226 protein-coding genes and 2 tRNA genes (1 of these 228 only partly in view) are annotated in these 223,512 nt (G+C 68.3%); 117 read left to right on the forward strand and 111 right to left on the reverse strand.

Translation table 11 applies throughout. The features are described from left to right. On the reverse strand, nt 1-821 hold the 5' portion of the coding sequence (locus tag G432_RS02410; protein WP_015457221.1) for an SIS domain-containing protein. It extends 211 nt beyond the left edge of the window; the window shows 821 of its 1,032 coding nt (coding positions 1-821); the start codon lies at nt 819-821; its stop codon lies off the left edge, out of view. Then, a complete protein-coding gene (locus G432_RS02415; RefSeq protein WP_015457222.1) occupies nt 818-1,558 on the reverse strand; it encodes a GntR family transcriptional regulator in 741 nt (246 codons plus the stop codon). Before G432_RS02415 ends, G432_RS02410 begins: the two co-directional genes overlap by 4 nt. 255 nt (nt 1,559-1,813) lie before the next feature. Between G432_RS02415 and G432_RS02420 the strand changes: the two genes are divergently transcribed. From G432_RS02420 to cls, 5 genes are read left to right on the forward strand one after another with little or no spacing between them, the layout of a single operon-like run. After that, nucleotides 1,814-4,441, forward strand: coding sequence for a TonB-dependent receptor (locus G432_RS02420; RefSeq protein WP_015457223.1), 2,628 nt, complete (start codon nt 1,814-1,816; stop codon nt 4,439-4,441). A 60-nt stretch (nt 4,442-4,501) separates the two neighbouring features. Then, nucleotides 4,502-6,784, forward strand: coding sequence for a family 20 glycosylhydrolase (locus G432_RS02425; protein WP_015457224.1), 2,283 nt, complete (start codon nt 4,502-4,504; stop codon nt 6,782-6,784). A gap of 2 nt (nt 6,785-6,786) precedes the next feature. Beyond that, entirely contained in the window at nt 6,787-9,246 is a 2,460-nt protein-coding gene (gene ptsP, locus G432_RS02430; RefSeq protein WP_015457225.1) for a phosphoenolpyruvate--protein phosphotransferase, read from the forward strand. Next, a complete protein-coding gene (gene nagE, locus G432_RS02435) occupies nt 9,246-11,012 on the forward strand; it encodes an N-acetylglucosamine-specific PTS transporter subunit IIBC (protein WP_015457226.1) in 1,767 nt (588 codons plus the stop codon). Before ptsP ends, nagE begins: the two co-directional genes overlap by 1 nt. A 28-nt stretch (nt 11,013-11,040) precedes the next feature. Further along, the gene (gene cls / locus G432_RS02440; RefSeq protein WP_015457227.1) at nt 11,041-12,456 is read left to right on the forward strand and encodes a cardiolipin synthase; all 1,416 of its coding nucleotides are present in this window, start codon (nt 11,041-11,043) and stop codon (nt 12,454-12,456) included. On the opposite strand, the gene G432_RS02445 is transcribed toward cls, so the two are convergent. Then, a complete protein-coding gene (locus G432_RS02445; protein WP_015457228.1) occupies nt 12,448-13,032 on the reverse strand; it encodes a DedA family protein in 585 nt (194 codons plus the stop codon). The two genes, cls and G432_RS02445, sit on opposite strands and share 9 nt — an antisense overlap. A gap of 146 nt (nt 13,033-13,178) precedes the next feature. On the opposite strand from G432_RS02445, the gene G432_RS02450 reads away from it, so the two are divergent. Then, nucleotides 13,179-14,777 carry a DcaP family trimeric outer membrane transporter gene (locus tag G432_RS02450; protein WP_015457229.1) on the forward strand — a complete coding sequence of 533 codons (1,599 nt, stop codon included), beginning with the start codon at nt 13,179-13,181 and terminating at the stop codon, nt 14,775-14,777. A gap of 39 nt (nt 14,778-14,816) precedes the next feature. Here G432_RS02450 and G432_RS02455 read toward each other — a convergent pair whose 3' ends face one another. Then, the gene (locus G432_RS02455; RefSeq protein ID WP_015457230.1) at nt 14,817-17,111 is read right to left on the reverse strand and encodes an Orn/Lys/Arg decarboxylase N-terminal domain-containing protein; all 2,295 of its coding nucleotides are present in this window, start codon (nt 17,109-17,111) and stop codon (nt 14,817-14,819) included. 447 nt (nt 17,112-17,558) lie between these two features. Between G432_RS02455 and G432_RS02460 the strand changes: the two genes are divergently transcribed. Genes G432_RS02460 through G432_RS02480 form a run of 5 tightly spaced genes read left to right on the forward strand, consistent with a single transcriptional unit; the run spans nt 17,559 to nt 22,771 of the window. Further along, nucleotides 17,559-19,058, forward strand: a complete 1,500-nt coding sequence (locus tag G432_RS02460) for a TolC family protein (protein ID WP_015457231.1) — start codon at nt 17,559-17,561, stop codon at nt 19,056-19,058. After that, nucleotides 19,055-20,092 carry an HlyD family secretion protein gene (locus G432_RS02465; RefSeq protein WP_015457232.1) on the forward strand — a complete coding sequence of 346 codons (1,038 nt, stop codon included), beginning with the start codon at nt 19,055-19,057 and terminating at the stop codon, nt 20,090-20,092. Before G432_RS02460 ends, G432_RS02465 begins: the two co-directional genes overlap by 4 nt. Beyond that, entirely contained in the window at nt 20,089-21,216 is a 1,128-nt protein-coding gene (locus G432_RS02470; RefSeq protein ID WP_015457233.1) for an ABC transporter permease, read from the forward strand. Before G432_RS02465 ends, G432_RS02470 begins: the two co-directional genes overlap by 4 nt. A gap of 1 nt (nt 21,217) precedes the next feature. Next, nucleotides 21,218-22,327 (forward strand): ABC transporter permease, encoded by a 1,110-nt coding sequence (locus tag G432_RS02475; RefSeq protein ID WP_015457234.1) that lies wholly within the window; start codon nt 21,218-21,220, stop codon nt 22,325-22,327. Between the two features lie 24 nt (nt 22,328-22,351). Beyond that, nucleotides 22,352-22,771, forward strand: a complete 420-nt coding sequence (locus G432_RS02480) for a low affinity iron permease family protein (RefSeq protein ID WP_015457235.1) — start codon at nt 22,352-22,354, stop codon at nt 22,769-22,771. A 21-nt stretch (nt 22,772-22,792) separates the two neighbouring features. On the opposite strand, the gene G432_RS02485 is transcribed toward G432_RS02480, so the two are convergent. From G432_RS02485 to G432_RS02500, 4 genes are all read right to left on the reverse strand, one after another. Continuing rightward, a complete protein-coding gene (locus G432_RS02485; RefSeq protein ID WP_015457236.1) occupies nt 22,793-23,107 on the reverse strand; it encodes a hypothetical protein in 315 nt (104 codons plus the stop codon). Between the two features lie 164 nt (nt 23,108-23,271). Continuing rightward, nucleotides 23,272-23,745, reverse strand: a complete 474-nt coding sequence (gene ybaK / locus G432_RS02490) for a Cys-tRNA(Pro) deacylase (protein WP_015457237.1) — start codon at nt 23,743-23,745, stop codon at nt 23,272-23,274. Between the two features lie 33 nt (nt 23,746-23,778). Further along, nucleotides 23,779-24,276 carry a hypothetical protein gene (locus G432_RS02495; RefSeq protein WP_041864765.1) on the reverse strand — a complete coding sequence of 166 codons (498 nt, stop codon included), beginning with the start codon at nt 24,274-24,276 and terminating at the stop codon, nt 23,779-23,781. 31 nt (nt 24,277-24,307) lie between these two features. After that, complete coding sequence (locus G432_RS02500; RefSeq protein ID WP_015457239.1) at nt 24,308-24,772, reverse strand: copper chaperone PCu(A)C; 465 nt, start codon at nt 24,770-24,772, stop codon at nt 24,308-24,310. A gap of 197 nt (nt 24,773-24,969) precedes the next feature. Here G432_RS02500 and dnaK point away from each other — a divergent pair, with 197 nt between their 5' ends. The 5 genes from dnaK (at nt 24,970) to hemW (ending at nt 30,986) form a co-directional block, all read left to right on the forward strand. Further along, complete coding sequence (gene dnaK, locus G432_RS02505; RefSeq protein WP_015457240.1) at nt 24,970-26,874, forward strand: molecular chaperone DnaK; 1,905 nt, start codon at nt 24,970-24,972, stop codon at nt 26,872-26,874. A 130-nt stretch (nt 26,875-27,004) separates the two neighbouring features. After that, on the forward strand, nt 27,005-28,129 hold the full coding sequence (gene dnaJ, locus G432_RS02510; protein ID WP_015457241.1) for a molecular chaperone DnaJ: 1,125 nt from the start codon (nt 27,005-27,007) through the stop codon (nt 28,127-28,129). A 231-nt stretch (nt 28,130-28,360) separates the two neighbouring features. Then, the gene (rph, locus tag G432_RS02515; protein WP_015457242.1) at nt 28,361-29,077 is read left to right on the forward strand and encodes a ribonuclease PH; all 717 of its coding nucleotides are present in this window, start codon (nt 28,361-28,363) and stop codon (nt 29,075-29,077) included. Continuing rightward, nucleotides 29,074-29,685, forward strand: a complete 612-nt coding sequence (gene rdgB, locus G432_RS02520) for an RdgB/HAM1 family non-canonical purine NTP pyrophosphatase (protein ID WP_015457243.1) — start codon at nt 29,074-29,076, stop codon at nt 29,683-29,685. Before rph ends, rdgB begins: the two co-directional genes overlap by 4 nt. A gap of 167 nt (nt 29,686-29,852) precedes the next feature. Further along, nucleotides 29,853-30,986 (forward strand): radical SAM family heme chaperone HemW, encoded by a 1,134-nt coding sequence (hemW, locus tag G432_RS02525; RefSeq protein WP_144062093.1) that lies wholly within the window; start codon nt 29,853-29,855, stop codon nt 30,984-30,986. Nucleotides 30,987-31,016: 30 nt separating this feature from the next. On the opposite strand, the gene G432_RS02530 is transcribed toward hemW, so the two are convergent. After that, entirely contained in the window at nt 31,017-32,210 is a 1,194-nt protein-coding gene (locus G432_RS02530) for a penicillin-binding protein activator (protein ID WP_041864766.1), read from the reverse strand. A gap of 11 nt (nt 32,211-32,221) precedes the next feature. Here G432_RS02530 and rsmI point away from each other — a divergent pair, with 11 nt between their 5' ends. Genes rsmI through G432_RS02550 form a run of 4 tightly spaced genes read left to right on the forward strand, consistent with a single transcriptional unit; the run spans nt 32,222 to nt 35,031 of the window. Further along, nucleotides 32,222-33,073: a 16S rRNA (cytidine(1402)-2'-O)-methyltransferase gene (gene rsmI, locus G432_RS02535; RefSeq protein ID WP_015457246.1), complete on the forward strand. Its 852-nt coding sequence runs from the start codon at nt 32,222-32,224 to the stop codon at nt 33,071-33,073. Further along, complete coding sequence (locus G432_RS02540; RefSeq protein WP_015457247.1) at nt 33,070-33,420, forward strand: YraN family protein; 351 nt, start codon at nt 33,070-33,072, stop codon at nt 33,418-33,420. The genes rsmI and G432_RS02540 overlap by 4 nt, the downstream gene beginning before the upstream one ends. Before the next feature lie 53 nt (nt 33,421-33,473). Continuing rightward, nucleotides 33,474-34,439, forward strand: a complete 966-nt coding sequence (gene gshB, locus G432_RS02545) for a glutathione synthase (protein WP_015457248.1) — start codon at nt 33,474-33,476, stop codon at nt 34,437-34,439. Continuing rightward, nucleotides 34,432-35,031, forward strand: coding sequence for a DedA family protein (locus tag G432_RS02550; protein ID WP_015457249.1), 600 nt, complete (start codon nt 34,432-34,434; stop codon nt 35,029-35,031). The genes gshB and G432_RS02550 overlap by 8 nt, the downstream gene beginning before the upstream one ends. Nucleotides 35,032-35,041: 10 nt before the next feature. Here the strand turns inward: G432_RS02550 and G432_RS02555 are convergent, their stop codons facing one another. The 3 genes from G432_RS02555 to fsa all read right to left on the reverse strand — a co-directional run bounded on the left by G432_RS02555 (nt 35,042) and on the right by fsa (nt 37,231). Further along, nucleotides 35,042-35,914 carry a tyrosine-type recombinase/integrase gene (locus G432_RS02555; RefSeq protein WP_015457250.1) on the reverse strand — a complete coding sequence of 291 codons (873 nt, stop codon included), beginning with the start codon at nt 35,912-35,914 and terminating at the stop codon, nt 35,042-35,044. Nucleotides 35,915-35,937: 23 nt separating this feature from the next. Next, nucleotides 35,938-36,495, reverse strand: coding sequence for a DUF484 family protein (locus G432_RS02560; RefSeq protein WP_015457251.1), 558 nt, complete (start codon nt 36,493-36,495; stop codon nt 35,938-35,940). A gap of 82 nt (nt 36,496-36,577) precedes the next feature. Further along, nucleotides 36,578-37,231, reverse strand: a complete 654-nt coding sequence (fsa, locus tag G432_RS02565; RefSeq protein WP_015457252.1) for a fructose-6-phosphate aldolase — start codon at nt 37,229-37,231, stop codon at nt 36,578-36,580. 173 nt (nt 37,232-37,404) lie between these two features. Here fsa and G432_RS02570 point away from each other — a divergent pair, with 173 nt between their 5' ends. The 3 genes from G432_RS02570 (at nt 37,405) to G432_RS02580 (ending at nt 41,059) form a co-directional block, all read left to right on the forward strand. After that, nucleotides 37,405-39,453: an alpha/beta hydrolase family protein gene (locus tag G432_RS02570; protein ID WP_015457253.1), complete on the forward strand. Its 2,049-nt coding sequence runs from the start codon at nt 37,405-37,407 to the stop codon at nt 39,451-39,453. 113 nt (nt 39,454-39,566) lie between these two features. After that, the gene (locus tag G432_RS02575; RefSeq protein ID WP_041865088.1) at nt 39,567-40,448 is read left to right on the forward strand and encodes a dienelactone hydrolase family protein; all 882 of its coding nucleotides are present in this window, start codon (nt 39,567-39,569) and stop codon (nt 40,446-40,448) included. Beyond that, nucleotides 40,445-41,059, forward strand: coding sequence for a glutathione S-transferase family protein (locus G432_RS02580; protein ID WP_015457255.1), 615 nt, complete (start codon nt 40,445-40,447; stop codon nt 41,057-41,059). Before G432_RS02575 ends, G432_RS02580 begins: the two co-directional genes overlap by 4 nt. Before the next feature lie 79 nt (nt 41,060-41,138). On the opposite strand, the gene G432_RS02585 is transcribed toward G432_RS02580, so the two are convergent. Next, nucleotides 41,139-41,870, reverse strand: a complete 732-nt coding sequence (locus tag G432_RS02585; protein ID WP_015457256.1) for a Bax inhibitor-1/YccA family protein — start codon at nt 41,868-41,870, stop codon at nt 41,139-41,141. A 113-nt stretch (nt 41,871-41,983) separates the two neighbouring features. On the opposite strand from G432_RS02585, the gene thpR reads away from it, so the two are divergent. After that, on the forward strand, nt 41,984-42,517 hold the full coding sequence (thpR, locus tag G432_RS02590; RefSeq protein ID WP_015457257.1) for an RNA 2',3'-cyclic phosphodiesterase: 534 nt from the start codon (nt 41,984-41,986) through the stop codon (nt 42,515-42,517). Nucleotides 42,518-42,536: 19 nt separating this feature from the next. Here the strand turns inward: thpR and G432_RS02595 are convergent, their stop codons facing one another. The 4 genes from G432_RS02595 to G432_RS02610 form a co-directional block, all read right to left on the reverse strand. Beyond that, complete coding sequence (locus G432_RS02595) at nt 42,537-43,016, reverse strand: low molecular weight protein-tyrosine-phosphatase (protein WP_015457258.1); 480 nt, start codon at nt 43,014-43,016, stop codon at nt 42,537-42,539. Between the two features lie 93 nt (nt 43,017-43,109). Further along, entirely contained in the window at nt 43,110-43,664 is a 555-nt protein-coding gene (locus tag G432_RS02600; protein WP_041865089.1) for a superoxide dismutase family protein, read from the reverse strand. A 275-nt stretch (nt 43,665-43,939) separates the two neighbouring features. Continuing rightward, nucleotides 43,940-44,221: an ETC complex I subunit gene (locus G432_RS02605; protein WP_015457260.1), complete on the reverse strand. Its 282-nt coding sequence runs from the start codon at nt 44,219-44,221 to the stop codon at nt 43,940-43,942. A gap of 4 nt (nt 44,222-44,225) precedes the next feature. Further along, nucleotides 44,226-44,543, reverse strand: coding sequence for a 2Fe-2S iron-sulfur cluster-binding protein (locus tag G432_RS02610; protein ID WP_015457261.1), 318 nt, complete (start codon nt 44,541-44,543; stop codon nt 44,226-44,228). 83 nt (nt 44,544-44,626) lie between these two features. Between G432_RS02610 and G432_RS02615 the strand changes: the two genes are divergently transcribed. Next, a complete protein-coding gene (locus G432_RS02615) occupies nt 44,627-45,292 on the forward strand; it encodes a DNA-3-methyladenine glycosylase family protein (protein WP_015457262.1) in 666 nt (221 codons plus the stop codon). A gap of 37 nt (nt 45,293-45,329) precedes the next feature. After that, nucleotides 45,330-46,133 carry a transporter gene (locus G432_RS02620; protein WP_015457263.1) on the forward strand — a complete coding sequence of 268 codons (804 nt, stop codon included), beginning with the start codon at nt 45,330-45,332 and terminating at the stop codon, nt 46,131-46,133. Between the two features lie 45 nt (nt 46,134-46,178). Here G432_RS02620 and G432_RS02625 read toward each other — a convergent pair whose 3' ends face one another. Together G432_RS02625 and secG are read right to left on the reverse strand one after the other, a co-directional pair. Beyond that, nucleotides 46,179-47,813, reverse strand: a complete 1,635-nt coding sequence (locus G432_RS02625) for a CTP synthase (protein ID WP_015457264.1) — start codon at nt 47,811-47,813, stop codon at nt 46,179-46,181. A gap of 140 nt (nt 47,814-47,953) precedes the next feature. Next, nucleotides 47,954-48,322, reverse strand: coding sequence for a preprotein translocase subunit SecG (secG, locus tag G432_RS02630; RefSeq protein WP_015457265.1), 369 nt, complete (start codon nt 48,320-48,322; stop codon nt 47,954-47,956). A 158-nt stretch (nt 48,323-48,480) separates the two neighbouring features. Between secG and G432_RS02635 the strand changes: the two genes are divergently transcribed. Further along, nucleotides 48,481-49,086 (forward strand): UdgX family uracil-DNA binding protein, encoded by a 606-nt coding sequence (locus G432_RS02635; RefSeq protein ID WP_015457266.1) that lies wholly within the window; start codon nt 48,481-48,483, stop codon nt 49,084-49,086. Between the two features lies 1 nt (nt 49,087). Here the strand turns inward: G432_RS02635 and G432_RS02640 are convergent, their stop codons facing one another. From G432_RS02640 to G432_RS02655, 4 genes are all read right to left on the reverse strand, one after another. Further along, nucleotides 49,088-49,903, reverse strand: a complete 816-nt coding sequence (locus tag G432_RS02640) for an aldo/keto reductase (protein ID WP_015457267.1) — start codon at nt 49,901-49,903, stop codon at nt 49,088-49,090. 65 nt (nt 49,904-49,968) lie between these two features. Continuing rightward, nucleotides 49,969-53,394 (reverse strand): chromosome segregation protein SMC, encoded by a 3,426-nt coding sequence (smc, locus tag G432_RS02645; protein WP_015457268.1) that lies wholly within the window; start codon nt 53,392-53,394, stop codon nt 49,969-49,971. A gap of 29 nt (nt 53,395-53,423) precedes the next feature. Next, nucleotides 53,424-54,170 carry a thioredoxin domain-containing protein gene (locus G432_RS02650; RefSeq protein WP_015457269.1) on the reverse strand — a complete coding sequence of 249 codons (747 nt, stop codon included), beginning with the start codon at nt 54,168-54,170 and terminating at the stop codon, nt 53,424-53,426. A 230-nt stretch (nt 54,171-54,400) separates the two neighbouring features. Then, nucleotides 54,401-55,048, reverse strand: a complete 648-nt coding sequence (locus G432_RS02655) for a c-type cytochrome (RefSeq protein ID WP_015457270.1) — start codon at nt 55,046-55,048, stop codon at nt 54,401-54,403. A 201-nt stretch (nt 55,049-55,249) separates the two neighbouring features. On the opposite strand from G432_RS02655, the gene G432_RS02660 reads away from it, so the two are divergent. Then, entirely contained in the window at nt 55,250-56,149 is a 900-nt protein-coding gene (locus G432_RS02660; RefSeq protein WP_041865092.1) for a prephenate dehydratase, read from the forward strand. 9 nt (nt 56,150-56,158) lie between these two features. Here G432_RS02660 and nudC read toward each other — a convergent pair whose 3' ends face one another. Together nudC and G432_RS02670 are read right to left on the reverse strand one after the other, a co-directional pair. Further along, nucleotides 56,159-57,034 carry an NAD(+) diphosphatase gene (nudC, locus tag G432_RS02665; RefSeq protein ID WP_015457272.1) on the reverse strand — a complete coding sequence of 292 codons (876 nt, stop codon included), beginning with the start codon at nt 57,032-57,034 and terminating at the stop codon, nt 56,159-56,161. 5 nt (nt 57,035-57,039) lie between these two features. Then, nucleotides 57,040-58,125, reverse strand: a complete 1,086-nt coding sequence (locus tag G432_RS02670; protein ID WP_015457273.1) for an A/G-specific adenine glycosylase — start codon at nt 58,123-58,125, stop codon at nt 57,040-57,042. 14 nt (nt 58,126-58,139) lie between these two features. Between G432_RS02670 and G432_RS02675 the strand changes: the two genes are divergently transcribed. Both G432_RS02675 and G432_RS02680 read left to right on the forward strand, forming a co-directional pair. Then, nucleotides 58,140-58,718 (forward strand): DUF721 domain-containing protein, encoded by a 579-nt coding sequence (locus tag G432_RS02675; protein WP_015457274.1) that lies wholly within the window; start codon nt 58,140-58,142, stop codon nt 58,716-58,718. Next, complete coding sequence (locus G432_RS02680; RefSeq protein WP_015457275.1) at nt 58,719-59,441, forward strand: DsbA family protein; 723 nt, start codon at nt 58,719-58,721, stop codon at nt 59,439-59,441. 3 nt (nt 59,442-59,444) lie between these two features. Here G432_RS02680 and G432_RS02685 read toward each other — a convergent pair whose 3' ends face one another. After that, entirely contained in the window at nt 59,445-60,182 is a 738-nt protein-coding gene (locus G432_RS02685; RefSeq protein ID WP_015457276.1) for a metallophosphoesterase family protein, read from the reverse strand. A gap of 38 nt (nt 60,183-60,220) precedes the next feature. Continuing rightward, nucleotides 60,221-61,045: an SDR family NAD(P)-dependent oxidoreductase gene (locus G432_RS02690; RefSeq protein ID WP_015457277.1), complete on the reverse strand. Its 825-nt coding sequence runs from the start codon at nt 61,043-61,045 to the stop codon at nt 60,221-60,223. 196 nt (nt 61,046-61,241) lie between these two features. Between G432_RS02690 and G432_RS02695 the strand changes: the two genes are divergently transcribed. Continuing rightward, nucleotides 61,242-61,586, forward strand: coding sequence for a hypothetical protein (locus G432_RS02695; protein WP_015457278.1), 345 nt, complete (start codon nt 61,242-61,244; stop codon nt 61,584-61,586). 10 nt (nt 61,587-61,596) lie between these two features. Here G432_RS02695 and G432_RS02700 read toward each other — a convergent pair whose 3' ends face one another. After that, entirely contained in the window at nt 61,597-62,757 is a 1,161-nt protein-coding gene (locus G432_RS02700; RefSeq protein ID WP_015457279.1) for an aminotransferase, read from the reverse strand. 148 nt (nt 62,758-62,905) lie between these two features. On the opposite strand from G432_RS02700, the gene G432_RS23610 reads away from it, so the two are divergent. Next, entirely contained in the window at nt 62,906-63,061 is a 156-nt protein-coding gene (locus tag G432_RS23610) for a hypothetical protein (RefSeq protein WP_187294025.1), read from the forward strand. Nucleotides 63,062-63,178: 117 nt separating this feature from the next. Here G432_RS23610 and G432_RS02705 read toward each other — a convergent pair whose 3' ends face one another. Further along, nucleotides 63,179-64,360, reverse strand: a complete 1,182-nt coding sequence (locus G432_RS02705; RefSeq protein WP_015457280.1) for a glycosyl transferase-like UDP-glucuronosyltransferase — start codon at nt 64,358-64,360, stop codon at nt 63,179-63,181. A gap of 6 nt (nt 64,361-64,366) precedes the next feature. Further along, nucleotides 64,367-65,125 carry a competence/damage-inducible protein A gene (locus G432_RS02710; RefSeq protein ID WP_015457281.1) on the reverse strand — a complete coding sequence of 253 codons (759 nt, stop codon included), beginning with the start codon at nt 65,123-65,125 and terminating at the stop codon, nt 64,367-64,369. A gap of 91 nt (nt 65,126-65,216) precedes the next feature. Between G432_RS02710 and map the strand changes: the two genes are divergently transcribed. Next, nucleotides 65,217-66,047: a type I methionyl aminopeptidase gene (gene map / locus G432_RS02715; RefSeq protein WP_015457282.1), complete on the forward strand. Its 831-nt coding sequence runs from the start codon at nt 65,217-65,219 to the stop codon at nt 66,045-66,047. A 130-nt stretch (nt 66,048-66,177) separates the two neighbouring features. Continuing rightward, a complete protein-coding gene (locus tag G432_RS02720; RefSeq protein WP_015457283.1) occupies nt 66,178-67,266 on the forward strand; it encodes a hypothetical protein in 1,089 nt (362 codons plus the stop codon). A gap of 200 nt (nt 67,267-67,466) precedes the next feature. On the opposite strand, the gene G432_RS02725 is transcribed toward G432_RS02720, so the two are convergent. Then, nucleotides 67,467-68,132, reverse strand: a complete 666-nt coding sequence (locus G432_RS02725; protein WP_236626837.1) for an endonuclease V — start codon at nt 68,130-68,132, stop codon at nt 67,467-67,469. 244 nt (nt 68,133-68,376) lie between these two features. Here G432_RS02725 and G432_RS02730 point away from each other — a divergent pair, with 244 nt between their 5' ends. The 3 genes from G432_RS02730 (at nt 68,377) to G432_RS02740 (ending at nt 71,160) form a co-directional block, all read left to right on the forward strand. Further along, a complete protein-coding gene (locus G432_RS02730) occupies nt 68,377-68,715 on the forward strand; it encodes a P-II family nitrogen regulator (protein ID WP_015457285.1) in 339 nt (112 codons plus the stop codon). A gap of 88 nt (nt 68,716-68,803) precedes the next feature. After that, complete coding sequence (gene glnA, locus G432_RS02735; RefSeq protein WP_015457286.1) at nt 68,804-70,216, forward strand: type I glutamate--ammonia ligase; 1,413 nt, start codon at nt 68,804-68,806, stop codon at nt 70,214-70,216. A 182-nt stretch (nt 70,217-70,398) separates the two neighbouring features. Beyond that, complete coding sequence (locus G432_RS02740; protein ID WP_041864768.1) at nt 70,399-71,160, forward strand: SDR family NAD(P)-dependent oxidoreductase; 762 nt, start codon at nt 70,399-70,401, stop codon at nt 71,158-71,160. 17 nt (nt 71,161-71,177) lie between these two features. On the opposite strand, the gene G432_RS02745 is transcribed toward G432_RS02740, so the two are convergent. Next, complete coding sequence (locus G432_RS02745; protein ID WP_015457288.1) at nt 71,178-72,800, reverse strand: ATP-binding protein; 1,623 nt, start codon at nt 72,798-72,800, stop codon at nt 71,178-71,180. Nucleotides 72,801-73,080: 280 nt separating this feature from the next. Continuing rightward, entirely contained in the window at nt 73,081-73,824 is a 744-nt protein-coding gene (gene tpiA / locus G432_RS02750; RefSeq protein ID WP_041865096.1) for a triose-phosphate isomerase, read from the reverse strand. 112 nt (nt 73,825-73,936) lie between these two features. Between tpiA and G432_RS02755 the strand changes: the two genes are divergently transcribed. From G432_RS02755 to lexA, 9 genes are all read left to right on the forward strand, one after another. Then, nucleotides 73,937-75,862: a peptidyl-prolyl cis-trans isomerase gene (locus tag G432_RS02755; RefSeq protein WP_015457290.1), complete on the forward strand. Its 1,926-nt coding sequence runs from the start codon at nt 73,937-73,939 to the stop codon at nt 75,860-75,862. Next, on the forward strand, nt 75,859-77,400 hold the full coding sequence (gene trpE, locus G432_RS02760) for an anthranilate synthase component I (RefSeq protein WP_015457291.1): 1,542 nt from the start codon (nt 75,859-75,861) through the stop codon (nt 77,398-77,400). Before G432_RS02755 ends, trpE begins: the two co-directional genes overlap by 4 nt. Before the next feature lie 80 nt (nt 77,401-77,480). Then, nucleotides 77,481-77,672: a hypothetical protein gene (locus G432_RS02765; protein ID WP_015457292.1), complete on the forward strand. Its 192-nt coding sequence runs from the start codon at nt 77,481-77,483 to the stop codon at nt 77,670-77,672. A 62-nt stretch (nt 77,673-77,734) separates the two neighbouring features. Then, on the forward strand, nt 77,735-78,322 hold the full coding sequence (locus tag G432_RS02770; RefSeq protein WP_015457293.1) for an anthranilate synthase component II: 588 nt from the start codon (nt 77,735-77,737) through the stop codon (nt 78,320-78,322). Beyond that, complete coding sequence (gene trpD, locus G432_RS02775) at nt 78,319-79,314, forward strand: anthranilate phosphoribosyltransferase (protein WP_015457294.1); 996 nt, start codon at nt 78,319-78,321, stop codon at nt 79,312-79,314. The genes G432_RS02770 and trpD overlap by 4 nt, the downstream gene beginning before the upstream one ends. Before the next feature lie 72 nt (nt 79,315-79,386). Next, complete coding sequence (gene trpC, locus G432_RS02780; protein ID WP_015457295.1) at nt 79,387-80,181, forward strand: indole-3-glycerol phosphate synthase TrpC; 795 nt, start codon at nt 79,387-79,389, stop codon at nt 80,179-80,181. Continuing rightward, nucleotides 80,178-80,654, forward strand: coding sequence for a cyclic pyranopterin monophosphate synthase MoaC (gene moaC / locus G432_RS02785; RefSeq protein ID WP_015457296.1), 477 nt, complete (start codon nt 80,178-80,180; stop codon nt 80,652-80,654). The genes trpC and moaC overlap by 4 nt, the downstream gene beginning before the upstream one ends. Nucleotides 80,655-80,656: 2 nt before the next feature. Then, on the forward strand, nt 80,657-81,850 hold the full coding sequence (locus G432_RS02790; RefSeq protein ID WP_015457297.1) for a molybdopterin molybdotransferase MoeA: 1,194 nt from the start codon (nt 80,657-80,659) through the stop codon (nt 81,848-81,850). A 55-nt stretch (nt 81,851-81,905) separates the two neighbouring features. Next, a complete protein-coding gene (gene lexA, locus G432_RS02795) occupies nt 81,906-82,592 on the forward strand; it encodes a transcriptional repressor LexA (RefSeq protein WP_015457298.1) in 687 nt (228 codons plus the stop codon). Here the strand turns inward: lexA and G432_RS02800 are convergent. Continuing rightward, nucleotides 82,586-84,745 (reverse strand): ComEC/Rec2 family competence protein, encoded by a 2,160-nt coding sequence (locus tag G432_RS02800; protein WP_015457299.1) that lies wholly within the window; start codon nt 84,743-84,745, stop codon nt 82,586-82,588. The genes lexA and G432_RS02800 overlap by 7 nt on opposite strands. A gap of 102 nt (nt 84,746-84,847) precedes the next feature. On the opposite strand from G432_RS02800, the gene gltX reads away from it, so the two are divergent. Together gltX and gltA are read left to right on the forward strand one after the other, a co-directional pair. Next, nucleotides 84,848-86,296, forward strand: coding sequence for a glutamate--tRNA ligase (gene gltX / locus G432_RS02805; protein WP_015457300.1), 1,449 nt, complete (start codon nt 84,848-84,850; stop codon nt 86,294-86,296). 23 nt (nt 86,297-86,319) lie between these two features. Then, nucleotides 86,320-87,603: a citrate synthase gene (gltA, locus tag G432_RS02810; protein ID WP_015457301.1), complete on the forward strand. Its 1,284-nt coding sequence runs from the start codon at nt 86,320-86,322 to the stop codon at nt 87,601-87,603. A 56-nt stretch (nt 87,604-87,659) separates the two neighbouring features. On the opposite strand, the gene G432_RS02815 is transcribed toward gltA, so the two are convergent. From G432_RS02815 to G432_RS02885, 15 genes are all read right to left on the reverse strand, one after another. Continuing rightward, nucleotides 87,660-88,427, reverse strand: coding sequence for a proteasome-type protease (locus G432_RS02815; protein ID WP_015457302.1), 768 nt, complete (start codon nt 88,425-88,427; stop codon nt 87,660-87,662). Nucleotides 88,428-88,451: 24 nt separating this feature from the next. Then, entirely contained in the window at nt 88,452-89,297 is an 846-nt protein-coding gene (locus tag G432_RS02820; RefSeq protein WP_236626887.1) for a transglutaminase family protein, read from the reverse strand. Continuing rightward, nucleotides 89,266-90,201, reverse strand: coding sequence for an alpha-E domain-containing protein (locus G432_RS02825; RefSeq protein ID WP_015457304.1), 936 nt, complete (start codon nt 90,199-90,201; stop codon nt 89,266-89,268). The genes G432_RS02820 and G432_RS02825 overlap by 32 nt, the downstream gene beginning before the upstream one ends. Further along, on the reverse strand, nt 90,201-91,652 hold the full coding sequence (locus G432_RS02830) for a circularly permuted type 2 ATP-grasp protein (protein WP_015457305.1): 1,452 nt from the start codon (nt 91,650-91,652) through the stop codon (nt 90,201-90,203). Before G432_RS02830 ends, G432_RS02825 begins: the two co-directional genes overlap by 1 nt. Before the next feature lie 127 nt (nt 91,653-91,779). Then, complete coding sequence (locus tag G432_RS02835; RefSeq protein WP_015457306.1) at nt 91,780-92,202, reverse strand: hypothetical protein; 423 nt, start codon at nt 92,200-92,202, stop codon at nt 91,780-91,782. 217 nt (nt 92,203-92,419) lie between these two features. Continuing rightward, the gene (gene ctrA / locus G432_RS02840; RefSeq protein ID WP_015457307.1) at nt 92,420-93,121 is read right to left on the reverse strand and encodes a response regulator transcription factor CtrA; all 702 of its coding nucleotides are present in this window, start codon (nt 93,119-93,121) and stop codon (nt 92,420-92,422) included. A gap of 94 nt (nt 93,122-93,215) precedes the next feature. Further along, the gene (locus G432_RS02845) at nt 93,216-93,500 is read right to left on the reverse strand and encodes a hypothetical protein (protein ID WP_015457308.1); all 285 of its coding nucleotides are present in this window, start codon (nt 93,498-93,500) and stop codon (nt 93,216-93,218) included. Next, nucleotides 93,500-94,543, reverse strand: coding sequence for a chemotaxis protein CheB (locus G432_RS02850; protein ID WP_015457309.1), 1,044 nt, complete (start codon nt 94,541-94,543; stop codon nt 93,500-93,502). Before G432_RS02850 ends, G432_RS02845 begins: the two co-directional genes overlap by 1 nt. Before the next feature lie 14 nt (nt 94,544-94,557). Then, nucleotides 94,558-94,923 carry a response regulator gene (locus G432_RS02855; protein ID WP_041865098.1) on the reverse strand — a complete coding sequence of 122 codons (366 nt, stop codon included), beginning with the start codon at nt 94,921-94,923 and terminating at the stop codon, nt 94,558-94,560. 55 nt (nt 94,924-94,978) lie between these two features. Next, nucleotides 94,979-95,818: a CheR family methyltransferase gene (locus G432_RS02860; protein WP_015457311.1), complete on the reverse strand. Its 840-nt coding sequence runs from the start codon at nt 95,816-95,818 to the stop codon at nt 94,979-94,981. Nucleotides 95,819-95,933: 115 nt separating this feature from the next. Further along, complete coding sequence (locus G432_RS02865) at nt 95,934-97,595, reverse strand: chemotaxis protein CheA (protein WP_015457312.1); 1,662 nt, start codon at nt 97,593-97,595, stop codon at nt 95,934-95,936. Beyond that, nucleotides 97,592-97,867, reverse strand: coding sequence for an STAS domain-containing protein (locus G432_RS02870; RefSeq protein ID WP_015457313.1), 276 nt, complete (start codon nt 97,865-97,867; stop codon nt 97,592-97,594). Before G432_RS02870 ends, G432_RS02865 begins: the two co-directional genes overlap by 4 nt. 231 nt (nt 97,868-98,098) lie before the next feature. Beyond that, nucleotides 98,099-98,521, reverse strand: a complete 423-nt coding sequence (gene ndk / locus G432_RS02875) for a nucleoside-diphosphate kinase (protein ID WP_015457314.1) — start codon at nt 98,519-98,521, stop codon at nt 98,099-98,101. Nucleotides 98,522-98,614: 93 nt separating this feature from the next. Then, entirely contained in the window at nt 98,615-99,055 is a 441-nt protein-coding gene (locus G432_RS02880) for a DNA polymerase III subunit chi (protein ID WP_015457315.1), read from the reverse strand. Nucleotides 99,056-99,078: 23 nt separating this feature from the next. Further along, a complete protein-coding gene (locus G432_RS02885; RefSeq protein ID WP_015457316.1) occupies nt 99,079-100,572 on the reverse strand; it encodes a leucyl aminopeptidase in 1,494 nt (497 codons plus the stop codon). A 248-nt stretch (nt 100,573-100,820) separates the two neighbouring features. Between G432_RS02885 and G432_RS02890 the strand changes: the two genes are divergently transcribed. The 4 genes from G432_RS02890 to rsmA all read left to right on the forward strand — a co-directional run bounded on the left by G432_RS02890 (nt 100,821) and on the right by rsmA (nt 106,323). Further along, nucleotides 100,821-103,019 (forward strand): LPS-assembly protein LptD, encoded by a 2,199-nt coding sequence (locus G432_RS02890; RefSeq protein ID WP_051128788.1) that lies wholly within the window; start codon nt 100,821-100,823, stop codon nt 103,017-103,019. 79 nt (nt 103,020-103,098) lie between these two features. After that, nucleotides 103,099-104,478 (forward strand): peptidylprolyl isomerase, encoded by a 1,380-nt coding sequence (locus tag G432_RS24000; protein ID WP_015457318.1) that lies wholly within the window; start codon nt 103,099-103,101, stop codon nt 104,476-104,478. After that, nucleotides 104,462-105,475, forward strand: coding sequence for a 4-hydroxythreonine-4-phosphate dehydrogenase PdxA (gene pdxA / locus G432_RS02900; RefSeq protein ID WP_015457319.1), 1,014 nt, complete (start codon nt 104,462-104,464; stop codon nt 105,473-105,475). The genes G432_RS24000 and pdxA overlap by 17 nt, the downstream gene beginning before the upstream one ends. A gap of 17 nt (nt 105,476-105,492) precedes the next feature. After that, entirely contained in the window at nt 105,493-106,323 is an 831-nt protein-coding gene (gene rsmA / locus G432_RS02905; RefSeq protein ID WP_015457320.1) for a 16S rRNA (adenine(1518)-N(6)/adenine(1519)-N(6))-dimethyltransferase RsmA, read from the forward strand. 79 nt (nt 106,324-106,402) lie between these two features. Here rsmA and G432_RS02910 read toward each other — a convergent pair whose 3' ends face one another. Together G432_RS02910 and G432_RS02915 are read right to left on the reverse strand one after the other, a co-directional pair. Next, entirely contained in the window at nt 106,403-106,927 is a 525-nt protein-coding gene (locus G432_RS02910; protein ID WP_015457321.1) for a hypothetical protein, read from the reverse strand. A 32-nt stretch (nt 106,928-106,959) separates the two neighbouring features. Next, the gene (locus G432_RS02915) at nt 106,960-108,159 is read right to left on the reverse strand and encodes an RsmB/NOP family class I SAM-dependent RNA methyltransferase (RefSeq protein WP_015457322.1); all 1,200 of its coding nucleotides are present in this window, start codon (nt 108,157-108,159) and stop codon (nt 106,960-106,962) included. A gap of 195 nt (nt 108,160-108,354) precedes the next feature. Here G432_RS02915 and G432_RS23105 point away from each other — a divergent pair, with 195 nt between their 5' ends. Further along, nucleotides 108,355-109,029, forward strand: a complete 675-nt coding sequence (locus G432_RS23105; protein WP_015457323.1) for a PEPxxWA-CTERM sorting domain-containing protein — start codon at nt 108,355-108,357, stop codon at nt 109,027-109,029. 77 nt (nt 109,030-109,106) lie between these two features. Here G432_RS23105 and guaB read toward each other — a convergent pair whose 3' ends face one another. Both guaB and G432_RS02930 read right to left on the reverse strand, forming a co-directional pair. Beyond that, entirely contained in the window at nt 109,107-110,564 is a 1,458-nt protein-coding gene (gene guaB, locus G432_RS02925) for an IMP dehydrogenase (RefSeq protein ID WP_015457324.1), read from the reverse strand. Between the two features lie 54 nt (nt 110,565-110,618). Then, complete coding sequence (locus G432_RS02930) at nt 110,619-112,073, reverse strand: M20/M25/M40 family metallo-hydrolase (protein WP_236626839.1); 1,455 nt, start codon at nt 112,071-112,073, stop codon at nt 110,619-110,621. 186 nt (nt 112,074-112,259) lie between these two features. On the opposite strand from G432_RS02930, the gene G432_RS02935 reads away from it, so the two are divergent. Genes G432_RS02935 through G432_RS02945 form a run of 3 tightly spaced genes read left to right on the forward strand, consistent with a single transcriptional unit; the run spans nt 112,260 to nt 114,249 of the window. After that, nucleotides 112,260-113,249 carry an SPFH domain-containing protein gene (locus G432_RS02935; protein ID WP_015457326.1) on the forward strand — a complete coding sequence of 330 codons (990 nt, stop codon included), beginning with the start codon at nt 112,260-112,262 and terminating at the stop codon, nt 113,247-113,249. Nucleotides 113,250-113,254: 5 nt separating this feature from the next. Beyond that, the gene (locus G432_RS02940) at nt 113,255-113,692 is read left to right on the forward strand and encodes an NfeD family protein (protein ID WP_015457327.1); all 438 of its coding nucleotides are present in this window, start codon (nt 113,255-113,257) and stop codon (nt 113,690-113,692) included. Then, a complete protein-coding gene (locus tag G432_RS02945; RefSeq protein ID WP_015457328.1) occupies nt 113,689-114,249 on the forward strand; it encodes a tetratricopeptide repeat protein in 561 nt (186 codons plus the stop codon). Before G432_RS02940 ends, G432_RS02945 begins: the two co-directional genes overlap by 4 nt. A 101-nt stretch (nt 114,250-114,350) precedes the next feature. Here the strand turns inward: G432_RS02945 and G432_RS02950 are convergent, their stop codons facing one another. Next, entirely contained in the window at nt 114,351-115,949 is a 1,599-nt protein-coding gene (locus G432_RS02950; RefSeq protein ID WP_015457329.1) for a phosphoenolpyruvate carboxykinase, read from the reverse strand. A 279-nt stretch (nt 115,950-116,228) separates the two neighbouring features. On the opposite strand from G432_RS02950, the gene G432_RS02955 reads away from it, so the two are divergent. The 8 genes from G432_RS02955 to G432_RS02990 all read left to right on the forward strand — a co-directional run bounded on the left by G432_RS02955 (nt 116,229) and on the right by G432_RS02990 (nt 122,354). Continuing rightward, nucleotides 116,229-116,939: a response regulator transcription factor gene (locus tag G432_RS02955; RefSeq protein WP_015457330.1), complete on the forward strand. Its 711-nt coding sequence runs from the start codon at nt 116,229-116,231 to the stop codon at nt 116,937-116,939. Then, a complete protein-coding gene (locus tag G432_RS02960; protein ID WP_015457331.1) occupies nt 116,908-118,482 on the forward strand; it encodes a sensor histidine kinase in 1,575 nt (524 codons plus the stop codon). Before G432_RS02955 ends, G432_RS02960 begins: the two co-directional genes overlap by 32 nt. Continuing rightward, the gene (locus G432_RS02965) at nt 118,479-118,928 is read left to right on the forward strand and encodes an HPr kinase/phosphorylase (RefSeq protein ID WP_015457332.1); all 450 of its coding nucleotides are present in this window, start codon (nt 118,479-118,481) and stop codon (nt 118,926-118,928) included. Before G432_RS02960 ends, G432_RS02965 begins: the two co-directional genes overlap by 4 nt. Then, on the forward strand, nt 118,925-119,872 hold the full coding sequence (gene rapZ, locus G432_RS02970; RefSeq protein WP_041864769.1) for an RNase adapter RapZ: 948 nt from the start codon (nt 118,925-118,927) through the stop codon (nt 119,870-119,872). Before G432_RS02965 ends, rapZ begins: the two co-directional genes overlap by 4 nt. Next, nucleotides 119,873-120,277, forward strand: coding sequence for a PTS sugar transporter subunit IIA (locus G432_RS02975; RefSeq protein WP_015457334.1), 405 nt, complete (start codon nt 119,873-119,875; stop codon nt 120,275-120,277). Continuing rightward, on the forward strand, nt 120,274-120,555 hold the full coding sequence (locus G432_RS02980) for an HPr family phosphocarrier protein (RefSeq protein WP_015457335.1): 282 nt from the start codon (nt 120,274-120,276) through the stop codon (nt 120,553-120,555). Before G432_RS02975 ends, G432_RS02980 begins: the two co-directional genes overlap by 4 nt. A 60-nt stretch (nt 120,556-120,615) precedes the next feature. Next, nucleotides 120,616-121,422: a TrmH family RNA methyltransferase gene (locus G432_RS02985; RefSeq protein WP_015457336.1), complete on the forward strand. Its 807-nt coding sequence runs from the start codon at nt 120,616-120,618 to the stop codon at nt 121,420-121,422. A gap of 95 nt (nt 121,423-121,517) precedes the next feature. After that, a complete protein-coding gene (locus tag G432_RS02990; protein ID WP_015457337.1) occupies nt 121,518-122,354 on the forward strand; it encodes a universal stress protein in 837 nt (278 codons plus the stop codon). Nucleotides 122,355-122,755: 401 nt separating this feature from the next. Here G432_RS02990 and G432_RS02995 read toward each other — a convergent pair whose 3' ends face one another. After that, nucleotides 122,756-124,252, reverse strand: a complete 1,497-nt coding sequence (locus G432_RS02995; RefSeq protein WP_015457338.1) for a DNA recombination protein RmuC — start codon at nt 124,250-124,252, stop codon at nt 122,756-122,758. 124 nt (nt 124,253-124,376) lie between these two features. Between G432_RS02995 and G432_RS03000 the strand changes: the two genes are divergently transcribed. Continuing rightward, nucleotides 124,377-124,763, forward strand: coding sequence for a four-helix bundle copper-binding protein (locus G432_RS03000; protein WP_015457339.1), 387 nt, complete (start codon nt 124,377-124,379; stop codon nt 124,761-124,763). Nucleotides 124,764-124,785: 22 nt separating this feature from the next. Here G432_RS03000 and def read toward each other — a convergent pair whose 3' ends face one another. Both def and recR read right to left on the reverse strand, forming a co-directional pair. Further along, nucleotides 124,786-125,319: a peptide deformylase gene (gene def, locus G432_RS03005; protein WP_015457340.1), complete on the reverse strand. Its 534-nt coding sequence runs from the start codon at nt 125,317-125,319 to the stop codon at nt 124,786-124,788. Nucleotides 125,320-125,389: 70 nt separating this feature from the next. Then, the gene (gene recR / locus G432_RS03010) at nt 125,390-125,986 is read right to left on the reverse strand and encodes a recombination mediator RecR (protein WP_015457341.1); all 597 of its coding nucleotides are present in this window, start codon (nt 125,984-125,986) and stop codon (nt 125,390-125,392) included. A gap of 105 nt (nt 125,987-126,091) precedes the next feature. Between recR and fmt the strand changes: the two genes are divergently transcribed. The 3 genes from fmt (at nt 126,092) to G432_RS03025 (ending at nt 128,073) form a co-directional block, all read left to right on the forward strand. Continuing rightward, entirely contained in the window at nt 126,092-126,997 is a 906-nt protein-coding gene (fmt, locus tag G432_RS03015; protein ID WP_015457342.1) for a methionyl-tRNA formyltransferase, read from the forward strand. Continuing rightward, the gene (gene truA / locus G432_RS03020; RefSeq protein WP_015457343.1) at nt 126,994-127,737 is read left to right on the forward strand and encodes a tRNA pseudouridine(38-40) synthase TruA; all 744 of its coding nucleotides are present in this window, start codon (nt 126,994-126,996) and stop codon (nt 127,735-127,737) included. The genes fmt and truA overlap by 4 nt, the downstream gene beginning before the upstream one ends. A gap of 108 nt (nt 127,738-127,845) precedes the next feature. After that, on the forward strand, nt 127,846-128,073 hold the full coding sequence (locus G432_RS03025; RefSeq protein ID WP_015457344.1) for a hypothetical protein: 228 nt from the start codon (nt 127,846-127,848) through the stop codon (nt 128,071-128,073). A gap of 60 nt (nt 128,074-128,133) precedes the next feature. Here the strand turns inward: G432_RS03025 and G432_RS03030 are convergent, their stop codons facing one another. Together G432_RS03030 and G432_RS03035 are read right to left on the reverse strand one after the other, a co-directional pair. Next, nucleotides 128,134-129,363 (reverse strand): pyridoxal-dependent decarboxylase, exosortase A system-associated, encoded by a 1,230-nt coding sequence (locus G432_RS03030; protein ID WP_015457345.1) that lies wholly within the window; start codon nt 129,361-129,363, stop codon nt 128,134-128,136. Beyond that, nucleotides 129,360-130,826, reverse strand: coding sequence for an acyl-CoA ligase (AMP-forming), exosortase A system-associated (locus tag G432_RS03035; RefSeq protein WP_051128789.1), 1,467 nt, complete (start codon nt 130,824-130,826; stop codon nt 129,360-129,362). Before G432_RS03035 ends, G432_RS03030 begins: the two co-directional genes overlap by 4 nt. Before the next feature lie 195 nt (nt 130,827-131,021). Between G432_RS03035 and G432_RS03040 the strand changes: the two genes are divergently transcribed. Continuing rightward, entirely contained in the window at nt 131,022-131,297 is a 276-nt protein-coding gene (locus tag G432_RS03040) for an acyl carrier protein (protein WP_015457347.1), read from the forward strand. 20 nt (nt 131,298-131,317) lie between these two features. Here the strand turns inward: G432_RS03040 and trxB are convergent, their stop codons facing one another. The 7 genes from trxB to G432_RS03075 all read right to left on the reverse strand — a co-directional run bounded on the left by trxB (nt 131,318) and on the right by G432_RS03075 (nt 138,388). Further along, the gene (gene trxB / locus G432_RS03045) at nt 131,318-132,289 is read right to left on the reverse strand and encodes a thioredoxin-disulfide reductase (RefSeq protein WP_015457348.1); all 972 of its coding nucleotides are present in this window, start codon (nt 132,287-132,289) and stop codon (nt 131,318-131,320) included. Nucleotides 132,290-132,435: 146 nt separating this feature from the next. After that, nucleotides 132,436-132,510, reverse strand: a tRNA-Val gene (locus tag G432_RS03050). Nucleotides 132,511-132,693: 183 nt separating this feature from the next. Beyond that, nucleotides 132,694-132,966, reverse strand: coding sequence for an HU family DNA-binding protein (locus G432_RS03055; protein WP_015457349.1), 273 nt, complete (start codon nt 132,964-132,966; stop codon nt 132,694-132,696). Nucleotides 132,967-133,193: 227 nt separating this feature from the next. Further along, a complete protein-coding gene (gene lon, locus G432_RS03060) occupies nt 133,194-135,593 on the reverse strand; it encodes an endopeptidase La (protein ID WP_015457350.1) in 2,400 nt (799 codons plus the stop codon). A gap of 214 nt (nt 135,594-135,807) precedes the next feature. Continuing rightward, a complete protein-coding gene (locus tag G432_RS03065) occupies nt 135,808-136,368 on the reverse strand; it encodes a TIGR00645 family protein (protein ID WP_015457351.1) in 561 nt (186 codons plus the stop codon). A 129-nt stretch (nt 136,369-136,497) separates the two neighbouring features. Beyond that, nucleotides 136,498-136,797 (reverse strand): GIY-YIG nuclease family protein, encoded by a 300-nt coding sequence (locus G432_RS03070; RefSeq protein WP_015457352.1) that lies wholly within the window; start codon nt 136,795-136,797, stop codon nt 136,498-136,500. Nucleotides 136,798-136,876: 79 nt separating this feature from the next. Then, the gene (locus tag G432_RS03075; RefSeq protein WP_015457353.1) at nt 136,877-138,388 is read right to left on the reverse strand and encodes a replicative DNA helicase; all 1,512 of its coding nucleotides are present in this window, start codon (nt 138,386-138,388) and stop codon (nt 136,877-136,879) included. Nucleotides 138,389-138,504: 116 nt separating this feature from the next. Between G432_RS03075 and G432_RS03080 the strand changes: the two genes are divergently transcribed. From G432_RS03080 to dcd, 5 genes are all read left to right on the forward strand, one after another. Then, the gene (locus G432_RS03080; protein ID WP_236626840.1) at nt 138,505-138,993 is read left to right on the forward strand and encodes a MarR family winged helix-turn-helix transcriptional regulator; all 489 of its coding nucleotides are present in this window, start codon (nt 138,505-138,507) and stop codon (nt 138,991-138,993) included. Continuing rightward, entirely contained in the window at nt 138,990-140,033 is a 1,044-nt protein-coding gene (locus G432_RS03085; protein WP_015457355.1) for an HlyD family secretion protein, read from the forward strand. Before G432_RS03080 ends, G432_RS03085 begins: the two co-directional genes overlap by 4 nt. A 77-nt stretch (nt 140,034-140,110) precedes the next feature. Further along, nucleotides 140,111-140,593: a UPF0262 family protein gene (locus G432_RS03090; RefSeq protein WP_015457356.1), complete on the forward strand. Its 483-nt coding sequence runs from the start codon at nt 140,111-140,113 to the stop codon at nt 140,591-140,593. A 9-nt stretch (nt 140,594-140,602) separates the two neighbouring features. After that, the gene (locus tag G432_RS03095) at nt 140,603-141,067 is read left to right on the forward strand and encodes a cytidine deaminase (RefSeq protein WP_015457357.1); all 465 of its coding nucleotides are present in this window, start codon (nt 140,603-140,605) and stop codon (nt 141,065-141,067) included. Then, the gene (gene dcd / locus G432_RS03100; protein WP_015457358.1) at nt 141,067-141,621 is read left to right on the forward strand and encodes a dCTP deaminase; all 555 of its coding nucleotides are present in this window, start codon (nt 141,067-141,069) and stop codon (nt 141,619-141,621) included. The genes G432_RS03095 and dcd overlap by 1 nt, the downstream gene beginning before the upstream one ends. Nucleotides 141,622-141,642: 21 nt before the next feature. Here dcd and G432_RS03105 read toward each other — a convergent pair whose 3' ends face one another. Beyond that, nucleotides 141,643-142,641 (reverse strand): retroviral-like aspartic protease family protein, encoded by a 999-nt coding sequence (locus tag G432_RS03105; RefSeq protein WP_015457359.1) that lies wholly within the window; start codon nt 142,639-142,641, stop codon nt 141,643-141,645. Between the two features lie 123 nt (nt 142,642-142,764). Here G432_RS03105 and G432_RS03110 point away from each other — a divergent pair, with 123 nt between their 5' ends. Next, nucleotides 142,765-143,226 (forward strand): YbaY family lipoprotein, encoded by a 462-nt coding sequence (locus tag G432_RS03110; RefSeq protein WP_015457360.1) that lies wholly within the window; start codon nt 142,765-142,767, stop codon nt 143,224-143,226. 172 nt (nt 143,227-143,398) lie between these two features. After that, the gene (locus G432_RS03115) at nt 143,399-144,256 is read left to right on the forward strand and encodes an alpha/beta fold hydrolase (protein ID WP_041865103.1); all 858 of its coding nucleotides are present in this window, start codon (nt 143,399-143,401) and stop codon (nt 144,254-144,256) included. 157 nt (nt 144,257-144,413) lie between these two features. On the opposite strand, the gene G432_RS03120 is transcribed toward G432_RS03115, so the two are convergent. After that, nucleotides 144,414-145,004: a DUF924 family protein gene (locus G432_RS03120; protein WP_015457362.1), complete on the reverse strand. Its 591-nt coding sequence runs from the start codon at nt 145,002-145,004 to the stop codon at nt 144,414-144,416. Here G432_RS03120 and dapF point away from each other — a divergent pair. Genes dapF through ispZ form a run of 4 tightly spaced genes read left to right on the forward strand, consistent with a single transcriptional unit; the run spans nt 145,003 to nt 148,596 of the window. Next, nucleotides 145,003-145,797 carry a diaminopimelate epimerase gene (gene dapF / locus G432_RS03125; RefSeq protein WP_015457363.1) on the forward strand — a complete coding sequence of 265 codons (795 nt, stop codon included), beginning with the start codon at nt 145,003-145,005 and terminating at the stop codon, nt 145,795-145,797. The genes G432_RS03120 and dapF overlap by 2 nt on opposite strands. Further along, nucleotides 145,794-147,038 (forward strand): tRNA (N(6)-L-threonylcarbamoyladenosine(37)-C(2))-methylthiotransferase MtaB, encoded by a 1,245-nt coding sequence (gene mtaB / locus G432_RS03130; RefSeq protein WP_015457364.1) that lies wholly within the window; start codon nt 145,794-145,796, stop codon nt 147,036-147,038. Before dapF ends, mtaB begins: the two co-directional genes overlap by 4 nt. Beyond that, entirely contained in the window at nt 147,035-147,961 is a 927-nt protein-coding gene (gene ftsY / locus G432_RS03135) for a signal recognition particle-docking protein FtsY (RefSeq protein WP_015457365.1), read from the forward strand. The genes mtaB and ftsY overlap by 4 nt, the downstream gene beginning before the upstream one ends. After that, nucleotides 147,958-148,596, forward strand: a complete 639-nt coding sequence (ispZ, locus tag G432_RS03140; protein WP_015457366.1) for a septation protein IspZ — start codon at nt 147,958-147,960, stop codon at nt 148,594-148,596. The genes ftsY and ispZ overlap by 4 nt, the downstream gene beginning before the upstream one ends. 51 nt (nt 148,597-148,647) lie before the next feature. Here ispZ and G432_RS03145 read toward each other — a convergent pair whose 3' ends face one another. Continuing rightward, nucleotides 148,648-149,412, reverse strand: coding sequence for an AraC family transcriptional regulator (locus G432_RS03145; RefSeq protein ID WP_015457367.1), 765 nt, complete (start codon nt 149,410-149,412; stop codon nt 148,648-148,650). A gap of 96 nt (nt 149,413-149,508) precedes the next feature. On the opposite strand from G432_RS03145, the gene G432_RS03150 reads away from it, so the two are divergent. Next, on the forward strand, nt 149,509-150,750 hold the full coding sequence (locus G432_RS03150; RefSeq protein ID WP_236626842.1) for an MFS transporter: 1,242 nt from the start codon (nt 149,509-149,511) through the stop codon (nt 150,748-150,750). A gap of 104 nt (nt 150,751-150,854) precedes the next feature. Here the strand turns inward: G432_RS03150 and G432_RS03155 are convergent, their stop codons facing one another. The 4 genes from G432_RS03155 to pspF all read right to left on the reverse strand — a co-directional run bounded on the left by G432_RS03155 (nt 150,855) and on the right by pspF (nt 154,013). After that, complete coding sequence (locus G432_RS03155; protein WP_015457369.1) at nt 150,855-151,160, reverse strand: hypothetical protein; 306 nt, start codon at nt 151,158-151,160, stop codon at nt 150,855-150,857. Nucleotides 151,161-151,403: 243 nt separating this feature from the next. Continuing rightward, nucleotides 151,404-152,030 (reverse strand): superoxide dismutase, encoded by a 627-nt coding sequence (locus tag G432_RS03160; protein WP_015457370.1) that lies wholly within the window; start codon nt 152,028-152,030, stop codon nt 151,404-151,406. Between the two features lie 141 nt (nt 152,031-152,171). After that, nucleotides 152,172-152,906, reverse strand: coding sequence for a glycosyltransferase family 25 protein (locus G432_RS03165; RefSeq protein ID WP_015457371.1), 735 nt, complete (start codon nt 152,904-152,906; stop codon nt 152,172-152,174). 45 nt (nt 152,907-152,951) lie between these two features. Beyond that, nucleotides 152,952-154,013, reverse strand: coding sequence for a phage shock protein operon transcriptional activator (gene pspF / locus G432_RS03170; RefSeq protein ID WP_015457372.1), 1,062 nt, complete (start codon nt 154,011-154,013; stop codon nt 152,952-152,954). Nucleotides 154,014-154,226: 213 nt separating this feature from the next. Here pspF and G432_RS03175 point away from each other — a divergent pair, with 213 nt between their 5' ends. The 10 genes from G432_RS03175 to G432_RS03220 all read left to right on the forward strand — a co-directional run bounded on the left by G432_RS03175 (nt 154,227) and on the right by G432_RS03220 (nt 158,036). Next, nucleotides 154,227-154,424 (forward strand): hypothetical protein, encoded by a 198-nt coding sequence (locus G432_RS03175; RefSeq protein WP_015457373.1) that lies wholly within the window; start codon nt 154,227-154,229, stop codon nt 154,422-154,424. Between the two features lie 78 nt (nt 154,425-154,502). After that, entirely contained in the window at nt 154,503-155,174 is a 672-nt protein-coding gene (gene pspA, locus G432_RS03180) for a phage shock protein PspA (protein ID WP_041865107.1), read from the forward strand. Between the two features lie 4 nt (nt 155,175-155,178). Continuing rightward, nucleotides 155,179-155,490, forward strand: coding sequence for an envelope stress response membrane protein PspB (gene pspB, locus G432_RS03185; protein ID WP_015457375.1), 312 nt, complete (start codon nt 155,179-155,181; stop codon nt 155,488-155,490). A gap of 26 nt (nt 155,491-155,516) precedes the next feature. Continuing rightward, entirely contained in the window at nt 155,517-155,897 is a 381-nt protein-coding gene (pspC, locus tag G432_RS03190; protein WP_015457376.1) for an envelope stress response membrane protein PspC, read from the forward strand. Nucleotides 155,898-155,937: 40 nt separating this feature from the next. After that, nucleotides 155,938-156,231: a hypothetical protein gene (locus G432_RS03195; protein ID WP_015457377.1), complete on the forward strand. Its 294-nt coding sequence runs from the start codon at nt 155,938-155,940 to the stop codon at nt 156,229-156,231. A gap of 86 nt (nt 156,232-156,317) precedes the next feature. Further along, nucleotides 156,318-156,644, forward strand: coding sequence for a hypothetical protein (locus G432_RS03200; protein WP_015457378.1), 327 nt, complete (start codon nt 156,318-156,320; stop codon nt 156,642-156,644). A gap of 27 nt (nt 156,645-156,671) precedes the next feature. Continuing rightward, the gene (locus tag G432_RS03205; RefSeq protein WP_015457379.1) at nt 156,672-156,929 is read left to right on the forward strand and encodes a hypothetical protein; all 258 of its coding nucleotides are present in this window, start codon (nt 156,672-156,674) and stop codon (nt 156,927-156,929) included. A 16-nt stretch (nt 156,930-156,945) separates the two neighbouring features. Beyond that, complete coding sequence (locus G432_RS03210) at nt 156,946-157,188, forward strand: hypothetical protein (protein WP_015457380.1); 243 nt, start codon at nt 156,946-156,948, stop codon at nt 157,186-157,188. A 51-nt stretch (nt 157,189-157,239) separates the two neighbouring features. After that, nucleotides 157,240-157,662 carry a SufE family protein gene (locus G432_RS03215; protein ID WP_015457381.1) on the forward strand — a complete coding sequence of 141 codons (423 nt, stop codon included), beginning with the start codon at nt 157,240-157,242 and terminating at the stop codon, nt 157,660-157,662. Next, a complete protein-coding gene (locus G432_RS03220) occupies nt 157,659-158,036 on the forward strand; it encodes a SecDF P1 head subdomain-containing protein (RefSeq protein WP_015457382.1) in 378 nt (125 codons plus the stop codon). Before G432_RS03215 ends, G432_RS03220 begins: the two co-directional genes overlap by 4 nt. A 169-nt stretch (nt 158,037-158,205) precedes the next feature. On the opposite strand, the gene G432_RS03225 is transcribed toward G432_RS03220, so the two are convergent. Then, a tRNA-Val gene (locus G432_RS03225) sits at nt 158,206-158,280 on the reverse strand. Nucleotides 158,281-158,453: 173 nt separating this feature from the next. On the opposite strand from G432_RS03225, the gene G432_RS23110 reads away from it, so the two are divergent. After that, entirely contained in the window at nt 158,454-158,648 is a 195-nt protein-coding gene (locus G432_RS23110; protein ID WP_041864772.1) for a hypothetical protein, read from the forward strand. Here G432_RS23110 and G432_RS03235 read toward each other — a convergent pair. From G432_RS03235 to G432_RS22280, 5 genes are all read right to left on the reverse strand, one after another. Continuing rightward, nucleotides 158,606-159,544: a winged helix DNA-binding protein gene (locus tag G432_RS03235; protein WP_144061979.1), complete on the reverse strand. Its 939-nt coding sequence runs from the start codon at nt 159,542-159,544 to the stop codon at nt 158,606-158,608. The two genes, G432_RS23110 and G432_RS03235, sit on opposite strands and share 43 nt — an antisense overlap. Before the next feature lie 76 nt (nt 159,545-159,620). Further along, complete coding sequence (locus tag G432_RS03240; protein ID WP_015457384.1) at nt 159,621-161,075, reverse strand: NAD(P)(+) transhydrogenase (Re/Si-specific) subunit beta; 1,455 nt, start codon at nt 161,073-161,075, stop codon at nt 159,621-159,623. 136 nt (nt 161,076-161,211) lie between these two features. Further along, nucleotides 161,212-161,499 (reverse strand): NAD(P) transhydrogenase subunit alpha, encoded by a 288-nt coding sequence (locus tag G432_RS03245; RefSeq protein ID WP_010125866.1) that lies wholly within the window; start codon nt 161,497-161,499, stop codon nt 161,212-161,214. Between the two features lie 113 nt (nt 161,500-161,612). After that, the gene (locus G432_RS03250; RefSeq protein WP_015457385.1) at nt 161,613-162,749 is read right to left on the reverse strand and encodes an NAD(P) transhydrogenase subunit alpha; all 1,137 of its coding nucleotides are present in this window, start codon (nt 162,747-162,749) and stop codon (nt 161,613-161,615) included. A 3-nt stretch (nt 162,750-162,752) separates the two neighbouring features. Then, nucleotides 162,753-162,890, reverse strand: coding sequence for an aa3-type cytochrome c oxidase subunit IV (locus tag G432_RS22280; protein ID WP_015457386.1), 138 nt, complete (start codon nt 162,888-162,890; stop codon nt 162,753-162,755). Between the two features lie 174 nt (nt 162,891-163,064). Between G432_RS22280 and G432_RS03255 the strand changes: the two genes are divergently transcribed. Both G432_RS03255 and G432_RS24005 read left to right on the forward strand, forming a co-directional pair. Next, on the forward strand, nt 163,065-164,477 hold the full coding sequence (locus G432_RS03255; protein ID WP_015457387.1) for a sigma-54-dependent transcriptional regulator: 1,413 nt from the start codon (nt 163,065-163,067) through the stop codon (nt 164,475-164,477). A gap of 151 nt (nt 164,478-164,628) precedes the next feature. Further along, nucleotides 164,629-165,288: a PEPxxWA-CTERM sorting domain-containing protein gene (locus tag G432_RS24005; RefSeq protein WP_015457388.1), complete on the forward strand. Its 660-nt coding sequence runs from the start codon at nt 164,629-164,631 to the stop codon at nt 165,286-165,288. 54 nt (nt 165,289-165,342) lie between these two features. Here G432_RS24005 and folP read toward each other — a convergent pair whose 3' ends face one another. The 5 genes from folP to glmM all read right to left on the reverse strand — a co-directional run bounded on the left by folP (nt 165,343) and on the right by glmM (nt 170,683). Beyond that, nucleotides 165,343-166,455: a dihydropteroate synthase gene (gene folP / locus G432_RS03265; protein ID WP_015457389.1), complete on the reverse strand. Its 1,113-nt coding sequence runs from the start codon at nt 166,453-166,455 to the stop codon at nt 165,343-165,345. 41 nt (nt 166,456-166,496) lie between these two features. After that, nucleotides 166,497-167,645 (reverse strand): site-specific DNA-methyltransferase, encoded by a 1,149-nt coding sequence (locus tag G432_RS03270; protein WP_015457390.1) that lies wholly within the window; start codon nt 167,643-167,645, stop codon nt 166,497-166,499. Nucleotides 167,646-167,895: 250 nt separating this feature from the next. Continuing rightward, nucleotides 167,896-168,519 (reverse strand): ribonuclease HII, encoded by a 624-nt coding sequence (locus G432_RS03275; RefSeq protein ID WP_015457391.1) that lies wholly within the window; start codon nt 168,517-168,519, stop codon nt 167,896-167,898. Beyond that, nucleotides 168,516-169,349, reverse strand: coding sequence for a bifunctional hydroxymethylpyrimidine kinase/phosphomethylpyrimidine kinase (thiD, locus tag G432_RS03280; protein ID WP_015457392.1), 834 nt, complete (start codon nt 169,347-169,349; stop codon nt 168,516-168,518). Before thiD ends, G432_RS03275 begins: the two co-directional genes overlap by 4 nt. Then, the gene (gene glmM, locus G432_RS03285) at nt 169,346-170,683 is read right to left on the reverse strand and encodes a phosphoglucosamine mutase (RefSeq protein WP_015457393.1); all 1,338 of its coding nucleotides are present in this window, start codon (nt 170,681-170,683) and stop codon (nt 169,346-169,348) included. Before glmM ends, thiD begins: the two co-directional genes overlap by 4 nt. Nucleotides 170,684-170,767: 84 nt before the next feature. Here glmM and G432_RS03290 point away from each other — a divergent pair, with 84 nt between their 5' ends. After that, nucleotides 170,768-172,168 carry an alanine/glycine:cation symporter family protein gene (locus tag G432_RS03290; protein WP_015457394.1) on the forward strand — a complete coding sequence of 467 codons (1,401 nt, stop codon included), beginning with the start codon at nt 170,768-170,770 and terminating at the stop codon, nt 172,166-172,168. Here G432_RS03290 and G432_RS03295 read toward each other — a convergent pair. Next, a complete protein-coding gene (locus tag G432_RS03295) occupies nt 172,152-172,637 on the reverse strand; it encodes a GreA/GreB family elongation factor (RefSeq protein ID WP_015457395.1) in 486 nt (161 codons plus the stop codon). The genes G432_RS03290 and G432_RS03295 overlap by 17 nt on opposite strands. Before the next feature lie 175 nt (nt 172,638-172,812). Here G432_RS03295 and G432_RS03300 point away from each other — a divergent pair, with 175 nt between their 5' ends. After that, nucleotides 172,813-174,228 (forward strand): amino acid permease, encoded by a 1,416-nt coding sequence (locus G432_RS03300; protein WP_015457396.1) that lies wholly within the window; start codon nt 172,813-172,815, stop codon nt 174,226-174,228. 47 nt (nt 174,229-174,275) lie between these two features. On the opposite strand, the gene G432_RS03305 is transcribed toward G432_RS03300, so the two are convergent. Beyond that, the gene (locus G432_RS03305) at nt 174,276-175,076 is read right to left on the reverse strand and encodes a metallophosphoesterase family protein (RefSeq protein WP_015457397.1); all 801 of its coding nucleotides are present in this window, start codon (nt 175,074-175,076) and stop codon (nt 174,276-174,278) included. Between the two features lie 123 nt (nt 175,077-175,199). On the opposite strand from G432_RS03305, the gene galE reads away from it, so the two are divergent. After that, the gene (galE, locus tag G432_RS03310) at nt 175,200-176,210 is read left to right on the forward strand and encodes a UDP-glucose 4-epimerase GalE (protein WP_015457398.1); all 1,011 of its coding nucleotides are present in this window, start codon (nt 175,200-175,202) and stop codon (nt 176,208-176,210) included. Nucleotides 176,211-176,220: 10 nt separating this feature from the next. On the opposite strand, the gene G432_RS03315 is transcribed toward galE, so the two are convergent. Continuing rightward, a complete protein-coding gene (locus tag G432_RS03315) occupies nt 176,221-176,982 on the reverse strand; it encodes a metallophosphoesterase family protein (protein WP_041864773.1) in 762 nt (253 codons plus the stop codon). 166 nt (nt 176,983-177,148) lie between these two features. On the opposite strand from G432_RS03315, the gene G432_RS03320 reads away from it, so the two are divergent. Beyond that, entirely contained in the window at nt 177,149-177,694 is a 546-nt protein-coding gene (locus G432_RS03320) for a CAP domain-containing protein (protein WP_015457400.1), read from the forward strand. Here the strand turns inward: G432_RS03320 and G432_RS03325 are convergent. Then, nucleotides 177,674-178,279, reverse strand: coding sequence for a hypothetical protein (locus tag G432_RS03325; RefSeq protein WP_236626843.1), 606 nt, complete (start codon nt 178,277-178,279; stop codon nt 177,674-177,676). The genes G432_RS03320 and G432_RS03325 overlap by 21 nt on opposite strands. A gap of 471 nt (nt 178,280-178,750) precedes the next feature. Between G432_RS03325 and xrtV the strand changes: the two genes are divergently transcribed. After that, a complete protein-coding gene (xrtV, locus tag G432_RS03330) occupies nt 178,751-179,563 on the forward strand; it encodes an exosortase V (RefSeq protein WP_015457402.1) in 813 nt (270 codons plus the stop codon). Continuing rightward, a complete protein-coding gene (gene epsI / locus G432_RS03335) occupies nt 179,560-180,276 on the forward strand; it encodes an exosortase-associated protein EpsI, V-type (protein ID WP_015457403.1) in 717 nt (238 codons plus the stop codon). Before xrtV ends, epsI begins: the two co-directional genes overlap by 4 nt. An 88-nt stretch (nt 180,277-180,364) precedes the next feature. Here epsI and G432_RS03340 read toward each other — a convergent pair whose 3' ends face one another. Beyond that, nucleotides 180,365-180,616, reverse strand: a complete 252-nt coding sequence (locus G432_RS03340) for an XrtV sorting system accessory protein (protein WP_015457404.1) — start codon at nt 180,614-180,616, stop codon at nt 180,365-180,367. 123 nt (nt 180,617-180,739) lie between these two features. Between G432_RS03340 and G432_RS03345 the strand changes: the two genes are divergently transcribed. Further along, on the forward strand, nt 180,740-181,687 hold the full coding sequence (locus G432_RS03345; RefSeq protein ID WP_015457405.1) for an EpsD family peptidyl-prolyl cis-trans isomerase: 948 nt from the start codon (nt 180,740-180,742) through the stop codon (nt 181,685-181,687). Between the two features lie 88 nt (nt 181,688-181,775). Here the strand turns inward: G432_RS03345 and G432_RS03350 are convergent, their stop codons facing one another. The 4 genes from G432_RS03350 to G432_RS23615 are packed head-to-tail and all read right to left on the reverse strand — an operon-like array spanning nt 181,776 to nt 185,820. Next, on the reverse strand, nt 181,776-182,525 hold the full coding sequence (locus tag G432_RS03350) for a WecB/TagA/CpsF family glycosyltransferase (RefSeq protein WP_041864774.1): 750 nt from the start codon (nt 182,523-182,525) through the stop codon (nt 181,776-181,778). Next, nucleotides 182,515-183,987: an undecaprenyl-phosphate glucose phosphotransferase gene (locus tag G432_RS03355; RefSeq protein ID WP_015457407.1), complete on the reverse strand. Its 1,473-nt coding sequence runs from the start codon at nt 183,985-183,987 to the stop codon at nt 182,515-182,517. Before G432_RS03355 ends, G432_RS03350 begins: the two co-directional genes overlap by 11 nt. Next, nucleotides 183,984-185,567: a tetratricopeptide repeat protein gene (locus G432_RS03360; RefSeq protein WP_015457408.1), complete on the reverse strand. Its 1,584-nt coding sequence runs from the start codon at nt 185,565-185,567 to the stop codon at nt 183,984-183,986. The genes G432_RS03355 and G432_RS03360 overlap by 4 nt, the downstream gene beginning before the upstream one ends. 28 nt (nt 185,568-185,595) lie before the next feature. Then, nucleotides 185,596-185,820: a hypothetical protein gene (locus tag G432_RS23615; protein ID WP_015457409.1), complete on the reverse strand. Its 225-nt coding sequence runs from the start codon at nt 185,818-185,820 to the stop codon at nt 185,596-185,598. Between the two features lie 372 nt (nt 185,821-186,192). Here G432_RS23615 and G432_RS03370 point away from each other — a divergent pair, with 372 nt between their 5' ends. The 11 genes from G432_RS03370 to G432_RS03420 all read left to right on the forward strand — a co-directional run bounded on the left by G432_RS03370 (nt 186,193) and on the right by G432_RS03420 (nt 196,864). After that, on the forward strand, nt 186,193-186,807 hold the full coding sequence (locus G432_RS03370; RefSeq protein WP_051128791.1) for a polysaccharide biosynthesis/export family protein: 615 nt from the start codon (nt 186,193-186,195) through the stop codon (nt 186,805-186,807). Then, on the forward strand, nt 186,804-188,018 hold the full coding sequence (locus tag G432_RS03375; RefSeq protein ID WP_015457411.1) for a hypothetical protein: 1,215 nt from the start codon (nt 186,804-186,806) through the stop codon (nt 188,016-188,018). Before G432_RS03370 ends, G432_RS03375 begins: the two co-directional genes overlap by 4 nt. Beyond that, on the forward strand, nt 188,015-189,460 hold the full coding sequence (locus G432_RS03380) for a GumC family protein (protein WP_015457412.1): 1,446 nt from the start codon (nt 188,015-188,017) through the stop codon (nt 189,458-189,460). Before G432_RS03375 ends, G432_RS03380 begins: the two co-directional genes overlap by 4 nt. A gap of 45 nt (nt 189,461-189,505) precedes the next feature. Continuing rightward, nucleotides 189,506-190,303 (forward strand): CpsD/CapB family tyrosine-protein kinase, encoded by a 798-nt coding sequence (locus G432_RS03385; RefSeq protein ID WP_015457413.1) that lies wholly within the window; start codon nt 189,506-189,508, stop codon nt 190,301-190,303. A gap of 7 nt (nt 190,304-190,310) precedes the next feature. Continuing rightward, nucleotides 190,311-191,198, forward strand: coding sequence for a glucose-1-phosphate thymidylyltransferase RfbA (gene rfbA, locus G432_RS03390; protein ID WP_015457414.1), 888 nt, complete (start codon nt 190,311-190,313; stop codon nt 191,196-191,198). Further along, nucleotides 191,198-191,740, forward strand: coding sequence for a dTDP-4-dehydrorhamnose 3,5-epimerase (rfbC, locus tag G432_RS03395; protein WP_015457415.1), 543 nt, complete (start codon nt 191,198-191,200; stop codon nt 191,738-191,740). Before rfbA ends, rfbC begins: the two co-directional genes overlap by 1 nt. Further along, entirely contained in the window at nt 191,737-192,594 is an 858-nt protein-coding gene (gene rfbD, locus G432_RS03400) for a dTDP-4-dehydrorhamnose reductase (RefSeq protein WP_015457416.1), read from the forward strand. Before rfbC ends, rfbD begins: the two co-directional genes overlap by 4 nt. Nucleotide 192,595: 1 nt before the next feature. After that, nucleotides 192,596-193,669: a dTDP-glucose 4,6-dehydratase gene (rfbB, locus tag G432_RS03405; protein ID WP_015457417.1), complete on the forward strand. Its 1,074-nt coding sequence runs from the start codon at nt 192,596-192,598 to the stop codon at nt 193,667-193,669. 87 nt (nt 193,670-193,756) lie between these two features. Beyond that, nucleotides 193,757-194,800 (forward strand): acyltransferase family protein, encoded by a 1,044-nt coding sequence (locus G432_RS03410; RefSeq protein WP_015457418.1) that lies wholly within the window; start codon nt 193,757-193,759, stop codon nt 194,798-194,800. After that, nucleotides 194,787-195,848 (forward strand): glycosyltransferase family 2 protein, encoded by a 1,062-nt coding sequence (locus tag G432_RS03415; protein WP_015457419.1) that lies wholly within the window; start codon nt 194,787-194,789, stop codon nt 195,846-195,848. Before G432_RS03410 ends, G432_RS03415 begins: the two co-directional genes overlap by 14 nt. Then, nucleotides 195,845-196,864, forward strand: a complete 1,020-nt coding sequence (locus G432_RS03420; RefSeq protein WP_015457420.1) for a glycosyltransferase family 2 protein — start codon at nt 195,845-195,847, stop codon at nt 196,862-196,864. Before G432_RS03415 ends, G432_RS03420 begins: the two co-directional genes overlap by 4 nt. On the opposite strand, the gene G432_RS22285 is transcribed toward G432_RS03420, so the two are convergent. Both G432_RS22285 and G432_RS03435 read right to left on the reverse strand, forming a co-directional pair. Next, the gene (locus G432_RS22285; RefSeq protein WP_015457421.1) at nt 196,861-198,975 is read right to left on the reverse strand and encodes an AMP-binding protein; all 2,115 of its coding nucleotides are present in this window, start codon (nt 198,973-198,975) and stop codon (nt 196,861-196,863) included. The two genes, G432_RS03420 and G432_RS22285, sit on opposite strands and share 4 nt — an antisense overlap. Before the next feature lie 240 nt (nt 198,976-199,215). After that, on the reverse strand, nt 199,216-201,267 hold the full coding sequence (locus G432_RS03435) for a S9 family peptidase (protein WP_015457422.1): 2,052 nt from the start codon (nt 201,265-201,267) through the stop codon (nt 199,216-199,218). Nucleotides 201,268-201,381: 114 nt separating this feature from the next. Between G432_RS03435 and G432_RS03440 the strand changes: the two genes are divergently transcribed. Next, nucleotides 201,382-202,170: a crotonase/enoyl-CoA hydratase family protein gene (locus G432_RS03440; RefSeq protein ID WP_015457423.1), complete on the forward strand. Its 789-nt coding sequence runs from the start codon at nt 201,382-201,384 to the stop codon at nt 202,168-202,170. A 15-nt stretch (nt 202,171-202,185) separates the two neighbouring features. Here G432_RS03440 and G432_RS03445 read toward each other — a convergent pair whose 3' ends face one another. The 5 genes from G432_RS03445 to G432_RS03465 are packed head-to-tail and all read right to left on the reverse strand — an operon-like array spanning nt 202,186 to nt 206,135. Further along, nucleotides 202,186-202,551, reverse strand: a complete 366-nt coding sequence (locus tag G432_RS03445; RefSeq protein ID WP_015457424.1) for a DUF983 domain-containing protein — start codon at nt 202,549-202,551, stop codon at nt 202,186-202,188. Further along, a complete protein-coding gene (locus G432_RS03450) occupies nt 202,541-203,632 on the reverse strand; it encodes an endonuclease/exonuclease/phosphatase family protein (protein ID WP_015457425.1) in 1,092 nt (363 codons plus the stop codon). The genes G432_RS03445 and G432_RS03450 overlap by 11 nt, the downstream gene beginning before the upstream one ends. A gap of 3 nt (nt 203,633-203,635) precedes the next feature. Next, complete coding sequence (locus G432_RS03455; RefSeq protein WP_041865122.1) at nt 203,636-203,971, reverse strand: 2Fe-2S iron-sulfur cluster-binding protein; 336 nt, start codon at nt 203,969-203,971, stop codon at nt 203,636-203,638. Beyond that, a complete protein-coding gene (locus G432_RS03460; RefSeq protein WP_015457427.1) occupies nt 203,968-205,083 on the reverse strand; it encodes a cysteine desulfurase family protein in 1,116 nt (371 codons plus the stop codon). Before G432_RS03460 ends, G432_RS03455 begins: the two co-directional genes overlap by 4 nt. After that, the gene (locus G432_RS03465) at nt 205,080-206,135 is read right to left on the reverse strand and encodes a cysteine desulfurase family protein (RefSeq protein WP_015457428.1); all 1,056 of its coding nucleotides are present in this window, start codon (nt 206,133-206,135) and stop codon (nt 205,080-205,082) included. Before G432_RS03465 ends, G432_RS03460 begins: the two co-directional genes overlap by 4 nt. A 105-nt stretch (nt 206,136-206,240) precedes the next feature. Between G432_RS03465 and G432_RS03470 the strand changes: the two genes are divergently transcribed. After that, nucleotides 206,241-206,888: an alpha/beta hydrolase gene (locus G432_RS03470; RefSeq protein WP_015457429.1), complete on the forward strand. Its 648-nt coding sequence runs from the start codon at nt 206,241-206,243 to the stop codon at nt 206,886-206,888. Nucleotides 206,889-206,973: 85 nt separating this feature from the next. On the opposite strand, the gene G432_RS03475 is transcribed toward G432_RS03470, so the two are convergent. Then, nucleotides 206,974-207,159, reverse strand: a complete 186-nt coding sequence (locus tag G432_RS03475; RefSeq protein WP_015457430.1) for a hypothetical protein — start codon at nt 207,157-207,159, stop codon at nt 206,974-206,976. Nucleotides 207,160-207,456: 297 nt separating this feature from the next. Between G432_RS03475 and G432_RS03480 the strand changes: the two genes are divergently transcribed. After that, the gene (locus tag G432_RS03480) at nt 207,457-208,677 is read left to right on the forward strand and encodes an Orn/DAP/Arg decarboxylase 2 (protein ID WP_015457431.1); all 1,221 of its coding nucleotides are present in this window, start codon (nt 207,457-207,459) and stop codon (nt 208,675-208,677) included. Nucleotides 208,678-208,803: 126 nt separating this feature from the next. Then, nucleotides 208,804-209,856 carry a 1,9-bis(guanidino)-5-aza-nonane synthase gene (locus G432_RS03485; RefSeq protein WP_015457432.1) on the forward strand — a complete coding sequence of 351 codons (1,053 nt, stop codon included), beginning with the start codon at nt 208,804-208,806 and terminating at the stop codon, nt 209,854-209,856. Nucleotides 209,857-209,940: 84 nt separating this feature from the next. Here G432_RS03485 and G432_RS03490 read toward each other — a convergent pair whose 3' ends face one another. Next, a complete protein-coding gene (locus tag G432_RS03490) occupies nt 209,941-210,138 on the reverse strand; it encodes a hypothetical protein (RefSeq protein ID WP_015457433.1) in 198 nt (65 codons plus the stop codon). Nucleotides 210,139-210,342: 204 nt separating this feature from the next. On the opposite strand from G432_RS03490, the gene G432_RS03495 reads away from it, so the two are divergent. Further along, nucleotides 210,343-212,181: a DUF885 domain-containing protein gene (locus G432_RS03495; RefSeq protein ID WP_015457434.1), complete on the forward strand. Its 1,839-nt coding sequence runs from the start codon at nt 210,343-210,345 to the stop codon at nt 212,179-212,181. Nucleotides 212,182-212,227: 46 nt separating this feature from the next. Here G432_RS03495 and G432_RS03500 read toward each other — a convergent pair whose 3' ends face one another. From G432_RS03500 to G432_RS03540, 9 genes are all read right to left on the reverse strand, one after another. Beyond that, nucleotides 212,228-213,853, reverse strand: coding sequence for a phospholipase D family protein (locus G432_RS03500; RefSeq protein ID WP_015457435.1), 1,626 nt, complete (start codon nt 213,851-213,853; stop codon nt 212,228-212,230). Nucleotides 213,854-213,880: 27 nt separating this feature from the next. After that, entirely contained in the window at nt 213,881-214,306 is a 426-nt protein-coding gene (locus G432_RS03505; protein WP_015457436.1) for a DUF2147 domain-containing protein, read from the reverse strand. A gap of 31 nt (nt 214,307-214,337) precedes the next feature. After that, nucleotides 214,338-215,189 carry a phosphodiesterase gene (locus G432_RS03510; protein WP_015457437.1) on the reverse strand — a complete coding sequence of 284 codons (852 nt, stop codon included), beginning with the start codon at nt 215,187-215,189 and terminating at the stop codon, nt 214,338-214,340. 154 nt (nt 215,190-215,343) lie between these two features. Continuing rightward, nucleotides 215,344-217,173, reverse strand: coding sequence for a cytochrome c3 family protein (locus G432_RS03515; RefSeq protein ID WP_015457438.1), 1,830 nt, complete (start codon nt 217,171-217,173; stop codon nt 215,344-215,346). 10 nt (nt 217,174-217,183) lie between these two features. Next, nucleotides 217,184-218,059, reverse strand: coding sequence for a hypothetical protein (locus G432_RS03520; protein ID WP_015457439.1), 876 nt, complete (start codon nt 218,057-218,059; stop codon nt 217,184-217,186). A gap of 1 nt (nt 218,060) precedes the next feature. Continuing rightward, nucleotides 218,061-220,493 (reverse strand): cyclic nucleotide-binding domain-containing protein, encoded by a 2,433-nt coding sequence (locus G432_RS03525; RefSeq protein WP_015457440.1) that lies wholly within the window; start codon nt 220,491-220,493, stop codon nt 218,061-218,063. A 151-nt stretch (nt 220,494-220,644) separates the two neighbouring features. Then, on the reverse strand, nt 220,645-221,265 hold the full coding sequence (locus G432_RS03530; RefSeq protein WP_015457441.1) for an OmpA family protein: 621 nt from the start codon (nt 221,263-221,265) through the stop codon (nt 220,645-220,647). A 137-nt stretch (nt 221,266-221,402) separates the two neighbouring features. Beyond that, nucleotides 221,403-222,611, reverse strand: coding sequence for a toll/interleukin-1 receptor domain-containing protein (locus G432_RS03535; protein ID WP_015457442.1), 1,209 nt, complete (start codon nt 222,609-222,611; stop codon nt 221,403-221,405). Further along, nucleotides 222,608-223,420, reverse strand: a complete 813-nt coding sequence (locus G432_RS03540; RefSeq protein ID WP_236626844.1) for a CPBP family intramembrane glutamic endopeptidase — start codon at nt 223,418-223,420, stop codon at nt 222,608-222,610. Before G432_RS03540 ends, G432_RS03535 begins: the two co-directional genes overlap by 4 nt. Nucleotides 223,421-223,512 lie beyond the last annotated feature (92 nt).

The following is a 223,512-nucleotide window of genomic DNA, read 5'->3' on the forward strand; positions in this document are numbered from 1 at the left end:
GCCAGCGCATCGACGCCGGGGCCGGTTTCGTCCGACTGGCGGAACACGATCAGCGGGAAGCCGGGGCCGACCAGCGCCATCGGCCCGTGCTTCAGCTCGGCGGCGCTGAAGGCTTCGGCCTGGATGCCGCAGGTCTCCTTGAATTTCAGCGCGGCTTCCTGCGCGACGGCAAGGCCGATGCCCCGGCCGACGACGAACAGGCCGCGCGCATCGGCCAGCGCATCGACCAGCGGGGACCAGTCGCACGCCCAGGCCTTGCGCAGCAGATCGGGCAGCTTGTCGAGCGCCGCGGCCAGGCCGGCGTCCCCGGACCAGGCCCGCACCAGATCGGCGATCGCGGCCAGCGTCGCGATGTAGGATTTGGTGGCGGCGACGCTGCGCTCCGGCCCGGCGTGGAGCGGCAGGACATCGTCGGCGAGCGCGGCCAGCGGCGAATCGGCGACGTTGACCAGCGCCAGCGCGGCCGCCCCCGCCTGCTTCGCGGCCTCGACCGTGGCGAGCAGGTCCGGGCTCTTGCCCGATTGCGAGATGGCGATGGCGAGCATGTCGTCCAGCCGCTGCGCCGCTCCATAAACGGAGCTGACCGATGGCGAGGCCGAGGAGACCAGCAGCCCCAGCCGGGTTTCGATCAGATATTTGGCGTAGGTCGCCGCATGGTCCGAACTGCCGCGCGCGCAGGTCAGCACGGCGCGCGGCGGGCGCCCGCGCAGCCGATCGGCGATGGCAGCCAGCGCCTCGGCATTGGCCGCGCGCTGGCGGGTGACGACAGCGGCGGATTCGCCGGCTTCGGCGAACATCAGGGTCTGTTCAGGGTTCATCATGCCAGTGCGTTGAGTTCGGCCACGAAATCATAGGCATCGCCGCGATACCAGCTGTGCGTCATCTCGATCGCACGGCCGTCTTCCAGAAAACCGCGCCGCTCGATGAACAGGCCCGGCGCGCCGGCCTCCATGCCCAGCAGCGCCGCCCGCTCCGCATCGAACAGCACCGCGCGCAGCCGCTGCAGCGCGCGCACAGGCCGGTTCCCGGTCTCGTCCAGCGCGGAATAAAGCGACACGCCGACCGTATCGAGCGACGGCAGGCCGTAGCCGGCGATCGTCGAATATTCGAGCGCCATGGCAAGATCGTCCGCATAGCGGATACGCGCGAAGCGATAGACGCGAGTGCCGGGGCTCAGGCCCAGCGTCAGCGATTCATCCGGTGTCACGGCGCCTTCGGAACGGGAAAGCCACTTGCTGGAAGGCGTGCGGCCGCGCGTCGCCATGTCTTCGGAGAAGGACGACAGCTTCGAAAACTGCTTTTCAACGCGGCCGGCGACGAAGGTGCCAGCCCCCTGCCGCCGGTTGAGCAGCCCTTCGGCCACCAGCCCGTCCAGCGCCTTGCGCACGGTGATGCGGGAAACGGCGAAGTCGCTGGCCAGATCGCGCTCCGGCGGCAGCGCCTGCTGCGGTTTCAGGAGCTGCTGCTCGATCGCGCCGCGCAGCGCATCCTGGAGGCGCTGGTAGAGCGGGGCCCGGCCGTGCGCATCCAGCGCGCCAATCTGTTCCGCCAGGCTCATCCTTCTTCGGCTCCCTGCCCTTCCGCTTGTCAGAGCTATAAGACCAATGAAATACCATTTGCCAGCAGAAAAACACGCCATCCGTCAAAAAATTGTAAGAATGCTACTTGACCGACGCATTGGTCTGACGGATGGTCTGCTTATTGGTACGTCATTGGTAGCAAATTGGCATTATCGCAAAGGCGAGATGCCGGGGAAGGGGAAGAGCAGATGACAACCGGACGATTCTTCAGAAATTCAGCCAGCATCCTCGCCTTGATCGCGTTCGGGCAGGCCGCCCACGCGCAGGACGCGGCCACCGCCGATAACGACATCATCGTCACCGGCATCCGCGCATCACAGGCCGCCGCGATCGAGACGAAGCGCAATTCCGACGTGATCGTCGACGCGATCTCGGCCGAGGATATCGGCAAGTTCCCCGACAGGAACGTCGCCGAATCGCTGCAGCGCGTGCCCGGCGTGGTGATCAATCGCGAATATGGCGAAGGTGAGCGCGTCAACGTGCGCGGCACCGACAAGAACCTGACGCGCACCCTGCTGAACGGCCACGGCATCGCCACGGCCGACTGGTTCATCCTCGACCAGCAGGCCGCCACCCGCAGCTTCAACTTCCTGATGCTGCCGTCCGAAATCGTCGGCAAGCTGGAAGTCTATAAGAGCCCGATGGCCGATCTGGACGAAGGCGGCGTCGGCGCCACGATCAACGTGGAAACGCGCCGTCCGCTGGATCTCGATGCCTTCTCCATCTCCGGCTCCGCGCAGATGGTCTATTCGGAACGCGCCGACAAGTTCGACCCGCAATTCTCCGGCATGTTCAGCTGGAAGAATGACGACGAGAGCTTCGGCGTGCTCGTCGGCGGCGTCTACCAGAAGCGCCGCCTGCGCCGCGATGGCGTCGAGGTGCTGAGCTACATTACCCCCGTCGGCCAGCCGACCGGCGACGCGCTGGTGCCGGGCCTGATCGGGTCCGCGCTGTTCACCCAGGATCGCGAGCGTTACGGCGGCAACCTGGCGGTGCAGTTCCGCCCGTCCGACACGCTGGAAATCAACGTGACCGGGCTCTATTCGCGCCTGAACGCCAACAACTTCAACCAGAACTTCATGGCCTGGGGCGATAACGCGCTGGGCGGCGGCGGCACGCTGACCGACGCCACCGTGGTGGACGGCACCGTGGTGAAGGGCACCATCACCTCCGCCGACAACGGCACCACCGGCCGCGCCGCCGTGTTCGACGCGATCTCGCGCAAGGCCTATACCGATACCTGGTCGGCCGATTTCGATGCGGTGTGGCACGCCTCCGACCGGGGCACCGCCCATTTCCAGATCGGCTACACCAAGGCGATCGGCGCCACCAAGGACCAGCCTTTCTACGAAGGCGGCGCGCCGGGCAGCTTCACCTTCGACCTGACCGGCAGGACGCCGCAGGTGAGCTTCGCCGGCTTCGACCCGACCGATCCGAACGACATGATCTTCGACTTCGCGTCGTTCCACAGCATCCGCAACAAGGATCAGGAATTCTACGCTTATGCCGATTACGAGCATGAGCTGGACATGGGCGTGCTGAACGCGATCAAGGTGGGCGCCAAGTTCACCAACCATGATCGCGACGCCACCTTCATGGCCACCACCTATGGCGGCTTCTACATGCCGCTGGCGGCCGAAGGCTGCAACGGCGGCCCCTGCACGTCCGCCGATTTCGCGGGCGAGCTGACGCCGGGCAACTTCCTGAAGAACATCAAGCTGCCGGGCACCTTCAGCCGCTACTGGCAGGTGGACCAGAAGAAGCTGGACAGCATCTATTTCAGCCAGCCCGAATCCGTGCGCCAGCGCATCCCGCTGCCGTCGGACAATTATTCGATCAACGAGAAGACCTATGGCGGCTTCGCCATGGCGAAGCTGGGCGGCGAAGGCTGGAAGGGCAATTTCGGCGTCCGCGTGATCCGCACCGATCAGACGACCGACGCCAACCTGATCGGCGTGCTGCCCGAAACGCCCGGCGCGATCGACAATCCGTTCGGCACCTATCTGCCGGTAAGCGCCAAGCGGTCCTATACGGATATCCTGCCCAGCGCGAACCTCAGCATCGATCTCAACGACAAGATGGTGGTCCGCTTCGCGGCCGGCCGCACCATGGCCCGGCCGGATTACACCAACATCCTGCCGCGCGTGACGCTGAACCCCGGCGCGCTTTCGGGCGAAGGCGGCGATCCGGACGTGAAGCCGTTCCGCGCCAACCAGTATGACATCTCGTTCGAATGGTATCCGGAACGCGACACGATCGTGGCGGCGGCCCTGTTCTACAAGGACATCCAGTCCTACATCGTGAACGAGACGCATTTCGAGGTCTATCCGGTGGAAACCGCGACGCCCAACGGCGATCGCTGCGTGCCGGCGCCGGGCACCAACCCCAACCTCTATAATTGCGAATTCGCCATCAACCGCGCGTCGAACGGCGGCGGCGGCACCAACAAGGGCTTCGAGCTGCAGGTTTCGCGCCCGATCTGGCACGGCTTCGGCGCGATCGTGAACTACACCTATTCGGACGCCAAGGCGGACGACGGCCAGGCGATCCCCGGCAATTCCAAGCACACCTACAACCTGACCGGCTATTATGAGGATGACGTGCTGTCGGCGCGGCTGTCCTACACCTACCGTTCGAAATTCTTCGTCAACATCGATCGCGGCGTGCCGCTGAACCAGAAGTCCACGGCCTCGCTGGACGCCTCGGTCAGCGTCAACGTGACCGAGAATATCGCGATCACCGCCGACGCGATCAACCTGACCAACCAGAAGATCGAGCAATATTCGGGCACCACCGTGCGGCCGCGCGGCATCTACGACAACGGCCGCCAGTTCTATTTCGGCGCCCGCTTCAAATACTGACCCCTGCCCTGGGCCGGGTATGATAACCCGGCCCACTTTCTTTTTCGGGGTAGCCGATCCGTGTTTCCCAATCGCATCGCGCAGCATCTCACCCTCGGCTCCATGCTGCTGGCCGCGACCGCCGCTTCCATGCCGGCGAACGCGGCCGATCTGCCCATCCTTCCCCTTCCCCGTTCGGTGGCGCCCGCGCAGGGCAGCTTCCGCCTGACCGCGGCGAGCGGCATGGCCGTGCCGCATGGGGATGCCGGTGCCCGCAACGCCGCCGATCGGCTGGGCGATCTGCTGCTGGCCACGCGCGGCTTCCGCCCGGCGCTGGCCTCGGGCGGCGCCATCCGTTTCGTCCGCGCGCGCGGCATGGCGGCCGAAAGCTACCACCTCGATATTTCGGGCAAGGGCGCGGTGATCCGCGCAAGCGACGATGCCGGTCTGCTCTATGGCGCGATCAGCCTGTGGCAGCTCGCCACCGCGAACGGCGACGGCACGGTGGAAGCCGTCCGGATCGACGATGCCCCCCGCTTCGCTTGGCGCGGGCTGATGCTGGACAGCGCCCGCCATTATCAGTCCCCCGAATTCATCATGCGGCTGATCGACTGGATGGCCGCGCACAAGCTCAACCGCTTCCACTGGCATCTCGTCGACGATCAGGGATGGCGGCTGGAAATCCGCAAATATCCCAAGCTCACCGAAGTGGGCGCGTGGCGGACGCCCGCTTCCGCGCCCGGCGCGCCGGAACTGCCCCGCACCGGCGGCTTCTACACCCAGGATCAGGTGCGCGCGATCGTCGCTTATGCCGCCGCGCGCGCGATCACCGTCGTGCCCGAGATCGAGATGCCCGGCCACGCGCTCTCCGCCATCCGCGCCTATCCCGAGCTGGGATCGGGCGTGCCGGCGACGCCGGGCGCGGAAAGCGACTGGGGCGTCTTCCCCTGGCTCTACAATGTCGACGACAGCACCTTTGGCTTCCTGGAAGACGTGCTGACCGAGGTGATGGCGCTCTTCCCCTCCGCCTACATCCATGTCGGCGGGGACGAGGCGGTGAAGGACCAGTGGCGCCAGTCGCCCGCCATCCAGGCGCGGATGCGCGCGCTGGGCGTAGCGAACGAGGCCGCCCTGCAAAGCTGGTTCATCCACCGCATCGAAACCTTCCTGAACGCCCATGGCCGCCGGCTGATCGGCTGGGACGAGATATTGGAGGGCGGGCTCGCCCCCAATGCGACCGTGATGTCGTGGCGCGGCATCGAAGGCGCGGTGGCGGCGGCGAAGCTCGGGCACGATACCGTGCTATCCCCCGCCCCCATCCTCTATCTGAACCACCGCCAGGGGACCGCCGCGACCGAGCCGCCGGGGCGCGGCCAGCTCATCACGCTGGCGGATGTCTATGGCTTCGATCCCGCGCCCGCGTCGCTCACGGCGGATCAGCAGCATCATATCCTGGGCGTGCAGGGCAATTTGTGGACTGAGCATGCCCGCACCGAGGCGCGGGCCGCGTGGATGATGTTCCCGCGCGCATCGGCCATTGCGGAGCTTGGATGGTCGCGGGCGGGCGCCAGCGATTTCCAGGGCTTCGTCGGCCGGCTGCTGCCGCAGCTCGACCGGCTGAAACCCTTGGGGCTGGAAGCCGCGACCAGCGCGCTCGCGCCGCAGGCCGAAATGGACGTCGGCGAAGGCGGCAAAGCGCGGGTGCGGATTGCGAACCAGATCGGTTCGGAAATACGCTACACTTTGGACGGATCGGCACCCGGATCGGCCTCCCCGCTCTATGCCGGACCACTCGATCTCGCGGTGCCGGCGCGGCTCCGGGCGAAGGCGTTCCGCGACGGACGGGCACTGCCGGGCGCGATCGACCGGCGCATCGACGCCGCCGATCTGCGGTCGCGGACGACCGCCGATCTCCATACCTGCACCGACAAGCTCGTCCTCAATCTGGAGGATGACGCCCCGGCGGCGGGGCCGCGCGCGACATTCCTCACCGATATCCTCAATCCCTGCTGGAAATATGAAGCGGCGGCGATGGACGGCGTGACGCGGATCGCGCTGGATGTCGGGCAGATACCGTTCAACTTCCAGCTCGGCGCGGATCGGGACACGATCCGCTTCGCCAGGCCGGCGACGGCGAAGGGAGAGTTCGAGGTGCGGGTCGACGGGTGCGATGGGCGCAGGATTGCGATGCTGCCGCTCGCGCCGGCGGCGGGCAATCCCGGCGTCACCACGCTCCGCACTGATCTGCCGGCTATGGCCGGCCGCCACGATCTCTGCTTCACCTACACCGCCAATGGGCCGGACCCGATGTGGGGCATCGCCGCCGTGCGGCTGGAAACGGCGCCACTGGAGGCCGAGCGGTGAGCATGATCGCCATCGGCGCCCCCTTCGCCGGCTGGGCGCTGCCGATCGAGGCCGTGCCCGATCCCGTCTTCGCCGAACGGATGATGGGGGATGGCGTGGCGATCGATCCGGTCGATGGCGTGCTGCGCGCGCCCTGCGACGCGACCGTGATCGCCGTCTCCCCCACCCGCCATGCGGTGACGCTCAGGCTCGCCAACGGGGCGGAGCTGCTGATCCATATCGGGCTGGAAACCGTGGCGCTCGGCGGGCGCGGCTTCACGGCCAGCGTCGCGGACGGGCAGGCCGTGAAGGCCGGCGATCCGCTGATCGCGGTCGATCTCGATCAGGTGGCCGATGGCGCGAAGAGCCTCGTCACCCCGATCCTGATCGCCAACGAAGGCTATGCCGTGTCCGTGCTGGCCGCCGATCGCGCGGTGGCCGCCGGCGATCCGCTGATGACGGTGGAGGCCGTCGGCACCGTTCGCCAAGCGACCCCCGTCAGCGAGGACAGCGCGTCCTGCGAGGTGACGGTTCCGCTCGCCAACGGCATCCATGCCCGGCCGGCGGCGCGGATCGCGGCGGCGCTGAAGCCTTTTGTGGCGGAGGTGCGGTTCGAGGCGCACGGGCGAAACGCGAACGCGCGCAGCACCGTCGCCATGCTCGGGCTGGGCCTGCGCCATGGCGACCGGCTGCTGATCTCGGCCCGCGGCGATGATGCCCGCGCGGCGGTGACGACGATCGCCACCCTGGTCGAAGGCGGCATGGGCGAGGCCGGCGATCCCCCCGCTCATCCCAGCGCCCTCGCACCGGCCGTGCAGGGCGCGACCATGGCGGCGCCCGGCTTCGCGATCGGCACGGCCTTCCCCTTCGTCGTGGCCGATATCGCCGTGGCCGAGGACGGTCGCGGCGCGGACCAGGAGACCGAGGCGCTGGATCGCGCTTTGGCCGGGGTGCGGACCCGGCTGGACGAACCGAAGGACGGCAAGGGCGCCGAGATCGCCATCGCCCATCGGGCTATCACCGAGGACCCGGACCTGATCGATGCCGCGCGGGCCGCGATCGCCGAAGGGCGGAGCGCGGGCTTCGCCTGGCGGGCGGCGACGGCCGCGCAGGTCGCCGCGATCGAGGCGACGGGCGATCGGCTGCTGATCGAACGGGCGGCGGATCTCAAGGATATCGAACGGCAGGTGATCGCCGCCATCGCCGGCGTTCCCGTCCCGGCCGCGCCCGCCCCGCCCGAAAGCGCGGTGCTGATCGCGGACGAACTGCTGCCGTCGCAGTTCATGGCGCTCGATCCCGCGCGGCTGGCGGCGATCGTCACCGCGCGCGGCGGGCCGACGTCGCATGTCGCCATCCTGGCCGCCTCGGCGGGCGTGCCGATGATCGTGGCGGCGGGCGCGGACGTGCTCGCCATCCCCGCCGGCACCGTCATGATCGTCGATGCCGCCGCCGCACGGATCGTCGTCGCGCCCGATGATCGGGCCGTCGCCGATGCGCGCGAGCGGATCGATCGCGAGCGCGCCTCGCATGCCCGCAACCTCGCCGCCGCCAGCGAGCCGGGCCGCACCGCCGATGGCATGCGGGTGGAGATATTCGCCAACCTCGCCAGCGCCGAAGAAGCGGATCGCGCCGTGGCGTCCGGCGCCGAGGGCTGCGGCCTGCTGCGCACCGAATTCCTGTTCCTCGACCGCGCCGATGCGCCGTCGGAGGAGGAGCAGGCGGCAAGCTATGCCGAAATCGCCCGCCGGCTGGATGGCCGCCCGCTGATCCTGCGCACGCTGGACATAGGCGGCGACAAACCCGTTCCCTATCTGCCGATGCCGGCGGAGGAAAATCCCGCGCTCGGCCAGCGCGGCCTCCGGTTGTCGCTGGTGCGGCCGGATCTGCTGAAGGCGCAGTTCCGCGCGATCCTGCGCGGCGTGCCGGCGGCGCAGTGCCGCATCATGCTGCCGATGGTGGTGGACCGGGCGGAATTCGCCCGCGCCCGCGCGCTTTATGACGAGGCGGTGGCCGAAACCGGCGCCCCGCGCGCGCCGCTGGGCATCATGGTGGAAACGCCCGCTGCCGCCATGCTGGCTGATGGGCTGGCGGCGGACGCGGATTTCCTGTCGCTCGGCACCAACGATCTCACCCAATATGCGCTGGCCGCCGATCGCGGCAACGCGGCGACCGCACCGATGATCGACGGCCTCCACCCCGCCGTGCTCCGCCTGATCGCCGCCGCCGTGGCCGGCGCCCGCCGGCACGATCGCTGGATCGGCGCATGCGGCGGCATGGCGAGCGATCCGCTGGCCGCCGCGATCCTAATCGGCCTGGGGCTGGACGAGCTTTCCGCCACGCCCGCCGCCATCCCGGCGCTGAAGGCGGCGATCCGCCGCATCGACATGAACGAGGCCCGCCGGCTGGCGGAAGCGGCGCTCGCCTGCGCCACGGCCGCCGAGGTGCGCAGCCTCGCCACCCGCGCCATCAGGGAAGCCGCGTGATGAAATTGCGTATCGACGCCCTCCAGCCGCTGGGCCGCGCGCTGATGCTGCCGGTCGCGGTGCTGCCGGTCGCCGGCCTGCTGCTGCGGCTGGGCCAGCCGGATCTTTTGAACCTGCCCTTCATCGCGGCGGCGGGCGATGCGATCTTCGCCAATCTCGGCCTGCTGTTCGCCGCCGGCATCGCCATCGGCCTCGCGCGGGAGAATCATGGCGCGGCGGGCCTTGCCGGCGGCGTCTGCTTCCTCGTCACCATGGAGGGCGCGAAATCGCTGCTGGCGGTGCCGGCGGACGCCACCGCCGCCTTCACCGATCCCGCCGCGCGCGATCTTGCCGCCGCCGCGTGGAAGGCGAAGGAACTGGCCCGGCTCAGCGTGCCGGCCGGCATCCTCTCCGGCCTGGCGTCTGGCTGGCTCTACAACCGATATTCCAACATCAAGCTGCCGGAATATCTCGCCTTCTTCGGCGGGCGCCGGTTCGTGCCGATCGCGGCGGGCTGCGCCGGGCTGGTGGGCGCGGCGCTGTTCGGCCTGGGCTTCCCCTGGATCGCGGGCGCCATCGCCCGCCTCAGCGAATGGGTGGTGGGCGCGGGCAGCGTCGGCCTGTTCATCTATGGCGCGCTCAACCGGCTGCTCATCATCACCGGCCTGCACCATATCCTGAACAACATCGCCTGGTTCATCCTCGGCGATTTCCATGGCGCGACCGGCGATCTCAAGCGCTTCTTCGCGGGCGATCCGGCAGCGGGCGCCTTCATGTCCGGCTTCTTCCCGGTGATGATGTTCGGCCTGCCGGCGGCCTGCCTCGCCATGTATCGCACCGCGCTGCCCGAACGGCGCAAGGCGGTGGGCGGCATGCTGCTCAGCCTCGCGCTCACCTCTTTCCTGACCGGCGTGACCGAGCCGATCGAATTCAGCTTCATCTTCCTCGCCCCCCTGCTCTACGCGCTGCATGCCGTGCTGACCGGCGTGGCGATGGTGGTGATGGACCTGCTGGACGTGCGGCTGGGCTTCGGCTTTTCGGCGGGCCTGATCGATTATCTGCTGAACTTCGGGCTGGCGACGCGGCCGCTGATGCTGCTGCCGGTGGGTGCCGCCTATTTCGCGATCTATTATGCCGCCTTCACCTGGTGCATCCGCCGCTTCGACCTGAAGACGCCGGGGCGTGACATTGCCTCCGCGCCCGCGCAGGCGGCCGAAGGCGACCCGGCCGCCGATCGGGCGAGCGGCTATGTCGCCGCGCTCGGCGGAGCCGCCAATCTGCGCACGGTGGATGCCTGCACCACCCGGCTGCGGCTGGTGCTGGCCGATAACCGCGCGGCGGACGAAGCCGCGCTGAAGGCGCTGGGCGCGCGCGGCGTGCTGCGGCTGGACGGCGGCGGCCTGCAGGTGGTGCTCGGCCCGGTCGCCGATCAGGTGGCCGGCGAGATACGCGGCCGGCTGGCGATGCCGCATGCCGCCGCCGCGCCGGCCGCCATGGCGCCGCCCCCTGCTCCGGCGCCTACTCCGACGAACGCCTCCGCCCCCGATCCGGCGCTGGCCGCCGATCTGCTGCCCCTCCTGGGCGGCGCCGGCAATATCCGCGCCGCCGATGCCAAAGCCGGCCGCGTGCGGGTGACGGTGGCGGAGGAAGCGCTGGTCGACCTTCCCGGCATTGCCCGGATCACCGGGCGGCCAGCCGCGCGCGTCGCGCCGGGGCGGCTCCATCTCATCTGCCCACAGGGCGCGGAAGCCGGGATGCTGGCGGGGATAAGCCCGATATCGGCTTGAACGGCGGGTGATGCTAGGATCGCCGCTGATGGCGATCCACGACATACCCTCGCTGGGCGAAAGCTATTATCTGGTCGAATGGGCCATCCGCCTCGTCATGCTGGTGGTGGTGCCTTTCCGCAGGAGCCCGGCGGCGACGCGAAGCTGGCTGCTGCTGATCTTCGTGCTGCCGCTGCCGGGCCTGCTGCTGTTCCTGGCGATCGGATCGCCCCGTTTCCCGCGCTGGCGGCGGGAGCGCTTCCACGCGCTCGATCCCTTCGTCGCGGGCCTTGCCGCCCGGCTGGACGCCGAGGCCCCGCCCGGCGCCATGAACGAGCCGGAGGCAGCGACACTCGCCCGCACGCTGGGCCACCTGCCCGCCGTGGGCGGCAATGCCGTGGAATTCATCGACGATTATGATGCGGTGATCGACCGGCTGGTCGAGGATATCGATGCGGCGAAACGCCATGTCCGCCTGCTCGTCTACATCTTCGCCGACGATGCCGTGGGGCAGCGGGTGATGGCGGCGCTGGCGCGGGCGGTGGCGCGCGGCGTCGCCTGCCATGTGCTGTTCGATCCGGTGGGGTCGCATCGCTGGCGGCGCGGCACGGTGGCGGGCCTGCGCGCGGCGGGGGTGGAGGTGCGCGCCGCCTTGCCCTTTCGCCTGCTGCGCGATCGCACCCGGCGCGACATGCGCAACCACCGCAAGCTCTTCCTGATCGACGGGCAGGTCGGCTTTACCGGATCGCAGAATATCGTCGCGCAGGATTTCCGCCCCGGCGTCACCAACCGCGAGCTGGTGGTGCGCGTGACCGGGCCGGTGGTGGCCGAGATGACGGCGGTGTTCCTGGCCGACTGGTATCTGGAAACCGAAAGGCTGCTCGAGGACGCCCCCGAAATATCGCCCGCGGCCGGCACGGCCACCGCGCAGGTGCTGCCGAGCGGGGCCGATTATCGCAGCCAGGGCTTCCACACGATGCTGATCTGGCAGATCCACCGCGCGCGGCATCGGGTGGTGCTGGTCACACCCTACCTCATCCCGGACGAAGACCTGCTTTCGGCGCTGCGCACCGCCGTGCTGCGCGGCGTGACGGTGGACCTGGTGGTATCGGCGATCGTCGATCAGCGCCTCGTCCACTTCGCGCAATCATCCTATTATGATGAGCTGTTGCGCAGCGGCGTGCGCATCCGCCGTTATCGCCGGCGGCTGCTCCACGCCAAGAACGTCGCCTTCGACGACAGGCTGGCGATCCTGGGTTCGAGCAATATCGACATCCGGTCGTTCGAGCTAAACGAGGAGGTGAGCCTGCTGCTGTTCGATGCGGCCGATATCGCGCGGCTGACGGCGATCCAGCAGGGCTATCTGGCCGAAAGCGACGAGGTGACGCTGGACCAATGGCGGCGGCGCAGCGGCCTGCGCAAGTTCGCGGAGAATGTCGCCCGGCTGGTGAGCCCCTTATTGTGAGGCACGCCGGCCGATCAGCCCCCGGGCGATCCAGGTGGCTGCAAGCAGGATGATCGCCACGCCGGCCACGGCGGCGATCACATGCTCGGCAGTGCGCAGCCGGCCGAAAAGCCGCTCTATCCCCTGGCCGAAGGCATAGCCTATGCCGGTGAAGACCACGCCCCAGATCGCGGCGGCGATCGCGTTCATCAGCAGGAAGGTGCGGGCCGGCAGGCGCGAGGTGCCGATCGCGATCGGGCTCACCGTGCGCAGGCCGTAAAGGAAGCGGAATCCGAAAACGAAAGCGAGCGGGTGGCGTTCGAACATGGCGAAGGCGCGGGCGAAGGCCGGCCGGGCGATCAGGCGGCGCACGCGCGGACGATCGCGGAACCGCCGGCCGGCGGCGAAGAAAAGCTGGTCGGCGAGGCAGGAACCCAGCGCCGCCGCGATCATCGCACCGGGCAGCGGCAGCAACCCCTGATGGGCGAGCAGGCCGCCGGTGACGACCACCGTCTCCCCTTCCACCCCCGCGCCGATGAAGATCGCGAGCAGGCCGTAACGGGCGATGAGCGCTTCCACCGTCATGGCGGTGAACATGCGCATTTTCCACGGGCCGGCATAGCCCCATGCCCCGCAATCGCCCGTCGCGCTTCATCGTTGGCCTAGTGGAACAATTATCGGAATCGCGATTTAATCCCCGTCGACGGGGACTTCCGATACCGTCGCTGAAATGGGGGCGATCCATGGCGATCCTGTCTTCGCGGCAAGCCGGCCCTGCCCTTGCGCTGGCACTGATGTGCGTGGGCACGGGCAAGCCCGCCCGGGCGGCCGATCAGGCTGCCGGCCAGGATAATGCCGCCGAAGTGAAGGCGCTGCGCGGCGAGGTCGAGCAGCTCCGCTCGCTGGTCAGGGAACTGAAATCCCGGCTGGATGCGGTGGCGCCGCAGCAGGCCGCCCTGCCCCCGCCGGGCCAGGAAGCGCTGGGCCAGGAAGCATTGGGCCAGGCATCCTCCGCCCCGCAATCGCCCGCCGCCGCCGGGCCGGCCCCGACCCGTTCGGCTGGGACCCAGCCGCCGCCGGCCGCCCTTCCGCCTGCCGCCATTCCGTCCGCTGGCCAGCCGGCGCCGACGGGCATCGCATCCGCCACGGCCTCCACGGCTGGCCGCCTCGGCGTTCCCGCGACGCGGCTGCCGCCCCGGCAGACGATCGGCGACAACATCACCGGCGCCTCGCGGATCGACAATGCCGCCCCGCCCAACGATCCCGACCTCAAGGGCTTCATCGAGATACCGGGCACGGAAACCGCCATCCGCATCGGCGGCTATGCCAAGGTGGACGCGATCGTCGATCCTTCCTTCGTCGGCGATCGCGACGAATTCAACGCCGGTGCCATTCCCTTCGGCAAGCGCGTGGGCCACCGCGCCACCGTCAACGCCCGCGGCACCCGCTTCACCATGGAGGTCCGCCGCCCCTCGGTGCTGGGCGGCAGCCTGCGTTTCTATGTCGAAAACGACTTCTACGGCGACGGCGAAAGCTACGGCTTCGCCCTCCACCACGCTTATGGCCAGCTCGGCAACACCTATGGCGGCTTCGGCTATTCCGCCTTCGTGGATGCGGACGTGCTGCCCGATACGCTGGACGATTGGGGGCCGGGCGCCGTCAATTTCCTGCGCACCGCCTCGGTCCGCCAATCCTTCAAGGTGGCGCCCGGCGCCAGCCTGACCGTTTCGATCGAACGGCCGGAAAGCGACCTGCAACTGGCCGATCCGCAGAAGACGGTGGAGAAGATGCCCGATATCGTCCTGCTCGGCCGGCTGGAGGACAGCCGCGGGCACGTCCAGCTGGGCGGCCTGATCCGCCGCATATCCTATCGCGACAGCGTGACCGGAGACGGGGACAGCGCCACGGCCTACGGCATTACCGCCTCGGGATCGGTCTCGCTGTTCGACAAGGATCTTTTCCTTGCCTCCGTCACCTATGGCGCCGGCGTGGCGCGCTACATGAACGATCTGAACGGCCTCGGCCTCGATGCGGCCATCCGCCCGGACGGCCGGCTCCGGCTGACCCGCATGATCGGCGGCACGGCGGGCTACACCCATTATTGGAGCGAGGATTTCCGGTCCAACCTGGTGCTGAGCGCGCTGAAGCTGAGCGACGGCGGCTACCTCGACCCCGACGATATCGCCCAGACCCGCTATGGCGCGCTCAACCTGATCTGGTCGCCGGCCGGCTCGCTCAGCGTCGGCCTGGAAGGGCTGCTCGGCTGGCAGAAGCGGCAGAACGATCTGTCGCGCAACGCATCGCGCATCCAGGCGACGGTGAAATATGATTTCGTGCGGTGATGCGGGGCCGGGCTTGATCGGCGCCCGGCCCCGCGCCGATCACTTCTTCAGCACCATCACGCGATAGAGGCCGTCCTCCACCTCCACGCCGTGCGTGTCGTGGCCGAAACCGGGGAAGCGCTGGTCATACGCCTCCAGCGCCTTCAGATATCCGATCAGCGCACCATCGGCGGGGCCGGCATTCTCGCCCGGCATCATCAGCGGAATTCCCGGCGGATAGGGGACGATGCCGGTGGCGAGCGTGCGGCCGGCAAGCTCGTCCAGCGTGATCCGGTCGATCCGGCCGCGGACCAGCTCCTCATAGGCGGCGACGGGGCTCATTTCCGGCTTGGGCAGGATGCTGAAGGCTTCGGACATGGTGTGCGTGGTCTTCAGCTCGTCCATCGCCGAGAACATCAGGTCCGCCAGCTCGCGCAGGCCCATCTTCCCGTAGCGGTCGGGATGGTCCTTCACCAGCGAGGGGATGGCGCGGGAAAGCGGCACGTTCGCGTCATAATCCTTGCGGAAATCGAGGAGCGCGTTGACCAGCGTGCCCCATTTCCCCTTGGTGACGCCCATCGAGAAGAGGAAGAGGATGGTGAAATCGGTCGTCTTCTCGACGACGATGCCACGCGCGGCGAGGTATGAGGTGACGATGCTGGCGGGGATGCCCACCGCCCTGAGGCCGCCGTCCGGGTCCATGCCGGGCGTGAGCACGGAAACCTTGATCGGATCGAGCATGCAATAACCCGGCTCGATATTGCCGAAGCCGTGCCATTCGGCGTCGGGGGCGAGGTGCCAGCAGCCGGGCTCGCTGGCGAGATACTCCGGGTCCGCCTCGTGGAAGGCCACCGTCTTGCCGCGCGTGTCGGTGACGGTGGGCGGCTGCCAGATATCGAAGAACCAGCCATTCTGATCGGCGATCTCGGCATTCAGCCGCGCGACCGTCTGGCGGAAGGCGATCGCCTCGCGGATCGAGGCGCCGGTGAGCTTTTCGCCCGAGGAATCCATCATCGCCGCCGACACGTCGTTCGACGCGATGATCGGATAGCAGGGCGATGTGGAGGCATGCATCATGAACGCCTCGTTGAAGCGGGCATGATCGATCGGGTTGCGGCCGTCGCGCACATGGATCATCGACGCCTGCGACAAGGCCGCCAGCAGCTTGTGCGTCGATTGGGTGGCGAACACGCTGGGCATGGCCGCGCGATCGCGCTCCGCTGGCTCGCCATGCATGCCGAAGCGCTGGCGGTAGATCGGGTTGAAGCGGGCATAGCCATACCACGCCTCGTCGAAATGGAGGCGATCGACGCTCTCGCCCATCAGCTCCTCCACCCGCGCGACATTGTAGCAGAGCCCGTCATAGGTGGAGTTGGTGATGACGGCATGGACAGGCGCGGGATCGATCCCGTCCTTCACCAGCGGATTATCGCTGACCAGCACGCGCAGCGCCGAGGGGGTGAGCCGTTCCGGCGGGATCGGGCCGATGATGCCGTAAGCGTTGCGGGTGGGCATCAGATAGCAGGGGATCGCGCCCGACAGCGTCATCGCATGCTCGACCGACTTGTGGCAGTTGCGGTCGCACAGCGCCACCTGGTCGCGGGTGACGCTGGCCATCAGGATCACGCGGTTCGAGGTGGAGGAACCGTTGGTGACGTAATAGGTGCGATCAGATCCGAACACGCCGGCGGCATAGCGTTCGCCATCGCCGATCGCGCCGCTGTGATCGAGCAGCGAGCCGAGATCGCCGACCGAGATCGACAGATCGGACCGGAACAGGCTTTCCCCGAAAAATTCGAAGAAGGCGCGGCCGACTGGCGAGGTGAGGAAGGCCGTGCCGCCGGTATGGCCCGGCGTGTGCCAGGAATATTCATAGGTGCGGGCGAACTCCACCAGCGCCCCGAACATCGGCGGCAGCACAGTGGAACGGTAGCGCTGCAGCGCGGCCAGCACCCGGCCGCCGATGAAATCGGTGGTGTCCTCCAGCAGCCAGATGAAATCGTCCGCCTTCGTCATCGCATCGGTGGGGATGGAGGACGCCGCGCTATGATCGGCGAGGAGGAAGATCGGCACGTCGGCATTGAAGGCGCGCATCGCATCCAGCACGGTTATGGCCGGCTGGTGATCCCCGCCCGTGCCCAGTTCCCAATCGAGCAGCAGGCACTGGATCGAGGGATCGGTGGAGACGATCGCCACCGCGTCTTCCACCGTGGAGGAGATGACGACATCGATTTCGCGCCTTTCCAGATCATCCACCAGATGATCGACCGCGCGGCCGGCGGCGGAATCGGGGCCGAAGGTTTCGCGCACCAGCAGGGCGCGCATCGCCAGCCTGAGGCTCGATTGTGACGGCATCGCATACTCCTTCACACAGACGGGAACGGAAGAGCGGCGCCACCGCTTGCCGGTGGTCGCATCATGACGGGAACCGATCGGGTTTCAGGCGAGGGTCATTTCAATGACAGATTTTCATCGGCGCCGTAGCGTCGCCGATCAATTCAGTTGGTGATGAGGAAAATAGGTATCGGCTTTCCGGCAAGCGGCCGGATGATCGCAACCGATCGACCACAGAAAAGACTGGGCACGAAGATCTGCGCATAGTTCACGCCCCCCGGCTGATGAGTCCTGCGGTCGCGATGCGGAGCGGAATATCCGCCCTTTCATGCTGTGGTTCAACCGAAAAAACCTGGCGCGTTGTTATCTGGCGGCCCGCGAATTCCTGCACTAATGTCACGCGCTATGGAGTCGCCTCGCGCCCGCATCGCGACAATGGCCCTTCGCCCGGCCGCACGAGGGATAGCCATGGCGGGCCTGATGGCGGCCGGCCCCTTCCCGGCCGCGATGGCAGCCCCCGCCGAACAGATTTCCCCCGCCGCCGCCACGCCGTCCGATACGGCACGGATGGCGATAAGCTTCGATGCCGCGCGGGAACGGCTTGCGCGGGTATCGCCTTCGCTGAGCGGCGCGGGGCATGAGGTGCGCGCGAGCGAGGAGCAGGCGGCCGCGCTCAAGGCGCTCAACCGGCCGGTGGTGAGCGCATCGGCATCGGTGATCGAATATCAGAAGAGCCTTTCGGTCGATCTGACGGGGGAGAAGAACGCCTTCGCCAACGCGACGTCGGATTATCTGGACGGCCTGCCCGGCCAGTTCCCGCCGGAATTCGCCGGCATCGTCCAGCAGGTGACCGGGCGGATCGAGCAGGCGCTGCCGGGGCTGCTGTCGCTGATCCCCGACACGCTCGACTATCGGGTGCGCGACACGGTGTTCCGCCCGAGCGTGACGGCCGCCCTGCCCCTTTATACCGGCGGCGCGATCCCGGCGGTGCAGCGCGGCGCGGGCGCCACGGTGGCGCTGGCGCGCGCCAAGGAAGCCGGCGCGCAAAGCCTTTCGCAGATCCAGCTCGTCCAGGCCTATTTCGGGCAGCAGCTTGCCCAGGCGCTGCTGGCGAGCGCGGTCGAGACGCGCGACGGCTTCGACCGCCATCTGGCAAATGCCAGGGCGATGGAGCGGGAAGGCGTGCTGCCGCGCGCCGGCGTGCTGCAGGTGCAGGTGGCGCGTGACGCCGCCCAGCGCGCGGTGGAGCGAGCGGCGCTGGAGGAAGCGACCGCATCCGATACGCTGGCCCGCCTGCTCGATGCCCAGCCGGGCGTGCGGCCGACGACGCCGCTGTTCGTGAACGCCCGGCCGATCGAGCCGCTCGACCAGTTCCTGACCAGCGCGAGCGAGGGCCATCCCCAGGCACGCGCCGCCGATGCCGCCCGCGATCTGGCCGGCGCCGGCGAGGATCTGGCGCGGTCGCGATTCCGGCCGCAGGCCTTCGCCTTCGGTTCCTATAATTTCAACCGCGACAATGCGTTGCCCACCGATCCCGACTGGATCGCCGGCGTGGGCGTGCGATACACCTTGCTATCCAACATCGATCGCCAGCGATCCCTGAACGCCGCGCGCGAGCGGCGGCAGGCGGCGGACGATGCCGCCCGCGACGCGCGCAAGACGATCGCGATCGAAACGAACCGTGCCTATAATCTCGTCGAAACGGCGCGGCGATCCTTCCTGTCGCTCGATTCCAGCCTGGCGGCCGCGAACGAGAATCTGCGCGTGCAGGAGGTGGCCTTCCGTGAGGGCGAAGGCACCGCCGCCGCGCTGATCGACGCGCGCACCGCCCTGTCGCTGGCCCGCACGCAGCGGATCGCCGCCGCCTATGAATATGTGGTGGCGCTTTCCGCCCTGCTCGCCGCCAGCAATCGCGGCGACAGCTTTCCCGATTATCTCGCCCGTGCCGATCGGATCAGCGCGCCATGACGGACATCAGCCATCCCCCCGGCGCCTCCCCTGCCGCCGAACCCGCCGAGGTGCCGCCGCGCGACCGGCGCCTGCTGGTCGCGGCGCTGCTGATCGTCGCGCTGGCGCTGGCCGTCGGCCTGTGGTTCGCCTCGCGGCCGGCGCCGCCGCAGTTGCAGGGCATGGTGGATGCCGATCAGGTGAACGTCGCCACCAAGGCGCTGGCGCGGGTGGAGAAGCTGATCGCCGAGGAAGGGCAGACGGTGAAGGCCGGCGCGCTGCTCGCGACGCTCACCAGCCCGGAGATCGACGCCGGCCGCCGGCAGGCCGAAGGCGCATTGGCGAGTGCGCGGGCGCTGGAGGCGATGGCCAACGAGGGAAACCGGGCCGAGGACGTCCGCGCGCTCAGATCCGTATGGCAATCCGCGCAAGCCGCGGCGGGGCTGGCGGCCGTCACCGCGCGGCGGGCCGACAACCTGTTCGCCGAAGGGGTGATCGCCGCCCAGCGGCGCGACGAGGCCCACGCCGCCCGAGATGCCAGCGCCGCCCAGGCGGAGGCCGCCCGCCAGCAATATCTGAAGGCCGCATCCGGCACCCGCGCGGAGGAGAAGGATGTCGCCCGCGCGCAGGTGGAGGTCGCCGCCGCCGGCGTATCCACCGCCGAAGCCTTGCAGGCCGAGACGAAACTGATCGCCCCGATCGGCGGGGAGATCAGCAAGAAGCTGGCGGAAGCGGGCGAGATCGTCGGCCCGGCGGTGCCGATCTACCAGATCATCGACACCGCCCACCCCTGGGTCGCGGTCAATGTCCGCGAGAACGATTACAAGGGCATCGCCCCAGGGCTGGAAATGCGCGGCGACATACCGGCGCTCAAGCTGAAGGGTGTGCCCTTCACCGTCTATCATATCGATCCGCAGGGGGATTTCGCCACCTGGCGGGCAACGCGCCAGTCTTCCGGCTTCGACATTCGCAGCTTCGAGGTGAAGCTGCGCCCCACCCGCCCCGTGGCGGGGCTGCGGCCGGGGATGAGCGTGCTGTTCGCCTGGCCGCGATGAGCTTCGCCAGGGCCTTTTCCCGCGAGGTCGCCCATCTCCGGCGCGATCGCTGGGATCTGGCGATGGTGACGCTGTTTCCGGCGGCCGCGATCATGATCGTGGCGGCGATGCTGATCGCGGCCGTGCCCCGCCACCTGCCCGTGGCCATCGTCGATGACGATCACAGCGCCTTCAGCCGCGCGCTGGTCCGGGCCGTGGCCGCCGCGCCGGCGGTGACGATCGCCGAAACGCCGGCGACCCTGGCCGAGGCGGAAGGGATGGTGCGGGCCGGCGTGGTCTGGGCGGTGCTGCACATTCCCCGCGACGCGGGCGCCGGCCTTTCGCGCGATACGACGCCCGCCATCCACATCCTCTTCAACGCATCCTTCCTCACCATCGGATCGAGCGCCGCGAACGGGATCGGGAGCGCGGTGGAAGCGGTGGTGGCCGAACGCGGGCTGGATGTGCTGCATGCGCGCGGCCTGCCGGCGATCCGCATCGATCCGCCGCGCGTGCAGGCGACGGTGCTGTTCAACCCGCAGACCAGCTTCGAATGGTATCTGCAGGCGCTGATCCATCCCGCCGTGCTCCACCTGCTGACGGCCTGCGTGGCGGTGATGGCGATCGGGCGCGAGCTTGACGGGGAATCGCTCGCCCGCTGGCGGGCGGAAACGGGCGGCGGCATGGCGGCGCTCGCGGGCAAGATGGCGCCGTATCTGATCCTGCTCGCCGGCTGGGGCGCGGTTTGGCTGATCTGGGTGGCGGGCGTGCGCGGCTGGACGATGAACGGCAGCATCCTCCTCACCCTCCTCGCCCAGGCGCTGCTGTTCGCGGGCACGGCCAGCATCTCCGCCATGCTGGTGACGGTGACGGGCAAGGCGAGCGTCGCCTTCTCGGCAAGCGCGCTCTATGCCGGATCGGCACTGGCCTATTCCGGCGGCACGCTGCCGCTGACGGGCGGATCGGGCTTTGCCCGCGGGTGGAGCCAGGTCCTGCCCTTCACCCATTATCTGCAGTTGCAGATGGACCAGTTCCTCGGCGCGCCGGTGCGGGTAGCGCTGCCGACGATCGCGGTGCTTTCGGCCTATCTGCTGGTGCCGGCGGCGGTCACCGCGCTGGCGCTGCGGCGGCGGGAGCGCGGCTGAGATGGGGTTCGGCGCCGCCTTCGCGGGCGTGTTCCGCACCATATTCACCACGCTCGCGCTCGCGTCGATCATCATCGTCGCGGTGATCCTCTACGGATTCTATTATCCCGCGCCCTATGCCCACCAGACGGCCCGGCAATTGCCGGTGGTGGTGGTGGATCTGGAACGCAGCCCGCTGACCCGCCAGGTCATCCGCAACCTGGGGGACGCGCGCGAGGTGCGGATCGTGGCCGAGGCGGCATCGGCGGCGGAGGCCGAACGGCTGGTGCGCGACAGGGAGGCGGACGGGATATTGATGCTGCCCAGGGGGCTGGAGCGCGGGCTGCTGACCGGCGCGCCCGGCGCGGGCATCGGCATCTGGGTGAACGGCACCTACCTGATCCGCGCACGCGACATCGGCGGCGCGGTGCAGGCGGCCGCGATCGGCGCGGCGGCGCAGCGGCTGGGGCATGTGGCGCAGGGCCTGCACCTCCAGGCGCCGATCGCGATCGTGCAGCGGCCGCTGTTCAACACGCGCGAAGGCTATGCCGACTATGTCTTTCCCGCCGTCGCCGCGATCATATTGCAGCAGACCCTGCTGTTCGGATCGGCGATGCTGGTGGCCGGCCGGCGGCGGGAAGAGCCGGCACCGTGGGGCACCGCCGATTTCCTGGGCACGTGGTGCGCGATCGCGCTGATCGGCATCATGGGCGCCTTCCTCTATTTCGGCTGGATATACTGGTTCCAGGATATGCCGCGCGCCGGCAACGTGCCCGCCCTGTTCGTGGCGGTGCCGATCTTCGCGCTCGCGGTCAGCGCGCTGGGCATGATGATGGGGAGCATCGTCGACGGGCCGGACCGGGCGCTGCAGGTGCTGATCCCGACATCGATCCTGCTATTCTTCCTGACCGGCGCCGCCTGGCCGATCGCATCGATGCCCGTGCCGGTGGCGATGCTGGCCCATCTTTCGCCCGCGACCATGGGGATGGAAACCTTCGTGCGGCTCAATGAGATGGGCGCCTCCTTGCGCGACGTGGCCGGCCGGCTGGCCGGGATCGCGGCGCTGGCAGCCATTTACGGCGCTGTCGCGTTCCTGCGGCTGAGCGGCAGGGAAAAAGCCGCGCTCCGCTGATCCCTCTTGCGAAGGATGTGCCCCATGAACCGGCTGTTCACCCTGTTCGCCAATCGCATCGCGGCCTTTGCCGGGCAACCGCTGGCCTTCGCGCTGGCAGCCGGTTTCATCCTGGCGTGGGCACTGACCGGCCCGATCTTCCAATTTTCGGATACGTGGCAGCTGATCGTCAACACATCGACGACGATCGTCACCTTCCTGATGGTGTTCCTGATCCAGAATTCCCAGAATCGCGATGCGGCGGCGATGCAGGCCAAGCTGGACGAGCTGATCCGCGCGCTGAGGAGCGCGCGCAACCAGTTCATCGGCATCGAGCATCTGACCGAGACGGAGCTGGAGCTGATCCGCCGCGCGCTGGAAAGCAAATATGGGTCGGAGGGAGACGAGGACGAGGAACACGGAGCGGGCCACATTTCCGTCGCCCGCCTGATCGCGCGGATATGACGGGGCCTGTGGCCCCGCCGATCAGCGGTCGACCCGCGCGCTTACCCGGTGGAAGAAGGGATGCTGGGGCGAATTGCCGCGCTGGATATCGTGGAAGATGCCGGCGCCCAGCGTGGGCAGCAGCGCTTCGACGATGGTGACATGTTCCAGGTTGCGCACGTCGATATGAACGTGGAGCGCACTTTCATAATGGAAGCTGACGATCGCTTCCGGCGGGCAGGCGTCGATCAGCAGCGAGCTGATGCGGGCCAGTTCTTCCGAAACGAAGTTCGAACGCGGCGCACTCGGGATGCGTTCGACCCCGCCGCTCTCGATCGACTTACCCGCTACGCTCATCGTCATTCCCTCTATTACGCAAGGCCACCCCAGTCGAAAGCAAAAGCCGATCGCTGGCAAGGCGCTTTGTTGCCCCGCACCATGACCATTTTGGGGCAATCCGCATTTTTGCCCGGCATGTGTGGCAATCCTGCATGCCCCGGCCGGAACAGCCGGGCCGGCCTTCAGGCAACGAGCGTCGCCGCCCTGGCCTCCAGCAGCGCTGCCGCATCGCGCGGATCGATACGGACCTGCAGCCCGCGCTGCCCGGCGTTCAGGAACACCGCGTCATGGCCCAGCGCCCCTTCCTCGATCGCGACGGGCACCTTGCGCATCTGGCCGAAAGGGCTGATCCCGCCGACCTTGTAGCCGGTGATCCGTTCCGCATCGGCGGGCTTCATCATCTCCGCCGATTTCCCGCCGAGCGCGGCGGCGAGCTTCTTCATCGCCACTTCGCGATCGGACGGCACGATCGCGCAGACCGGCTTGCCGTCGACCAGCGCCATCAACGTCTTCAGCACCTGGCCGGGCGGCACGCCCAGCGCCTCGGCCGCCTGCAGCCCGACGCGATCGGCGCCGGGATCATAGTCATAGGCATGGACGGTGAAGGCCACTCCGGCCTTCGCCAGCATCTGCGTTCCGCGCGTGGCTTTGGACATGATGTGCGCTCATTCCATCGCCGCCCGCCAGGGTCAAGCCGCGCCGTCGCGCGGCAAGGCCCAGTCCGCCGGCAGCGCGGCCTCGCACTGGGCAAGCGTCGCCCCGCCGGGCGCCACGCATCCCGCGCGCAGCAGGTAGGCATGGCGGACGATCTCCGCCTGCTGCTCGATCCCGTAGCGGTCGAGCGGCCAGCCGGCGCGGATGCGATAGCCGTAACGGCAGAAGGGATGGCGCATCAGCGGCAGCCACCACCGCCCCCGCCGCTGCGCCTGCCAGACATGCGCCATCTCGTGGATGAAAAGCCCCTGCGCCGCGACCGGCGCCTCGGCGAAGTCATCGCGCCAGATCGGGCTTTCGGGGTGGAACCAGATGTGCCCGTCCGGCGCCATCACCACGCGGGGCGGGTGGAGCGGCCACCATTTGCGGCGGTGGAGCCGGACCGCGTCATAATCGATCGCCGGCCCGAACATGCCGGCGGCGAGCGCGCGCTCGCCCGCCGTCAAAGGGCGGGAGACGGGCGGCTCCGCCATCCCCTACCCGGCCCGGCCGGCGCTGGGGCGATCAGTGGCCGGCATGGCCGCCGGGCGCGGCATCGCCGGCCGCGCGGGTGGCAGCATCGACGTTCACCGCCTTGCCGCTCCTGAAGCGGAAGGTGAGCGGCAGCGTGCCGCCCGGCTTCACATCGGCCGCGACGTCGAACAGCATCGCATGGTTGCCGCCGGGCGCGAAGGCCACCGTGCCGCCCGCCGGCACGTCGGCGCCGTCGATCGGGCGCATCGTCATCATGCCGTCCGCCATGCCGCCTTCGTGCAGCTCGATCCGGCCGACGCGGGGGCTTTCCACCGCGACCAGCCGATCCGCCTGCGCGCCGCCTTCCACGGTGAAATAGACGGCCGCCGGCCGCCCGGCCACCGGCGAAAGGCGGACCCAGGCATCCTTCACCGCCGGCGCATCCGGCCGTGCCGGCTGGCACGCCGCCAGTGCCATCAACGCAAGCGGCGCCAGCCGCAGCAACCCTCGACCCATGGCATATTCTCCGTCCATCCGATCGCCGCCGCGCCGGATCGTTCCAACCAGATCGCATTAGGCGAGCCGGGTGTCTTGCGGCAACCGAAAGCCCGCCTATATCGAGCCCCGAACAGCAACAGCCGACCGGTTTTCGCTTCACTGGCAAGGGGAACCGGCGGATACGCCGCAAACTTCGGGGGACGAAGGGTATAAGTATGGCTAAAGTAATCGGGATCGACCTGGGCACCACCAACAGCTGCGTCGCCGTGATGGACGGCGGCAAGCCCAAGGTTATCGAAAATGCCGAAGGCGCGCGCACCACGCCTTCGATCGTGGCCTTCGCCAAGGATGGCGAGCGCCTGATCGGCCAGCCGGCCAAGCGCCAGGCCGTGACCAATCCTGACAACACGATCTTCGCGGTGAAGCGCCTCATCGGCCGCCGCTTCGACGATCCCGTGACGAAGAAGGACACCGAGCTGGTGCCCTATCACATCGTCCGCGGCAGCAACGGCGACGCATGGGTGCAGGCCGGCGGCAGCGATTATTCGCCGTCGCAGATTTCCGCCTTCATCCTGCAGAAGATGAAGGAAACGGCCGAAGCCTATCTGGGCGAGACCGTGACCCAGGCGGTGATCACCGTTCCGGCCTATTTCAACGACGCCCAGCGCCAGGCGACCAAGGACGCCGGCCAGATCGCGGGCCTCGAGGTGCTGCGCATCATCAACGAGCCGACGGCGGCCGCGCTCGCTTATGGCCTCGACAAGAATGACGGCAAGACCATCGCCGTCTACGACCTTGGCGGCGGCACCTTCGACATCTCGATCCTCGAGATCGGCGACGGCGTGTTCGAGGTGAAGTCCACCAACGGCGACACCTTCCTGGGCGGCGAGGATTTCGACGCCAAGATCGTCGAGTTCCTGGCGGACGAGTTCAAGAAGGCCGAGGGCATCGACCTGACCAAGGATCGCCTCGCCCTCCAGCGCCTGAAGGAAGCGGCCGAGAAGGCGAAGATCGAGCTTTCGTCCGCGCAGACGACGGAAGTGAACCTGCCCTTCATCACCGCCGACGCCACCGGGCCGAAGCATCTGGTGAAGTCGATCACCCGTTCCGATCTGGAGCGTCTGGTGGCGGACCTCATCAACCGCACGCTGGAACCCTGCCGCAAGGCGCTGGCCGATGCCGGCGTGAAGGCCGATGCGATCGACGAGGTTGTGCTGGTCGGCGGCATGACCCGCATGCCCAAGGTGCGCGAAGTTGTTAAGTCCTTCTTCGGCAAGGAACCGCATACCGGCGTGAACCCGGACGAGGTCGTCGCCATGGGCGCCGCCATCCAGGCCGGCGTGCTGCAGGGCGACGTGAAGGACGTGCTGCTGCTCGACGTGACCCCGCTGTCGCTGGGCATCGAGACGCTGGGCGGCGTGTTCACCCGCATGATCGATCGCAACACCACCATCCCGGCCAAGAAGTCGCAGGTCTATTCGACCGCCGACGACAACCAGCAGGCGGTGACGATCCGCGTGTTCCAGGGCGAGCGCGAGATGGCGGCGGACAACAAGCTGCTCGGCCAGTTCGATCTGGTCGGCATCCCGCCGGCGCCGCGCGGCGTGCCGCAGATCGAGGTGACGTTCGACATCGACGCCAACGGCATCGTTCATGTGACCGCCAAGGACAAGGGCACCGGCAAGGAACAGCAGATCCGCATCCAGGCGTCCGGCGGCCTTTCCGACGCCGACATCGACCAGATGGTCAAGGATGCCGAGAAGTTCGCCGAAGAGGACAAGAAGCGGCGTGAGGCGGCGGAAGCGAAGAACAACGCCGAAAGCCTGATCCACACCACCGAGCGCCAGCTCGAGGAGCATGGCGACAAGGTGGATGCGGCGCTGAAGTCCGAGATCGAGGCGGCCGTGGCCGAGGCCAAGACCGCTGTCGAGGGCGGCGATCCCGCCCAGATGACCGAGAAGGCCCAGGCGCTTGCCCAGGTGGCGATGAAGCTTGGCCAGGCGATCTACGAGAAGGAGCAGGCGGCCGCCGCCTCGCCTTCCGCCGACGCCGGCGAAGCCAAGGCCGACGATGTGGTCGACGCCGAATTCTCGGAAGTCGACGACAACAACAAGGCGTAAGCGATGCGCCCCTTCCATTCGCATGGCATGGATGGTCATCCCCCTTCGGCGGCGGCAACGCCGGCCGGAGGGCGGATCGCCGCTTCCGCCCGCGCCATGGAAGGGGCGGTTTTTCTGGCCGGGGGGCTGAATGGCCGAGGTTGATTTCTACGAACTGCTCGAAGTCGAACGGACTGCGGACGACAAGACGATCAAATCCGCCTACCGCAAGCTGGCGATGCAGTGCCATCCGGATCGCAATCCCGGCTGCAAGGATTCGGAAGCCAAGTTCAAGGCGATCAGCGCAGCCTATGACTGCCTGAAGGACCCGCAGAAGCGCGCGGCCTATGATCGGTTCGGCCATGCCGCCTTCCAGAATGGCGGCGCGGGCGGGCCGGGCGGCTTCGGCGCGCAGGATTTCGGCGGCTTTTCCGACATATTCGAAAATATCTTCGGCGAATTCATGGGCGGCGGCCGTGGCGGCCGCCAGAATGTGCGGCGCGGGGCGGACCTGCGCTACGACATGGAAATCACGCTGGAGGACGCCTTCCACGGCAAGAAGGCGGAGATTCGCGTCGACGTCGCGGCCAATTGCGAGCCGTGCGGCGGCACCGGCGCCAAGCCCGGCACGTCGGCCAAGGGCTGCCCCACCTGCGGCGGCCACGGCAAGGTGCGCGCGCAGCAGGGCTTCTTCGTGGTCGAGCGCACCTGCCCGTCCTGCCACGGTGCGGGCCAGGTGATCGCCGAGCCCTGCCCCGATTGCCGGGGCGAAGGCCGGGTCGATCGCACCAAGACGCTGGAGGTGAACATCCCCCCCGGCGTGGACGAAGGCACCCGCATCCGCCTGACCGGCGAGGGCGAGGCCGGCGCGCGCGGCGCGCCTCCGGGCGATCTCTACATCTTCATCCATGTGAGCCGGCACAAATTGTTCGAGCGGGAGGGCACCACCCTCTTCGCCCGCTATCCGGTCTCCATCACCACGGCGGCGCTGGGCGGCACGATCGAGGTGCCGGGGCTGGACGGCGAGCGGCACGAGCTGCGCATTCCCGCCGGCATCCAGTCCGGCAAGCAGATCCGCCAGCGCGGCGCCGGCATGCCGGTGCTGAACGGCCGGGGCCATGGCGACATGGTGATCCAGGTCGATGTGGAGACGCCGACCAGGCTCACCCCCCGCCAGCGCGAGCTGCTCGAGGAGTTCCGCACGCTGGAAACCGGCGAGGAATCGCCGGAGGCCAGCGGCTTCTTCGCCAAGCTGAAGGGCATGTTCGGGGAATAAGGCCGACGCTGCCCCACCCCAGGGAGCAGCCCGTCAGGCTGGGCCCGTTTCGGCATCCATTACCGCCACGCCCGAATATCTGGCGGAATGACAATGGATGCTGGCCTTTGCCGGCACGGGCGAAGGGAAGGTGCGGATCCGCTGCGCCCTCCCCCACCCACCTTCGCTCTGGCCTCCCGGCGCGCGGGGGGCTAGACGCGCTGGCTTGAGTTCACCAGCGAAGGAATGCCCATGCGCCCCTCCGGCCGCGCGCCCGACCAGATGCGTCCGATCTCGATCGAGACCGGCTATACCCGCCATGCCGAAGGTTCCGTGCTGATCGGCTTCGGCGACACCAAGGTGCTCGTCACCGCATCGATCGAGGAGCGCGTGCCCCCCTTCCTGCGCGGCAAGGGCCAGGGCTGGGTGACGGCCGAATATGGCATGCTGCCCCGCGCCACCCACACGCGCGGCAGTCGTGAGGCCGCAAAGGGCAAGCAATCGGGCCGCACCCAGGAAATCCAGCGTCTTATCGGCCGCTCCTTGCGCGCGGTGGTCGATCTCACCAAGCTCGGCGAACGCCAGATCACGCTCGATTGCGACGTGATCCAGGCGGACGGCGGCACGCGCACCGCTTCCATCTCCGGCGCCTGGGTGGCGCTCCGCCTCGCGGTGGACAGCCTGATGAAGCAGGGCCTGCTGACGGAGGACCCGATCACCGCCCAGGTCGCGGCGATCTCCTGCGGCATCTACGAAGGCACGCCGGTGCTCGACCTCGATTATATCGAGGATTCGAATGCCCATGCCGACGCCAATTTCGTGTTGCTGGACAATGGCAACATCGCCGAGGCGCAGGCGACCGCCGAAGGCGCCACCTATGACGAGGAAGCGCTGCTCCGCCTGCTGCGCCTCGCCCGCATCGGCTGCGGCGAGATATTCGCGGCCCAGCGCCGGGCGGTGGCGCGGTGACCGCGCATCACCGCAAGCTTGCCCCCGGCCGGCTGGTGATCGCCAGCCATAATGAGGGCAAGGTGCGCGAGATTCGCGAGCTGCTCGCCCCCTTCGGCATCGAACCGGTCTCGGCCGGATCGCTGGGCCTGCCGGAACCGGACGAGACGGGCACCACCTTCGTCGCCAATGCCGAGCTGAAGGCCCGCGCGGCGGCCGACCTGTCCGGCCTGCCCGCGCTGGCCGACGATTCGGGCTTGTGCGTCGAGGCGCTGGGCGGCGAGCCGGGCATCTTCTCCGCCCGCTGGGCCGGCGAGACCAAGGATTTCGGGCTGGCGATGCAACTGGTCGAGGACAATCTCGGCAAGCTCGGCCCCGATGTCGGCCGCGACGCCCATTTCGTCTGCGCGCTTTCGATCTGCTGGCCCGACGGCCATATCGAAAGCTTCGAGGGGCGGGTGGACGGCACGCTCGTCTGGCCGCCGCGCGGGGACAAGGGATTCGGTTATGATCCCATGTTCCAGCCCTGGCACCATGACGTCACCTTCGGCGAGATGGACCCGGCCGCCAAGCATGCGATGAGCCATCGCGCGGATGCTTTCCGCAAGCTGGTCGCGGCGGTGCTTTGACGGTGACGAATCCCAAAAAGCCCTCTCCCCCCGGGGAGAGGGTTGGGAGAGGGGGCGCGAGCGCCAGCGAGCGTCCCACGCCCGCAGCCTTCGAACCGGCATCGAGCCGGTCCGAAGGCTCCCCCCTCTCCCTTGCCCTCTCCCCAAGGGGAGAGGGAGAGGAACCGCTGGCCCTCTACGTCCACTGGCCCTTCTGCGTCTCCAAATGCCCCTATTGCGATTTCAACAGCCATGTCCGCGCCGAGATCAACGAGGCCGCGTGGCGCGACGCGCTGATCGCCGATCTCGCGCATGAAGCGGCGGTCGCGCCAGGCCGGCCGATCACCTCCATCTTCTTCGGCGGCGGCACCCCATCGCTGATGCACCCCGAAACCGTGGCGGCGGTGATCGCGGCGGCCGAGGGGCATTGGGGATTGGCCGATGACGTGGAGATCACGCTGGAGGCCAACCCCTCCTCGGTCGAGGCGGCGCGCTTCGCGGGGCTGGCGGCGGCGGGCGTGAACCGCGTGTCGCTGGGCCTGCAATCGCTGGACGATCGCATGCTCCATTTCCTCGGCCGCGCGCATGGCGTGGACGAGGGGCTGGCGGCGCTGGAGACGGCGCAGCGCCATTTCGGGCGGGTCAGCTTCGATCTGATCTACGCCCTGCCCGGCCAGAGCGAGGCGGCATGGGAGGCCGAGCTGGCCCGCGCCATCGGCTTCGGCACCGGCCATCTGTCGCTCTACCAGCTCACCATCGAACCGGGCACGCGCTTCGCCACCTTGGTGGAGAAGGGCGAGCTGGAGCCGGCCGATCCCGATCACGGCGCCACCCTGTTCGAGCTTACGCGCGACGTTACCGCGGCGGCGGGCATCCCGGCCTATGAGATTTCCAATCATGCCCGGCCTGGGCAGGAAAGCCGGCATAATCTGACCTACTGGCGCTATGGCGACTATCTGGGCGTCGGCCCCGGCGCGCACGGGCGGCGGGATGGCCATGCCACCTTCCGCCGCAAGAAGCCGGAAAACTGGCTGGCGGCGGTCGCCCGCAACGGCCACGGCATCGAGAGCGAGGAGGCGCTTCCCGCCGCCGACCGCGCGATGGAGGCGCTGCTGATGGGGCTGCGGCTGGCCGGGGGCGTGGACCTCGACCGCATCGCCCGGCGGAGCGGGCTGGGCGCGGATGCGCTGGTGGACGAGGCCGCGATCGGACGGCTGGCGAAGCTGGGCTTCATCCGCCGCGATGCGCAGCGCCTGACGGTAACGCCCCAGGGCATGCCCCTGCTGGATGCGATCCTGGGCGAGGTGGTGGCGGCGGGCTGAACCCCGGCCGCCCCCAATAATCCCCGAGGCTTATTCCGCGAAGCTGCGCGGCGCCGGGGAAACGGTGGTGATGCCGCCGCTGCCGATCTGGTGCACCGCCAGCGCGCGCTGGGCGATGCCGTCCGCGCCGAAGCGGAAGGCACCGTCGACACCGGCAAAGCCGTCCTTGTCCGCCAGCGCCTTCACCGGGAAACGATCCCCCACCTTCCACTGCCCGGCGATGCGGACGGTGAGCAGCACCGCATCATAGCCCAGGCTCGCCAGCCGGTAGGGCGGCTTGCCGAAGCGGGTGCGATATTTGGTGGCGAGCTGGCGATACATATTCTCCTGCACGCTGGCGAACCAGGCGCCGCTCATCGCCGGATTGGCGGTGAGGGTGCTTTCTGTCGCCCACAATTCCGTGCCGATCACCTGGGCTTCCGCCCCGCCCGATCCCGCCTTGCGGATCAGCGGCACCGCCTGGATGGCGATGCGGCCGCCATCGGCGATCAGCACGGCTTCATAGTCGCCCGACTGGCCGAGCTTGGCGATCGCGGCCGAAAGCGATTTGGGGCTGCGATCGAAGGTCTGCAGCGAAACCACGCTGCCGCCCGCCCCTTCCGCCGCATGGATCAGCGCGTTGGAGGCATTGCGGCCGTAAAGCCCGGTGGGCATCAGGCCGGCGAACTTGCTGATCCCCCTGGTCCGCGCGAAGCGGACGGCGCGATCGATCGACTGGGCTGGCGAAAATCCCATGAGGTAGACGCCGTTGCCCGCGACGGTGGCGTCGTTGGAAAAGCTGATGACAGGCACGCCGGCCGCGCGCGCAGGGGCGGAAATCGCCCGCACGTCATCGGCAAGCAACGGCCCCAGGAACAGGCGGTTGCCATCGGCCAGTGCCTTCTGCGCGGCGACGGCCGCCCCGGTGGCGGTATCATAGGTGGTGATGCGCACCTTCGCCCCGCCGGTATCGAGCAGCGCGAGGTTCGCGGCATTGGCGATCGACTGGCCGACGGCGGCGTTCGGCCCCGTCATCGGCACCAGCAGCGCCACGCGATGCCGTTCCTGATCGGTGGGCAGGCCGGGGCCGACGGGGCGGGTTTCCTCCTTGGGAGGGGCCGGCGTGGCGGGTGGCGTCGTCTTGGGCACCATGGCCTGGCACCCCGCCAGGAACAGCGCGAGGCCCATTCCCGCCAGACGAAGAAAATTTCGGCGTGGTTGCGACCTCGACCCGGCCTCTGCCATGACATCATCCCATGCAACAGCCCCCTGACGAGGCCCTGACACCCGGCCTCTACATCGTCGCCACGCCCATCGGCAACTTATCCGATCTCTCCCCCCGCGCCGCATCGGTGCTGGCGCGGGCCGATCTGATCGCGGTGGAGGACAGCCGCGTCACCGCGAAGCTGCTCCAGCGCATCGGCACGAAGCGGCCGATGACCCCCTATCACGATCATAATGCCGATCAGGTGCGCCCCGGCCTGATCGACCGGATGGGCAGCGAGGCGATCGCGCTGGTGTCCGACGCCGGCACGCCGCTGATCTCCGATCCCGGCTTCAAGCTGGTGCGCGACGCGCGGGCGGCGGGGCATATGGTGACGACCATCCCCGGCCCCTGCGCGGCGATCGCGGCGCTGACGCTGGCGGGGCTGCCCACCGACCGCTTCTTCTTCCTCGGTTTCCTGCCGTCTAAGGAGAAAGCGCGCGCCGATGCGATCGCCGAGGTGGCGGGCGTCCGCGCGACGCTCATCCTCTACGAATCCGGCCCCCGGCTGGGCGCGGCGCTGGCGGCACTGGCGGACGGGCTCGGCGACCGCGAGGCGGCGGTGGCGCGCGAGATCAGCAAGGCTTTCGAGGAATGCGTGACGGGCACGCTCTCCACGCTGGCGGCGCGCTATGCCGATGCGCCGCCCAAGGGCGAGATCGTGATCGTCGTCGGCCCGCCGGGCGAGGCGCCGGCGCCCGAGGCCGGCGATGTCGATGCCGCGCTGATCGACGCGATGGCCCGCCTGCCCGTCGCCAGGGCGGCCGGCGAGGTGGCCAGGGCCACCGGCCTCCCCCGGCGCGAGCTTTATGCCCGCGCCATGGAACTCAAGGACGGCGGATGAGCCGGCAGGCGGCGGAACGGCGCGGCAGGCGCGGCGAGCTGATCGCCGCCTGGTGGCTGCGGCTGCGCGGCTGGCGGATAATCGCGGCCCGCGCCCGCACCCCGGTGGGCGAGGTGGACCTGATCGCCCGGCGCGGCCGCACGCTGGCCTTCATCGAGGTGAAGACGCGCGCCAGCGAGGCCGATCTGGCGCTGGCGATCGACCGCCGCCGCCTGACCCGCGTGGCCCGCGCCGCGGAGATGCTCGCCCCCCGCCACGCCCGGCCGGACGACGCCATCCGCATCGACGTGATCCTGCTCCGCCCCCGCGCATGGCCGCGGCACATCGAGAATGCATGGCATGGGTGACTTTCGCCGCGCGCTCGCTTACTTGACCGGCCGAACCAGCGCGAGGCAGCCCCATGTCGCTTAAAGTCGCGGTCCAGATGGACCCGCTCGAAACCATCAATATCGCCGGCGATTCCACCTTCGCGATCATGCTGGGGGCGCAGGCGCGCGGCCATCGGCTGTTCCATTATAATGCGGGTGACCTCAGCTATCGCGACGGCCGCGTCACCGCGCCCGCGCGGCCGGTGACGGTGCAGCGCGTGGCGGGCGACCATTTTTCCGCCGGCGATCCGGTGGTGCTGGATCTTGCCGAGGATGTGGACGTGGTGCTGATGCGGCAGGACCCGCCCTTCGACCTCGCCTACATCACCGCCACCCATCTGCTGGAGCGTATCCGCCACCGGACGTTGGTGGTGAACGACCCGGAATCGGTGCGCAACGCGCCCGAAAAGCTGTTCGTGCTCGATTATGCCGAGTTCATGCCGCCCACCCTCATCACCCGCCGGCTGGAGGACGCCCGCGCCTTCCACGCCGAACATGGCGAGGTCGTGGTGAAGCCGCTCTACGGCAATGCGGGATCGGCGGTGTTCCATGTCGGCCGCAACGACGCCAACCTGGCCGCGCTGACCGAATTGTTCGGGCAGGTGTGGCGCGAGCCGTTCATGGTGCAGGCCTTCCTGCCGGACGTGGCCAAGGGCGACAAGCGCATCGTGCTGGTGGACGGCAAGCCCACCGGCGCGATCAACCGCCTGCCCAAGGATGGGGAGATCCGCTCCAACCTCGCCGCCGGCGGCCGCGCGGACGCGACCGACCTCACGGCGCGCGAGCAGGAGATCTGCGCCGCGATCGGGCCGGAACTGGCGCGGCGCGGGCTGCTGTTCGTCGGCATCGACGTGATTGCCGGGCACCTGACCGAGATCAACGTCACCTCCCCCACCGGCATCGTTGCCATCGACCGGTTCAACGGCACCGATACCCCGGCCGTCATCTGGGACGCGATCGAGGCGAAGCTCGCGGCCCGGGGCGTCACCCGTGGGTGATTGGGTCCGCGAGCTCATCGAGCAATCGGGCTATCTGGGCGTCGCCTTCCTGATGTTCGCGGAGACGGTGTTCCCGCCCATCCCTTCGGAAGTGATCATGTCGCTGGCGGGGCTGCAGGCGGCCAAGGGCGCGCTGACCCTGCCCGGCGTGATCGCCTGCGGCACGGCGGGCGCGATGCTGGGCAACACCTTCTGGTATCTGCTGGCGCGCGCGCTCGGCCTCCAGCGCTTCAAGCCGCTGATCGACCGCTTCGGCCGCTGGCTGACGATGGACTGGGCCGAGGTGCAGCGCGGCGAGAAATGGTTTCGCAGCCACGGCGCGGCCTTCGTCTTCTTCGGCCGGCTGCTGCCGACGATCCGGTCGCTGGTGTCGATCCCGGCGGGCCTGCTGAAGATGAGCCTCAGCCGCTTCCTGTTCTGGTCCACGCTCGGCACGCTGGGCTGGACGTCGCTGCTCGCCTCCGCCGGCTATGTGCTGGGCCAGCGTTACGCGATGGTCGACGAATATATCGGGCCGCTTTCCACCGCGATCATCGTGCTGCTGGTGCTCTGGTATTTCTGGCGGGTGCTGACCTGGCGGCCCAGCCGATAGCGGCCGGCTTTCAGGCGCGTGGATGGGCGTTGCGATAGACGTCCATCAGATGCGCGGCATCGACGGACGTATAGACCTGGGTCGAGGACAGGCTGGCATGGCCCAGCAATTCCTGTAGAGAACGCAGGTCCACGCCGCGCCCCAGCAGATGCGTGGCGAAGCTGTGGCGCAGCGCATGCGGCGTCGCGCTGCCGGAAAGCCCCAGCCGCCCCCTCGCGCCCCGCACCGCGCGGCGGACGATATCGGCGGAAAGCGGCCCGCCCCGCGCGCCCCGGAACAGCGGCATGTCCCGCGCGGCGCCCCACGGGGATTGCGCCAGATAATCCTCGATCGCCTCGCGCACGCGCGGCAGCAGGGGCACGATGCGCGTCTTGCCGCGCTTGCCGGTGACGCGGATCGCATCGCCCAGCGGCAGCACCGCCCCGGTCAGGCCCACCGCCTCGCCCACGCGCAGGCCGGAGCCGTAGAGCAGCAGCAGCACGGCGAGATCGCGCGCCGCGATCCAGGGCAGGCTCGCATCCTCGGCCGCCTCCTCCGCCAGCGCCACCGCATCGGCGGGTGCGACGGGACGCGGCACGCCGCGCTTGACGCGGGGGCCGCGCAGGCGGGGCGCATCGCCGGCGACATGGCGCAGGAAGCCGCGCACGGCCGAAAGCTCCCGCGCGGCGGAGAGATTCCCGATGCCATCCCCCCGCCGCGCCGCGAGGAAGGCGCGCAGATCGGCCGGTTCCAGTGCCGCGAGCAGCGCCGCATCCACCGCCTGCCCGCGATGCTGGCCCAGAAAGGCGATCAGCCGATGCGCCGTCGCCACATAAGCGCGCACGGTATGCGCCGACCGGCGGCGATCCAGCGCGAGATGCTTTCCCCAATCGGCCGCGAGCATGCGGGCGGGATGATCCTGAAGGCTTAGGGCAACCACCGCCCGATCATGCGCGAAACCGCCTGGCCAAGGAAGAGCAGCAATTCCGATCCGTGCCGCGTCTCGAAGCCTTGCGGGCGGCGCTGGCCGAGCGCCAGCAGGCCGGACGGCTGCGGCGGCGTGCCATCCAGCCGGATCAGCGCCTCGGCACGGATGAGATCGGAAGCCGGGCCGAACAGCGGATGGCCCCGCTCCACGCCGCGCAGCACCACCCCTTCGCCATCGCCGACGGCGCGTTCGAGCAGCCTGCGATCGACGATCTGGAGCCCGGACGCATCGGCGCGCATCGCCCCATCCTCGACGAACAAGGCGAGCGATACCGCATCGAGGCCCAGCGTGTGCGGCCAGGCCTGGGTGATGACGTGGATGAGATGATCGAGCCCGTCGGCTTCCAGCGCATCGATCACCGCCTGATGGATGGCGGCGACGGCGCCCGAATGGCCGCGCGCGAAGGCGATGAGGTCCTGATTGGCCTCTTCCACCTCCGCCACGCGCCGCCGGAGCGACGCGACCGCATGCCCTTCGAAATCGAGAAGCTGGCCCATGAGAGCCAAACTTACAGAGACTTGGTTAAAAAGCTACTGCCCACAACCATGCCTTGCGGGGCTGTGGGCAGCGACAGAAACCTTAGCCGATGGTCTGGCCGGTCTTGGCCCAATCGGCCAGGAAGCCCTGGATGCCCTTGTCGGTCAGCGGGTGGTTGAACAGCGCGCGGATCACCGCCGGCGGGGCGGTCATCACGTCCGCGCCGATCTTGGCGGCTTCGAGGATGTGGATCGGGTGGCGGACGCTGGCGACGAGGATTTCGGTCGCGAAATCATAATTGTCGTAGATGATCCGGATATCGGAGATGAGCTGCATGCCATCGAAGCCGATATCGTCATGCCGGCCGACGAAGGGCGAGATGAAGGTCGCGCCGGCCTTGGCGGCGAGCAGCGCCTGGTTGGCCGAGAAGCAGAGCGTTACGTTGACCATGCAGCCATCGTCCGACAGCTTCTTGCAGGTCTTGAGGCCGTCGACCGTCAGCGGCACCTTGATGCAGACGTTGGGCGCGATCTTCCGCAGGATCGCCGCTTCCTTCATCATCGTGTCATGGTCGAGCGCCACGACCTCGGCCGAGACCGGGCCGTCCACCAGACCGCAAATCTCCTCGACCACCTCGAGGAACTTGCGGCCCGACTTGGCGATCAGCGAGGGATTGGTGGTGACGCCGTCCAGCAGGCCGGTGGCGGCGAGATCGGCGATTTCCTGGGTGTCGGCGGTATCGACGAAGAACTTCATGGGGCGATTTTCCCGAGCAGAATGGAGATGAAGGGTGATTCTTGGCGGCGCCTATAGCGCGTCCGCCCCGAACAGACGAATCGGCATTATCACGGGCGGCGGCCACCCTGCCCCCTTGCGGCCGGCCGCAAAAAGCGCGAGGCAAGGCGATCAGCTTAAGGGGCTAGAATATCATGATCTTACGCCTGGCCGCCGCGACGGCGCTCGCCCTCGTTTCCGTGCCCGCCATCTCCGCGCCCGCCGAAGGGCCGTCGCGCCTGCTGCAGGGCAGCGACCTTTTCTCGCTGGAGGTCGCCACCGATCCGCAGATCCGCCCGGACGGCGCGATGATCGCCTATGTCCGCCGGTCCAACGACGTGATGACCGATCGCGCCCGCGCGACGATCTGGCTGGTGGATGCCAAGACGGGCGCGCAGACCCCGCTGGTGGCCGGCACCGGATCGCACAGCCAGCCGCGCTGGTCGCCGGACGGCAAGCGCATCGCCTATGTCTCCACGGCCGAAGGCGGCGCTGCCCAGCTTTTCGTCCGCTGGATGGATACCGGCGCCACCGCGCGCGTCGCCACCCTGCCCGATGGCCCGAGCGCCATTTCCTGGTCGCCGGATGGAACGCGGATCGCCTTCATCATGTCCGTGCCGGACGAAGGGATGAAGCTCGGCACGCCGCCCGCCAAGCCCGAAGGCGCCAAATGGGCGCCGCCGCTGGAGGTGATCTCCTCCATCGTCTATCGCGCGGACGGCGCCGGCTATCTGAAGCCGGGCTACGATCATGTCTTCGTCGTTCCCGCCGATGGCGGCGCGCCGCGCCAGCTCACCTTCGGCGCCTTCAACCATGATGGCCCGCTGTCCTGGACGCCGGACGGCCGGACCATCCTGCTGAGCGCCGATCGCAGCAAGAACTGGCAGCGCGAGCCCAACAATCCCGAAATCTACGCGCTGGACGTGGCGACGGCGAAGCTGACCGCGCTCACCGACCGCCTCGGCCCCGATGCGCGGCCAGTGGTGTCGCCGGACGGCAAGCGCATCGCCTATCTGGGCTATGACGACAAATATCGCGGTTACGAAAACGCGCTCCTCTATGTGATGGATCGCGACGGCGGCAATGCGCGCGCGATCACCACCGCGCTGGACCGCAGCATCGACGATGCCGAATGGGCGGCGGACGGGCGCTCGCTCTACGTGCAATATGACGATCACGGATCGACCCGCGTCGCCCGCGTGACGCTGGACGGCAAGCTCACCACCGTCGCCACCGGCATGACCAGCAGCCAGATCGACCGTCCCTATTCCGGCGGATCGTTCAGCGTCGCCCGCAACGGCGCCGTCGCCTTCACCAGCGGCGATCCGCAGCGCCCGGCGGACGTTTCCATCGCATCCGGCGGCAAGAGCCGGCGCCTGACCCGGCTCAACGAGGAGCTGCTGGGCGCCAAGGCGCTGGGCCAGGTGCGCCAGATCCCGGTGAAGGCGGCGGACGGCCGCGCGATCGATGCCTGGCTGGTGACGCCGCCCGATTTCGATCCGGCGAAGAAATATCCGATGATCCTGGAAATCCATGGCGGCCCCTTCGCCGCCTACGGCCCGGCCTTCGCCAGCGACAACCAGCTTTATGCGGCGGCTGGCTACGCGGTGCTCTACGTCAACCCGCGCGGATCGACATCCTATGGCGCCGAATTCGCCAACCTGATCCACCACGCCTATCCCGGCGACGACTATGGCGACCTGATGGCCGCCGTGGATGCCGCCATCGCCACCGGATCGATCGATGCCGACAACCTGTTCGTCACCGGCGGATCGGGCGGCGGCGTGCTGACCGCCTGGATCGTCGGCAAGACCGACCGGTTCAAGGCGGCCGCCACCCAGAAGCCGGTGATCGACTGGGCCAGCTTCGTGCTGACGGCGGACATGACGCCCTTCTTCGCCAAATATTGGTTCGGCAAGTTCCCGTGGGAGGACCCGCAGGCCTATTGGAACCGCTCGCCCCTCTCGCTGGTCGGCAACGTCAAGACGCCGACCCTCGTCGTCGTCGGCAGCGAGGATTATCGGACGCCGGTGAGCGAGGCCGAGCAATATTATTCGGCACTCCAGCTCCGCGGCATCCCCACCGCGCTGGTGAAGGTGCCGGAAGCGTCGCATGGCGGCATCGCCGCCCGCCCGTCGCAATCAGCCTCCAAGGCATCGGCGATCCTCGCCTGGTTCGATAAATATCGGGCCAAGCCGCAATAAGGGCGCGTTCGGGGGAGGATTCGGCGAGTCCCCCCCGACATTCGGAAGCGCTGGCCTTCATCCCCCGGGGCAGGTTACACCATGCCGCCCCGGATGGGATGGAGGGAGAGGCGATGACCGACAAGGATCTCCGTGCCCGCGCGATCGCGCTCTACGACCGTTTCACCCACGACCATCACAACCGCCGCGCCTTCCTGGCGGAACTGACCACGCTGGCCGGGAGCGCCGCCGCCGCCAACGCGCTGGCCGCCGCCATCGCCGCCGATCCCGCCGCCGCCGCGATCGTGCCCGCCGACGACAAGAGGCTCAAGACCGGCGAGGCGAGCTGGAAGACCGGCACCGACCGGACGATGACGGGCTATCGCGCCAGCCCCGCCAATGCCAAAGGCCCCCTGCCCGCCGTGCTGGTGATCCACGAGAATCGCGGCCTCAACGATCATATCCGCGACGTGACGCGTCGGGTGGCGCTGGAAGGCTTCCTGGCGGTGGCGCCCGATTTCCTTTCGCCCGCGGGCGGCACGCCGGCGGACGAGGCGAAGGCGCGCGAGATGATCGGCGCGCTCGACCTCGCGGCCGCCGTGCAGGATGGCGCCGCCACGGTGCGCTGGCTGAAGACCGACAAGGCCGGCAACGGCAAGGTCGGCGCGGTCGGCTTCTGCTGGGGCGGCGCCATGGCCAACCGGATCGCCGTTGCGGCGGGATCGGCGCTGAGCGCGGCCGTGCCCTATTACGGCCCCGCCCCCGATCCGGCCGAAGCCGCCAGGGTGAAGGCGGCGATGCTGCTCCATTATGCCGGCACGGACGAGCGGGTGAACGCCACCGCCAAGCCCTGGATCGAGGCGCTGAAGGCGGCCGGCGTGCCGGTGCAATCCTATTTCTACGAAGGCACCTTCCACGCCTTCAACAACGACACCTCGGCCGAACGCTACAACAAGGCGGCGGCCGATCTTGCCTGGGACCGGACGATCCGGTTCCTGAAGGAGAGGCTGGGATGAGCGAGCTGATATTCTACACCAACCCGCAGTCGCGCGGACGCATCGTCCGCTGGATGCTGGAGGAGGTCGGCGGCCCCTATCGCACCGAGGTCGTCGGCTACGGCCCCGCGATGAAGGGGCCGGATTATCTGGCGATCAACCCGATGGGCAAGGTGCCCGCGATCCGCCATGGCGGCGCCGTCGTCACCGAGGCGGCGGCGATCTGCGCCTATCTGGCCGATGCCTTCCCCGCCGCCGGCCTGGCGCCGCCCACCACGGAGCGGGCGGATTATTATCGCTGGCTGTTCTTCGCGGCCGGCCCGATCGAGGCGGCGGTGACGGACAAGACGCTGAAGGCGGTGCCCACGCACGAGCAGCGCGCCTTCGTGGGCTATGGCTGCTACGAGAATGTCGTCGACGTGCTGGATGTCCTGCTCTCCGAACGGCCCTATTTCTGCGGGGAAAGCTTCACGGCGGCGGACGTCTATGCCGGATCGCAGATCGCCTTCGGCCTGATGTTCAAATCGATCGAGGAGCGCCCGTCCTTCCGCCGCTATGTCGATCGCATCCAGGCGCGCCCGGCCTATGCCCGCGCCGCCGAACTGGACGATGCGGCGGCCGCCGCGGCCTGAACCTCGGCCCTCCCCCGCACAAGAAAAAGGCCCGGCGGATCGCTCCACCGGGCCTTTTTCATGCGCCTCGCGGCCAGGATCAGTCGCGATTGCCCATGAGCTGGAGCAGGAAGGTAAACATGTTCACGAAGTCGAGATACAGCGACAGCGCGCCCATGATGACCGTCTTGCCGACCATGTCGGTGCCGGCCACGTAGAAATACATGCTCTTGATCTTCTGCGTGTCATAGGCGGTGAGGCCCGCGAAGATCAGCACGCCGAGGAAGCTGATCACCAGCGCCATCCCGCTCGACTGCACGAACAGGTTGATGAGGCTCGCCACGATCAGGCCGACGACGCCCATGATCAGGAAGGTGCCGAAGGCCGAAAGGTCGCGCTTCGTGGTGTAGCCGTAGAGGCTGAGGCCGGCGAAGGCGGCCGCGGTCGCGAAGAAGGCCTGGGCGATGTCGACGCCGCCATAGATCAGGAAGATCGTGGACATCGAAAGGCCCATCACCGTCGCGAAGGCCCAGAACAGCGCCTGCGCCGCGAAGGTCGACAGCCGGTTGATGCCGAAGCTCAGCACCATCACGAAGGCCAGCGGCGCGAGGATGATCACCCAGCGCAGCGGCCCGCCCGAGAACACGGCTTCCGCCATGCCCGAACGCGCGAACAGATAGGCGACGATGCCCGTGAGCAGCACGCCCGATGCCATGTAATTATAGACCGAAAGCATGTAGGAGCGCAGACCCGCGTCGATCGCGGCGTCGCGCGTGCCGGCGGCCGTCGGCCTCGCCGCTGCGGTCGTCCGGGGGTCGGACCAGTTTGCCATCGCCATCAAACTCCATATCCGCGGTCGCAATTCGCGCCGCTCAGGGCCAATATCGGCGGATTGCCGCGCCTTTTCAACGGAGACACCTGTAACATGATATTGCGGAGAAGCCCATGCACCGGCTGTTCGTAGCCATCCGGCCGCCGCGCGCGATGCGGCAGGCGCTGCGCGGCATCATGGGCGGCATCGCCGGCGCGCGCTGGCAGGATGATGCGCAGCTCCACCTGACCCTGCGTTTCATCGGCGAGGTGGACCGGCATGTGGCGGAGGACGTGGCGGCGGCGCTGGGCGCGATCCACCATCCGCGCTTCCTGCTGGCGCTGGACGGGCTCGGCCAGTTCGACCGGCGCGACCGGATCGACAGCCTGTGGGCGGGCGTGACCCCGCATGATGAGGTGACGGCGCTCCACAACAAGGTGGATCAGGCGCTCACCCGCGTCGGCATCGCGCCCGACACGCGGGCCTTCCTGCCCCACATCACCATCGCCCGCTTCGGCCGGCATGCGGGGCCGGTGGAAGCGATGCTGTCGCAGGCCGCCGGGCTTTCCGGGCCGGCCGAGGAGATCGACAATTTCTGCCTCTACGAAAGCCGGCTGGGCAGCGAGGGCGCGACCTACGAGATCGCGGCCCGCTACCCGTTGGATTGAAAGCCGCTGAAACCCTGTCTCAGCCCTTCAGCCGGTCCGCCAGCCCGCGCGCGCCGGCCATGACATCCGCCCAGGTGATGTCGAAACCCGCCTCGTCGCCATAATAGGGATCGGCCACCGCCTGCCCTTCCCGGCCCGGCACATGATCGAGGAGCAGCGAAAGCTCCGCCGTCGCATCGGCCGGGCTCAGCGCGCGCAGATCGGCGAAGTTGTTGGCATCGAGCGCGACGATATGGCTGAACCGCCTGAAATCGTCCGGCGTCACCTGGCGGGCGCGATAGCCGGAAATGTCGATGCCGTTGCGCCGGGCCACCGCCTGGGCGCGCTTGTCCGGCGCGTGGCCGAGATGCCAGTCGCCCGTGCCGGCCGAATCGATCTCCGCATCCAGGCCGATCCGCGCCGCTTCCTCGCGGAAGGCGGCCTCCGCCAGCGGCGAACGGCAGATATTGCCGAGGCAGACGAACAGCACGGCGGGCCTGGACGAAACATCGATGGACAAGGGCGATCTCCCGGAAACGAACCGGGCGGCCTTAGGCCAAAGCGGCTTCGCGGAGAAGCCGCCCGGAGCCCAGGGCCGCCCGTTAACGGAAGATCAGTTGGGAACGACCACCCCGCAGGCGATGCGGCCACCGCTATTGCCGGTGGGATCGGTGCGATAATCGTCCGGCGATGCGTGGACGACCAGCGCCGCGCCGTCCGCATCGATCAGCGGATTGTCGCCGCCCGTCAGCCGCGCGCCGGGAATGGTCGCCTCGACGCGGCCGGCCCCGTCGGTGCCGACGATAAGGTTCGGCAGGTCGCCCCAATGCGGGCCGCCCTGCGCATCCTTGCCGTGGACCATGTGGGTGGGGTTCCAATGGGTGCCGGCGCTGACGAAGCCCGGCCCCTCGCACAGGCCCACCATGTGAAGGTGCAGGCCGTGGGCGCCCGGCGGCAGCCCCTGGCCCTCCACCGCGACGCGGACGCCGCCGTCAAGCTGGGTGAGCGTGGCGCTGCCCAGCGACGCCCCGTCCGGCCCGGCCAGCGCGACGCTGGCGGTGGTGGCGGCCGGCGCCGGCGGCTCCGCGCCGCCGCCTGCCCCGCTGGTGGCGCAGGCACCCAGCATCCCCGCCATGGCGAGCGGCAATATCGTGAGGTAGCGCATCATCTTCTCCCTATTCGCCCGTATCGATCCGGTGGCGTAACGCTCGACCATAAGGTCGGTTGCAGCGAACGGGAACCGGGCATGTGGGAAAAGCGGTTGCAATCTCGGGATTGTTCCGCCGGAATCGGATGAAATGCCGCACCCGCCGGCATCCCATGACGCCGGCAGCCGCCCCTGCCCGCTCGGGCCGGGCCTTTCGACCCGGCTCGACACGAGCGGAAGTTTCCGGTGCATCCGGCCGGGCGAGGCACGCGAAGCGCCCGCCACGGCCCGATCACTTAAAGGAAATTCTCCGCATAGGTGCGGATGCGCAGCGTCTTGGGCGCGGCCGGCACGACCGACGCGGTAAGGCCCTCGGCCTCCGCATAGGCCCGCGCCTTGTCCAGCGACGGGAAGACCAGCCTCACCTGCTCGCGCGTGTCGCCCGATCCGGCCCAGCCGGTGAGCGGATCGGGGCGCTTCGCCTCGCGCGGTTCATATTCCAGCACCCACTGGCCGGCGCGGGCGCGGCCGGACTGCATGGCGTTCTTCGACCGCTGGTAGATGCGGGCGGCAGGCATAGGATCAATCCTCCGGTGCGATGGTGACGCGCAGCCCGTCCAGCTCTTCGGTGAACGGGATCTGGCAGGACAGGCGCGAAGTCGCGACGCGATGGTCGGAACTGTCGAGCAGGTCGTTCTCGTCGTCGCCCATGGGCTTGAGCTTGTCGAAATCGGCCGCGTCGACATGGACATGGCAGGTCGCGCAGGAACAGCAGCCCCCGCACAGCGCCAGAAGCTCGTCAAAGCCGTTGTCGCGGATATTTTCCATCACCGTCAGGCCAATCTGGCCATCGACGACCTTCTCTTCCCCTTCGCGCGTGACGACGAACAGCTTCGGCATTATGGCTTCTCCCCTCGCTCATGCGAGCCTGTTTACGGGCGGCTATGTCTGTCCAAGCCAGCGAAATCAAGGGCGGACGCGACATGGGATTGACGGCGGAACAGCTGAAGGCGGGGCTGGATGCACTGGCAGGCTTCGAAAATGCCTTCGCGGTGCGGCTGGGCGAGATCGGCTATCCCGAGCCGCGCATCCGGGCGCGCGGCTATGAGACGCTGCTGCGCACGATCATCGGCCAGCAGGTGAGCGTGCATGCCGCGAACGCCGTGTGGAACCGGCTGGAGGCCGCGCTGGGATCGGCGGCGGACCCGGCGGCGCTGGCCGCGGCATCGGACGAGACGCTGCGCGCGGCGGGGCTTTCGCGGCAGAAAAGCGGCTATGCGCGCAGCCTTGCCGATCATGTCACCTCCGGCCGGCTGAACCTCGAATCCATGCCCGACGATGATGAGGAGGCGATCGCCCAGCTGGTCGACATCAAGGGCATCGGCCGCTGGTCCGCCGAGATCTATCTGCTGTTCGCGGAAGGGCGGACGGACATGTGGCCGGCGGGCGATCTTGCCGTCCAGATCGAGGTGGGAAGGCTGATGGGCCTCGCCGATCGCCCTTCGGAAAAGCTGACGCGCGAGATCGCGGAAAAATGGCGGCCGCATCGCGGCGCGGCGGCGATCTTCACCTGGCACAGCTATGGCGAGGCCGCGAAGGCCGCCCGAAAGACCGCGCCGGCCGCCACCGCCGACAAGCTTCCTCTATGATGGGGTGACACCCAACCGGAAACAGGCCTTCCGCATGATGCACCGCCCCGCTTTGGCCGCCCTGCTGCTCGGGGTGATCGCCGCCGGCCCCGCCGTCGCCGGGGAAGGCCGCGATCTCTGCCCCGACCGGCCGGGAATCGGCACCCCGGCCTGCACGCTCGATCCGGGCCGGGTGCAGATCGAGGCCGGGATCGGCGACTGGACGATGGATCGCCAGCCGGACAGCCGCACCGATACGATAAGCGCGGGCGATTTCCTGCTGCGCGTGGGCCTTGGCGAACATATCGAGGCGCAACTGGGCTGGACGGCCTTCGGCCACGTCCGCACGCGCGACAGGGCGACCGGCGCGGTGGACAAGGCTTCGGGGGTCGGCGACGTCACCCTGGCCGTCCGCCGCAACCTCGCCCGGCCGGACGGCGGCGGCTTCGCGGTCGCGGTGCAGCCTTATGCGACGCTGCCGGCCGGCGGCCATGCCATCGGCGCAGGCGATTGGGGCGCGGGCCTCCTGGTGCCGCTCAGCTACGATCTTTCCGATCGTTTCCAGATCGCGCTGACGCCGGAAATCGACGCCGCCGTGGACGAGGACCGCGACGGCCGCCACCTTTCCTACGGCACCGCCGCCGGCCTGGGCGTGGCGATGAGCGACGCGGTTTCGGCAACGATCGAGATGGCCGCCTATCGCGATCGCGATCCCGCCGGCCATTCGACGCAGCTGCTGGCGGGGCTCTCCTTCGCCCTGCAATCGGGCGAGGATATGCAGTTCGATGCCGGCGCCAATGCGGGGCTGAACCACGCGACGCCGGATATCGAGCTTTATCTGGGAATTACGCGGCGTTTTTGAGAAAGCGCGGGAACCGTCCTTTCCGGCCGGCCCCCGCGCCCGGCGTCAGACGAGCCGGCTCTGCTCCAGCGCCGCCGCCACGAAGCTGGCGAACAGCGGGTGCGGATCGAACGGCTTGGACTTCAGCTCCGGGTGGAACTGCACGCCGATGAACCAGGGATGGTCCGGCCGCTCGACGATCTCGGGCAGGGCGCCGTCGGGCGACATGCCGGAGAAGATCAGCCCCTTGGCTTCCAGCGGCTCGCGATAGTTGATGTTCACTTCGTAGCGATGGCGATGCCGTTCCGAAATGTCGGTGGCATTGTAGATCGAAGCGACCCGGCTGTTGCCGGAAAGCCGCGCCGGATAGGCGCCCAGCCGCATCGTGCCGCCCAGATCGCCGTCGGCCGTGCGCACTTCCATGCCGCGCGCCGATTTCCATTCGGTGATGAGGCCGACGACCGGATTCTCGGTAGGCCCGAATTCCGTGGTGGAGGCATCGGCGATGCCCACGAGGTTCCGCGCGCCTTCGATGCAGGCCATCTGCATGCCCAGGCAAATGCCGAAGAAGGGCACGTTGCGTTCGCGGGCGAAGCGGACGGCGGAAATCTTGCCTTCCGATCCGCGTTCGCCGAAGCCGCCGGGCACGAGGATGGCGTGGCACGGCTCCAGGCTGGCGGCGATGTCCGATTCCGGCGCCTCGAACAGCTCCGAATCGATCCAGCGGATGTTCACCTTGACCCGGTTGGCGATGCCGCCGTGGACGAGCGCCTCGTGCAGCGACTTATAGGCGTCGAGCAGGCCGGTATATTTGCCGACGACGCCGATCGTCACCTCCCCTTCCGGGTTGACGATGCGGTCGACGATATCGTCCCAGCGCGAAAGATCGGGCGATCCCGCCGCCTCGATGCCGAAGGCGGCCAGCACCGCGCGGTCCAGCCCCTCGGCATGATATTGCAGCGGCACGCCGTAGATGGTGCTGGCATCGAGCGCGGGGATCACCGCATCGGCCGGCACGTTGCAGAACAGGGCGATCTTGGCGCGCTCGCTGGCGGGCAGCGGCCGATCCGAACGGCAGACCAGCACGTCGGGCTGGATGCCCAGCGAGGTGAGGTCGCGCACCGAATGCTGGGTCGGCTTGGTCTTCAGCTCGCCTGCCGCCGCGATATAGGGCACCAGCGTCAGGTGCACGAACACCGAATTGCCCCGGCCCAGATCGTTCCGGAGCTGGCGGATCGCCTCCATGAAGGGCAGCGATTCGATGTCGCCCACCGTGCCGCCGATCTCGCACAGCACGAAATCCAGGTCGTCCGTCTCCGCGCGGGCGAATTCCTTGATCGCGTCCGTCACGTGCGGGATCACCTGGACGGTGGCGCCCAGATAGTCGCCGCGCCGTTCCTTGGCGATGATGTTCTGATAGATCCGGCCCGTGGTGATATTGTCGGACTGGCGGGAAGGAACGCCGGTAAAGCGTTCATAATGGCCGAGATCGAGGTCCGTCTCGGCCCCGTCGTCCGTCACGTAGACCTCGCCGTGCTGATACGGGCTCATCGTGCCCGGATCGACGTTGAGATAGGGATCGAATTTCCGAATGCGGACCCGATAGCCACGCGCCTGCAGGAGGGCAGCAAGACTTGCCGCCATGAGACCCTTGCCGAGCGAGGAGACCACGCCGCCGGTGATGAATATGTACCGCGCCATGGGAGAAATGGCTTAGCCGCGAGTGGAGGTAGGGAGCAAGGCAGGAACTCCAAAAAAACGACCGAGCGCGCCAGCGAAGCCGCCGACGCGTGAAGGCCGGTTATGCGATGGACGGACGCCCGGTCATCCGGGCGCCGGGATCATTGTGCGAGCGGAACCGCGCTGTTGGCGGGCGCCGCCGCGTCATTGGCGGGCACCGCCGGCGCCGTGGGAGCGGCGGCCGGAGCCTCGCCCTGCGGCGCGGGCTGGCGGGCGAGCGACTGATCGATCTCGCGCGGGGCGCGCTGCATCGTCGCCATCGCGGCCAGGCCGATCGACATGACGATGAACAAGGTGGCGAGGATCGTCGTCGCCCGCGTGAGGAAATCGGCCGCGCCGCGCGCGCTCATCAGCCCGGTGGGGCTGCCGCCGACGCCCAGGCCGCCGCCTTCCGAACGCTGCATCAGGATCACGGTGACGAGCGCCGCCGCGATGATCGCGTGGACAACGAGAAGGAAGGTGAACAGCATCGGCGATCGATCTTTCGGCAAGGCTTGCGGCTTCGCGGCCGGATATGGACGTCGCCTCTACAGATTCAACCCGCCGGGTTCAACCGCGCCGATGGGGGAGAATAGCGCCCCGCCCCGCGTTGGATGCATGGAACGCCCCTGGAAGCACGGGAAAGGGCATGGCCGATCGGCCCGAAAAGGAATGGCGAAGCCTGCGCGAGGCGGCGGCCGGCTGCCGCCGCTGCGACCTCTGGCGCAACGCCACGCAGACGGTGTTCGGCGAAGGCCCGGCCGATGCCACGCTGATGCTGGTGGGCGAGCAGCCGGGCGATCAGGAGGATCGGCAGGGCCGCCCCTTCGTCGGCCCGGCGGGGCGGATGCTGGATCGCGCGCTGGCGGAAGCCGGCATCGACCGGGATCGCGTCTACCTTTCCAACGCGGTCAAGCATTTCAAGTTCGTGCCGCGCGGCAAGCGGCGGCTGCACCAGAAGCCGGACGGGGGCGAGATCGCCGCCTGCCGCTGGTGGCTCGATCGCGAACGGGCGCTGGTCCGCCCCCGCGTCACGCTGGCGCTGGGGGCCACGGCCGCCCGCGCGCTGATCGGCAAGATAGTAACGATCGGCGGCACGCGCGGCCGGACGATCGAGCTGGCGGACGGCGGCCTCGGCCGGGTGACGATCCATCCGAGCTTCCTGCTGCGGATCGCCGACAAGGCCGATGCGCGCGCCGAATATGAAAGGTTCGTGGCCGATCTGGGCGCCGCGCTGGCGCTGGCGGAAGGGTGAGCTACATCGACATGGGATCGGGGCCGTGCCGCCCGTCCGGGCTGTCCAGGGCATCGATCGCGGCCATGTCCTCCGCATCCAGCCGGAAATCGAGCGCGCCCAGATTTTCCCGCAGCCGCGCCTCGCTGGATGTCTTGGGGAAAACGATCAGCCCCTTTTCGATATGCCAGCGGGTCAGCACCTGCGCGGGCGTGCGGCCGTGCCGCGCGGCGATCCGGGCGATGGCGGCATCGTCCAGCAGCCGGCCCCGCCCCAGCGGCGCCCAGCTTTCGGTCGCGATGCCGTGCGCGGCGTGGAAGGCGCGCAGCTCGCGCTGCTGGAAGCCGGGGTTCAGCTCCACCTGGTTGACCGCCGGCACCACGCCGGTTTCGCCGATGATCCGTTCGAGATGGGGGATGGCGAAGTTGGAGACCCCGATCGACTTCGCCTTGCCCTCGTCCCGCGCGCGGATCAGCGCCTTCCAGCTTTCGACATAGAGGTCGCGCGACGGCACCGGCCAGTGGATGAGATAGAGGTCCACGCTCTCCGTGCCGAGATTGGCGAGGCTGCGGTCGAGCGCGGCCAGCGCCGTATCGAAGCCCATGTCCGCCATCCACAGCTTGGTGGTGACGAAAACCGGCTTGCCCGAAGCGCGCACGGCGGCGCCCACCTCCGCCTCGTTGCGATAATAAGCGGCGGTATCGACCGATCGGTAGCCCAGCCGGATCGCCGCCGCGACCAGCGGCTCGGTATCGGCCGGCGGCATCTGGAACACGCCCAGGCCGAATTGCGGAATATCGCGGCCGTCGTTCAGGGCGATGGTGGGCTGGTCGCTCATGCCGATGCTCCAAGGCTGTTTCCAAAGGGGCAGATGGGCGCTTGCGGCGGCCAGACAAGGGCGGCCTATTCCGCCGCCAGCAGCCTTTCCGCCCCGCCCAGATCCACCGATACCAGCCGGCTGACCCCACGTTCCACCATGGTGACGCCGAACAGCCGATGCATCCGCGCCATCGTCACCGCATTGTGGGTGACGATCAGGTAGCGCGTCTCGGTTTCCTGCGTCATCCGATCGAGCAGGTCGCAGAAACGTTCGATATTCGCGTCGTCCAGCGGCGCGTCCACCTCGTCCAGCACGCAGATCGGCGCGGGATTGGTGAGGAACAGGGCGAAGATCAGCGCCACCGCCGTCAGCGCCTGTTCCCCGCCGGAAAGCAGGGTGAGCGCCGCCAGCTTCTTGCCCGGCGGCTGGGCCATGATCTCCAGCCCCGCCTCCAGCGGATCATCCGATTCGGTGAGCGCGAGATGCGCCTCCCCGCCCGCGAACAGCGTGGTGAACAGCCGGCGGAAATGCTGGTCCACCGCCTCGAACGCCGCCAGCAGGCGCGCCCGCCCCTCCCGGTTGAGGCTGCCGATCGATCCGCGCAGGCGGTGGATCGCCTCGCCCAGCTCATCGCGCTCGGCCTGGCCGGTGGCGCGCGCTTCCTCCAGCTCCGCCAGCTCGGTTTCGGCGACGAGGTTGACGGGGCCCAGCCGTTCGCGATCGGCGGTCAGGCGGTCCAGCGTGGCCGACTGGGCGGCGGCATCCCCCACCTCCCCGCTGGCGAAGCCGATCTTCTCGGGCAGCACCGGCGCCGGGCAGCCGAAGCGCTCGCCGGAGATGCGGCCCATCTCCACGCGGCGCAATTCCTGATTCTCGTGCCGGGCGGCCGCCCCTGCCCGCCCCTCGCGCGCGGCGGCCAGCGCCTCGCCGCTCTCCGCCGCCGCCCGTTCGGCCTGGCGGAGCCGATCCTCGGCCACGCGCTCGGCCTCGCGGGCTTCGGCAGCGGCGGCTTTCGCCCCGGCCGCTTCCTCTTCCAGCGCGGCGATGCGGGCATCCAGCCGGGCGGGCGCCTCGGCCAGCGCCGCCTGCTCCTTCGCCACCGCATCAGCCCGCTTCGCCATCTCGTCGATCCGGCGGGCGGCATCGCCCGCGCGCGATCGCCAGCTCTTCGATTCGGCGCGCACCGCCTCCAGCCGGCGGGCATCCGCCTCGATCCGCTGGCGGAGCGTGGCCAGCGCGGCGCGCAGATCGGCCAGGCTGGAACGGGCGGCATCGTTGGCCTGGCGGAGCTGATCGACCTTGCGGGCCGTCGCCAGCCCATCCGGCAAGGCCGCCATGCCCGCCTCGGCCTGGGCGGCCGCATCCGCCGCCTCCGTGCGCTCGGCGGCCGCCCGCTCGGCGCGCTGCTCCAGCGTCGCCCGCTGGCCGGCCAGCCGCTCGATCGCGGTGCCCGCCTGATCGGCATCGCGCACCGCGGCCCGCATCGCATTCTCGGCATCGGCGAGCCGGCGGCGGCCGTCATCGATCGCGGCACGGGCGGCAGCGAACGCCGCCTGCGCCGCCGCCACCGCCGCGCCAGCCTGCTCCACCGCCGCGCGCGCCGGCGGCAGCGCCTGCCCGATCGCGGCGAGGCGATTGACCCGGATCAGCCGCTCGGCGGCGGCCGCGCCGACATCCTCGGCGACGAAGCCGTCCCAGCGCCGCATGCGCCCGTCGCGGGTGACGAGGCGCTGGCCGGCGGCAAGGCGGATCGCGCCGTCATCCGCATCCACCACGCCCACCTGCGCCAGCCGCCGCGCCAGCTCGGCCGGCGCCTCCACCCAGGCCGCCAGCGCCTCCACGCCGGCCGGCAAGGCAGGATCGGAGGGATGGCGATCCGCGCCCGCCCAGCGGCGCTTGCCGGCAGGCCCGACGGTCGCGGAAAGCTCGTCGCCAAGCGCCGCCGCCAGCGCCCGCTCATAGCCGGGGGCGGCACGCACCTTGCCCAGCGCCTGATCGCCGCCGGCATCGGAAGCCAGCCCTCGCGTCAGCGCCTGGAATTCGCTTTCAAGCGCCGCCAGCGCCGCGCGGGCGGCGGCGGCTTCGCTTTCCGCGCCATCGCGCCGGGCGGCGGCGGCATCCCGCTCCGCCTCGGCCGTCGTGATGGCGGCCGTGGCGTCGGCGGCGGTGGATTGCGCCGCATCGCGCCGGGCCAGCGCCTCCTGCTGCCGGGCGAGAAGCGGCTCCGCATCCGGCAGCGCCGCGACATCGGCCTCGGCCCGCGCGCGCTCGGCCTCGGCGCGCTGGAGCCGCTGGCGGGCGGCGGCCAGCGCGGCCTGGGCGACGCGGACCTCGGCCTGCTCCGCCGCCTGTTCGGCAACCGCATGGGCGAGCGCAACCTCCGCGTCGCGCGCGGCGCCCTCGGCCTCGCTTACCCGCGCGGCGAAGCCCGCCTGCTCGGCATCGGCGCCGGCCCGCGCGGCGGCGAGCGCCTTGTCCTCCTCGGCCAGCCGGGCGAGCGCGGCGGAGGCATCCACCGCCAGCGTATCCTCGCGCGCCCGATCCCGCTCCAGGGTCTCGCCCTGGCGGGCAAGCTCGGCAAGGCGGCTTTCCAGCGTCGTGCGCTCGGCCCGCAACGTGGTGAGCTGGTGGCCGGCCTCCGCCGCCGCCTCCCGCGTCGCCTGCGCCCTGGCCCGCGCATCGCCCACCGCGCGCACCGCCTCGGCCTGATGGGCGGCGGCGGCGCGCTGGGCCTCGGCGGCGGCCTGGACGGCGGCTTCGGCGGCCGCCGCCTCGGCCTTCGCGGCATCGGCGGCGGCCGCCGCCTCCCGCCAGCGGGCATAGATCAGCCGCGCCTCGGCCAGCCGGATCTGATCGGAAAGCTGGCGATATCGCTCCGCCGCGCGCGCCTGCCGCCGCAGCGCATTCGCACGCACGTCCATGTCGGCGAGCAGCTCGTCCAGCCGGGCGAGATTGGCCTCGGTGGCGCGGAGCTTCTGTTCGGCATCCTTGCGGCGGACGTGGAGGCCGGCGATGCCGGCGGCCTCCTCCAGCATCTGCCGCCGCTCGGTGGGCTTGGCCGCGATCACGGCGGCGATGCGCCCCTGGCTGACCAGCGCGGGCGAATGGGCGCCGGTCGCCGCGTCGGCGAACAGCAGCGCCACATCCTTGGCGCGGACATCCCGGCCGTTGATGCGATAGGCGGAACCGGCGCCGCGTTCGATGCGGCGGACGATCTCCACCTCGCCTTCCTGCCCGTCACCCGTGGCGGCGCGATCGACCAGGATGGAAACCTCGGCGAAATCGCGCGCCGGCCGCTGGGTGGTGCCGGCGAAGATCACGTCTTCCATGCCGCCGCCGCGCATCGACTTGGCCGAGCTTTCGCCCATGGCCCAGCGGATCGCCTCCAGCAGGTTGGATTTGCCGCAGCCGTTGGGGCCGACGATTCCCGTCAGCCCCGGCTCGATGCGGAGTTCGGAGGGTTCGACGAAGCTCTTGAAGCCCGAAAGCTTGAGCCGCCTGATCCGCATGGCGGTCTATGCCCCCCGGCCCCGAGGCCTCAGCCGCCCAGCGCGGTGTTCAGCGCGGCCGAAAGCGAGTTGAAGTCATACACGCCTTCGGCAAGCTTGCCGTTGATCAGGAAGGAAGGCGTGCCGGTGATCTTGTCCTGGTTGGCGCCGCGTTCGCGAATCGCCAGGATCTGATCGAGGCCGGCCTTGTCCGCCAGGCACTGATCCGCCTTTTCCTTGGAAAGGCCGCGCGCCCGGAAGAATTCGTCCATGCCCGCCGCCGTCGCCAGCGCGCCGAACTGCTGGCTTTCGGGCAGGCCCTGGATGCGGGTGATTTCCGCATTGCTGATCTTGCTGATGTTCGGCGCCCAGTTCTTCTGCTCGGCATAGGTCTGCTCGACCAGCTTGAAGAAAGGCCCCTCGCCCTGGCAGCGCGCCAGCAGCGAGATCGAGACATCGACCGGGTTCAGCACGAAGGTGCGGAATTCCCAGCTCACCTTGCCGGTGCGGACATAATCCTCGCGCAGCTTCGGCACGCCATGCTCGGAGAAGTCGGCGCAGTGCGGGCAGGTGAGCGAGGCATATTCGACGAGCTTCACCGGCGCATCGGGATTGCCCATGCGGAATCCGCCCTCGGGCGTCTTCACCACCGTTTCGGTCCAGTCCTTGCCGGCGGGCGCGGTGGCGGCGGCCGATGCGTTGCCGGCCGCGGCCGCATTGTCGGTGGCGTCCTGCTTGCCGCAACCGGCAGCCGTGAGCGCGAGCGCAGCGACGGCCCAGCGAAAATCGATCTTCATGACTTGGGGAAACTCCTGGTGGCCCTGTTGCGCGATCATGGCGCGGCGCGCGGCCGGCTTCAACGGCTTATCGCGCAAAGGCGCCATCGGCCGCGACGGCGGACGCGCCGGCGGGCACGCGGACTTTGCGGCCCGATCGATCGCGGGATGGCAGAAAATGAAAACGCCGCCCCAACCATGTTGAGGCGGCGGCATGCGGACGGAGGGGCGGCAGGCCCCTCCGCGCGGCATCAATGCGTGGCGGGCGCGGCGGCGGGGGCCGCTTCGTTGCCGGCGGCCGGGGCTTCGGCCGAAGCATTGCCTTCCGCGGGCGCCGCCCCTTCGGCGGGTGCCGCCGCCGCTTCGGCCGGCACGGCGGGAAGCGGCTTCGGATGGTCGCTCTGCTGGTTGAGATAGGCGATGATGTTGGCGCGATCCTCGGGCTTGGAAAGGCCCGCGAAGGTCATCTTCGTGCCCGGCGCGAACTTCTTCGGATTGTGCAGCCAGTCGCTCAGATTCTGCCAGTCCCAGGTGCCGCCCTTGCCCTTCAGCGCTTCGGAGAAGGCGAAGCCATGGGCGCCCTGGCCGACCGGCTCGCCCAGCACGCCCCAGAGGTTGGGGCCGAGCGCGTTGCTGCCGCCCTTGTCGGCATTGTGGCAGGCGGCGCACTTCTTGAACACGTCCGCGCCCTTGGCCGGATCGGCGCTGGCGAGATAGAAGGCGATCGGCTTTTCGGCCTCGGCCGCCTCGCCGCCTTCATCCTCGACGCCTTCGACCACATAGCCCATCTTTTCGGGGCGTTCGGCCTTGAAATATTCACCCGTAAGGATCGAGAGCCCGAGCGCCGCGATACCGCCGGCCAGCGCCCAGCCAGCAATGGTGTTGAAACGGTTGTCCATGCCTTTTCGAAACCTCCTCGGGGGCCGCGCTTCCCCTGCGCGGTCAAAAGCGGGTTTCCTTTAGTTTCGAGAGTCTCGCACCGCAAGCGCGGCTTATCTGTGCGAATCATTCTCAAAAAGCCGGCGGCGGCGACATTATCCGTCCCCGCGCCAAGGATCGGGTTGCGGCGGGGCGTGGGCCGGCCTAAGCGCGCCGCCGACATGGAAAGCTATCCTGCCCCCGCGCGCGCGCTCGTCGCGCAGATGATGGCCGCCGCAGCGGCCGATCCCGCCCGCGCCGTCGCCTTCCAGGGCGCGCCGGGCGCCAATTCGCACATCGCGGTGGAGCAGGCTTTTCCCGAGGGGCTGGCGCTCCCCTGCTTCAGCTTCGAGGACGCGATCGACGCCGTGCGCGAGGGCCGCGCCGATCGCGCGATGATCCCGATCGAAAATTCGCTGCACGGCCGGGTGGCCGACATCCACTTCCTGCTGCCGGAATCGGGCCTCGTCATCACCGGCGAGCATTTCCTGCCGATCCGCTACGCGCTGATGGGCACCGGCGCGATGGAGGACGTGGCCGAGGTGATGAGCCATCCGCAGGCGCTGGGCCAGTGCCGCAACTGGCTGCGCGCGCGGGGTCTCCGCCCCATCAGCTATGCCGACACCGCCGGCGCCGCCGCCATGGTGGCGGAAATCGGCGCGAAGCGCACCGCCGCCATCGCGCCGCCGGCCGCCGCCCAGCTCTACGGCCTTGATATCCTGGCCGACGGGCTGGAAGATGCCGAACACAATATGACCCGCTTCGTGATCCTGGCGCTGGACGGGCAGCCGGTGCGGGAAGCCGGGCCGGTGATGACCACCTTCATCTTCGAGGTGAAGAACATCCCCGCCGCGCTCTACAAGGCGATGGGCGGCTTCGCGACCAACGGCGTGAACATGACCAAGCTGGAAAGCTACCAGCGGGGCGGCAGCTTCGCCGCGACGGAATTCTACGCCGATATCGAAGGCCATCCCGAGGACCCGGCCGTGGCCCGCGCGCTCGAGGAACTGGCCTTCCATTCGAAATGGGTCCGCATCCTCGGCACCTATCCCAGGGCGCGGGCGCGCGGCGGGGAAGCCTGATCCGGGCCGTCAGGCTCCGGCCCCGTCCAGCCAGCGCGCGAACAGCGTGTGGGCGATGGCATAAGGCGGCGGGGCGATGAAGGGCGCCGAAGGGTCCCCCGCCAGCGCCGCGGCCACCTCGTCCCGCCCCACCCACATGGCATGTTCCAGCTCGTTGGCGTCCAGCGTCACCGCATCCGATTCGACATCGGCGATGCAGGCCATCATCAGCGATGAGGGAAAGGGCCAGGGCTGGCTGGCGACATAGCGCACCCGCGTCGCCCGCACGCCCGCTTCCTCGAACAGCTCGCGGGCGACCGCCTCCTCCATCGATTCGCCCACTTCGACGAAACCGGCCAGCGCCGAATAGCGCCCGGCGGGAAAGCGCGGCTGGCGGCCGATCAGCACCCGGCCCCGATATTCGGCGAGCATGATGACCACCGGATCGGTGCGGGGGAAATGTTCCGCCCCGCACGCGCCGCAGCGCCGCGCCCAGCCGGCGCGCATCGTCTGCGTCTCGTTGCCGCAGCGCGCGCAGAAACGGTGGCGGGCGTGCCAGTCCACCAGGCTGCGCGCGGCGGCATAGGTGCCGGCCTCGCCATCGGGCAGGCCATCCAGCAGCCGCCAGATCAGGTTGTGGCCGCTGCCCGTCGCCGCCGGATCGAGCGCCACGAAGCGCGGCCGCCCGTCGATCAGGCCGAGCAGCGCCAGCTCCACCCCGGCCGGCGCCTCGGCAAGCGGCGCCCATTCGAGCCGCCCGTCCGGCGCGGCGACGGGATCGAGCCCCTCCATGCGGAGCAGCAGCGCCGCCGGGTCCCCGGCCCGCGCCGCCAGCAGGCCGGGATGATCGCGTTCATTGTCGATCCGTTCGAGGGGCGATCCCGTGAAACCCGGTGCCATGTGCATGCCCGTCACTCTCCGTCTTTTCCGCGCGCTTTCTGGGCGAGCCTCGCCGCCTTTGCAAACAGGGTGGGAAGGCCGGCCTCGCCGATGCGGGCGACCGGCCACCATTCCCCCTCCCCCGCATCGCGGCCGGGCGCGACGGCGGTGACGACATCCAGCTCCAGCGCGAAATGGGTGAAGACATGCGCCACCTTCCCCGCCGATCGCCACGCAGCCGATCGGGGCGCGCCGGCAAGGCCCGGATCGGCATCGGTCCACGGCCCGGTCGGAAGCGCGCGCATGCCGCCCAGCATCCCCTTGTCCGGCCGGCGGACCAGCAGCACCGCGCCCTCCGCCTCCAGCCAGAAGGCGGTGCCCTTGCGCTCCGGCCGCGCCGCCTTGGGGGCCTTGGCCGGGAACCGTTCGGGATCGCCGGCGCGGAAGGCCGCGCAATGATCGATCAGCGGGCAGATCGCGCAGGCCGGCCGCTTGGGCGTGCAGATGGTGGCGCCCAGATCCATCATCGCCTGCGCGAAATCGCCGGCGCGCATGTCGGGGGTGATGCCGTCCGCCGCTCCGCGAATCGCGGGCTTGGCGGCCGGCAGCGGCGTTTCGATGCGGAACAGCCGGGCGACGACGCGCTCGACATTGGCGTCCACCACCACCGCCCGCCGGCCGAAGGCGATCGCGGCGATGGCGGCGGCGGTATAATCGCCGATGCCCGGCAAGGCCCGCAGGCCGGCCTCCTCGTCGGGAAAGCGCCCGCCCGCCGCCGCGACCGCGCGCGCGCAGGCGATCAGGTTGCGGGCGCGGGCATAATAGCCGAGCCCCGCCCACGCGCCCATCACCTCGGCATCGTCGGCCGCCGCCAGCGCCTCCACGGTCGGCCAGCGCCGGGTGAATTCGGCAAAGTATCGGCCGACCGCCGCCACCGTCGTCTGCTGCAGCATCACTTCGGAAAGCCAGACGCGATAGGGATCGGCAGGCGGATCGCCCGGCGGCGCGCGCCATGGCAAGCGCCGCGCCGCCCGGTCATACCAGGCCAGCAGGCCGGCGGCGATCGGGGGTGCGGTGGAATAAGCGATCGGATTCGCGACGGCGCTGTCGACGGGCATGGCCGCGCTATGGCATGGGAAAGCCGATGACGGAACGGAAGACCAGAACGCCCAGCACGCGCCGCGCGCGATCCGCCGAGGAAGCGCCGCCGCGCCAGAACCGCGCGCGCGCCGTGGCGGATATGGTGCCCGATGTGGGCCGCGCCTCCTTCCGCCGTTTCGGCTTCGTCCAGTCCGCGGTCGTCAGCCGCTGGGGGGAGATTGTCGGCCCGCGCTATGCCGGCGTTTCCGCCCCCGAATCGATCCGCTTCCCGCAGGGCAAGCGCGCCGAAGGGGTGCTGACGCTGACGGTGGAAGGCGCGCATGCGGCGATGATGCAGCATGTCGCGCCCGAGATCGTGGAGCGGGTGAACCGTTTCTTCGGCTATCCGGCCGTCGCCCGCGTCGCGATCCGGCAGGGAATCACCGCCAGGCCCCAGTCCCGCCGCGCCCCGCCTTCGCTGAAGCCGCTGCCGGCCGATCTGATGCCCGTGGAGCTGGGCGACAGCCTGCGGACGATCGCCGATCCGGAACTGCGCGCCGTGCTCGAATCGCTGGCCGGCGCGATCACCGCCACCAAAGGCCCGCCTGTTATCGATGATGGAAACAAATAGATGATCCAGTTTCGCGCCGTGCTGACGGCGTTCGCCTCGCTCGCCGCCATCGGCGCGTTCGCCGCCCTGCCGCCCGCCACCGCCGTGGCGGCCCCGGCCAAGGCGCCGGACTGGAACCGCCGCATCGTCGCCACGCCCGAGGGCGGCTGGCTGATCGGCAATCCGGCGGCGCCCGTGAAGCTGATCGAATATGCATCCTACACCTGTCCGCATTGCGCGCATTTCATGGCGGAAGGCATGCCCATCGTCCGCCGCGATTATATCGCCACCGGCAAGGTGAGCCTGGAATTCCGCCAGTTCGCGCTCAACCCGATCGATCTTACCGAAGGCATGCTGGTGCGCTGCACCGCCACGCCCGCCGCCGCCGTGGCGCTGGGCGAGAAGATGTTCGCCGATCAGCAGGCCATCCTCGATCGCGCGCCGGACGAGGCGACGGGCGAGAGATTGAGCGCCACGCCCCCGGCCCAGCTCCACACCGCGCTCGCCCAGGCGATGAAGCTGGACGAATGGGCGACGAAGAACGGCCTGCCCGCCCCGCGCGTGAAGGCCTGCCTCGCCGATCTCAGCCTGCGCGACCGCATCGTTGCCATCCGCGGCAAGGCGATCGAAAGCTATGACATCCAGGGCACGCCCAGCTTCGTGCTGAACGGCAAGGCGCTGGAAAAGACCTTCAACTGGCAGGCGCTGGAACCGCAGCTCAAGGCGGCCGTGGCCGGCAAATAGCCGCTACATCATCGTCCGCAGCGATACGTCGAGCCGGCCGTCCTCCACGCGCAGTTCGTTGAAGGATGGCGGCGCGTCGCGCAGGCGTTCGGAAAGCGTGCCGGCGCCGATCAGCCTGACCGGCCCGGCGGCGGTATCGACCCGCGCGTCGAACGGCTGGTGGACATGGCCGCTCAGCACCGCCTCGGCGCCGGCGGCCGCCACCGCCTCCAGCGCCTTTTCGCCGCGCAGGGTTTCGCCATGGCCGTCGGGCATGTCGTTGCCGATCAGCGGATGATGGCAGGCAATGATCGCCATATGATCGGGCGGGCAGGCGCGGAGCCGCTCCACCGCCTCGACGATCGCACGCCTGCGCACCACGCCCCATGACCAGTTGAACCGCCATTGCGCCCGCGTCGTGGTGCGCAGCGGCACCAGCCAGATGCCCGGCAGGTCCAGCGGCAGCTCCAGCGCGCGCCGCAGCCGCTCATAGCGGCGATAGGGCGCGGCGATCCGGGCGATCGGGTTGAAATAAGGCAGGTCGTGATTGCCCGGCTCGATCGATACCGGCACGTCCAGCCGCTGCAGCCACAGGGTCGCCGCCTCATATTCGCTGGATCGCGCCCGCATCGTCAGGTCGCCGGTGATGACCACGGCATGCGGCCGCTCCACCCGCACGCGATCGGCGAACCAGGCGACGGCCGCGACGTCCTCGCGGCCGAAATGGAGGTCCGATGCATGGAACAGGCGGGTGGCGGCCATGCGGAATCAATGCCGCCACCCGCATTGGGGTTCCCGCCTCAGGCGTCGGCGGGTTCGCCGCCGTTCCAGGAAAATTCGGGGGTGCGGCGGGCCAGGATGGTTTCCGTCCGCGCCTTCAGCATCGGATCGAGCGCCTCAGGCTGGGGCACGATCCAGAATTCGCCGGCCGCGATCGCCTCATACACCTTGTCGGCGAACGGCCCCGGCTCCAGCCCATAGCTGTCCAGCATGTGGCGCAGTTCGTCCACGAAGCGCTGGGTGGCCGGGTTCACCGCGCCGCCGAACGGGTTTTCGAAGATCGCGGTCTTCACCGGGCCGGGCGCCAGCAGGCTCACCCGCACCGGCGCGCCCAGCATCGCCAGCTCCGCATGGAGCGATTCGGTCAGCGCCACGGCGGCGAACTTGGTGACGCTATAAGGCGCCATCAGCGGGCTCGCGCCGAAGCCGCCGACCGATGCGGTGTTGACGATATGGCCGCGCCCCTGATCGATCATGCGCGGCACGAAGGCGCGGATGCCGTGGAGGATGCCCTTCAGGTTCACGTCGATCGATGCGTCCCAGCGGGCGGGATCGATCTCCCAGCTATAGCCCGTTGCCATGATCCCGGCATTGTTGAACAGATAGTCGACCCCGCCGAAAGCCGCCCAGGCGGCGTCGGCCAGCGCCGCCAGCGCCGCCGGATCGGCCACGTCGGTGGGCACCGCGATCGCCCCCTCCAGCGATGCCGCCAGCGCCCCGGCGGCGGCCGCGTCGCGATCGGCCAGCACCAGCTTCAGCCCAAGCGCGTGCCCGCGTTCCGCCAGCCCCCGGCCGATCCCGCTCGCCGCCCCGGTGATGACCGCAACCTTGCCCTCGAACGCCATATTGATCCTTTCCCGTCGATATTTCGGTCGATTTAGTCGACGGCGGCGCGACGCGCGCCCTCCAAACGGACATGCATGCGGCGTTGCGGGCGATCCCTGTGGCAAGCGTCACAGCCTCCGGCCCGGGGAAGGCGCATCAAGGCCGAAACAGCCGGCCGACGCGCGATTCGCCCGCAGCGTGTGACAGGAGCGTAAGATGAGCTGGATATCATCCCTCGACAGCTTTGCCGGGGCCCGCGAAACCGATGCCCCCCTGCTCGCGCTTTCGGCGCGCGAATGGCAGGTGATCGGCCTCGCCATCAACGAGGCGCGCCGGGCCGCCGGCAGCGGCATCGCCTCGCGCTGGCGGCGCATGTTCGGCCTGCTGACCGGGATCGAGGCCCCTCGCCCGCTGGCCGATCCCCGGCTGGAGGCGCTGCGTGGCTTCGTCTGCGCCGCGCGCACCGGCCGCAGCGGCGCGGAAACGCTGGCCGCGCGGCTGATGGAGCTTGGCTTCAGCGCCGATCAGGTGAGCGCGGTGCGGATGCTGGCGGCGCGGTAGATCGCGCGCCTCAGCTTTCGAACAGCCCGCGCGCGATTGCCATGCGGGCGATGCCGGCGTCGATCGTCTCGTCCTGCTTGGCGAAGCACAGCCGCACCACGCCGCGCACCGCATCCTCGGCATAGAAGGCCGAAACCGGGATGGTGGCGACGCCGGCCTCGCGCACGGCGATCTCGGCGAAGGTCACGTCGTCGGCGGCGATGCCCGATCCCGGCAGGTCGACCGACAGGAAATAGGTGCCGGCGGACGGCAGCACGCGATAGCCGGCATCGGCCAGCCCCGCCGCCAGCCGATCCCGCGACCGCGCATAGCCGGCCCGCATCTCGTGGAAATAATCGTCCGGCAGGGCGAGGCCATGGGCGGCGGCGGCCTGCAGGTTGGGCGGCGTGGTGAAGGTGAGGAACTGGTGCGCCTTGGCCAGCACCCGGCTCAGCGCGGGCGACGCGCACATCCAGCCGACCTTCCAGCCGGTGAGCGAGAATATCTTGCCCGCCGACCCGATCTTCACCGTCCGATCGCGCATGCCGGGCAGCGCCATGATCGGCAGATGGCGGCGGCCGTCGAACACCAGATGCTCCCACACCTCGTCACTGATGACGACGGCGTCGTGGGCGACGGCGCGCTCCGCCAGCAGCGCCAGCGATGCCGCGTCGAACAGGCTGGCGGACGGGTTCACCGGGTTGTTCAGGATCACCAGCCGCGTCGCCGGCGTGAAGGCCGCGTCCAGCATCGCCGCGTCGATCCGCCAGTCCGGCGGCGCGAGCCGGGCGAAGCGCGGCACCCCGCCGGCCCGCAGCACCAGCGGCAGATAGGCGTCGTACATCGGCTGGATCAGCAGCACCTCGTCCCCCGGCCGGACGAGGGCGAGAATCGCGGCGGCCAGCGCCTCGGTCGCGCCCGAGGTGATCGTCACCTCGCTCGTCCAGTCCAGGTCGATATCCTGGCGGCGGCGATAATGATCGGCGACGGCGCGGCGCAGCTCCGGCAGGCCGGGCATCGGCGGATATTGGTTCGACCCCTCGCGCAGCGCCGTGACGGCCGCCTCGATCACGCTTTCCGGCCCCCGCGCATCGGGAAAGCCCTGGCCGAGGTTGATCGCGCCCAGCTCGCGCGCGAGTGTCGACATCGCTTCGAAGATCGTCGTCGGCATCTCGGCATAGATCGGGTTCATGGCCGGCAGACTAGCCCATCGGGCGGCCGCGCCGGAAGGGCGCATCGGATCGATCGGCCAAAGGCCATCTATCACCCCTTGATAATGTATTTTGGGTTGCGCCTTTTTCTCTATCGTTTTAGTAGTGTTTGCAGGAAAGGAGGCCGCCATGATCGATACCGCCATCATTCCGCGCCGCCCGGATGCCGCCGGCCAGCGCGAAACCCGCCGCCGCGAAGATGCGGCCCCCAGGCACGCCGCGCCCGCGCCGGCCGCCCTGACCGCCGAGGAATTCTGGGCGCGGATCGACGCCGCGCCACGCTGACAGAGATGCTTTCTGCCCGGTGGGAACCCCCTTCCCACCCCGGGCAAGGGGACCGATCCTCCTCTCCGATCGAATCCCTAGGACTGGACCCGACCGTTGCGGCGGCCGGGTCCTTTTTTATGCGGCGATCAGCGCTTCCACGGCATCGGCCACGGCCCTGGCGCCGCCCGGCACCGCCGCCGCGCGGAAAGCGGGCGCGGCATCGCGGCAGCGCGCCGCCATCGCCCCGTCGGCAAAGCCTTCGGCCAGCAGCCGCGCCATGCCCGGCCGATCGAGCGCGCGGAATTCCGCCTGCCGCCCCAGCCCCGCTTCGGCGAGCGCCAGCCCCGTCAGCCGTTTTTCCAGATCGAAGGAGAGGACGATGTGCGGCAGCCCGGCGCAGAGCGCGGCGGCGGCAAGGCCGATGCCGCCATGGCTCACGATCAGGCGCGATCGCTCGACGACCCGGGCGATCGGCACCGGCTGCCGTTCGACCGTGATGCCCGCCTGTTCCAGCACCGCCGCGTCGGCATCGGCGATGCTGGGCATGTGGAGGCGGATCGGCAGGCCGGCATCCACCATCCCGGCCAGCAGCGGCGCGCGCACCGTCTGCGCCCCGTTGAGATAGACGAATATCTCCTCCCCGCGCCCGTCCGCCAGCGGCGGCAGGCTGCCCGTCGCGGCCGAAACGGGCGGCGGCGCATATTCGCCCTCCCGCCGCCAGCGGCGATAGGGATCGAGCAGGGGAAAGGCCTGCACCAGCACCCGATCCGCCGCGAACAGCGCCGGCAAGGCGAGCAGCGGCGCGGCGCCGGCCAGCCCGATCTCGCGATTGGCGGCCGCGAGCAGCGCCGCCTCGTCCCGCGCCGCCGGATCGCCGGTCAGGCTGGGAAATGCGGCCAGCCCGGCCGGCGGCTGGGCGAATCCGGTGCCGAACGAAAGCACGGGCACCCGCCCGCGTGCCGCCGGCAGCAGCGCGGGCGCGAACTCCGCCGCCACCGCATCCGGCCTGACCGCCGCCAATATCCTGTCCCACGCCCGGATCAGGCCGGAAAGCACGCCAGCCTCGCCCAGCCCCACCGCGCTCAATATGTCCCCGAAGGTGGCGGGCGCCGATCGCGAAGGCCGCGCCCGCGATGTGATGAGAGCCGGCCATAAAGGCGCTTGCCAGATTTCGAACCCCGCCGGCATCGCCGCCGTCTGCTGCACCGCCAGCACCGGATCATGCCCGCGCGCGCGCATTTCCGTGGCGAGATCGATCAGATTTTCGGCATGGCCCCGGCCGGAGCCCAGCTCCCACCCGATCAGGATGCGGGCCATCGCCCCTCAGATGCCGCCGGCGAACACGTCATGCCCGGCCTCGCGCAGCCGCGCGGCCAGATCGTCCGCGCAGGCGTCGAGCCGCGCCTCGTCGGTCGATCGGATCACGAAATTCGCGCCCACCGTGCCGTCGCGGAAGAAGGGGTAGCTGCCGATCTGGCAGCCGGGATGCGCGGCCTCGGTGGCGCCCAGCATGTCCGCCACCTCGCTTTCCGCCACCCAGCAGCCCAGCGTGCGGGAAATCAGCGGCCGCCCGCCTTCCAGCTTGCCGGAAAGCGCCTCCAGCATCAGCCCGGCGATATGCGGCACGCCCGCCATGATGATGACGTTGCCGATCCTGATTCCCGGTGCGCCGGACATGCGGTTTTCGATCAGCTCGGCCCCCTCGGGCACCCGCGCCATGCGCAGCCGCGCCTCGGTCAGGCCGCCGCGCGTGGCATAATATCCCTCCAGCACGGCCTTCGCCTTGGGATGGACGATCACCGGCCGGCCGAGCGCCGCGGCGATCGCATCCACGGTGATGTCGTCATGGGTGGGGCCGATGCCGCCGGTGGTGAACAGATAATCGTTGCGGGCCCGCAGCTCGTTCACGGCGGCCACGATCGCGGCCTCCACGTCCGGCACCACCCGCACCTCCGCCAGGCGGATGCCCTGCAGGTTCAGCCACAAGGCGACCTGGGAGATATTCTTGTCCTGGGTGCGGCCCGACAGAATCTCGTCGCCGATCACGATCAGCGCGGCGGTCCAGATACGATCCTCGTTCATCGGCCGTGGCATAATGCAAGTAACAGGCGCTGGGGAAATGCTTTCCGTGCCCAGCCTCGCAAAAGCGGCCCTCGCTTGCTATATGGCCGGCATGGACAGCTATGTGAACGTGAAGGACGGCGATACCGTCACCCGCAACGGCGCGATCAAGCTCTATGGGCCCGAGGGGTTCGAGGGCATGCGCAAGGCCGGCCGGCTGGCCGCCGAGATCCTCGATGCGCTTGTGCCGCACGTCCGCCCCGGCGTCACCACGCAGGAACTGGACGATATCGTCCGCAAGATGACGCTGGATGGCGGCGGCGTGCCCGCGACGCTCGGCTATCGCGGCTACACGCACAGCTGCTGCATCAGCATCAACCATGTCGTCTGCCACGGCATCCCCGGCCCGAAGACGCTGAAGGACGGCGATATCGTCAATATCGATGTCACGCCGATGCTCGACGGCTGGCATGGCGACACCAGCCGCATGTATCTGGTCGGCGACGTGCCGATCAAGGCGCGCCGGCTGGTGGACGTAACCTATGAGGCGCTGATGCTCGGCATCGCGCAGGCGAAGCCCGGCAACCGGCTGGGCGATATCGCCCATGCCATCCAGAGCTTCGCGGAAAAGCACCGCTACGGCGTCGTCCGCGATTTCTGCGGCCACGGCCTTGGCCGCGTGTTCCACGATGCGCCGGAAGTGGTGCATGCCGGCCGCCCCGGCACCGGGCCGGAATTGCGGCCGGGCATGTTCTTCACCATCGAACCGATGATCAATATCGGCCGGCCCGACGTGAAGGTGCTGGACGATGGCTGGACGGCGGTGACGCGCGATCGCTCGCTCTCCGCCCAGTTCGAACATTCGATCGGCATCACCGATGATGGGTGCGAGATCTTCACGCTCAGCCCCAGGGGCCTGAACGCGCCGCCCTACGCGGCCTGACGCCCCCGGCCACCGCCGCCCATGGAATGCCCGGAGCCTGACTCCGGGTTTATCCCGATAGCCGCCCACCCCCGCCTGCGGGACGATCGCAGCCGGCGATGGCGCTTGGCGCCGCTTGGCGAAAGGCGGGATGGTGACGCAGCCGGCTTCATGGGCGGCACGGCGGATGGCGGGCGCGGCATTGCTGGTCGCCGTCGCGGCCGCGCTGGGCGGCTGCGCCAGCATCGGCCCGCAGCGCATGGGCATAGACCGGTCGGATTATGCGACCCACCTGCGCGAGACCAACAAGGAACAGCTCCTCCTCAACATCGTCGCCATGCGCTACGGCGATGCGCCGCTGTTCCTGGAGGTCAGCTCCGTCATCAGCCAATATACCCGCGAAGGATCGCTGCACGCCGATATCGCGCTGGGGCCGCCGGTGGACGAGGCGGATGGCGGGATCGGCGGATCGGTGCTGCTGCGCGAAACGCCCACGATCACCTATACGCCGCTGGCGGGCGATCGCTTCGCCCGCAGCCTGCTTTCGCCGATCCCGCCGGCCGCGCTGCTGGGCATGATCGAATCCGGCTGGTCGGCCGATATCCTGTTCAAGCTCGCGACCCGATCGATCAACGGCATCAGCAATGGCGGCCGCGATCCGCTGTTCGCGCATACCGCCGACAGCGATTTCGATCGGGTCATCGCCGTCATGGGCCGGCTCCAGCGCAACCGCGCGCTCCAGCTTCATGTCGAACATGAGGATGGCAGGAAATTCAGCGCCTCCGCGCGGATATCGCCCACGCTCAGCGATGATGAGAAAGCCGATATCGACTATCTGGTCCGCACCCTGAAGCTGCCGGGCGATCGCAGGGGCGAATTCGGCATCGCCTTCGGCGCGGCCCAGATCGCCCCCGATCAGTTGACCATCGGTACCCGCTCCATGTTCGAGATATTCGCCGAAATGGCGCAGGGCGTGGAGGTGCCGGCCGGGGATGATGACGGGCGGGCGGGCACGCCGGTCGCGGATGCCGGCGCTCCTTCCGCGCTGGTCGCGATCCACAGCGGCAGCCGCAAGCCCGCCGATGCCCATGTCGCCGTCCGCTATCGCGGCCGCTGGTTCTGGATCGACGGCAAGGATGCGGCATCGAAGCGCATGTTCCTGCTCGCCCAGATATTATTGTCGCTGAACGATACCAGCGGCGGCGCCAGCGCGCCCCTCGTCACCATCCCCACGGGATAGCAGGCGCTGTCCTACACCGCCGCCGGAGATTATCCTGCGGGCATGCCTTCCGCCTCCGCCAATCCCGTCCGGCCGTTGGCACTATCCAACGGCAGCAACCTGGCATCGTGCATGAAGTTATCTGCACAAGAAGTTGCAGATAAATATATTTATCGCCGCTTCAGGGGGCCGTGGAATATGCTCCACAATCCTCAACTTCCTCAACTTCGCTCCGCCTCGGCAAGCCGTCGGGCGGCATTGGCGGCGTCGTGCGCCAGGCGCACCGGCAGGGGCAGCCGGCGCCCTCCTCCCAGACGCAGCACCCAGTCCACCGCCGTCTCCAGCGACACGCGATGGCCGATGCCGACATAGACCGGCGCGGCCCGCGCCCGCATGCGCAGCGCCATCGCCACCACCTCGCCGCCATGCACCACCGGCGCGCGGTCGCCCGGATCGGGGCCGACCTCGCCTTCCACCACGCCGCAGAGCAGGGTCTTGGCGCAGCCGATGGTCGGCACGTCCAGCGCGACGCCCAGATGGCTGGCCACGCCCGCCCGGCGGGGATGGGCGCGGCCATGGCCGTCCACGATCAGCAGGTCCGGCACCGGCCCGCCCGATGCCGCCATCCGGTCCCAGGCCATCGCCAGCACCGGCACCTCGCGGAACCCGAGATATCCCGGCACATAGGGAAAGGGCGGGATCGCCGTCGCGGTGGCGGCCGGCCCGTCGACCGGCGCGATGGCGGCGTGGACGGGGCCCATCGAGTCCCGCCACTTCATCGAAACATCGGCCCCCGCGACGCGCGGCGCGGGCGGCAGGCGGTCCGCCGTCTCGATCCGTTCCCCGATCATGCGCTGCACGATCGTGGCCTCCTTCAACGTCGCCACGGACAACCAATCCCGACTCACATCATCCTCCCGGCCGAATCGAAGCCATCGCGTCCGGCGCGATCATCATCGCCGATTTTTCAGGCGAAGCCTGCCCAAGATTCGGGCATAATGTCTCACTCTGCCACTTCTTGCGGCAACGCAGCGAAAGTCTGGGGCGGATTCGCGACGCATTCTTGCGCCGCACCATTTGGCACGCTTATTGAAGAACGCGCGGCAGCGTTCGAGCGGGAGGGAACGCCCAATGAAGAAAATCGAAGCGATCATAAAACCGTTCAAGCTCGATGAGGTGAAGGAAGCGCTGCACGAAGTGGGCGTGTCCGGCATCACCGTGACCGAGGCGAAGGGGTTCGGCCGGCAGAAGGGACATACCGAGCTCTATCGTGGCGCGGAATATGTGGTCGATTTCCTTCCCAAGGTGAAGCTGGAGGTCGTGGTGGACGACGACCTCGCCGAACGCGTGGTGGAAGCCATCGCCAGCGCCGCCCAGACGGGGCGGATCGGCGACGGCAAGATCTTCGTCATCCCGGTGGAGAGCGCGCTGCGCATCCGCACGGGCGAGAAGGGCGTAGACGCGATCTGATCGGCAGGATCGGCACGCGGCGAGCCAGGGGCATGCGGGCGTGGGGCCCGCCGAATTTCCTAGGGATTTAATCAGAAGGCGACGAGACATGGCCAATAAGGCTTCTGACGTTCTGCAGCTTATCAAGGACAAGGAGATCGAATGGGTCGACCTCCGCTTCACCGATCCCAAGGGCAAGTGGCAGCACCTGACCATGGTTTCGAGCGTTGTCGGCGAGGACGAACTGACCGACGGCTTCATGTTCGACGGCTCTTCCATCGAAGGCTGGAAGGCGATCAACGAATCCGACATGATCCTGAAGCCGGATCTGGACGCGGTGTGGATCGATCCCTTCTCGGCCACGCCGATGCTGATCCTGGTCTGCGACATCGTCGAGCCTTCGACCGGCGAGCTTTACGCCCGCGACCCGCGCTCCACCGCGAAGCGCGCCGAGGCGTTCCTCAAGTCCACCGGCATCGGCGACACCGTCTATGTCGGCCCGGAAGCCGAATTCTTCATGTTCGATGACGTGCGGTTCGAGAACAGCTACTCGACCAGCTACTACAAGATCGACGACATCGAGCTGCCGGGCAACACCGGCCGCGAATATGAAGGCGGCAATCTGGGCCACCGCCCGCGCGCCAAGGGCGGCTATTTCCCCGTCGCGCCGGTCGATTCCGCCGTCGACATCCGTGGCGAGATGGTTTCGACCATGCTCGAAATGGGCCTGCCCTGCGACAAGCACCACCATGAGGTCGCCGCCGCCCAGCACGAGCTGGGCCTGACCTTCGGCACGCTGGTGACGACCGCGGACCGCATGCAGATCTACAAATATGTCGTCCACCAGGTCGCCCAGGCCTATGGCAAGACGGCCACCTTCATGCCCAAGCCGATCAAGGAAGATAACGGCTCGGGCATGCACACCCACATGTCGATCTGGAACGGCAAGGAGCCGCTGTTCGCCGGCAACGGCTATGCGGGCCTGTCGGACATGTGCCTCTATTTCATCGGCGGCGTCATCAAGCACGCCAAGGCGCTCAACGCCTTCACGAACCCGACCACCAACAGCTACAAGCGGCTGGTGCCGGGCTATGAGGCGCCGGTTCTGCTGGCCTATTCGTCGCGCAACCGTTCGGCTTCCTGCCGTATCCCCTACGGCACGGGCGCCAAGGCGAAGCGCGTCGAATTCCGCTTCCCGGATGCGATGGCCAACCCCTATCTCTGCTATTCGGCGCTGCTGATGGCGGGCCTCGACGGCATCGAGAACAAGATCCATCCCGGCGAGGCGATGGACAAGAATCTCTATGACCTGCCGCCGGAAGAGCTGAAGGAAGTCCCCACCGTCTGCGCTTCGCTGCGCGAGGCGCTGGAGAGCCTGGAAGCCGACAACGCCTTCCTGCTGAAGGGCGGCGTGTTCAGCGAGGATCAGATCGCGGCCTATATCGAGCTGAAGTGGGCCGAGGTCTATCGCTGGGAGATGACCCCCAGCCCCGTCGAATACGACATGTATTATTCGGCCTGATCGCCGGAGCCTTCGGGCTTGGCCCGGTCCCCGGACCGGGCCGATCGACGACAGACCCCCGCCGGGCGACCGGCGGGGGTTTTCGTTTGCGGATTGCGGCAATGGCTTGCGCCCGCCGCCCGCCCGCCTCGCCAGCCCGCCGGCAGGGGCTTAGGAAAGCGGCATTGGATGAGGAGGGACGGATGCCCAACACGGCACGATATGATTATTCCGGCGCCAGGGTGCTGGTGACGGGCGGCACCAGCGGCATCGGCGCGGCGATCGCCGCCGGCTACCGCGCCGCCGGCGCCGACGTGACGATCACCGGCACCCGCGCCAGCGTGGACGATTATGCCGATGATCTTTCCGGCTATCGCTACCACCGGCTGGACGTGGAAAACCCCGCGAGCGTGGCGGAAGTCGCGGCGGCGGCGCGGGAAAGCGGGCTCGACATCCTCGTCAACAATGCCGGCATGGCGCTGCCTTCGCTGGGGCTGGACGAATATCAGCCCGATATCTTCGCCCGCGCGATCGAGATGCACCTGACATCCGCCTTCCGCATGGCCCATGGCTGCGCCGACGCGCTGGCGCAAAGCAAGCTGGAAGGCGGCGCCTCGATCATCGGCATCGCTTCGATGAGCTCCTATTTCGGGATCGGCATCGTGCCCGGCTATGGCGCGGCGAAGACCGGGCTGCTGGGGCTGACGCGGGTGCTGGCGCTGGAATGGGCCAAGCGCAACATCCGCGTGAACGCGGTGGCCGCCGGCCTCACCGAAAGCCGGATGACGGCCAGCACCTTCGCCAATCCCGAATGGGCCGAGCCCACCCTCGCGCGCACGCCGGCCGGCCGGCTCGGCAAGCCGGAGGATATCGCCGCGGCCGTGCTGTTCCTCACGAGCGCCGGCGCATCCTGGATCACGGGGCAGACGCTGCCCGTGGACGGCGGCTTCACCATATCGGGTTGAGGGCAAAGCGGGCGGGGTCAGTCCCGCCGGCTTTCCGCGATCATGCTGTTGGCCGTGCGGATCAGCGTGTCCGCGCTGAACGGCTTTTGCAGCACCGTCACCCGCGGGCCGGCAATGGCATCCACTTCCGCCGTGCGGGCGTGGCCGGTGACGATCAGCACCGGCAATCCCGCATGGGTCGCCCGCGCCAGGGACGCCACCTCCGCGCCGCTGAGGCCGGGCATGGCGAAATCGACGACCAGGAGATCGGGCCGCATCCGGCGGAGATGCTGCAGCCCGACATCGCCCGATGATGCGCTGACAACCTTCGCCTCGGCTTCGGACAGCGCCTCGACAAGCGTTTCGCGAACGCCGTCATCGTCGTCGATCAGCAGGATGCTGCGGCCGGCGAGCGAGCGTCCGCCCTCCGTCACCGTTTCGGCCACATTCCCCTCCTCCTGCCCGACCGCGCGCATCGGCACGCGCGGCAGGATCAGGCTGACGGTGGTGCCCGCGCCGGGCGTCGAATCGAGCTGGACGGTCCCGCCCGATTGGCGGGCGACGCCGAAGACCATGCTGAGGCCGAGGCCCGCCCCCTCGCCCACGACCTTGGTGGTGAAGAAGGGCTCCAGCGCGCGTTCCAGCACCTCCGGCAACATGCCGACGCCGTTGTCGCGGACGCTGATCTCGACATAGTCGCCGACCGGCAGATCGGCATGGACATCGCCCGTGCGGCCTTCCGCCGATATGGCGATGGTGCCGCCCTTCGGCATGGCATCGCGCGCGTTGATGACGAGGTTGAGGATCGCCAGCTCGAGCTGGGCCTTGTCCGTGGCGACGGCGAGGTCCTCGTCGATCGGCACGATCTCCAGCCGGTTGGACGGGCCGATCGAGCCTTTCAGCAGTTCGGACACATTATCGAGCACGGCGGCCACGGACACGGTGGCCATCACCAGCTTCTGCACCCGCGAAAAGGCCAGCATCTGGCTGGTGAGCGCCTTGCCGTGCTGCACCGCCTTGTGCGCGTTGCGGCTCCAGCGCTGGACGCGATCCGGCTCGGTGGAGCGTCGCTCGATCAGTTCGAGATTCCCGCCCACCGCCTGGAGCAGGTTGTTGAAATCATGCGCTATGCCGCCGCTCAACATGCCCAGCGCCTCCAGCTTGCGGGACTGGAGCAGCGCGGCCTCGGCCTGCTCGCGCTGGGCCATCTCCTCCCGCATCCGGGCGAGGGCCGCGTCGCGTTCCGATATGGTGGCCGCAAGCTCCGCATTGGCGGCCCGGAGCGCCGCCGGCGAAGGCAGGGCCAGCGCCTTGGGCAATAGCGGCCACAATGTCGCCGCCGTGGCGACGGAGGCGCCCGCCGTCACCACCTTCACGATCGCCTCCAGCCCGTAGACGCTGTCCCAGAGCGTCCAGATCGCCATCACATGGGTGAGGCCGCAAGCCGTGATGAACAGCGCGAACAGCCAGAATACCTTGCCGAAGACGATGTCGTTACGCCGCCGCACGAAAGATATGAGGACGAGGGGGATGGAGAAATAGGCCAGCGCGATAAGCGCATCGGCGATCACATGCGTCCAGATCAGCTCCGGCTGCCAGAGGAGGCAATAGCCGTGCGGTGCGTAGCTGCCATCGAAGAACGGTCGAAACAGATCGAGCATCGGCTCCCCTCGCCGTAACTCTTCCCATTATGTTACGAAACGCGACGATACAGGATGCCAGGCGCCGGAATTTTACGAAAACGAGCCGCCTGCGGGTGACAGTGCCCGCAGGTGGCCACATAAGCCATTGGGAGTCTGCGCCAAATTTGTTCCATTATGGAACATGGGCGCCGACCTTCCTGATGACGACCCCGACGACAACGCCCATGGGCCGCCAATGTTCAGGCCGATATTCCGGCCAATGTCGAGGCGATGTCGAGGCCCGAGAGCCGAGGCCCGATCAGCCGGCGGCCCCGGCGATGATCGGCACGAACTGCTCGGCGGTCAGGCTAGCGCCGCCCACCAGCGCGCCGTCGACATCGGCGACCGCCATCAGCTCGGCCGCATTGGCGGGCTTCACCGAACCGCCATAAAGGATGCGGACCTTCGCCCCCTCCCCGCCCAGCAGCTTCTGCAGGCGGGCGCGGATGGCGCCGTGCATCTCGCCGACATCGCCGGCCGAAGGCGTGCGGCCGGTGCCGATCGCCCAGACCGGCTCATAGGCCACGACCAGCGTGGCCCCCGTGCCGGCCGGCGGCACGGACCCGTCGAGCTGGCCTTCGACGACGGCGACGGCCCGGCCGGCATCGCGCTCGGCCTCCGTTTCGCCCACGCAGACGATGGCGACGAGCCCCGCGGCGATCGCGGCCTCGGCCTTGGCGCGGACCAGCGCGTCATCCTCGCCATGGTCGGCGCGGCGCTCGCTATGGCCGACGATCGCATATCGGCCGCCGACATCGGCGATCAGCGCGGCGGCGACATCGCCGGTATGCGCGCCGCTGGTGCCGGTGTGGCAATCCTGCGCGCCGATCGCGAGCGCGGGCTGGCGCTGGACGGCGGCCTGGATCAGCGGGAAAGGCGGGCAGATCGCCACGTCCAGCCCCGGATGGGCGGCAGCGGCGGCCGCGATCGCATCAAGCTCCGCCAGCGCGGCCAGCGATCCGTTCATCTTCCAGTTGCCCGCCACCAGCTTGCGCAGCGCCATCGCCATCCCCTCTCATCCACATAAACCGCGCTGCCCGTAGCGCCCCGCCGCTTGATGGCGCAAGCCCGCGCCTCTATGGCGGGCATCTTCGGCAATGGCCCCGGGACCAGAGATGATTTCCTTCTTCCGTCGCGCACTGACTTCCTGGCCCGCACTGGCGCTGTTCGCGCTGGTGCTGATCGCCTTTGCGGTGACGAGCATCGATCCGAGCTGGATCAACGGCCGCAGTTCCGGCGGCACCCAGATCGCGACGATCGGCGGCCGGAAGCTGAGCGCGAACGAGGCCCGTCAGCGCACCGATCTGGCGCTGAAGCAGGCGCAGCGCGAAAATCCCGAACTCAGCATGGCCGCCTTCACCGCGCAGGGCGGGGTGGATCAGGTGATCGACCAGCTGATTTCCTTCACCGCGCTGGAAGCCTGGGGCCGCAAGCAGGGCATTTCCGCCAGCGATCGCCTGATCGATGGCGAGATCGCCAGCACGCCGGCCTTCTTCGGCCTTACCGGCCGGTTCGATCGCGGCGCCATGCAGGCGGCGCTGGCCCAGGCGAAGATCAGCGAGCGCCAGTTGCGCGCGGATATCGCCGGGCAGTTGATCCGCAACCAGCTGCTCTCGCCCATCGACAGCGGCATCCGCATGCCCGAGGGGCTGATCCTGCCCAACGCCTCGCTGCTGCTGGAACAGCGCTCCGGCCTGATCGGCATCGTGCCTTCCGCCGCGATCCCGGCCGGCCCGGCACCGACGCCCGCCGAGATCGAGGCTTTCTACAAGGCGAATATCGGCCGCTTCACCGTGCCCGAGCGCCGCGTGATCCGTTACGCCCTGTTCGGCGAGAATGACGTGGCGGCGCCCGCCGCGCCGACCGATGCGGAGATCGACGCCTTCTACAAGGCCAATGCCGCGACCTACGGCGCCAGCGAGACGCGATCGATCGCGCAGGTGATCCTGCCCGACCAGAAGGCCGCCGCGGACCTCGTTGCCAGGGTGAAGGCCGGCACCGCCATCGCCGATGCCGCCCGCCAGGCCGGGGGCGAGGCGATCACGACCGACATCGCCAGGGCGAAGCTGGCCGAAAATGCGTCCGCCGCCGTGGCCGACGCCGTGTTCGCGGCCGCGCAGGGCGGCGTGGTCGGCCCGATCAAGGCGGACCTCGGCTGGTATGTCGTCAAGGTCGATGCGGTGAACGCCAAGGCCGAACGGCCGCTCGCCGCCGTGCGCGGCGAGATCGCCGAATCGCTCGCCAGGCAGAAGCGCGACGAGGCGCTGAGCACGATGGTGGGCGCGATCGAGGATGCGATCGCCGACGGCGCGAGCTTCGACGATCTGGCGAAGGAGCGGAAGCTCGCCATCGTCACCACGCCGGCCCTGCTCTCCGACGGCCGCGCGCCCGACCAGCCCGAATGGAAGGCGCCGCCCGAGCTACCGCTGCTGCTGCGTTCCGCCAACCAGATGGGCACGGACGACGATCCCGTCGTCGAGACGATCGGCGCCGGCCAGCGTTATGCGCTCGTCGCGGTTTCGCAGGTCGTGCCCGCCGCGCCGGCCCCGCTGGACAAGGTGCGCGACGAGGTGGTCGCCGCCGTGCGCGCCGATCGCACCGCCAAGCAGGCCCGCGCCATCGCCGATGCGATCCTCGCCAAGGCCAAGGCCGGCACGCCGCTGGCGGACGCCATCGCGCAGGCCCCGATCAAGCTGCCCGCCCCCGCCAAGGCCGGTGCGCGGCAGATCGAGCTGCTGCGCAACGACCGCCCCGCTCCGCCCCCGCTCAAGCTGATGTTCGGCATGAAGAAAGGCGAGATCCGGCTGATCGCGGCCCCCAACGATGCGGGCTGGTTCCTGGTCCAGCTCGGCGAGATCGTGCCCGGCGACGCGCGCAACGAGCCCGCGCTCGTCAATTCGCTGCGCGATCAGTTCCGCCGCATCGCCAGCGAGGAATATGCCCGGCAGTTCATCGCCGCCGCCTCGCGCGACGTGGGCGTGAAGCGCAACGATCAGGCGATCGCCACCCTCAAGGCTGAACTGGGCGGCCAGGGCCAGTGAACCCGGCGGGCGACAGGGGAGCCGGCGACCATCAGGCCGCCGACCGGGCCGCCGCGGCCAGCCTTCGCGCGGGGCGGCCCGCGCTGGTCTGGCGGCGGCAGATCGCCGACGTCGACACGCCGATCGCCGCTGCGCTCAAGCTGATCGAGCCGGGCCGGGGCGATTTCCTGCTGGAATCCGTGGAAGGCGGCGCGGCGCGGGGGCGCTATACGCTGCTCGGCCTCGCGCCCGACCTGGTGTTCCGCGCCGAAGGCACCAGGGCCGCGATCAACCGGCGGTGGCTGGCGGACCGCGACGCCTTCGATCCCTGCGCAGAGGACACGCTCACCGCGATGCGCGCACTCGTGGCCGCCTGCCGGATGGACGTGCCCGAAGGCCTGCCTTCTGCCCTCGCCTGCCTTGTCGGCTATTTCGCCTATGAAACGGTCGGGCTGGTGGAAAAGCTGCCCCGCCCGCCGGCCAACCCGCTCGATCTGCCGGACATGCTGTTCGTGCGGCCGACGCTGGTGCTGGTGTTCGATCGGCTGGCGGACGAACTGTTCCTGATCGCGCCGCTCTGGCCCGATTCGGGGCTGGACGGCGATGCCGCCGTCGCCGGCGCGGTCGAACGGATCGAAACCGCCGCCGCGCGCCTCGCCGCCGCGCTGCCGCCGCGCGCGGCCGTGCCCGCCGATCTGCCCGAAGTCGCGCCGCAGCCGGCCGTCGCGCCCGAGCGCTATCGCGACATGGTGCTGCGCGCGAAGGACTATATCGCCGCCGGCGACATCTTTCAGGTGGTGCTGGCGCAGCGTTTCTCCACGCCCTTCCCGCTGCCGCCCTTCGACCTCTATCGCGCGCTGCGGCGGATCAACCCTTCGCCTTTCCTCTATTTCCTCGACATGCCGGGCTTCGCCATCATCGGCTCCAGCCCGGAGATACTGGTGCGCGCCCGCGCCGGCGAGGTCACGATCCGGCCGATCGCCGGCACCCGTCCGCGCGGGCGAACGGCGGCGGAAGATGCCGCCAACCGCGATTCGCTGCTGGCAGATCCCAAGGAACGCGCCGAGCATCTGATGCTGCTGGACCTTGGCCGCAACGATGTCGGCCGGGTGGCCGAAGCCGGCAGCGTGACGGTGACGGACAGCTACACCATCGAAAAATACAGCCACGTCATGCACATCGTCTCCAACGTCGTCGGCCGGCTCGCGCCTGACAAGGATGCGCTGGACGCGTTGTTCGCGGGCTTCCCGGCCGGCACCGTATCCGGCGCGCCCAAGGTCCGCGCGTGCGAGATCATCGCCGAGCTGGAGCCGGAGACACGCGGCGCCTATGCCGGCGGCGTCGGCTATTTCTCGCCCGACGGATCGATGGACAGCTGCATCGTGCTGCGCACCGCCGTGGTGAAGGATGGCGTGATGCACGTGCAGGCCGGCGCCGGCATCGTCGCCGATAGCGACCCCGCTTATGAGCAGCGCGAGTGCGAGGCGAAATCCCGCGCGCTGATCGCCGCCGCGCGCGAGGCGATGAGCCGTGCCGGAGATGCGGGGTTCGGCCAATAGTCCGCTTGCCTCGACGTTAACCATTCCTTAGCCGGAGGCCCGCGATTTTGCAGGTGCGAAGAGCTGGGCGGGTAAGTGTAATGGTGGAAGTTGCGGCGTTGACCTATGGATTGCTGACGAGCTTCGTGCTGTCGAGCGCGAGCCGCAACCGCAAGGCCGATCGCCCCAATCCCCGCATGGTGCAGCTCTGCGGATGGCTGCTGGTGGGCGTCTCCACCGGCAGCGCCATCGCGCTCGGCGGCTATGCGCTGATGCAGGCCAGCGGCGCCTGAAGCGCGAGGGCGGGCACAAAGCCCTTCCCCAACCGCGCCGGCCTGCCTAAAGCGGCGGGGCCATGATCCTCGTCATCGACAATTATGACAGCTTCACCTGGAACCTCGTGCATTATCTGCGCGAACTTGGGGCCGAGGTGGAGGTCGTCCGCAACGACGCCATCGGCGTCGGCCAGGCGATGTCGAGCGGCGCGACCGGCTTCCTGATCTCGCCCGGCCCGTGCACGCCCAACGAAGCCGGCATATCGCTGGAGCTGGTCGGGGCCTGCGCCGCGGCCGGCAAGCCGCTGCTCGGCGTGTGCCTGGGCCACCAGTCGATCGGCCAGCATTTCGGCGGCAGGGTGACGCGCGCGCCGGAGCTGATGCACGGCAAGACGAGCGCGGTGGAACATGATGGCAGCGGCGTCTTCGCCGGCCTTCCATCCCCCTTCACCGCCACCCGCTATCACTCGCTGGTGGTGGAGGATATTCCCGCCGATCTGGTGGTGAACGCCCGCACGGCGGACGGCACGGTGATGGGTTTCCGCCATCGCGAGCTGCCGATCCATGGGGTGCAGTTCCACCCCGAAAGCATCGCCACCGAACATGGCCATGATCTGATCGCCAATTTCCTGCGCCTTGCCGGCATAGACGCCCGGCTGCCGGCATGACGACGACGATCCTGCTGCCGGAGGCGGACCGGCCGCTCGACCACGCGACCGCCTTCGCCGCCTTTTCGGACATGCTGGACGGCAAAATTTCCGACGATGCCGCCCGCACTTTCCTGACCGTGATGGCCGAGCGCGACGAAACCAGCGTCGAGATCGCGGCCGCCGCCATGGCGCTGCGCGAACGGATGATCCCGGTCGCCGCGCCCGCCGGCGCCATCGACGTATGCGGCACCGGCGGCGATGGCTCGCACAGCCTGAACGTGTCCACCGCCGTCGCCATCGTCGTCGCGGCCTGCGGCGTGCCGGTGGCCAAGCACGGCAACCGGGCGGCATCGTCCAAGGCCGGATCGTCCGATACGCTGGAGGCGCTGGGCCTCGATCTCGATCGCGCATCCGCCGGCGCCGAAGCGAGCCTTGCGGAACTGGGCATCGCCTTCCTTTTCGCCCAGATCCACCATCCCGCGCTGCGCCATCTGGCCGCCGTGCGGCGCGCGATCGGCCGGCGGACCATCTTCAACCTGATCGGCCCCATCGCCAATCCCGCGCGGGTGGGCCGCCAGTTGATCGGCGTGGCGCGGCCGGATTATCTGCCGGTCTATGCCGAGGCGCTGCGCCTGATCGGCACCGAATCGGCGATGATGGTGGCGGGCGACGAGCCGCTGGACGAGCTTTCGATCGCCGGACCCAGCAGCGCGATCCGCATCGGCGCCTGCGGGGAGGAGACGCTGCGGCTGGCGCCCGAGGATGCCGGGCTCGCCCGCCATCCGCTGGAGGCGCTGCGCGGCGGCGACGCCGCCTACAATGCCGCCGCGCTCCGCCGCCTGCTGGCGGGCGAGCCCGGCGCCTATCGCGATGCGGTGCTGCTGAACGCGGCGGCCGCGCTGATCGTCGCCGGCCAGGCCAGCGACCTTCGGGACGGCGTGGCGATCGCTGCCGAGGCGATCGATCGCGGCCGGGCGGCCGCCCTGCTGGATCGCTGGATCGCTTTCTAAAGCAGGGCTTTTCCGCCTCCCCGGAAAAAGGCGTTCCCGATCCCGGCCGAATGCCGTTAGGGAATGCCTGTCATGACCAACAAGCTGATCGAAATCTGCGATACCAAGCGGGCCGAAGTCGCCCGTCGCAAGGCCGCAACCCCGCTAGCGGACATCGAGGCCCGCGCCGCCGCCCAGACGGCCCCGCGCGGTTTCCGCAAGGCGCTGGACGCCAGGGTTGCCGCAGGCGGCTTCGGCCTGATCGCGGAGATCAAGAAAGCAAGCCCGTCCAAGGGCCTGATCCGCGCCGATTTCGATCCGCCGGCCCATGCGCGTGCCTATGAGGCAGGCGGGGCTGCCTGCCTCTCCGTGCTGACCGACGAGCCCTATTTCCAGGGGCATGACAGCTATCTGGTGGCCGCGCGGGCGGCCTGCGGGCTGCCGGCGCTGCGCAAGGATTTCATGGTCGATCCCTGGCAGGTGGCGGAAGCGCGCGCGCTGGGCGCGGATGCGATCCTGATCATCGTCGCCGCCCTGGATGACGGCCAGATGGCCGAGATCGAGGCCGCCGCCATCGATCATGGCATGGACGCGCTGGTCGAGGTGCACGATGCCGCCGAACTCGATCGGGCACTGCGGCTGGAATCGCGGCTGATCGGGGTGAACAACCGCGATCTCCGGGATTTCACCGTGGATTTCGCGCGGACCTATGAACTGGCGGCCCGCGCGCCCGCCGGCTGCACTTTCGTCGCCGAAAGCGGGCTTGGCACGAAGGCCGATCTGGACGCGATGGCCGAACATGGCGTCGGCTGCTTCCTCGTCGGGGAATCGCTGATGCGGCAGCCGGACGTGGAAGCCGCGACGCGCAAGCTCCTGACCGGGCAATGAGCGATACGCGCCTCACCCATATAGATCCGGCGGGCGCCGCTCGCATGGTGGATGTCTCCGCCAAGGCGGTGACGGGGCGCGTGGCCACCGCCACCGGCCGGATCGTGATGACCGCCGAGGCCGCGCGCGCGATCCGCGACGGCGCCGTCGCCAAGGGCGATGTGCTGGCCGTCGCCCGTATCGCCGGCATCATGGCGGCCAAGCGCACCAGCGATCTCATTCCCCTGTGCCACCCCCTGCCGATCAGCGGCGTGGTTGTGGAGCTTGAGGTGCATGACGACGGCGTGACCGCCACCGCCACCACCCGCACCACCGACCGGACCGGCGTGGAGATGGAGGCGCTGACCGCCGTCTCCGTCTCGCTCCTCACCATCTACGACATGGCCAAGGCGCTCGATCGCGAGATGCGGATCGAAGGCGTCCGGCTGCTCGCCAAATCGGGCGGGCGATCCGGGGACTGGGCCGCGAAATAGCGATGGCGGCCGGCCTCATCCCCCTTGCCGAGGCCCAAAGGCGGCTGCTGGCGCTGGCGGCCCCGCTCGCCGGGGAACTGGCGCCGCTCGATCAGGCCGCCGGCCGCTGGATCGCGCGGGACGTGGCGGCGCGGCGCACCCAGCCCGCCGCCGATCTTTCGATCATGGACGGATATGCGATCCGCTTCGCCGACATGTCCGGCCCCTGGCGCGTGGTCGGGGAAAGCGCGGCGGGATCGCTGCCCGGCTTCGCGATCCAGGCCGGCGAGGCGGCGCGCATCTTCACCGGCGCGCCGATCCCCACGGGCGCCGATACCGTCCTCGTGCAGGAAGAGGCCGCGCGCGAGGGCGACCGGATGGCGCTGAACGGCGAAGGCCCGCCGCATGCCGGTGCCCATATACGCCGGAAAGGCGCCGATTTCGGCGAAGGCGCCATCCTCCTCCATCGCGGCGGGCGGGCGTCCCCGGCCGCCATCGGGCTCGCCGCCGCCGCCGGCCATGGCGCGCTTCCCGTCCGCCGCCGGCCGCGCGTGGCGCTGATATCCACCGGGGACGAGCTTGTTCCGCCGGGCGCGCCCACATCGGCGTCGCAATTGCCCTCCTCCAACGCGCCGATGCTGGCCGCCTTGATCGCCGCCAGCGTGCCGGCCGAGGTGGCAGATCATGGCATCGTCCCCGACGATCCCGATGCCACGGCCGCCGCCATCGCCGCCGCCCGCCATGCCGATATCATCGTCACCACCGGCGGCGCATCGGTGGGCGATCGCGATTTCGTGCGGCCCGCGCTTATCGCCGCGGGGGCCGCGATCGATTTCTGGCGGATCGCGGTAAAGCCAGGCAAGCCGCTGATGGCCGGCCGCCTGGGCGACGGCATCGTGCTGGGCCTGCCCGGCAATCCGGTTTCCGCTTATGTGACGGCGCGGCTGTTCCTGCTGCCGCTGATCCGGCACCTCGGCGGGGCGGCCGATCCGTTCGATCGCGCCGTGGCCATGCGCCTCGCCGGCCCCCTGCCCGCCACCGGCAATCGCATGGAATTCCTGCGCGGATGCCGCGTGGGCGCGCGGGCAAGGGCGCTGCCCGTGCAGGACAGCGCCGGACTGTCGGGGCTGGCCGATGCGGACCTGCTGATCGTCCGCCCCGCTTATGCGCCGCCCGCGCATGTCGGCGATATTGCCAGGATACTTCCCCTCGCTTGACAGGAAGCGTTACGTTTCCTACACGTTCCCCGTTCGTTCCTTATCGGGGTCCGCCATGCTGACGCGCAAGCAACATGAACTGCTCTGCTTCATTCATGATCGGCTGGCCGAAACGGGGGTTTCGCCTTCGTTCGAGGAGATGAAGGACGCGCTGGACCTGAAGTCCAAATCCGGCGTGCATCGCCTGATCAGCGCGCTCGAGGAACGGAGCTTCATCCGCCGCCTGCCCAATCGCGCGCGCGCGCTGGAGGTGCTGCGCATGCCGGAACGGGCGCCGAACGCGAAGCCCGCGCCGCAGGCCGCGCCCTCGCGGCCGGCGATGCTGAAGCCCGCCGCCCAGATCTTGCCGGAAGCGGCGAACGACGTGATCGAGCTGCCCCTGCACGGGCGCATCGCCGCCGGCCTGCCGATCGAGGCGCTGGAAGGGCAGACGTCGCTTTCGGTGCCGGCCGCCCTGCTGGGGCCGGGCGAGCATTATGCGCTCGAGGTTTCCGGGGATTCGATGGTCGAGGCCGGCATATTGGACGGCGACTTCGCGCTGATCCGCCGCACCGATGTGGCCCGCGACGGGGAGATCGTCGTGGCGCTGATCGACGACAGCGAGGCGACGCTCAAATATTTCCGCCGCGAAGGCGCGATGGTCCGCCTCGATCCGGCGAACCGCGCTTATGATCCGATGCGCTATCGCCCCAACCAGGTCCGCGTGCAGGGCCGGCTGGCCGGGCTGATCCGCCGCTACTGATTGCCCGAAGCCACGGCTGCGGGGCCGCTCGCTCGGCGCTCGGCCGGTGTTGGGTTTCGATAAGGGGCCGCGGCGGATTCGGCCCATGGCTTGCCCCGCCGCCCGGCCTCGACCGAACGGATATGGCCGCGCGCGAGGTCGATGGCGACACCGCCGGTCCGGGAGAGGAAGGGCCGATCGATCTTCAGCCAGCGCGGACGGCAGCTTCGGGGCAGGCGCCGGTCGCTGACGACGATATCCGCCGTGGCGCAGGCCCGGTTCATCGCCGCGATGTCGACGAAATTGGGTGATCGGGTGGCGAGCAAGGCCCACCGCCGGCCGTTGCGGTCGATCGTGACGGCGCACAGATCGGGTCCGCAGCGGGCACCCGGCCAATCGTCGATGGCAATCCCGGCTTCGTCCACGCCGGCCGCCTCCCCCAGCAGATCGCGGACATAATCCCCCGCGCGGGGGCGCAGCAGCGCCAGCCGGCCGCCATCCGGATCGCGCAGCGCCAGATGCCGCCCGTCTCCCGTGACGATGAGGTCGGGCGCGGGCGTGGCCAGCGCCCAGGCCGCGCCGGCCGCCAGCGGCGCGAGGCCGATCCACCGCATGCGCGTGCGCCACAGCGCGATCCACAGCCCGCCCGCGATCATCAGCGCAAAGGCGCCGCCCGGCATGGACGGCAGCATCTTCACGGCCCCCGGCGCCGATCCGGCGGCATGGGCGATGGCCAGCAGCAATGCCAGCGCCTTGCCCGCCAGCCACCATAAGGGCGCGCCCAGCCCGCCCAGATCGGCGATCAGCGCCAACGCCTCCAGCGGCATGACGATGAAGGTGGTGAGCGGGATCGCGACGATATTGGCGAAGGCGCCGTAGAGGCCCGCCTGATGGAAATGGAAGAGCGCGATCGGCGCGAGCGCCGCCTCGACCACGAGGCCGGTCAGCAGCAGCCCCGCCAGCGATCGTCCCCACCCCGCCAATATCCCCTCGTCCCGCCGCGACAGGAAGGCGCGCACCCGGGGATGTTCGTGGAGGGCGATGATGGCGGTGACGGCGGCGAAGCTCAGCTGGAAGCTCGGCCCCGCCAGCGCCTCCGGCCAGAGGAGCAGAACGGTGATCGCGCCGGCGGCCACCAGCCGCAGCGTGATGGCATCGCGCCCCATCGCGATCCCCACCAGCACCAGCAGCGCCGCCACGCAGGAACGGACGGTGGGCACCTCGGCTCCGGCCAGCAGCGTATAGGCGATGCCCGCCAGCGCGCCGCCGCCGGCCGCGATCAGCGGCAAGGGCGCGCGCAGCGCCAGCGCGGGGCTCAATGCCAGCAGCCGCAGCATGATCCACATGGTCGCGCCGATCATCGCCGTCACATGCAGGCCGCTGATCGAAAGCAGGTGCGCAAGGCCCGATCGGCGCATGGCATCGGCATCCGCCTCGGCGATGCCGCCCTGGTCGCCGGTGGCAAGCGCCGCTGCAATGCCGCCCGCGCTTCCCGCCACTTGCGCCTGGACATGGGCGGAAAGCGCGCCGCGCCACGCCATCAGCGTCTGCCAGAAGCCTCGCGGCACCGTATCGCCCACCCGTTCCACCGGCCCCAGCGCCCGCCCCGTCGCCCCCAGCCCCTGAAACCACGCGACCCGCGCGAAATCATAGGCGCCGGGCACCGCCGGCGGCGGCGGCGGCATCAGCCTGGCCCGCAAGGCGACACGGCTTCCCGGAAGGACGTCCCCGGCCAGATCGGCGGCGGCGACATTGACGCGAATCCGCGACGGCAGCTCCCGGTCGCTCGGCGACGCGAGCGTCAGCCGCACGATATCGCGCGCCGCCAGCCGATCGACCGCGATGACCCGCGCCGCGAACGCCGCGACCACCGGCCTTTCGAGCCGGGGCGCGGCCACATGTTCCGCCCGCCACCAGATCAGCGCGCACCCCGCGGCGAGGGCAAGGCCACCGATGATGCCGATCCGCCGGGCGCGGGTGCCGCCCGGCAAGAGCGCGCAGGCGAGGCCGCCTCCCAGCGCCGCCAGCAGGAAGGCGATCCATTGCCTGCTCCCCGGCGACAGGAACCAGGCCGTGATTCCCGCGCCCAGCGCCACCGGAAGCCACAGGAAAAGCTGGTCCCGCTCCCTGTCCAGGCCCGCTTCAAGCGCCCGGAAAGCGCGGCCGATCCCCATGCTCCACAATCGCCCCCGCCCGGTTTGTAGCGCGGGGGAAGCCATGCTAGGGGCGGTGCCGAATTCGCTGGCCATCGGCCGCCATCCTTGGAGAAAGCGCGCGTGGGCGCAAGCACCGAAGCACCCGTCGAGACCCGTCCCGTCGTCACCCGATTCGCGCCTTCGCCGACCGGTTTCCTGCACATCGGCGGCGCCCGCACCGCATTGTTCAACTATCTCTTCGCCCGCCACCATGGCGGCCGCTTCCTGCTGCGGATCGAGGACACGGATCGCGCGCGCTCCACCCAGCCCGCGATCGATGCGATCCTGGACGGCCTCGCCTGGCTGGGGCTGGAAGGCGATGAGCCGCCCGTGTTCCAGTTCGCCCGCGCCGCGCGCCATGCCGAGGTCGCGCACCAGATGCTAGCGGCGGGCCACGCCTATAAATGCTACGCAACCGCCGAGGAACTGGCCGAGCTGCGCGAACAGCAGCGCGCCGCCAAGCAGCCGCTGCGCTATGACGGCCGCTGGCGCGATCGCGATCCGGCCGAGGCGCCGGAAGGCGCCCCCTTCGTCATCCGCCTGAAGGCCGAGCGGGAGGGCGAGACGACGATCCACGATCGCGTCCAGGGCGCGGTGACGGTGAAGAATGCCGAGCTGGACGACATGATCCTGCTCCGTTCGGACGGCACGCCCACCTATATGCTCGCCGTGGTGGTGGACGATCACGACATGGGCGTCACCCATGTGATCCGCGGCGACGACCATCTCAACAACGCCTTCCGCCAGCTCGGTATCATCCGGGCGATGGGCTGGCCGGAGCCGGTCTACGCCCATGTCCCGCTGATCCACGGCGCGGATGGGGCGAAGCTTTCCAAGCGGCATGGCGCGCTGGGCGTGGATGCCTATCGCGACGATCTCGGCATCCTGCCCGAAGCGCTCAACAATTATCTGCTGCGGCTCGGCTGGGGCCATGGCGATGCGGAGATCATCAGCCGCGATCAGGCGATCGAATGGTTCGATCTTGCCGGCGTCGGCCGATCGCCCTCGCGCTTCGATCTCAAGAAGCTCGAAAATCTGAACGGCCACTATATCCGCGAGGCCGATCCGGCCCGTCTGGCGGAGCTGATCCGTCCCCGAGTCGATGCGCTGATCGGCCGTCCGCTTGGCGATGCGGACATGGATTTGCTGCGCCGCGCCATGCCCGTTCTTCAGCCAAGGGCCAAGGATTTGGCGGAGTTGGCCGAGGCTTCGACCTTCCTGTTTCGCACACGCCCCATAGACGTGGACGAAGCCGCCGCGAGCCTGCTAGACACCGCCGCAATCGCGGTCCTGGCTTCGGCCGAGCAAGCGATAGCCTCGGTCGCGGAGTGGAACGCCCCTGCACTTGAAGCGGCGGTTCGCGAGGTTGCGGAGGCGGCCGGCCTGAAGCTGGGCAAGGTGGCGCAACCGCTTCGCGCGGCGCTCACCGGCCGGGCGACATCGCCGGGGATTTTCGACGTTCTGGCCCTCCTCGGTCGCGAAGAGAGCCTCGGCCGCCTGGCCGACAGGCTGGCCCAGACGGGCGTCTGACTGGATTAGTAGGAGAAAGACCCATGGGCGATAGCGCCAAACTCGAAATCGGCGGCAAGGACTCCGAATATAAGGTCCTGTCCGGCAGCGTCGGTCCCGATGTGATCGACATCCGAAAGCTCTACGCCAACACCGGCGCCTTCACCTACGATCCCGGCTTCACCTCCACCGCAAGCTGCGAATCCAAGATCACCTTCATCGATGGCGACCAGGGCGTGCTGCTCCACCGCGGCTACCCGATCGATCAGCTTGCCGAACAGTCCAACTTCATGGAGGTGAGCTACCTCCTGCTGAACGGCGAACTACCGTCCAAGTCGGAGCTGGAGCAGTTCTCCAACCACATCACGCGCCACACCATGGTGCATGAGCAGCTCGCCCAATTCTATCGCGGCTTCCGTCGCGATGCCCACCCGATGGCGGTGATGTGCGGCGTGGTCGGCGCGCTCTCGGCCTTCTACCACGATTCCACGGACATCTCCGATCCGCACCAGCGGCTCGTGGCCAGCCACCGCCTGATCGCCAAGATCCCGACGATCGCGGCGATGGCCTATAAATATTCGGTCGGCCAGCCCTTCGTCTATCCGAAGAACAACCTGTCCTACACCGGCAACTTCCTGAACATGACCTTCTCGGTCCCGGCCGAGGAATATGAGATCGATCCGGTCGTGGAAGCGGCGATGGACAAGATCTTCATCCTGCATGCCGATCACGAACAGAACGCCTCGACCTCGACGGTCCGCCTCGCGGGTTCCTCGGGCGCCAATCCGTTCGCCTGCATCGCCGCCGGCATCGCCTGCCTGTGGGGCCCCGCCCATGGCGGCGCGAACGAGGCCGCGCTCAACATGCTGCGCGAGATCGGCCATATCGATCGCATTCCGGAATATATCGCCCGCGCCAAGAACAAGGACGATCCGTTCCGCCTGATGGGCTTCGGCCACCGCGTCTACAAGAATTACGATCCGCGCGCGAAGGTGCTCGGCAAGGCGGCGACCGAGGTGCTCAACAAGCTGGGCAAGCAGGATCCGATCCTGGACGTGGCCCGCAAGCTCGAGGAGATCGCGCTCACCGATCCCTATTTCATCGAGAAGAAGCTCTACCCGAACGTGGACTTCTATTCGGGCGTGATCCTGTCGGCGATCGGCTTCCCGACGACGATGTTCACCGTGCTGTTCGCCCTGGCCCGCACCGTCGGCTGGGTCGCGCAGTGGAACGAGATGATCGCCGATCCCGAGCAGAAGATCGGCCGCCCGCGCCAGCTCTACACGGGCGCCGCGCAGCGCGATTACGTGCCGCTCGCCCAGCGCTAATCCCGGCGCCGCTCGACGAAAGAAAGCCCGGTCTCGTTCGCGAGGCCGGACTTTTCTTATGCGCGCGGTGAAATGCCGGCTTCGGCTAGGAAGGGCGGATCGGGAACCGCCGTGCGGCTTTCGTTGAGAAGCTGCGACCAGCGGGCCGACAGCTCCTGGAAATAGGCGTCGTCGCTTTCCAGCCGGCGGCGCACCACCGGCAGGGCCGGATCGGCGGGCATCACCACCATGTCGAACGGCAAGCCTACCGAAAGGTCGGATCGGATCGTGCTGTCGAAGGAGAGCAGCCCGACCTTCACCGCTTCGTCCAGCGGCGAATCATAAGCGAGCGCGCGATCCAGGATGGGCTTGCCGTAGGCGGTGGCCCCAATTTGGAGGAAGGGCGTATCCTGGCCGCATTCGATGAAATTGCCGGCGTCATAGACCAGGAAGAGCGCCAGCGGGCCGCCGCCGATCCGCCCGCCCACCAGCAGCGAGATGCCCGAGGGGACGCCCGCTGCGGCAAGCGCCGGCTTCAGCTCGCGACCGGCGATCATCACCGCTTCGCCGACCAGCTGGGCGGCGCGGAACATGCTCGGCATGTCTTCGATGCGGCGCGGCGGGTCGTCCGCCATCAGGGGCGGCAGCCCTTCGGCGAGCTGGCCGAGGACGTTCTGGGTGACGGAGAGGTTGCCCGCGCTCATGCACAGGATCAACCGGTCGGGCGTGTCCGCCAGCACATGCATCTTGCGATAGATCGATATGTTGTCGATCCCGGCATTGGTCCGGGTGTCGGAGATCAGCACAAGCCCGTCACGGAGCAGGATGCCGAGGCAGTAGGTCACGCCATTTCCTCCCGTCGAGGATCGTCAGCCCTCGATTCCAACGCGAACGCCGACATCCAGCACCTCGCTGCCGCCACCGGTGCGGGTGCCGGAAACGGGGGCGGCGTCGCGGTGATCGAGGCCGATGGCGACGCGGACATAATGGTCGTCCGGGCAGCGATCGGCGGTGGGATCGAAGCCGATCCAGCCGAAATCGGCGATGTGCAGCTCCGCCCAGGCATGCGCCGCCTCATGCCATTCATGCTGGTGGGCGGGGCGCAGCACATGGCCGGAAACATAGCGCGCCGGCAGCCCGAGCCGGCGGGCGGCCGCGATCAGCACGTGGGCCAGATCGGCGGCATTGCCCTCCCCTTCCGCATAAGCGGTGGCGGCATTGCGCCCGTCGATCCGCCGGCCGGGGGCGAAGCGCATCCGGCGATGGACCAGCGCCATCAGCCGGTGCGCGCGATCGAGGGACGTGCCGTCGGCGCCCTCCACCTCGGCCGCGAGCGCGCGGATCGGTTCCGACGCGGCGGTCAGCGGCGTCGCGCGGATATAGAGGACGGGCGGCAGGGTTTCGGCGGCCCCCGCCACCATGCCGGCCTGATCCTGCGTCAGCACCTCCCCCATCACCGCGAGGCTGACCGCATGGACCGGCCCGTCGATATAGAGCATCGCCGTTTCATTGCCGAAACCATCCCGGCCGGGGCGGAGCCGCGCGTTGCAATCCACGTCGATCCGCCAATCGACGACATTCTGGCCGATATGGCTGCCCGGCACGAGCCGCAGCAGCTGGACGACGCGATCCTGCGGCTCGCTGAAGCGGTAATCCGTGCGATGATGGACGAAGAGCCGCATGTCAGGCGAAGCGGAACTGCTTTCCGATCGCACGGTCAAGCGCGGAATTCTCCACGATGAAGGCGGAGAGATACTCGTGGAGCCCGCCGGCGATGACCCGATCGATGCTGTCGCGCGCCATCGTCGCCTGGCGCGCCCGCGCCATGCGATCGGCCTCGCCCTGCAACCCCGTGCGCTTGCCCAGCAGGTTGAGGTGGGAAACGACCTCGTCCACCGAAGCCGCCAGCGAACGCGGCAGTTCCCGCCGGTGGATCAGCAGCTCCGCCACCTGCACCGGGCGCAGGCCATCGCGATAGAGCCAGCGATAGGCGGTGACCGCCGATACGGTGTGGAGAATGGTGGTCCACTGGTCGCGATCCATCACGCCGCCGACCATTTCGCCCTCTGGCAGGAGCAGGTGATATTTGACATCGATCAGGCGCGCCGTGTTGTCCGCCCGCTCGACCGCGGCGCCAAGGCTGATGAACCACGAAGGCTCGTTGCGCAGCATACGGTGCAGCGCCCCTTCGAAACCGCGCGTTTCCGCCTTCACCGCATCGACCAGCGCCAGCGTCGCATGGGTGCCGCCGGTGGATGAACGATCGCGCAGACCCAGCCAGGCGCGGTTGATGGCTTCCCACGCCTCCCGCGAGAGCGCGGTGCGGACGGCGCGCGCATTGCCCCGAGCGCTATCGAGGCAGGACCGGATCGAGCTGGGATTATCGTTGGAAAGCGTGAGATAGCGGGCGACGTTGGCGGGGTTCAGCCCCTCCCCGGTCGCGGCGAAGCCATGGTCCGCCGCCGCGACGGCGAGCGCGCTTTCCCACGCCCCCATGCCCGCCGGCCGGGGAGACAGCGCATCGAGGCGGATCGTCGCCTCGATCAGCCGCGCGGTGAATTCGGCGCGTTCGACATAACGGCCCAGCCAGTAGAGCGAGGCGGCGGTGCGGCTGAGCATCAGCGCCCTCCCCGCTGCGGCCGATCGAGCAGGATCAGGCTGTCCTTGGTGCCCCCGCCCTGGCTGGAATTGACGACGAGCGATCCTTCGCGGAGCGCCACGCGGGTAAGGCCGCCGGGAACGATGGTGACGCCGTCGGCGCCCGACAGGACGAAGGGCCGGAAATCGACATGGCGCGGCGCCACGCCCTGCTCGGTCAGCGTCGGCACGGTGGAAAGCGCCAGCGTCGGCTGGGCGATGTAGCGATGCGGCTCCGCCACCAGGGCGGCGCGGAAGCATTCGATCTCGTGCCGGGTGGCGGTGGGGCCGACCAGCATGCCGTAGCCGCCCGATCCGTCGACCAGTTTCACCACCAGATCGGAAAGATTGTCGAGCACGTAGCGCAGGCAATCGGGCTCGCGGCAGCGCCAGGTTTCGACATTGGGCAGCTTCGCCTCGCTGCCGGTATAATATTTCACAATTTCCGGCATGTAGCTGTAGATCGCCTTGTCATCGGCGATGCCGGTGCCCGGCGCGTTCACCAGCGTGACGTTGCCCGCCATATAAGCGGAGACCAGCCCCGGCACGCCGAGCACGGATTCGGGCAGGAAGACGAGCGGATCGAGATAATCGTCGTCGAGACGGCGATAGATCACGTCCACCCGCACCAGCCCCTCGATCGTCTTCATCCAGACGATATCGTCGTCCACCACCAGATCGGCCGCCTCGACCAGTTCGATCCCCATGGAATCGGCGAGGAAGCTGTGTTCGTAGAAGGCCGAGTTGAAATGGCCGGGGGTCAGCAGCACGCAGACCGGGTTGCTCGACCGCCCCCTGGGCGCCACCGAGCGCAGCGTGCCGTGCAGCGCGTCGGGATAATCGTCGACCGGCGCCACGGGAAACAGCTCGAACAATTCCGGGCAGAGGCGGAGCATCGCCTCCCTGTTTTCGAGCATGTAGGAGACGCCCGAGGGCGTGCGGGCATTATCCTCGAGCACGAAGAATTCGTCCGGCCCGGTACGGACGAGATCGATGCCGCAGATATGGGCGAAGATGCCGTGCGGTGGGCGGGCGCCGGCGAGGACGGGCCGGAACTGCGGGTTGGCGAGGATCAGCTCGGGCGGCACAACGCCATCGGCGATGATCCGCCGCGCGCCATAGACATCGTCGAGGAAGGCGTTGATTGCCACCACCCGCTGCACCAGCCCTTCGGAAAGCCTGGCCCATTCAGGGGCCGTGAAGACGCGCGGCACGATATCAAAGGGGATGATCCGTTCGGCGGCTTCCGCCTCGCCATAGACGGCGAAGGTGATGCCCAGCTGACGGAAGGCCGCTTCGGCCGCCTGCTGCCGCCGGTTCAGCTCGGCGGGGGGCGTATCCCTGATCCAGCTTCCCAGCGCGGCGAATTCGGGCCGTGCGGCGTCCCCGCCCTCATGCCCTCTGATCTCGTCGAAAGCGGCTCTCTTCCCCATAGGCTGCTTCGCGCGTCCTTTCTGTTACAGGAAGACTGCAACGCTTTGCTGCATTGCACAAGAGCCTGTTTGGAACGTGCGCGCATGGGGCGGCACCACCCGCAAGGGAGCAGTGCCGCAAATCCGGTCAGACGCTCATGAAATCCGGGTAGCGGGCGAGCAGCTCGCCGAATTCATTGTCCGACACATTGAATTCGAAATGCTGGCCATCGGCCGTCTGGCGCAGGCCATAGACATTGTCCCACGCCCAGCCTTCGCCCTTTTCGGGATGGATCTCCCAACGCAGATGGCAGAGCGCACCGGTGCCGGAAACCGGCTCCACCCGGTAATCGGCAAGCCGGATGTCGAGGCCGAGGCCGCTGCGCTGGAAGCGATCGAGATGGGCCTGCACCATGGCATCGGCCTCGGCCCGATCCTCGAACCGGGAAATATAGCCGCCCGTGAAGGAAACATAAGGGAAGCCATAATGATCGGCGAGCGCACCCGCCTTTCCGCTGGCCATCGCATCGCCATAGCTGCGGCAGAAATCCTTCGCCCGGTCCATGTCCATGATTCGCCTCTCCTCATTTAGTTTCGTTCATTCACTAAATGAGCCGGCCGACGCCGCCAAGCTGCCGGGATGGCATGTGATGCGCGAAGCGGACGCGGATTGCGGGAGCGTGCATGCAGCACGACGCCGCCAGCCAAAGGCCGACGGCGGAAAGCTTTTCCAAAGGAGAGGCGCTGAAGCGAAGGGAGCGGAAAAGCCGCCCCCCGTCCGGCCCGGATCAGGCGACCTGGGCGATGCTCGCTTCGTCGGGATCGCGCAGCACATAGCCCCGGCCCCAGACGGTCTCGATATAATTCTCGCCACCGCAAGCGAGGCTCAGCTTCTTGCGCAGCTTGCAGATGAACACGTCGATGATCTTCAGTTCCGGCTCGTCCATCCCGCCATAGAGATGGTTCAGGAACATTTCCTTGGTGAGCGTGGTGCCCTTGCGGAGCGAAAGCAGCTCCAGCATCGCATATTCCTTGCCCGTCAGGTGGACGCGCGCGCCATCGACCTCGACGGTCTTGGCATCGAGGTTCACCGCCAGCTTGCCGGTGCGGATCACCGACTGCGAATGGCCCTTGGACCGGCGGACGACCGCATGGATGCGGGCGATCAGTTCCTCGCGATGGAAGGGCTTGGTGACGTAATCGTCCGCGCCGAAGCCCAGCGCCCGCACCTTCGAATCCATCTCCGAAATGCCGGACAGGATCAGCACCGGCGTCTGCACCCGCGAAGCGCGGAGCTTCTTCAGCACGTCATAGCCGTGCATGTCCGGCAGGTTCAGATCGAGAGCGATCAGATCGTAATCATAGAGCTTGCCAAGATCGAGGCCTTCCTCGCCCAGATCCGTGGTGTAGACATTGAAGCCTTCAGCGTTGAGCATCAGTTCGATGCTCTTCGCGGTCGTCGGTTCGTCCTCGATCAGCAGCACGCGCATAGCGATCCGTCCCCCTCGCTGCCGGAAACGCCCTTTCCGGCCCGCGATAGATGATTAACCACACGCTTGATGAACGCAAAAGGTTAAACGGGGGTTAAGGGGAATTTCCGTTTCCGGGGCAGGCCGTGCCTAGGCGCCGACGAATGCTTTCCAGCGTAATGCCTTGCGCCGCCTGCGGAAGATCGGCGGCACGCAGGATGCGGGCGATGGCGGCCTGGCGCTGGCCGATATCGTCAAGTGCCTGAAGTTCGACGATGAGTTCGGCGTTGAGCGTGATGTTGTCGCACAGCACGCCGCCCAGCCTTTCCAGCCGGCCGCAGACGGCATCCAGCTCGTCGGCGAGCAGCCGCAGGATGCGACGATCCTCCTCCCCCTCCATCAGGCGGCCGCCTGCGCGCGCTGCGATTCGGACCGGAGCAGCAGGCCGATATCGTCGAGGGCGACGACCGCGGCCGCGGCACCCGCCGCGATGGCGGCGGACGGCGCCTCGCGCACCATGGCGGTGGCGGGGTCCTGGACGATGGTGGTGCCGCCGGCCGCCTTCAGCGCCTTCAGCCCCGCCGCCCCGTCGGTGCCGAGCGCGGTGAGCATCACCCCGATCGAATCGGCTTTCGCCGTCTTGGCGAGCGTCGCGAAGAGCAGGCTGGCCGATGGCCGGGCCCCCGCCACCGGATCGGACGAGATCAGCCGCATCGAGGCATCAGGCCAGCGATCGACGACAATGTGGAAGCGCGGATCGGCCGCCAGATAGATATGGCCCTGCCGGAGGGTGAGGCCGTCCTGCGCGAGGCAGACCTCCGCTTTCGTGGCCAGCGCGAGGCGGGCCACGAGCGGATCGACGAAATCGGGATCGAGCGGCATCAGGATGATGGTGGGCGGGCAATTGGCCGGAAGCTCTGGCAGGATGCGGAGCAGCGCATCGACCCCGCCGGTGCCGGCGCTGATCGCGACGATGCGGCCGTTCCAGTCGAACGGCTCCTCGGTCGCGCGGACATAAGGACGGCGCTCGCCGGTCGGCACGCGGCCGGCGGCCGCGGCGCGGACCAGCGCGATCAGCTTGGGCGCGAGGCGGGTAAACTCCTCCAGCGAGGATTGCTGCGGCTTGGGAAAGCATTCCACCGCCCCCAGCTCCAGCGCGCGGAGCGAGGCGGCGGCGCCCTTCTGCGTGACGGAGGAGAGCATCACCACCGGCATCGGCCGGTCGCGCATCACCTCTTCCAGGAAATCAAGGCCGCTCATGCCCGGCATCTCGACATCCAGCGTCATGACGTCGGGGGCGAGCGCCTCGATCTGGCGGCGGGCCTCGTCTGCATCGCCGGCATGGCCGACCACCTCGACGCCCTCGGCCTTGTCCAGCACGCTGGCGAAGAGCGCGCGCATCGTCACCGAATCATCCACCACCAGGACGCGGGCCTGCGACATCGGCTCCCCCCTTTTCAGTGCACGACGCGGCGGACGGCAGCGGCCAGCCGTTCGGGATCGAAGGGCTTCACGATCCATCCCGTGGCGCCGGCCGCCCGCGCGCGGGCCTGCTTGTCCTCCCCGCTTTCGGTGGTGAGGACGAGGATCGGCGTATCGACGAAATCGGCGCGGGCGCGCAGCCGCTCGATCAGGCCGAAGCCGTCGAGGCGGGGCATGTTGATGTCGGTGATGACGAGGCTCGGCATATTGCCTTCCAGCCAGGCGAGCGCGGCCAGGCCGTCCTCCGCCTCTGCCACCCCATAGCCGCGCTGGCTGAGCGTGGCGCGAAGCAGGAGCCGCATGCTGGGCGAATCGTCTACCGCGAGAATCTTCCTGGACATGCGCTGCACCCTTCCGCCTTCGCGCCCTTTTCGGCCGGGCGTGGTTAAGAAAGCCCTAGGCGCGCTTGCGGAAGATGCCCTGGCCGGCGGGCGCGAAACGATCGGCGGCGGGACCGGCGAGGGTTTCGTCCGCGCCAATATAAAGATGGCCGCCGGGAACGATCTGGTCCGCCAGGCGGCCGATCAGGCGCTGGCGGGTCGGCTCGTCGAAATCGGGCATCACGTTGCGGCAGAGGATCGCATCGAACAGGCCGCTGACGGGCCAGGCGTTGAGCAGGTTGAGCTGGCGGAAGCGGATGAGGTTGCGCACGGCTTCGCGGATCTCGATCCCGGCGGGGACGGCCGCCGTCCAGGCAGCGCGAAGGGGTGGCGGGATATTGGCGGCGGCCGGATAAAGGCCGCGGCGGGCGGCATCGAGCGCCTGACGGCTGAGATCGGTGGCGAGGATCAGGACATCGCCGTCCAGGATCGCGCGGGCATCGGCGGATGCGGGGCCGAGGAGCGCGAGGGCGAGCGAATAAGCTTCCTCGCCCGTGGCGCAGCCGGCCGACCACAAGCGCACCCGATCGCCCCGCGCCACCCGATCGAGGATGGCCGGGCGGAGATGCTCGGCGACATGACGGAAATGGCCGTCATCCCGGAAGAAGGCGGTTTCCGTATCGGCCAGCGTCTCGATCGCCAGCGCGCGTTCCTCGCTGTCGGTGCGGATCAGGGCGACATAATCGGCGAAGACTTCGCACCCCCGCGCACGCAGCCGGGCGGAAAGGCGGACGGCGACCGACGCGGCCTTTTCCGGGCCGAGGACGATGCCGGCATGGCTGTGGGCAAGCGTCGCGATCGCCGCGAAATCGGCGGGGGAAAGCGCCGGGCCGCCACCGGATGACTTCCGGAACATCGCGATCAGGCCCGCCGGCGGGCGGACCGATCGACAAGCCGGGCCGCCGACCGCCGCCGATCGCCAATGCTATCCACCAACAACGCCACCCTGCCCCGCCTTTCCATATCCGCGATCACCCGTGCGCCCTGTGCAGGATCGGCGGCGGCGCCATCAAGCCTTGAAATGGCGGCGCTACGGCGGGCGGCAACGGCAGCGCGAGGGTGAAGGCGGTGCCCTGCCCCGGCCGGGATCGGATGACGACCCGGCCGCCCAGCGCCCGCACATTCTGGCGGACGACATCCATGCCGACGCCACGCCCGGAAATGCTGGACAGCGCCCGCGCGGTGGAGAAGCCGGGGACGAAGATCAGCTCGTCCACCTCCTCCTCGCTCAGCCGCGCGTCGGCGGGCACGAGGCCGCGATCGACGGCGAGCGCGCGGACATGATCGCGATCGATGCCGCGCCCGTCATCCTCGACGGTGATGAGCACCTCGCCCTCGCCGTGCACGGCGGCGAGGCGGACGACGCCTTCGGCCGGCTTGCCCACGGCGACGCGATCGGCCGGCAGCTCGATACCATGATCGACGGAGTTGCGGATCAGATGGGTCAGCGGCTCGCCGATCCGTTCGATGACGGTGCGATCAAGCTCGATATCTTCGCCTTCCACCTCCAGCCTGATGCGCTTGCCGGTCTGCGCCTCCAGCTCGCGGACGATGCGGTGGACGCGGCTGAACACCGCCTCGACCGGCTGGGTGCGGATCGCCTGCGCGCTGTGCTGGAGATCGCGGGCCAGCCGATCGAGATCGGCCATTTCGGCGATGCCGGCCAGTCCCTCGCCCCCAAGCCGCAGCCCCAGCCGCGTCTGGGCCAGGCCGAGCGCCCCGATCAGATCGACGAGGCGGTCGAGCTTGTCGAGATCGACCCGGATCGTCTGCGGCGCGGCGAACGAAGCGGCGGCTTTCGGACGCACGGGCGGCAGGGAAACGACGTGGGCGGCCGGCGCAGGAGCCGGAAGGGCCGCAGCGTCCGCCCGCTCGATCGCGAGATCGCATTCGCCCGCGACGAACTCGAATATCTCCGCGATCGCGGCGCGCGGCACGTCGGCGGGCAGCCGGAAGGTCCAGCCCAGATAGGCACCGCGCGGATCGAGTGCGCCGAGCGCCGGGATATCCGCATGATCGACCGACAGAAGCTCCCCGCCGAGCGCCGCCAGTTCGCGCAGCAGAAGCAGCGGTTCATGGCCATGGCGCAGCGCGCCGGGACCGGGGCGGAAGCGGACCAGCCATGGTTGCGAAGGCGTATTGGTCGGCGAATCCCGCTCCAGATCGCCGAGCAGGGCATCGAGATCGAAGCTGAGGCCGGTGACGTCGGCCGCTCCGCAGGGCGCCGCGGAAACCGCCAGCACGGGCTGCGACGGCGCGGGCGATCCAGCGGCGCGGAGTAGCGCCAGGATTTCGCCGTCGTCCGGCGGGGCCAGCCGCGCGCGGGTGGCGGCGACATGATCCGCCAGCCTGTCGAAGGCGCGGAACATGAGCGTGAGCACATCATCCGACAGAGCAAGATCGCCGCCGCGCACCAGATCGAGCACGGTTTCGAAATGATGGGTGAAGGATTGGAGCGCGGAAAACCCGAAAGCCCCCGCCCCGCCCTTGATCGAATGGACGGCGCGGAAGATCTGATTGATGGTTTCACCGTCGTGGCCGCCCGTCCGGCAGGCCATCAGCGCCGCTTCGGCAGCGGCCAGCCCTTCGTCGCATTCCTGGAAGAAGAGGCCCTGTATCTCTTCGTTCGTCATGCCGCCACGCCCTGGGCCGGAACGAAGGGCGGCAGGGATTGCAGGCCGGCGAGCGCCGCCATGCCGGCCAGCGATTCGGACGGGGCCTCGAGACGGGCTTCTACCGAGCGGGCGGCGGCGAGCAGCATCTGGAGGCCGGCCTGGCCGATCTGGACGACCCCGCCGCCGTGCAGCGTGACGGCTTCGCCCGCATCCATCGCCGCGCGCAGCAACGGCGCCAGCCGCGCCACGGCCTGCCCGTCCATCACCGGCGGAAGTTCGATATGCCTCATGCCCCTCCAAGGCGCCTATCGCACCGGCCCCGTCACGGCCGGCGGCGGGAAAGCTAGCAAGGGAGGGTTAACCGATCGAAAAGGCGATCCTTTCCGGCGGACTTCGCGGAATGCGAAAACGGCCGGCCCGACGCGTGCCGGGCCGGCCGTTTTTCGTTCGGATCGCCTTTGCTGCGCCCCCGCGGGAAGGCGGCAAGGCCGGGCCGGGCGCCATCACCCGGCCCATCCGGTTCAGCCGACGATTTCTTCCGGCTTGAAGAAGAAGGCGATTTCTATCGCGGCATTTTCCAGGCTGTCGGAACCGTGGACCGAATTGGCCTCGATCGATTCCGCGAATTCCTTGCGGATGGTGCCCGGTTCGGCATTGGCCGGGTTGGTGGCGCCCATCACTTCGCGGTTGCGGGCGACGGCGTTCTCGCCTTCCAGAACCTGCACGACCACGGGGCCGGAGATCATGAAGCTGACGAGATCGTTGAAGAAGGGGCGTTCCTTGTGGACGCCGTAGAAGCCTTCGGCCTGTTCCTTCGTCATCTGGATGCGGCGCGAAGCGACGACGCGCAGGCCGGCTTCCTCCAGCTTGGCGGTGATCGCGCCGGTCAGGTTGCGACGGGTGGCGTCGGGCTTGATGATCGAAAAGGTGCGTTCGGTCGCCATGGCCGAGCGTGCTCCATGATATTTGGGGTGTGGAAAGTGGCGGCTCTCTAGTCTTTGAGGCGCCGTTAAGCAAGCCGGGGCCGCCGCGAACGATCAGGCGGCCTTCGCCCAGCGCCCGCTTTCGTCCTGCTTCCAGAAATTGCGGACGACATCCTCGCGCCCGGCCAGCGCCTTCCAGGCGGCGCGCGCGGCATCGATCGAGCCGTCGTCGAAAAGATGGAAGGCGCGGTCGAAGGCGAGCGCCTCGTCGCGCCAGATGCCGTCCGCCAGCGCGATGTTGCGCGCGCCATTGGCGGCATCGGCCGTGGCGGCGATCAGCACGGGTTGCAGCGCCTCCCCCCCATCACCGGCGCGGCCGTGGGGGAGGAAGCTGTCTGCCGCATAGGTCCAGAGCTGCTGGTCCAGCCGGGCGGCCTGCCCATCGTCGGCGCAGACCACCAGCAGCCGCGCGCCATCCACCAGCAGGCGTTCGGCGATGCGCGGCAGCACCCGTTCGATCGGGCTGGAGGCCAGGTGGTAGAAATCAACCTGCACGCAGCCTCCCCCCCGCTATCCGGTCAGCCTTCGAAGCGGTCGGCGACGAGCCGGTCGAGCAGGCGCACACCATAGCCGGTGGCGCCCTTGTCCCACAAAGTGCCGGGCTTCGCGGCCCAGACCATGCCGGCGATGTCGAGATGCGCCCAGCGCACGCCATCCTCCACATAACGCTGGAGGAATTGCGCGGCCGAGATGGAGCCAGCATCGCGCGGGCCGACATTCTTCATGTCCGCGATCGGGCTTTCGATCAGCTTGTCATAGGCGTCCGACAGCGGGAAGCGCCACAGCTTCTCGGCCGTCGCGCGGCCGGCGGCGAGAAGCTGGTCGGCAAGCTCGTCGCTGTTGCTAAACAGGCCGCCATGCTCATGGCCCAGCGCGATGATCATCGCGCCGGTGAGCGTGGCGAGATCGATCACCGTCTTCACCTTGTGCGTCTTCTGCACCCAGGTGATCGCGTCGCAGAGCACCAGACGCCCCTCGGCATCCGTGTTGATGACCTCGATCGTCTGGCCGGACATGCTGGTGACGACATCGCCGGGGCGCTGGGCATTGCCGTCCGGCATGTTTTCAACCAGCCCGCAGACGCCGATGACATGGGCCTTGGCCTTGCGCCCGGCCAGCGCCTTCATCACGCCGGCGACGGCGCCGGCGCCGCCCATGTCCCACTTCATATCCTCCATGCCGCCGGCCGGCTTGATCGAAATGCCGCCGGTGTCGAAGGTCACGCCCTTGCCGACGAAGGCCACCGGTTCACGGGTGCCGCCGGTGCCGTCCCACTTCATCACCAGCAGGCGCGGCTGACGGACGGAGCCCTGCGCCACGCCCAGCAGCGCGCCCATGCCCAGCTTCGCCATCTGATCGGCATCGAGCACCTCGATCTCCACGCCGAGGTCCTTGAGCGGCTGGCAGCGGGCGACGAAGCTTTCGGGGTAGATGATGTTGGCGGGCTCGCTCACCAGCTCGCGGGTGAAGGCGATGCCGTCAGCCAGCGCCTTCAGCGGCGCCCAGGCGGCCTCCGCCTGCGCGGCGAAGCCCTCGCCCGCGCCGACGATCACGATTTCCTCCAGGCTCGGGCGCGATTTGGCCGGAAGCTTGGTGCGATAGACGTCGTGGCGCCAGCCGCGCAGCAACGCGCCGAAGGCCACCTGCGCGGCCGCCTTGCCGGCCTCCGCATCGCCGAGCGGCGAAAAATCGATCACGAGGCGGGTTTCGCCCGAGGTGAGCAGGCGGGCGACGAGCGCGCTGCCCGCCTTTTCGAAGCCCGACGGATCGGCATCGCCGCCCTTGCCGGCGCCGGCCAGGATCACGCGGCGGACGCCGTCGCCTTCCGGCAGGACCGCCTCGGCCAGGCCGCCGGCATCCCCTTCGAAGCGCGCGCCTTCCGCCGCGCGGCGGGCAAGCGCGAGGGCCGCGCCCTCCAGCCCGGCGCGCGCCGCGGGATCGGCCCCGCCGGCCACAATGAGGGCGAGCACATGATCGCCCTCGGGGCGGACGGCGGCAAAACGCACCTGCATCGGAACATGCATCCTTCTGTTGAGTCTTGCCCCATCTAGAGGCTGATCGCCGCAGATTGAAGATGGCGACGGCGATCGCCGATTTTCGCCCGCCGAATGCCGGGCTGCGACGGGGCACGCAAAGGGCGTGTTGCAGCGGGCGATGGAGGGTGCGATAGGCGGGCGCTCAGCCGTTCGTTCCGGCTTTCGCGTGGGGGATCGTGATCCAGTTCAAGCCGATATGCCTGACAGCCCTGCCGCTGGCCCTGATGTGGGCCCAGCCGCTGCTCGCGCAGGATTTGCAGGATCGCGAACAAGGCCCGCCGCCCGCCGGCGGCACGCCGCTTCCCGCGAACGATCAGGAGGTGACGTTCAGCGCCGCCCAGATCGAATATGACGATGACGCCGATATCGTCACCGCCACCGGCGACGTGCGCATGCTGCGCGCCGGCAGCCGGCTGCGCGCGGAGAAGGTGTCGTGGAACCGCAAGACGGGCGAGGTGACGGCCGAGGGCAATGTCGCCGTCGTCAATCCCGCCGGCGACACCGCTTATGGCGACAATGTGCGGCTGACCGACACGCTGAAGGACGGCGTGATCGAAAATCTGCTGCTGGTGCTGGACGATGGCGGCCGGCTGGCGGCGGACAAGGGCACGCGGGTTAACGGCGTATCGACGCTGGATCACGCCGCCTACACGCCCTGCCACGTCACCAACCCGGATGGATGCCCCAAGAATCCGAGCTGGAAGATCACCGCCGTCCGCGTCGTCCACGATCCGGTCAAGCGGCGCATATCCTACGACGATGCGAAGCTCACCCTGTTCGGCCAGCCCTTGATCTGGCTGCCGGGCCTCTCCCACCCCGACGGCAGCGAGGGTGGCGGCTCGGGCCTGCTGATGCCGAACGTCAACTACAGCCGCACCAACGGCTTCGAGATCGCGACGCCCTATTACATCCAGCTCGCCCCCAACCGGGACGTGACGCTGACGCCGCACATCTATTCCAGCGTGCTGCCGGGGATCGAGGCGCAATATCGCGAGCTGACCTCCCTCGGCGCCTATAGCGTCGGCGGGTTCCTGACATATAGCCGGCGGCAGTCGCCCAGCATCGTCGACGATCCGACGGCGGACAGCAGCCGCGACATACGCGGCTATTTCGAGGCGAACGGTCGCTTCCAGTTCGATCCGCAATGGAGCCTGAGCGCCTCCACCCGCGTCACCACCGACAAGACCTTTCTGCGCCGCTACGACATATCGCGCGACGATCGGCTGCGTTCGACCTTCAACCTCGAGCGGATCGACGCCGACAGCTATCTGTCGATCGCGGGCTGGGCGGTGCAGAGCCTGCGCGCCGAGGACAAGGGCGGCAACCAGCCGATCGCGCTGCCGGCGATCGACTATCGCCTGCGGCTGGACGATCCGCTGCTGGGCGGCAAGGTGCAGATACAGGCCAACAGCCTCGCCATATTGCGCACGGCGGGCCAGGATACGCAGCGCGCCTTCGCCGGCGCGCGTTGGGACCTGCGCCAATATACCGGGCTGGGCCAGGAATTGACGCTGACCGCCTATAGCCGCGCCGACATCTACCATACAGACGATGTCCTATCGACTCTGACGCCCAGCTATCGCGGCAAGGCCGGCTGGGAAGGCCGCGCGATCGGCGCGCTCGCCGCCGACATGCGCTGGCCGTTCGTGGGCGAGTTCCTGGGCGGGACGCAGCAGATCACGCCGCGCGTGCAGATGGTGGCGACGCCGCGCACCAAGAATCTGGACATCCCCAACGAGGATGCCCGCGCCGTCGACCTCGAGGATTCGAACCTGTTCGCGCTCAACCGCTTCCCCGGCTACGACCGGTGGGAGGATGGCAGCCGCGTCACCTATGGCGTGGAATGGGCGGTGGACCTGCCGCGCTTCTCGCTGCGCAGCGTGGTGGGGCAGAGCTATCGGCTGAACAGCCGCCCGTCGATCCTGCCCGAAGGCACCGGCCTTTCGGATCGCCATTCCGACATCGTCGGCCGCACCACATTGAAATACGGCAATTTTGTTGAGTTCACGCACCGTTATCGGCTGGACAAGGACAATCTCGCCATCCGCCGCAACGAGATGGACCTGACGCTGGGCAGCAGCCGCACCTATGTGACGGCCGCATATCTGCGCCTCAACCGCGACATCGATCCCTCGATCGAGGATCTGCGCGACCGCGAGGAGGTGCGGCTGGGCGCGCGGCTGCAGCTGGCGCGTTACTGGTCCGTCTTCGGATCGACGGTGATCGACCTCACCGGCCGGCAGGAGGACCCCCTGTCGCAGGCCGACGGGTTCGAGCCCGTCCGCCACCGGCTGGGCTTCCTTTACGACGACGAGTGCATTGAGCTTGGCGTGACGTGGCGGCGCGACTATGACGCCACCGGCGATGCCCGCCGCGGCAATACCTTCCTGTTGCGGGTAGCGCTGAAGAATTTGGGCCGCTAAGCCTGCATTCAGCCGCCGCTGCGCAAAATATGCGCTTGAAGCGACCTGTTTTCCGATACCAGTATTCGATGGGGTGAGAGTGAAGGCGCAGTTCAGGAACAATCGCAAGGCGTTGCTGCGTTTCCGGCCCGGATTGGGCGTTGCCGCCGCGGTTCTTGCAGGCCTGTCGATGTCGGCGCTGCCGGCGCAAACGGTGGAAGATGATGCCGCGGCCCCGGCTTCCGCGCTCAACCTGCCGAAGGACCTGACCATCTTCGGCCCGTCCGATCCATCGGTCCGCAAGGCGACCGCGATCGTCAACGGCACGATCATCACCGACACGGACGTGGATCAGCGGCTGGCGCTTGTGGTGGCGGCCAATGGCGGCAAGGTGAGCGACGATGAGCGCGAGCGGCTGAAGCTGCAGGTGCTGCGCAACCTGATCGACGAGACGCTGCAGATCCAGGAGGCCAAGGCCAACGAGATCACGATCACGTCGGCCGAGATCGACCAGACCTTCGCCCGCGTGGCCGGCAACTTCAAGCGCACGCCCGATCAGTTCGCCGCCTATCTGCGCGAACAGGGCGCCTCCGCCGCGTCGCTCCGCCGCCAGATCGAGGGCGAGCTTGCCTGGCGCCGCCTGCTGGGCCGCCGCGTCGAGCCCTTCGTCAATGTCGGCGAGGAAGAAGTGAACGCGGTGATCCAGCGGCTCAACGCCTCCAAGGGCGCGACAGAGCTGCATATCGCCGAAATCTTCCTGTCCGCCACGCCCGACAGCAATGACGAGGTGGTGCAGAACGCCCATCGGATCGTGGACCAGATCCGCCAGGGCGCATCCTTCGTCGCTTATGCGCGGCAATTCTCCGAAGCATCGACGGCGGCCGTGGGCGGCGACCTTGGCTGGGTGCGCGGCGAACAGCTGCCGGATTCGCTGGCGGCCGCCGCGGCCTCACTGGAGCGCGGCCAGATCAGCGATCCCGTGCCCGTTCCCGGCGGCTATTCGATCATCGCGCTGGTGGACAAGCGCCAGGTGCTGATGGCCGATCCCGCCGATGCGCAGCTGGCGCTCAAGCAGGTATCGATCAGCTTCCCCAAGGGGATGACGCAGGCCGAAGCGACGCCCAAGGTGGAGCAGTTCGCCACGGCGATGAAGCATATCACCGGCTGCGGCACGGTGGAGAAGGTGGCCAAGGATATCGGCGCGGAAGTGATCGACAACGATCAGGTCCGCATCCGCGATCTGCCGGCCCCGCTGCAGAAGATGATGATCGACCTGCAGATCGGCCAGGCCACCGCGCCCTTCGGATCGCTGGGCGATGGCGTGCGCGTGCTGGTGCTGTGCGGCCGCGACGAAAGCCAGGTCGGTTCCGGCCCGTCCTTCGACCAGATCCTTGCCCAGATGGAGGAAGAGCGCGTCAACCGCCGCGCCCGCCGCTATCTGCGCGACCTCAGGCGAGACGCGGTTGTCGATTATCGCTGATTCGCCCCCGATCCCGCCTCTGGCGGTCGCGCTTGGCGATCCCGCCGGGATCGGCCCCGAAATCGTCGCCAAGGCCTGGGAGGCGCGCCACGACGCCTGCGTGCCGCCCTTCTTCGCGGTGGGCGACGCCCGCTCGATCGTCGCGGTATGGGATGGCCCCCTCCAGCGCATCGGATCGCCCGACGAGGCGCTGCGCACCTTCGCGCACGCGCTGCCGCTCATCCAGATGGAGGATGCCGGCGAGATCATTCCCGGCGAACCCAATATGGCCGGCGCGCGCTGCTCGCTCGATTCGCTGGAGCTGGCCGTCGGCCTCACCCGATCGGGCGCGGCCGGCGCGCTGGTGACGGGGCCCGTTTCCAAGGCCCAGCTTTATTCGATCGGCTTCGTCCATCCCGGCCAGACCGAGTTCGTGGCCGAACGCTGCGGCATTTCCGGCGCCAATGCGGTTATGATGCTCGCCGGCCCCAGCCTGCGCACCGTGCCGGTGACGACGCATGTGCCGTTGGCCGAAGTGCAGGCATTGCTGAGCATCGACCTGATCGTGGCCAAGGCCAGGGCCACCGAGCGGGGGCTGATCCGCAATTTCGGCATCGAGAAGCCCCGCCTGGTGATCGCCGGCTTCAACCCCCATGCCGGCGAGGGCGGCGCGCTGGGCCGCGAGGAGATCGACTTCATCATCCCCGCGATCGAGATATTGCGCAGCGAAGGCGTGGACGTGATGGGGCCGCTGGCGGCCGACACGATGTTCCATGCGCGCGCCCGCGCGCAATATGACGCGGCGATCTGCCTCTATCACGATCAGGCGCTGATCCCCCTGAAGACGCTGCATTTCGACGAAGGCGTCAACATGACGCTGGGCCTGCCGATCGTGCGCACCGCACCCGATCACGGCACCGCCTTCGAGATTGCCGGCCGCGACAAGGCCAATCCCGGCGCGATGATCTCCGCGATCCGCATGGCCGGCGAGGCCGCCGGCTTCCGCTGCATGGCGTGACGGTGGACGACGCGAGGATGGACGGCCTGAAGGCGCTGCCGCCGCTGCGCGACGTGATCGCGCGCCACGGGCTTTCCGCATCCAAGGCGCTGGGCCAGAACTTCCTGTTCGACGGCCAGCTGCTCGATCGCATCGCCCGCGTGCCGGGATCGCTGGAGGGTGAGACCGTGTTCGAGGTCGGCCCCGGCCCCGGCGGCCTTACCCGTGCGCTGCTGGGCGCCGGGGCGAATGTGGTTGCGGTGGAGCGCGATCGCCGCTGCCTGCCGGCGCTTGCGGAACTGGACGAGGCATCGGGCGGCCGGCTGCGGGTGATTTCCGGCGACGCGCTGGAGGTGGATGCCGAGGTAGAGGCCGGCCGGGGCGCCCATATCGTCGCCAACCTGCCCTATAATGTCGGCACCGCCCTGCTGGTGAACTGGCTGGGCAGCGAGGCGTGGCCGCCCTGGTGGCGATCGCTGACCCTGATGTTCCAGAAGGAAGTCGCGGAACGCATCGTCGCGGCGCCCGGCACCTCCGCTTACGGACGGCTGGCGGTGCTGGCGCAGTGGCGCGCGACCGCGCGGCTGGCCTTCACCGTCCATCGATCCGCCTTCGTGCCGCCGCCCAAGGTGATGTCCGCCGTCGTCCATATCGTGCCGGCCGCCCAGCCGGAGGGCGTGAAGCTCGCCGATCTCGAACGGATCACGGCCGCCGCCTTCGGCCAGCGCCGCAAGATGCTGCGCCAGAGCCTGAAGGGCGTTCCCGGCGCGCTGGACGCGCTGGACCGGATCGGGATCGATCCGCAGCGGCGGGCGGAAACCCTGTCGGTCGACGAATTCGTGGCGATCGCCCGCATCATGGGGCGGTAACGCCAGTTCGCGGAGGCTCCGTCCCGAAAGAGGGGAGGCTCAAAAGAAGAAGGGGGCCGAACGCCCCCTCCCCTGCTTCTTACTGCTTGGCCGCCGGTTCCTGGCTCTTGGGCGCGACCGTGGTTCCCGCCTGGGCGGTGACGACGGCGGGCGGCGGGCCCTTGGCGATGGCGGCAGCAAGCTCGGTCGCTTGGCCGCATTCCGCCTTGCACAGCGTGCGGATGCGCGCGAGGTTGGCCTTGGCGCGATCGACCGCGCCCTTCTGCACCAGCGCCTCGCCCTGCGCGGTCAGCGCGGCGAGATCATTGGGTTCCAGCGCCAGCGCCTCGCGATAGAAGCGGATCGCCTTGCCCGGCAGTTCCTGCGCCTGAGCGACACGGCCCAGCGCCACGAAGGCGGCGCGGTTGCGCGGATCGACCGCGAGCGCGGTTTCGAGATAATCGTTGGCGGCGACAAGATTGCCCGCGCGGCGCGCGGCTTCGCCCTGCTGCATCAGCGCCAGCGAGCGGGGATTGATCTGATCGTCCGGCTTCTGGCCGTAGCCGACGCTGGAAACCGTGGCGAAGGCCAGGGAGATGACAAGGGCGATCGGAGACAAACGCATGAACAACTCCGTGAGGGTCTCTTGGCGGGCTTCTACCATGGCCGGTGCAGTCTAGCGACGAAAAAGCCGTCCGTCCCGTCTGTCGCCGGTGTCAGCCGCAATCCGGCCCCATATGGGCTGCCGGCGATGAGCCCTGTCTGAACGGGCAGCGGTTCCGCCGCCGACCATCCGGCATGATCCGCCAGGAACGCCGCCACTTGCTCGGCCCCTTCCTCATCCACCAGAGAACAAACGATATAGACCAGATATCCGCCCGGCCGGACAAGCGCGGCGGCCACCCGGATCAGCCGTGCCTGCAACGCCACCAGCCGATCGAGCCGTTCAGGCGTCAGCCGCCAGCGCGCCTCCGGGTTGCGGCGCCAGGTGCCGGTGCCGGAACAGGGCGCATCCACCAGCACGACGTCCACGGCATCGCGCAGGTCCGCCAGCGCATCCGCCTCCCGCCCGCCGTCCAGCAGCCGAGTCTCAACCGGACCGATGCCGGCCCGTTCGGCACGCGGGGCGAGGCGGGACAGGCGCGCGCGATCGGCATCGCAGGCGATCAGCCGGCCCCGATTCTCCATGGCGGCGGCGAGCGCCAGCGTCTTTCCCCCGGCGCCGGCGCAGAGATCCACCACCGTCATCCCCGGCCGGGCATCGGCTGCGGCGGTGACGATCTGGCTGCCTTCGTCCTGCACCTCGAACAGGCCCTGGGCGAAGGCGGGCAGCGCCTCCACCTGCGTGCCTTCCGGCAGGCGCAGACCCATCGCCGCATGGGGCGTGGGCTCGGCGCCCGGGATCAGCGCCTGAACCTCCGCCCGGCTCGCCTTGAGCGCATTGACGCGGATATCGAGCGGCGCGCGATCGAGCAGCGCCGAAAGCTGGGCCTCGTCCAGCGAGCGGCCGAGCCGCTCCATCAGCCAGGCAGGCGCGATGCCGGCGGGCGCCGCCGCTTCCCCGGCCGCGATCGGGGCGGGGCCCACGGCCGATCCGTCGAAGGCGGCGGCGAGCGCAGGATCGTCGACGGCGAGGCCGATCAGCGCCGCGCGGCCGCTTGCCGGCACCTCGCCCGCGCGGCGGATCGCGCGATAGACGAGGTCGCGCACCGCCCGCCTGTCCTTCGACCCGGCATAGCGGCGCGCCTTGAAATAGCGTGCGATCAGCGTGTCAGCCGCCGCCCCGCCCCGCGCGGCGGCGGCGATGATCTCGTCGAGCAGGTCGATCGCCGCCTGCGCGCGGCCGGCAGGCGTCATCGGTTGTGGCCCTTCATTGTGTCATTCTGCGACAATCCGCCCTTAATTCACTGAACTGTCTTAATTTTCATTAACCATTGTCACCGGCATGTCGCAAACGCCCCATAGCCACGGTCTCGTGGCCGGCGCCGCCAACCGCCTGCCCGATATCTTCATAAGGCATTGAGCGAACACTCGTTCAAGAGGAGCATTGGGGTGAGCAAATTTCTGTTCCAGGCGGCCGCGGCCGCGTTCTGCGCCGCAGCGGCGCTTTCGCCAGCGCAGGCCGTGGTGATCGGTAGCGCCGATTCGAGCAACGGGATTCCGTTCGGCGATCCTGGCTTCGGCTATTATTACCAGCAGGTCTATAATGCCTCGAGCTTCGGTTCGGGGATCAACATCCGCCAGCTCAGCTTCTACAATTCGCAGACGCCGGGCGGCACCCCGCGCACCGGGAGCTTCCAGATCTACCTGTCCACCACGTCCGCCGCGATCGACACGTTCGATACCAGCGCCGGCGCGTGGCTAGACGCGTCCTTCACCCAGGTGTTCGACGGCGCGCTGCCGGTGCTGGCCGATGGCCAGCTCGACATCGATCTGTCGCAGGCGTTCGATTATGATCCTACCCAGGGCAACCTGCTGCTGACGATCCGTTCGTTCGATCTCGGCAGCGGCCGGCTCTTCCTCGATACCGACAAGAATAGCGGCCTCACCAACAGCCGCTTCTCAGCCTATCCCTATGACTGGAACCAGGGCCTCGTGACCGGCTTCAACGAACATCTGCCGGCCGTTCCCGAACCGGCGACCTGGGCGATGATGATTACCGGCTTCGGCATGGTGGGCGGCGCCATCCGCCGTCGCCGCGCCAGCGTTTCGGTCAGCTTCGCCTGAAGCCGCCGCACCGCGACTGAAACGAGGAAGCCCGGCCGGTTCCGCACCGGCCGGGCTTTGCCTTTCATGCCCGCCGCTCAGCGCGTCGGATAATTGGGCGCCTCGCGCGTGATCGTCACGTCATGGACGTGGCTTTCGCGCAGGCCGGCATTGGTGATGCGCACGAAGCGCGCACGCTTCTGCAATTCGGGGATGGAGGGCGCGCCGGTATAGCCCATCGCCGCCTTCACGCCGCCGACGAGCTGGTGGATGATATCCTTGGCCGGCCCCTTGAAGGGCACCTGCCCTTCGATCCCTTCCGGCACCAGCTTCATCTGGTCCTTGATGTCCTGCTGGAAATAGCGGTCGGCCGATCCGCGCGCCATCGCGCCCACCGAACCCATGCCGCGATAGCTCTTATAGGCGCGGCCCTGGTAGATGAAGGTTTCGCCGGGCGCTTCCTCGGTGCCCGCCAGCAGCGATCCGACCATCACGGTCGACGCGCCGGCCGCCAGCGCCTTGGCGAGATCGCCCGAGGTGCGCAGACCGCCATCGGCGATCACCGGCACGCCGGCCTTCATCGCCTCTTCCGCCGATTCCATGACGGCGGTGAGCTGTGGCACGCCGACGCCGGCGACGACGCGGGTGGTGCAGATCGAGCCCGGCCCGATGCCGACCTTGATGCCGTCCGCGCCCGCATCGATCAGGGCGCGGGTCGCCTCCGCCGTCGCGACGTTGCCGGCAACGACCTGGACGGAGTTGGACAGGCGCTTCACCCGCTCCACCGCGCGGGCGACATCGGCATTGTGGCCGTGGGCGGTATCGATGACGATCAGGTCGCATTCGGCATCGACCAGCGCCTCGGTCCGCTCGAAGCCCTTGTCGCCCACCGTGGTGGCGGCGGCGACGCGCAGGCGGCCGTTCGCGTCCTTGGTGGCATCCGGGTAGGTGACGGCCTTCTCGATGTCCTTCACGGTGATCAGGCCGATGCAGCGATAATTGTCGTCCACCACCAGCAGCTTTTCGATGCGGCGCTGGTGGAGCAGGCGGCGCGCCTCCTCCTGGTTGACGCCGGGGCGGACGGTGGCGAGGTTCTGGCTGGTCATCAGCTCGGCCACCGGCTGGCCCGGCTTTTCAGCGAAGCGGACGTCACGGTTGGTGAGGATGCCGACGAGCTTGCCCGACGCCTCGACGACCGGGATGCCCGAAATCTTGTGTCGCGCCATCAGCGCCTGCGCGTCGCCGAGCGTGGCATCGGGGGTGATGGTGATGGGGTTCACCACCATGCCGCTTTCGAAGCGCTTCACCTGGCGGACGGCGGCGGCCTGTTCCTCGACCGTCAGGTTGCGGTGGAGCACACCGAGCCCGCCGAGCTGGGCCATGACGATCGCCATGTCCGCTTCCGTCACGGTATCCATGGCGGAGGAGAGGATCGGGATGTTGAGCCCGATCTCCCGCGTCACCATCGTGCGCGTATCGGCCTGGCTGGGCAGCACTTCCGAAGCGCCGGGGATGAGGAGAACGTCGTCGAAGGTGAGGCCGAGGCTGATTTCCATGGGGCAAGATCCAGGTGGTCGAGGCAGGTTTATGGGGATGGCGGAGCGAAATTTCTACCGGGGCGGCGGTCGATAGCGTTTGGGATCGGCGAGCATCAGGCCGAGGGCGACGTGCAATTCCACATCCTGCGCGACGCCATCGAGCGGCAGAGGCTGGGAAAGATCGTCGCCCGGCTTGTGATATTCCTGGCCCAGATAGGCCTGGAGCAAGTCCATGTTGAGCGATCCGCCCACCATCGCGGCGGGAATGCCCTGCTGGGCGAAGGCCCAGCCGTCCTGACGCTGTGCAAGCGCGTTGGCGGCATCGGACGGGTTGATCCGCCGGCCCATGCGGCGCGAAACCGCATCGACGGCGGCGTCGAGCGCGGGCTGGCCACGGCCGAGCATCGCCACCGGCGCCCCGCGCGGGGCGATGGCGACCGTATCGAAATTGAGGACGGCAGCGATCTTCGCGGCATCGACGGGCGGCGCCTTGGCCAGCGCATGGGCGCCGAGCAGGCCCATTTCCTCCGCCGTCGTCGCGACGAACCAGATATCGCGCACCGGCCGCTTGCCGGACTGGATCAGGCCGCGCGCCACCTCCAGCATCATCGCGACGCCGCTGGCATTGTCCACCGCACCGTTGCAGATACGATCGGGCACGCCTTCGGGCCGGCAGAGGCCGAGATGGTCCCAATGGGCAAGATAGAGGAGCGCGCCGGCCGCGGGATCGCTGCCGGGGAACCGGCCGACGATGTTCCAGCTGGTATAGGGCCGGCTGACATTGTCGATCGAGAAGGTGGCGGTGCCGTCGATCCGGCGGGCGCGGAAATCGCGCTTCACCATATCGGCCGGCGTCAGGGCCGAAAGCCCGGCCGCCTCGGCGATACGCTGCCACGCTGCCGGCGAAAGCGCGCCCGTGATCGGCGCCGGCGCATCATCCGCAAGCTCGTTGCGTGGTTCGTTCAGCGTGTCGCGAAGCTGCGGCCAGCCCTGCTCGTCCGTCTCGATGCGGAGCACGGCGGCGGCCCCGGCCTTCAGCAGCGCCTCGCGCCGGGCCGCATAGCCGGGCGCATGGACCACGCCTTCCGGCTGGCCGGAGAGGATGAGGACGGCGGCACCTTTTACGTCCACGCCTTCGAAAGGATGGAGGCCGGCCCTGGCATCCTCCACGCCATAGCCGCCGAAGACGATCGGCAGCGCGGCGGTGCGGACGGCGCCGTCCCCGCCGCGCAGCGCCATTTCCGTGGGCGCGATCGAAACAACGGTGCCGGCGATCCGCCAATCGGCCGCGATCGTGCCCGATCGCCGCTCCACCAGCTTCACAGGCTGGTAGAAGCCGCCATCGCCGCCGCCGGGAACGAGGCCAAGCCCCGCGAACTGGCTGGCGATATAGCCGGCCGCGAGGTCGCCCCCCGGCGTGCCGGGCTTGCGGCCTTCCATCGCATCGGCGGCAAGCGTTTCGATATGGCCGCGCAGCCGCGCTTCTACGTCCGCCTCGGCCGCCGGACGCGCGCCGAGCGGTTGCAAGGGAATGGCGGCTAGAAACAGGAGCGGCGGAATCGCCAAGGGTAAACGGCCCATGGCGCGCAATGACAGCATCGGGCGCGCAGCACAAGACGCCACGGCCGATTCCATCCTGACGATTCCATTTGGATGGCGGCCCCCGCCGATGCACACTCCCGCAAACGACAAGGGCATGGAGGGATTTGGCCGATGGGCACGCTGGCACTGGTTCTGCTGATACTCGCGATCATGTTCGTCGCGGCCGGCGTGACGGTGGTGCGCCAGGGCTATCAGTATACCATCGAATATTTCGGCAAGTTCGTCGCCGTGGCACAGCCGGGCTTCAATTTCTACATCCCCTTCTTCTACCGCGTCGGCCGCAAGATCAACATGATGGAGCAGGTCGTCGACATTCCGGGGCAGGAGATCATCACCCGCGACAATGCCATGGTCTCGGTGGACGGCGTGGTGTTCTTCCAGGTGCTGGACGCGGCCAAGGCGGCCTATGAGGTTTCCGACCTCAACTTCGCGTTGCTCCAGCTCACCACCACCAACCTGCGCACGGTAATGGGATCGATGGACCTGGACGAGACGCTGTCCAAGCGCGACGAGATCAACGCCCGGCTGCTCAACGTAGTCGATCACGCCACCACCGCCTGGGGCGTGAAGATCACCCGCGTCGAGGTGAAGGACATCCGGCCGCCGCAGGACATCGTGAATTCCATGGCACGGCAGATGAAGGCCGAACGCGAGAAACGCGCGTCGATCCTGGAAGCCGAAGGCATGCGCGCGTCCGAGATCCTGCGCGCCGAAGGCGAGAAGCAGGGCCAGATCCTGCAGGCCGAGGGCCGGCGCGAGGCGGCGTTCCGCGATGCCGAGGCGCGCGAGCGTTCCGCCGAGGCGGAGGCCAAGGCGACCCGCCTGGTTTCCGATGCCATCGCCGAAGGCAATGTGCAGGCGATCAACTATTTCGTCGCGCAGAAATATGTCGATGCCGTCCAGCAATTCGCGACATCGCCCAATGCCAAGACGATCCTGTTCCCGGTCGAGGCGACCCAGCTGATCGGCACGCTGGGCGGTATCGGCGAACTGGCCAGGGAAGCGCTGGGCAAGGACGGATCGGGCCGGGATGGACCGCCGCCCGCCCCATCCCGGCCGGTCGCCCCGCGCCGGCCCGGCCCGTTCGAGCAGCAGGGGTGACGGCGATGCCGTTCGATCTCGATCCCCACTGGCTGTGGCTGATCGCCGCGATCGTGCTGGCGATCGCGGAAATCGTGCTGCCCGGCTTCTTCCTGATCTGGCTGGCGGCGGCCGCGGCCATCACCGGCGCGATCGCCTTCTTCTTCGCGCTTTCGGTGCCGTTGCAGGCGCTGGTCTTCGCCATCGCCGCGCTGGCGGCGGTCTATGCCGGCCGGCGCTACATGAAGGTCTATCCGGCCGAGTCGCCCGATCCGATGCTCAACGATCGCACCGCCCGCCTGATCGGCGAGATCGTGACGGTGGTGGAACCGATCGGCGAGGGCCACGGACGGGTGCGCGTGGGCGACGGCGTATGGAACGCCTCCGGCCCGGAGGCGCCGAGCGGGACGACGGTGCGCGTCGTCGGCGCGCAGGGCAATACGCTGATCGTGGGGCCATTATGAAGCACCGCCGGCGCGCGGCGCTGGCCGCCGCGCTGTGGCTTGCGCCCCTGCCCGCGGCCGCAAAACCTGCCTGCGCACCCGCGCAGGTGGAACGCGTAACCGCGCTGATCCGCGACGCCGCCGGCGACATGCACCTGATCCTTGCCACCATTCGCGGCCGGATGACGACCGAGCAGGTTCGCTGCTGGGCGGCCACCGGCGATCGCCGGATGATGACGGAACTGGCCCGCCGCCTGGAAGCCGGCGACGGCATCGCCCGCGATCCCGAACGGGCCGAGGATCTCTACAAGATCGCCGCCACGCCCAAGCCGGGCACACTCTGGATCTATGTGCCCGGCGTCGGCGGCCAGCCCGGACGGGTCATGCCCCATACCATCGGCCCCGGCGAGCCCGGTCTGCCCGAGGCCGCCTATCGCCGCGCTCTGATGCATATCGAAGGGCGTGCTACCCGGCCGTCCTACCGCAAGGGCCTGAAGCTTCTGAAGCAGGCGGCGGATGGTGGCTATCCGCCAGCCCGCGCCCGCTATGCCGCCATCATGAACGGCCCCAGCACCTGATCTCCCTTCCGGGATATCCCGGCCAAGAAAAAGGGGCGCGTCCGTCGCCAGACGCGCCCCCGCTCTCCTAATCTTTCCGGGGGCGAGACCCCGAAACAGGTTCAGGCGGCCTTGGGCGCCGCCTGCCGCACGCCTTCGTCCACATGGTCCGCGAACTGGGAGAAGTTCTCGATGAACTGATCGACCAGCTTGCGCGCGGTGGCGTCATAGGCGGCCTTGTCGGCCCAGGTTTCGCGCGGGTTGAGGATCGCGGAATCGACACCCGGCACCGCCTGCGGCACCTGGAAGCCGAAGTTCGGATCGATCTCGAACGTGGCCGCGTTCAGCGAACCGTCCAGCGCGGCGTTCAGCAGCGCGCGGGTCGCCTTGATCGGCATGCGGTGGCCGACGCCGTAGGAGCCGCCCGTCCAGCCGGTATTGACCAGCCAGCAATCCACCCCGCCCTTGGCGATGCGTTCCTTCAGCAGATTGCCATAGACCGAGGGATGGCGCGGCATGAACGGCGCGCCGAAGCAGGTGGAGAAGGTTGCCGTCGGCTCGGTGACGCCGATTTCCGTGCCGGCGACGCGCGCGGTGTAGCCCGACAGGAAGTGATACATGGCCTGATCCGGCGTCAGCTTCGCGATCGGCGGCAACACGCCATAGGCATCGGCCGTCAGGAAGATGATGTTCTTCGGCACGGGGCCGAGATTCTTTTCCGACGCATTCGGGATGAAATCGATCGGATAGGAGCCGCGGCTGTTCTCGGCCAGGCTATCGTCGTCCAGGTCGATCTCGCGCGTGTCCATGTCGATCACGACATTTTCCAGCACCGTGCCGAAACGCTTGGTGGTGGCGTAGATCTCCGGCTCGGCTTCCGGCGAGAGGCGGATCATCTTGGCGTAGCAGCCGCCTTCGAAGTTGAAGACCGCCGTGTCCGACCAGCCATGCTCGTCATCGCCGATCAGCGTGCGGCTGGCATCGGCGGACAAGGTGGTCTTGCCCGTACCGGACAAGCCGAAGAATACCGCCGTGTCTCCCTTGGGACCGATATTGGCCGAACAATGCATCGGCATGACGCCTTCGACCGGCAGCTTGTAGTTGAGGATGCCAAACACCGATTTCTTCATCTCGCCGGCATAAGCGGTGCCGCCGATCAGGATCAGCTTTTCGGTGAGGTTGACCGCGATGACCGTTTCCGAGCGCACGCCGTGCCGTTCGGGATCGGCGCGGAAGCTGGGCAGATCGATGATGGTATATTCGGGGACGAAGCCCGGCAGCTCCTCCGCGCCGGGGCGCACCAGCAGCGTCTTGATGAACAGGTTATGCCAGGCCAATTCGTTGATAACGCGCACGTTCACGCGATATTCCGGCTGCGATCCGCCATAGAGGTCCTGGACGAACAGCGTTTCCTTGGTGCCGAGATGCTTGAGGAAATCCTCCTTCAGCGCGGCGAAATGCTCGGGCGTCATGCCCTTGTTCGTTTTGCCCCACCACACCGTGTTTTCGGTTTCGGCATCGCGGACGATGAATTTGTCGTTGGCGGAACGGCCGGTGTGCTTGCCGGTCTTCACCACCAGCGGGCCGTCCTTGGCGAGCACGCCCTCGCCCCGACGGACCGCTTCCTCGACCAGCGGCGCGGTCGGCAGGTTCCAGTGAAGGGCCGCATCGACTTTGATGCCCTGGGCGGCAAGGTCGTGGGCGGGAATCGGGCTGGACACGTAATATCTCCTTCACAGGACAATTTCTGTCTCGGAGGCATGCGCCCCCTGTCCCCGGCGCGCATATAGGACAAGACATTCCGGGTCAAAGTGCCGAATGGGTGATGCCTGAACCGCGTTGCAGCTTTGTTGCCGGGGACAATGGCTTGGGCTAGAGCGGGTTTCGCTCAGGCGGAACCGTTACGATCCTTCGCTGCCCGCATTTTCCGGCCCTCCAGCCGGATCCGGCCGGCTCGAACATGATCGGACGGGCCGTGCAGATAGTGGGGTTAAGGGTCGATGACGGCTACGATCGCGCTCGTTGACGACGATCGCAACATCCTGACCTCGGTTTCGATCGCGCTCCAGTCCGAAGGGTTCACCGTCCGCGTCTATTCCGATGGCGAGGCGGCGCTGAAGGCGCTGATCGACAATCCGCCCGACCTGGCCGTGCTGGACATCAAGATGCCCAAGCTGGACGGGATGGAGCTGCTGCGCCGCCTGCGCGAGAAAAGCGCGGTCCCCGCCATCTTCCTGACCAGCAAGGATGACGAGCTGGACGAGGCGCTGGGCCTCGCCATGGGGGCGGACGATTATATCACCAAGCCTTTCTCCCAGCGGCTGCTGATCGCCCGCATCCGCGCCATCCTGCGCCGCACCGATGCCCGCGCCCAGCCGGAGCAGGAGGAGACGGCGGAAACGCCGGCCGAGCGGATCGTGCGTGGGCGCCTGTCCATGGACCCGGCGCGCCATCGCGTGCAGTGGGCGGGCAAGGACGTGACCCTGACCGTGACGGAATTCCTGATCCTGGAGGCGCTGGCCCAAAGGCCCGGCTTCGTGAAATCGCGCGACCAGCTGATGGATGCGGCCTATCAGGACGACGTCTATGTCGACGACCGCACCATCGACAGCCACATCAAGCGCCTCCGCCGGAAGTTCCGCCAGGTCGATCCCGATTTCAAGGCGATCGAGACCCTTTATGGCGTGGGGTATCGCTTTGCGGAGGAGTGAGGAGCGAGAGCTCGCGCTGATGTGGTCGGCCCGCTGGTCGCTCACCACCCGCATCCTGGCGGTGAACATCTTCGCGCTGGCGATGCTGGCGGGCGGCTTCTTCTATCTGGACAGCTATCGGTCGCAGCTGATCGACGCGCGGCTGGACGAGGTGGCGGTGCAGGCGCGGCTGATCGCCGAGGCGCTGGATGCCGCCCAGCCTGATCGGCAGCACGTCCTGCTCGAGCAGCTCGAGCAGGCGAGCGACCTGCGATTGCGCGTCTATGATGCCGGCGGGGCGCGGGTGCTCGACAGCTGGCTCGTCGGCCCGCCCACTTATGTGCTGCGCGATCCCGACGAGGAAGCTTGGCAGCGCAAGGCGGCGCGCGCGCTGGACCGGGCCATCGACATCGTCGTCGGCGCGGACAGGCCCGAACGCTTCAACGAACCCGCGCGCGACACGCTTTCCGCCTGGCCGGAAGCGCTGGCGGCGAAAAAGGAAGGCATTCCCGAAACCCGGCTGCGCCGCGCGCCGGACCGGACGCCGGTGATATCGGCGGCGGTCGCCATGCCGGATACTGGGATGACCCTGCTTGCCACCACCAATGCGCGCGACATCGTCCGCATCGTCCGGGCCGAACGGCTGCGGCTGGGCATCGTGCTGGCGATGGTCATCACGCTTTCCGTGCTGCTGTCGCTGTTCCTGGCGCGCACCATCGTGCGGCCGCTGCGCCGGCTCGCGCGCGCGGCGCATCGCGTGCGGCTGGGCCGCGCGCGCGAGGTGCAGGTGCCGCGCCTCCCCTCCCGCCGCGACGAGATCGGCCTTTTGGCGCGCGCGCTTTCGGACATGAGCCTGGCGCTCCGCCAGCGGATCGACGCGACCGAAGCCTTCGCCGCCGATGTGACGCACGAACTGAAGAACCCGCTAGCATCGCTGCGATCGGCCGTGGAGACGCTGGAAAAGGTGAAGGACCCCGCGCTTCAGGACCAGCTTCTCGACGTGGTGCGCGATGACGTCCACCGGCTCGACCGGCTGATAACCGACATCGCCGACGCCTCCCGCCTCGATGCCGAGCTTTCGCGCGCACGCTTCGAGACGATCGATCTGGGGCAGATGATCGAGGGCCTGATCGCCCAGCGAGAGAAGCGCGGCATCGATGCGGACGTGCGGCTGGCCTTCGCCCGCCCCCATGCCGGCACCGCCGTGGTGCTGGGCGACGGATCGCGGCTGACCCGGCTGATCGAAAATCTGGTGGACAATGCCATCAGCTTCTCGCCCCCCGGCGGCCTCGTGAAAATCGCCGCCACGCGCGACGGGGACGAGGTGGTGCTGCGCGTCGACGATGAAGGCCCCGGCGTCGCGCCCGACGTGCGCGAGGCGATCTTTAAGCGTTTCCACAGCATTCGGCCCGAAGGTGAGGCCTTTGGCCAACATAGCGGCCTCGGCCTCGCCATCGCAAAGGCGATCGTCGAGGCGCATAATGGGACGATCATGGTAGAAGACCGCGACGATGCGCCGACCGGCGCCCGCTTCATCATCCGCCTGCCGGTGGCCGAACGATGAGCGTGCCGCCGCTTTCCTCCGAAACCCTCCACGCCTCCTGCGTCGCGATCGGCGGCCGGGCGGTGCTGCTGCACGGCCGGTCGGGATCGGGCAAATCCGATCTCGCGCTGCGGCTGATCGACCGAGGCGCGAAGCTGGTGAGCGACGACTATACCGTCGTGCGCCGCGCCGGCGACGGGCTGGTGGCCAGCGCGCCGCCCAACATATCCGGCCGGATCGAGGTGCGTGGCATCGGCATCGTGCCGATGGAGGCGATCGAAAGCGCGCCGGTGGCGCTGATGGCGCTGCTGGACGAACTGGTCGAACGCATGCCGGACGACCAGCCGGCGACCCGCCCGGTGGCGGGGCTGCGGGTGCCGGTGATCGCGCTGGCGGCGCTGGAGGCATCGGCCCCGATCAAGCTGGAACTGGCGCTCGCCCGCTTCGGCCTGCCGGCCCGATCATGACCACAACCAGCCGCCCACGGCGCATATTGCTGGTCACCGGCATGTCCGGCGCGGGCAAGTCCACCGCGCTGGACACGTTCGAGGATATGGGCTGGGAGGTGGTGGACAACCTCCCGCTCTCGCTGCTCGAACGGCTGCTCGGCACGCCGCTGCCCAAGGGATCGGACGATCAAGGACGGCCGCTGGCGCTGGGGATCGACAGCCGGACGCGCGGCTTCGATGCCGCCGCGATCGCACGGCGCATCGGTCAGCTCCGCGAGGAGCATGGCCACGACATCGAGATATTGTTCCTGGACTGCGGCGGCGCCGAATTGCAGCGGCGTTATTCCGAGACCCGCCGCCGCCACCCGCTGGCCCAGGACCGGCCGGCCGCCGACGGCATCGTGCGCGAGCGCGAGCTGCTGGCGGACCTCCGCCGATCGGCCGACCATCTGATCGACACCACCGACCGCACCAGCAACGCGCTGCAGCGCGAGCTGCGCCAGCGCTTCGGCCAGGACGAGCCGGCCAAGCCAACGCTCGCGGTGATGTCCTTCGGCTTTTCCCGCGGCATCCCGCGCGATGCGGACCTGGTGTTCGACATGCGCTTCCTGCGCAATCCCCACTGGGACCCGCAATTGCGCCCGCTGACCGGCATCGACGCGGCGGTGGGCGATCATATCGCCGAAGATCCCGCCTACGAGCCCGCGATATCCCGGATCGAAGACCTGCTGCTGCTGCTGCTGCCGCGTTATTCGGCGGAAGGAAAATCCTATGTCACGGTCGCTTTCGGCTGTACCGGGGGGAGACATCGCTCGGTCCATGTCGCCGAGCGGGTCGCGGCACGGTTGCGCGCCGCGGGATTTTCTCCGAATGTGGCCCATCGTGACCTCGCTACAGCGCCGCACGACTCGATGGAGGGGAAGCCAAATAATGGCTCGGCAAAACATGGTTCGGGTGGCTGAATGATTGGATTGGTGCTTGTGACGCATGGTCGGCTTGCCGCCGAATTCATCGTCGCGATGGAGCATGTGGTGGGGCCGCAGGATGCGATCGAGGCGATCTGCATCGGTCCCGACGACGACATGGAGGTCCGCCGCGCGGACATTGCCGGTGCCGTCAAGCGGGTCGACCGCGGCTCGGGCGTCATCCTGCTCACCGATCTGTTCGGCGGCACGCCGTCCAACCTGGCCATATCGCTGATGGAGCCGGGGCGGATCGAGGTGATCGCCGGCATCAACCTGCCGATGCTGATCCGCCTGGAGGGAGCCCGCAAGATGATGAAGGTGAAGGCCGCCGTCGCCGCCGCGCGCGAGGCGGGGCGCAAATATATCTCCGTCGCGTCCGAAGTTTTGGGCGAGGCCGCATGAACGGCGAAGCGCTGCTCCAACGCGCCGTCCAGATCACCAACAAGCGGGGGCTGCACGCCCGCGCCAGCGCCAAGTTCGTCACCCTCGCCAGCGGCCAGGCCGCGACGATCGAGGTGGAGAAGGACGGATCGCGCGTGGCCGGCACCTCGATCATGGGGCTGATGATGCTGGGCGCCGCGATGGGCGACAGCATCGTCATCACCGCCGCCGGCAAGGATGCCGAACGCGCGCTGGCCGCGCTGTGCGAGCTGGTGGAAGCGAAGTTCGGCGAGGACTGACCCCTTCCCCTGCGGGGAAAGCGGACAAAAGCCACAGGCCCGGACGACAAACGACACGCCATGCCCCGACAGATCACCGCCTTTTCCAATCCGCTCGTGAAGCGCATCCGTGGCCTGCGCGAGAAGCGCCATCGCCGCGAGGAACGCATGTTCCTGGCGGAAGGCCTGCGCATTCTGACCGAAGCGCGCGAGACCGGGCATATCCCGCGCTACATCTTCTACGCCGCCGATTCGGCCGATCACCGGCTGGTGCGCGAGCTGGTGCGGGTGGTGGAGGCCAAGGGCGGCGAGGCGATCGAGACCGATCGCGACATCCTGCACAAGCTATCCGGCAAGGATAATCCGCAGACGGTGATCGGCGTCTATGACGAGTTCGACACCGCGCTCGACCGGATCGACCGGACGGCGGCCAGCATCTGGATCGTCGCCCAATCGATGCGCGATCCCGGCAATCTCGGCACGATCCTGCGCACGGGCGACGCCGTGGGCGCGGGCGGGCTGATTCTGGTCGACGATTGCGTCGATCCCTTTTCGGTCGAGGCGGTGCGTGCATCGATGGGGGCGCTCTTCACCCAGCGCATCGCCCAGGCCCGCTGGCCCGAATTCCTGCAATGGCTGCGGAGCGGGCCGGGCGAACTCGTCGGCATGAGCCTGGATACGGATATCGACTATCAGGCGCCGCGCTATGCCGCGCCCACTTTCCTGCTGGTCGGCAATGAAGCGCAGGGCCTGCCCGCCGACTATGCGGCGGAGTGCGATCTGCTGGTGAAGATGCCGATGCTGGGCAAGGCGGACAGCCTGAACGCCGCCGTCGCAACTGCGGTGATGGCCTATGAGGTGCTGAACCAGCGCCGGCATATCGGCTGAGCGAAACGCCCGCCACCCGCGAGGTTGGCCCCCGCCCCCCGTCGCGCTAGGATGCCGCCGCCGGCTATGGGCCCGGCATGACAGGGAGAATTCGCTTGCACGATCATCCCAACATCCTCCTCGCGACCGACCTCAGCGCCCGCAGCGACCGTCCGTTCGACCGCGCCGCATCACTGGCAAGGGAATTGGGCGGATCGATCACGCTGGTCCATGTGCTGGAACCCGGCGCCGCGCCGCGCGGCCCCGCGGGCATGGACGAGCTGCGCGCGACGATCCTGGAGGACCTGCCCGATGCCGGGGTTCCCATCCATCTGCTGATCGAGCGGGGATCGGCCCCCTCGCTGATCGCCGAGGCGGCGGACCGCGAGGGCAGCGACCTGATCGTGGTGGGCGCGGCCCGCTATAACAACATCACCGATTTCTTCCTGGGCACGGCGGTGGACTATCTCGTCCGCCATGCGCATGTCCCGGTGCTGGTGGTGAAGCGCCGCGCGGCCCACGCCTATCGCGACATATTGATCGCCACCGATTTCTCGGCCTGCGCGCTGGAGGCGACGCGGGTGGCGGCCGAAATCTTCCCCCACGCCCGGCTGAACCTGGTCCACGCCTATCGCGGCGCCTATGAATCCCGCCTCAACCCCGATGAGGTGCGCGCCGAGGCCCATGCCGAGGCGGAGCGCGAGCTGGCCGATTTCGTTTCCTCGCCGGAGCTTGCCGCCGCCCGGCCCCGCCTGCACACGCAGCTCGAGGTCGGCCCGCTCGCATCCGTCATCCTCGCGCGCCTGCGCGCCCAGCCCATCGACCTTCTGGTCCTCGGCACCCACGGCCGCAGCCCGATCGTCCACGCCGCCCTCGGCAGCCGGGCATCCGATCTCTTGGAATCCATGCCCTGCGACGTGCTGATGGTGCGCGAGAGGGCACGGGAGGGCTAGGTACCGGCTCTTTCCAGCCACATGGCGGGAACGACATTCAGGGCAGCGGCGGGATGCAGGCATGCCACCTGCCCCAAACCCCGTCGCCCCAAACCCGGTCCGGGGTTCACCTACGGTGGACGCCAGGCTGAAGACCGTGCAGCCAACGCAGCCAATCCATGATCGGCAGCCGGACCCGATGGAGCCGCCAACACCCGACACAATGGATTCCCGCCTTCGCGGGAATGACGGGGGCGGGGAAGCCACGCCGACATGGGATGGCGGGCTAGAAGGGCCCTCTGCCCGGCCCCGAAAACGGGTAAGCCGTAAGTGGGGGACAGCGGAAACGAGGGCAATAAGCGGGATATCGAACGCAGCCCCGGCCCAGAACCCGTCAGTGAAGGCGAACCGGCAACCCGGCCCTACTCCGCCGCCTCCGGCACATCGCCCTCGCCGGCCGAAAGCTTGCGCAGCGGACGCACGCCGGTTTCGACGACCGGCAGCAGATCGATCGACTTGCCCGACGTATCGACCTTCAGCGCCTCGAACCGGCGCGCCTGCGTCATCACCTGGCCTTCGAGGCTGCCGACGAAATCATTGTAGGCGCCCGTGGCCTGGGAGAGGTTGCGCCCAAGCTTGGCGACATGCGCGCCCATGGTGGCGAGCCGCTTGTAAAGCTCCTTGCCGGCTTCGGCGATGTCCTTCGCCTGTTCGGCCAGATGCTCCTGCCGCCACATGCCCGCCATCACCTTGGCCAATGCCAGCATGTTGATGGTCGACGCCACGATCACGCCGTTGCGGAAGGCGGTTTCGATCAGGTCCGGCGCGCGTTCGGCGGCGGCCGAGAGGAAATGCTCGCCGGGGATGAACATGATGACGAAATCGGGCGAGAGATCGAACTGCCGCCAATAGCCCTTGCGGCCGAGATCGGCGGCATAGCTCTTCATCGCCGCCGCATGCTGGAGCAGCAGGGCCGCGCGCCGCTCCTCATCCTCCTCGTCGAACGCCTGCTCGAAATGAACGAGCGGGCATTTGACGTCGACGACGATGCAGCGCCCGCCCGGCAGGTTGATGACGCAATCGGGGCGGAGCTGCTTTTCGCCATCGGTGACGGAGGATTGCAGCGTGAAATCGACATTCTCGGAAAGCTGGGCCGCTTCCAATATGTTGCGGAGCTGTTCCTCGCCCCAGCGCCCCCGCGCCTTGGGGCTGGAGCGCAGCACATTGGTGAGCCGCGCGGTCTCGCGCCGGACCACATCATTGCCCTGGGCGAGCTGGGCGACGGCCTCGCGCAGCTCGCCATAGCTGCCGACGCGATCCTTCTCGATCTTCTCCAGCTTCTCGTCATAGCGCTTGAGGGTGGATTCCACCGGGGTGAGCAGCAGCTTGAGCTTGGCCTCGCCCTCCTGCCCGGCCTGGGCGAAGCGTTCCTCGGCGCGCTTCAGGAAATTGGCCTGCGCGGCATCCAGCGCCTTGCCGGCGAGATCGCCGAAGCGCGCCTCCAGCTTGGCCTCCATCTCCTTGAGCTGGGCGACCTGCTCCTCATGCGCGCGCTGGCGTTCGCTTTCGCCGCGCACATAAGCGGCGTTGGCGGCGGCAAGCTCGGCCGCGCGGGTGCGTTCGTCCGCCAGCGCCCGTTCGAGGCTGGCGACCCGCTCCGCCTCCTTGGCGGCGGCGGCCAGGCCGCGCTGGGCGGCGTCCCGCTCCTCGCGCACGGCATCCAGCATCTGGCGGAGCGGCGGCAGCTCCTCGCCCCGCGCCTCGGCCACGGCGCGCGCGGATTCTGCTGCGGCGGCGCGCTGGGCAAGGGAATCACGCTCGCGCCTAAGATCGGCCAGCGCCGATCCGCGCAGCACCCAGCCGACGCCGAGCCCCAGCGCGAGCATCATCGGGATCGCGGCGATCAGCAGGGCTTCCATCACGGCCTTTCATTGGAACAGATAGCGAACCCTGCCCGCCTCGCCCGCATTTTGCAAGGCCCCGATGCGGAACGACGGGCCATGCCGGTCGTTCGGCCAGTTTCAGGCCAGGAGTGGCATGCCCATGTCCATCTCGAAGATGATCGCCGCCCATCCCGACGTGACCGAAGTCAATGAGCCGCTGGCCGTCGCCGTGCGCCATGCGATGTTCTGCGCGGTGATCTGCACGTCCTGCGCGGATGCCTGCACGGCCGAAGCGATGGACATGCGCCAGTGCATCCGCACCTGCCTGGACTGCGCCGACATCTGCGAGACGACTGCAAAGGTCGCCGTGCGACAGACGGGGCGCAGCATCCTGATCGTGCAGGCGATGCTGGAAAGCTGCATCGCGGCGTGCGACGTGTGCGCGGCGGAATGCGAGCGGCATGACCATCCGCATTGCTGGCGCTGCGCGGAAATGTGCCGCGAATGCGCGGACGATTGCCGCCGGGCGCTGCCGACGGTGCATTAGGCCCGGCGGATAGACGGGAAGATCAGGCCGCGCGGCGGGCGCGGCGGGCCTTTTCCAGCTTCTTCATCACCATTTCCCGCTTCAGGCGCGAAAGGTGGTCGATGAACAGGATGCCTTCCAGATGGTCCATCTCGTGCTGGAGGCAGGTGGCGAGCAGGCCTTCCAGCCGCTCCTCGTGGCGTTCGCCCTTCTCATCCAGCCAGCGGGCGTGGATCACGGCCGGGCGCTCGACATCGGCATATTGATCGGGCACCGACAGGCACCCTTCCTGATAGACCGAATGTTCCTCCGAAGGATCGAACAGCTCGGGATTGATGAAGACGCGCGGATTGCGGATCGGCTTGCCTTCCGCATCCTGTTCCTCCTGCAGGTCGATCACCAGCACGCGCTTGGGCACGCCCACCTGGATCGCCGCCAGGCCGATGCCGGGGGCGTCATACATCGTCTCGAACATGTCCGCGATCAGCGCGCGCAGATCATCGTCCACCGTTTCGACGGGCGTGGAAATGGTGCGCAGGCGCGGATCGGGCGCCTCCAGGATCGGAAGAATGGCCATGGAGGCCAGCTAGTGAGAATCGGCGCCGCTTTCAAGGGCGGCTGGTGCCGGAGGCGGGATATCCCTCACCTCAACCCACCGGGCGCCGGGCGCGCAACGCCTGGGCAAGCGTGCCTTCGTCGAGATAGTCCAGCTCGCCCCCCACCGGCAGGCCATGGGCCAGCTGGGTGAGGCGGATGGGATAATTTTCCAGCCGATCCGCGATATAATGCGCGGTCGTCTGGCCTTCCAGCGTGGCGTTCATCGCCAGCACCACCTCGTCCACCCCGCCGGCGGCGATGCGGCTGACGAGGCGATCGATGGCGAGATCCTCTGGCCGCACGCCCTCCAGCGCCGAAAGCCGGCCGCCGAGCACGTGGAAGCGGCCGGGGAAGAGGCGCGAGCGTTCCAGCGCCCACAGGTCCGCCACCTCCTCCACCACGCAGAGCAGGCGCGCATCGCGGCGCGGGTCCGCGCAGATGGCGCAAGGATCGGTGGTGTCGACATTGCCGCATGTGCCGCAGGTCGCCAGCCGATCGTTCACCTGCTCCAGCGCGCGCAGCAACGGGGCGAGCGTCACCTCGCGCTTCTTGATGAGGTGGAGGACGGCACGGCGCGCGGATCGCGGCCCAAGGCCCGGCAACCGCGCCAAAGCCTGCGTCAATGCCTCGATTTCGGGAGATGCCATGCGGAACAGATAGGGAATTCGGATCGCCGCGTCACCCCGAACTTCGCAACGCCCTCCATCATGGAAACTTGCCTTGGCGGCCCGCTATGCCCAAAGCGCGGAGCCATGCGTATCGCCTTCATGGGAACCCCCGACTTTGCCGTGCCGACGCTGGACGCGCTGGCCGCCGCCGGGCACGACATCGCCGCCGTCTATTGCCAGCCGCCGCGCCGTGCGGGCCGGGGCAAGGCCCTGTCCCCCTCCCCCGTGCACAGGCGAGCGGAGAAGATGGGGATCGCGGTGCGCCACCCCGCCAGCCTGAAAGGCGAGGAGGAGCAGGCGGCCTTCGCGGCGCTGGACCTCGATGCCGCCGTGGTCGCGGCCTATGGGCTGATCCTGCCGCAGGCCATCCTCGCCGCGCCGAAGCTGGGCTGCCTCAACGTCCATGCCTCGCTGCTGCCGCGCTGGCGGGGTGCCGCGCCGATCCACCGCGCGATCCTGGCCGGGGATGCGCGGACCGGCGTGACGATCATGCAGATGGAGCGCGGGCTCGATACCGGGCCGATGCTGGCGACCGTGGAGACGGAGGTAAACGGCAAGACCGGCGGCGGCCTGACGGCGGAACTGGCGGAAAAGGGCGCGGCGCTGATGGTGGCGGTGCTCGCCGATATCGGCCGTTACCCGCCCGTCCCGCAGCCTGAAGAGGGCGTGACCTACGCGGCCAAGATCGACAAGGCCGAAGCACGGATCGATTTCGCGCAGGATGCCGCCGCGATCGAACGGCAGGTGCGCGCCTTCAACCCGGCGCCCGGCGCCTTTTTCGAGCATCAGGGCGAGCGCATCCGCGTGCTGGCCGCCGAAACCATCGATCGCGCAGGCGCGCCCGGCACCGTGCTGAACGATACGCTGCTGATCGCCTGTGGCAGCGGCGCGATCCGCCCCACGCAGGTGCAGCGCGCCGGGCGCGGAGCGATGGCGGCGGCGGAGCTGCTGCGCGGCTTTTCCATCCCGGCCGGCACGGTGCTGGCATGACGCGGTTTCGCCTGACGGTGGAATTTGATGGCCGCCCCTTCATGGGCTGGCAGCGCCAGTCGCACGGGCCGAGCGTGCAGCAGGCGATCGAGGAGGCGGTGGAGCGCATCACCGGCGAGGTTACGGGCGTCCACGCCGCCGGCCGCACCGATGCCGGCGTGCATGCGGAGGCGATGGCCGCCCATGTCGATATCGCCCGCCCCTTCCAGCCCTTCCGCCTGATGGAGGCGCTGAACGCCCATCTCCGCCCCAATCCGATCGCGATCCTGGCGGCCGAAACGGTGGCGGACGATTGGCATGCGCGCTTTTCCTGCATCGGCCGGCGCTATTCCTACCGCATCGTCAACCGCCGCGCGCCGCTGGCGCTGGATGCGGGCCGCGCCTGGCATGTGGCGGTGCCGCTGGACGCGGAGGCGATGCACGCCGCCGCGCAACGGCTGGTCGGCCGGCACGATTTCACCACCTTCCGATCGGTGCACTGCCAGTCGGACAGCCCGGTCAAGACCTTGGATCGGCTGAACGTTTCCCGATATGGCGACGATATCGAGATCGACGCCGCCGCCCGATCCTTCCTCCATCATCAGGTGCGGTCGATGGTCGGCTGCCTGATGCTGGTGGGCCGGGGCAAATGGACCGCCGACGATCTAAGCGACGCGCTGGAAGCCCGTGACCGCAACGCGCTCGGCCTGAACGCGCCGCCGGACGGCCTGTTCTTCATCGAGGCGAAATATCCGGAATAGGCGAAGGCCGCAGACTGCATGGCCCGTATTAAGGCGACACCCGGCCGCGCACCTGCTACCGCAAGCGGGCCTATTCCGGCACGCGCGCCAGTCGCGCAGGAGAACATCATGTCGCGCGCCATCAATCTCAACGCCTCCCCGGCGGAAGTCCAAGCCATGTGCGACCGCCACCATGCGCGCGTTACCGCCATCGAAAGCCTGCTTTCCGGCGGCACCAGGGTCGTGCTGGCGAATGGCGATGCCGCCGCCATCATCACCAAATCCTTCGGCAGCAAGGTCATCAAGGGCAATGTGAAGCGCGTTCCCCTTGCGCTCGCCGGCCAGTGGGTGGCGTGAAGCGCGCGGCCGGGCCGCCCCTTTCCTGACGCGCCTTCGCTCAATCCAGCGGATGCCGCCCTAGCCGACCATCATTTCAATGGCCGGCGGGTGGCCCAGGAAGGCCGAGGGGCTGGCAGTGGCCCCGTAGGCGCCGGCCATGAACACGGCGACGATATCGCCCACCTCCGCGCGGGGCAGCAGCACCTTTTCGGCAAGCCGATCCAGCGGGGTGCAGAGGCAGCCGACGATGCTCGCCACCTCGGCCGCTTCCTCCGTGAAGCGGCTGGCGATGGCCACCGGATAGTTGCGGCGGACGACCGTGCCGAAATTGCCCGACGCCGCGAGCTGGTGATGAAGCCCGCCATCGGTGACGAGGAAGACCTCGCCATGGCTGATCTTCCGGTCGACGATGCGGGTCAGATAGACGCCCGCCTCTCCCACCAGCCAGCGGCCAAGCTCGATCGCGAACGCGCTTTGGGCAAGCGCCGCCGGGCGATCGGCCAGCCTTTCGCCCAGCGCCGCACCGATGGTGTCGATATCGAGCGGCTTTTCCGTGGGGAAATAGGGAATGCCGAAACCGCCGCCGAGATTGACGAGCGGCGGTAGCGCGCCGACCTCCTCCGCCAGCCTTGCGGCGAGCGCGAGCGTGGCGGCCTGCGCCTCGATGATCGCGGCGGCATCCAGCGCCTGCGATCCGGCAAAGATGTGGAAGCCGCGCCAGTCCGCCCCGGCGGCGATCATGTCGCGGCAGAGCGCGGCCGCCTCCGCCTCGTCCACGCCGAAGGGCCGCGCACCGCCGCCCATGCGCATGCCCGATCCCTTGATCTCAAAATCGGGGTTCACCCGCACGGCGAGCTTCGGCCGGATGCCGAGCCGCCCGGCAATGGCGATGGCGCGCCAGCCTTCGGCGGCGGATTCCAGGTTCAGGGTGACGCCGGCGGCGATCGCGGCCTCGAGTTCCCGATCGCGCTTGCCGGGGCCGGCAAAGGAGACGTGATCGGCAGCCATGCCGCTGGCAAGCGCGACGCCCATCTCGCCCGCCGAAGCGACGTCGAGGCCGTCCACCAGCCCCGCGAAGGCGGCGACGACATCCGGGTTCGGATTGGCCTTCATCGCATAATGGATCGCGACCTCAGCGGGCAGCGCGGCCCGAAGCGCGGCAACGCGCGCGGCCATGATCGCGCGGTCATAGACGAAGAGCGGCGTATCCCCGGCCTCGGCGACCAGCGCGGAGACGGGATGGCCGCCCACGGCAAGCTCGCCACCGATCGCCCGGTAATCGGCCGGGATGGTTCCCATCGGCTTCATGCCGCAAGCTCCGCCTTCAGGCCGGCGCGATCGACCTTGCCATTGGCGTTGCGGGGAAGATCCGCCCGCCAGACGATCGCGCGCGGCTGCATGAAATTGGGGAGATCGCGCTTCAGCGCATCGCGCAGCGCCGCCTCCTGCGCGGGATCGCCCCTGAGGACGAGGAGGATCGCCTCGCCCAGCCGATCGTCCGCCACGCCGATGGCGACGGCTTCCGCCGCAAGCCCGGTGGCGATGGCGGCTTCCTCCACCTCCGTCGGGCTGACGCGGTTGCCGGACGTCTTGATCATCTCGTCATCGCGGCCGACGAAGTGGAGCAGCCCCTCCCCGTCCACCGCCACCGTATCGCCGGACCAGACGGCGGCGCCGCCATAAAGCGAATGGGAGGGCGCGGGGCGGAAGCGGTGCGCGGTCCGCTCCTCATCGCGCCAATAGCCTTGCGCCACCAGCGGGCCGGCATGGACCAGCTCGCCCGGCTCGCCGGCTTCGGTGGGGCTGCCGTCGGCGCGGACCACCATCACCTCGGCGAAGGGAATGGCGCGGCCAATGGATTCCGGGTGGGCATCGACCAGGGCGGGATCGAGATAGGTGGAACGGAACGCCTCCGTCAGCCCATACATCGAATAGAGATCGGCATTGGGGAAGAGCGCGCGCAGACGGCGGATCAGCGGCACCGGCAGGCGGCCGCCCGAATTGGTCAGGCGGCGCAGGCGGGCGGCGGTTTCGGCCGGCCAGTCCGCCTCGGCAAGCTGCACCCACAAGGGCGGCACGCCGGCCAGCGTGGTGATGGCGTGGCGTTCCACCGCGCGGATCACATCGCGCGCGGTGAGGTAATCGAGCGGGTGGACGCAGCCCCCCGCCGCCCAGGTGGAAAGCAGCTGGTTCTGGCCGTAATCGAAGCTGAAGGGCAGCACGGCGAGCGTGCGGTCATCCGGCCCAAGCCGCAGATAATGCGCGACGGAAACGGCGCCCAGCCACAGATTGGCGTGGCTCAGCATCACCCCCTTGGGCCGGCCGGTGGAGCCGGAGGTATAGAGGATGGCGGCCAGACCGGCCGGATCGGCCGAGGACGGCGGCAGGCCGGACTGGGCGGCGAGCGTGGCGGCGCCGGCCTCGTCCTCGATCAGCAGCGCGCAATCGGCGGGGCGGTCCCCCGGCTCCAGCGTCGCGACGCGGCTGGGGCCGGCGATCAGCAGCGCGGCCCCGCTATCGGCGAGGATGTGGGCAAGCTGGGCGCGCTTCAGCAGCGGGTTGACGGGGACGTGAACGAAGCCGGCCCGCGCGCAGGCCAGCGGCAGCAGGCTCGCCAGCCGCGTCTTCGCCAGCCATGAGGCGACGCGCGCGCCGGGGGCGAGACCGCGATCGGCCAGCGCGCGGGCCAGCGCGCCCACCGCGCGATCGAGCCCCGTATAATCCAGCGCGCCAGCCCGATCGACCAGCGCCAGCGCACCGGCCGCGCCCATCAGCGGCAGATGATCGAGCGGGCGGGGATCGGGATTGGGATCGGTCGCGGGCACCCCTCATGCTCCTTCGCGCTGATGCTGGGCCGGAGGCGATAGCGCGCCCACGGCCCGGTGGAAACCCGGCCGATGCTTGTCCCGCGCGTGCGAAGCGGCTAGGCGACCGCCGTTCGGGTTCGCCAGAAGACGAGGAATTAGATGGTCGGCGATGGGATCGATGTCGAAACGGCGGTTCGCGGCGTGCTGGGCGACGTGCTCGGGCTGGGCGATGCGCGCACGGCCGCGCTCGAACCCGGAACACCGCTGTTCGGCGCCATGCCGGAACTCGATTCGATGGCGGTGGCCGGCCTGCTGACGGAGCTGGAGGACCGGCTGGGCATCATCATCGACGATGACGAGGTGGATGGCGAGCTGCTGGAAAGCTTCGGCGCGCTGGTGGCCTTCGCCAAGGCCAAGGTGGCGAAGGCGGCCTGAGGCCGCCTCCCCCCATATCCTCAGGCCGCGGCCGTGGCCTTCGCCTCGAAATCGGCATGGGCCAGGAAGCGTTCCGCATCCAGCGCCGCCATGCAGCCCGTGCCCGCCGCCGTCACCGCCTGGCGATAGACCTTGTCCATCACGTCGCCGCAGGCGAACACCCCGGCCACGCTGGTCCGCGTGCTGCCCGGCTCCACCGCGATATAGCCGTCGCTGTCGAGCGCGATATGGCCGCGGAAGAGATCGGTGGCCGGCGAATGGCCGATCGCGACGAAGCCGCCGTCGACATCGAGGCTGCTGACCTCACCCGTCACCGTATCGCGCAGCGAGAGCGCGACGAGGCCCTCGGGATCGCCGCCGCCCACGAACTCCGCGACTTCCTTGTTCCACAGCACCTTGATGCGCGGATGGGCGAAAAGGCGGTCCTGGAGAATCTTTTCCGCGCGCAGCGAATCGCGGCGGTGGATCAGCGTCACGTCCGGGCTGTGGTTGGTCATGTAGATCGCTTCCTCGACCGCGGTGTTGCCGCCGCCGATCACCGCGACCTTCTTGCCGCGATAGAAGAAGCCGTCGCAGGTGGCGCAGGCGGAAACGCCCTTGCCCTGCAGCTTCAGCTCGCTGGGCAGGCCCAGCCAGCGCGCCTGGGCGCCGGTGGCGATCACCACCGTATCGCCTTCATAGACGGTGCCGCTGTCGCCGATGAGGCGGAAGGGGCGCTTCGAGAAATCGACCTCGACGATCGTGTCCCACATCATCCGCGCGCCGACATGCTCGGCCTGGCGCTGCATCTGCTCCATCAGCCACGGGCCCTGGATGACGTCCGCGAAGCCCGGATAATTCTCCACATCGGTGGTGATGGTCAGCTGGCCGCCCGGCTGGATGCCCTGCAGCACGATCGGCGCCATCCCGGCGCGCGCGGCATAGATCGCCGCCGAAAGGCCGGCCGGCCCCGAACCGAGGATGAGCATGCGGGTGGAATGGGTCGCGGTCATGGATCGCCTTTGCTCGTGAATCTCAATATCTCGCGCCCGAGATAGGGCGTGGGGGGGCCACACCGCAAGGAATGGAAATTCTCGCGGCCCGGAAAGGCTGGCTCGGGCGCCGGCCGGAAAACATCGCTGGAAGGAGGAAGGAAGCGTGGTGGGCGCGACAGGGATTGAACCTGTGACCCCACCCGTGTGAAGGGTGTGCTCTACCGCTGAGCTACGCGCCCACGCTTCGCTTGAGGCCGATCATCGGGGCCAGCGGGGCTGGCGATCGGCGTTGCGGGGAGGCGCTTAGGCGGTCGCCGCGGACTTGTCCAGCCCCATCGGCGAGATATCCCCAGATCAACGCGACATCGCGCGCGATTGCGGAGAAGCGGCCGGCCCGATCCCCACCGGGCCGGCCCCGATCCTTAGTTGACCGCGTCCTTGAGGCCCTTGCCCGCCTTGAACTTCGGCTGGCTGGACGCCTTGATCTTCATCGGCTCGCCGGTGCGCGGGTTGCGGCCGGTGGATGCCTTGCGCTTGGAGACCGAGAAGGTGCCGAAGCCGACGAGGCGAACCTCATCCCCCTTCTTGAGCGCGCCGCTGATCGTATCGAAAACCCCTTCCACGGCCTTCGAAGCGTCGTTCTTGCTGAGGCCTGTCGCCTCGGCGACCGACGCGATCAGTTCTTGCTTGTTCATGCCCGAGGAACCCCCTTGAATAAGGTGCGATTATTTGAGTCGCGGCCAAGGCCGGGCGCGCATCTAAGAACAGCGCCGATAGGCGTGTCAAAAGGAAAGCGCGCCTAAATAGCGGGTTTTTCGAGGTTCGGGCCGATTTGGCGCGGCTCGATTCGGTGCCGGAGCGAAAAAAGAAAGGCGACGACCCGGTAAAAACCGGATCGCCGCCCCTCGTTCGCCTTGGCGAATCAGTGGTGAATCGCAGCCCCGGCCTCGCCGGCAAGATGCGGCACGGGCGGCGCGGCCAGATCGTCCGCTTCCGTCCAGTCGATCGGCGAAACCGGCTGGGCCAGCGCCAGGGCCAGCACCTCATCGACATGCTTGACCGGCGTGATCTTCAGCCCTTCGCGGATATTGGCGGGGATTTCCGCCAGATCCTTCTCATTCTCCTGCGGGATCATCACGTGGGTGATGCCGCCGCGCAGCGCCGCCAGCAGCTTTTCCTTGAGGCCGCCGATCGGCAGCACCCGGCCGCGCAGCGTGACTTCGCCCGTCATCGCCACCTCGCGCCGCACCGGAATGCCGGTGAGCGTGGAGACGATCGCGGTGACGATGCCGATGCCGGCGGAAGGGCCGTCCTTGGGCACCGCGCCCTCGGGCAGGTGGATATGCACGTCCTTGCGGCCGAACAGGCTGGGCTTGATGCCATAAGCCGGCGCGCGGGCCTTTACGAAGGAGAAGGCGGCCTGCACGGATTCCTTCATCACGTCGCCCAGCTTGCCGGTGGTGGCGATGGCGCCCTTGCCCGGCACGGTGACGGCCTCGATCGTCAGCAGCTCGCCGCCGACCTCCGTCCAGGCGAGGCCGGTGACGGCGCCGATCTGGTCCTCCTCCTCGCCCACGCCGAAGCGGAACTTGCGGACGCCGGCGAACTCGGAAAGATTTTCGGGCGTGATCTCGACCGTTTCGGCCTTGCCTTCGAGGATGCGGCGCAGCGCCTTGCGGGCGAGCTTCGCGATCTCCCGCTCCAGCGTGCGGACGCCGGCTTCGCGGGTATAATAGCGGATCAGGTCGCGCAGGCCGGCGTCGGTGAGGATGAACTCACCGGCCTTCAGCCCGTGCGCCTCGATCTGCTTGGCGATCAGGTGCGCCTTCGCGATCTCGACCTTCTCGTCCTCGGTATAGCCTTCGAGCCGGATGATCTCCATGCGGTCGAGCAGCGGCTGCGGCAGGTTCAGCGAGTTGGCGGTGGTGACGAACATCACGTCCGACAGGTCGACATCGACCTCCAGATAATGATCCTGGAACTTGCTGTTCTGTTCGGGGTCGAGCACCTCCAGCAGCGCGGACGCGGGATCGCCCCGAAAATCCTGGCCGAGCTTGTCGATCTCGTCGAGCAGGAAGAGCGGGTTGGACGTGCCCGCCTTCTTGAGGTTGGTGACGACCTTGCCCGGCAGCGAGCCGATATAGGTGCGGCGATGGCCGCGGATCTCGGCCTCGTCGCGCACGCCGCCCAGCGACTGGCGCACGAATTCGCGCCCCGTCGCCTTGGCGATCGAGCGGCCGAGCGAGGTCTTGCCCACGCCGGGCGGGCCGACGAGGCACAGGATCGGCCCTTTCAGCTTGTTGGTGCGCGCCTGGACCGCGAGATATTCGACGATCCGCTCCTTCACCTTCTCCAGCCCGTAATGATCGGCATCAAGCACGGCCTGGGCGACGGCGATATCCTTCTTGAGCTTCGACTTCTTGCCCCAGGGCAGGCCGAGCAGCACATCCAGATAATTGCGGACGACGGTCGCTTCGGCCGACATCGGCGCCATGGTGCGCAGCTTCTTCAGCTCCGCATTCGCCTTTGCGCGGGCCTCCTTCGAAAGCTTGAGCTTGGTGATCTTCTGCGCCAGCTCGGCCAGCTCGTCGCCGCCCTCGCCTTCCTCGGCATTGCCCAGCTCGCGCTGGATCGCCTTGAGCTGCTCGTTCAGATAATATTCGCGCTGGGTCTTCTCCATCTGCCGCTTCACGCGGCTGCGGATCTTCTTTTCCACCTGGAGGACGCCCAGCTCGCCTTCCATGAAGGCGAAGGCCATTTCGAGCCGCTTGGCGGGATCGAGCTCGACGAGCAGGGTCTGCTTGTCGGCGACCTTGATGTTGATGTTGGACGACACCGCATCGGCCAGCCGCGCCGGATCCTCGATCTGGCTGAGCTGGACGGCGGTTTCGGCCGGCATCTTCTTGTTGAGCTTCGCGTAATTTTCGAACTGCTCGACCACCGAGCGCATCAGCGCCGCGATCTCGTCACCCTCGGCCGGCTGATCGTCGATCAGGTCCACCGAGGCGGTCAGATGATCGCCGTCGGCATCGAGCGTGGCGAGCGCCGCGCGCTGGCGTCCCTCCACCAGCACGCGCACGGTGCCGTCGGGCAGCTTCAGGAGCTGGAGAACGGTGGCGACGACGCCGATATCGTAGAGCGCGTCGCGATCGGGATCATCCTCGGACGGATCGAGCTGGGCGACCAGGAAGATCGCCTTGTCCGCCGCCATCGCGCTTTCCAGCGCGGCCACCGATTTGTCGCGCCCCACGAAGAGCGGAACGATCATCTGCGGGAACACGACGATGTCGCGCAGCGGCAGGACGGGGAGGATTTCGGTCATGCAAACTCCGATGCGGGGCGGAAAGGTCGAGGCCGCCCGCGTGATTCCTTGGTCACTTATCTGTTATATATATGGGCGCGGCACCGTCCCGCATCAACGGGCGCACGGAATCCTCTTCATATCGGATCTGAAACAAAATCCTTCCGCGGCAATAATCTCCTTGCGTCGCAGCGTCTTGGTGCGGGGAAGGCGGCGACGCCCTCCCCCGCCCGCCTCAGTGCCGCGTCTGCGTCATCCGATCGACCCAGGCGATGCCCAGCGCGGAGAGGATGAAGGCCATGTGGATGATCGCCTGCCACATCACGCCTGTCTCCGTGACGCGCGCGCCGGGCATGCCGATGGCGCTCGCCTCGATGAAGGTCCGCAGCAGATGGATCGAGGAGATGCCGATGATCGCCATGGCGAGCTTGACCTTCAGCACGCCCGAATTGACGTGGCTCAGCCATTCGGGGTTGTCCGGGTGCCGTTCCAGCCGCAGCCGCGAGACGAAGGTTTCATAACCGCCGACGATCACCATCACCAGCAGGTTGGATATCATCACCACGTCGATCAGGCCGAGCACGACGAGCATGATCTGCTGCTCCCCGAAATCGGCGGCGTGGGTGACGAGGTGCCACAACTCCTTGAGGAACAGGAAGACATAGACGCATTGCGCGACGATCAGCCCGACATAGAGCGGAAGCTGCAGCCAGCGCGACGAGAAGATCAGCAACGGCAGCGGCCGGAGCCGCGCGGGGGTTTCGATCTGGGGCGTGGGATCGGGAAGACTGGCCATCGGTCCTTGGAAACATGGTTGACGGGATGGACACCCTGTAGAGACCATCCGCGCCGGTTTCTGTTTCAAAGCTTTGCGGGCCGAAGTTGGCGTGCGTCCTTTTCCGTCACCCCAGCGCAAGCTGGGGTCTCAGGATGCAAGTCCGATGTCATCCGCCAGATCATGCCAGCATGGATTGACCTTCTCGATAAGCGCCACCTTCCAGGCACGCTTCCATGCCTTGAGCGCCTTCTCACGCGCGATCGCTTCCTCGATCGAGGAATGTGGCTCGGCAAGTACGAGCCTCTGCAGATTGTAGCGCCGGCAAAAGGCCGATCCCAGGCCTTCGCGATGCTGCGCCACTCGTGCCGCCAGATGCGCGGTTACACCGATATACAGCACGCCGCGCGGCTTGTTGGTCATGATATAGGTCCAGCCGCCGCGCTCCATGATCGGAATCTAGCGGCAACCTCATGAGATGCCAGCCTGCGCTGGCATGACGAAGAAAGAGAACGGAGCGTCTCCGCCCCTACCGTTCCGGGCGCAGGCGATCGTCGGCCAGGTCGCTGAACTTGGTGAACTTGCTCTCGAACTTCAGCGTCACGGTCGCGGTGGCGCCGTGGCGGTTCTTGGCGATGACAAGCTCGGCCAGGCCGTGGGCATCGGCCATCCGCTTCTGCCAGGTATCGAAGGCGGAGACCGCGCCGGCATCGTCGCCGGCATCGACCGAGGCTTCCTTCGGTTTCTCGAAATTGATGTAATATTCCTCGCGATAGACGAACCAGACGATATCGGCGTCCTGCTCGATCGATCCGGATTCGCGCAGGTCCGAAAGCTGCGGCCGCTTGTTCTCGCGGCTTTCGACCGCGCGGCTGAGCTGGGAGAGCGCGATCACCGGAACGTGCAGTTCCTTGGCGAGCTGCTTGAGGCCGCGGCTGATTTCCGAAATTTCCTGCACGCGGTTGCCGTCGCGCGAATTGCCGGAGCCCTGGAGGAGCTGGAGATAGTCGACCACGATCAGGTCGATGCCGCGCTGGCGCTTCAGCCGGCGGGCGCGGGTGCGCAGCGCCGCGATGGTGAGGCCGGGCGTGTCGTCGATATAGAGCGGCAGATTCTCCAGCTCCGCCGCCGCGCGGGCGAGGTTGCGGAAATCCTGGTGGCTGATGTCGCCCATGCGCAGCTTCTGCGAGCTGATCTCCGCCTGTTCGGACAGGATACGGGTGGCGAGCTGGTCCGCCGACATTTCGAGGCTGAAGAAGGCGACGCCGGCGCCCACCGACCTGGCATCGGGAATGCCGTCCTCCCGGTCGCGCACGCGGCGTATCGCGGCGCTGAAGGCGATGTTGGTGGCGAGCGAGGTCTTGCCCATGCCGGGGCGGCCGGCGAGGATGATGAGGTCCGAACGGTGGAGGCCGCCGATCCGGCTGTTCACGCTGTCGAGGCCGGTGGTGATGCCGGAGACATGGCCGCCCGAATTGAGCGCGCGCTCGGCATTTTCGACCGCCAGCTTGGTGGCCTGGCCGAAGCTCTTGACGCTGCCCTGCTCGCCGCCTTCCTCCGCCACGCGGTAGAGCGCGACCTCGGCCGCCTCGATCTGGCTCTTGGGATCGACCGACTCGCTGGTGTCGAGCGCGTTTTCCACCATGTTGCGGCCGACGCCGATCAGTTCGCGCAGCAGCGCGAGATCGTAGATCTGGGTCGCGAAATCGCGCGCGCCGATCAGCGCGGCGCCGCTGCCGGTCAATTGCGCGAGATAGCCGGGGCCGCCCAGCTCGCGCATCGCCTCGTCCCCTTCGAACATCGGGCGGAGCGTGACGGGGTTGGCGACCATGTTGCGATCGACCAGCTTGAGGATCGCATCATAGACGCGGCCATGAACGGGTTCGAAGAAATGATCCGAACGCAGGCGGACCTGCACGTCCTCGCACAGGCGGTTATCGATCATCAGCGCGCCGAGGAGGGCGGCTTCCGCCTCCACGTTGCGCGGCAATTCGGCGGCATCCGCGGAAGCCGCGGGCATCAATCGGACAGGTTCGGCCATGGCGCGCATCATCGCCGATGCGGGCCGCCGCGACAATCGGAAAGGCGAGTCCCTCCCGCGAAATGCGGACGAACCTCAACCTTGCAATGCCTATGGCATGGCAGGATAATATAAGCATGACTACGAATAGCCCCGACATGCCGGCCAATGTCCCCGAAAGCATCGGATTGCTGCTGCACGATACGGCGCGCGCCTTCCGCTACCGCTTCGACGCGCGGGCGCGCGGGCTGGGGGTGACGCGCCAGCAATGGCGCGCCTTGTTCCACATCTCCCGCAACGAAGGGCTGAACCAAGCCGAACTGGCCGACCGGCTGGAGGTGGAGCGGATCACGCTCTGCCGCATGGTCGACCGGCTGGCCGAGGCCGGGCTGGTCGAACGCCGCGCCGATCCGCGCGACCGGCGGGTATGGCGGCTCCATCTGCTGCCCGCCGCCCATGCCATCGTCGATCGGCTGGAGGCGCTGGGCAAGGAAGTGGAAGGCGAGGTTCTGGCCACATTGACGAAGGATGAGCGAAACCAGCTGGTTGACAGCCTGGAACGGCTCCGCGAGGCGCTGCGCGAGAAAGACGGGCGCCCCGGCGACGCGCGAAAGCAGGTAGCATGAACGACATGACATCGATCAAGGCGGACGGCGCGGCCGAGGTGGCGGGCAAGGCCCGGTCGCGCTGGCGGTGGCCGCTGATGCTTTCCGTTCCGGCGGTGATCCTGGCCGGCGGCGGCTGGCTGTGGGCGACGAGCGGGCGGAGCGTTTCGACCGACAACGCCCAGGTGGGCGCCGACATCATCAGCATATCGCCGGAGGTGGGCGGCCGGATCGTCGAGGTGGCGGTGCGCGAGAATCAGCGGGTGAAGAAAGGCGACCTGCTGTTCCGCATCGATCCCGAACCCTATCGCATCGCGCTGGCCCAGGCGGAGGCGGACGTGGGCAATGCCCGCATCCAGGTGAACGAGATGTCGAGCACCTTCGTCTCCAAGGAGGCGGATATCGGGGCGATGGCATCGGACGTGCAGCTCGCCCAGGAGAATTTCGCGCGGCAGAAGGACCTGCTGGACAAGGGCTTCACCACCCGCGCCGCCTATGACGCGGCACGCGCGGCGCTGGCATCGGCCGAGGCGAAGCGCGCGGTGGCGTCCGCCGACGCCAATGCCGCCCGCGCCAAGCTGGGCACCGCCGGCGCCGGCCTGCATCCGCAGATCGCCGCCGCCATCGCCGCGCGCGACAAGGCCGCGCTGGACCTCGCCCGCACCGAGATCCGCGCGCCGGCCGACGGCGTGATCGTGCAGGTGGACAAGCTGCAGCCCGGCTCGATGGCGATCGCGTCGCTGACCAGCGCGACGCTGGTGGCGGGCGGCAATTACTGGGTGGACGCCAATTTCAAGGAAACCCAGCTCGCCCATGTCCGCGTCGGCCAGAAGGCGGAGATCGCCTTCGACGCGATGGACGGCAAGGCGTGCGCCGCCCATGTCGCCAGCATCGGATCGGGCACGGGATCGCAATTCTCGATGCTGCCGGCACAGAATGCCACCGGCAATTGGGTGAAGGTCACCCAGCGCGTGCCCGTGCGGCTGAAGCTGGACTGCACCCCCGATCGCCCGCTGGTGGCGGGATCGAGCGCGGACGTCACCGTCCACGTGCGGAGCTGAGGGGCAGGGAGGCCCGCCTCCCCTCCTCCGCCCTTTGCGATTCGCCGGCCGCTCGGATAACAGCGGGCGGGACACCTATGGCCGATCCGCGCATCATCGCCGTCGATCTCGACGACAAGACGATCATCTGGCGCAATGCCGATGTCGAGCAGGAACGGCGGATCGCGATCTTCGATCTGTTGGAGGGCAATCATTTCCATCCCCAGCGGGATTATCCGCAAGGCTATGCCGGCCCCTACCGCATCCGCCTGCGGGTGGAGGAAGGGCGGCTGGCGATCGACATTTCGAGCGCGGACGGCCAGCTCCTGGAAACGCTGATCCTGGGGCTTGCGCGGTTCCGCCGGCCCATCAAGGATTATTTCGCGATCTGCGACAGTTACTACCAGGCGATCCGCCAGGCCACGCCCCAGCAGATCGAGACGGTGGACATGGCGCGGCGGGGCATCCACAACGAGGCGGCGGATCTGCTGATGGAACGTTTGCGGGGGAAGATCGACGTGGATTTCGATACGGCGCGGCGCCTGTTCACGCTGATCTGCGTGCTGCATATCCGGGGTTGAGGACGAAACGTGGCTGAAGTGGACCTGGGCGACGTCGCCGGCGCCGTGCTGATCGATACCGCGCGCGAGGCGGCCCGCAACGCGCACGCGCCTTATTCGCGCTTCGGCGTGGGCGCGGCGCTGCTGCTGGAGGATGGCGCAATCATCCCCGGCACCAATTTCGAAAATGCCAGCTACGGCCTGTCGCTCTGCGCGGAAACGGTGGCGCTGGCGGCCGCCAACGTCGCCGGGCGGCTGCGCGACGTGGTGGCGATCGGCATCGTCGGCGGGCGGATCACGCCCGGCGGGCTCGCAGGGGCCGATCCGGTGCGCCCCTGCGGCCGCTGCCGCCAGATATTGAACGAGGCCGCGCAGATGGGCGGCCGCGACATCGTGATCCATTGCGCTTCGGGCGATGGCGGCGCGGTGGAGCGCCACCTCCTGTCCGAACTCCTGCCCTTCGCCTTCGGGCCCGACGATCTGGGATTGAGCTGATGTCCATCATGTCCGACAAGTGGATCCGCGAGCGCGCGCTGGCGGACGGGATGATCGAACCCTTCGTCGAAGCGCAGCGGCGCGACGGCTGCATCAGCTACGGCCTGTCCTCCTACGGCTATGACGCGCGCGTGGCGGACGAGTTCAAGATCTTCACCAACGTCGATTCGGCGACGGTGGACCCCAAGGATTTCGCCGCCAACAGCTTCGTCGATCGCAAGACGGACTGCTGCATCATCCCGCCCAACAGCTTCGCGCTGGCCCGCACGGTGGAATATTTCCGCGTGCCGCGCGACGTGCTGGTGATCTGCCTCGGCAAGTCGACCTATGCCCGCTGCGGCATCATCGTGAACGTGACGCCGCTGGAACCCGGCTGGGAAGGCCATGTGACGCTGGAATTTTCCAACACCACGCCGCTGCCTGCCAAGGTCTATGCCAATGAAGGCGCGTGCCAGTTCCTGTTCCTGCAGGGCAATGAGCCGTGCGAGACGAGCTATGCCGACCGCGCCGGCAAATATATGGGCCAGCGCGGCGTCACCCTGCCCCGGCTCTGAGCCGGTCGCGCGGCCGCCCCGCTAAAGCGCCGGTGCGGCGGCGCCCGCCGTTTCGCGGCTGGCAAGGCCCCGCCTGCCCATTTCGCGCGGCAGGAAACGCACGCGCTTGTTGCCGAAATCCACCGACACCCGCTCGAACGAACGAAGCAGGTCCATCCCCAGCAGCATCGCCGGCTTGTTGGACAGGCCGAACATCTTGAAGGGATGGGCCTCCGTCCAGGCGATCGAGAGATTCTCCACGCGCAGGCCGCCGATCCGCATCTTGGGCAGCTGGCCCATCTCCGCTTGCAGCGAACGGCCGGCGACATCCACCAAAGTCACGACCTGCACCGAACCCTGCTTGCCCTTGCTCGCCAGCTTCCGGCGCAGCGCATTATTGCCGATCGAAACCTGCGCGCCGGAATCGAGGATGACGCTCACCTTCTCCCCGTCGATATCGGCATCGACCAGGATCAGCTGGCCATATTTGCGCCGCGCCTTGACGACGATCGTATCGGGATCGGCCGGCTCCTCCCGCACCACGCGCGAGGGGTAGATCTTCATGTTGCCGGCGATGAAATCCATCTCCACCCGCTGGTTGACGAGGCCGTCGACGCCCAGCAGGCCCGACACGCCGAGATGCTGATCGGCCAGCACCGGCGCCGTCACCCCCTTCACTTCCAGCTCACCGACCTGGAGGGTGGATATCTTCGCCGTGCCGATCCGGTTCTCGCCGCCCATGCTGTGCATCAGGGCGCCGGCGCCCTTGGGCAGATCGAGCCGGTCGGACAGGCTGCGCGCCACCACGGTGCGATCGGAACCGGTATCGACCGCGAAATGATAGGGCCCACTGCCGTTGATATAGACGCCCACCGTCATCCGCTCTGCGGTATCGAGCGCCGTCACCAGCGTCTGCACCTCCTGCGAATCCAGGGCAGGCGCCGAGCTGACGACGGACGGCACCGACGCCACGGGCGGCTGCACCGCCGAACCGGCCGCGACCGAGGCGATCACGCCCGCGAATATGGTATCGAGAAGCATCCCCACGGCCTCCGATGGTGTAATAGTCGATTATAACACGCGGGCATGCGCAACAGAAGCGTGACGGCCATCCGCAAAACGGGCATGATCGCCGTAACTTGGCGCGTTTTCGAGGAGAGAGGGATGAAATCCGCCCTGCCTGTCCGGTCCCTCCTGCTGGCGGCGGCGTTGCCGCTCGCCGCCGGGGCGTGCCAGATGACGGTTCCGTTCAACACCGCGCCCGGCCACGCGGGCGCCAGGGTGGAGCCGAGCAGGCTGGTGCTGCTGGAAGGGATCGCCGTCTATCGCCAGCGCATAGCCCTGCCGCCCGATGCCGTGCTGGTCGTCCGCATCGAGGACGTCTCCCTCGCCGATGCTCCGTCCACGCTGATCGCGGAGGCGCGGCTGCCCACCGAAGGCCGGCAGGTGCCGCTGCCCTATGAGGTGCAATATGATCCCGCCCGCATCCTGCCGGGCCATCGCATCGCCGTGCACGGCCGGATCGAGGACGGCGCCGGCAAGCTGCTGTGGATCACCGACACCTTTATCCCGCTACCGGCCGAGGGCGGGCGCGCGGATCTGCCGCTGGTGCAGGTCGGCGGCTGACGGCGGAACATGGCCGCAGCTCGCGCCCGGAAAGCGTCGTCATCTCCCTCCCCGAACACCGATGCGAGCGCCCCCGCCGCGCCGCCAACCCCAAGGCAAAACCCAACGCGAACGCTTGCCGATAAGCCCATTCTTGTGCGAGATGCGCCCCAACAATGATCGGAGGATGCGCATGTCGGCAATGAGCTTTGACGAAACCAGCCGGATATTGGACGATGCGGGCGGCGCGCTCCATTATCATGAAGCGGGTTCGGGCGAGGTGCTGCTGCTGCTCCACGGTTCGGGGCCGGGCGTGACCGGCTGGGCCAATTTCGGCCGCAACCTGCCCTTCTTCGCCGAACGTTTCCGCACCATCATCCTCGACCTGCCGGGCTACGGCAAGAGCGCGCCGGTGGATGGCCTGCCGGTGCCGGCGGCGGTGGATGCGGTGCGCCGCTTCCTCGACGGCATGGGAATCGAGAAAGCCCATATCCTCGGCAACAGCTATGGCGGGATCGTCGGCGGGCAGTTCGCCGCCGCCTATCCCGATCGCGTGCGGCGCTTCGTCACCATCGGCGGCATCGGCGTATGGATCCTCAGCACCTTCCCCGCGGAAGGGCTGACCCGGCTCGTGGACTTCGTGGAGCAGCCCTCGCGCGAACGGCTGGTGCAGTGGCTGGAATCGATGGTGTTCGACAAGTCGATCCTGACCGAGGAACTGATGGAGATGCGCTGGAAATCGGCCACCGATCCGGTGACGATGGAAACCAGCAAGAAGATGTATACCCGCCAGGCGCTGGAGGCGATCGCGGCCTTCAACCGCGGCCCGGATGCGGCGCAGGGCTTCGCCTATCTGCCGAAGATCAAGGCGCCGACGCTGATCGCCTGGGGCCGCGACGACCGGGTGAACCCGCTGGACGGCGCCCTTGTGCCGATGCGCCTGATCCCCAACGCCGAACTCCACGTCTTCCCGAATTGCGGCCACTGGGCGATGATCGAGCGCAAGGCCGAATTCGAAAATGTCGTGATGGCCTTCCTGACGCGGGACTGACCACGCACGAAGGCCCACGCGCGAAGGCGCGGCCACCCTCCCCTCCCCGCCAGGGGAGGGGCCGGGGTGGGCACGGAGCGGTGGGCTCGACATCGATCGGCGCAGCCCGGCACGCCATCCGAAATCCGTTAGCTTCGCAAACCCTGCGGAACCCGCTTCAGAACCCCGCCCCCGGCTGGCGAAGCAGTTCCACCTCCTCCGGTGTCGATGCCCGCCCCAGCGCGGCGTTGCGGCCGGGAAAACGGCCGAAGCGGGCGATCTGCGCGCAATGGCGGCGGGCGAAATCGGCGGTATTATCGCCCAGCCGGTCGAACAGCGGCAGGCCGCGCAGCTGATCGTCCAGCCGCTCGCAATGCATCAGCGGCATGTAGAGGAAATGGCGCTCGTCGTCCGACATCGCCTTGTCCCAGCCCTTGGCGATCGCCTCGCCGGTCAGCGCGCGGGCCAGCGGATCGTTGGCGAAGGCATCCGCCCTCCCCCGCCTTATGTTGCGCGAAAACTGGTCCAGCAGGATCACCGCCGCCAGCAGCGTGCGCGGATGGCCGCGCCAGCCTGCGCCATGGCAGGCCGCCACCGCATCGATCAGCACGCCGAACCGGCCGGCAATCTCTGCATCCAGGGCGTCATCCCTGGCGAAACGCTTGTCCGGCGGCGTATCCGCCAGCCAGAAGGCGAGCACGGCATCCGCCTGCTCCCAGATCGCCTCTTTATGGACTTCCGCCGCCTGCGGCCCTAGATCGCGCGCCATGTCCCTTCGCTTCCACAAGATGCATGGCCTCGGCAATGATTTTGTCGTCGTCGATGCGCGCACCGATCCCGTCGCCATCGATGCGGATCGCGCCCGCGCCATCGCCGATCGCCATACCGGCATCGGCTGCGATCAGATCATCCTGATCGGCCCCGGCAGCGATACCGATGTCTCGATGCGCATCTGGAACGCCGACGGGTCGGAAGTGGCCGCCTGCGGCAACGCCACCCGCTGCGTGCCCGTGCTGGTGGGCCGCGACGTTTCGATCCGCACCGCCGCCGGCATCCTTCACGCCGCGCTGGAAGGCGATGGCGCGACCGTGGACATGGGCAAGCCCAGCTTCGACTGGAACGCGATCCCGCTCGCTTATGCCATGGACACCCGCGCCCTGCCACTGGCCTGGGGGGAACTGGCCAATCCCGTCGCCGTCAATGTCGGCAACCCGCATGTCGTGTTCTTCGTGCCGGACGTGCATGCCGTGCCGCTGGAGACGCTGGGGCCGGACATCGAATATGATCTCGTCTTTCCCGAACGGATCAACGTCAACATCGCCCACGTCCTCGCGCCCGATCATCTCGTGATGCGGACATGGGAACGCGGCGCCGGGCTGACGCGCGCCTGCGGCACCGGGGCCTGCGCCACCTTCGCGGCCGGGCGGCTGCTCGATCTGCTAGCCCCGTCCGCACGGCTCGACCTGCCGGGCGGCAGCCTGCGGCTGGCCGAAAGCGGGGACGGCCATCTGCTGATGAGCGGGCCGGCCACCCACGTCTTCACCGGCGAGGCCAGCCTTTGAGCGGACCGGAGCTCATCACCCTCGGCTGCCGGCTGAACATCGCCGAGAGCGAGGCGATGCGCGCGCTGGCCGGCGACGGCGAGGATGTGGTGATCGTCAACAGCTGCGCGGTGACGGCGGAGGCGGTGCGCGAGACCCGCAAGGCCATCCGCCGCGCCAGCCGTGCCCGGCCCGAGGCGCGGATCATCGTCACCGGCTGCGCCGCCCAGATCGATCCTGCGAGCTTCGCCGCCATGCCGGAAGTCGCCCGCGTGGTCGGCAATGCGGACAAGCTGAACCCCGCGAGTTTCGCGCCATCGGCCGCCGGCGGCGACACGATCGTCTCCGACATCTTCGCCGTGCGGCAGACCGCCCCGCACATGGCCGCCGCCTTCGCCGAGCACGCCCGCGCCTTCGTCGAGGTGCAGAATGGCTGCGACCATCGCTGCACCTTCTGCATCATCCCCTATGGCCGGGGAAACAGCCGATCCCTGCCCGCCGGGCTGGTGATCGACCGGATCAAGGCACTGGCGGACGCCGGCCATCGCGAGGTGGTGCTGACCGGCGTCGACCTCACCAGCTATGGCCCCGACCTGCCCGGCGCACCGACCCTGGGCATGCTGGTGGAGCGCATCCTCGTCCATGTGCCCGCGCTGGAGCGGCTGCGGCTCTCCTCGCTCGATTCGGTGGAGATCGACGACCGGCTGTTCGATCTGCTGACCGGAGAGGCGCGGATCATGCCGCACCTCCACCTTTCGCTCCAGGCCGGCGACGACATGATCCTGAAACGGATGAAGCGCCGCCACAGCCGCGCGCAGGCGATCGCCATCATCGAGCGGCTGAAGGCGAAGCGGCCGGAAATCGCGATCGGCGCGGACCTGATCGCCGGCTTCCCCACCGAGGACGAGGCGATGGCCGCCAACACGCTGGCGCTGATCGACGATTGCGACGTGGTGTTCGGCCACATCTTCCCTTTCTCCCCGCGCGAGGGGACGCCCGCCGCGCGCATGCCGCAGATCGATCGCGCCACGATCCGCACGCGGGCGGCCCGGCTGCGCGAGGCGGCCGACCGGCGGCGCGCGGGGTGGCTGCAAGGCCTGGTCGGCACGCGGCAGCGCCTGCTGGTGGAGCGCGACGGCCGGACCGGCCATGCCGAGAATTTCGCGCGCATGAAGCTCGCCAACCCGGCCGAGCCCGGCGCCATCCTTCCCGTCCGCGCCCTCGCGCGCGAGCATGACACGCTGATCGCGGAACCCGCATGACCGACACACCCTGGCACCAGAAGATATTGGGCGGCTTCCGCCGCACATCCGACCGGTTGGGCGAAAACCTGACCGGCCTGTTCACCAAGGCGCAGCTCGACAAGGCGACGCTGGACGAGATCGAGGAAGCGCTGATCGCATCCGACCTCGGCCCCGCGACCGCTGCCCGCGTGCGCGAACGGCTGGGCGATGCCCGCTACGACAAGGGCCTGACCGAGGAGGAGGTGCGCGAGATCGTCGCGCAGGAGGTGGCGAAGATCCTGGCGCCCGTGGCCAGGCCGCTGGAGATCGAGGCCTTCCCCCGCCCGCAGGTGATCCTGGTGATCGGCGTCAACGGATCGGGCAAGACCACGACGATCGCCAAGCTCGCCCATTATCTGAAGGAACAGGATTATTCGGTGATGCTGGTGGCGGGCGATACCTTCCGCGCCGCCGCCATCGGGCAATTGCAGGTCTGGGCCGATCGCGTGGGCGTGCCGATCATTTCCGGCAAGGAGGGCGGCGATGCGGCCAGCCTGGTCTATGAAGGGGTGAAGCAGGGCACGGCGACGGGCATCGACGTGCTGATCGTCGATACGGCGGGCCGCCTGCAGAACAAGGCCGGCCTGATGGACGAGCTTTCCAAGATCAGGCGGGTGCTGGGCCGGCTGAACCCGGAGGCGCCGCACGACGTTGTGCTCGTGCTGGATGCCACCACGGGGCAGAATGCGCTGAACCAGATCGAGGTGTTCCGCGACACGGCCGGCGTGACCGGCCTCGTGATGACCAAGCTGGACGGCACCGCGCGCGGCGGCGTGCTGGTGGCGGCGGCGGAGAAATACGGGCTTCCCGTCCATGCCATCGGCGTGGGCGAGGGGATGGATGACCTGAGGCCGTTCGATGCGATCGAAGTCGCGCGGGCGATTGCCGGTGTGAAGGAATGACCGACGTGACGGCAACGCCGAACGACAAGACGTCAAACGACAAGGCGGGAAAAAGGAAGAATGCCGGCGGCCTCGGCCTGCTGCTGGATTTCGGCCCACTGCTGATCTTCTTCCTCGCCTACAAGGTCTATGGCGTGTTCATCGGCACCGCCGTGTTCATGGTCGCGATCGTGGCGTCGCTGCTCATCTCCAAGATCAAGCTCGGCCATGTCTCGCCGATGCTGTGGCTTACGGCGATCCTGGTGGTCGGCTTCGGCGGGCTCACCATCTACCTCCACGATCCCAAGTTCATCCAGATTAAGCCGACGATCATCTATCTGCTGCTGGCGGGCCTGCTGTTCGGCGGGCTGCTGATGGGCAAGCCGATGCTGAAATATGTGCTGGAAGCCGCCTATGACGGCCTGAGCGACGTGGGCTGGCGCAAGCTTTCGCGCAACTGGGCCTGGTTCTTCCTGGCGATGGCGGTGGCGAACGAGCTGCTGCGCTGGCAGTTCGATTTCGATCAGTGGCTGACGATCAAGACCTGGGGCGTGACGGTGGTCTCGATCCTGTTCGGTATCGCCCAGCTGCCCATGCTGATGAAGAACGGCCTGTCGGTGGAGACCGAGGCGCCGCCCGTGCCCCCGCAGGGATGATTTATCGGCGCGGCGCCTCCCTCCGGATGCCGCGCCTCGGCGTCGAATATATCAGGACAGGCGGTAGCGGCTCGGCGGAACTCCGAGCATGCGCTTGAACATTGTCGAAAAATTGCCGGGGCCGTCATAGCCGAGATCATAGGCGATCGACGTCACCGGCTCTCCCGCCGCCAGTTTCGGAAGCGCGGCCGACAGGCAGGCCTGCTGGCGCCATTCGGCGAAGCTCATCCCCGTCTCGCGCCGGAAGAGCCGCGTGAAGCTGCGGCGGTTGATCCCCATGGCATCCGCCCATTCGTCGATCGTCGCGGCGGCATTCGGCCGCTCGAGGAAGGCATGGCATCGCCTTGCGAGCGCGGGATGCGACGGAAAGGGAACCGCCAGCGGGATCAGCGGCGCACGATCGATTTCCGCCATGAGGAGACGCATGACCAGCCCATCGCGGCCGGCGACGTCATATTCAGGCGGCACATGGGCGGCGGCACCCAGCAGCTGGCGGAGCAGCGGCGATACGCCGACGACCTGACATTCGGTTCCCCGCGCGGCGCACTCCCCGCGCTCGACGAGAACGCTGCGGGTCTGCACCGCGCCCACCATGCGGACCGAATGCGGCGTGCCGCCGGGAATCCAGACCGCGCGCTCGGGCGGCGCCACCCATGCCCCCGAAGGCGTGCTGACCGCCATCACGCCGGTCGCCGCATAGAGAAACTGGCTGCGGCGGTGGCGATGCTCGGCCAGCTCGAACGAATCCGGATAGTCGTGGCCGATCGCGATGACGGGGCGATCCACCTGATCATTCTCGTCGGGACGAAAGTGCATGATGTCCCACTCGCAAAAAAGATTGGCTCATGCAACCAAGCGGGAAAGAAATGCCGTTGCTAGAGAGGCGCCTCCCGAAAAGCGAAAGACCTGATCGTGACCGATACCGCCAGCCTGACCGCATCCCCCAACATCCCCCCTCCCGCCATGCCGCGTCAGGATGGGCCGAAGCTCGTGGTGCAGATCGTCGGCGCCGTTGCGTTCGCCCATCTCCTGAACGACCTGATCCAGGCGGTGCTTCCGGCCATATATCCGCTGCTCAAGGACAAATATCGGCTGAGCTTCGGCCAGATCGGGTGGATCGCGCTTGTTTATCAGGTCACGGCCTCGCTGCTCCAGCCGTGGGTCGGCCTCTATACCGACAAGCGCCCGCTGCCCTATCTGCTGCCGCTCGGCATGATCGTCACGCTGGTCGGCGTCGGCGGGCTGGCGATGGCCGACAGCTATCCGGCCCTGATCCTCGCCTCCGCCGTCATCGGCATCGGATCGGCGACCTTCCACCCGGAGGCATCGCGCGTCGCCCGGATGGCGTCGGGTGGCCGCTTCGGAACGGCCCAGTCGGCCTTCCAGGTCGGCGGGAACACGGGCTCGGCCCTCGGCCCCATCGTCGCGTCGGCGATCATCCTGCCGTTCGGGCAGACCGCGGTCGGCTGGCTCGCCTTCGTCGCCATCGCGGCGATCTGGGTGCTCTTCGGCGTCACGCGGTGGAGGGTGCGGCACAGCGCCGCGCAGACCGGCGCGCCCGCCCCATCCCATGCCTCACCGCACAGCCGCGCCGAAATCGTCCGCGCGCTCGCCGCGATCGGCATCCTGATGTTCGCGAAATTCATCTACATCGGCGCCTTCACCAACTACTTCACCTTCTACCTCATCGAACGGTTCGGCCTGACGGCGCGCGAATCCCAATTCTATCTGTTCTGCTTCCTCGCCGCTGTCGCGGTCGGGACCTTCGCCGGCGGGCCGGTCGGCGATCGCATCGGCCGGAAAGCCGTCATCTGGGCATCCTTCCTTGGCGTGGCGCCCTTCGCGATGGTCCTGCCGCACGCCAATCTTTTCTGGACGACGCTCTTCGCCATCTCGATCGGCCTGATCATGTCGTCGGCGTTCGCCGCGCTCGTCGTATATGCTCAGGAACTCGTCCCGGGCCGCGTCGGGCTGGTATCGGGGCTGATGTTCGGCCTGATGTTCGGGATCAGCGGGATCGGGGCGGCAGGGCTTGGCCAGCTCGCGGACATCCACGGCATCGTCTGGGTGTATAAGTTCTGCGCCTATCTGCCGCTTCTGGGCCTCGCGACGATCCTGCTGCCGCGCTCCCACAAGCATCGGCCGAGCCTCTGAATAGGAGGCGCCCGCAGCAGGCCTGTGCGAATTGACGGACCGCTCAAGCTAGCGTGGCGGCACATGAGGGCCGGCAGCCACAACTGCCGGCCCTTTTCAGCGTCCTACCGACGATAGCCGGATCGATAGCCATGGCCGCCGCGATAGCGATCGCGGTTAAGGTCTCGATAATAATCGTGGCGGGCTTCGGCCAGGTTGCGGCGGTAGTCGCGCCGGGCCTCGATCACGTCGCGGCGGCTGTCCGCCCGGCGGAGATCGCGGCGGTAATCCCGTTCGGCCTCGCGCACGTCGCGCCGGTAATCGGCACGCGCCTCGCGGCGATCGTTCCAGCCGCGCGCTTCGGCGGAGGCCGGAGCCATCGCCACGGCGGCCGGGATCGCGGCCGCCAGCATCATCACCCATATACGCATGTTCACTCTCCTCTTGCCCGGACGAAAGCTGGGCCGGGGAGAGTGAACGCGCGATTTATCGCCTGCTTATAATGGGTTCAGGCAGAAATTCTGAGATCATTTGAAAATGCGCGGAAGAGCGCATTTTGGTTCGGCACCGGCCGGCTCCCCACCCGGCCACCCAACGGCAGTATCTATGGGTGGCCAGGCGGGGGAGCGAGCCGGCGCCGCCGGATGGGCGAAAGCCCATTCCCGGACGATTTCTTATTGCTGCTGATCGGCGCGCGAGGCGCCCTGCCCGTCGAGATTCTGGGAGACGAAATCCCAGTTCACGATGTTCTTCAACACCGTATCGGCGAACTTCGGCCGGGCGTTGCGATAATCGATGTAATAGGCGTGCTCCCACACATCGAGGGTGAGCAACGGCGCGCCGGCATCGTGGACGATCGGCGTATCGGCATCGTGGTAGGAGGTGACGACCAGCTTGTCGCCCTGCAGCAGCAGCCACGCCCAGCCGCTGGCGAAGTGGCCGACGGCCTCGGCCGCGAGCTTTTCGATCAGCGCGTCGGTCGATCCGAAGCCCGCGTCGATCAGGCCCTGCAGCTTGGCGGACGGCTTGGTCGATCCGGCGGGCGCCAGGCCCTGCCAGAAGAAGCTGTGGTTCCACACCTGCGCGGCGTTGTTGAACAGGCCCTTGTCGCCGGTATCCTTGGCCTTCTTCGTCACGTCGATCAGCGACAGGCCGGCCAGCCCCTTCTCATCGATCCAGCCGTTGACCTTGTCGACATAGGCCTGGTGATGCTTGCCATGGTGATAATCGAACGTCTCGGCCGACATGTGCGGGGCGAGCGCGCCCTTGTCGTACGGCAGCGGGGGAAGGATGAATGCCATGACGCGAATCCTCTTTCTCGGGCGTTGATGCTGGCGACCTAAACCAACGGGAAGCCGATTGGGACCAATTTTTGCTTCTCGAAACCATCGGAGAATATGGGGGTATCCGCCCGGCGCGGCACGGCTTTCCCCCGGCCCGGCTCACCCTCGCCGCAACCGGCGCAGCCCCTGCACGACATCGCGGACGATCGGCAGCCGATCGTAGAGCTTCAGATCGTGAATGTCGGTGCGCGAGGCGCGCTGATGCGCGATCTCCGGCACGGTCGCGATCGTCCTGAACTGGGGATGGGCGGCGCGGAACCAGCTATAGGCGCCGTCCACATGCATCGGCCCGCCTTCCGGGCTGCCGGGCGGGCGGGCCAGCATCGCTTCCAGATAGGGGACCAGCAGCTTGATCGCCGGGCGGCGGAAGGCGATGCAATGCGCCGTCACCACGGCCGTTGCGGGCGGGATGGCGGCGATGCCGGTAGCGGCGGCATCCGGCGCGGCGGGCATGCGATAGCCGCCGTAGAAGATCGTCCAGTCCGCCGCCGCCAGCGCATCGAGCACCGCCGGCAGCCGCGCCACCGCATCGCGCGGGAAGGTCACGTCATCCTCCAGGATCAGCACGGATTCCGCATCCTCGGCCAGCGCCTGGCGTAGGACGCCCAGATGGCTGAGGAAACAGCCGCGCGTGCCGATGGTGGGGAAGCCCGCGGCGTCATCCGGGCGGACGGCGGGGAAGATCGCGGCGGGAACGTTGGCCGTGGCCGGCCCCAGCGCCAGCCCCAGGCCGGCCAGCTCGGCCTGGACCTCCGCCCGGCGATCGGTGCGGCGGGGCAGGTTGATCACGCGGATCGGGCCGATTTCCCGCACCAGACGCTCACCGATCGCCATAGCCGCCCGCCCCCGATATCCGCTGAAATCAGCCCCTGAATCCCATCAAGCGGACGCCTTGTCGAGCATGTTGTGGCGGCGCAGCGCGTGGCGAAGCTGGTCGTAGCTGAGCTTGAGTGCGGCGGCCGTCGCCCGCTGGTTGTAGCGGCAGCGGCGCAAGGCGGCCTCGAGCAGCGCCTTTTCATGCGCATCGCAGGCCGCGCGGAAATCATCGCATTCCAGCGACAAGGCGGCAGGCGTCGCCGGCGGAGCGGCGGGAGCCCCCTGCCCGGCCGTGGCGGGCGCGGCTGCCACCGCCTCGCCCTGGCGGCGCGCGCCCTCGCCCTTGGGGCGCCAGGGGGAATCGAACGGATCGAACTGGATGGCATCCACCGGCCGTTCGGGATCGTCCCAGCGATAGACGGCGCGCTCGACGACGTTGCGCAGCTCGCGGATGTTGCCCGGCCAGTCGTGGGTCTGCAGCACCTCCATCGCCGCCTCGCCGAAGCCCGGCCAGTGCGGCCAATCGAGCTCCGCCGCCATGCGCCGGCCGAAATGATCCGCCAGCACCACGACATCGCCCTCGCGCACGCGCAGCGGCGGCAGCGTCACCACCTCGAAGCTCAGGCGGTCGAGCAGGTCGGCGCGGAAGCGGCCGGCGGCGACGAGATCGGGAAGATGCTCGTTGGTGGCGGCGACGATGCGGACATCGACCCGGATCGGCCGGCTGGAGCCGATGCGCGTCACCTCGCCATATTCGACCGCGCGCAGCAGCCGTTCCTGCGCGCCGGCCGAAAGCGTCGCCAGCTCGTCCAGAAACAGGGTTCCGCCGTCCGCTTCCTCGAACCGCCCCTGACGCGCCTTGGTCGCGCCGGTGAAGGCGCCGGCCTCGTGGCCGAACAGCTCGGCCTCGATCAGGGTTTCGGGCAGCGCCGCGCAGTTGAGCGTGACCAGCGGGCCGCTCCATCGCGGGCTCAGGCGGTGGAGACGCTCGGCGACCAGTTCCTTGCCGGTGCCGCGCTCGCCGATCACCAGAACCGGGCGGTTGAGGCCCGCCGCGCGGCTGGCGCGCTCCACCGAATCGAGGAAGGCGCCCGACTGGCCGATGAACTGATTGTCGCGTTCCATGCTGCCATCCGTAGCCGGCCTGACGCCCATCGCCATCCGCCGCCCATCTTTGGCGCATTTTGCCAACCATTGGCAATATCTATCCTGGCGAATATCACCGCCAATCCATCAAAAATGGCTGATTTCCGCCGATCCTGCGAGTTGGCACGCCCCCTGCTATGATCGAAGCGTCTACGGTGCATCGCACCACATGCTGAACCAAGGGAGGTTATCATGTTCCGCTTCGACGCCATCGACTTCCAGCGCATCGCGGTTTCGTCGATCGGTGCGCTCGTCCTTTCCGCCGCCTGCATCGTCGGCGCGGTCGGCCCGGCCCGCGCGGCCGATGGCCGCATGGTGATCGCGGTCGAGGCGGACTGCCAGCCCCCCTCGGCCCAGTATTTCGATATCGCCGCCCTGCCCAAGGCCTGAGCGGCGTGACCGGCCGGGGCGGCTTCCCTTAAACCGCCCCGGCCGCAACAAACGGGTTTCGTGAAGGAGTATCGCAAGATGGGAATCTTCTCCCGCACCAGGGACATCATCGCCGCCAACGTCACCGACCTGCTCGACAAGGCGGAAGACCCGGCGAAGATGATCCGCATGATCATCCTCGAGATGGAGGAGACGCTGGTCGAGGTCCGCGCCTCGGCCGCCCGCAGCATCGCCGACCAGAAGGAGATGCGCCGCCAGATCGCCAAGCTGGAGAATGTCCAGTCCGGCTGGGTGGAAAAGGCCGAGCTCGCCCTTTCCAAGGGCCGCGAGGACCTGGCCAAGGCCGCACTGGTCGAAAAGCAGAAGGCCGCCGACCTCGCCGAGCAGCTTGCCGCGGAGATCGGCGTCCTGGACGAGAGCCTGAAGGCCTCGGAAGCCGACATCGCCAAGCTGCAGGCCAAGCTGCGCGAGGCGCGCGCCCGCCAGAATTCGATCGTCGCCCGCATGGAAAGCGCCAACAACCGCCTGCGGATGCGCGAAATCTATGCCGGCCCGAAGATCGACGAGGCGTTCAGCCGCTTCGACATGCTCGAACGCCGGGTCGACTGGGCCGAAGGCCGCGCGGATGCCGCCGGCATGGGCGCGGTGAAGAGCCTGGAGGAAGAAATCGCCGAGCTGCGCTCGTCCGAGAAGGTGGAGGCGGAACTCGCCGCGCTGAAGGCAAGGGCCGCCGGCAAGCAGGAGGGCTGATGCGATGGAAGATGTATTTCTCCCCATCATCATCGTCGGCATGCTCTTCATCGGGCTGCCCTGGCTGATCTTCCACTATGTGACCCAGTGGAAGCGCTCCAGCAGCCTCACGGTCGAGGATGAGAACCTCCTCGACGAGCTGCACGACACCGCCCGCAGGCTGGATGACCGGCTTCGCTCGATCGAACGGATCATCGCGGCCGACAACCCGGATTTCCGCCCCGGCCAGATTTCCGACCGGAGCGAGAACCCCGAATATCGCCGGGCCGACGAGCCCGAGCGCATCGAAAACTGGCGCCGCGGCGAACATCGCTGACAGGCAGCCTCAAGGAGGGAAGAACAATGTCCGCTCGCCGCACCAAATTCTATCTCGACAAGCGCAACGGCAAGCTGATGGGCGTATGCTCCGGCATCGCCGACTATACTGGGATCGATGCCACGCTGGTCCGCATCGGCATGGTGTTGCTCACCATCTTCGCGATGGGGCCGATCGCGCCGCTCGTCTACCTCGTGATCGGCTGGGTCGCCAGCGACAAGCCGCGCGAATTCTATGACGATCCCGAGGAAGCGAAATTCTGGCAGGGCGTGCGCGCCAAGCCTTCCACCTCGGTGCGCGACGTGCGCAGCCGCTTCCGCGACATCGACCGCCGCCTGGCCGATGTGGAGATCCACATCACCAGCCAGAACCGCCGCCTGGCCGACGAGATCGAAAGCCTGCGCTGAGGTTCGCCGGGGCTGAGGCCCGGCAGCAAGGGAGAGCATCATGACCTGGGGATCACCCGTCTCCGTCATCGCCATCATCGCGCTCTGCTACGCGGGCTGGCTGATCGGCACCTGGATCCGGGCAAGGCACGGCTATCCGGTGGAAGGGGAGTTCGGCGGCATCGTCCACAAGACGGACGGCCCCGGCACCGATCGCAAGATCGAGCTTCTCGCCAGCGAGAACGGCCAGTTGAAGGGCCAGATCAGCCGGCTGGAGGAGCGGATCGCGGTGCTGGAACGCATCGTCACGGACAAGGCCGTCCGGCTGGGCGACGAGATAGACAGCCTGCGCTGACCGCCGGTCCGTCCATTGATCGAACATAATGCGCGGTTCGTCGAAAGATCGATGCCCCGTCGCGCGGAGAATGAGGGAAAGCTGAAATGGACCCCGAACATATCGTATTCATCCAGCACATGGCGCCGTTGGCGATGTTCGCCGTGGCCTTCGGTGTCGGCGGATGGGTGCTGACCACCTGGCTCCGCATCAAGAACGGCTATCCGCTCGACGGCGCCTGGGGCCAGGCGGTCTATCCCAAGAAGGACGAGGAGATGGTGGAACGGCTGCGGCTGCTTTCCAGCGAGAATGCGCAGCTGCGCGCCGAGCTGGGATCGGTGAAGGACCGGCTCGCCACCGTCGAACGCATCGTCACCGACGCCAGCTACCGCCTCGATCGCGAGATCGAGGGGCTGCGCGGCCCCGCCAACTGACTTTCGAGCCGAGGGAGGCTTCATCCAATGTTCGACAATCCTTTCTCGATGGTGGTGGCGATCGTGCTGATCGTATCGATCGCCGGCATCATGCGCGCCAAATACGGCATCCGGCGGGATCGCCACGGCAACGAGCTGCCGATCCGCGATCCCGATGCGGATCGCCTGCGCGACGAGCTGAAGGCGCTGAAGGAACGCGTCGCCGTGCTCGAGCGCATCGCAACCGAAAACAACCGGGGCGTCACCCTCGATCGCGAGATCGAGGCCCTGCGCCACCGCGACTGACCAGGGAATGACGGTCATGACCGAACCCACCTTCTGGCTCGCCATCGCCTTCACCGGCCTTGCCGGCCTCCTCATCCTCACCCAGGCGGCGCTCAAGGGCTGGCGCGGCTGGCTCGACCTGCGGCGGCTGGAAATCGACAATCGCCGCGAGGAACAGGCCCACGCCTCCGCCCCCTCGCCCGCCTCGCGGATCGAGCTTGCCGATCTGAAGGAACGTGTCCGCAAGCTGGAAGCGATCGCCGCCGGCGTCGATCTGTGATGCCGGCCGCATCCGCTTCCGGCAGCCGCCCGCTTGTGGTAGCGGCGCGCCATGACCGCGCCGACCACGCTTGCCGAAACGCTGGAGGAATATGAATTCCTCGACGCCGACGACCGCTATCGCCTGCTGATCGATCTGGGCCGCGCGCTGGAGCCGATGCCCGATCCCCTCAAGACCGATGCGACGCTGGTGCGGGGCTGTTCGGCCTCGGTATGGGTCTATCCCACCCGCCGCGACGATGGCCGGCTCCACTTTCTGGCCGATTCCAACGCGGCGATCACCAAGGGCATCATCGCGCTGGTGCTGCTGACGGTGCAGGACAGGACTCCGGCCGAAATCGTCGCCACCGACATCGCCGATGCGCTGGCGCCCTTCGATCTCAAGAACCAGCTCAGTTCCAACCGCACCCAGGGGATACCCAATATGATCGCCCTCATCCGCGCGACGGCCGAACGCTATGGAGCGGAAGGATGAAGAGGCTGGCGATCCTGCTGGGCAGCCTGCTGCTGGCCGCCGCCAACGCCACGGGCTTCGCGATCGGCGGCGCGCCCTTCCAGCAGGCGGAAATCCTCGATGCCCGCGCGATGCCGGAGATCGACGGATCGACCAGCATCCTGCTGACCTTCGATCCCAAGGCCGCGCCAAGGCTGGAGAAGCTGAGCGCCGCCAATATCGGCAAGCCGCTGGCGGTGACGCTGGACGGCAGGACCATCGCGAGCCCGACCGTCGACGAGCCGATCACCACCGGCACGCTGACCCTGACCGGCAGCTTCACCCTGCCGGAGGCCGAGGCGCTGGCGAAGCGGATATCGGGCAAGGACCCGGTGCCGGAGGAGTTCGAGGACTGAACCGGGATCGGCCCCGCCCGCAAATCCTGCACTGACCAAGATTTTCCGTGAGGTTGAAACCGAGGCCGCCAAATGGCTTGCGGACCATCTGCGGACCAAGGCTGGCAATGAGCCGGTAAAAGTGATTAAACGAAGCGACTAAAAGTCCATGATTCCCATGGCGTTGATATGGTGGGCGGTGAGGGTTTCGAACCCCCGACATCCTCGGTGTAAACGAGGCGCTCTACCGCTGAGCTAACCGCCCGCCGATATACCGGGAACCATGCCGAAGCATGCCTGCCACGGCCCCTCCCATAAGGGACATTACGTAATTCGCAAGGCCATCCTGCAGTGCAATAGGCGCGCCAGCCGTGGGGGCGATCTGCTTTGGTCGTTCCCCGCCACCGGGGTGCGGCCTCACCTCGGGATAAGGTCGGAATGCGGTACGAAAGGGAATATGTGCGGCGTCGCTATCGGGAGGAAATCGCGCGGGCGCGCGAGGCGGAATGCCCCGAACTGCGCCTCGCCCATTCCAAGCTCGCCGAAGTGTTCGGCGAACAGCTCAAGATCATGAACGCCGATCACAGCTTCTATGCCACGGGGCTCGCAATCCGCCGCGCCGCCGCAAGATAATTGAGCATCCCCGCCGCCGCCGCATCCGAAAGCGTAATGAACACGCGGCGCCCGTCATGGGGATCGGCGATCCGCACGAACAGGCCCGAATCGGTCAGCGTCTTGATCCAGCGCAGCGCCGTCGTCGGCGGAACGGCGGCGGCGATGCACAGGCTGGAAACGGCGACATCGCCGCCTTCCAGCCGGGCCGCCATCAGATCGAGCAGCATGTCCCACGCCGGATCGGCGAACAGCTCCGCCGGGAAATAATTGTCGCGCAGCCGCCGGCCGCGAATGATGGCGCGGACATAAGCGGCATCGACATCGGGCTCCGTCCGGGGCGCTGCCCGGAAAGCCAGGGCATGGGCCGAGACTCCGTCCGCGCCCGGCTGGCCTCCCTGCGAAAGTTGCGCCAGCGCACGGGCGACCTGCGCCATCTGCTCGGCAAGATTCTGGAGCTGCGGATAAAGTTCGTCCGCCTTCCCTTCGGCAACGGCCGGGAACGGGCGCCCGCGCGCGCCCACCAGCGCCGCGGCAATATCGCCGGGCGTCGGCTGGCAGAGGATCGGGACATCCCCGCCCCCGAATTCCCCCATCACGGCATCGATCCGGTCGAGCGGCGCCGCCACGATCACGGGAAGCCCGCGATCCGCCCGCCGGCGCAGCGCGCTCAAGGCGTCGTCGAACAGCCCGGCCGGACAGCCGCCCAGCTCGGCGACCAGGATATCGCCCGGCCCCGCCCGGCCGAACCGGGCAATGCCGTCCGCATCCAGCCCCACGGCTTCCGCCGGCAGGCCGATCGCGCGGGCCACCTCGGCGATCTCCGCCCGGGCCAGCGCATCGGCCCCGCAGACGAGGACCGAGGCCGGGCCGCCATCGGCCGACACCGGCCAATCCTGATTCGGATCATCCCCCATGGCCGGAACCTTCCGCATCAGGCCCGATAATTCAACAGCGAGGCCGCTTCGGAGAAGCCGGCCCCGCCATCCGAAATCAGTGGGCCATCGCCTTCACGATATCCTCGACCATCTTCTTGGCATCGGCCAGCAGCATCATGGTGTTGTCCATGTAGAAGACGTCGTTGTCGACGCCGGCATAGCCGACACCGCCCATCGACCGCTTCACGAACAGCACGGTCTTGGCCTTCTCCACGTCCAGCACGGGCATGCCGTAGATGGGCGAGGACTTGTCCGTCTTGGCCGCCGGATTGGTGACGTCGTTGGCGCCGATCACGAAGGCCACGTCGGTCTGCGCGAACTCGCTGTTGATGTCCTCCAGCTCGAACACCTCGTCATAGGGCACGTTCGCTTCGGCCAGCAGCACGTTCATATGGCCGGGCATGCGGCCGGCGACGGGGTGGATGGCATATTTCACCTTCACGCCCTCGGCCTTCAGCTGATCCGCCATTTCGCGCAGCGCATGCTGCGCCTGGGCGACGGCCATGCCGTAGCCGGGCACGATGATGACCTGCTCGGCCTGCTTCATCAGGAAGGCGGCGTCTTCGGCCGATCCGCGCTTCCACGGCCGATCGACCTTCTCGCCCCCGCCCGAGGATGCGGCTTCTGCGCCGAAGCCACCCGCGATCACGGAGATGAAGCTGCGGTTCATCGCCTTGCACATGATGTAGCTCAGGATCGCGCCCGAGCTGCCGACCAGCGCGCCGGTGACGATCATCGCCGTATTGTGGAGGGTGAAGCCCATAGCGGCGGCCGCCCAGCCCGAATAGCTGTTCAGCATCGAGACGACGACCGGCATGTCCGCGCCGCCGATCGGGATGATGAGCAGGAAGCCGATCACGAAGGACAGCCCCGTTACCGTCCAGAACACCCACGGGCTCTGATCGGTGAGGAAATAGGCCACCAGCCCGAGGATCGCCGCCAGCGTGCCGAGGTTGATGACATGGCGTCCCGGCAGCATGATCGGCTTGCCGCTCATATTGCCGTTGAGCTTGAGGAAGGCGATCACCGATCCGGAGAAGGTGATGGCGCCGATGGCGATGCCCAGCCCCATCTCGATCCGGCTGACGCGCAGGATCTCGCCGGTCGCCGCATCGACGATGCCGAAGGCGGCCGGGTTCAGATAGGCGGCCGCGGCCACCAGCACGGCGGCCAGGCCGACGAGCGAGTGGAAGGCGGCGACGAGCTGCGGCATCGCCGTCATCGCGATCCGCCGGGCGACGACGAAGCCGATCCCGCCGCCGATGGCGATGGCGATGGCGATCTCGACCAGGCCGGTGCCGTGCAGGATCAGCGTGGTCGCGATGGCGATCAGCATGCCGATCATGCCGAAACGATTGCCCCGGCGCGAGCTGGTCGGGCTGGAAAGCCCGCGCAGCGCCAGGATGAAGAGCACGCCCGAAACGAGATAGGCGAGCGCGGCCCAGCCGGGCACGGCGATATGTTCGGCCGCGGCGTGCGCCACGCTGGTGGCGGCGGTTTCGTAAGTCATCCTCTAGTCCCCCGACCCGTCATTCCCGCGCGTCCGGGCATGGATTGCCCGTTCGCCGACGGATGTGATGCCCGCAGGCATCCCGATCCCCGCCTCAGCGGGGCGACGATGATGTCCGGGCCTGAGCCTTGCGGGCTCAGCCCTTCTTTTCCTTCTTCTTGTACATCGCCAGCATCCGTTCGGTGACGGCGAAGCCCCCGAAGATGTTGACGCTGGCCAGCGCCACCGCGATCAGCCCGAGCCATTTGGCGCCCGGCGCCTCCGTGGCCGCCGCCGCGATCAGCGCGCCGACGATGATGACGGAGGAAATCGCGTTGGTGACCGCCATCAGCGGCGTGTGCAGCGCCGGCGTCACCGACCAGACGACATAATAGCCGACGAAGCAGGCCAGCACGAAGATCGACAGGATCGATATGAAGTCCATTGACTATCCCCTTCGCCCCGTTGTCGTCCTGCCGGCCGGGGCTGGCAGCTCATGCAGGCGGGGCGCACCCGCTCTGGCGAGACCCCGGCTCGCGCCGGGGCGACATGGGATCTTCAGCCCAGCAGCCGCTGGTTCACGACCTTGCCGTCCTTGGTCAGCCGGATCGCCTGGGTGATCTCGTCCTCGTCGGGCAGCACCGGGCCGCCCTTCTCCTTGTCCCAGAAGGCGGACAGGAAGTTGTAGAGGTTCCGCGCGAACAGCGCCGATGCGTCGGACGCCAGCCGGCCCGGCACGTTGCGGAAGCCGACGATCTTCACGCCATGCTTCTCGACGATCTCGCCCGCGACCGCGCCCTCGACATTGCCGCCCTGTTCGACGGCAAGGTCGACGATCACGCTGCCCGGCCGCATCGTTGCGATCTGCGCGTCCGAAATCAGGCGCGGCGCCGGCCGCCCCGGGATCAGCGCGGTGGTGATCACGATGTCCTGCTTGGCGAGATGGCTGGAAACGAGATCGGCCTGCGCCTTCTTATATTCCTCGGACATCTCGGTCGCATAGCCACCGGAGCCTTCGCCTTCGATGCCGGAGACATTCTCCACGAAGATCGGCTTGGCGCCCAGCGACTGGATCTGTTCCTTCGTCGCCGAGCGCACGTCGGTGGCCGAAACCTGCGCGCCCAGCCGGCGCGCGGTCGCGATCGCCTGCAGGCCCGCCACGCCGACGCCCATGATGAAGGCGCGCGCGGCCGAAACCGTGCCCGCCGCCGTCATCATCATCGGAAAGGCGCGGCCATAGATGGAGGCCGCATCCACCACCGCCTTGTAGCCGGCGAGGTTGGACTGGGACGACAGGATATCCATGGATTGCGCGCGCGTGATGCGCGGCATGAATTCCATCGCCAGCGCCTCGATCCCGGCGGCGGCATAGGCATCCACCCGTGCGCGCTCGCCGAAGGGATTGAGGCCCGCCACCAGCCACGCGCCGGGCTTGGCACCCGCCAGCGAAGCGGGGTCCGGCCCCTGCACGCCCAGCAGGATATCCGCATCCTTCAGCACGCTCGCCCGGTCGCCGATCGTGGCGCCGGCAGCCGCATAATCCGCATCCGCGATCGCAGCCCCTGCCCCCGCGCCGGCCTCAACGGCCAGCGTGGCGCCCAGGCCCGCGAACTTTTTCACCGTTTCCGGCGTGGCGGCGACGCGGGGTTCCCCCGCTGCGGTCTCCCCAAGGACCGCGATTCTGACGCCCGCCACCGCTCAGTTTGCGATCAGATAGACGACAAGCGCAGCCGCCACGACACAAGCGATCGTGCCGATCTTCATCAGGGAAAGAAAACCCTCGTAAGTCCCCTCATGCGCCTTCAGGTCGTTCGAAGCGCCGTTCGTTTCCGCCATTTTATTTTCCCCCACAGGGTGCGTGAACCGAGCGCGCAATAACGGCACATGCCCGGCGCCTCAAGTGCGGAAGGCGGCAATCGGGCCAGCAAACTCTTAGCCGTGCTTAATCCTAGCTTTACCCCAAGCCGCTATCCGGGCCTCGCGCCGTGGCGCAAGCCTTGGGGAGAATCGATGGGCCGGGATGCGACCCGCACGTTGCTGCTGATCGACGATGAGCCGGCGCAGAGCCGGCTGATCGCCGCCATGGCGTCACGCGCCGGCTGGCGAACGATCACGGCGCCGGACGGCAAGGCCGCGCTCCAGGCGATCGCGCTCGCCGCGCAGCCGATCGATCTCGTCCTGTTCGATTGCTGGGCGCCCGAAACGGATGGAGAAGGGATCATCGCCGCGATCCGCCGGCATCATCCCGATCTGCCGCTGGTGATGATCACTGCGCGGACCTCGGTTGCCGCCGCCGTCACGGCGATGCGGGCCGGCGCCACCGATTTCCTGGTGAAGCCGATCGCGGCCGATCGCCTGCTCGCGGCACTCGACGCCGCCATGGCCGGTCGCGTGGGCGAGCTTCGCCCGATGGCCGAGAAGATCGGCGAAAGGCTCGCCTTCGACGAGATCGTCGGCTCCGCGCCCGAATTCCGCGCCGCGCTCGCCATCGCCGCCAAGGCCGCCCGCGCCCGCGTGCCCGTGCTGATCGAAGGCGAAAGCGGCGTCGGCAAGGAAGTCATCGCCCACGCCATCCACGCCGCCAGCCCGCGCGAACGCCGCCCGCTCATCGCCATCAATTGCGGGGCGATTTCCGCCAATCTCGTCGAATCCGAGCTGTTCGGCCACGAACGCGGCGCCTTCACCGGCGCGTTCGACCGGCATATCGGCAAGTTTCAGGATGCCGATGGCGGCACGCTTTTCCTCGACGAGGTGGGCGAGCTGCCGTTCGATGCGCAGGTGAAGCTGCTCCGCGTCCTCCAGACCGGCGAGATCCAGCCGATCGGCGCCCGCGCGCCCCGCCAGGTGGATGTGCGCGTCATTGCCGCCACCAACCGCACGCTCGCCGACGAAGTGGCCGCCGGCCGCTTCCGCGAAGATCTCTATTACCGCCTGAACGTCGTCCAGCTCACCATACCGCCGCTGCGCGACCGGCCGGGCGATATCCCCGCCCTCACCCGCCACCTGCTCTCCCGCATCGCCCGCCAGCCCGGCCTGCGCGGGCTGGGCATCACCGACGAGGCGCTGCGCCTGCTGGCCGGCTATGGCTGGCCCGGCAATGTCCGCCAGCTCCAGAACGCGCTGTTCCGCGCAGCCGTGCTGTGCGAGGGGCACGCCCTAACCCCCGCCGATTTCCCGCAGATCGCGCACGAGGCCACCGCCCCCGCGTCCCGGAGCGCGCCGCCGCTCGCCAACGCCGCCGGCGTCACCTTGTTCGAACCCAACGGCCATATGCGCACGCTGGAAGCGATCGAGGCGGATATCATCCGGCTCGCGATCGGCCATTATCACGGCCGGATGACGGAAGTGGCGCGCCGCCTCGGCATCGGCCGCTCGACCCTTTACCGCAAGCTCGGCGAGCTCGGCATCGACCACGCCGCCTGATCGACCGCCCCTGTCCCATTCCGGAACGTCATGGCGGCGTAACCCGCTTTGAACATCAAGGTAATCGATCTGACTTGTTCGGCCGCCACCTGATGGGATGCGCGCCGCCATCGGGCGCCGCCGCAACCGATCAGCAAACAGGGGTCAGCAAATGCGCAAGCTCGTCTCGTCCGTGGCCGTCATGCTCGCGGCCACATCCGCCGCCGCCTCGGCCCACGCCTCGGCCGTCATCGATTTCGACAATCTCGCCACCAGCTACGGCGGCGGCGCCTATCATGAGGACGGTTTCGTCCTCACCGGCAATTTCTGCAACAGCATCTCGGGCAATTGCATCAACGCCGTCGATCCCGCGCTCAGCATCGATGGCAGCGGCACCTCGGTCGTGAAGGCCAGCGGGGCCGCGACCACCTTCACCGTCGCGCGCGAGGATGGCGGCGCCTTCCAGTTCGTGTCGATGGATTTCGGCAAGACCAAGGTGGAAACCGGCCCGGTCTTCACCGCCTCTTCCACCTATGAGTTCAAGTTCACGCTGGCGGATGCGGACGAGACGGTCGTCACCCGCTATTTCACCTTCGATCACAACCGCAATTCGCCGATCGTGGCCCACACTGCGATCTTCGAAGGGCTTGGCGACATCACCAGGTTCACCTTCCGCAACCAGAGCGCCGCCGCCCAGTTCGATAATATCCGGCTCGGCGATGCGGCCGCCGCCGTGCCCGAGCCTGCGACCTGGGCGATGATGATCGGCGGCTTCGGCATGGTGGGCGGGGTGATGCGCCGCCGCCGGGAAAACATGCTCAAGCTGGCCTGACCGGTTCGCGAGGAGGGGCGTGGACGCGCCTCTCCTCGCCTTTCCCCGTGCGGGCTAGAGCGGGCTCAGCGCCTCGTCGCGCATGCCCCGCCATATCTTCAGCGCCTGCACCGTTTCGAACACGTCGTGCACCCGGATCAACTGCACGCCGGCATTGGCGCCGGCCAGCGCCAGCGCGATCGATCCGCCCAGCCGGCGGTCCGCCGGGGCCTCGTCCGCCAGCGCGCCGATCAGCCGCTTGCGGCTGGCGCCCAGCAGCACCGGGCAGCCAAGCCCGTGGAACAGCGCGAGGCCGTTCATGATCGCCAGATTGTGGCGCACCGTCTTGCCGAAGCCGATGCCCGGATCGACGATGATCGCATCGCGCCGGATGCCGGCCGCCTCGGCCGCCGCGATCCGATCCTCCAGCCAGTCATAGACCTCGATCAGCACGTCGCCGTAACGGGGATCGTCCTGCATCGTCTGCGGATCGCCGCGATGGTGCATCAGCACCACGGGGCAGCCGGCGCGCGCCGCAACTTCGGCCGCGCGCCCGTCCCACAGCAATGCGGACACATCGTTCACGATATGCGCGCCGGCGGCGATCGCGGCTTCCATCACCGCCGCCTTGCGCGTGTCGATCGAGATGGCGGTGCCGGCGCGCGCCAGCCGCTCGATCACCGGCGCGGTCCGGGCGATCTCGTCCCCTTCCCACACCGTCGCGGCACCCGGCCGGGTCGATTCCCCGCCCACGTCGATGATCGCCGCCCCTTCCGCCGCCAGCGCGACGCCCAGATCGGCCGCGCGCGCGGCATCGCCTTCATGCCGCCCGCCATCGGAAAAGCTGTCCGGCGTGACGTTCAGGATCGCCATCACCTGCGGCTGGTCCAGCCGCACGACGCGCTCGCCCAGCTTCAGCGGGGCACGGGGCGCGACGATCCGGGCGATCGTCGCGCGCGCGGCCTCCGCCTGTGCGGGGGAAAGCCCGTCGATGAAGGAATCGATCCGCTCCACCGGCACCAGCCGGTCGGCCACCCGGCGTCCGCCATCCACCGCGATCACGTCGAAGGCGGAAAACCATGTCATCCCGCCCGCCAGCCGCAGCGCCTGCCCGTCGCGATCGAACGGCGCGCCGACGAACCCCGTCGGACGGAAATAGAGGCGGGCGGAAGGCGGGATATCGGCCATGTCAGCGGGATCGTCGGCTTTTCAGGCGCGGGTGGGGGATATCACTCCCCGGTCGCCGCCAGGTGCCGCTGGCGCAGCGCATCGATCTCGACCAGCTTGCCGGCTTCCTCATAATGCCAGAAGCTCCAGCCGTTGCACGAAGGCGCGCCCTGCACCGTGGCGCCCAGCTTGTGGATCGATCCCGCGCCCGCGCCTTCCACCAGCGCCAGCGTGCCATCGGCCTTCACCTCCGCCTTCCAGCGGCGCTTGGCGTCCGTCAGCATCGTGCCCGGCTCGATCAGGCCCAACTCCACCAGCAGGCCGAAGGCGACGCGCGGCTGCGCCTTCTTCTCGGGGATCAGCACCATCGCGCTTTCGTCCAGCGGCAGCGTGGAATCTATGCGCTGCCGGGCGACCTTCACATATTTTGTCTCGCGCTCGATGCCGATCCAGCGGCGCTTCAGGCGGCGGGCGACGGCGCCGGTGGTGCCGGTGCCGAAGAAGGGATCGAGCACGATGTCGCCCGGCTCGGTGCAGGCCAGCATCACGCGATAGAGCAGCGCCTCCGGCTTCTGGGTGGGATGGGCCTTGTGGCCGTCATCGTCCTTCAGCCGCTCGCCGCCGGAACAGATCGGCAGCGACCAGTCGGACCGCATCTGCAGGTCGTCGTTCAACGCCTTCATCGTGCGATAATTGAAGGTGTAGCGCGCCTTCTCGCTCTTGGAGCACCAGATCATCGTCTCATGCGCATTGGTGAAGCGCGTGCCCTTGAAGTTGGGCATCGGGTTCGCCTTGCGCCAGACGATGTCGTTCAGGATCCAGAAGCCCTCGTCCTGAAGCGCGGCGCCGACGCGGAAAATGTTGTGATAGCTGCCGATCACCCAGATGGTGCCGTCATCCTTCAGCACGCGCCGCGCCTCGCGCAGCCAGGCCTTGGTGAAGGCATCATAGGTGGCGAGGCTGTCGAACTTGTCCCAATCGTCGTCCACGGCATCCACCTGGCTGCCGTCGGGCCGGTGCAGATCGCCGCCGAGCTGGAGGTTGTAGGGCGGATCGGCGAAGATCATGTCGATCGAACGATCGGGCAGGCCCTTCATCGCCTCGATGCAGTCGCCCTGGATGATCGTTTCGAACGGCAGCATCGTCAGCTTCGGCCGCTTGACCGAGGCGACAGCCGTCCCCTTCCGCTGAATGCGTTGCACAACCGCCATCGATAAAATCCCCTGTTCCTTGAAGCAGCGGGATGAGTCAGCCGGACTCCGCGGTCAAGATCAGGGCCTTGGACCGGCTAGCTCGGACGCGATCTTACCATGGCGGAACGAAAGGAGTCTGCCACCTTATGTTGAGTCGGCCGTTAACCACCGACTCAATCCATTGTGGTGTGCCCTTGAAGACTCACCCCCGCGAATTTTTTTGCGGGGCGCCCGAATACGGCCGATCCGGCCGGGAACTACCCGGAAACTACAGCGCCAGCACCTGCTGGGCGACGGGCGCGAAGCTGCGGCGGTGGAGCGGCGTGGGGCCGAGCCGGACGAGCGCGTCCATATGCGCGCGCGATCCATAGCCCTTGTTGGATGCCCAGCCATAGCCGGGATGCAGGCGATCATATTCGATCATCATCCGATCGCGTTCCTGCTTGGCGATGATCGATGCCGCCGCGATCGAAAGGCACAGGGCGTCGCCGCCGATCACGGGGCGCGAGGGGTGCGCCCAGCGCGGGCAGCGATTACCGTCCACCAGCACCATGCCCGGCGCCACGCCCAATGCGGCGACGGCACGCTCCATCGCCAGCATCGAGGCCCACAGGATGTTGATCTCGTCGATCTCCTCGACCGTGGCGATGCCGACGCCGACCAGCGCCACCGCGCGCAGTTCCTCGCAGATGCGCGCGCGCACCTTCTCCGAAAGCTTCTTGGAATCGTCGATGCCCCTGGGCACGCGGCCATGGTCCAGCACCACGGCGGCGGCCACCACCGGCCCGGCCAGCGGCCCGCGCCCGGCTTCGTCCACGCCCACCACGGGGCCGGGATGCTCGCGCTCCAGCTCGAAGCTCGGCCCGGCGGCAATGAGACGCTCCGTCTTCACGCCAGCCCCGTCATCGCATCGAAGGGCACGCCGCCCAGCGCATGGCCCATCGGGCCGTGCCCGGCGCCCAGGCCCGGCGCCGCCGCCAGCGCCGCGCGCAGATAATCCCGCGCGCGATCGACGGCGAGCTGCAGCGCCATCCCCTGCCCCAGGCCGGTGGCGATGCCGCTTGCCAGCGTGCAGCCCGTGCCGTGGCTGTTGCGGGTTTCGATCCGGTCGTTCCAATATTCCACGGCCGCGCCGTCGTGGATCAATATGTCCCCCAGCATCGGCCGGCCATTGCGGATCATCGGCGGCAGATGCCCGCCCTTCGCCAGCACCGCGCAGCCGAAAGTTTCGAACAGCTTGAGGCCCGCCCGCCCGGCCTGGGCGAAATCCGCCACCGGCAGGCCGGTCAGCGCCGCCAGCTCCGGCGCATTGGGCGTCACCACCGTCGCGATCCGCATCAGCCGGCCGAAGGCGGCCACGGTATCGGCATCGGCCAGCACCGATCCGCTGGATGCCACCATCACCGGATCGAACACGATCGGCACCTCGCCCATCGCGGCGAGCCGTTCCGCCACAGCATCGGCCGTCGCCGCCGATCCGATCATGCCGATCTTCACCGCGTCCACGCCGATATCGGCGGCCACGGCATCGATCTGCGCGATCACCATATCGGCCGGCACGGGATGCACGGCCGTCACCCCCAGCGTATTCTGGGCGGTGATCGCGGCGATGGCCGTCATCGGATGGCCGCCCAGCATGGTCACGGTGCGGATATCCACCTGGATGCCGGCGCCGCCCCCGGAATCGGAACCGGCGATGATGAGGATGCGGGCGATGGTCACGCGGCGGCCTTAACAGCCTCGCAAATGCTGTCCACCACCTCGGCGACGAGCGCCTCGTCCTCGCCCTCCGCCATCACCCGGATCAGCGGTTCGGTACCGGATTTGCGGATGAGGATGCGCCCGGTGCCGTTCAGCCGCGCCTCGGCGGCGGCGATCGCCTGCTTCACGCCATCCTGCTCCAGCGGCGCGCCGCCCTTGAAGCGGACATTCTTCAGCAACTGCGGCAAGGGATCGAACTGGCGCAGCAGCTCATGCGCCGGCCGGCCCGATTCCACCAGCTCCGCCAGCACCTGCAGTGCCGCCACCAGCCCGTCGCCGGTGGTGGCGTGATCGGAAAGGATGATGTGCCCGGATTGCTCGCCGCCGACGTTGAAGCCCTGCGATCGCATCGCCTCCAGCACGTAGCGATCCCCCACCGCCGAACGATGCAGCGCGAGGCCATGCCCGTCCAGGAAGCGTTCCAGCCCGAGGTTGGACATCACCGTGGCGACGATCCCGCCGCCCCGCAACAGCCCCTTGCGCGCCCACGATGCGCCGATCAGCGCCATCAGCTGATCCCCGTCGACGACATTGCCCTTGTCGTCCACCACGATCAGCCGATCGGCGTCGCCATCCAGCGCGATGCCGATATCCGCGCGCGTTTCCACCACCTTGGCGACCAGCGCCGCCGGGTCGGTCGATCCGCATTTGTCGTTGATGTTGATGCCGTCGGGCGAAACGCCGAGCGGGATCACCTCCGCGCCCAATTCCCACAGGGCGGCTGGCGCGACCTGATAGGCGGCGCCGTTGGCGCAGTCGATCACGATGCGCAGCCCATCCAGCGTCAGGTTGTCCGGGAAGGTCGATTTGGCGGCGTGGATGTAACGCCCGCGCGCATCCTCCACCCGCCTTGCCCGGCCGATCGCATCGGATGCCACCAGCAGCGGTTCGGCATCCAGCAGCGCCTCGATGGCATCTTCGTCCGCGTCGGAAAGCTTGTAGCCGTCCGGCCCGAACAGCTTGATGCCGTTGTCGTAAAAGGGGTTGTGGCTGGCGGAGATCATCACGCCGATGTCGGCCCGCATCGATCGGGTGAGCATCGCCACCGCCGGCGTGGGCATCGGCCCCACCAGCACCACATCCATGCCCACGCTGGTGAAGCCCGCCACCAGCGCGGATTCCATCATATAGCCGGAAAGCCGGGTATCCTTGCCGATCACCACGCGATGCCGGTGGTCGCCGCGCATGAAGTGCGCGCCGGCCGCCTGCCCCACCTTCATCGCGGTCGCCGCCGTCATCGGCGCCTCGTTGGTGCGCCCGCGGATCCCGTCCGTGCCGAAATATTTCCTTGCCATGCCCCGTCTTGTTCCTGCCTGTCGCTGGGGTTGCCTTCGCGTCTATGGCGCAAGGATAGTCCGAACCCCCGGCCGGAGCGAGCCTTGATCGAAACCCTGTCCCGCGCCATCGATGCGCTGGCTGCCATCGTCTTCTGGAAAATCCCCTTCTTCGGCACGCAGATCGAAGCCATCGTGCTCTGGCTGGCGATCCCGATGCTGTTCTTCACCTTCTGGCTGGGCGTGCCGCAGATCAGCGGCATCAGGCTGGGCTGGAAGGCGATGCGCGGCCATTATGCCGATCCCGACCATCCCGGCGAGATGAGCCAGTTCGCCGCCCTTTCCACGGCGCTGTCCGGCACGCTGGGCCTGGGCAATATCGCCGGCGTCGCCATCGCCATCGCCATCGGCGGGCCGGGCGCCGCCTTCTGGCAGTTCGTGATCGGCATCTTCGCCATGGCGCTGAAGGCGGCGGAGGTGACGCTGGGCCTCAAATATCGCGAGGTCGATGCCCGCGGCACGATGCGCGGCGGGCCGATGTATGTGCTGAAGAACGGCCTGGGCGCGCGCGGCTGGCCGAAGATCGGCCTGATCCTGGGCGGCCTTTATGCCCTGTTCGCGCTGGGCGGGGCGATCCCGCTGGTGCAGGTGAACCAGAGCTATGCGCAGGTCAGCGCGGTCGCCGGCGCCGATTTCTCGTTGGCCTATGGCATCGGCATGGCGCTCGCCGTCTCGCTGGTGGTGGTAGGCGGCGCGCGCTGGCTGGGCCGGGTCACGGTGCTGCTCGTGCCGGGGATGAGCATCCTCTACATGGCGGCGGCGCTCGCCGTCGTCCTCTATCACTGGATGGATATTCCCGCCGCCTTCGCCACCATCGTCTCCGATGCCTTCACCGGCCGGGCGGTGGCGGGCGGCGCGGTCGGCACCTTCGTCGTCGGCATGCGGCGCGCGGTCTATTCGTGCGAGGCGGGCGTGGGTTCGGCGGTGATGGCGCACGCCGCCGCCCGCACGAAGGAACCCGCGTCCGAAGGCATGGTCGCCCTGCTGGAACCGCTGTTCGATACCGTCATCATGTGTTCGCTCACCGCGCTGATGATCGTGGTGTCGGGCGTGTGGGACGACGGCTTCAACGATATCGCCATGGCGTCCGCCGCCTTTGCCGGCGTCTTTTCCTGGTTTCCCTATGTGCTGGCCGTCGCGGTGGTGCTGTTCGCTTATGCCACGCTGATCGCCTGGGGCTATTATGGCGGGCAGGCCTGGGCCTATCTGTTCGGACCGTCGCGCTTCGCCACCGTCAGCTATCGCATCCTCTATTGCGTGGCGCTGCCGGTGGGCGCGGTGCTGGACATCAGCCGCGTCATCAACCTGGTGGACAGCGCCTTCTTCCTGATGGCGGCGCCCAACGTCGTCGCCCTCTACCTTTTCGCGCCCGAGGTGCGGCGCGAGATCCGGGGCTATATCGCCCGGATGCGCGCCGCGCCGGCCGGCGTCAGTCTTCCGGTATAGGGGCGACCGCGACCAGCTTCAGCGCCTCGGGCCGGCCGGCGAAATCCACCTTGTCGCCCACGCCCGCGCCGATCAGCGCGCGGGCGAGCGGCGCGGTGAAGGCGATGCGGCCGGCGGCGGGATCGGCCTCGTCATCGCCCACGATATCCACGGTCCGCGTCTCGCCCGCCTGCTTGTAGGTGACGCGCGAACCGAATCCCGCTTCCTCGGGATCGGCGGGCGGCGCCGTAACCTGCGCGGTCGCGCGGCGGACATGCCAGTAGCGCAATTCCCGGCGGATCGCCTCGATCGCCTCCTCCCCTCCGCCTGCCGCCACGAGATCGGCCAGCGCCGCCTCCCGCTCGGCCGCCTTGGCCTCGATCAGGGCGAGGCCGCGCGGCGTCACCAGATTGGGCCCCACCGGGATCGGCAATTCGGGCCGGGGCTCCTTATGCTCCTCGTCCGAATCACGACGGAACGCGACACTCATTGCACCTTCATCCTCAAATTGGCTGGGCGGGGCCGGGCCTCCGCCGGAACATGGCTGTATAGCGCCGGCAGCAGGCAGACGGTTCCCACGCGGCAAGCGCTTGACCTTTGCGTCCCAGCAGGCACAGGGTCCGCGCAACAAGAATAGAAGACAAGATTCAAGGGGGTATCGCATTATGGGCCTGTTCGACCGCCGCAAACCGCTGGAGGAGGCCGCAGATCCCTCCGGGGAACGGCTGGCGCCGACCCTGTCCTGGCCGCACCTCGTCGCGCTGGGCGTGGGTGCTATCGTCGGCACGGGCATCCTCACCCTGATCGGCGTGGGTGCCGATCGCGCGGGCCCGGCCGTGCTGCTGTCCTTCGCCATCGCGGGCGCGATCTGCGCCTGCGCGGCGCTGGCCTATGCCGAAATGGCGACGATGATGCCGGCCGCCGGCAGCGCCTATTCCTACAGCTATACGGTGCTCGGCGAAATCATCGCCTGGGTGGTGGGGTGGAGCCTCATCCTCGAATATTCGCTGGTCGTATCCACCGTCGCGGTCGGCTGGTCGGGCTATGCCGCGCCGCTGCTCCACGCCTCCACCGGCTTCCCGATGGCGCTGATGCAGGGGCCGGAACTGGGCGGCATCGTCAACCTGCCGGCGATCTTCATCATCGCCGTGGTCGCCGGGCTGCTGATCGTCGGCACGCGGGAAAGCGCGACGCTCAACGCCATCCTCGTGCTGGTGAAGATCGCCACGCTCACCCTGTTCGTCGCGGTGGCGCTGCCCTATTTCGATACCGCCAACCTCCACCCCTTCATGCCCTTCGGCTTCGCCAAGGGGGTGAGCCCGGACGGCGTCGAGCGCGGGGTGATGGCGGCCGCCGCGATCATCTTCTTCGCCTTCTACGGCTTCGATGCGATTTCCACGGCGGCGGAAGAAACGAAGAAGCCCGAACGCGACCTACCGATCGGCATCATCGGATCGATGCTGGCCTGCACGCTGATCTACGTTCTCGTCGCCGCCGCCGCCGTGGGCGCGCTGCCCTTCACCCGCTTCGCCGACAGCCCGGAGCCGCTGGCGCTGATCCTGCGCGAGATCGGCCAGGGCAAGGTGGCGACCGTCGTCGCCGCCGCGGCGGTGATCGCGCTTCCCACGGTGCTGCTGGCCTTCCTCTTCGGCCAGAGCCGCATCTTCCTGGTGATGGCGCGGGACGGCTTCCTGCCGAAGCCGCTCGCCCATCTGTCGAAACGCGGCGCGCCGGTGCGCATCACCCTGATCACCGCCGCCTTCGTATCGGTGATCGCGGGCTTCGTGCCGCTCGACAAGATCGCCGCGCTGGCCAATTCGGGCACGCTCGTCGCCTTCATCGCCGTGTCGGTCTGCATGCTGGTGATGCGCCGCCGCGCCCCCGACGCCCGCCGGCCGTTCCGCACGCCCGCCGCCACGCTGGTGGGCGCGGGCGCGATCATCGGCTGCCTCTATCTGTTCCTCAGCCTGCCGACCCAGACGCAGGTCTGGTTCTTCCTGTGGAACGGTTTCGGCCTGGTGGTCTATTTCCTCTACGGCCGCGCGCGCAGCCTGATCGGGCGCGGGCTCCAGGGCCGGTAACCGGCATCCGGGCGCCCCGCCTCACCCAGGCGGGCGCCCGGATCGTCTCAGCCGAACCAGCTCGGTTCGCCTTCCGCCGAAAGATACCAGCGATCCTCGCCCTCGATGGCGATCGCGGTCAGCCGGCCGGTGGCATAGGCGCCGGTATCGATGCCGATGCGGTTGGCCTGCTCGTCCGGCTCGTCGCTGATCGTGTGCCCGTGGACCACGACCACGCCATGATCCGCATCCGAATCGAGGAACTGCTCGCGTATCCAGCGGAGGTCCGCGACATCCTGCGCATCGATCGCCACGCCGGGCCGTATCCCGGCATGGACGAACAGATAATCGCCGAAGCGGAAGCCGTCGCCGCAGCTTTTCAGGAAGGCGATATGCTCTTCCGGCACGCTGGCGCGCAGCAGCGCGGCCATCGCCTCGTCATCGCCGGCCGCCGCCAGCAGCGCCTCCCGCCCGACGCCGTAGCTCAGCGCGCATTCCAGCCCGCCATATTGCAGCCAGCGCGGCATCAGCCCGCTTTCGCCGTCCAGGATGCGCAGGAACAGTTCCTCGTGATTGCCCAGCAGCGAAACCAAGGTCATGCCGGTCAGCGGCACCGACCGCACCAGATCGACGACCCCGCGCGAATCGGGGCCGCGATCGATCAGGTCGCCCAGCATCACCAGATAGGCCTTGGCCGCCGGGCCGCGCAGCGCATTGTCGCGCGCGATCAGCCCCAGCAGCTCGGCAAGCTGGTCCAGGCAGCCATGCACGTCGCCGATCGCATAGCAGCGCGCATCGGCGGCACCGCGCGGCGCCGGCCTGTCCTCCTGGCGAGGCGCTTTTCGCGATCGGAACGGTAGAAACTTCATCACGCCTCGTCCGTATACGCCTGTTCGTGCCGCCGCGCAGCCGTTTCCGCATGATGAAACAGGCGCTAACGCTTTTCCGAATGGTTGGGCATAAGCCCTTCAGGCAGATGGCAGGCGGTGCGCATGAACGGAAATGATCGACCGGTGGTGATGGTGACGGGCGGGGCCGGCTATATCGGCAGCCACGCCGTGCTGGCGCTCGCGGATGCGGGCTGGCGCGTGGTGGTGCTGGACAATCTCGTCACCGGCTTCCGCTGGGCGGTCGATCCGCGCGCCGCCTTCGTCGAAGGCGCGATCGAGGATATGGCGCTCGTCGGCCGCATCATCGCCGATCATGGCGTGGGCGCGATCCTCCATTTCGCCGGATCGGTGGTGGTGCCGGAATCGGTCGCCGATCCGCTCAAATATTATCGCAACAACACCGCCGCCACGCGATCGCTGCTGGAAAGCGCGGTCGCGGGCGGGGTGCGCCACTTCATCTTCTCCTCCACCGCCGCCACCTACGGCATCCCCGAAAGCATCCCGATCCGGGAGGACGCCCCCAAGGCGCCGATAAATCCCTACGGCGCGTCCAAGCTGATGACGGAACGGATGCTGGCGGACGTCGCCGCCGCGCACCCCATGAACTATGGCGCGCTGCGCTATTTCAACGTGGCGGGCGCCGATCCCGGCGGCCGTTCGGGCCAGTCGACCACGGGCGCCACCCATCTCATCAAGGTCGCGGCCGAAGCCGTCACCGGTCAGCGCGATCATGTCGCGGTGTTCGGCACCGATTATGCCACGCCGGACGGCACCGGCGTGCGCGACTATATCCATGTCAGCGACCTGGCCGACGCCCATGTCCACGCGCTGGAAGCCTTGATCGCCGCGCCCACGGAAAGCTTCACGCTCAATTGCGGCTATGGCCGGGGCTATTCGGTGCTGGAAGTGCTGGATGCCGTGGATCGCGCCACCAACCGCCCGATCGAACGCCGCATGCTGCCCCGCCGGCCGGGCGATCCCGACGCGCTGGTCGCGGACAATGCCGCCATCCTCGCCCGCCTGCCCTGGCGCCCGAAGCGCGACGATCTGGACGTCATCGTGGCCGATGCCCTGCGCTGGCAGCGCCACCTGGCCGATCTGGCGACGGCCTGAAGGCTTCCCCTCAGGTCGAAATCAGCCAGCGATCCGTGCCCTCCAGGCAGAGCGCGGTCAGCCGGCCCGTCCAGTAGGCGCCGGTATCGATGCCGATGCGGTTGCGGCGTTCCTGCACCTGCTCGGTCGCGCTATGGCCGTGGATCACGAAATGGCCGTGGTCGGCCTTGCTGTCGAGGAACTCGTCGCGGATCCATAGCAGGTCGCGCGGGTCCTGGTCCGCGATCGGGACGCCGGGGCGCACACCCGCATGCACGAACAGATAGTCGCCGACGATCTTGTAGTGCGGCAGCGCCTCCAGCCAGGCGATCGCATCGTCGGGCACGATATCCCGCGCCGCGGCGGCAATCGCCTCCACGTCGCCCGCATCGAGCACCGCCGGCGGCACGTCCCAGCTTTCCAGCGTCTCGCCGCCGCCATTGCCCAGCCACAGGGCCATGGCCTCATCGCCCCCGCGCAGTGCGTCCACGGCCATCGCCTCGTGATTGCCCATCAGCACCGTCACGCCCGAATCGGCGTCGAAGGCGCGCAGCAGCTCGACCAGCGCGGCGCTGTCCGGCCCGCGATCGATGAAATCGCCCAGGATCACCACCTCGGTCGCGCCGCCGCCGCGCATCGCCAGATCCTCGTCGATCCGCTCCAGCAGGTGGCCGAACATGTCGAGGCAGCCATGGATATCGCCGATCGCGCAGACCCGCTGCCCGGCGGGAAGGGCCGTCGGAACGGCACTCCGCCGTTTCCATGGCAACAGGCTGCTGGCTCGGGAAAGCATGTCCAAAAGGCGTCCCCCGCGATGCGGTGCCAGGCAGGCCTAGCAGAAACATGGTTAACCGCGAAGCCCGCCGCGAATGTTAACCAAATCGTTAACCATTTCCGCCAACCAGGGAACAATCATTTCCATCGCATGCTTTTGCCATCAGTTGTTCGGGACAGGAGCCATGGGCGGAATCGCCGGCGAAATACGGAAGATGTGGCGCGCGGGCGCGATTGCCGCGCTTGCCCTGTCCAGCCCGCTCCTGCAGGGCGGCACCGATTTCGCCTCCAATCTCGATTCCCGCCTGCTCGCCGCCCATAATCGCGAACGCGCCTCGCTGGGCATCCAGCCGCTCACGTGGAATGAAGGGCTGGCGCGGGATGCGGCGGCGTGGGGCCGCTATCTGTCGCGCCTCGGCTACCTCAAGCACTCGCCCGACAATCCGAGCGATCCCGATCCGCAGGGGGAAAATCTGTGGGCGGGAACGCGCGGCTATTACACGCCGGAGAACATGGTCGGGCTGTGGGTGTCGGAAAAGCGCTTCTTCAAGGCGGGCATCTTCCCCGACAACAGCCGCACCGCGCGGCTGGAGGATATCGCCCATTACACCCAGGTGATGTGGCGCAGCTCCACCGATGTCGGCTGCGCGGTGGTGCGCGGCCGATACGATGATTTCCTGGTCTGCCGCTATAGCGAGGGCGGCAACGTGCTAGGCGAACGGCCGTTCTGATTCGGGCGCGATCGGCGCGAAACGGACGCTGAGGTCCACCTTCGCCGAAGCCTGCTTATCCCAGCGCTGCCGGCGGCTGAAGCGGATCGCCCCGCCGATCAGGCCGAAGCCCAGGATCATCTGGACCCAGATATTGGCATCGGGCAGCAGCGGCGTTTCCGGATCGGTGCCGGGGCCCGGACCGGGGCCTTCCGGCGTCGTCGGGCCGCCCGGGAAGATGCCCCCGCCCGGCCGCACCGGCGGCGGCAGGATCGAACGCGGCGGATTGAAGGTCTTCGGATCGAAGGACGCGAGGCTGATCGGCGTTTCCACGTCGGCCTGCGGAATCGGCAGATCGAGCGACGAGAGCACCACCGGCACCGCCGTGGGGCACGGCGCGATCGCAGCCGGGCTTGCCGCCGCCATTTCCGCCGCGGGCTGGCGCACGCGGGTCTTCGGCAGGGCATATTGCCGGGGCGCGGTAGCCTTGTGCACCGCGTTGCGCACCTGCGGAACGGATAAGGTTAGCGCCGCCGAACCGACGACGGGACATACACAGGCCGCCATGAGCTTGGCGGCCTTCGACGCGACCATGGATTGCAGCACTTTACGAACCCTCCCCGCGCACCCACCCGTACGCTTAAGGGTTCGTTAGGGCAATTTTGGCTAAAACCCAAGACGCGGCGAGAGATTAACCACGAATCAGGGCGTGATAACGCTCCCTCGTAACAAATGGAAACATAGGAGCAGCCGTTCCAGCCGCAAATGTCCCGAATATGGACATAAACTAAAGATTTCTGCGCAACCCGCGATCCCAACAATCGAATCGCTGTCGGATTTATTTACAAAATTTAACACAAGCCTGCGAATCGGCATCTTTGTCGGTCGATTCCGCGATCCCGTCGATTGCCGTCTGGACGGACAGCAGCTTTTGTTGGATATCGGAGCCCGGAGGATTTCCGCCTGAACGCTCACGCCGACATAGCCGAGACCAGCAAGAAGCCGGCGCCAGGAGCACCCTCGTTCGGGGCATGGCTCGCTGCGCACGTCCGCAAGGATTGGCCGCTGTGGCTGGGCATGGCCGCCATCGCCCTGCCGACGATGGCGTCGGTCGCGCGCGACAGCTGGTCGACCGAACAGGGCGCCCATGGCCCCATCGTGCTCGCCACCGGCCTGTGGCTGATCCTGCGCCAGTGGCGCGCCGCCTGCGCCATCGCGCGGCCGGGCTCGCCCTGGCTGGGCGTGGCGATGCTGCTGCCCACGCTGCTGCTCTACATCTTCGCGCGCATCACCAACATCGTCGAGATCGAGGGCTTCGCCATGTATGGCGCGCTGCTCTCCATCCTCTACATGTCGGCCGGCGGCGCGGTGATGCGGCTGCTCTGGTTCCCGCTGCTCTACATGCTGTTCGTGTTCCCGCCGCCCGATACCGTGGTGGCGATGGTCACGCAGCCCCTGAAGATCTGGATATCGCGGGCGGCGATCGAGCTGCTCTACTTCCTCGGCTATCCGATCGCGGGCTCGGGCGTTACGATCCAGATCGGCCAGTATCAGCTTCTCGTCGCCGCCGCCTGCGCGGGTCTCAACTCGCTCATCAGCCTGTCCGCGATCGGGCTGTTCTACATCTACATCCGCCACAATGCGAACTGGCGCTATGCGGCGCTGCTGATGCTGGCGATCGTGCCCGTGGCGATCCTCGCCAATTTCGTGCGCGTGCTGATCCTGGTGCTGATCACCTATCATTTCGGGGAAGCGATGGCACAGGGCTTCGTCCATAATTTCGCGGGCGTCACGATGTTCGCCATATCGGTGCTGGGCATCTTCGCGGTGGACGCGCTGGCCTCGCCGCTCCGCCGCCGCCTCGCCATCGCGGGATCGAACGAGCAATGACGACGATGCGCGACACCGATGACGAGCGCGCGGCCCCCGGCTCGGGCCTTTCCCGGCGCAACCTGCTGCTCGGCGGGGTGATGCTGGGCACGGCGGCGCTATGCTATGCCCGCCAGCCGAAGCCCGTCCCGTCGCTGCTGGGCAAGACCAAGCTCGACAGCCTGATCCCCAACCGCATCGGCCGCTGGACCTACGAGACCAGCTCGGGCCTCGTATTGCCGCCGCGCGACCAGCTGAGCGAGCGCATCTACGACCAGCTCGTCACCCGCGTCTATACGGCGCCGGACGGCACCGGCGTGATGCTGCTCGTCGCCTATAGCGGGCGGCAGGACGGCATGATCCAGGTCCACCGGCCGGAGGTCTGCTATCCGGCCAGCGGCTATGCGCTGACCGAATCGGTGGAGCACCCCGTCCGGGTCGGCCCACAATTCACCCTGCCCACGCGCTTCATCGTGGCGGAAGGGCGCTCGCGCATCGAACAGCTCATCTACTGGACGCGCGTCGGACCCAGCTTCCCCACGGGCTGGCTGGGGCAGCGCCGCGCCGTGATCGACGAGAATCTCCAGGGCCGGATTCCCGACGGCGTGCTCGTCCGCATATCGACGATCGCGCAGGACAGTTCCGCCGCGCTCACGATGCTGGACGACTTCACCAATCAGCTGCTTCCCGTCCTGCCCGCCAAGGCCCGCCAGGCCCTTATCGGACGGACGTGAAGCCCCACGCCCACCCGGCGCGCGTGGGGCGGCCGCCGGGCGGGATATAGCGGGGACGACCCGCCTCTCTCCCGCCCCGGATGGAGGTTCAGGGCTTGGGCCAGAAGTTGAAGGGGCGCAGCACGAACAGGATGTAACCCAGGGTCGCGGCAATCACGGCGACGGCGGCCAGCTGGTAGCCCTCGTTGCCAAGATAATTGGCTACCGCGCAGCCCACCGACGGGCCTAGATATTGCCATATCGAATCCCGCGGCGGTTCATCTCCGGTCGATCGCTGCATGAACAGAACAATCAGGCCGGCGAATATAGCTACCGTGATCCAGTCGAAGACAGTTTCCAAAAAGCTTCCCCTTTTGTTGATGGAATGCCTGTATAGATCGAAGCAGTCCAGCCCCAATCGGCCCGGCTCCGCTATTTGCGGGAAGGAACGATATGGCGGTCTGGTGGCGCATGGGAGAATGATGTGAAGACCAAATCGATGATCCTCGCAAGTGCGGCGGCAATGATGATGCTGACGCTCAGCGCCTGCGAAAAGAAAGCGGAAGGCCAGGTCGTCGCTGTCGTCAATGGCGAGGAAGTGTCTCTGCAGGAATTGAACGCGGAACTTGCCGGCCAGAATATTCCCGATTCGGTCGACAAGAAAGTGCTGATGAAGGAAGTCCTCCAGCGCGTCATCGATCGCAAGCTCCTGGTCCAGCGCGCCAAGGAACAGGGGCTGGACAAGGATCCCGAATATCTCACCCAGCGCCGCCGCCTGGATGAAAACCTGCTGGTCGGCCTGCTCGGCAAGAAGGCCGCCGCCAGCGTGAAGATTCCCGATGGCCCGACCATCGACAAGTTCATCGCGGAAAATCCGCAGATGTTCGCGCAGCGCGAACGCTACTCCCTCAACCAGATCCAGTTCGATCTGCCGGCGAACCCCCAGCGCCTTTCCGTCCTCCAGAAGGACAAGACGCTCGATGCCGTCGCGCAGTCGCTCGATTCGCTGGGCATCAAGTATCGCCGCGGCACGGCCGTGCTCGATTCGGCCACGACGCCGCCGGCGGTGATGGCCCAGATCCTGAAGCTGCCGGCCGGCGAGCCCTTCATCATCCCGATGAACGGCAAGGTCTATGCCAGCGTCATCACCGGCCAGCAGGCGACGCCGACGCCGTCCGAAGTCGCCCGTCCCGCCGCGACCGAGGCGATTCGCCGCCGCGACCTCGCCGAAATCAGCACCAAGACGCTGAAGCAGGCGCGTGACGCCGCGAAGATCCAATATCAGCCCGGCTACGAGCCGCCGGCCAAGACGGGCGCCAAGGGCACGGCCGCGCCCGGTGCTCCGGCTGCCGCGCCGGGGGCCGAGGGTGCCGCGGCGCCGGCCCTCCCGGCACCGGAAGCAGCCCCGGCTCCTGCCCCGGCCGCCAACTGATCGCGCCGGGCGCGGTGCGGATGGAGCCCGGCTCCGTCCGCACCGCGCCTTCCCATCCCCTTATCCGGCTCTGCCGGGCGGCCTTCCGTCAGCCCCGCCGCGCGCGCCAGGCGATGCGGAAGATGCGCGGCCCTTCCACCAGATAGCGGCGCCACAGCCGGCGCGGCTCGGAAAGCAGGCGATAGCTCCATTCCAGCCCCGCCCGCTGCATCCAGCGCGGCGCGCGGCGGGCACGGCCCGTCAGGAAATCGATGGACGCGCCGATGCACAGGCCCAGCCCCGTCGCATCGCCGCGCCGGGCGATCTCCAGCGCCAGATATTCCTGCTGCGGGCAGCCGACGGCCAGGAAGACGAAACGCGCCTTCGCGGCCGCCACGAAAGCGGCGGCCTCCGCAAGCGCCGCCTTGTTGGTGCGCAGGCCCATCGGCGGCACATGCTGGACGATCTCGGCGCCGGGCACCAGCGGCGCCACCTGCCCCGCCGTCTCGCCATCGCCGCCGATGATGGCGATGCGATCGCCCGGCCGCACCGTCGCCAGCAGCCGCGCGGTCAGATCGCTGCCGGGCGCCACGGCCAGGCGAATGCCCTCCAGCGCCGCCAGCCGCGCGAGGATGCGGCTGTCGCACGGCCGCGCCAGCGCGTGGGCATAGGCTTCCGCCAGCCGCTCGTCGCGTCCTTCGCCATGGAGGCGGATCAGATGGTCGACATTGGGGGTCACGACATAGGCAAAGGGCGCGTCCGCCGGCCGATCCGCCAGCGCGGAGACCAGTTCCTCCATGCCCCGCCGGTCGAAATCCACGTCCAGATAGCGCTGCACCGCGGCGGGATCAGTAGGCATCCTTGTCCCAGATCACCTTGAACACGGTTTCGAGGATGATGCGGAAATCCAGCGCCAGCGACCAGTTGTCGATATAATAACGGTCATATTCCACGCGCTGGCGCGCCCGCTCGATCGTATCGATCTCGCCGCGCAGGCCACGCACCTGGGCCAGGCCGGTGATCCCCGGCTTCACCCGGTGGCGCGCGGCATATCCCTTCACCGCATCGAAATAATAAGCGTCGCCCACCTTCATGTGGGTGGCGTGCGGCCGCGGCCCGACGATCGACATGTCGCCGCGCAGCACGTTGAAAAGCTGCGGCAGCTCGTCGATGCTCAGCCGGCGGATGATGCGCCCCACCGATGTCACGCGATCGTCGTTGCGCGTGGTGCGGGCCGCGCCCGTCGCATCGCCCCGGTCGACATACATGGACCGGAACTTCAGCACCTCGATCTCGACATTGTTGAAGCCGAAGCGCCGCTGCTTGAACAATATCGGCCCGGGGCTCGTCAGGCGGATCGCCAGCGCCGTCCCGATCAGCAGGGGCGAAAGCAGGGCGATGCCGATCAGCGCCAGCCCCCGGTCCTCGGCCGCCTTCAATATGCCGTGCCAGTCGCGGATCGGCCGCTGCCACAGCGCCAGGATCGGCACGGTGCCGATGAACTTCATCTCATATTGGGTGGTCAGCTCCACCGATTCCCGTGGGATCAGGCAGATATCGATCGCCACCTCGGCCAGGTCGGCCAATATCTCGTCCAGCCGTTCCTGGGTGATCTTGGGGAGCGCGATCAGCACCTGATCCACCTCCCCGCGCCGGGCAAGGTCGACCACGGCATCCAGCCCGCCCAGGAAAGGCACGCGCATCGCCCCCTCGCCCAGCCGCGTCTTGCGGCCGTCCGCCACCCCGACGATGGAGAGATAGGGCAGCCGCTCCACGTCCAGCAGGGTCAGCGCGCGCTGCGATACATCCTCGTCCGCGCCGTAGATCACGATGCGCTGGCCGATATAGCCGGCCCGCACCAGCAATGCGATCGCGCCACGCAGCACGAACGTGCCGAGGTAGAGCAGCATCAGCACGCTGGCGATGTAGGCCAGGATCACCCCGCGCGAGAACATGTCGAGCATGCCGAGCTGCCAGATCGTCGCGACCACCAGGATCGACGCGATCATATAATCCAGCACGCCGCCCTGATGCGCCTCGCCGCCGCGCGCCATCGGGCTGCTATAGGCATCGCGCGAAAGGCGGATCAGGAAGAAGTTCACCGCCGCGATGATCGCCGCCGTGCTGTGGATCGACGCATCGAACAGGTCGCCCACCAGCAGGTCGTAGACGAACAGGCTGATCGGCACCGCCAGCAAAAGGCAGATGAAATCCGTCACCACCGCCATCGATGCGATGACGTTGGAGGTGAAGCGCACCTTCGGCGTCGCGGGAACGTCCCCGCCGCGCGGCACGGCGATCTGGCCAGTCGGCGGCGTCATGCGGCGCGCCTCCGGGCGGGTTCGCCGCCGGCGCTCTCGCGGGCCGGATCGGCGGGCAGCCCCCGCATCACCGCATCGCCGCCCTTCAGCTTCGAAAGCGCGGCGGCGACGGTGCGGATGCAATCGGCATCGTGGGCGCCCGCGCACAGATCCGCCCGGATCTTCCATCCCGGCACCAGATCGGGATTGCGCCCCGTAAAGGTCTCCGCCACCTGCATCGCCTGCGATCTGCGGTTGGACGAGATCAGATAGTTCACATAGGCCGCCAGCACATCGACATTGCCGGGGAAATCCTGCAGCGCGCGTTCGAACGTGCCGGTGGCGAGGCCGTCCTGCTGCCGCAGGCCGTAGATTTCGGCCAGCACGATCGGCGTGCTCGCCAGATCGGGATTGTCGCGCTGGAGCAGCCGGGCATCGGCCAGCGCACCGTCCAGGTCCTTGCCGGCCATGCGGATGCGGGCGCGTAGCAGTAACGCGTGCGAATTGGTCGCGTCGAACGCCAGCACCGCATTCGCCCGCCGCAGCGCATCTTCCCTCTGCCCCATCGCCTCGCGGGTCATGGCATAGATGGCGTGCGCCTCGGCATTCGCCTGCGTTATCTGGTCGTCGGCCGCCAGCGGGCGCAGGATGCGCTCCGCCTCCGCCGCCCGCCCACGGGCCTGGAGATAACGCGCCAGCGCGACCTTCATCGCCGGGGTGCCGTTGGCCGCTATGCGCGCGACGGCCTCGGCGGGCACGGCGTCGCCGCCCGCGTCCAGCCACAGGTCGGCGACGCGCGCCTGCAGCAGGGCATCGGCCGGCTTGGTCTGCTGGACGCGATCGAGGACGGCGAAGGCTTCCGCATTCTTGCCGTTCCGATAAAGCTGCCGGGCATAATCGATCTGGGCATCGACATTGTCCGGTGTCAGCTTCGCCATGCGCGCCAGCACCGCCTCGATATTCGCGCTGTCCCCGGTGCGGCGATAGATTTCCAGCAGCGCGACCAATGTCGGAGCATTGTCACCGTTGCGCGCCGCCAGCTTGTCGAGGATGGCCACCGCCTCCTCATTCTGGTTGCGGACCGAAAGCAGCCGCGCGCGCAGCAACTGCGCGCCCTGATCGTCTGGGGAAAGCGCCTGCACCTGGCCGATGAAGCCATCGGCATCGTCCAGCCGCCCCTGCTTCAGCGCCACCGATGCCTTCACCAGCAAGGCGCGGCCGTTCTGCGCGTTCAGCGCGAGAAGCTGGTCGGCATATTTGTCCGCCGCAACCGTGTCCCCGCCCGCGAAGGCCAGTTCCGCGGCGGCGTGCAGAGCCTCCTGATTGCCATGCTCCAGCTCCAGCGAACGGACATAGGCGGCATAGGCGCCGGCATAGTTGCGCCGCGCCATCTCGATCCGCGCCAGCAGCAGCCAGTAGCTGGCGACATCGTCGCGCAGGGCCAGCGCCTCGCGGATCGTGGTGACGGCGCTCCACGTATCGCCCGCCTGGAAAAGCTGGTCCGCCCGCGCGGCGGCGGCGGCCGCCCTTTCCCCAGGCGATCCGCACCCGCCCAGCGCCAGCGCCAGGGCAAGCGCGCCGGCAAGGCGCCACGTCGTCATAGATCCCGGCGACCGTCCCATGCTGCGCTCAGATGACGGACGCGTATCGCGCGCTGTCCAGGGGCAACATGAGGAAGGTCGCGCGGCCTTCCGGCCGCAGGCTGTCCATCGCAGGTCTGTCGGGCATCCGGCCGGCCTCTTCGCTGTGTTGCAGATGGACGATCTGCCCGTCCGCGCGAAAAATCGGATGATCGATCGAGTTGTTCCGATCAACATCCGCATCTACGCGCGCACTTCCCCAATAACCTAACAAATGCTTCCCTTACAAACGCCCATTCCGTGAATTCATCCCTTCCCGGCCACGCCGGGGCGACAGATGCCCGCGCGGATCGGCCAGCGGCGATCCCGGCGCGCAGGCGCCCGCTTCCGGGATAACGCGCATTGCGGAATGTTTCGTTAATGGAACTTTCAGCGTTACCGTGCATCTTTCGGCCGTCGATCGGAGAAGATGGCGCCGGCCGCGTTGTCGAACCTTCGGCCGGGATAACAAAGCGGATCGATCCGGCTCGTCGCGTCTTGGGGGCTCGCGAACGTGCCGGCCTTTTCTTTTTTATGTGGCGGTGCGAAACCGTCATGCGATATGGGCTTGCTTCACGAAGTCCAGCGGGGATGGGACATCGAGACCATGAAATTGCGCGAAAACATATTGGCCGCCGCCCTTCTTGTCGTTCCGGTGGCCGCGCCCGCCGTCGCCCAGGACAAGCCGGCGGCCGCCCCGCCCGCCCAGCAGCTCAAGGCCTATCGCATCAATCCGGGCGACGAGCTTGAAGTCTATGTCTGGGGCGAGGAGCGGTTGCAGCGCACCATCCGCGTGCTGCCGGACGGCACGTTCAGCTTCCCGCTCGTCGGCCGAATCGACGCGCTCAACAAGCTGCCGACCGATCTGGAGCAGGTGATCTCCAAGGGGCTGGAGGCGCAGTATCGCGGCCAGGTGCCGCAGGTCACGGTCTCCGTGCGCTCGCCCTCCGGCATGCAGGTGTCGGTGATCGGCAAGGTCCGGTCGCCGGGCAGCTTCACGCCGGGCAAATATATCAACGTGCTCGAGGCGATCGGCATTGCCGGCGGGCCGACCGAGTTCGCCGATGTCTCCAACGTCACGATCCTGCGCAAGCAGGGCGACCATCTCGTGCCGATGAAGGTGCGCCTGTCTGGCGCGCTGCGCGGATCGCCCAGCAGCGCCGATCTGGCCGCCGATGGCCTGCCCCAGCTTCAGAGCGGCGATACGGTGATCGTCCCATGAGCCTGAAGGGTTCGCGTCGCCGTCGTCCAGCCGCCATCCACATCGCCGCCGCCGGCCTGGCGGTAACCGCGCCGCTTGCGGCCGCGCGCGCGGAAATCACCGGCAAGGTCGATGTCTCGGCCTCCGCCGGCTATGCCAGCAATCCTTTCCTCAACGATGTCGGGGATAAGGATAGCGGCTTCGTGGAGGGCGCGATCCGCCCCAGCCTGGCGATCACCGGCGCGCGGGGGCGCACCGACATCACGACCTATTACCGCCGCACCGAATATTTCCGCCGCTACAACGATTCCAACGCCTATGGCGGCTCGGTCCGGGCCACCCGCCAGCTGAGCGAGAAGATCGATGCGCGCGCCCTGCTCTCCTTCGACAGCTCGATCGTCGGCGCGGACGATCCGGATGGCGACCTCGTCGATCCGGAACTGCCCGAAAATCCCGATATCGGCCTGATCGGCGCACGCCAGCGCCGCCACATGCTCAACGGATCGGCCGGCCTCACCTACCGGCCCAATGCCCGCGACAGCTGGTCCGCCGATTTCCGCGCCACCAAGAGCGACTATCCGGACAATAGCCGCCTGCCGATCGAGGTCGGGCAGGATTATGTCTCCTATGGCGGCACGCTGGGCTACAGCCACGCCATCTCGGAAACCTCGTCGCTGGGCGCGTCGGTCACCTATACCGAGGTGGATTATGAAGCCGCCGGCCGGGATTCGCGGATCATCAGCCCGCAGCTCACTTATTCGCGGCGCTTCGGCGGCGGCTGGACGCTGGCCGCCGGGGCCGGCGTCTCCTTCACCCAGCGCAAGCTGCTGACCGGGAACGACAACAGCACCGCCTTCACCGGCAATATCGAGGTCTGCCGCGAAGGATCGAGGGGCAATCTCTGCATCGGCGGCTCGCGCAGCACCACGGCCACGGGCTTCGGCGGGGTGCGCAACGAGACCGAGGGCCATCTGACCCACAGCTACAAGCTCAGCGAACGCAGCTCGCTGTCCAGCCGGATATCCTATTCGCGCAACGGCAACGCGGCGCTGCCCACCTCGGGATCGCGCGATTATCTGACTGTATCGACCTTATATTCGCGCAGCCTCAACGAACGCCTCCGGGTCACGGCCTATGTGGGCTATCGCGACATATATCGTTCAACGGTCTCGCCTCCCGCGGATATTTCGGGCAGGCTGGGGCTGGCTTATACGTTGGGTGATCGTCGATGAACGCCAATCTGCCGGGGCAGGACGCGGAAGAGGTTTCGGAAAACCTCCTCGGCCATCTGCCCACCATTCTCTGGCAGCGCCGCTGGTTCGTGCTGGCGCCGCTGCTGGCGGGCACGGTCGCGGGCCTTGCCGCCGCCATCTTCATGCCGGCCACCTATCGCTCCAGCGCGATGCTGCTGGTCGAATCGCAGGAACTGCCGCAGAATCTGGTGGGATCGCCGCTCACCAGCCTGATCGACCAGCGCATCGCCAAGATCCGCCAGCAGATCCTCAGCCGGCCCGACCTGATCGAGCTTATCCAGAACAACAATCTCTATCCCGCCGAACGGCGTTCGCAGCCCTTGTCGGAAATCATCGACAAGATGCGGGCATCGACGTTCATCGCCCCGGTGAACGCGGATATCGAGCGTTCCTCCAACCGGGGCTCCTCGACGATCGCCTTCTCGCTAGCGTTCAACTATTCCGATCCGGTGCGCGCCCAGCTGGTCGCGCAGGATTTCGTCGAACGGCTGCTGAAGCTCGATTCCGCCGGCTCCGCCGCCGCCGCCGCCGGCACCGTCACCTTCCTTCAGGATCAGGCGGCCAGCATCCAGGGGCAGCTCCAGGGCCTCGAAAAGCAGATCGAGGAAATCAAGGCCCGCAACGGCATGGCGCTCTCCAACGCCGGCGGGCCGGTGATGAGCAGCGGGTCCTACGATACGCAGATCGCCCAGCTCCAGCGCGAGAACGCCCAGTTGCAGGCGCAGGCGCGCACGCAGGCTTCGGTCGATTTCGATCCGGCGGTGGTCGCCGCCACCCAGCAGCTGGATAACGCCAAAGCGGTCTATTCGGATAACCATCCCGACGTGAAGCTTGCCGAGCAACGCCTGCGCGAGGCGCGCCAGGCGGCGACCGCGCGGGTGGCGACGAACATGCGCGGCTCCTCGGTCGGCGCGCAGATCGCCGCCAACAACGCCACCATCGCGCAGCTCCAGGCCGCGCGCGGGGCCGAACAGTCCCGCTCCAGCGCCGCGATCGCCGCCCAGTCAGCGGCCCCGCTGGTGATGGAGCAGATCGCCCAGCTCCAGGCCCGGGCCGACGGCCTGCGCGCCAATTATGATCGCGTCTCGGCCAACCTCATGGCCGCCCAGGCATCGGCCAAGATGGAAAGCGAGCAGCGCGGCGAGCGGCTGACGGTGATCGATCCGCCCGTGGTGCCGGACAAGCCCAGCTCCCCCAACCGGCCGATGCTGATCCTCGGCGGAATCGCCGGGGGCGCCGCGCTGGGGCTGGTGCTGGCGATGCTGTGGGAATTGCTGCTGAGGCCGATCCGTGGCGTCGCCGCGCTCCAGAACCTGCTGGGCGTGGCGCCGCTTGTCGTCGTGCCCACCTTCCGCGACAGCGAGCCTAGATGGCATCGCTATCTGTTCTGGCGTCGCAAGAAGCCGGCCAAGACGGCATGATGCCGCCCTTTCGGATGCGGATGCTCAATCGAAGGAAGTGCAGTCTTGAGTGTTGAAAGCATCGAAGGCCAGGCCAGCCAGTTGCTTCCGTCGGTGATCCCGCCGCCGGGCACGGCGACGGTGGAAACGCCGATCGAAGGGCTGCTGGACAAGCATATCTACGGCTTCAACAGCCGGGATCAGCGCTCCCGCCCGTTCAACCTGCTGCGTTCGCAGGTGCTGAAGCTGGCGCGCAGCCGCAACTGGCGGGTGATCGGCATCACATCGGCCACCCCGCGCGTGGGCAAATCGTTCATCGCCTGCAATCTGGCGGCCGCGATGGCCCGCACGCCGGAGATGCATACCTATCTGTTCGATTTCGACCTTCGCCGTTCCTCGCTGGCCGAATATTTCGGGCTGGAAGGCGAAGTGGGCGTGACCGACTATCTCGACGGCCGCATCCCGGATCTCACCTCGGTCGCGCGCGATGTCGCGGGCGAACGGCTCAGCCTGTTCCCCAGCTTCGAAAACCAGCATCATTCGGCCGAGCTTCTTGCCGGCGCGCCGATGGACCGGCTGATCGAGGACATGCGCCGCCTGCCGGACAACAGCATGTGCCTGTGCGATCTGCCGCCCGTCTTCGCCAATGACGATGCGGTCATCATCGCGCAGAAGATCGATGCCTACATCCTCGTGGTCGAGGAAGGGGTGACAACCCGCAAGCAGGTGCGCGACACCTTCGCCCTGCTTTCGCCCGCGCCGTGCCTGGGCACGGTGCTCAATCGCTACCAGGGGGGCCTGATGGGCGACGATTATGGCTATGGCTACGGCCAGAGCCAGAAGTACGCCGAATATTACAGCTAGGAACATCATGGCGGAAACCGGCCGGCGCGGCATCATCCTCGCAGGAGGATCGGGCACCAGGCTGCACCCGCTGACCCATTCGGTCAGCAAGCAGCTGATGCCCGTCTATGACAAGCCGATGATCTATTATCCGCTGACGGTGCTGATGCTCGCCGGCATCCGCGAGATATTGGTCATCACCGCGCCCGATCAGGCGGCGGGCTTCCGCAACCTGCTGGGCGATGGCGGCCAATGGGGCCTCGCCATCCGATATGCCGTCCAGCCGAAGCCGGAAGGGCTGGCCCAGGCCTATCATATCGGCGCGGATTTCGTGGGGGATGCGCCATCGGCCCTCGTGCTGGGTGATAACCTGTTCTACGGCCACGGCTTTCCCGAACTGCTCCGCGCGGCGGACGCGCGGACGGAAGGCGCCACCGTCTTTTCCACCAGCGTCAGCGATCCCACGGCCTATGGCGTGGTTTCCTTCGATGCCACGGGCCGGGCGGAAACGATCGAGGAAAAGCCGGTCCAGCCCAGGTCGAACCAGGCGGTCACGGGCCTTTATTTCTACGATGCCGATGCGCCCGCGCTGGCCGCGACGCTCCGCCCCTCCGCCCGTGGCGAGCTGGAGATCACCGATCTCAACCGCCTCTATCTTGAAGCCGGCAAGCTCCACGTCACCCAATTGGGCCGTGGCTTCGCCTGGCTCGATACCGGCACCCACGGCGCACTGCTCGATGCCGCCAATTATGTGCGGATCGTCGAGGAACGGCAGGGCCTCAAGATCAGCTGTCCCGAGGAAATCGCCTGGCGCCAGGGCTTCATCGACGACGATGCCCTCCGCGCCATCGCCCGCCCCCTCGAAAAGAGCGGCTACGGCCGCTACCTGCTCCGCCTGCTGGAGGAAGGTGCCTGATGATCGTCACCGATCTCGATCTGCCGGGGCTCAAGCTGTTCGATCTCGATCGCTTCGGCGACGATCGCGGTTTCTTCCTGGAAAGCTGGAACCAGCGCCGGTTCGCCGATGCCGGCTTCAGCGAAAGCTTCGTGCAGGACAATCACAGCCGCTCGGCCGCGGGCGTGCTGCGCGGCCTGCATTATCAGCTCAAGAATCCGCAGGGCAAGCTGGTCCGCGTCACGCGCGGCCGGGCTTATGACGTGGTGGTCGATCTGCGCCGATCCTCCCCCACCTTCGGCCGCTGGCAGGCGGTGCCGCTGTCGGAGGACGAGCCCCGCTTGTTCTGGATACCGCCCGGCTTCGCCCACGGCTTCCTCGCGCTCGAGGACAGGACGGAGTTCCAGTATAAGGTCACGACCTTCTACGATCCGGCCGACGAGCATAGCCTGCTGTGGAACGATCCGGCGATCGGCATCGCCTGGCCGCTGGAGATGGAACCCGCCCTTTCCGCCAAGGATGCCGCCGGCCTGCCGCTGGCGGACGCCCCCACCTACGCATGAGGGTGCTGGTCACAGGCGCCGCCGGCCAGCTCGGCCGCGCGCTGCTGGCGTCCGCCCCGCCCCGCGTGGAGGCGATCGGGCTGGATCGGGCGGCGCTCGATATCGGCGATGAAGCCGCCGTCGAGGATGCCGTGCATCGCCTCCGCCCGGCGCTGATCGTCAACGCCGCCGCCTATACCGCCGTGGACAAGGCGGAAACGGAACGGGATGCCGCCCGCCGCATCAACGCCGATGGCCCCGGCTATCTCGCCCGCGCGGCGGGTTCGGTCGGCGCGCGGCTGGCCCATGTCTCCACCGATTTCGTGTTCGACGGCACCGCCTCCCGCCCCTATCGCCCGGCGGATTCCACCGCGCCGCTTTCCGTATATGGCGCCACCAAGCTGGCCGGCGAAGCGGCAGCGCTGGCCGAACATGCCGATGTGCTGGTGGTCCGCACCGCCTGGGTCTATGCCGCGCATGGCCGCAACTTCCTGGAAACCATGCTGCGGCTGATGGCCGAGCGGGACGAGCTTGCCGTCGTTGCCGACCAGGTCGGCACCCCCACCCACGCCGCCTCGCTGGCGCATGCCCTGTGGGCGCTCGCCATGGCGGACGCGCGCGGCGTCCTCCACTGGACGGACGCCGGCGTCGCAAGCTGGTATGATTTCGCCGTCGCCATCCGGGAAGAGGCGATCGCCGCCGGCCTTCCCATCCGCGCCGCCGCCGTCCGGCCCATCGCCACCGCCGATTATCCCACCCCCGCGGCCCGCCCCGCTTTCTCGCTACTCGACAAGAGCGCGGCCTGGGGCATCACCGGCATCGCGCGCCACTGGCGCGAGGAACTGCGCGCCGCGATGGCCGCCCGAAGGAACTGAAATGGCCAACCTGCTCATCACCGGCGGCGCCGGTTTCATCGGCGCGAACTTCGTCCGCCACTGGCGCGCCAGCCGGCCGAATGACGGCATCGTCGTGCTCGACGCGCTCACTTATGCCGGCAACCGCCCCAGCCTGGACGGCGTGGAGGATATCGTCTTCGTCGAAGGCGATATTCGCGACGAGGCGCTGGTGAACCGGCTGATGGCCGATCATGCGATCGATCGCATCGTCCATTTCGCGGCCGAAAGCCATGTCGATCGATCGCTTTCGGGGCCGGCCGCCTTCGTCGACACCAATGTCCGTGGCACGCTGGTGCTGCTGGAGGCCGCCCGCGCAGCCTGGCTGGACAAGGGCAGCGGCACCCCCCACCGCTTCCACCATATCTCCACCGACGAGGTGTTCGGCACGCTGGGGCCGCAGGACCCGCCCTTCCGTGAAACCACGGCCTATGCGCCCAATTCGCCCTATTCCGCCAGCAAGGCGGCGTCGGACCACCTCGTCCGCGCTTATCATCACAGCTTCGGGCTGGATGTCGTCACCACCAACTGCTCGAACAATTACGGCCCCTACCAGTTTCCCGAAAAGCTGATCCCGCTGTTCATCCTGAATGCGCTCAGCGGCCGCAACCTGCCGATCTACGGCGATGGCATGCAGGTGCGCGACTGGCTTTATGTCGGCGATCATGTGCGCGGGATCGAGCTGGCGCTGGAACGCGGGCGCGCGGGCGAAACCTATTGCATCGGCGGCGGGCAGGAACTGGCGAACCTGCAGGTGATCGATACGCTGTGCGCGGCGGTGGACGCCGCCTTCGCCGCCGATCCCGATCTCGCCCGCCGCTTCCCCGATGCGCCGCCCGCGAAGGACCGGCCGACCGCCACGCTCAAGACCCACGTCACCGACCGGCCCGGCCATGACCGCCGCTACGCCATCGACGAGGGCAAGGCCCGGCGCGAGCTGGGCTATGCCGCCGCCCACGGCTTTGCGGAGCATTTCCAGGCGACGCTGCAATGGTATCTCGCCAATGAAGGCTGGTGGCGCGCGATCCAGGGCCGTGCCGCGCGCGTGCGGGATTGATCCGGACCCGAATCGAATCGCTTTCCCCCGTAACGATTTTACATCTATCCATAACGGACCATTCGATCTCAAACGGGGGGAGCCGTTATGGGAGAGGGACAGGCGCTGGCCAGCGCGGCGATCGCGCTGCCGGCGGAGGTGGAACGCGGCCGGCGTATATCCTGGATCGATGCCACAAGGGGCATCGGCATCTTCCTCGTGGTGCTCGCGCATGCCGAACGCGGCTTCGTGGAAGCGGGCATGATGCCGCTTGATCCGGCGGTGCGGGATTTCGATGGCGCCATCTACGCCTTTCACATGCCCTTATTCTTCCTCCTGGCCGGCCTGCATGTCGAACAGGCGCTGGCGGCGGGCCGCCCGGCTTTCCTGACGGAAAAGCTGAAGGCCATCGCCTGGCCCTATCTGCTCTGGTCGACGCTGCATGTCCTCACCGTGATGGCCACGGGCAGCGCCAACAGGCCGCTCGATCTCCACGATCTTGCCGGCATCGGCGTGCGGCCCGTGGCGCAATTCTGGTTCCTCTATGCCCTGTTCCTTTGCTGCCTGGTCGTGGCGGCGGGCTGGGACCGGTTCCGCCTGCTGACGGTGATCGCCGGCACGGGCATCGCCGCGCACGCATATTTCGGCTCGGGCAACATGATCCTGCAAACCGCCCAGCTCTTTCCCTTCTTCCTCATGGGCATCGCGGTGGGCCGGTGGCCGGCGATGCGGGGCGAATATCTCGACACGCCCACGCTTGCGACCATTCTTCTGGGCGGCGCGCTGATCTTCGCCGCCACGCGCCTGCTGCAGACGGTCGTGGCGCTCGGCGGCGCCGATCACACCATCCTCTTCTATGTGGGCGCGGGCGCCGGCATCGCGATGACGACCACGCTCGCCATCATCCTGCGCGGCCGGATGCCCTGGCTGGTCCGCCTGGGCCAGGCATCGATGGCGATATATGTCGCCCATACCTTCTTCACGGCGGGGTTCAGGATGGCGGTGCAGAAGATGGGCCTCGCCCTCGATCCGGCATGGCTGCTGGCGATCGGCACGATTGTCGGCCTGCTCGGCCCCTTGGGCTTGTATGAATTTGCCGGGCGGCGGAAACTCTCGCCGATTCTCGGGTTGGGGAAATATGTCAGAAGCTGAACGTCCGCCGCACGCCGCCGCCCGTGTCGCCCCGCATGTCGCCATCGTCATCGTCAATTACCGCACCCCCGATCTCGCGCTGCGCTGCGTGGAGACGCTGGCCGCGGAGCGCGCGGCGCTGCCGGGCCTGGAAGTGGTGGTGGCCGATGGCGGATCGGGGGACGGATCGGCGGAAAAGCTGGCGGCCGGGCTTGCCGATCCCCGTTTCCAGGGCTGGGCCAGGCTGCTGCCGCTGCCGATCAACGGCGGCTTCGGCTGGGCCAACAACCAGGCAATGCTCCGCCTGCTCCAGCAAGACGATCCGCCGGATTATATCCACCTGCTCAACCCCGATACGGAGATCGCCCCCGGTGCCGTCGCCCTGCTCGCGCAATGGCTTGCCGCCCATCCCCGCCACGCGGCGGTCGGCAGCCAGCTTTTCCGGCCGGACGGCGCCACGGTGGGCAGCGCCTTCCGCTTCCCCTCGGTGGGCCGCGAATTCCTGCGTGGCAGCGCCACCCCCGCGCTAGGCCGCGCCTTCGGCATCCGGCCGACATTGGTGGAGGATGCCGGCGATCCCGATTGGGTGACGGGCGCCAGCGTGATGCTGCGCGCCGAGGCACTGCGCGAGGTCGGCCTGTTCGACGACGGCTTCTTCCTCTATTTCGAGGAGGTCGAGCTGATGCGCCGCCTGCGCGCCGCCGGCTGGGGCGTCGCGCATGAACCGCAAAGCCGCGTCTTCCATGTCGGCGGGGCCGCCACCGGCGTGAACGTGGCCAATGTCGCGCGCCGCCCGGCTTACTGGTTCAATTCGCGGCGGCGCTATTTCGTGCGGACCGGGGGCACCGCCACTTTGGTCGCGGCCACGCTCGCCTGGATGGCGGGCCGGGCATTATGGAAGCTGCGCGAGGCATTGCGGCTGACGCGCGGCCAGCCCGCCGCGGCGCCGGAGGCCACCGATCATCTCCGCCTCAGCCTGGCCCCGCGCCCCGGCGATCGCCGGCCCACCGTCGCCCGCTGGAACGACCCGCCCGATCAGCCGCCCGCCTGGATGGAAACCGCGCGATGACGGTGGACGGCCGCGTCGGCATCGTCGCCATCGGCCGCAACGAAGGGGAAAGGTTGAAGGCCTGCCTCCGCTCGCTGCCGCCCGGCGCGCCGGCCGTCTATGTCGATTCCGGCTCCAGCGACGGCAGCGTCGCCTTTGCCCGGTCGATGGGCGTGCGAGTGGTGGAGCTGGACATGGGCACCCCCTTCACCGCCGCCCGCGCCCGCAATGCTGGGCTGGAGGCGCTGGTCGAAACGGCAGGCGGCCAAGCGCCGGACTATGTCCAGATGATCGATGGGGATTGCACGCTCGATCCCGGCTGGCTGCCCGCCGCGCTGGCGGCGATGGATGCGGAGCCGGGCCTTGCCGTCGTCTTCGGCCGACGGCGGGAGCGCTTTCCCGAAGCCAGCATCTACAACCGCATGTGCGACCGTGAATGGAATGTGCCGGTGGGCGAGGCGCTGGCCTGTGGCGGCGATGCCTTGTTCCGCGCGCGCCCGCTGATCGCGGCCGGCGGCTATGATCCCACCCTGATCGCGGGAGAGGAGCCGGATCTCTGCGCCCGCCTGCGCGCCGCCGGCCACCGCATCCGCCGCATCGACGCGGAAATGACCCTGCACGACGCCGCCATGCACCGCTTCGGGCAATATTGGCGACGGGCCAGCCGCAGCGGCCATGCCTATGCGGAGCTGGCGTGGCGCGGGCGGGGGGCGCCCGATCCGCTATGGGCGCGGCAGGTGCGCAGCATCCTCGCCTGGGCCGGGCTGCTGCCGGCGGCGATCCTGCTCGCGCTGCTGGCGGGAATCTTCGGCACCCCGGCCGGCTTCGCGGTCGCGGCGGTGCTCGCCCTGGCCTATCCGCTCCAGATCCTCCGCCTCGCCCGCCGCGCGCGGGTGGCCGAGGACCCACCGGGCTTCGCCTTGCGCTGGGCGGCGCTGATCGTCGCCGGCAAGTTCGCCGAACTGTCCGGCGTCCTGCTCTATCACCGCCGCCGCCTGTCCGGCGCGGCCTCGCAGCTGATCGAATATAAGGGTTAGGCCGGCCGCCGGGCTTGGCCGACCACCTTCGCCGGGACGCCCATGGCGATGGAGTAAGGCGGAATATTGGTGAATATGACGGAATTGGCGCCGATCACCGAATGTTCGCCGATCGTGATGTTGCCGACGATGACCGCCCCGGCGCCGATGTCGACGCCATCGCCGATGATCGGCTTGGCGTTCAGATCCTCCATCGAACGGATGCCGAATGTCGTGTTCTGCCGGATGACCACGTCATTCCCGATCGCGCGCGCGCCCAGGATCATTCCCCCGAAATGTTCGAGCCTGACGCGGCGTCCGACCTTGACCGTGTAATCCAGCTTCATCCCGAACAGGATCTGGGCCAGCTTGTTGAGGAAACGGTAGGCCACCGTCAGCGGCATGCGCAGCGGCTTCAGCCGCACGCCCATACGCCAGTTGCCGAAGCGGTGGATGAACAGCATGAGGAAGCCCTGGCTCGACAGCTTGCTTCCGTTGGCGCGATAATCCTCGGCGACCAGAGACCAGAAGGAAATACCCGGCGGGTTCATGTTGCGGCTGCCATCGGGCAGCGGCGGCGCGCCCCCTTCCCCCTGGGCCATGAGGGTGGCGAAATCGCCGGCCGCATCCACCTGCGCGATCAGATCGCCCAGCGGCAGCCATTCCCAGCCCGCCGGCGCGCCATCGAGCGCACGCTCGAGCGCAAGCGCGACCTGCAAATGGCCAAGAGAATCGCCGCCCATCCCGGCAAAGCTCTGCGCCGGATCGACAGGCCGGCCCAGGCACGTCTCCAGCAGGCGCGCGAAGCTTTCGGGCTCGGCCTGCTCGTCCACGCGCAGGGCTTTGCCGGGATGGGCGGCGGGCTTGCCGTTCAGCAGGGTCGCCAGCATCGTGCGCTGAATCTTTCCGGTGTCGGTGCGCGGCAGGCTTTCGACCTCATGAACCGTGATGGCGCTGCGCGCATTGACGCCCAGCGCCTGGGCGTGGCTGGCAATCGCCTCGACAAGCTGGTCGCGCACCATCGACGTCGCGGGCGTCACGACCAGGCCAATGCCATCCCCGCGCAGGGGATCGGCCCGCCGCAGCAGCGCGAAATCGCCGGAATCGACCTGCTGCTCCTCCAGCGACCGGCGCACCGCGCTTTCGAGCAGATCGGGCGAAAGCTTGATGCCGGCGATGTTGATCACGTCATCGCCGCGGCCCAGAAAATAGAGGCGCCCATCCTCGATCCGGCCCATGTCGGACGTTTCCAGCCATTCGTCCCGGCCGATCGCTTGCCATTTGCCGCCGTCCAATATGCCGAGGGCGACGTGCGGCCCCCTGGTCTCGATGCGGCCGCGCGCATTGATGCGGATCTCCACGCCGCCGCGCGCCTCGCCCACCGAATCCAGCGTCTCCAAAGGCTCGCGGTCGATGCTCTGGAGCGTCGTGCGCGAAGCTTCGGTCAGGCCGTAATGCTGGACGATCCGGGCATTGGGCAAAGCCGCGCGAAGGGCGGCCTTTTCTTCCCCCGACATATATTGGCTGCCGATCTCCACCCAGCGCACGCGCTCCAGCTCGGCGCCGAACCGGTCGCGCGCCGCCAGGAAGATGCGCCACAGGGTGGGAACGGCCGAGATCGCGTTGATCTCGCCCGCCTGCAGCATCCGCTGGATCTCCTGAAGATCGAAGCCATGTTCGGGGATGAAGGCGCGCCCGCCCGCATTGAGGACGATGCGGCAGCGGGCGTAGCCGAAGGAGTGATAGACGGGAATGCCGATATATTCGCGGATTCCCTCGTCGATCGCCATCGCCTCGGTCACGCGGACCACGACGTCGTGGAGATTTCCGTGGCTCAGCAACACCGCCTTGGGCGTGCCCTGCGTTCCGGATGTAAAGGAAATCTGTGCCGGCTCGTCGCCCCCGCGGGAACGAAAGGGCATATCGATCCAGCCCGCGCCGCTTTCCGGTTCGGCGATATCGGTGGTGAACGTCTGTCGCAGCCGATAATCGTCGTCCGCGCGCGTCAGGGGCACGGAAATCCGGCCCCGTTCCAGATTGCCGATCATCTGGCGGACATAGCCGGCGCTGTTGGTGGCCACGACGCCAACGGTGGACATGCTTCGGAACGGGTTGGCGTTGAGTTCCGTCATGATTGCTCCAGCCCGTCGACGATCCGGCCGTCCGCATCGCGGCGTGCTGCACGGCCTACCCCCCGGATGCGAGCCATGGGTTCATCCCCTTTGAACGGGAGAATCCGGCCGAGGGCGGCGTCCGTTTCCGGCCGCTGCTCGCAGAAGGCATTGGGATGGCTTTGCAGATTCACGGGTCGCCGTCTCGCCATCTCCGTCCGGGCCGGCGGGACGATAGGGGCCCCACCGGCCGGCCGCAACCTATTCGGCCTTGCCCGTCCACCGCTTCATCCAGCCGAGCGTTTCGGCATACCATTGCAGGCTGTTCTTGGGCTTCAGCACCCAATGGTTCTCATCCGGGAACACCACCAGCCGCGACGGGATCTCGCGCCGCTGCAGGGCGGTGAAGGCCGCCAGCCCCTGCGTGTAAGGGATGCGGAAATCCTTTTCGCCATGGATCACCAGCATCGGCGTCTTCCACGCCGTCACATGGTTCACCGGGTTCCATTTCTCGAACTCTTCCGGGTGCTCGAAATAGGGGCCGCCATGCTCCCATTCGTCGAACCACAATTCCTCGGTCTCATAGGCCATGGCGCGGGCATCGAATACGCCGGCATGGGTGACGAGGCAGTTGAACCGGTCCGGCCAGTTGCCGGCGATCCAGTTCATCATATAGCCGCCATAGGAGCCGCCGAGCGCGCAGGCCCTGGTCCCATCCAGCCAGCCGAACTTCGCGGTCGCGGCGGCAAGGCCCTTCTGCAGGTCCTCCAGCGGCTTGCCGCCCCAATCCTTGTTGATCGCATCGGTGAAGGCCTGGCCGTAGCCGATGCTGCCGTGGAAATCGATCATCACCGCGCCGAAGCCGGCGGACGCCATCACCGCCGGGTTCCAGCGATAGGACCAGCCGTTGCCCATGGTCGATTGCGGGCCGCCATGGACGACGAAGGCCACCGGCACCTTGGCGCCCTTGCCCAGCCCCGCCGGCTTCACCGCATAGCCCCAGACGGTATCGCCATTGGCGCCGGCGAAGCTGAAGCGGGTGGCTTCCGGCATGTCGACGCCGGCAAGCTTGGCCGCGTTCACCTGCGTCAGCCGCGTCGGCTTGCCATATTCGTCCAGCGCGAACAGGTCGGCCGGCGCGGTCAGGCTGTCGAAGGTATAGACCAGCCCGTTGCCATTGGTGGCGATGCCGCCCGCCGAACCGTCGCCGGTCAGCCGGCGGATCTTGCCGGTGGCACGATCCACCTGGAAGATCGGCCGGTCGAAATGATCGTGCGCGGTGACGATCAGGCTGTCCGAATTGGGCGCCCACTGGATCGATTCCACCGAACGATCCCAGCCGTCGGTCAGCACCGTCACCTTGCCGGTCGCGATCTCCCGCAGGTGGATCACCATGCGATCCGCCTCATAGCCGGCGCGCGCCATCGCCGCCCAGGCCAGCCACTTCCCGTCCGGCGACACCGCCGGCAGGTTGTCCGTGCCCTTATTGTCTGCGGTCAGGTTCACCGGCCCGGTCGATCCGTCCGCCGGCACCGCGAAGATATCGAGATTGGTGGAAAGCGATTCGATCCGCCCCGCCTCGCGCAGCGCGAAATAGACGGTCTTGCCGTCGGGCGCCCAGGCGATCTCCTCGGCCCCGCCCTGCGGCTTGGACGGCGTGTCGCCGATCAGCCCGCCCATCAGCGAGCGGCCCTGCCCCTCGGCCTTGCCGTCCGCCACCGGCAGCACGAAGATCTGCGATCGCGTGCCATCCGCCCACATATCCCAATGGCGGACGAAAAGCCGGTCATAGGCGCGGCCGGACCCGGCGTTCGCATCCTTCTTCACCATCGCCGGCTCGGCCGAAGGCGCGCCGGGCAACCGGTCCGCCCACACCAGCAGCTTGTCTCCGGTCGGCGCCAGCAGGAAGCCGGCAATTCCCTCGCGGATGTTCGTCACCTGCACCGGGGCGGCGGCGCCTGCCGGCAGGCGCCACGCCTGGCCGTCGCCCGACTTGTCGGACAGGAACCACAGCGATCCATCGGCGGCGAAGGCGGGCGCGCTTTCGTTCACGGCGGGATCGGCGACGAGCTTCTCGGGCTTCGCACCCTTCGCCTTCAGGTCGATCCGCCACAGGTCCGTCCGGCCCTTGTTGGCGGCGAGGTCCGTCTCGCGCTGCTGCCACACGGCCCAGCGCCCGTCGGGCGATACGACCGGATCGGAAACGCGCGAAAGCCCGACCATGTCGAGCGCGGTAAGCGGGCGGGCGGCGACGGGCGCGGCGGCCGTGGCGAAGGCGAGCGCGGCGAGGCTCGCGGCGGTGAGTTTCTTCATGGGCGATGGGGATAGGGCAAGCGTGCGGAGTCGGGCAACAACGCGAAGCGGATTCCGCTTGGAAGCGCGGCCCTGGCGGCGCACAGAACGGTCGGCAGCACGGGAAGGCTACAGATGAACTTCAAGGATCGCGTTACCCTTACGGTCGAAAACCATGTCGCCGATGTCCGGCTGGCCCGGGCCGAGAAGATGAACGCCATCGACCCGGCGATGTTCGATGCGCTGGTGGAGGCGATCGACCATCTCGGCCGCCGCACCGATGTCCGCGCGGCCGTGCTGTCCGGCGAAGGCCGGGGTTTCTGCGCGGGGCTGGACATGGCCTCGATGGCGGGCGGCGAATTGCCGTTCCAGCTCGGGCCGCGATCCCATGGCCCGGCCAATGTCGTGCAGCAGGTGGCCTGGGGCTGGCGCGCCTTGCCCTTCCCGGTGATCGCGGCGGTGCATGGGGTGGCGCTGGGCGGCGGCTTCCAGATCATGTCGGGCGCGGACATCCGCCTCGGCCATCCGCAGGCGCGCTTCGCCATTCGCGAAGGCTGGTGGGGGCTGGTGCCGGACATGGCCGGCATCGCGCTGTGGCGCACGCTGGCGCGCGACGACGTGCTGCGGGAACTGACCTATACCGCGCGGGAATTCGACGGGGTCGAGGCGCAGGCGCTCGGCTTCCTCACCCGCACCAGCGATACGCCGCTGGAAGACGCGCTGGCGCTGGCGGCGGAAATCGCCGGCCGCAACCCGGATGCCGTGCGCGGCGCCAAACGCCTCTTCAACCTCGCCACCGATGGCGACGCCGCCGCCATCCTCCAGGCCGAAAGCGACGAGCAGCTCCGCCTGCTCGGATCGCCCAACCAGATGGAGGCCGTCATGGCCAACCTCCAGAAGCGGGCGCCCCGCTTCACGGACTGATCGGCCCCCGGCTTCCTATCGCGCCCAGAGCAGGCCCAGCACCGCGCCCTTCAGCGGCTGGATCATCGCCAGCGCCATGCCGGCGGCGACCAGCGGCCAGCCGATCATCTGGGTGAGCGTGCCGACATCGAACTGGATGTTCACTTCCACGATCACCGGCAGCAGCAGGTGGCCCGTCACCAATATCGCCAGATAGGCGGGAAAATCGTCGGCGCGCCGCTCGGCCCAGCGCTCGCCGCAGGCGGGGCAGGCCTCCACCGGCTTCAGGAAACGGCGGAACAGCCGCGCCCCGCCGCAGGCCGGGCACAGGCCGCGCAGGCCCCGCTTCAACGCCAGGCCCAGCGGCCGATCGCCCTTGGCACCCGTCCCCTTATCCGTCACTCCGCCCTCCGCCGGCTCCTGTGCAGGCGGAATCCGCCGGCCAGCTCAGCTCATAAGTCACCATGAAACCGTCATGGTCGGATAGCACCGGCCCGCTCGGGCCGCCATCGAACATCGCCTCCACCCGGATCGGCCGGATCGACACCGCATCGCCGGGCCAGAAGAATTGCAGGTCCTGCGTGTCCATCCACGGCTCGTCGCCGTCCCAGCTCATCCGCACGTCGCAGCCCGATTTCGGGTCCGCGCAGATGCGGTGAACCAGCTCCAGCGGCTGATAATGGCTGAAGGCGGCGAAGCGATCGATCGAATGGCGCATGTTGAAATCGCCGCCGAAGATCAGCGGATTGGCATCGTCGTTCGTTTCCGCAAGGAATTCGGCCGCTTCCTGCGACTGCCGCTTGTGCGCGGCCAGGTTGCGCACCGCCGGCGCCTTGGATGCCCCGCGCGAATTCATGTGCGTGCCATAGATGTCGATCTCACCCGGAACGCCGGGGATGGCGATCCGCCCCATCATGATCCCCTTGTTGGACAGGCAATCGAAGCCCGCGCACGCCTTGCGGCTATAGGCGCGCACCTGCGTCTCGATCAGCGGATAGGCGGATGCGATCGCCAGCCCGCTGCCCTTCAGCCGCAGGCCCACCTCGCCATGCTTCCACTTGGATTTGCCGGGCAGCGGCTCCTGCTTGATCTTCGGCGCCCTGGTCAGCCGGCTCGGCCCCGGCGCGATCGCCGGATAGCCGCTGTCGCGCACCGCCTTCTTGGCGGCGCGGCTGAACATCTCCTGCACCAGCACCACGTCCGGCGCGGTTCCCGCCGCGCGCATCGCCGCCAGCCGCTCGCCGATCTGGCGCAGTTGCACCGGCCGGCCCGACCGCGCCGGCCAGTCCAGCCCCTCGATATTGTAGGTCAGCACGCTGAGGCGGGTGGAGGCGGTCCTGCCGTCGGCCGAAACCGCGATGTCCGGGGCGCTAGCCGCGCCACACGCCATGGTCCGCAACGGCGGCGCGCCGGTGCAGCCCGCCAGCGCTGCGATCAGCCCGGCCGAGGCCAGCACGCAGAACGATCCGCCGGCGCCGCCCAAGGCTCAGCGCCCCTGCATGTTGCGGGATTCTCCGGGTATCCGCACCGTCAGGCTCTCCAGCCCCTCCGGTAGATAGACCTGGCATGCCAGGCGGGACCATCGGGTCACGCTCGCCGCCAGGTCCAGCAGGTCCTCCTCCATCTCGGTGGCTTCATCGAGCTTCGGGAAATCCTCCCGATCGACGATGACATGGCAGGTGGAACAGGCCATCTGCCCTTCGCAGGTTCCTTCCAGCGGCTGGCCGTTGGCCTGCGCCACATCCAGCAGCCGCGCGCCCGCCGGCGCCTCCACCTCGTCGATATGGCTGCCGTCGGCGGAGACGAACCGCACCGTCGTCATGCCGCCCACTCCATCTGCCGTTCCGCCGCCTCGCGGATCAGCGCCACCGCCTTGTCGATCTCATCCTCCGTCGTATATCGGCCGAAACCCAGCCGGATGCTCGACCGCGCCTGCGCATCGCTGAGCCCGATCGCCTTCAGCACATGGCTGGGCCGGCCCGATCCGCTGGCGCAGGCCGATCCCGCCGAAAAGGCGATCCCGCGCAGTTCCGATATCAGCCGCGCCGCATCCAGCCCGTCGCGCCGGAGATTGGCATTGCCCGGCCAGCGCGGGCTTTCCGCGCCGTTCAGCGTCCAGTCTTCCAGCCCCGCGCGCAATCGCCGCGCCAGCGCCTCGGCATGGATGCGGTCCTCCTCCATCCGCCCGAAGGCAGTCGCCGCCGCCGCGCCGAAGCCCGCCGCCAGCGCCGGGCTGACCGTGCCCGATCTTATGCCGCCTTCCTGCCCACCACCGTGGAGCAGCGCCGGCAGCGTTCGCCCTTCCGCCATCCACAGCGCGCCGATGCCGATCGGCCCGTAAATCTTGTGCGCGGAAATCGAAACGAAGTCCGCCCCCTCCGGGATCGGCAGCTTGCCATAACCCTGCGCGGCATCGACATGCACCAGCGCACCCGCGCGCCGCGCCATCTCAACGAGCGCCGCGATCGGCTGGATCACGCCGATCTCGTTATTCACGTGCATCACGGAAACCAGCGCGCAGCGATCGTCGATCGCGCCGGCCGCCGCATCGAGGTCCACCATCCCCTCGCGATCCACCGGCAGGACGACCGCCTCATATCCCTCGCGCGCCAGCGCGGCCGCGGTATCGAGCACGCAGGCATGCTCGGTCGCGATCGTCACCAGCCGGCGGCGGCCGCTGCCGGCCCTCCCCATGGCACCCCGAAGCGCCATGTTCACCGCCTCGGTCGCCCCGCCGGTGAAGATCAGTTGCCCGCCACGGAACGGCGCCGCCACCTGCGCCCGCGCCGCCTCCACCGCCGCCGCCGCCTCGCGGCCCGCGCGGTGGGGCGAATGGGGGTTGGCCGCCCGTCCGTCCAGCCAGCGCAGCATCGCCGCGCGCGCCTCGGGCGCCAGCGGCGTGGTCGCCTGATAGTCCAGATAGATGGGGCTCATGCCGCGCGCTTGCCCGCGTCCGCCGCCATCGCCGTCCAGACACGGATGAACTCATATATCTCGGCCCGCGTGGTCGAAGGGCCGAAGCTGACGCGGATCACCTCGCGCGCCTCCTCCTCGGGCCAGCCCATCGCCATCAGCACATGGCTGGGCTTCACGCTGCCCGAAGAACAGGCGCTCCCCGCCGAAACCGCGATGCCGGCGAGGTCGAAGCGGATCAGTTGCGAGGCCGCCGGCACGCCGGGCATGCGATAGGCGCCGATCGTGGGGATGCGCGGGCTCCCAGCCCCCACCACCACGCCGCCCGCCGCCGTCAGCGCCTTCTCCAGATGCTCGCGCAACTCCGCCGCCCGGCCCAGCCATTCGCGCCGCGCCTCCAGCGCGGCGGCAAAGCCCAGCGCCGCCGGCAGGTTCTCGGTGCCGGGGCGATAGCCCTTCTCCTGCCCGCCCGGCGCGTCCAGCGTGGCGAGATCGCGCACCAGCAGCGCGCCGATCCCCGGCGGCCCGCCCAGCTTGTGCGCGGAAACCGCGATGAAGTCCGCGCCCGCCGGCAGGGGCAGCTTCCCCGCCGTCTGCGCGCAATCGGCCAGCCACAGGCCGCCCTGCGCGCGCACCATCCCGGCCACGCGGTCCTCGGGCTGCAGGATGCCGGTCTCGTTATTGGCGTGCTGGATGGCGAACAGCGCGCCCGGCGCGTCCGGCAATGCCTGGACGATGCCGTCGCCGCCCACCGGCACCACCGGCTCCGCCGCCACGCGCCGCACCGCATCATGCTCGACGGCGGAAACCGCGACATCCGCCGCCTTGGCGCGGAGCAGCGCGATCGCCAGCGCCTCGCTCGCCCCGCTGGTGAAGATCAGCTCGCCGTCCCAGCCGAGTGCGGCGGCGGTCCGCGCCCGCGCATCCTCCAGCGCCGCCCGCGCCGCCCGCCCCTCGGCATGGGGGGAGGACGGGTTCGCCCAGCGGGCCAGCCCGTCGGCCATCGCGTCGCGCGCCTGGGGCAGGAGCGGCGTGGTCGCGGCATGGTCGAGATAGATGCGGGCGAGGGGCATTCGTGCTCCGACAAGATTGCGCGCGATAGTCCGCCCTCTATATAGGCCTGCAACTCCGCGCGCATCCACCCTTGCGCGCGATCCCTATTGTGTCAGCAGGTGCCGATGCCCGAAGTCATCTTTCCCGGACCCGAAGGTCGTCTCGAAGGCCGTTTCAATCCGGGGCCGCGCCCCCGCGCACCGGTGGCGCTGATCCTCCATCCCCACCCGCAGGGCGGCGGCACGATGAACAACCGCATCGTCCAGTCGCTCTACCAGACGTTCGTGAAGCGCGGTTTCGCCACCCTGCGCTTCAACTTCCGCGGCGTCGGCAAGTCGCAGGGCACGTTCGACAACGGCATCGGCGAGCTTTCGGACGCCGCCTCCGCGCTCGATTGGGTGCAGTCCATCCACCCCGAGGCGCAGACCACCTGGATCGCCGGCTTCAGCTTCGGCGCGTGGATCGGCATGCAGCTCCTGATGCGCCGGCCGGAGATCAAGGGCTTCATCTCGATCGCCCCGCCGGCGAACATGTATGATTTCACGTTCCTCGCCCCCTGCCCCTCCTCGGGCATCATCATCCAGGGCGATTCGGATGAGGTGGTGACGCCCAGCGCGGTGCAGAAGCTGGTCGACAAGCTCCGCACCCAGCGCCACATCACCATCCATCACGACGTGATCCCCGGCGCCAACCACTTCTTCGAGCATGAGATGCCCGAGCTGATGAAGTCGGTGGACGATTATCTGGACATGCGCCTCGCCACCGATCGCTGAAGATCGACCTGAACAGCCGCGCCGGGCCGGCTCAAGCGCCCGGCATTCTTACCACGAGGCTGGAATGCCTCGCCTGCCGCTCGGCTCAGACCGGCAAGGTCCAGAGCATCACATTGGCCAGCAGCACGGCGGCCGCGACCAGCATCAGCGCGCCTTTGCCCCGGCTGTGGCGCTTGCGCATCAGATAGAGGCCGCCCGCCACCAGGGCGAAGACGGCAAGCATCGCGATTGCCGGGGCGATGCCGGCCACGCCTTCGAGAATCGACTGCATATCGATCGCCTTAGCTTGCCGGCGCACAGTTTAGAAGAAGGCCGGATTCGAATCGATTCGTTCCGCGTCCGAACCGCCGTCCAACCTCCGCGGCCATATTTATTTTTCGCCCTCCAGCCGCCCGGATCGCCCGAAATCCGGCCCCTTCCGGCCGCAAATCCCGGCTGCGTCTCCCCCACCCCCGGAATCCAACTTTACAGGGGGGACCCCCGATCCTATGTAGCGCGTCCGCTGCCCCATGGGACTTCCACCGCAAGGCAGCCTTCTTGCCAACACTACCCCTGGAGGTCCCTTGAGTTGCACAAGCACCATAGCGCGCTGGGGCTAGCGACCGCCCCTACCGGCACCACCGGTGCCGTCGTCGCGAAGCTGCGCCCGGTCCAGCCGGTCACGCTCCTTCGTCCGCATGCCGCCCGCCGGGCCGCCCGATTCTTCGTAGAGAAGTTTCCGGGCCGGCCGATGTATGCGGTGAAGGCCAATCCCTCGCCCGAGCTGATCGCGCTCCTGTGGGAAAGCGGCGTCACGCATTTCGATGTCGCCTCGATCGCCGAGGTGCGGCTGGTCGCGGGCATCGTGCCGGAAGCCACGCTCTGCTTCATGCACCCGGTCAAGGCCGAGGAAGCGATCGCCGAGGCGTATCACGTCCATGGCGTGCGCACCTTCTCGCTCGATACCGAGGAGGAGCTGGCCAAGATCGTCCGCGCCACCAACGGCGCCCGCGACCTCACGCTCTGCGTGCGGCTCAGGGTCTCGTCGGATCATTCCAAGCTCAGCCTCGCGTCGAAGTTCGGCGTCGATGCGCGCGATGCGGCCCCCGTGCTGCTGGCCGCCCGCCAGGTCGCCGACACGCTGGGCGTGTGCTTCCACGTCGGCAGCCAGGCGATGACGCCCGCCGCCTATACCCAGGCGATGGAGCTGGTGCGCGCCGCGATCGTCGAGGCCGGCGTCACGGTGGACGTGGTCGATGTCGGCGGGGGCTTCCCGTCCGTCTATCCGGGCATGGAGCCGCCGTCGCTGGAAGCTTATTTCGCAGCGATCCACGAAGCGTTCGAAAGCCTGCCCGTCAGCTATTCGGCCGAATTGTGGTGCGAGCCGGGCCGCGCGCTGTGCGCCGAATATGCAAGCCTGCTGGTCCGCGTCGAAAAGCGCCGGGGCGAGGAACTCTACATCAACGACGGCGCCTATGGCGCCCTGTTCGATGCGGCGCATGTCGGCTGGCGCTTCCCGACCGAACTGGTCCGCGAAAGCGGATCGGACGCGAAGGACATGGCGTTCAGCTTCTATGGCCCCACCTGCGACGATCTGGACCATATGGCCGGCCCGTTCATGCTGCCCGCCGATATCGCCGCCGGCGATTATATCGAGATCGGCATGCTGGGCGCCTATGGCTGCGCGATGCGCACCGGCTTCAACGGCTTCACCGCCGGGGAATCGGTGATCGTCGAGGATGAGCCCATGGCCAGCCTCTATCGCACCGAAACGGAACCCGCGGTTCCGTCCAACGTCATCACGCTGTAAGACGACATCCTTCTATTTGCCGTCATGCCGGCGAAGGCTGGCATCTCGCGAAGCACGGGTTCGCTCGCTTCCCGGGATCCCAGCCTTTGCCGGGATGACGGCCAGTTTGCATTTCGAGGAACAACCATGAACGACGCCCCCACCAACGATACGCGCAAGGCGGATCTGCTCTCCACCGTCGTTGAGCATATCGACATCAAGAGCTTCGACGCGCGTCCCATCGTCGATGCGATGGGCAAGATGAGCTTCACCAGCCGCGATCTGGCGCGGGCGACCGGCATCTACAATCAGATGCTCGCCGATCCGGATTGCTCGATCTTCCTGGTGATCGCGGGCTCCACCTCGGCCGGCGGCTGCATGGACCTCTATGCGGAGCTGGTCCGTTCCAACATGGTGGACGGCGTGGTCGCGACCGGCGCGTCGATCGTCGACATGGATTTCTTCGAGGGCCTCGGCCACAAGCATTATCAGGCGCTCGAGGTGCCGGACGACAACACGCTGCGTTCGCTCTACATCGACCGCATCTACGACACCTATATCGACGAGGAGCAGCTTCAGGACTGCGACCACACGATCGGCAAGATCGCGGATTCGCTGGAGCCGAAGGCCTATTCCTCGCGCGCCTTCATCCGCGAGATGGGCAAGTATCTGGCCGAGCACGGCAAGAAGGAGAACAGCCTCGTCAAGCTCGCCTACGAGCATGACGTGCCGATCTTCTGCCCGGCCTTCGTCGACAGCTCGGCGGGCTTCGGCCTCGTCAAGCACCAGGTGGAGCGCGCCAAGGAGGGCAAGCCCTACATGGTGCTGGATGCCATCGCCGATTTCCGCGAGCTGACGGACATCAAGATCAAGGCGGGCACCACCGGCCTGCTGATGATCGGCGGCGGCGTGCCGAAGAACTTCATCCAGGATACCGTGGTCTGCGCCGAGATCCTCGGCCACGAGGATGTGGAGATGCACAAATATGCCGTGCAGATCACCGTGGCGGACGTGCGCGACGGCGCCTGCTCTTCCTCGACGCTGAAGGAAGCGGCGAGCTGGGGCAAGGTCGATACCGCACTCGAGCAGATGGTCTTCGCCGAGGCCGGCTCGGTGATGCCGCTGCTCGCGTCGGACGCCTATCATCGCGGCCACTGGAAGACCCGCGCGAAGCGCGCCTGGGGCCGCATCTTCGATTGATGCGGCCTGGGTCGGCCGAGATCCGATCCTCGCCGGAAATCCACCCCGCGCCGGCCCTCCGGCGCGGGGTTTTCCATATGGATTTCAGGCGGGGTCCATCAGGTCCGGCAGCATGCTGTTCAGCAGCGGCAGGGCGGTTCCGCAGAAGGCGCATTCCGCCGTCCTGCGGCCCACGAACCAGTGCATCTTCCCGCAGCCCGGGCAGTGGTTCACTTCATTGGCACGATAAAGCAGGCGATAACCGACGGATTCCAGTTCGGTCGGGGAAAAATGCTTGGTCATGAACTCCTCCCAAGATGCCGCCTATTACGCTCTCCCGTCTCCGAGCCCGCCCGCGTCGAACGGCTCGGCTCTGATATACCACGCGCCATCGGCAACGCCGAATGAACAGTGCGGGTTCCGCCGCCTTCCGCTGCCCTTCCGGGCATGGACAGGCCGCGACGAGCCGATTAGCCAATGGGGACAGCCTGTTGAGGAGAGATCATCTTGGATCGCCGTTCGTTCATGACCAATGCGGGGGTGCTCGCGCTTTCAACCACGCTGCCCGCGATGGCCAATGCCCAGGGCAATGCGGCCGGCGCGCGACAGTCCGCCGCCGGCCCCGCCGATGCCCAGCTCCGCTCACTGCTGGACAAGATGTTCTACGCCCGGATCGACGACAGCCCCGAGCAGGCGACCCGCCTCGGCCTCGACAAGGGCGATCGCGCCGCGCTCCGTTCCCGGCTGGACGACGAATCCGCCGCCGCGCGCGAACGGCAGGCCGCGCACCGCCGCAACGATCTCGCAGCGCTCCGCAAGATCGATCCCGCGAAGCTCGGCGCCGCCGCGCGGATCGACTATGACGTCGTCGAATATCAGCTCAGCCGCGATATCGCCGCCACCGATCGCTTCCGCTACGGCCAGTCGGCCGGCCGCTTCGCGCCCTACACGATCAGCCAGCTCACCGGCCCCTATCGCGACGTTCCCGATTTCCTGGATTCGCAGCATCGCGTGGCGGCCCTCGCCGATGCGGATTCATACCTCGCCCGCCTGTCGGCCTTCCCCAAGGCGCTGGACGACAGCCTGGAACAACAGCGCGCCGATGCCGCCAAGGGCGTCTTCGCGCCCGATTACATCCTCGATACCACGCTGAAGCAGCTCGCCGCGCTTCGCGATCAGCCGGCGGCGCAGACGGTGCTGGTCGCCTCCTTCGCCGCGAAGCTGAAGGCTGCCAACATCTCCGGCGATCACGCGGCCCGCGCCGAGAAGATCGTCCAGAACGAGGTGTTCCCCGCGCTCGATCGCCAGCGCCAGCTCGTCACGGACCTGCGCGCCAAGGCGACCCACGACGCCGGTGTCTGGCGCCTCCCCGATGGCGAGGCTTATTATGCCGCCGCCGCCGAGGCCGCGACCACCGTGCCCCTGAGCGGCGACGAGATCCATCGCCTCGGGCAGGAGCAGGTCGCCCAGATCTCGTCCGAGATCGACGGCATCCTGAAATCGCAGGGGATGACGCAGGGCACGGTCGGCGAACGCATGGTCGCGCTCAACCAGCGGCCGGACCAGCTCTACGCCAATACCGACGAAGGCCGCGCCGCGCTGCTCGATCAGCTCAACAGCCAGATCAAGGCGATGTATGCCCGCCTGCCCGAAGCGTTCGCCACGCTGCCCAAGGCCCCGGTCGAGGTCCGCCGCGTGCCGCCGCACATCCAGGCGGGCGCGCCGGGCGGTTATTATCAGAACGCCTCGCTCGATGGCTCGCGCCCGGCGATCTACTTCATCAACCTGCGCGATACGTTCGACCGGCCGAAATTCGGCCTGGCCACCCTCACCCATCACGAGGCGGTGCCGGGCCATCACCTGCAGGTCAGCCTCGCGCTCGAATCGACCGAGATCCCGCTGATCCGCCGCCGCAGCTTCTTCAGCGGCTACAGCGAAGGCTGGGCGCTCTATTCGGAGCAGCTCGCCGACGAGATGGGCATGTTCGAGGGCGATCCGCTGGGCCGCGTCGGCTATCTCCAGTCGCTCCTCTTCCGCGCCACCCGCCTCGTGGTGGATTCGGGGATGCACGCCAAGCGCTGGAGCCGCGAGCAGGCGACCGATTATTTCATCGCCACCACCGGCATCGCCCGCGGCCGCAGCCAGGGCGAGATCGATCGCTATACCGTCTGGCCCGGCCAGGCGTGCAGCTACAAGATCGGCCACACCGTATGGACGCGCCTGCGGGACGAGGCGAAGGCCAAGCAGGGCGACGCCTTCGATATCAAGGCGTTCCACGATGTGCTGCTGCTTGGCGCGATGCCGCTGACCGTGCTGGAACGGATCGTCCGCGCCCGCATCGCCTGATCGCCTCCGCCCCGGCGGCGCCGTTCCCGCGGCGTCGCCGGGCGCATCATAGCAGCCATTCGATCGGCAGCAGCGAAAGCAGGCGGATGCCGCCGCGCTGCCAGGCGCGCGTGCCGGGCTCGGTGCGGTGGGTCACGATGCCGCCGTCGCGCCGTTCCAGCCAGGCCAGCCGGCCGCCCGGCTCCAGCACCACCTCATAGGCGCGCTCGGGGATGTCGCCCGCGAAGGCCGCCTGCATCTCGCCCGCCAGCTCCGGGCTTTCGATCACGAAGCCCAGCTCCGTATTGAGGTGGATCGATCGTGGATCGAAGTTGAACGATCCGATGAAGGTCCGCTCGCGATCCACGGCGAAAGTCTTGGCGTGCAGCGTCGACGCGCTCGATCGCAGCACCTGCCCCGATCCGCCCGATCCGCCGCCCGATCCCAGCGTGGAGCCCGCACCCGATCCCGTCCCGATCAGCTTTCGCCGGCGCCGGTTGCCGCCCGCGGGCGGGCCGCGCATCTCGAACAGGCGCACGCCGGCCTCCAGCAGCGCACGCCGCCGCCCGGCATAGCCGGCATGGACGAGCCACACGTCGGTCGCCTCGAAGGCGTTGGTCAGGATATTCACCTCCACGCCCCCCGCGCGGAGCGCGGCGAAGGCGTCCACGCCGGCAGCCGTCGGCACGAAATAGCCGGATACCAGATCCACCTCCCGCTTCGGGTGGCCCAATATCCCGCGCAGCGACGCGCCCAGCAGCCCCTCCGGCGCGGCGCGGCCCACGCCCTTGGCGGGATCGTCGCTCACCATCCGCACCTCGGCCCAGCGGAAGGGAAGGTCCTTGCGGATGAAGGCGTTTATGATCGGCAGCGCTTCCACCGCGCGCATATAATCGCGCGCGGCAGGCTCCCGCGCGGCCCTGGCGGCCGCCTCCGCGATCGTCTCCGCCTGTTCGCGCCCGACCGCGGGCAGGATGCGCGCCGCCGGATAGGCCGACGCGCTGGCCCAGTAACGGTCGAAATCGCGCGACACCGCCTCCACCACCGGCCCGATCGCCAGCACGTCGAGATCGGCGAACAATCCCTCGTCGCGGGCGCCGAAATATTCGTCGCCGATGTTGCGGCCGCCGATGATCGTCGCCTGATTGTCGGCGGTGAAGCTCTTATTGTGCATCCGCCGGTTCAATCGCGGGAAATCGGCCAGATATCCCAGCATCTTCGGCCGGCGCAGCACGAAGGGATTGAACAGCCGGATCTCGATACCGGGGTGGCCATCCAGTGCGGCCAGCCCCTCATCCATCCCGCTGATGCCGTTATCGTCCAGCAGCATCCGCACCCGCACGCCGCGATCGGCGGCGGCACGCATCTCCTCCAGCATCAGCGTGCCGGAAAGGTCGGCGTGCCAGATATAATATTGCACATCCAGGCTGCGCACCGCCGCCCGCGCCAGCAGCATGCGCGCGGCAAAGGCATCGCGCCCGTCGTCCAGCACATGGATGCCGGAAAGCTCCCCTCGCCCTTCCCGCGCCGCCGCCGCGCCGCGCCCCAGCGGCGTATCGGCGGTATCGCCAAAGGCACGGGACGGCGCGCGCGGCTCCAGCGGCGGCAAGGGGTTGAGCAGGCGGATGACAATGCCGGCGGCCAGCAGCAGAAGGAGGGCCAGCCCCAGCAGCTTCAGCAGCAGCACGATCATCCTTCCGATGCCTTCCCGGCTGCCGGCTCAGCGTGGCGCCGCTTCGTCGATCCGCGTCCAATATTGCGATTTGCAGCCGACGCCCGCGAACAGGCATCCCCTGGCGCGCAGGGTGCCGCCGCCGTCGGTGACGGTCAACGTGCCCGAGAAAGTCTTGTTCATGTCCGGCACGAACACCTTGCCGCGCCAGATATCGTTCTTGCCGGGGCGGAAATCGCGGAACAGCTCGGTCCCCACCAGATTTTCGGTGCCGCCTTCGCGCGCATCCGCCTTGGCCTTGTCGTTCGCCCATTCGACGGTGCCGCACAGCCGCGCCCCGCACGGGTGGGTGCGCACGCGCACGCTATCCTTGGGATTGCGCCACAGGCCGTAATAAGGCTCGGCCGAAGCCGCCGCCGGCCAGCACAGGGCCAGCAGCGACGCGGCCGCGATCGGGAGGGAACAGGGCTTCACATCCAGGGCTCCATATCGGAGCCGTAACGCTCTACCCCGCACCGCGTTCCCCGATCAGCGCCGTCACCAGCGGCTGCATCCGCTCGTCGAAGCGCGCCAGCACGGCATGGTCCTCGGCCGCGTCGAAATGCGTCACCAGCGTTTCGCCCGTCCACTGATGCAGCGCGAAGCCGGGGGCACCGGCCACGATCATCGGCCGATCGTCGGGCAGCGCCGGGTCCATCGGCGCCAGCGTCAGCGCCACCTGCGGCGCGGTGGACGGGCACACGATCATCGGCCGGCCGCGCCAGCCAGCCACCATCGGCCGGTGGATATGGCCGCCCACCATGGCGACGATGTTGCGATGCCCCGCCAGCGCCGCATCCAGCCGGCCGATCCAGGCCTCCTCCGGGTCCGTCGTCATCCAGGCGATGCCGGTATCGATCGGCGGATGATGAAGCACGATCATCGTCGGCCGGTCCGGCGCCTCGGCCACGCGATCGGCCAGCCAGCGCGCCCGCGTCTCGCAGAAGGCGCCGCCGTGGCGGCCTTCCTCCAGCGTATCCAGCACCAGCAAGCGCAGCGGCCCGGCGTCGATGGCATATTGAACGAAGCCGTCCGCCACCGGGATTTCGGGAAAGACGGCGCGAAAATGGGCGCGGTCGTCATGATTGCCCAGGCACGGCCAGGCGGGCACGGGCAGCGCCTCCAGCGCCTCGCGCAGCCGGCGGTAAGAGGCCACGTCGCCGCGATCCACCAGATCGCCCGTCGCCAGCACCAGATCGGGCCGCCGATCCATATGGGCCAGCAAATGGATCACCCGGTCCAGCCGCTTGCGGTTGAACTCCGCCGGATTGTCCGGGTCGAAGCCCAGATGCATGTCGGTAATCTGGGCGATCAACATCGGTTGCGCAGCACCTTTCCCCCGTTCCTCGCCCGCGGCGGACTTGACGCCCGCTTTCCCCACCCCGTCAAGCGCGAGCACCGCCAGCCTGCCAATATCCCCATCCGGCCGCTGTGATCGGCGGCACAGCCCGCACGCGGCCGCTTGCTCCCCCTCAGCTTCCGCCGGCCGCCTGCGGCCCGCGCCACGGCCGGGCGCCGGCCTCGCGCTCGCGCATGCTGCGCACCATCGCCGGCGCCTGCCCGTCCATGTGATAATCGTGGCACATGGCGCAGGACGAAGGCACCGCCTTGGCCGCATCCTCGCCGCCATGGCAGGCCCGGCAGGTGGCGATGCCGGGCAGCAGCACGTCCGCCGCCGTGGCGGATTTCCGCGCCGCGTGGCAGCTCTCGCAGCTCTCGCCGGCATGGCTCTTATGGTCGAACCAGCCCTTCGCCATATAACGCTGCGGCAGGCGCACGGGCACCACGCCCCAATCGGCCGCCGCAAGCGATGTCGGCGGGGTCACCGCATGGCAATCGAAACAGGCGCCGCCTTCAGAAAAGGCCGCCCGGATCGCCTGGTCCGCGCGCGCCGGCCGCAGCGCCGCCGCCTGGTTGAAGGCCGCGCTGGTCCGCAACATCATCGCCTCGCCCGGCCGGCGCCGCGCCATCCCGTCGAGGTTGATCGGCGCCACCGGCCCGGTCGACCGATAGAAAGCGCGCAGATCGGCCACCACCTGCCGGGGATCGCCATGGCGCAGTGTGCGGACGGTATCGCCCACCCGATCGAAGGCTAGGCTGTGGCATATCTGGCAATCCTTCTCCATCGACACCGGCTGGAAGCGGGCGCCCGTGGAATCGGGCACATGGCAGTCGGCGCAAACCAGGCTGTCGCCGAAGCCCTGCTCCACCTTCATCGTCCGCGCCATCGCCGCAACGCCGCCATTGGCGGCAAGGTGGATGTCGTGGGGGAATTTCAGGCCATTATCCTCCAGCGGCCGCGCATCCAGCGAAAGCCGCTGCACGATCGGCCGGTCGCCCGGATTGGTCGCTACCGCCGGGCGGAACTGGGGATGGTCGCGGCCGAAATCGGATGCGTTCAGCACCTTGGTGTCGGTCAGCCGTTGGTCCATGCCGCCATGGCAGTCGCTGCAGAAGCGTTGCTCCGTCACCGGCATCGCCTTCGCGCCCTCATGCTCGACATGGCAGGCGACGCAGCGGCCCTCCGGGATGCCGAACATGCCGGCCACGGCGCGCTGGGCCTTGGCGCCGGCCCCCGGCTGCGGCTTGGCCACCGCCAGCCGCAGCGGATCGGCATGGCCGTGCACGCCACCATGGCAGGCGACGCAGGCTTCGTCGCGCACCGCCTCGCCCGGCTTCACATGGCAGGCCTTGCAGTCATTCTCCAGATTGGCGTGGGCGAGGCTCAGCCTGCCCGAAGACCACATCTGGTCGGCATGGAAGGCCACCTCCCGGCGCGCGCCATCGGCCGGCTGATGGTTAGTGAAGAAGGACCATAAGGGCCAGGCGAGGAACAGCGCCAGCACCGCGATCGCCAGCGCCCAGGCGGTCGCGCGCCGGCCCGGCGCCACGCCGGCCAGCGAGAAGGCGCGCTGCTCGTCCCGCGCTTCCGATGCCTCGGAAAGCGCGCCGACCCGCTCGACCGAGATGATCGTCGCGCCGCGCTCGTCGCCCTCGCCCGCCGCCACGGTCAGCATATGGCTGCCGATGCGGATATTCGCGCCGCGCGCCACGTCGATCGTCTCGCGCATGGTCGATCGGCCGTTCACGTCCACCGGCAGGCCGGACGTGGCGGCGATCTCGATCCGGCCGGGGCCGGCCTCGCGGATCTCGGCGTGGCGCAGCGTCACGGCGAGGTCGGGCAGGTGGATGTCGCTGTCCGCCTCGCGGCCGATGCCGATCGGCCCGGCGGCGAAGGTCTGCGGGCGGACGATCTCGCGGCCGTCGGCCGTGCGCGCGATCTGGCGGACGATGAAGATCATGCCGCCGCGCCTACCAGTAGAAGAAGACGGAGAAGATGTGGGCGAACAGCGCCGCGATCAGCGCGAAGGTCAGCGGCACGTGCACGTAAAGCCATATCTCCAGCAGGGCCTTCAGCTTCAGGTGCTGGCGGATGCGCGCGAGCGCCGCTTCCTTCCGCTCCAGCAGCACGTCGATCCGTTCCAGCGCATCGTCGCCGATCGCCGGCCGCGGGCCGGTCTCGATCCGGATCGCTTCCTGCGCCGCGCGCGTCCCGCATTTCGGATAACGGCCGGTCAGCCTCGCGATCAGCCCGCCACCGAAAGGATCGTCGTCCAGCGACATGCGGACGATCTCGGCGTGGCGCTGGCCCAGCGGCTGGGCCGCCTCATGCAACTGCCGGTCGAGCTGGCGGAGATTGTCCAGCATCTGCGCCTGCGTCGTCTCGCCCCGGTTGGCGCTCAGCACGCGCGGCAGGGTGGAATAGACGGCGATGCCGTAAATCCCCGAGATGATGACGATCATCATCAGCGCATAGGCCAGCGTGTGGACATTCCACCCGAACTGGAAGCCCGTGTGCAGCGTGCCGATCACCACCAGCGAAAGGCCGAGATACACATGCGCCGAAGTCCACGCCTTCAGCGACCAGCGTCCCCGGGTCATCGCCCGCTTGCGCACGCCCAGCAGGGTCAGCCACAGGATCAGCCCCGCGCCGATCGTGCCCAGCGTATAGCCATACCATGATCCGCCATTGGGCCGGGGCCGCGCATCGTGGAAGGCGTAGATCAGGATCGCAGCCAGCGATATCGCCAGCGCCAGCTTCAGCCAGCGATAGCCGCGATAGCGCAGGAAGCCTTCATGCTGCGCCGCGCCGCCCGCGTCGAGCGGCCTCGCCCCCCTCGTCGCCACCTCAGCCCTCTCCCCGATCCAGCCGGGCCACGGTCAGGAAAGCCTCGGGCGCCACGCGGATGGCGGCGCCGGTGGGGCAGGCGCGCACGCAGGCTGGGCCGCCCTCGATCCCCGAGCACATGTCGCACTTGATCGCCTTCTTGGGCTTCTCGATCGCCGGATCGGCATGGGTGGCGGACCATTCGTGGCTGGGCTCGCCCGGCCCCGGCCCCTTGCCGAACAGGAACCAGCTCAGCAGGCCCGGCTTCTTCGGCGGCACCTTGTCCATGCGGATCACGCCATAGGGGCAGTTGCGCTGGCAATTGCCGCAGCCGATGCAGGTATCGTTGATGAACACCTCGCCGTCCGGCCCGCGATGGATGGCGTTGGGCGGGCAATCGGCCATGCAGTGCGGATGCTCGCAATGCCGGCAGGAAGTCGGCACGTGCAGGTGGGCGAAGGTCCGCCCCGCCTCACGGTCCAGCCGCGACAGGCCGTCATGGCTGTCGGCGCAGGCCTTCTCGCAATTGTCGCAGCCGACGCAGAGATTCTCGTCGATCAGCAGCACGTCGGTCGCCTCGCCCACGCCCTGTTCGACCAGGAAGTTCGCGACCGAGGAATACATGTCGACCACGGAGGAGAAGCTGTCCTTCCGCGCCTCGACGAAGGCATTCAGGTCCTGGCGCTGGGCCATGTCCCGCTTCGCCTTTTCCAGCAGGTCGGGCTTGCGGTCGAGCAGGCGGCGGAACGCCGCGCCGTCCAGCCGGATCACTTCGGACTTGATCGCCGCGCGCACCGTCGCCGTGCGCGGCGCGCCATCGATCACCGCCATCTCGCCGACATAGGAACCGGCCGGCAGGTAGGAGAGGAACACCGGCTTGCCGCCAATCGACTTCTCGACCACCATCGATCCCACGCGGATGACGAAGATGTCGCAGCCGTCCTCGCCCTCGGTGATGATCGCCTTGCCCGCGCTCACCGATTCCACCCTGGCGGTGGCCGTCACCTCGGCCAGGTCCTCCGGCGTCAGGCCCGATCCGAACATCTGGAGCAACTGCCGCTCGGTCGAGATGCGCGTCACCACGCGCCGGGCGGCCGGGTTGGACGCCATCAGCTTCAGCGCGGCGGTGCGCGATACCTCGACCAGGATCGAATCCTCCGCCGCGCGGATGGTGGCGCCGCGCCGGCGACCGGAAATCAGCCCCACCTCGCCGAAGATCGATCCCCGCCCGATCCGCACCCGCCCGGCCACGTCCACCGATCCCGATGCGATGCCGAACAGCGAGGAACCGGGATCGTCCTTCTCGAACACCGTCTCGCCGATGCGATAGGCCCGCACCTCGGAATCCAGCATGAACTCCCGCATCTGCAGCGGCGAAAGATCGTTCAGTATCTCCACGTTGGCGCGCAGATATTCCAGCCACTGGTCCACCGTGCGGCGGCGCGGCAGACGCTTGAACTTGGCTTCCAGGATCGGCTCGTCGGCCGGCTTCAGGCTGCTGTTGCCGTTGATGATCTCGACGACGTCATAGCCCTGGTTCATGCAGTGCTTGATCAGCGGATAGCCCGCCAGCGCGCCGATCACGTAGATGCCGGGCGCGGAAACGCTTTCGAACGTCGCCGTCAGCCGGGGAAAGGCCTCGCGATCCTCGCTGGTGAATTCGACGCCGCAGCTTTCGATGAACTTGCGCGGCGGCGCCGATCCCATCCGGGCGATGATCCGGTCGCAGCGGATGCGCGCCTCGCCATCGCGCGTGTCCAGCGTCAGCCAGCCCGGCTCCACCTTGCCGGGCGTCGTATCCGTCATCACCGCCAGCCGGCCGCCGTCGCGCATCGCGAACAGGCCCTTGACGTTGGCATCCTTGGCCCGGCTGAAATCGGCCGATCGGTTGAGGATGGTCACATGGTTGCGCTGGGCCGGGTCCTGCGCCAGGCCCACCGCATTCTCGATCCCGGCGTCGCCCGCACCGATCACGGTGATATGCTCGTCCACATAGGCGCCCGGATCGTCGAGCTGATATTGCACATGCGGCAGGTCTCCGCCGGGGATGCGCAGCAGATTGGGGTTGCCCTGCGTGCCGATCGCCAGGATCACCGCCTCGGCCCGGATCACCTCGCCCCCGCCCAGGGTGAGGCTGAAATCCCCCTTGCCGCCGGCGATCGCCTTCACCTCGGCATTGAGGCGGACGTTCACGCCCTGCTCGGCGGCCTGCCGGTCCCATGCGCCCAGCACCGCCTCGCGCTTGCCGGCATCGAAGTCCATGTCCGAACGCAGCACGAGCTGGCTCGGCGTCGCCATGACGTGCTTGCCCTTCTGATATTTGAAGATCGTATCGGAAAGGTGGTCCGTCTTTTCCAGAAGGATGTGGGAAATGCCGAGCGCCGCCGCCCGCGCGGCCGCGCTGAGCCCGGCCGGCCCCGAGCCGATGATCGCAATGCGATAGGCGTCCGCCACTTTTCCCCCAGCCCCCCGCGATCCGGCTCCCACCAGCCGGCCTGTGCATCACCTTTCAGGCGACACCCAACGCTTTTTCCTTTGTCACCTTAACATTAGGTGGAGCAACCGCAGAATTGTCGCGATCGCAGGCCACCCGCAAAACGCGTCCCTATAGAAGCACCGCCATCACCCGGCGATTTTCCGGCGCGGTCGGCGCCACGCCCGGCAGCGGGCGGGACGATCCGAAGCCCGCAACCTCCAGCCGGCCCGCGGAAACCCCGGCTCCGGCAAGGAAATCCGCCACCGCCTGCGCCCGGCGGCGGGAAAGATCGCGATTGGCCGCCGCCGATCCCGAGGCATCGGTATGCCCTTCGATCCGCAGCCGCCGTCCATTGAGCTTCGGCCCGTTCAGCACGGCCGCATAACGGGCCAGCCGCGCCTTGGCCGCATCGGTCAGCTCGGCGGAATTGGGCAGGAAGGAAACGCCCAGATTGGCCGCCCCCGGTTGCGCGGGCGCCACCGTCCTGGGCGCGGGCGCGGCTGCCGCCTGGGCTGCCTGCGGCGTGGCCCCCGGCGCCGGCGCGCGACGGAAGCTGAACCCGCGCGAAGCCCCGCCCCGCGGCTCGCCGCGCGCCGGTTCCTGCGCCGTCGCGGCGCCGGCATCACCGTCCGCGCAATCGCCCGTCAGGTCGCACAGCAGCCGCGCCGCTTCCGGGTCGGCCTGCGCCATCGCCGGGTGCGTGGTGGCGAGCAGTGCGCCCAGCATCACCGGGCCGAAAAGCAATTTCATCGTTCGCATTCCTCACAAGGGCGGGCGTCCATCCCGCTTCCCGTTTCCGGGCATCGCTGCCCTTACCATCCTCTATCCGCCGGTTCGGCCGGGCGATCAGTGATCCGCATCACGCTGATCGCCGCTTTTTCCGCGACCTATCGGCTGTCGATGCGGAACCATATCATGTCCGCGTCCCATTCCCCGCTCGCGGTGGCGGCGCGCAGCGTCCGCGCGAACTCCGCCGACGGCTGCACCGTGCCCTGCGGCATCGCCTTGGCCAGCGGCCGATCGCCCACCACCACGAACAGGCCGGTCCAGCCGAGATGATCGGGATAGATGTTGAACTCCCACTTGCCGTTGCCGGCCTTCACCAGCCCGACATCCGCATCCTTGAGCGCATCGATCGCCTTCGCATCGGGCAGGGCCCAGGTCACGACGCCCGATGGCTCGACGCCGAACAGCGCCACCGACTTGTCCTTGGCAGCCAGCGATATGGCGACACGGGCGAGCGATTGCCCCGTCGCGGGATCGAGGAAGAAGGGATCGCCCGTCACCCGCAGCCGTCCGCCCGGCAACTTACGCAGCCGGCGCGGCTCATCGATGGCCGGGCATTCGCGCGGGTCGATGGTGGCCACCTTGTCGATCGATACCGATCGCACCGTGAGGTTTTCGGCCCCGGCGACATCCAGCACCATCTGCCGCGCCGCCGCCGGATCGCCCGCCACGCCGATCAGGCCGATATGGCCGTCCGCGCCGGACTGGATGGGATCGACATGCAGCCAGGCGCAATCGATCCGGGCCAGATGCGGCTCCACCTTCTGCGCAAGGCTCGGCGCGGCGGAACGGAGCAGGAAGAAGCCGATCGCCCCGGCCAAAACCAGCGCGCCGATGGCGCCCGCGACCCATGCCTTGTTGATCGGCCTGCCCGGCGGGGGCGGCGGTTCGGGCAGCGCCACCGGCGCCACCTGCCCGCTCGCCATGAAATCGCGCGCCGCCGCGACCACGGCCCCCACTTCGCCGGCCGTGCCGCGAAACGGCGCGACATCGACGGGCTCGTGCCCGCCGAAACCGAAGGGCAGCTCCACCTTGTCCAGCAGCAGGCCCAGATAGGCGCCGCGCTCCTTCGCGGCCTCCGCCTCGTCGATCACGTCGGCGCCGGTATCGTCGTCCACGGACGTGCGGGACCAGCAGATCAGGCAGAGCCGCGCATCCGCCATCGCCCCGGCGATCGCTGCCTTGCGATCCTGGCCGGGCTGGATGTCCCTGTCCCACCACAGGCTGTAGCCGGCGGCGCGCAGGCCTTCCGCGATCTTCGCCGCGCGATCGCCATCGGCCAGCGAATAGGCAAGATAGATGTCGCTCATGCCCCGGCGCCTTCCCCGCGCCGCGGCCACGCAAGCGGCAGCACCGCCAGCGCCAGCAGCACGCTCAGCACCAGGCTCGCATTGAAACCGTCCACTGATCCCCCCAGGATGGCGGGGCCGGCGAGATCGAAGTCGAACACCGCCCCGAAATCGCCGACGCCGGGGTTCGGATAGGCGCCGATCAGCGCCTCCTCCCCCCAATTATAGCCGAAATGCGCCAGGATCGGCGCCAGCAGCCCGCCCGTGCGGAGCGCGAGCAGGCCGAACCATATGCCCGCCAGCGTGATGTTCAAGAGAGATACCGGGTCATCCCAGCCGCCAGCGACATGAATCAGGGTAAACAGGCCCGCGCTCGCCAGCACGCCCGGCCCCTTGCCCCACGCATCGACCAGAATGGGCTGCAACAGCCCGCGCAGCAGCAGCTCCTCGCCGATCACCTGCGCCAGGATGGCCGCAAACCCGATGCCCATCAGCGACGCGGGCACCGCGGCCACGGGATTGCGGATCGCCACCCCCGCCGCCACCGCGATCGCCAGCAGGACGAGGATCAGGACGAGCGCGACCGGCAAAGCGAACAGGGCAATCCGCCCGCCGCCCAGCCGCAAGCCCGGCCGGAACAGCACCACCCCCAGCACGCCGGCCAGGATCATCGCCGCCGACACGCCAAACCGGATGCTGGCCGACATACCCAGATCGGCGCCCCACGCCTCCGGCAGGCCGGCGACGGCATCGGGCAGCAGCAACAGCGCCGTCACGCTGGTGATCGCAACCCACAGGATCGCGGCCAAGGCCCGCGCCTGCGCACGCATCCGATTATCCCCCATCGCCTCCCCCGCGATCGCGACGCATCCGTTCCGATCGGCGCTCTTCCCCGGAGCGTCGCCTGCCGGTCGCGTTTCAT

Source organism: Sphingomonas sp. MM-1 (assembly GCF_000347675.2).
Classification (GTDB): Bacteria; Pseudomonadota; Alphaproteobacteria; order Sphingomonadales; family Sphingomonadaceae; genus Sphingomonas_E; species Sphingomonas_E fennica.

What these genes read in the sequence shown, in the direction of transcription:
- G432_RS02415 (WP_015457222.1), bottom strand. Translation starts at nt 1,558, where the DNA reads ATGAGCCTGGCGGAACAGATTGGCGCGCTGGATGCGCACGGCCGGGCC.
- ptsP (WP_015457225.1), top strand. Translation starts at nt 6,787, where the DNA reads ATGATCGCCATCGGCGCCCCCTTCGCCGGCTGGGCGCTGCCGATCGAG.
- nagE (WP_015457226.1), top strand. Translation starts at nt 9,246, where the DNA reads ATGAAATTGCGTATCGACGCCCTCCAGCCGCTGGGCCGCGCGCTGATG.
- cls (WP_015457227.1), top strand. Translation starts at nt 11,041, where the DNA reads ATGGCGATCCACGACATACCCTCGCTGGGCGAAAGCTATTATCTGGTC.
- G432_RS02445 (WP_015457228.1), bottom strand. Translation starts at nt 13,032, where the DNA reads ATGTTCACCGCCATGACGGTGGAAGCGCTCATCGCCCGTTACGGCCTG.
- G432_RS02450 (WP_015457229.1), top strand. Translation starts at nt 13,179, where the DNA reads ATGGCGATCCTGTCTTCGCGGCAAGCCGGCCCTGCCCTTGCGCTGGCA.
- G432_RS02455 (WP_015457230.1), bottom strand. Translation starts at nt 17,111, where the DNA reads ATGCCGTCACAATCGAGCCTCAGGCTGGCGATGCGCGCCCTGCTGGTG.
- G432_RS02460 (WP_015457231.1), top strand. Translation starts at nt 17,559, where the DNA reads ATGGCGGGCCTGATGGCGGCCGGCCCCTTCCCGGCCGCGATGGCAGCC.
- G432_RS02465 (WP_015457232.1), top strand. Translation starts at nt 19,055, where the DNA reads ATGACGGACATCAGCCATCCCCCCGGCGCCTCCCCTGCCGCCGAACCC.
- G432_RS02470 (WP_015457233.1), top strand. Translation starts at nt 20,089, where the DNA reads ATGAGCTTCGCCAGGGCCTTTTCCCGCGAGGTCGCCCATCTCCGGCGC.
- G432_RS02475 (WP_015457234.1), top strand. Translation starts at nt 21,218, where the DNA reads ATGGGGTTCGGCGCCGCCTTCGCGGGCGTGTTCCGCACCATATTCACC.
- G432_RS02480 (WP_015457235.1), top strand. Translation starts at nt 22,352, where the DNA reads ATGAACCGGCTGTTCACCCTGTTCGCCAATCGCATCGCGGCCTTTGCC.
- G432_RS02485 (WP_015457236.1), bottom strand. Translation starts at nt 23,107, where the DNA reads ATGAGCGTAGCGGGTAAGTCGATCGAGAGCGGCGGGGTCGAACGCATC.
- ybaK (WP_015457237.1), bottom strand. Translation starts at nt 23,745, where the DNA reads ATGTCCAAAGCCACGCGCGGAACGCAGATGCTGGCGAAGGCCGGAGTG.
- G432_RS02495 (WP_041864765.1), bottom strand. Translation starts at nt 24,276, where the DNA reads ATGGCGGAGCCGCCCGTCTCCCGCCCTTTGACGGCGGGCGAGCGCGCG.
- G432_RS02500 (WP_015457239.1), bottom strand. Translation starts at nt 24,772, where the DNA reads ATGGGTCGAGGGTTGCTGCGGCTGGCGCCGCTTGCGTTGATGGCACTG.
- dnaK (WP_015457240.1), top strand. Translation starts at nt 24,970, where the DNA reads ATGGCTAAAGTAATCGGGATCGACCTGGGCACCACCAACAGCTGCGTC.
- dnaJ (WP_015457241.1), top strand. Translation starts at nt 27,005, where the DNA reads ATGGCCGAGGTTGATTTCTACGAACTGCTCGAAGTCGAACGGACTGCG.
- rph (WP_015457242.1), top strand. Translation starts at nt 28,361, where the DNA reads ATGCGCCCCTCCGGCCGCGCGCCCGACCAGATGCGTCCGATCTCGATC.
- G432_RS02530 (WP_041864766.1), bottom strand. Translation starts at nt 32,210, where the DNA reads ATGGCAGAGGCCGGGTCGAGGTCGCAACCACGCCGAAATTTTCTTCGT.
- rsmI (WP_015457246.1), top strand. Translation starts at nt 32,222, where the DNA reads ATGCAACAGCCCCCTGACGAGGCCCTGACACCCGGCCTCTACATCGTC.
- G432_RS02540 (WP_015457247.1), top strand. Translation starts at nt 33,070, where the DNA reads ATGAGCCGGCAGGCGGCGGAACGGCGCGGCAGGCGCGGCGAGCTGATC.
- gshB (WP_015457248.1), top strand. Translation starts at nt 33,474, where the DNA reads ATGTCGCTTAAAGTCGCGGTCCAGATGGACCCGCTCGAAACCATCAAT.
- G432_RS02555 (WP_015457250.1), bottom strand. Translation starts at nt 35,914, where the DNA reads ATGCTCGCGGCCGATTGGGGAAAGCATCTCGCGCTGGATCGCCGCCGG.
- G432_RS02560 (WP_015457251.1), bottom strand. Translation starts at nt 36,495, where the DNA reads ATGGGCCAGCTTCTCGATTTCGAAGGGCATGCGGTCGCGTCGCTCCGG.
- fsa (WP_015457252.1), bottom strand. Translation starts at nt 37,231, where the DNA reads ATGAAGTTCTTCGTCGATACCGCCGACACCCAGGAAATCGCCGATCTC.
- G432_RS02570 (WP_015457253.1), top strand. Translation starts at nt 37,405, where the DNA reads ATGATCTTACGCCTGGCCGCCGCGACGGCGCTCGCCCTCGTTTCCGTG.
- G432_RS02575 (WP_041865088.1), top strand. Translation starts at nt 39,567, where the DNA reads ATGACCGACAAGGATCTCCGTGCCCGCGCGATCGCGCTCTACGACCGT.
- G432_RS02580 (WP_015457255.1), top strand. Translation starts at nt 40,445, where the DNA reads ATGAGCGAGCTGATATTCTACACCAACCCGCAGTCGCGCGGACGCATC.
- G432_RS02585 (WP_015457256.1), bottom strand. Translation starts at nt 41,870, where the DNA reads ATGGCAAACTGGTCCGACCCCCGGACGACCGCAGCGGCGAGGCCGACG.
- thpR (WP_015457257.1), top strand. Translation starts at nt 41,984, where the DNA reads ATGCACCGGCTGTTCGTAGCCATCCGGCCGCCGCGCGCGATGCGGCAG.
- G432_RS02600 (WP_041865089.1), bottom strand. Translation starts at nt 43,664, where the DNA reads ATGATGCGCTACCTCACGATATTGCCGCTCGCCATGGCGGGGATGCTG.
- G432_RS02605 (WP_015457260.1), bottom strand. Translation starts at nt 44,221, where the DNA reads ATGCCTGCCGCCCGCATCTACCAGCGGTCGAAGAACGCCATGCAGTCC.
- G432_RS02610 (WP_015457261.1), bottom strand. Translation starts at nt 44,543, where the DNA reads ATGCCGAAGCTGTTCGTCGTCACGCGCGAAGGGGAAGAGAAGGTCGTC.
- G432_RS02615 (WP_015457262.1), top strand. Translation starts at nt 44,627, where the DNA reads ATGGGATTGACGGCGGAACAGCTGAAGGCGGGGCTGGATGCACTGGCA.
- G432_RS02620 (WP_015457263.1), top strand. Translation starts at nt 45,330, where the DNA reads ATGCACCGCCCCGCTTTGGCCGCCCTGCTGCTCGGGGTGATCGCCGCC.
- G432_RS02625 (WP_015457264.1), bottom strand. Translation starts at nt 47,813, where the DNA reads ATGGCGCGGTACATATTCATCACCGGCGGCGTGGTCTCCTCGCTCGGC.
- secG (WP_015457265.1), bottom strand. Translation starts at nt 48,322, where the DNA reads ATGCTGTTCACCTTCCTTCTCGTTGTCCACGCGATCATCGCGGCGGCG.
- G432_RS02635 (WP_015457266.1), top strand. Translation starts at nt 48,481, where the DNA reads ATGGCCGATCGGCCCGAAAAGGAATGGCGAAGCCTGCGCGAGGCGGCG.
- G432_RS02640 (WP_015457267.1), bottom strand. Translation starts at nt 49,903, where the DNA reads ATGAGCGACCAGCCCACCATCGCCCTGAACGACGGCCGCGATATTCCG.
- smc (WP_015457268.1), bottom strand. Translation starts at nt 53,394, where the DNA reads ATGCGGATCAGGCGGCTCAAGCTTTCGGGCTTCAAGAGCTTCGTCGAA.
- G432_RS02650 (WP_015457269.1), bottom strand. Translation starts at nt 54,170, where the DNA reads ATGAAGATCGATTTTCGCTGGGCCGTCGCTGCGCTCGCGCTCACGGCT.
- G432_RS02655 (WP_015457270.1), bottom strand. Translation starts at nt 55,048, where the DNA reads ATGGACAACCGTTTCAACACCATTGCTGGCTGGGCGCTGGCCGGCGGT.
- G432_RS02660 (WP_041865092.1), top strand. Translation starts at nt 55,250, where the DNA reads ATGGAAAGCTATCCTGCCCCCGCGCGCGCGCTCGTCGCGCAGATGATG.
- nudC (WP_015457272.1), bottom strand. Translation starts at nt 57,034, where the DNA reads ATGCACATGGCACCGGGTTTCACGGGATCGCCCCTCGAACGGATCGAC.
- G432_RS02670 (WP_015457273.1), bottom strand. Translation starts at nt 58,125, where the DNA reads ATGCCCGTCGACAGCGCCGTCGCGAATCCGATCGCTTATTCCACCGCA.
- G432_RS02675 (WP_015457274.1), top strand. Translation starts at nt 58,140, where the DNA reads ATGGGAAAGCCGATGACGGAACGGAAGACCAGAACGCCCAGCACGCGC.
- G432_RS02680 (WP_015457275.1), top strand. Translation starts at nt 58,719, where the DNA reads ATGATCCAGTTTCGCGCCGTGCTGACGGCGTTCGCCTCGCTCGCCGCC.
- G432_RS02685 (WP_015457276.1), bottom strand. Translation starts at nt 60,182, where the DNA reads ATGGCCGCCACCCGCCTGTTCCATGCATCGGACCTCCATTTCGGCCGC.
- G432_RS02690 (WP_015457277.1), bottom strand. Translation starts at nt 61,045, where the DNA reads ATGGCGTTCGAGGGCAAGGTTGCGGTCATCACCGGGGCGGCGAGCGGG.
- G432_RS02695 (WP_015457278.1), top strand. Translation starts at nt 61,242, where the DNA reads ATGAGCTGGATATCATCCCTCGACAGCTTTGCCGGGGCCCGCGAAACC.
- G432_RS02700 (WP_015457279.1), bottom strand. Translation starts at nt 62,757, where the DNA reads ATGAACCCGATCTATGCCGAGATGCCGACGACGATCTTCGAAGCGATG.
- G432_RS23610 (WP_187294025.1), top strand. Translation starts at nt 62,906, where the DNA reads ATGATCGATACCGCCATCATTCCGCGCCGCCCGGATGCCGCCGGCCAG.
- G432_RS02705 (WP_015457280.1), bottom strand. Translation starts at nt 64,360, where the DNA reads ATGGCCCGCATCCTGATCGGGTGGGAGCTGGGCTCCGGCCGGGGCCAT.
- G432_RS02710 (WP_015457281.1), bottom strand. Translation starts at nt 65,125, where the DNA reads ATGAACGAGGATCGTATCTGGACCGCCGCGCTGATCGTGATCGGCGAC.
- map (WP_015457282.1), top strand. Translation starts at nt 65,217, where the DNA reads ATGGACAGCTATGTGAACGTGAAGGACGGCGATACCGTCACCCGCAAC.
- G432_RS02720 (WP_015457283.1), top strand. Translation starts at nt 66,178, where the DNA reads ATGGTGACGCAGCCGGCTTCATGGGCGGCACGGCGGATGGCGGGCGCG.
- G432_RS02730 (WP_015457285.1), top strand. Translation starts at nt 68,377, where the DNA reads ATGAAGAAAATCGAAGCGATCATAAAACCGTTCAAGCTCGATGAGGTG.
- glnA (WP_015457286.1), top strand. Translation starts at nt 68,804, where the DNA reads ATGGCCAATAAGGCTTCTGACGTTCTGCAGCTTATCAAGGACAAGGAG.
- G432_RS02740 (WP_041864768.1), top strand. Translation starts at nt 70,399, where the DNA reads ATGCCCAACACGGCACGATATGATTATTCCGGCGCCAGGGTGCTGGTG.
- G432_RS02745 (WP_015457288.1), bottom strand. Translation starts at nt 72,800, where the DNA reads ATGCTCGATCTGTTTCGACCGTTCTTCGATGGCAGCTACGCACCGCAC.
- tpiA (WP_041865096.1), bottom strand. Translation starts at nt 73,824, where the DNA reads ATGGCGCTGCGCAAGCTGGTGGCGGGCAACTGGAAGATGAACGGATCG.
- G432_RS02755 (WP_015457290.1), top strand. Translation starts at nt 73,937, where the DNA reads ATGATTTCCTTCTTCCGTCGCGCACTGACTTCCTGGCCCGCACTGGCG.
- G432_RS02765 (WP_015457292.1), top strand. Translation starts at nt 77,481, where the DNA reads ATGGTGGAAGTTGCGGCGTTGACCTATGGATTGCTGACGAGCTTCGTG.
- G432_RS02770 (WP_015457293.1), top strand. Translation starts at nt 77,735, where the DNA reads ATGATCCTCGTCATCGACAATTATGACAGCTTCACCTGGAACCTCGTG.
- trpD (WP_015457294.1), top strand. Translation starts at nt 78,319, where the DNA reads ATGACGACGACGATCCTGCTGCCGGAGGCGGACCGGCCGCTCGACCAC.
- trpC (WP_015457295.1), top strand. Translation starts at nt 79,387, where the DNA reads ATGACCAACAAGCTGATCGAAATCTGCGATACCAAGCGGGCCGAAGTC.
- moaC (WP_015457296.1), top strand. Translation starts at nt 80,178, where the DNA reads ATGAGCGATACGCGCCTCACCCATATAGATCCGGCGGGCGCCGCTCGC.
- G432_RS02790 (WP_015457297.1), top strand. Translation starts at nt 80,657, where the DNA reads ATGGCGGCCGGCCTCATCCCCCTTGCCGAGGCCCAAAGGCGGCTGCTG.
- lexA (WP_015457298.1), top strand. Translation starts at nt 81,906, where the DNA reads ATGCTGACGCGCAAGCAACATGAACTGCTCTGCTTCATTCATGATCGG.
- G432_RS02800 (WP_015457299.1), bottom strand. Translation starts at nt 84,745, where the DNA reads ATGGGGATCGGCCGCGCTTTCCGGGCGCTTGAAGCGGGCCTGGACAGG.
- gltA (WP_015457301.1), top strand. Translation starts at nt 86,320, where the DNA reads ATGGGCGATAGCGCCAAACTCGAAATCGGCGGCAAGGACTCCGAATAT.
- G432_RS02825 (WP_015457304.1), bottom strand. Translation starts at nt 90,201, where the DNA reads ATGCTCAGCCGCACCGCCGCCTCGCTCTACTGGCTGGGCCGTTATGTC.
- G432_RS02830 (WP_015457305.1), bottom strand. Translation starts at nt 91,652, where the DNA reads ATGGGGAAGAGAGCCGCTTTCGACGAGATCAGAGGGCATGAGGGCGGG.
- G432_RS02835 (WP_015457306.1), bottom strand. Translation starts at nt 92,202, where the DNA reads ATGGACATGGACCGGGCGAAGGATTTCTGCCGCAGCTATGGCGATGCG.
- ctrA (WP_015457307.1), bottom strand. Translation starts at nt 93,121, where the DNA reads ATGCGCGTGCTGCTGATCGAGGACGAACCGACGACCGCGAAGAGCATC.
- G432_RS02845 (WP_015457308.1), bottom strand. Translation starts at nt 93,500, where the DNA reads ATGGAGGGGGAGGAGGATCGTCGCATCCTGCGGCTGCTCGCCGACGAG.
- G432_RS02850 (WP_015457309.1), bottom strand. Translation starts at nt 94,543, where the DNA reads ATGTCGCAGGCCCGCGTCCTGGTGGTGGATGATTCGGTGACGATGCGC.
- G432_RS02855 (WP_041865098.1), bottom strand. Translation starts at nt 94,923, where the DNA reads ATGTCCAGGAAGATTCTCGCGGTAGACGATTCGCCCAGCATGCGGCTC.
- G432_RS02860 (WP_015457311.1), bottom strand. Translation starts at nt 95,818, where the DNA reads ATGTTCCGGAAGTCATCCGGTGGCGGCCCGGCGCTTTCCCCCGCCGAT.
- G432_RS02865 (WP_015457312.1), bottom strand. Translation starts at nt 97,595, where the DNA reads ATGACGAACGAAGAGATACAGGGCCTCTTCTTCCAGGAATGCGACGAA.
- G432_RS02870 (WP_015457313.1), bottom strand. Translation starts at nt 97,867, where the DNA reads ATGAGGCATATCGAACTTCCGCCGGTGATGGACGGGCAGGCCGTGGCG.
- ndk (WP_015457314.1), bottom strand. Translation starts at nt 98,521, where the DNA reads ATGGCGACCGAACGCACCTTTTCGATCATCAAGCCCGACGCCACCCGT.
- G432_RS02885 (WP_015457316.1), bottom strand. Translation starts at nt 100,572, where the DNA reads ATGCAGGTGCGTTTTGCCGCCGTCCGCCCCGAGGGCGATCATGTGCTC.
- G432_RS02890 (WP_051128788.1), top strand. Translation starts at nt 100,821, where the DNA reads ATGTGGGCCCAGCCGCTGCTCGCGCAGGATTTGCAGGATCGCGAACAA.
- rsmA (WP_015457320.1), top strand. Translation starts at nt 105,493, where the DNA reads ATGGACGGCCTGAAGGCGCTGCCGCCGCTGCGCGACGTGATCGCGCGC.
- G432_RS02910 (WP_015457321.1), bottom strand. Translation starts at nt 106,927, where the DNA reads ATGCGTTTGTCTCCGATCGCCCTTGTCATCTCCCTGGCCTTCGCCACG.
- G432_RS02915 (WP_015457322.1), bottom strand. Translation starts at nt 108,159, where the DNA reads ATGACGCCTGCCGGCCGCGCGCAGGCGGCGATCGACCTGCTCGACGAG.
- guaB (WP_015457324.1), bottom strand. Translation starts at nt 110,564, where the DNA reads ATGGAAATCAGCCTCGGCCTCACCTTCGACGACGTTCTCCTCATCCCC.
- G432_RS02935 (WP_015457326.1), top strand. Translation starts at nt 112,260, where the DNA reads ATGGGCACGCTGGCACTGGTTCTGCTGATACTCGCGATCATGTTCGTC.
- G432_RS02940 (WP_015457327.1), top strand. Translation starts at nt 113,255, where the DNA reads ATGCCGTTCGATCTCGATCCCCACTGGCTGTGGCTGATCGCCGCGATC.
- G432_RS02945 (WP_015457328.1), top strand. Translation starts at nt 113,689, where the DNA reads ATGAAGCACCGCCGGCGCGCGGCGCTGGCCGCCGCGCTGTGGCTTGCG.
- G432_RS02955 (WP_015457330.1), top strand. Translation starts at nt 116,229, where the DNA reads ATGACGGCTACGATCGCGCTCGTTGACGACGATCGCAACATCCTGACC.
- G432_RS02960 (WP_015457331.1), top strand. Translation starts at nt 116,908, where the DNA reads ATGGCGTGGGGTATCGCTTTGCGGAGGAGTGAGGAGCGAGAGCTCGCG.
- G432_RS02965 (WP_015457332.1), top strand. Translation starts at nt 118,479, where the DNA reads ATGAGCGTGCCGCCGCTTTCCTCCGAAACCCTCCACGCCTCCTGCGTC.
- rapZ (WP_041864769.1), top strand. Translation starts at nt 118,925, where the DNA reads ATGACCACAACCAGCCGCCCACGGCGCATATTGCTGGTCACCGGCATG.
- G432_RS02975 (WP_015457334.1), top strand. Translation starts at nt 119,873, where the DNA reads ATGATTGGATTGGTGCTTGTGACGCATGGTCGGCTTGCCGCCGAATTC.
- G432_RS02980 (WP_015457335.1), top strand. Translation starts at nt 120,274, where the DNA reads ATGAACGGCGAAGCGCTGCTCCAACGCGCCGTCCAGATCACCAACAAG.
- G432_RS02985 (WP_015457336.1), top strand. Translation starts at nt 120,616, where the DNA reads ATGCCCCGACAGATCACCGCCTTTTCCAATCCGCTCGTGAAGCGCATC.
- G432_RS02995 (WP_015457338.1), bottom strand. Translation starts at nt 124,252, where the DNA reads ATGGAAGCCCTGCTGATCGCCGCGATCCCGATGATGCTCGCGCTGGGG.
- G432_RS03000 (WP_015457339.1), top strand. Translation starts at nt 124,377, where the DNA reads ATGTCCATCTCGAAGATGATCGCCGCCCATCCCGACGTGACCGAAGTC.
- def (WP_015457340.1), bottom strand. Translation starts at nt 125,319, where the DNA reads ATGGCCATTCTTCCGATCCTGGAGGCGCCCGATCCGCGCCTGCGCACC.
- recR (WP_015457341.1), bottom strand. Translation starts at nt 125,986, where the DNA reads ATGGCATCTCCCGAAATCGAGGCATTGACGCAGGCTTTGGCGCGGTTG.
- fmt (WP_015457342.1), top strand. Translation starts at nt 126,092, where the DNA reads ATGCGTATCGCCTTCATGGGAACCCCCGACTTTGCCGTGCCGACGCTG.
- truA (WP_015457343.1), top strand. Translation starts at nt 126,994, where the DNA reads ATGACGCGGTTTCGCCTGACGGTGGAATTTGATGGCCGCCCCTTCATG.
- G432_RS03025 (WP_015457344.1), top strand. Translation starts at nt 127,846, where the DNA reads ATGTCGCGCGCCATCAATCTCAACGCCTCCCCGGCGGAAGTCCAAGCC.
- G432_RS03030 (WP_015457345.1), bottom strand. Translation starts at nt 129,363, where the DNA reads ATGAAGCCGATGGGAACCATCCCGGCCGATTACCGGGCGATCGGTGGC.
- G432_RS03035 (WP_051128789.1), bottom strand. Translation starts at nt 130,826, where the DNA reads ATGGGCGCGGCCGGTGCGCTGGCGCTGGTCGATCGGGCTGGCGCGCTG.
- G432_RS03040 (WP_015457347.1), top strand. Translation starts at nt 131,022, where the DNA reads ATGGTCGGCGATGGGATCGATGTCGAAACGGCGGTTCGCGGCGTGCTG.
- trxB (WP_015457348.1), bottom strand. Translation starts at nt 132,289, where the DNA reads ATGACCGCGACCCATTCCACCCGCATGCTCATCCTCGGTTCGGGGCCG.
- G432_RS03055 (WP_015457349.1), bottom strand. Translation starts at nt 132,966, where the DNA reads ATGAACAAGCAAGAACTGATCGCGTCGGTCGCCGAGGCGACAGGCCTC.
- lon (WP_015457350.1), bottom strand. Translation starts at nt 135,593, where the DNA reads ATGACCGAAATCCTCCCCGTCCTGCCGCTGCGCGACATCGTCGTGTTC.
- G432_RS03065 (WP_015457351.1), bottom strand. Translation starts at nt 136,368, where the DNA reads ATGGCCAGTCTTCCCGATCCCACGCCCCAGATCGAAACCCCCGCGCGG.
- G432_RS03070 (WP_015457352.1), bottom strand. Translation starts at nt 136,797, where the DNA reads ATGGAGCGCGGCGGCTGGACCTATATCATGACCAACAAGCCGCGCGGC.
- G432_RS03075 (WP_015457353.1), bottom strand. Translation starts at nt 138,388, where the DNA reads ATGGCCGAACCTGTCCGATTGATGCCCGCGGCTTCCGCGGATGCCGCC.
- G432_RS03080 (WP_236626840.1), top strand. Translation starts at nt 138,505, where the DNA reads ATGACTACGAATAGCCCCGACATGCCGGCCAATGTCCCCGAAAGCATC.
- G432_RS03085 (WP_015457355.1), top strand. Translation starts at nt 138,990, where the DNA reads ATGAACGACATGACATCGATCAAGGCGGACGGCGCGGCCGAGGTGGCG.
- G432_RS03090 (WP_015457356.1), top strand. Translation starts at nt 140,111, where the DNA reads ATGGCCGATCCGCGCATCATCGCCGTCGATCTCGACGACAAGACGATC.
- dcd (WP_015457358.1), top strand. Translation starts at nt 141,067, where the DNA reads ATGTCCATCATGTCCGACAAGTGGATCCGCGAGCGCGCGCTGGCGGAC.
- G432_RS03105 (WP_015457359.1), bottom strand. Translation starts at nt 142,641, where the DNA reads ATGCTTCTCGATACCATATTCGCGGGCGTGATCGCCTCGGTCGCGGCC.
- G432_RS03110 (WP_015457360.1), top strand. Translation starts at nt 142,765, where the DNA reads ATGAAATCCGCCCTGCCTGTCCGGTCCCTCCTGCTGGCGGCGGCGTTG.
- G432_RS03115 (WP_041865103.1), top strand. Translation starts at nt 143,399, where the DNA reads ATGTCGGCAATGAGCTTTGACGAAACCAGCCGGATATTGGACGATGCG.
- dapF (WP_015457363.1), top strand. Translation starts at nt 145,003, where the DNA reads ATGTCCCTTCGCTTCCACAAGATGCATGGCCTCGGCAATGATTTTGTC.
- G432_RS03120 (WP_015457362.1), bottom strand. Translation starts at nt 145,004, where the DNA reads ATGGCGCGCGATCTAGGGCCGCAGGCGGCGGAAGTCCATAAAGAGGCG.
- ftsY (WP_015457365.1), top strand. Translation starts at nt 147,035, where the DNA reads ATGACCGACACACCCTGGCACCAGAAGATATTGGGCGGCTTCCGCCGC.
- ispZ (WP_015457366.1), top strand. Translation starts at nt 147,958, where the DNA reads ATGACCGACGTGACGGCAACGCCGAACGACAAGACGTCAAACGACAAG.
- G432_RS03145 (WP_015457367.1), bottom strand. Translation starts at nt 149,412, where the DNA reads ATGCACTTTCGTCCCGACGAGAATGATCAGGTGGATCGCCCCGTCATC.
- G432_RS03155 (WP_015457369.1), bottom strand. Translation starts at nt 151,160, where the DNA reads ATGCGTATATGGGTGATGATGCTGGCGGCCGCGATCCCGGCCGCCGTG.
- G432_RS03160 (WP_015457370.1), bottom strand. Translation starts at nt 152,030, where the DNA reads ATGGCATTCATCCTTCCCCCGCTGCCGTACGACAAGGGCGCGCTCGCC.
- G432_RS03165 (WP_015457371.1), bottom strand. Translation starts at nt 152,906, where the DNA reads ATGGCGATCGGTGAGCGTCTGGTGCGGGAAATCGGCCCGATCCGCGTG.
- pspF (WP_015457372.1), bottom strand. Translation starts at nt 154,013, where the DNA reads ATGGAACGCGACAATCAGTTCATCGGCCAGTCGGGCGCCTTCCTCGAT.
- G432_RS03175 (WP_015457373.1), top strand. Translation starts at nt 154,227, where the DNA reads ATGTTCCGCTTCGACGCCATCGACTTCCAGCGCATCGCGGTTTCGTCG.
- pspA (WP_041865107.1), top strand. Translation starts at nt 154,503, where the DNA reads ATGGGAATCTTCTCCCGCACCAGGGACATCATCGCCGCCAACGTCACC.
- pspB (WP_015457375.1), top strand. Translation starts at nt 155,179, where the DNA reads ATGGAAGATGTATTTCTCCCCATCATCATCGTCGGCATGCTCTTCATC.
- pspC (WP_015457376.1), top strand. Translation starts at nt 155,517, where the DNA reads ATGTCCGCTCGCCGCACCAAATTCTATCTCGACAAGCGCAACGGCAAG.
- G432_RS03195 (WP_015457377.1), top strand. Translation starts at nt 155,938, where the DNA reads ATGACCTGGGGATCACCCGTCTCCGTCATCGCCATCATCGCGCTCTGC.
- G432_RS03200 (WP_015457378.1), top strand. Translation starts at nt 156,318, where the DNA reads ATGGACCCCGAACATATCGTATTCATCCAGCACATGGCGCCGTTGGCG.
- G432_RS03205 (WP_015457379.1), top strand. Translation starts at nt 156,672, where the DNA reads ATGTTCGACAATCCTTTCTCGATGGTGGTGGCGATCGTGCTGATCGTA.
- G432_RS03210 (WP_015457380.1), top strand. Translation starts at nt 156,946, where the DNA reads ATGACCGAACCCACCTTCTGGCTCGCCATCGCCTTCACCGGCCTTGCC.
- G432_RS03215 (WP_015457381.1), top strand. Translation starts at nt 157,240, where the DNA reads ATGACCGCGCCGACCACGCTTGCCGAAACGCTGGAGGAATATGAATTC.
- G432_RS03220 (WP_015457382.1), top strand. Translation starts at nt 157,659, where the DNA reads ATGAAGAGGCTGGCGATCCTGCTGGGCAGCCTGCTGCTGGCCGCCGCC.
- G432_RS23110 (WP_041864772.1), top strand. Translation starts at nt 158,454, where the DNA reads ATGCGGTACGAAAGGGAATATGTGCGGCGTCGCTATCGGGAGGAAATC.
- G432_RS03235 (WP_144061979.1), bottom strand. Translation starts at nt 159,544, where the DNA reads ATGGGGGATGATCCGAATCAGGATTGGCCGGTGTCGGCCGATGGCGGC.
- G432_RS03240 (WP_015457384.1), bottom strand. Translation starts at nt 161,075, where the DNA reads ATGACTTACGAAACCGCCGCCACCAGCGTGGCGCACGCCGCGGCCGAA.
- G432_RS03245 (WP_010125866.1), bottom strand. Translation starts at nt 161,499, where the DNA reads ATGGACTTCATATCGATCCTGTCGATCTTCGTGCTGGCCTGCTTCGTC.
- G432_RS22280 (WP_015457386.1), bottom strand. Translation starts at nt 162,890, where the DNA reads ATGGCGGAAACGAACGGCGCTTCGAACGACCTGAAGGCGCATGAGGGG.
- G432_RS03255 (WP_015457387.1), top strand. Translation starts at nt 163,065, where the DNA reads ATGGGCCGGGATGCGACCCGCACGTTGCTGCTGATCGACGATGAGCCG.
- G432_RS24005 (WP_015457388.1), top strand. Translation starts at nt 164,629, where the DNA reads ATGCGCAAGCTCGTCTCGTCCGTGGCCGTCATGCTCGCGGCCACATCC.
- folP (WP_015457389.1), bottom strand. Translation starts at nt 166,455, where the DNA reads ATGGCCGATATCCCGCCTTCCGCCCGCCTCTATTTCCGTCCGACGGGG.
- G432_RS03270 (WP_015457390.1), bottom strand. Translation starts at nt 167,645, where the DNA reads ATGGCGGTTGTGCAACGCATTCAGCGGAAGGGGACGGCTGTCGCCTCG.
- glmM (WP_015457393.1), bottom strand. Translation starts at nt 170,683, where the DNA reads ATGGCAAGGAAATATTTCGGCACGGACGGGATCCGCGGGCGCACCAAC.
- G432_RS03295 (WP_015457395.1), bottom strand. Translation starts at nt 172,637, where the DNA reads ATGAGTGTCGCGTTCCGTCGTGATTCGGACGAGGAGCATAAGGAGCCC.
- G432_RS03300 (WP_015457396.1), top strand. Translation starts at nt 172,813, where the DNA reads ATGGGCCTGTTCGACCGCCGCAAACCGCTGGAGGAGGCCGCAGATCCC.
- G432_RS03305 (WP_015457397.1), bottom strand. Translation starts at nt 175,076, where the DNA reads ATGAAGTTTCTACCGTTCCGATCGCGAAAAGCGCCTCGCCAGGAGGAC.
- galE (WP_015457398.1), top strand. Translation starts at nt 175,200, where the DNA reads ATGAACGGAAATGATCGACCGGTGGTGATGGTGACGGGCGGGGCCGGC.
- G432_RS03315 (WP_041864773.1), bottom strand. Translation starts at nt 176,982, where the DNA reads ATGCTTTCCCGAGCCAGCAGCCTGTTGCCATGGAAACGGCGGAGTGCC.
- G432_RS03320 (WP_015457400.1), top strand. Translation starts at nt 177,149, where the DNA reads ATGGGCGGAATCGCCGGCGAAATACGGAAGATGTGGCGCGCGGGCGCG.
- xrtV (WP_015457402.1), top strand. Translation starts at nt 178,751, where the DNA reads ATGGCCGCCATCGCCCTGCCGACGATGGCGTCGGTCGCGCGCGACAGC.
- epsI (WP_015457403.1), top strand. Translation starts at nt 179,560, where the DNA reads ATGACGACGATGCGCGACACCGATGACGAGCGCGCGGCCCCCGGCTCG.
- G432_RS03350 (WP_041864774.1), bottom strand. Translation starts at nt 182,525, where the DNA reads ATGCCTACTGATCCCGCCGCGGTGCAGCGCTATCTGGACGTGGATTTC.
- G432_RS03355 (WP_015457407.1), bottom strand. Translation starts at nt 183,987, where the DNA reads ATGACGCCGCCGACTGGCCAGATCGCCGTGCCGCGCGGCGGGGACGTT.
- G432_RS03360 (WP_015457408.1), bottom strand. Translation starts at nt 185,567, where the DNA reads ATGACGACGTGGCGCCTTGCCGGCGCGCTTGCCCTGGCGCTGGCGCTG.
- G432_RS03370 (WP_051128791.1), top strand. Translation starts at nt 186,193, where the DNA reads ATGAAATTGCGCGAAAACATATTGGCCGCCGCCCTTCTTGTCGTTCCG.
- G432_RS03375 (WP_015457411.1), top strand. Translation starts at nt 186,804, where the DNA reads ATGAGCCTGAAGGGTTCGCGTCGCCGTCGTCCAGCCGCCATCCACATC.
- G432_RS03380 (WP_015457412.1), top strand. Translation starts at nt 188,015, where the DNA reads ATGAACGCCAATCTGCCGGGGCAGGACGCGGAAGAGGTTTCGGAAAAC.
- rfbA (WP_015457414.1), top strand. Translation starts at nt 190,311, where the DNA reads ATGGCGGAAACCGGCCGGCGCGGCATCATCCTCGCAGGAGGATCGGGC.
- rfbC (WP_015457415.1), top strand. Translation starts at nt 191,198, where the DNA reads ATGATCGTCACCGATCTCGATCTGCCGGGGCTCAAGCTGTTCGATCTC.
- rfbD (WP_015457416.1), top strand. Translation starts at nt 191,737, where the DNA reads ATGAGGGTGCTGGTCACAGGCGCCGCCGGCCAGCTCGGCCGCGCGCTG.
- rfbB (WP_015457417.1), top strand. Translation starts at nt 192,596, where the DNA reads ATGGCCAACCTGCTCATCACCGGCGGCGCCGGTTTCATCGGCGCGAAC.
- G432_RS03410 (WP_015457418.1), top strand. Translation starts at nt 193,757, where the DNA reads ATGGGAGAGGGACAGGCGCTGGCCAGCGCGGCGATCGCGCTGCCGGCG.
- G432_RS03415 (WP_015457419.1), top strand. Translation starts at nt 194,787, where the DNA reads ATGTCAGAAGCTGAACGTCCGCCGCACGCCGCCGCCCGTGTCGCCCCG.
- G432_RS03420 (WP_015457420.1), top strand. Translation starts at nt 195,845, where the DNA reads ATGACGGTGGACGGCCGCGTCGGCATCGTCGCCATCGGCCGCAACGAA.
- G432_RS22285 (WP_015457421.1), bottom strand. Translation starts at nt 198,975, where the DNA reads ATGACGGAACTCAACGCCAACCCGTTCCGAAGCATGTCCACCGTTGGC.
- G432_RS03435 (WP_015457422.1), bottom strand. Translation starts at nt 201,267, where the DNA reads ATGAAGAAACTCACCGCCGCGAGCCTCGCCGCGCTCGCCTTCGCCACG.
- G432_RS03440 (WP_015457423.1), top strand. Translation starts at nt 201,382, where the DNA reads ATGAACTTCAAGGATCGCGTTACCCTTACGGTCGAAAACCATGTCGCC.
- G432_RS03455 (WP_041865122.1), bottom strand. Translation starts at nt 203,971, where the DNA reads ATGACGACGGTGCGGTTCGTCTCCGCCGACGGCAGCCATATCGACGAG.
- G432_RS03460 (WP_015457427.1), bottom strand. Translation starts at nt 205,083, where the DNA reads ATGAGCCCCATCTATCTGGACTATCAGGCGACCACGCCGCTGGCGCCC.
- G432_RS03465 (WP_015457428.1), bottom strand. Translation starts at nt 206,135, where the DNA reads ATGCCCCTCGCCCGCATCTATCTCGACCATGCCGCGACCACGCCGCTC.
- G432_RS03470 (WP_015457429.1), top strand. Translation starts at nt 206,241, where the DNA reads ATGCCCGAAGTCATCTTTCCCGGACCCGAAGGTCGTCTCGAAGGCCGT.
- G432_RS03475 (WP_015457430.1), bottom strand. Translation starts at nt 207,159, where the DNA reads ATGCAGTCGATTCTCGAAGGCGTGGCCGGCATCGCCCCGGCAATCGCG.
- G432_RS03485 (WP_015457432.1), top strand. Translation starts at nt 208,804, where the DNA reads ATGAACGACGCCCCCACCAACGATACGCGCAAGGCGGATCTGCTCTCC.
- G432_RS03490 (WP_015457433.1), bottom strand. Translation starts at nt 210,138, where the DNA reads ATGACCAAGCATTTTTCCCCGACCGAACTGGAATCCGTCGGTTATCGC.
- G432_RS03500 (WP_015457435.1), bottom strand. Translation starts at nt 213,853, where the DNA reads ATGATCGTGCTGCTGCTGAAGCTGCTGGGGCTGGCCCTCCTTCTGCTG.
- G432_RS03510 (WP_015457437.1), bottom strand. Translation starts at nt 215,189, where the DNA reads ATGTTGATCGCCCAGATTACCGACATGCATCTGGGCTTCGACCCGGAC.
- G432_RS03515 (WP_015457438.1), bottom strand. Translation starts at nt 217,173, where the DNA reads ATGATCTTCATCGTCCGCCAGATCGCGCGCACGGCCGACGGCCGCGAG.
- G432_RS03530 (WP_015457441.1), bottom strand. Translation starts at nt 221,265, where the DNA reads ATGAAATTGCTTTTCGGCCCGGTGATGCTGGGCGCACTGCTCGCCACC.
- G432_RS03535 (WP_015457442.1), bottom strand. Translation starts at nt 222,611, where the DNA reads ATGAGCGACATCTATCTTGCCTATTCGCTGGCCGATGGCGATCGCGCG.
- G432_RS03540 (WP_236626844.1), bottom strand. Translation starts at nt 223,420, where the DNA reads ATGCGTGCGCAGGCGCGGGCCTTGGCCGCGATCCTGTGGGTTGCGATC.